At 70.1% G+C, this 228705-nt stretch carries 208 protein-coding genes, 1 tRNA gene, 11 pseudogenes and 1 riboswitch (2 of these 221 cut by a window edge); of the genes and pseudogenes, 106 read left to right on the top strand and 114 right to left on the bottom strand.

The window, feature by feature from the left end:
- Positions 1–642 carry the 3' portion of an ABC transporter ATP-binding protein gene (locus tag OG841_RS15180; protein ID WP_371565692.1) on the top strand. The gene continues 1221 nt to the left of window position 1, outside the view, so 642 of the gene's 1863 nt are visible here — the last part of the coding sequence; the start codon falls outside the window, past its left edge; its stop codon occupies positions 640–642.
- Positions 643–747: 105 nt separating this feature from the next.
- On the opposite strand, the gene pdxR is transcribed toward OG841_RS15180, so the two are convergent.
- The gene (gene pdxR, locus OG841_RS15185) at positions 748–2157 is read right to left on the bottom strand and encodes a MocR-like pyridoxine biosynthesis transcription factor PdxR (protein WP_328640984.1); all 1410 of its coding nucleotides are present in this window, start codon (positions 2155–2157) and stop codon (positions 748–750) included.
- Positions 2158–2926: 769 nt separating this feature from the next.
- Here pdxR and OG841_RS15190 point away from each other — a divergent pair.
- The 5 genes from OG841_RS15190 to OG841_RS15210 all read left to right on the top strand — a co-directional run bounded on the left by OG841_RS15190 (position 2927) and on the right by OG841_RS15210 (position 11219).
- Positions 2927–4618 carry an ABC transporter transmembrane domain-containing protein gene (locus OG841_RS15190; RefSeq protein WP_371565695.1) on the top strand — a complete coding sequence of 564 codons (1692 nt, stop codon included), beginning with the start codon at positions 2927–2929 and terminating at the stop codon, positions 4616–4618.
- The gene (locus OG841_RS15195) at positions 4615–6393 is read left to right on the top strand and encodes an ABC transporter ATP-binding protein (protein ID WP_371565697.1); all 1779 of its coding nucleotides are present in this window, start codon (positions 4615–4617) and stop codon (positions 6391–6393) included. The genes OG841_RS15190 and OG841_RS15195 overlap by 4 nt, the downstream gene beginning before the upstream one ends.
- 236 nt (positions 6394–6629) lie before the next feature.
- A complete protein-coding gene (locus OG841_RS15200; protein ID WP_371565699.1) occupies positions 6630–8687 on the top strand; it encodes a M4 family metallopeptidase in 2058 nt (685 codons plus the stop codon).
- 284 nt (positions 8688–8971) lie between these two features.
- Positions 8972–10639, top strand: coding sequence for a M4 family metallopeptidase (locus tag OG841_RS15205; RefSeq protein ID WP_328640980.1), 1668 nt, complete (start codon positions 8972–8974; stop codon positions 10637–10639).
- A 70-nt stretch (positions 10640–10709) separates the two neighbouring features.
- The gene (locus OG841_RS15210; RefSeq protein ID WP_328640979.1) at positions 10710–11219 is read left to right on the top strand and encodes a DUF1990 domain-containing protein; all 510 of its coding nucleotides are present in this window, start codon (positions 10710–10712) and stop codon (positions 11217–11219) included.
- A gap of 30 nt (positions 11220–11249) precedes the next feature.
- On the opposite strand, the gene OG841_RS15215 is transcribed toward OG841_RS15210, so the two are convergent.
- The gene (locus tag OG841_RS15215) at positions 11250–13868 is read right to left on the bottom strand and encodes a glycosyltransferase family 1 protein (protein ID WP_328640978.1); all 2619 of its coding nucleotides are present in this window, start codon (positions 13866–13868) and stop codon (positions 11250–11252) included.
- 330 nt (positions 13869–14198) lie between these two features.
- On the opposite strand from OG841_RS15215, the gene OG841_RS15220 reads away from it, so the two are divergent.
- From OG841_RS15220 to glgB, 5 genes are all read left to right on the top strand, one after another.
- Positions 14199–15407 (top strand): S8 family peptidase, encoded by a 1209-nt coding sequence (locus tag OG841_RS15220; RefSeq protein WP_328640977.1) that lies wholly within the window; start codon positions 14199–14201, stop codon positions 15405–15407.
- Positions 15408–15618: 211 nt separating this feature from the next.
- Positions 15619–17709 carry an alpha-1,4-glucan--maltose-1-phosphate maltosyltransferase gene (locus OG841_RS15225; protein WP_371565702.1) on the top strand — a complete coding sequence of 697 codons (2091 nt, stop codon included), beginning with the start codon at positions 15619–15621 and terminating at the stop codon, positions 17707–17709.
- Positions 17706–19406: a maltose alpha-D-glucosyltransferase gene (gene treS, locus OG841_RS15230; protein WP_328640975.1), complete on the top strand. Its 1701-nt coding sequence runs from the start codon at positions 17706–17708 to the stop codon at positions 19404–19406. Before OG841_RS15225 ends, treS begins: the two co-directional genes overlap by 4 nt.
- Before the next feature lie 96 nt (positions 19407–19502).
- Entirely contained in the window at positions 19503–20891 is a 1389-nt protein-coding gene (locus OG841_RS15235; RefSeq protein WP_328640974.1) for a maltokinase N-terminal cap-like domain-containing protein, read from the top strand.
- Between the two features lie 33 nt (positions 20892–20924).
- Positions 20925–23414, top strand: coding sequence for a 1,4-alpha-glucan branching enzyme (glgB, locus tag OG841_RS15240; protein ID WP_371565705.1), 2490 nt, complete (start codon positions 20925–20927; stop codon positions 23412–23414).
- A gap of 40 nt (positions 23415–23454) precedes the next feature.
- Here glgB and OG841_RS15245 read toward each other — a convergent pair whose 3' ends face one another.
- The 4 genes from OG841_RS15245 to OG841_RS15260 all read right to left on the bottom strand — a co-directional run bounded on the left by OG841_RS15245 (position 23455) and on the right by OG841_RS15260 (position 27167).
- A complete protein-coding gene (locus OG841_RS15245) occupies positions 23455–25743 on the bottom strand; it encodes a HelD family protein (protein WP_371570700.1) in 2289 nt (762 codons plus the stop codon).
- Between the two features lie 127 nt (positions 25744–25870).
- Positions 25871–26185, bottom strand: a complete 315-nt coding sequence (locus tag OG841_RS15250) for a thioredoxin family protein (RefSeq protein WP_328643660.1) — start codon at positions 26183–26185, stop codon at positions 25871–25873.
- Positions 26186–26199: 14 nt separating this feature from the next.
- On the bottom strand, positions 26200–26628 hold the full coding sequence (locus tag OG841_RS15255; RefSeq protein ID WP_059211407.1) for a MerR family transcriptional regulator: 429 nt from the start codon (positions 26626–26628) through the stop codon (positions 26200–26202).
- A gap of 29 nt (positions 26629–26657) precedes the next feature.
- Positions 26658–27167 (bottom strand): Lrp/AsnC family transcriptional regulator, encoded by a 510-nt coding sequence (locus OG841_RS15260; protein ID WP_328640972.1) that lies wholly within the window; start codon positions 27165–27167, stop codon positions 26658–26660.
- Positions 27168–27212: 45 nt separating this feature from the next.
- Here OG841_RS15260 and OG841_RS15265 point away from each other — a divergent pair, with 45 nt between their 5' ends.
- Complete coding sequence (locus tag OG841_RS15265; RefSeq protein ID WP_365119513.1) at positions 27213–28124, top strand: NAD-dependent epimerase/dehydratase family protein; 912 nt, start codon at positions 27213–27215, stop codon at positions 28122–28124.
- 245 nt (positions 28125–28369) lie between these two features.
- Here the strand turns inward: OG841_RS15265 and OG841_RS15270 are convergent, their stop codons facing one another.
- Positions 28370–29170 carry a DUF2127 domain-containing protein gene (locus OG841_RS15270; protein ID WP_328640970.1) on the bottom strand — a complete coding sequence of 267 codons (801 nt, stop codon included), beginning with the start codon at positions 29168–29170 and terminating at the stop codon, positions 28370–28372.
- A gap of 150 nt (positions 29171–29320) precedes the next feature.
- On the opposite strand from OG841_RS15270, the gene OG841_RS15275 reads away from it, so the two are divergent.
- Complete coding sequence (locus OG841_RS15275; protein WP_328640969.1) at positions 29321–29938, top strand: TetR/AcrR family transcriptional regulator; 618 nt, start codon at positions 29321–29323, stop codon at positions 29936–29938.
- 132 nt (positions 29939–30070) lie between these two features.
- On the opposite strand, the gene OG841_RS15280 is transcribed toward OG841_RS15275, so the two are convergent.
- On the bottom strand, positions 30071–31477 hold the full coding sequence (locus tag OG841_RS15280) for a cation:dicarboxylate symporter family transporter (RefSeq protein ID WP_328643659.1): 1407 nt from the start codon (positions 31475–31477) through the stop codon (positions 30071–30073).
- Positions 31478–31598: 121 nt separating this feature from the next.
- Here OG841_RS15280 and OG841_RS15285 point away from each other — a divergent pair.
- The 5 genes and pseudogenes from OG841_RS15285 to OG841_RS15305 form a co-directional block, all read left to right on the top strand.
- A pseudogene (locus OG841_RS15285) lies at positions 31599–33200 on the top strand (sensor histidine kinase); the annotation flags it as partial.
- Between the two features lie 554 nt (positions 33201–33754).
- Entirely contained in the window at positions 33755–34450 is a 696-nt protein-coding gene (locus OG841_RS15290; RefSeq protein ID WP_371565709.1) for a response regulator, read from the top strand.
- 113 nt (positions 34451–34563) lie between these two features.
- Complete coding sequence (locus OG841_RS15295) at positions 34564–35922, top strand: extracellular solute-binding protein (protein WP_371565712.1); 1359 nt, start codon at positions 34564–34566, stop codon at positions 35920–35922.
- Positions 35919–36779, top strand: a complete 861-nt coding sequence (locus OG841_RS15300; protein WP_328640965.1) for a carbohydrate ABC transporter permease — start codon at positions 35919–35921, stop codon at positions 36777–36779. Before OG841_RS15295 ends, OG841_RS15300 begins: the two co-directional genes overlap by 4 nt.
- Positions 36780–36781: 2 nt before the next feature.
- On the top strand, positions 36782–37624 hold the full coding sequence (locus OG841_RS15305; protein ID WP_328640964.1) for a carbohydrate ABC transporter permease: 843 nt from the start codon (positions 36782–36784) through the stop codon (positions 37622–37624).
- 6 nt (positions 37625–37630) lie between these two features.
- Here OG841_RS15305 and OG841_RS15310 read toward each other — a convergent pair whose 3' ends face one another.
- Entirely contained in the window at positions 37631–38086 is a 456-nt protein-coding gene (locus tag OG841_RS15310; RefSeq protein ID WP_079077250.1) for a PPOX class F420-dependent oxidoreductase, read from the bottom strand.
- A gap of 178 nt (positions 38087–38264) precedes the next feature.
- Between OG841_RS15310 and OG841_RS15315 the strand changes: the two genes are divergently transcribed.
- Entirely contained in the window at positions 38265–38969 is a 705-nt protein-coding gene (locus OG841_RS15315; RefSeq protein ID WP_371565717.1) for a helix-turn-helix domain-containing protein, read from the top strand.
- 23 nt (positions 38970–38992) lie between these two features.
- Here OG841_RS15315 and OG841_RS15320 read toward each other — a convergent pair whose 3' ends face one another.
- Positions 38993–40018: an ATP-dependent 6-phosphofructokinase gene (locus tag OG841_RS15320; RefSeq protein WP_069765607.1), complete on the bottom strand. Its 1026-nt coding sequence runs from the start codon at positions 40016–40018 to the stop codon at positions 38993–38995.
- Positions 40019–40215: 197 nt separating this feature from the next.
- Between OG841_RS15320 and pta the strand changes: the two genes are divergently transcribed.
- The 3 genes from pta to pyk all read left to right on the top strand — a co-directional run bounded on the left by pta (position 40216) and on the right by pyk (position 45058).
- Positions 40216–42315 carry a phosphate acetyltransferase gene (gene pta, locus OG841_RS15325; protein ID WP_328640962.1) on the top strand — a complete coding sequence of 700 codons (2100 nt, stop codon included), beginning with the start codon at positions 40216–40218 and terminating at the stop codon, positions 42313–42315.
- Complete coding sequence (locus OG841_RS15330; RefSeq protein ID WP_371565722.1) at positions 42312–43520, top strand: acetate kinase; 1209 nt, start codon at positions 42312–42314, stop codon at positions 43518–43520. Before pta ends, OG841_RS15330 begins: the two co-directional genes overlap by 4 nt.
- 113 nt (positions 43521–43633) lie before the next feature.
- Positions 43634–45058 (top strand): pyruvate kinase, encoded by a 1425-nt coding sequence (gene pyk / locus OG841_RS15335; protein WP_328640960.1) that lies wholly within the window; start codon positions 43634–43636, stop codon positions 45056–45058.
- 266 nt (positions 45059–45324) lie between these two features.
- Here pyk and OG841_RS15340 read toward each other — a convergent pair whose 3' ends face one another.
- From OG841_RS15340 to OG841_RS15355, 4 genes are all read right to left on the bottom strand, one after another.
- A complete protein-coding gene (locus OG841_RS15340; RefSeq protein ID WP_328640959.1) occupies positions 45325–46527 on the bottom strand; it encodes a hypothetical protein in 1203 nt (400 codons plus the stop codon).
- A gap of 94 nt (positions 46528–46621) precedes the next feature.
- Positions 46622–47227, bottom strand: a complete 606-nt coding sequence (locus OG841_RS15345; RefSeq protein ID WP_328640958.1) for a DUF6114 domain-containing protein — start codon at positions 47225–47227, stop codon at positions 46622–46624.
- 180 nt (positions 47228–47407) lie between these two features.
- Entirely contained in the window at positions 47408–48070 is a 663-nt protein-coding gene (locus OG841_RS15350; protein ID WP_328640957.1) for a DUF6230 family protein, read from the bottom strand.
- Positions 48071–48730: 660 nt separating this feature from the next.
- Complete coding sequence (locus OG841_RS15355) at positions 48731–49708, bottom strand: tetratricopeptide repeat protein (RefSeq protein ID WP_328640956.1); 978 nt, start codon at positions 49706–49708, stop codon at positions 48731–48733.
- 231 nt (positions 49709–49939) lie between these two features.
- Here OG841_RS15355 and OG841_RS15360 point away from each other — a divergent pair, with 231 nt between their 5' ends.
- Entirely contained in the window at positions 49940–50566 is a 627-nt protein-coding gene (locus tag OG841_RS15360) for a TetR/AcrR family transcriptional regulator (RefSeq protein ID WP_328640955.1), read from the top strand.
- A gap of 15 nt (positions 50567–50581) precedes the next feature.
- On the opposite strand, the gene OG841_RS15365 is transcribed toward OG841_RS15360, so the two are convergent.
- From OG841_RS15365 to OG841_RS15405, 9 genes are all read right to left on the bottom strand, one after another.
- The gene (locus OG841_RS15365; protein ID WP_328640954.1) at positions 50582–52282 is read right to left on the bottom strand and encodes an acyl-CoA mutase large subunit family protein; all 1701 of its coding nucleotides are present in this window, start codon (positions 52280–52282) and stop codon (positions 50582–50584) included.
- Between the two features lie 74 nt (positions 52283–52356).
- On the bottom strand, positions 52357–52695 hold the full coding sequence (locus OG841_RS15370; protein WP_365119497.1) for a DUF3817 domain-containing protein: 339 nt from the start codon (positions 52693–52695) through the stop codon (positions 52357–52359).
- Between the two features lie 43 nt (positions 52696–52738).
- On the bottom strand, positions 52739–53248 hold the full coding sequence (locus tag OG841_RS15375) for a MarR family winged helix-turn-helix transcriptional regulator (RefSeq protein WP_328640952.1): 510 nt from the start codon (positions 53246–53248) through the stop codon (positions 52739–52741).
- A gap of 574 nt (positions 53249–53822) precedes the next feature.
- Positions 53823–54737: an SMP-30/gluconolactonase/LRE family protein gene (locus OG841_RS15380; RefSeq protein ID WP_328640951.1), complete on the bottom strand. Its 915-nt coding sequence runs from the start codon at positions 54735–54737 to the stop codon at positions 53823–53825.
- A 32-nt stretch (positions 54738–54769) separates the two neighbouring features.
- The gene (locus OG841_RS15385) at positions 54770–55420 is read right to left on the bottom strand and encodes a TetR/AcrR family transcriptional regulator (protein WP_328640950.1); all 651 of its coding nucleotides are present in this window, start codon (positions 55418–55420) and stop codon (positions 54770–54772) included.
- Entirely contained in the window at positions 55417–56097 is a 681-nt protein-coding gene (locus OG841_RS15390; RefSeq protein ID WP_328640949.1) for a DUF4166 domain-containing protein, read from the bottom strand. The genes OG841_RS15385 and OG841_RS15390 overlap by 4 nt, the downstream gene beginning before the upstream one ends.
- Positions 56094–56846: a hypothetical protein gene (locus OG841_RS15395; RefSeq protein ID WP_328640948.1), complete on the bottom strand. Its 753-nt coding sequence runs from the start codon at positions 56844–56846 to the stop codon at positions 56094–56096. Before OG841_RS15395 ends, OG841_RS15390 begins: the two co-directional genes overlap by 4 nt.
- A gap of 146 nt (positions 56847–56992) precedes the next feature.
- Positions 56993–57286, bottom strand: a complete 294-nt coding sequence (locus OG841_RS15400) for an MTH1187 family thiamine-binding protein (RefSeq protein WP_057612050.1) — start codon at positions 57284–57286, stop codon at positions 56993–56995.
- Positions 57283–57633 (bottom strand): DUF3817 domain-containing protein, encoded by a 351-nt coding sequence (locus tag OG841_RS15405; protein ID WP_328640947.1) that lies wholly within the window; start codon positions 57631–57633, stop codon positions 57283–57285. Before OG841_RS15405 ends, OG841_RS15400 begins: the two co-directional genes overlap by 4 nt.
- A 469-nt stretch (positions 57634–58102) precedes the next feature.
- On the opposite strand from OG841_RS15405, the gene OG841_RS15410 reads away from it, so the two are divergent.
- The 4 genes from OG841_RS15410 (at position 58103) to OG841_RS15425 (ending at position 60750) form a co-directional block, all read left to right on the top strand.
- Positions 58103–58735: an AIM24 family protein gene (locus OG841_RS15410; protein WP_266527804.1), complete on the top strand. Its 633-nt coding sequence runs from the start codon at positions 58103–58105 to the stop codon at positions 58733–58735.
- A gap of 1 nt (position 58736) precedes the next feature.
- Positions 58737–59387 carry an AIM24 family protein gene (locus OG841_RS15415; RefSeq protein ID WP_123991690.1) on the top strand — a complete coding sequence of 217 codons (651 nt, stop codon included), beginning with the start codon at positions 58737–58739 and terminating at the stop codon, positions 59385–59387.
- Entirely contained in the window at positions 59384–60181 is a 798-nt protein-coding gene (locus OG841_RS15420) for an AIM24 family protein (RefSeq protein ID WP_328640946.1), read from the top strand. The genes OG841_RS15415 and OG841_RS15420 overlap by 4 nt, the downstream gene beginning before the upstream one ends.
- Before the next feature lie 92 nt (positions 60182–60273).
- The gene (locus OG841_RS15425; RefSeq protein WP_280862526.1) at positions 60274–60750 is read left to right on the top strand and encodes a MarR family winged helix-turn-helix transcriptional regulator; all 477 of its coding nucleotides are present in this window, start codon (positions 60274–60276) and stop codon (positions 60748–60750) included.
- 13 nt (positions 60751–60763) lie between these two features.
- Here OG841_RS15425 and OG841_RS15430 read toward each other — a convergent pair whose 3' ends face one another.
- Both OG841_RS15430 and OG841_RS15435 read right to left on the bottom strand, forming a co-directional pair.
- Positions 60764–62152: a sensor histidine kinase gene (locus OG841_RS15430; RefSeq protein WP_328640945.1), complete on the bottom strand. Its 1389-nt coding sequence runs from the start codon at positions 62150–62152 to the stop codon at positions 60764–60766.
- Positions 62149–62817 carry a response regulator transcription factor gene (locus OG841_RS15435; protein ID WP_371565741.1) on the bottom strand — a complete coding sequence of 223 codons (669 nt, stop codon included), beginning with the start codon at positions 62815–62817 and terminating at the stop codon, positions 62149–62151. The genes OG841_RS15430 and OG841_RS15435 overlap by 4 nt, the downstream gene beginning before the upstream one ends.
- A 125-nt stretch (positions 62818–62942) precedes the next feature.
- Between OG841_RS15435 and OG841_RS15440 the strand changes: the two genes are divergently transcribed.
- Positions 62943–63554 carry a PepSY domain-containing protein gene (locus tag OG841_RS15440; RefSeq protein ID WP_371565744.1) on the top strand — a complete coding sequence of 204 codons (612 nt, stop codon included), beginning with the start codon at positions 62943–62945 and terminating at the stop codon, positions 63552–63554.
- Between the two features lie 41 nt (positions 63555–63595).
- On the opposite strand, the gene OG841_RS15445 is transcribed toward OG841_RS15440, so the two are convergent.
- From OG841_RS15445 to OG841_RS15455, 3 genes are all read right to left on the bottom strand, one after another.
- A complete protein-coding gene (locus OG841_RS15445; protein ID WP_371565748.1) occupies positions 63596–64816 on the bottom strand; it encodes an MFS transporter in 1221 nt (406 codons plus the stop codon).
- A gap of 126 nt (positions 64817–64942) precedes the next feature.
- A complete protein-coding gene (gene meaB / locus OG841_RS15450) occupies positions 64943–65899 on the bottom strand; it encodes a methylmalonyl Co-A mutase-associated GTPase MeaB (RefSeq protein ID WP_326664231.1) in 957 nt (318 codons plus the stop codon).
- A 49-nt stretch (positions 65900–65948) separates the two neighbouring features.
- A complete protein-coding gene (locus OG841_RS15455) occupies positions 65949–67151 on the bottom strand; it encodes an acetyl-CoA C-acetyltransferase (protein WP_328640941.1) in 1203 nt (400 codons plus the stop codon).
- A 148-nt stretch (positions 67152–67299) separates the two neighbouring features.
- On the opposite strand from OG841_RS15455, the gene mce reads away from it, so the two are divergent.
- The 7 genes from mce (at position 67300) to OG841_RS15490 (ending at position 77145) form a co-directional block, all read left to right on the top strand.
- Entirely contained in the window at positions 67300–67740 is a 441-nt protein-coding gene (gene mce, locus OG841_RS15460; protein ID WP_059192301.1) for a methylmalonyl-CoA epimerase, read from the top strand.
- Positions 67741–67972: 232 nt separating this feature from the next.
- Entirely contained in the window at positions 67973–71851 is a 3879-nt protein-coding gene (gene scy / locus OG841_RS15465; protein ID WP_328643658.1) for a polarized growth protein Scy, read from the top strand.
- 183 nt (positions 71852–72034) lie between these two features.
- On the top strand, positions 72035–72970 hold the full coding sequence (locus OG841_RS15470) for a hypothetical protein (protein ID WP_057612062.1): 936 nt from the start codon (positions 72035–72037) through the stop codon (positions 72968–72970).
- Between the two features lie 173 nt (positions 72971–73143).
- Positions 73144–74112, top strand: coding sequence for an ABC transporter ATP-binding protein (locus tag OG841_RS15475; protein WP_328640940.1), 969 nt, complete (start codon positions 73144–73146; stop codon positions 74110–74112).
- Positions 74113–74115: 3 nt separating this feature from the next.
- Positions 74116–74886 carry an ABC transporter permease gene (locus OG841_RS15480; protein ID WP_328640939.1) on the top strand — a complete coding sequence of 257 codons (771 nt, stop codon included), beginning with the start codon at positions 74116–74118 and terminating at the stop codon, positions 74884–74886.
- Between the two features lie 112 nt (positions 74887–74998).
- Positions 74999–76270 carry an ABC transporter ATP-binding protein gene (locus tag OG841_RS15485; protein ID WP_328640938.1) on the top strand — a complete coding sequence of 424 codons (1272 nt, stop codon included), beginning with the start codon at positions 74999–75001 and terminating at the stop codon, positions 76268–76270.
- Positions 76267–77145, top strand: a complete 879-nt coding sequence (locus tag OG841_RS15490) for an ABC transporter permease subunit (protein WP_328640937.1) — start codon at positions 76267–76269, stop codon at positions 77143–77145. Before OG841_RS15485 ends, OG841_RS15490 begins: the two co-directional genes overlap by 4 nt.
- Before the next feature lie 4 nt (positions 77146–77149).
- Here the strand turns inward: OG841_RS15490 and OG841_RS15495 are convergent, their stop codons facing one another.
- Positions 77150–77491: a hypothetical protein gene (locus OG841_RS15495; RefSeq protein WP_059211378.1), complete on the bottom strand. Its 342-nt coding sequence runs from the start codon at positions 77489–77491 to the stop codon at positions 77150–77152.
- Between the two features lie 223 nt (positions 77492–77714).
- Here OG841_RS15495 and OG841_RS15500 point away from each other — a divergent pair, with 223 nt between their 5' ends.
- Positions 77715–78743 (top strand): LLM class flavin-dependent oxidoreductase, encoded by a 1029-nt coding sequence (locus tag OG841_RS15500; RefSeq protein ID WP_328640936.1) that lies wholly within the window; start codon positions 77715–77717, stop codon positions 78741–78743.
- Positions 78744–78827: 84 nt separating this feature from the next.
- On the opposite strand, the gene OG841_RS15505 is transcribed toward OG841_RS15500, so the two are convergent.
- Positions 78828–79220 carry an SCO5389 family protein gene (locus OG841_RS15505; RefSeq protein WP_007384741.1) on the bottom strand — a complete coding sequence of 131 codons (393 nt, stop codon included), beginning with the start codon at positions 79218–79220 and terminating at the stop codon, positions 78828–78830.
- Positions 79221–79476: 256 nt separating this feature from the next.
- Between OG841_RS15505 and nucS the strand changes: the two genes are divergently transcribed.
- Positions 79477–80148 carry an endonuclease NucS gene (gene nucS / locus OG841_RS15510; protein ID WP_326664250.1) on the top strand — a complete coding sequence of 224 codons (672 nt, stop codon included), beginning with the start codon at positions 79477–79479 and terminating at the stop codon, positions 80146–80148.
- Between the two features lie 74 nt (positions 80149–80222).
- On the opposite strand, the gene OG841_RS15515 is transcribed toward nucS, so the two are convergent.
- The 4 genes and pseudogenes from OG841_RS15515 to OG841_RS15530 all read right to left on the bottom strand — a co-directional run.
- Entirely contained in the window at positions 80223–82754 is a 2532-nt protein-coding gene (locus tag OG841_RS15515; protein WP_371565755.1) for an ATP-binding protein, read from the bottom strand.
- Between the two features lie 230 nt (positions 82755–82984).
- Positions 82985–83308 carry an STAS domain-containing protein gene (locus OG841_RS15520; protein ID WP_031040714.1) on the bottom strand — a complete coding sequence of 108 codons (324 nt, stop codon included), beginning with the start codon at positions 83306–83308 and terminating at the stop codon, positions 82985–82987.
- A gap of 151 nt (positions 83309–83459) precedes the next feature.
- The gene (locus OG841_RS15525) at positions 83460–84308 is read right to left on the bottom strand and encodes a 3-hydroxyacyl-CoA dehydrogenase family protein (RefSeq protein ID WP_328640934.1); all 849 of its coding nucleotides are present in this window, start codon (positions 84306–84308) and stop codon (positions 83460–83462) included.
- A 140-nt stretch (positions 84309–84448) separates the two neighbouring features.
- Positions 84449–84550, bottom strand: a pseudogene (locus OG841_RS15530) (TetR/AcrR family transcriptional regulator); the annotation flags it as partial.
- Positions 84551–84627: 77 nt separating this feature from the next.
- Between OG841_RS15530 and OG841_RS15535 the strand changes: the two are divergent.
- Both OG841_RS15535 and OG841_RS15540 read left to right on the top strand, forming a co-directional pair.
- Positions 84628–85200 carry a cob(I)yrinic acid a,c-diamide adenosyltransferase gene (locus tag OG841_RS15535; protein ID WP_328640933.1) on the top strand — a complete coding sequence of 191 codons (573 nt, stop codon included), beginning with the start codon at positions 84628–84630 and terminating at the stop codon, positions 85198–85200.
- Positions 85201–85252: 52 nt separating this feature from the next.
- Positions 85253–85318 (top strand): annotated as a pseudogene (locus tag OG841_RS15540) (cob(I)yrinic acid a,c-diamide adenosyltransferase); the annotation flags it as partial.
- On the opposite strand, the gene OG841_RS15545 reads toward OG841_RS15540, so the two are convergent.
- Positions 85315–85845: a hypothetical protein gene (locus tag OG841_RS15545; RefSeq protein ID WP_365119478.1), complete on the bottom strand. Its 531-nt coding sequence runs from the start codon at positions 85843–85845 to the stop codon at positions 85315–85317. The pseudogene OG841_RS15540 and the gene OG841_RS15545 sit on opposite strands and share 4 nt — an antisense overlap.
- Before the next feature lie 150 nt (positions 85846–85995).
- On the opposite strand from OG841_RS15545, the gene OG841_RS15550 reads away from it, so the two are divergent.
- From OG841_RS15550 to OG841_RS15560, 3 genes are all read left to right on the top strand, one after another.
- Positions 85996–87159: a sensor histidine kinase gene (locus tag OG841_RS15550; protein ID WP_365119477.1), complete on the top strand. Its 1164-nt coding sequence runs from the start codon at positions 85996–85998 to the stop codon at positions 87157–87159.
- A complete protein-coding gene (locus OG841_RS15555) occupies positions 87156–87797 on the top strand; it encodes a response regulator transcription factor (protein WP_365119475.1) in 642 nt (213 codons plus the stop codon). Before OG841_RS15550 ends, OG841_RS15555 begins: the two co-directional genes overlap by 4 nt.
- A 118-nt stretch (positions 87798–87915) precedes the next feature.
- Positions 87916–89733: a glycosyl hydrolase family 18 protein gene (locus OG841_RS15560; protein ID WP_371565759.1), complete on the top strand. Its 1818-nt coding sequence runs from the start codon at positions 87916–87918 to the stop codon at positions 89731–89733.
- Positions 89734–89829: 96 nt separating this feature from the next.
- On the opposite strand, the gene OG841_RS15565 is transcribed toward OG841_RS15560, so the two are convergent.
- The 26 genes from OG841_RS15565 to OG841_RS15690 form a co-directional block, all read right to left on the bottom strand.
- A complete protein-coding gene (locus OG841_RS15565; protein WP_057612075.1) occupies positions 89830–90276 on the bottom strand; it encodes a DUF2550 domain-containing protein in 447 nt (148 codons plus the stop codon).
- A 142-nt stretch (positions 90277–90418) separates the two neighbouring features.
- Positions 90419–90793, bottom strand: coding sequence for a F0F1 ATP synthase subunit epsilon (locus OG841_RS15570; protein WP_328640928.1), 375 nt, complete (start codon positions 90791–90793; stop codon positions 90419–90421).
- A 196-nt stretch (positions 90794–90989) separates the two neighbouring features.
- Positions 90990–92426 carry a F0F1 ATP synthase subunit beta gene (atpD, locus tag OG841_RS15575; RefSeq protein ID WP_328640927.1) on the bottom strand — a complete coding sequence of 479 codons (1437 nt, stop codon included), beginning with the start codon at positions 92424–92426 and terminating at the stop codon, positions 90990–90992.
- The gene (locus tag OG841_RS15580) at positions 92426–93343 is read right to left on the bottom strand and encodes a F0F1 ATP synthase subunit gamma (protein WP_266526977.1); all 918 of its coding nucleotides are present in this window, start codon (positions 93341–93343) and stop codon (positions 92426–92428) included. The genes atpD and OG841_RS15580 overlap by 1 nt, the downstream gene beginning before the upstream one ends.
- Positions 93344–93363: 20 nt before the next feature.
- Positions 93364–94956 (bottom strand): F0F1 ATP synthase subunit alpha, encoded by a 1593-nt coding sequence (atpA, locus tag OG841_RS15585; RefSeq protein ID WP_328640926.1) that lies wholly within the window; start codon positions 94954–94956, stop codon positions 93364–93366.
- A gap of 125 nt (positions 94957–95081) precedes the next feature.
- Entirely contained in the window at positions 95082–95897 is an 816-nt protein-coding gene (locus tag OG841_RS15590; RefSeq protein ID WP_365119471.1) for a F0F1 ATP synthase subunit delta, read from the bottom strand.
- Positions 95894–96445, bottom strand: coding sequence for a F0F1 ATP synthase subunit B (locus OG841_RS15595; protein WP_020136564.1), 552 nt, complete (start codon positions 96443–96445; stop codon positions 95894–95896). Before OG841_RS15595 ends, OG841_RS15590 begins: the two co-directional genes overlap by 4 nt.
- 42 nt (positions 96446–96487) lie before the next feature.
- On the bottom strand, positions 96488–96718 hold the full coding sequence (locus OG841_RS15600) for an ATP synthase subunit C (protein WP_020136565.1): 231 nt from the start codon (positions 96716–96718) through the stop codon (positions 96488–96490).
- A 77-nt stretch (positions 96719–96795) separates the two neighbouring features.
- A complete protein-coding gene (gene atpB, locus OG841_RS15605; RefSeq protein WP_328640924.1) occupies positions 96796–97620 on the bottom strand; it encodes a F0F1 ATP synthase subunit A in 825 nt (274 codons plus the stop codon).
- Between the two features lie 225 nt (positions 97621–97845).
- Positions 97846–98277, bottom strand: coding sequence for a hypothetical protein (locus OG841_RS15610; RefSeq protein WP_057612081.1), 432 nt, complete (start codon positions 98275–98277; stop codon positions 97846–97848).
- Between the two features lie 309 nt (positions 98278–98586).
- Positions 98587–99912 carry an MraY family glycosyltransferase gene (locus OG841_RS15615; RefSeq protein WP_365119468.1) on the bottom strand — a complete coding sequence of 442 codons (1326 nt, stop codon included), beginning with the start codon at positions 99910–99912 and terminating at the stop codon, positions 98587–98589.
- Positions 99913–100041: 129 nt separating this feature from the next.
- Positions 100042–101283, bottom strand: a complete 1242-nt coding sequence (glyA, locus tag OG841_RS15620; protein WP_371565765.1) for a serine hydroxymethyltransferase — start codon at positions 101281–101283, stop codon at positions 100042–100044.
- Positions 101284–101515: 232 nt separating this feature from the next.
- Positions 101516–102187: an arsenate reductase/protein-tyrosine-phosphatase family protein gene (locus OG841_RS15625; RefSeq protein WP_328640921.1), complete on the bottom strand. Its 672-nt coding sequence runs from the start codon at positions 102185–102187 to the stop codon at positions 101516–101518.
- Positions 102184–102831, bottom strand: coding sequence for an L-threonylcarbamoyladenylate synthase (locus OG841_RS15630; protein WP_328640920.1), 648 nt, complete (start codon positions 102829–102831; stop codon positions 102184–102186). The genes OG841_RS15625 and OG841_RS15630 overlap by 4 nt, the downstream gene beginning before the upstream one ends.
- 52 nt (positions 102832–102883) lie before the next feature.
- Positions 102884–103723: a peptide chain release factor N(5)-glutamine methyltransferase gene (gene prmC / locus OG841_RS15635; RefSeq protein ID WP_057612086.1), complete on the bottom strand. Its 840-nt coding sequence runs from the start codon at positions 103721–103723 to the stop codon at positions 102884–102886.
- Positions 103724–103817: 94 nt separating this feature from the next.
- Entirely contained in the window at positions 103818–104894 is a 1077-nt protein-coding gene (prfA, locus tag OG841_RS15640; RefSeq protein WP_266526956.1) for a peptide chain release factor 1, read from the bottom strand.
- Positions 104895–104997: 103 nt separating this feature from the next.
- On the bottom strand, positions 104998–105216 hold the full coding sequence (rpmE, locus tag OG841_RS15645; RefSeq protein WP_328640919.1) for a 50S ribosomal protein L31: 219 nt from the start codon (positions 105214–105216) through the stop codon (positions 104998–105000).
- Positions 105217–105366: 150 nt separating this feature from the next.
- Positions 105367–106452 carry an LCP family protein gene (locus tag OG841_RS15650; protein ID WP_371565769.1) on the bottom strand — a complete coding sequence of 362 codons (1086 nt, stop codon included), beginning with the start codon at positions 106450–106452 and terminating at the stop codon, positions 105367–105369.
- A gap of 207 nt (positions 106453–106659) precedes the next feature.
- Positions 106660–108465, bottom strand: coding sequence for a trypsin-like serine protease (locus tag OG841_RS15655; RefSeq protein ID WP_371570706.1), 1806 nt, complete (start codon positions 108463–108465; stop codon positions 106660–106662).
- A 134-nt stretch (positions 108466–108599) separates the two neighbouring features.
- Complete coding sequence (gene rho / locus OG841_RS15660) at positions 108600–110621, bottom strand: transcription termination factor Rho (protein WP_328640917.1); 2022 nt, start codon at positions 110619–110621, stop codon at positions 108600–108602.
- A 408-nt stretch (positions 110622–111029) separates the two neighbouring features.
- Positions 111030–111959: a homoserine kinase gene (gene thrB / locus OG841_RS15665; protein ID WP_069765543.1), complete on the bottom strand. Its 930-nt coding sequence runs from the start codon at positions 111957–111959 to the stop codon at positions 111030–111032.
- Between the two features lie 251 nt (positions 111960–112210).
- Positions 112211–113269 carry a threonine synthase gene (gene thrC, locus OG841_RS15670; protein ID WP_057612092.1) on the bottom strand — a complete coding sequence of 353 codons (1059 nt, stop codon included), beginning with the start codon at positions 113267–113269 and terminating at the stop codon, positions 112211–112213.
- Positions 113270–113275: 6 nt separating this feature from the next.
- Positions 113276–114568: a homoserine dehydrogenase gene (locus OG841_RS15675; RefSeq protein ID WP_266559544.1), complete on the bottom strand. Its 1293-nt coding sequence runs from the start codon at positions 114566–114568 to the stop codon at positions 113276–113278.
- Positions 114569–114739: 171 nt separating this feature from the next.
- Entirely contained in the window at positions 114740–116131 is a 1392-nt protein-coding gene (lysA, locus tag OG841_RS15680; protein WP_328640916.1) for a diaminopimelate decarboxylase, read from the bottom strand.
- A gap of 16 nt (positions 116132–116147) precedes the next feature.
- Positions 116148–117245, bottom strand: a complete 1098-nt coding sequence (gene nrtL, locus OG841_RS15685; RefSeq protein WP_371565774.1) for an ArgS-related anticodon-binding protein NrtL — start codon at positions 117243–117245, stop codon at positions 116148–116150.
- A gap of 195 nt (positions 117246–117440) precedes the next feature.
- A complete protein-coding gene (locus tag OG841_RS15690) occupies positions 117441–117974 on the bottom strand; it encodes a response regulator (RefSeq protein WP_371565776.1) in 534 nt (177 codons plus the stop codon).
- Positions 117975–118092: 118 nt separating this feature from the next.
- Between OG841_RS15690 and OG841_RS15695 the strand changes: the two genes are divergently transcribed.
- Positions 118093–118164, top strand: a tRNA-Arg gene (locus OG841_RS15695).
- 456 nt (positions 118165–118620) lie between these two features.
- On the opposite strand, the gene OG841_RS15700 is transcribed toward OG841_RS15695, so the two are convergent.
- The 5 genes and pseudogenes from OG841_RS15700 to OG841_RS15720 all read right to left on the bottom strand — a co-directional run bounded on the left by OG841_RS15700 (position 118621) and on the right by OG841_RS15720 (position 123028).
- Positions 118621–119295, bottom strand: coding sequence for a hypothetical protein (locus tag OG841_RS15700; protein ID WP_371565778.1), 675 nt, complete (start codon positions 119293–119295; stop codon positions 118621–118623).
- A 522-nt stretch (positions 119296–119817) separates the two neighbouring features.
- Positions 119818–119988 (bottom strand): annotated as a pseudogene (locus tag OG841_RS15705) (transposase); the annotation flags it as partial.
- 139 nt (positions 119989–120127) lie between these two features.
- Positions 120128–121030: an NADP-dependent oxidoreductase gene (locus tag OG841_RS15710; protein ID WP_328640912.1), complete on the bottom strand. Its 903-nt coding sequence runs from the start codon at positions 121028–121030 to the stop codon at positions 120128–120130.
- 273 nt (positions 121031–121303) lie between these two features.
- Positions 121304–122356, bottom strand: coding sequence for an SDR family oxidoreductase (locus OG841_RS15715; RefSeq protein WP_328640911.1), 1053 nt, complete (start codon positions 122354–122356; stop codon positions 121304–121306).
- Positions 122357–122437: 81 nt separating this feature from the next.
- A complete protein-coding gene (locus OG841_RS15720) occupies positions 122438–123028 on the bottom strand; it encodes a TetR/AcrR family transcriptional regulator (RefSeq protein WP_328977798.1) in 591 nt (196 codons plus the stop codon).
- An 896-nt stretch (positions 123029–123924) separates the two neighbouring features.
- Here OG841_RS15720 and OG841_RS15730 point away from each other — a divergent pair.
- The 4 genes from OG841_RS15730 (at position 123925) to OG841_RS15745 (ending at position 128140) form a co-directional block, all read left to right on the top strand.
- Positions 123925–125121, top strand: coding sequence for a sensor histidine kinase (locus OG841_RS15730; protein ID WP_371565784.1), 1197 nt, complete (start codon positions 123925–123927; stop codon positions 125119–125121).
- Positions 125118–125810, top strand: coding sequence for a response regulator (locus OG841_RS15735; RefSeq protein WP_266384891.1), 693 nt, complete (start codon positions 125118–125120; stop codon positions 125808–125810). The genes OG841_RS15730 and OG841_RS15735 overlap by 4 nt, the downstream gene beginning before the upstream one ends.
- Positions 125811–125980: 170 nt before the next feature.
- Positions 125981–127597: an alpha/beta hydrolase gene (locus OG841_RS15740; protein ID WP_371565785.1), complete on the top strand. Its 1617-nt coding sequence runs from the start codon at positions 125981–125983 to the stop codon at positions 127595–127597.
- Positions 127598–127804: 207 nt separating this feature from the next.
- The gene (locus OG841_RS15745; RefSeq protein ID WP_371565786.1) at positions 127805–128140 is read left to right on the top strand and encodes a hypothetical protein; all 336 of its coding nucleotides are present in this window, start codon (positions 127805–127807) and stop codon (positions 128138–128140) included.
- A 37-nt stretch (positions 128141–128177) separates the two neighbouring features.
- Here OG841_RS15745 and OG841_RS48630 read toward each other — a convergent pair.
- A pseudogene (locus OG841_RS48630) lies at positions 128178–128286 on the bottom strand (integrase); the annotation flags it as partial.
- Here OG841_RS48630 and OG841_RS15750 point away from each other — a divergent pair.
- Positions 128285–128500 (top strand): annotated as a pseudogene (locus tag OG841_RS15750) (type II toxin-antitoxin system VapC family toxin); the annotation flags it as partial. The pseudogenes OG841_RS48630 and OG841_RS15750 sit on opposite strands and share 2 nt — an antisense overlap.
- A gap of 204 nt (positions 128501–128704) precedes the next feature.
- On the opposite strand, the gene secD reads toward OG841_RS15750, so the two are convergent.
- The 4 genes from secD to OG841_RS15770 form a co-directional block, all read right to left on the bottom strand.
- Positions 128705–130927 carry a protein translocase subunit SecD gene (gene secD / locus OG841_RS15755; protein ID WP_371565788.1) on the bottom strand — a complete coding sequence of 741 codons (2223 nt, stop codon included), beginning with the start codon at positions 130925–130927 and terminating at the stop codon, positions 128705–128707.
- Positions 130928–130993: 66 nt separating this feature from the next.
- Complete coding sequence (locus OG841_RS15760; RefSeq protein WP_371565789.1) at positions 130994–131401, bottom strand: hypothetical protein; 408 nt, start codon at positions 131399–131401, stop codon at positions 130994–130996.
- Positions 131402–131461: 60 nt separating this feature from the next.
- A complete protein-coding gene (locus tag OG841_RS15765) occupies positions 131462–132127 on the bottom strand; it encodes a response regulator (protein WP_062046208.1) in 666 nt (221 codons plus the stop codon).
- A complete protein-coding gene (locus OG841_RS15770; protein ID WP_328640904.1) occupies positions 132124–133074 on the bottom strand; it encodes a HAMP domain-containing sensor histidine kinase in 951 nt (316 codons plus the stop codon). The genes OG841_RS15765 and OG841_RS15770 overlap by 4 nt, the downstream gene beginning before the upstream one ends.
- A 378-nt stretch (positions 133075–133452) precedes the next feature.
- On the opposite strand from OG841_RS15770, the gene OG841_RS15775 reads away from it, so the two are divergent.
- From OG841_RS15775 to OG841_RS15790, 4 genes are all read left to right on the top strand, one after another.
- Complete coding sequence (locus OG841_RS15775; protein ID WP_328640903.1) at positions 133453–133779, top strand: TraR/DksA family transcriptional regulator; 327 nt, start codon at positions 133453–133455, stop codon at positions 133777–133779.
- 53 nt (positions 133780–133832) lie between these two features.
- A complete protein-coding gene (locus OG841_RS15780) occupies positions 133833–134204 on the top strand; it encodes a TraR/DksA family transcriptional regulator (RefSeq protein WP_328640902.1) in 372 nt (123 codons plus the stop codon).
- On the top strand, positions 134201–135058 hold the full coding sequence (locus tag OG841_RS15785) for a rod shape-determining protein (protein ID WP_328640901.1): 858 nt from the start codon (positions 134201–134203) through the stop codon (positions 135056–135058). The genes OG841_RS15780 and OG841_RS15785 overlap by 4 nt, the downstream gene beginning before the upstream one ends.
- 65 nt (positions 135059–135123) lie before the next feature.
- The gene (locus OG841_RS15790; protein ID WP_365119425.1) at positions 135124–135756 is read left to right on the top strand and encodes an Rv1733c family protein; all 633 of its coding nucleotides are present in this window, start codon (positions 135124–135126) and stop codon (positions 135754–135756) included.
- 221 nt (positions 135757–135977) lie between these two features.
- Here OG841_RS15790 and OG841_RS15795 read toward each other — a convergent pair whose 3' ends face one another.
- Entirely contained in the window at positions 135978–136541 is a 564-nt protein-coding gene (locus OG841_RS15795; RefSeq protein WP_328640899.1) for a hemerythrin domain-containing protein, read from the bottom strand.
- Between the two features lie 316 nt (positions 136542–136857).
- On the opposite strand from OG841_RS15795, the gene OG841_RS15800 reads away from it, so the two are divergent.
- The 5 genes from OG841_RS15800 (at position 136858) to OG841_RS15820 (ending at position 140461) form a co-directional block, all read left to right on the top strand.
- Positions 136858–137931 (top strand): acyltransferase family protein, encoded by a 1074-nt coding sequence (locus tag OG841_RS15800; protein WP_365119423.1) that lies wholly within the window; start codon positions 136858–136860, stop codon positions 137929–137931.
- Positions 137932–138395: 464 nt separating this feature from the next.
- Positions 138396–138770 carry a hypothetical protein gene (locus OG841_RS15805; protein ID WP_328640897.1) on the top strand — a complete coding sequence of 125 codons (375 nt, stop codon included), beginning with the start codon at positions 138396–138398 and terminating at the stop codon, positions 138768–138770.
- Between the two features lie 181 nt (positions 138771–138951).
- Positions 138952–139464, top strand: a complete 513-nt coding sequence (locus OG841_RS15810) for a SigE family RNA polymerase sigma factor (protein WP_371565792.1) — start codon at positions 138952–138954, stop codon at positions 139462–139464.
- Between the two features lie 8 nt (positions 139465–139472).
- Complete coding sequence (locus OG841_RS15815; protein ID WP_328640895.1) at positions 139473–139865, top strand: hypothetical protein; 393 nt, start codon at positions 139473–139475, stop codon at positions 139863–139865.
- Positions 139866–139960: 95 nt separating this feature from the next.
- Positions 139961–140461 carry a peptidylprolyl isomerase gene (locus OG841_RS15820; protein WP_266559579.1) on the top strand — a complete coding sequence of 167 codons (501 nt, stop codon included), beginning with the start codon at positions 139961–139963 and terminating at the stop codon, positions 140459–140461.
- Positions 140462–140512: 51 nt separating this feature from the next.
- Here OG841_RS15820 and ku read toward each other — a convergent pair whose 3' ends face one another.
- On the bottom strand, positions 140513–141517 hold the full coding sequence (gene ku / locus OG841_RS15825; RefSeq protein ID WP_442759698.1) for a non-homologous end joining protein Ku: 1005 nt from the start codon (positions 141515–141517) through the stop codon (positions 140513–140515).
- A gap of 61 nt (positions 141518–141578) precedes the next feature.
- On the opposite strand from ku, the gene ligD reads away from it, so the two are divergent.
- Positions 141579–142460: a non-homologous end-joining DNA ligase gene (ligD, locus tag OG841_RS15830; RefSeq protein ID WP_328640894.1), complete on the top strand. Its 882-nt coding sequence runs from the start codon at positions 141579–141581 to the stop codon at positions 142458–142460.
- A gap of 232 nt (positions 142461–142692) precedes the next feature.
- Here the strand turns inward: ligD and OG841_RS15835 are convergent, their stop codons facing one another.
- Positions 142693–143496 (bottom strand): nuclease-related domain-containing protein, encoded by an 804-nt coding sequence (locus tag OG841_RS15835; protein ID WP_328640893.1) that lies wholly within the window; start codon positions 143494–143496, stop codon positions 142693–142695.
- A 120-nt stretch (positions 143497–143616) separates the two neighbouring features.
- On the opposite strand from OG841_RS15835, the gene OG841_RS15840 reads away from it, so the two are divergent.
- The 7 genes from OG841_RS15840 to OG841_RS15870 all read left to right on the top strand — a co-directional run bounded on the left by OG841_RS15840 (position 143617) and on the right by OG841_RS15870 (position 150193).
- Positions 143617–144123, top strand: a complete 507-nt coding sequence (locus OG841_RS15840) for a protein-tyrosine phosphatase family protein (protein ID WP_328640892.1) — start codon at positions 143617–143619, stop codon at positions 144121–144123.
- Between the two features lie 94 nt (positions 144124–144217).
- Positions 144218–144949, top strand: a complete 732-nt coding sequence (locus tag OG841_RS15845) for a hypothetical protein (protein ID WP_328640891.1) — start codon at positions 144218–144220, stop codon at positions 144947–144949.
- Positions 144946–146181: a HAMP domain-containing sensor histidine kinase gene (locus tag OG841_RS15850; RefSeq protein WP_328640890.1), complete on the top strand. Its 1236-nt coding sequence runs from the start codon at positions 144946–144948 to the stop codon at positions 146179–146181. The genes OG841_RS15845 and OG841_RS15850 overlap by 4 nt, the downstream gene beginning before the upstream one ends.
- A gap of 107 nt (positions 146182–146288) precedes the next feature.
- Positions 146289–146744 (top strand): SH3 domain-containing protein, encoded by a 456-nt coding sequence (locus OG841_RS15855; RefSeq protein ID WP_371565797.1) that lies wholly within the window; start codon positions 146289–146291, stop codon positions 146742–146744.
- Positions 146745–146795: 51 nt separating this feature from the next.
- Complete coding sequence (locus tag OG841_RS15860; protein WP_328640888.1) at positions 146796–148157, top strand: FtsW/RodA/SpoVE family cell cycle protein; 1362 nt, start codon at positions 146796–146798, stop codon at positions 148155–148157.
- Between the two features lie 17 nt (positions 148158–148174).
- Positions 148175–149638 (top strand): penicillin-binding transpeptidase domain-containing protein, encoded by a 1464-nt coding sequence (locus tag OG841_RS15865; RefSeq protein WP_328643656.1) that lies wholly within the window; start codon positions 148175–148177, stop codon positions 149636–149638.
- A gap of 45 nt (positions 149639–149683) precedes the next feature.
- Positions 149684–150193, top strand: coding sequence for a DUF3291 domain-containing protein (locus OG841_RS15870; RefSeq protein ID WP_371565799.1), 510 nt, complete (start codon positions 149684–149686; stop codon positions 150191–150193).
- On the opposite strand, the gene OG841_RS15875 is transcribed toward OG841_RS15870, so the two are convergent.
- Entirely contained in the window at positions 150190–151032 is an 843-nt protein-coding gene (locus OG841_RS15875) for a hypothetical protein (RefSeq protein WP_371565801.1), read from the bottom strand. The two genes, OG841_RS15870 and OG841_RS15875, sit on opposite strands and share 4 nt — an antisense overlap.
- A gap of 30 nt (positions 151033–151062) precedes the next feature.
- Complete coding sequence (locus OG841_RS15880) at positions 151063–152172, bottom strand: ferritin-like domain-containing protein (protein WP_371565803.1); 1110 nt, start codon at positions 152170–152172, stop codon at positions 151063–151065.
- A 90-nt stretch (positions 152173–152262) separates the two neighbouring features.
- Between OG841_RS15880 and OG841_RS15885 the strand changes: the two genes are divergently transcribed.
- From OG841_RS15885 to OG841_RS15900, 4 genes are all read left to right on the top strand, one after another.
- Complete coding sequence (locus OG841_RS15885) at positions 152263–153201, top strand: AurF N-oxygenase family protein (RefSeq protein WP_371565805.1); 939 nt, start codon at positions 152263–152265, stop codon at positions 153199–153201.
- A gap of 154 nt (positions 153202–153355) precedes the next feature.
- Positions 153356–154003: a TetR/AcrR family transcriptional regulator gene (locus tag OG841_RS15890; protein ID WP_365119414.1), complete on the top strand. Its 648-nt coding sequence runs from the start codon at positions 153356–153358 to the stop codon at positions 154001–154003.
- Entirely contained in the window at positions 153996–154325 is a 330-nt protein-coding gene (locus OG841_RS15895; RefSeq protein WP_371565807.1) for a hypothetical protein, read from the top strand. Before OG841_RS15890 ends, OG841_RS15895 begins: the two co-directional genes overlap by 8 nt.
- Positions 154326–154426: 101 nt before the next feature.
- The gene (locus OG841_RS15900; RefSeq protein WP_371565809.1) at positions 154427–155533 is read left to right on the top strand and encodes a C40 family peptidase; all 1107 of its coding nucleotides are present in this window, start codon (positions 154427–154429) and stop codon (positions 155531–155533) included.
- Here OG841_RS15900 and OG841_RS15905 read toward each other — a convergent pair.
- From OG841_RS15905 to OG841_RS15925, 5 genes are read right to left on the bottom strand one after another with little or no spacing between them, the layout of a single operon-like run.
- The gene (locus OG841_RS15905; protein ID WP_328640880.1) at positions 155506–156759 is read right to left on the bottom strand and encodes a styrene monooxygenase/indole monooxygenase family protein; all 1254 of its coding nucleotides are present in this window, start codon (positions 156757–156759) and stop codon (positions 155506–155508) included. The genes OG841_RS15900 and OG841_RS15905 overlap by 28 nt on opposite strands.
- 14 nt (positions 156760–156773) lie before the next feature.
- Positions 156774–157430: a GTP-binding protein gene (locus tag OG841_RS15910; RefSeq protein ID WP_328640879.1), complete on the bottom strand. Its 657-nt coding sequence runs from the start codon at positions 157428–157430 to the stop codon at positions 156774–156776.
- Positions 157411–157824 (bottom strand): DUF742 domain-containing protein, encoded by a 414-nt coding sequence (locus tag OG841_RS15915; RefSeq protein ID WP_280862589.1) that lies wholly within the window; start codon positions 157822–157824, stop codon positions 157411–157413. The genes OG841_RS15910 and OG841_RS15915 overlap by 20 nt, the downstream gene beginning before the upstream one ends.
- Positions 157821–158324: a roadblock/LC7 domain-containing protein gene (locus OG841_RS15920; protein ID WP_328640878.1), complete on the bottom strand. Its 504-nt coding sequence runs from the start codon at positions 158322–158324 to the stop codon at positions 157821–157823. Before OG841_RS15920 ends, OG841_RS15915 begins: the two co-directional genes overlap by 4 nt.
- Complete coding sequence (locus OG841_RS15925) at positions 158321–161011, bottom strand: sensor histidine kinase (protein WP_365119411.1); 2691 nt, start codon at positions 161009–161011, stop codon at positions 158321–158323. The genes OG841_RS15920 and OG841_RS15925 overlap by 4 nt, the downstream gene beginning before the upstream one ends.
- Positions 161012–161383: 372 nt before the next feature.
- Between OG841_RS15925 and OG841_RS15930 the strand changes: the two genes are divergently transcribed.
- Positions 161384–162172: a hypothetical protein gene (locus OG841_RS15930; RefSeq protein ID WP_328640876.1), complete on the top strand. Its 789-nt coding sequence runs from the start codon at positions 161384–161386 to the stop codon at positions 162170–162172.
- 653 nt (positions 162173–162825) lie between these two features.
- Here the strand turns inward: OG841_RS15930 and OG841_RS15935 are convergent.
- Positions 162826–163320 carry a MarR family winged helix-turn-helix transcriptional regulator gene (locus OG841_RS15935; RefSeq protein ID WP_328640875.1) on the bottom strand — a complete coding sequence of 165 codons (495 nt, stop codon included), beginning with the start codon at positions 163318–163320 and terminating at the stop codon, positions 162826–162828.
- A 235-nt stretch (positions 163321–163555) separates the two neighbouring features.
- On the opposite strand from OG841_RS15935, the gene OG841_RS15940 reads away from it, so the two are divergent.
- Complete coding sequence (locus tag OG841_RS15940; RefSeq protein ID WP_371565814.1) at positions 163556–164398, top strand: lysozyme; 843 nt, start codon at positions 163556–163558, stop codon at positions 164396–164398.
- Positions 164399–164498: 100 nt separating this feature from the next.
- On the opposite strand, the gene lon is transcribed toward OG841_RS15940, so the two are convergent.
- Positions 164499–166913, bottom strand: a complete 2415-nt coding sequence (lon, locus tag OG841_RS15945; RefSeq protein WP_365119408.1) for an endopeptidase La — start codon at positions 166911–166913, stop codon at positions 164499–164501.
- 179 nt (positions 166914–167092) lie between these two features.
- Here lon and OG841_RS15950 point away from each other — a divergent pair, with 179 nt between their 5' ends.
- From OG841_RS15950 to OG841_RS15960, 3 genes are all read left to right on the top strand, one after another.
- Positions 167093–167749, top strand: a complete 657-nt coding sequence (locus OG841_RS15950) for a GNAT family N-acetyltransferase (protein WP_328640872.1) — start codon at positions 167093–167095, stop codon at positions 167747–167749.
- A gap of 64 nt (positions 167750–167813) precedes the next feature.
- The gene (locus OG841_RS15955; RefSeq protein WP_365119404.1) at positions 167814–168545 is read left to right on the top strand and encodes a GNAT family N-acetyltransferase; all 732 of its coding nucleotides are present in this window, start codon (positions 167814–167816) and stop codon (positions 168543–168545) included.
- Complete coding sequence (locus OG841_RS15960) at positions 168542–169342, top strand: GNAT family N-acetyltransferase (protein ID WP_328640870.1); 801 nt, start codon at positions 168542–168544, stop codon at positions 169340–169342. Before OG841_RS15955 ends, OG841_RS15960 begins: the two co-directional genes overlap by 4 nt.
- Before the next feature lie 240 nt (positions 169343–169582).
- On the opposite strand, the gene OG841_RS15965 is transcribed toward OG841_RS15960, so the two are convergent.
- Positions 169583–170434, bottom strand: a complete 852-nt coding sequence (locus tag OG841_RS15965) for a rhomboid-like protein (RefSeq protein ID WP_371565816.1) — start codon at positions 170432–170434, stop codon at positions 169583–169585.
- Positions 170435–170572: 138 nt separating this feature from the next.
- Here OG841_RS15965 and OG841_RS15970 point away from each other — a divergent pair, with 138 nt between their 5' ends.
- From OG841_RS15970 to OG841_RS15990, 5 genes are all read left to right on the top strand, one after another.
- Positions 170573–171250 carry a spermidine synthase gene (locus OG841_RS15970; protein ID WP_328640868.1) on the top strand — a complete coding sequence of 226 codons (678 nt, stop codon included), beginning with the start codon at positions 170573–170575 and terminating at the stop codon, positions 171248–171250.
- Positions 171251–171373: 123 nt separating this feature from the next.
- Positions 171374–172111 (top strand): response regulator transcription factor, encoded by a 738-nt coding sequence (locus OG841_RS15975; protein ID WP_057612257.1) that lies wholly within the window; start codon positions 171374–171376, stop codon positions 172109–172111.
- Positions 172108–173214, top strand: a complete 1107-nt coding sequence (locus OG841_RS15980; RefSeq protein WP_328640867.1) for a HAMP domain-containing sensor histidine kinase — start codon at positions 172108–172110, stop codon at positions 173212–173214. The genes OG841_RS15975 and OG841_RS15980 overlap by 4 nt, the downstream gene beginning before the upstream one ends.
- A gap of 294 nt (positions 173215–173508) precedes the next feature.
- Positions 173509–177330 (top strand): multifunctional oxoglutarate decarboxylase/oxoglutarate dehydrogenase thiamine pyrophosphate-binding subunit/dihydrolipoyllysine-residue succinyltransferase subunit, encoded by a 3822-nt coding sequence (locus OG841_RS15985; RefSeq protein WP_371565819.1) that lies wholly within the window; start codon positions 173509–173511, stop codon positions 177328–177330.
- A gap of 86 nt (positions 177331–177416) precedes the next feature.
- Positions 177417–177596 carry a DUF6104 family protein gene (locus OG841_RS15990; protein WP_003992906.1) on the top strand — a complete coding sequence of 60 codons (180 nt, stop codon included), beginning with the start codon at positions 177417–177419 and terminating at the stop codon, positions 177594–177596.
- Between the two features lie 73 nt (positions 177597–177669).
- Here the strand turns inward: OG841_RS15990 and OG841_RS15995 are convergent, their stop codons facing one another.
- A complete protein-coding gene (locus tag OG841_RS15995) occupies positions 177670–178512 on the bottom strand; it encodes a hypothetical protein (protein WP_371565824.1) in 843 nt (280 codons plus the stop codon).
- A gap of 147 nt (positions 178513–178659) precedes the next feature.
- Between OG841_RS15995 and OG841_RS16000 the strand changes: the two genes are divergently transcribed.
- Together OG841_RS16000 and OG841_RS16005 are read left to right on the top strand one after the other, a co-directional pair.
- The gene (locus tag OG841_RS16000) at positions 178660–179700 is read left to right on the top strand and encodes a DUF4097 family beta strand repeat-containing protein (protein ID WP_371565826.1); all 1041 of its coding nucleotides are present in this window, start codon (positions 178660–178662) and stop codon (positions 179698–179700) included.
- Between the two features lies 1 nt (position 179701).
- Positions 179702–180775, top strand: coding sequence for a PadR family transcriptional regulator (locus OG841_RS16005; protein WP_371565827.1), 1074 nt, complete (start codon positions 179702–179704; stop codon positions 180773–180775).
- 44 nt (positions 180776–180819) lie between these two features.
- Here the strand turns inward: OG841_RS16005 and OG841_RS16010 are convergent, their stop codons facing one another.
- From OG841_RS16010 to OG841_RS16025, 4 genes are all read right to left on the bottom strand, one after another.
- Positions 180820–181383 (bottom strand): Clp protease N-terminal domain-containing protein, encoded by a 564-nt coding sequence (locus OG841_RS16010; protein WP_371565829.1) that lies wholly within the window; start codon positions 181381–181383, stop codon positions 180820–180822.
- Positions 181383–181592 (bottom strand): helix-turn-helix domain-containing protein, encoded by a 210-nt coding sequence (locus tag OG841_RS16015; RefSeq protein ID WP_371565830.1) that lies wholly within the window; start codon positions 181590–181592, stop codon positions 181383–181385. The genes OG841_RS16010 and OG841_RS16015 overlap by 1 nt, the downstream gene beginning before the upstream one ends.
- A 104-nt stretch (positions 181593–181696) precedes the next feature.
- The gene (locus tag OG841_RS16020; protein WP_328640861.1) at positions 181697–182662 is read right to left on the bottom strand and encodes a zinc-binding dehydrogenase; all 966 of its coding nucleotides are present in this window, start codon (positions 182660–182662) and stop codon (positions 181697–181699) included.
- Between the two features lie 241 nt (positions 182663–182903).
- Complete coding sequence (locus OG841_RS16025; protein ID WP_328640860.1) at positions 182904–184127, bottom strand: NAD(P)-dependent malic enzyme; 1224 nt, start codon at positions 184125–184127, stop codon at positions 182904–182906.
- Between the two features lie 646 nt (positions 184128–184773).
- Here OG841_RS16025 and OG841_RS16030 point away from each other — a divergent pair.
- The 3 genes from OG841_RS16030 to OG841_RS16040 are packed head-to-tail and all read left to right on the top strand — an operon-like array spanning position 184774 to position 187465.
- On the top strand, positions 184774–185733 hold the full coding sequence (locus OG841_RS16030; protein WP_365119397.1) for an ABC transporter substrate-binding protein: 960 nt from the start codon (positions 184774–184776) through the stop codon (positions 185731–185733).
- Positions 185734–185763: 30 nt separating this feature from the next.
- Positions 185764–186702, top strand: coding sequence for an amino acid ABC transporter permease (locus OG841_RS16035; RefSeq protein ID WP_328640858.1), 939 nt, complete (start codon positions 185764–185766; stop codon positions 186700–186702).
- Between the two features lies 1 nt (position 186703).
- The gene (locus OG841_RS16040) at positions 186704–187465 is read left to right on the top strand and encodes an amino acid ABC transporter ATP-binding protein (RefSeq protein WP_328640857.1); all 762 of its coding nucleotides are present in this window, start codon (positions 186704–186706) and stop codon (positions 187463–187465) included.
- Positions 187466–187523: 58 nt separating this feature from the next.
- On the opposite strand, the gene OG841_RS16045 is transcribed toward OG841_RS16040, so the two are convergent.
- Positions 187524–188282 (bottom strand): class I SAM-dependent methyltransferase, encoded by a 759-nt coding sequence (locus OG841_RS16045; protein ID WP_365119396.1) that lies wholly within the window; start codon positions 188280–188282, stop codon positions 187524–187526.
- A 99-nt stretch (positions 188283–188381) separates the two neighbouring features.
- On the opposite strand from OG841_RS16045, the gene OG841_RS16050 reads away from it, so the two are divergent.
- Positions 188382–189011: a CGNR zinc finger domain-containing protein gene (locus tag OG841_RS16050; RefSeq protein WP_328640855.1), complete on the top strand. Its 630-nt coding sequence runs from the start codon at positions 188382–188384 to the stop codon at positions 189009–189011.
- Here OG841_RS16050 and sodX read toward each other — a convergent pair.
- Positions 188915–189352 carry a nickel-type superoxide dismutase maturation protease gene (gene sodX / locus OG841_RS16055; protein ID WP_328643655.1) on the bottom strand — a complete coding sequence of 146 codons (438 nt, stop codon included), beginning with the start codon at positions 189350–189352 and terminating at the stop codon, positions 188915–188917. The genes OG841_RS16050 and sodX overlap by 97 nt on opposite strands.
- 145 nt (positions 189353–189497) lie before the next feature.
- On the opposite strand from sodX, the gene sodN reads away from it, so the two are divergent.
- The gene (gene sodN / locus OG841_RS16060) at positions 189498–189893 is read left to right on the top strand and encodes a superoxide dismutase, Ni (RefSeq protein WP_007491258.1); all 396 of its coding nucleotides are present in this window, start codon (positions 189498–189500) and stop codon (positions 189891–189893) included.
- Positions 189894–189964: 71 nt separating this feature from the next.
- Here the strand turns inward: sodN and OG841_RS16065 are convergent.
- Positions 189965–190249 (bottom strand): annotated as a pseudogene (locus OG841_RS16065) (phosphatidate cytidylyltransferase); the annotation flags it as partial.
- A gap of 67 nt (positions 190250–190316) precedes the next feature.
- Positions 190317–191090: pseudogene (locus OG841_RS16070) on the bottom strand (aminotransferase class I/II-fold pyridoxal phosphate-dependent enzyme); the annotation flags it as partial.
- Here OG841_RS16070 and OG841_RS16075 point away from each other — a divergent pair.
- Complete coding sequence (locus OG841_RS16075) at positions 191026–191526, top strand: hypothetical protein (protein WP_371565836.1); 501 nt, start codon at positions 191026–191028, stop codon at positions 191524–191526. The pseudogene OG841_RS16070 and the gene OG841_RS16075 sit on opposite strands and share 65 nt — an antisense overlap.
- A gap of 298 nt (positions 191527–191824) precedes the next feature.
- Here the strand turns inward: OG841_RS16075 and ppk2 are convergent, their stop codons facing one another.
- Genes ppk2 through OG841_RS16090 form a run of 3 tightly spaced genes read right to left on the bottom strand, consistent with a single transcriptional unit; the run spans position 191825 to position 194135 of the window.
- Positions 191825–192697: a polyphosphate kinase 2 gene (ppk2, locus tag OG841_RS16080; protein ID WP_328640854.1), complete on the bottom strand. Its 873-nt coding sequence runs from the start codon at positions 192695–192697 to the stop codon at positions 191825–191827.
- Between the two features lie 26 nt (positions 192698–192723).
- A complete protein-coding gene (locus tag OG841_RS16085) occupies positions 192724–192960 on the bottom strand; it encodes a hypothetical protein (RefSeq protein ID WP_057612179.1) in 237 nt (78 codons plus the stop codon).
- A 20-nt stretch (positions 192961–192980) separates the two neighbouring features.
- The gene (locus OG841_RS16090; RefSeq protein WP_328640853.1) at positions 192981–194135 is read right to left on the bottom strand and encodes an inorganic phosphate transporter; all 1155 of its coding nucleotides are present in this window, start codon (positions 194133–194135) and stop codon (positions 192981–192983) included.
- Positions 194136–194238: 103 nt separating this feature from the next.
- Between OG841_RS16090 and OG841_RS16095 the strand changes: the two genes are divergently transcribed.
- The 3 genes from OG841_RS16095 to OG841_RS16105 are packed head-to-tail and all read left to right on the top strand — an operon-like array spanning position 194239 to position 195819.
- A complete protein-coding gene (locus tag OG841_RS16095; protein ID WP_328640852.1) occupies positions 194239–194634 on the top strand; it encodes a helix-turn-helix transcriptional regulator in 396 nt (131 codons plus the stop codon).
- Between the two features lie 9 nt (positions 194635–194643).
- Positions 194644–195057, top strand: a complete 414-nt coding sequence (locus OG841_RS16100; RefSeq protein WP_326664472.1) for a VOC family protein — start codon at positions 194644–194646, stop codon at positions 195055–195057.
- Positions 195058–195075: 18 nt separating this feature from the next.
- Entirely contained in the window at positions 195076–195819 is a 744-nt protein-coding gene (locus tag OG841_RS16105; RefSeq protein WP_328640851.1) for a VOC family protein, read from the top strand.
- On the opposite strand, the gene OG841_RS16110 is transcribed toward OG841_RS16105, so the two are convergent.
- From OG841_RS16110 to OG841_RS16135, 6 genes are all read right to left on the bottom strand, one after another.
- On the bottom strand, positions 195806–196045 hold the full coding sequence (locus tag OG841_RS16110; protein ID WP_328640850.1) for a hypothetical protein: 240 nt from the start codon (positions 196043–196045) through the stop codon (positions 195806–195808). The genes OG841_RS16105 and OG841_RS16110 overlap by 14 nt on opposite strands.
- Positions 196042–196371, bottom strand: a complete 330-nt coding sequence (locus OG841_RS16115) for a DUF952 domain-containing protein (RefSeq protein ID WP_365119392.1) — start codon at positions 196369–196371, stop codon at positions 196042–196044. The genes OG841_RS16110 and OG841_RS16115 overlap by 4 nt, the downstream gene beginning before the upstream one ends.
- A gap of 10 nt (positions 196372–196381) precedes the next feature.
- The gene (locus OG841_RS16120; protein ID WP_371565843.1) at positions 196382–197587 is read right to left on the bottom strand and encodes an RNA polymerase sigma factor; all 1206 of its coding nucleotides are present in this window, start codon (positions 197585–197587) and stop codon (positions 196382–196384) included.
- A gap of 5 nt (positions 197588–197592) precedes the next feature.
- Complete coding sequence (locus tag OG841_RS16125; RefSeq protein WP_328640847.1) at positions 197593–198006, bottom strand: YciI family protein; 414 nt, start codon at positions 198004–198006, stop codon at positions 197593–197595.
- An 85-nt stretch (positions 198007–198091) separates the two neighbouring features.
- Entirely contained in the window at positions 198092–198307 is a 216-nt protein-coding gene (locus OG841_RS16130) for a hypothetical protein (RefSeq protein ID WP_365119389.1), read from the bottom strand.
- A 72-nt stretch (positions 198308–198379) separates the two neighbouring features.
- Positions 198380–198964: a dihydrofolate reductase family protein gene (locus OG841_RS16135; protein ID WP_371565846.1), complete on the bottom strand. Its 585-nt coding sequence runs from the start codon at positions 198962–198964 to the stop codon at positions 198380–198382.
- A gap of 118 nt (positions 198965–199082) precedes the next feature.
- Between OG841_RS16135 and OG841_RS16140 the strand changes: the two are divergent.
- Positions 199083–199591: pseudogene (locus OG841_RS16140) on the top strand (TetR/AcrR family transcriptional regulator).
- Between the two features lie 319 nt (positions 199592–199910).
- Here the strand turns inward: OG841_RS16140 and OG841_RS16145 are convergent.
- The 3 genes from OG841_RS16145 to OG841_RS16155 all read right to left on the bottom strand — a co-directional run bounded on the left by OG841_RS16145 (position 199911) and on the right by OG841_RS16155 (position 203728).
- Positions 199911–200516, bottom strand: a complete 606-nt coding sequence (locus tag OG841_RS16145; RefSeq protein WP_328640844.1) for a GNAT family N-acetyltransferase — start codon at positions 200514–200516, stop codon at positions 199911–199913.
- A 168-nt stretch (positions 200517–200684) separates the two neighbouring features.
- Positions 200685–201776, bottom strand: a complete 1092-nt coding sequence (locus OG841_RS16150; protein WP_328640843.1) for a family 2 encapsulin nanocompartment cargo protein polyprenyl transferase — start codon at positions 201774–201776, stop codon at positions 200685–200687.
- Between the two features lie 545 nt (positions 201777–202321).
- The gene (locus OG841_RS16155; RefSeq protein WP_328640842.1) at positions 202322–203728 is read right to left on the bottom strand and encodes a family 2B encapsulin nanocompartment shell protein; all 1407 of its coding nucleotides are present in this window, start codon (positions 203726–203728) and stop codon (positions 202322–202324) included.
- Positions 203729–204040: 312 nt separating this feature from the next.
- On the opposite strand from OG841_RS16155, the gene OG841_RS16160 reads away from it, so the two are divergent.
- Both OG841_RS16160 and OG841_RS16165 read left to right on the top strand, forming a co-directional pair.
- Positions 204041–204631 (top strand): N-acetylmuramoyl-L-alanine amidase, encoded by a 591-nt coding sequence (locus tag OG841_RS16160; protein ID WP_328640841.1) that lies wholly within the window; start codon positions 204041–204043, stop codon positions 204629–204631.
- Positions 204632–204641: 10 nt separating this feature from the next.
- Complete coding sequence (locus tag OG841_RS16165) at positions 204642–205553, top strand: 1-aminocyclopropane-1-carboxylate deaminase/D-cysteine desulfhydrase (protein WP_371565851.1); 912 nt, start codon at positions 204642–204644, stop codon at positions 205551–205553.
- 54 nt (positions 205554–205607) lie between these two features.
- Here the strand turns inward: OG841_RS16165 and OG841_RS16170 are convergent, their stop codons facing one another.
- A complete protein-coding gene (locus OG841_RS16170) occupies positions 205608–207203 on the bottom strand; it encodes a Na+/H+ antiporter (RefSeq protein ID WP_328640839.1) in 1596 nt (531 codons plus the stop codon).
- Positions 207204–207293: 90 nt separating this feature from the next.
- Between OG841_RS16170 and OG841_RS16175 the strand changes: the two genes are divergently transcribed.
- The 3 genes from OG841_RS16175 to OG841_RS16185 all read left to right on the top strand — a co-directional run bounded on the left by OG841_RS16175 (position 207294) and on the right by OG841_RS16185 (position 209391).
- Positions 207294–207554, top strand: a complete 261-nt coding sequence (locus OG841_RS16175; protein WP_326664528.1) for a UBP-type zinc finger domain-containing protein — start codon at positions 207294–207296, stop codon at positions 207552–207554.
- A gap of 260 nt (positions 207555–207814) precedes the next feature.
- Entirely contained in the window at positions 207815–208228 is a 414-nt protein-coding gene (locus tag OG841_RS16180) for an anti-sigma regulatory factor (RefSeq protein WP_004925829.1), read from the top strand.
- Between the two features lie 17 nt (positions 208229–208245).
- Positions 208246–209391: an RNA polymerase sigma factor SigF gene (locus tag OG841_RS16185; RefSeq protein ID WP_328640838.1), complete on the top strand. Its 1146-nt coding sequence runs from the start codon at positions 208246–208248 to the stop codon at positions 209389–209391.
- A 663-nt stretch (positions 209392–210054) separates the two neighbouring features.
- On the opposite strand, the gene OG841_RS16190 is transcribed toward OG841_RS16185, so the two are convergent.
- Positions 210055–210498, bottom strand: a complete 444-nt coding sequence (locus OG841_RS16190) for a hypothetical protein (protein ID WP_371565856.1) — start codon at positions 210496–210498, stop codon at positions 210055–210057.
- A 169-nt stretch (positions 210499–210667) separates the two neighbouring features.
- Between OG841_RS16190 and OG841_RS16195 the strand changes: the two genes are divergently transcribed.
- Together OG841_RS16195 and OG841_RS16200 are read left to right on the top strand one after the other, a co-directional pair.
- Complete coding sequence (locus OG841_RS16195) at positions 210668–211636, top strand: diacylglycerol/lipid kinase family protein (RefSeq protein WP_328640836.1); 969 nt, start codon at positions 210668–210670, stop codon at positions 211634–211636.
- A gap of 321 nt (positions 211637–211957) precedes the next feature.
- Positions 211958–212215: a WhiB family transcriptional regulator gene (locus OG841_RS16200; protein ID WP_006142322.1), complete on the top strand. Its 258-nt coding sequence runs from the start codon at positions 211958–211960 to the stop codon at positions 212213–212215.
- A gap of 182 nt (positions 212216–212397) precedes the next feature.
- Here the strand turns inward: OG841_RS16200 and OG841_RS16205 are convergent, their stop codons facing one another.
- From OG841_RS16205 to OG841_RS16215, 3 genes and pseudogenes are all read right to left on the bottom strand, one after another.
- A complete protein-coding gene (locus OG841_RS16205) occupies positions 212398–213873 on the bottom strand; it encodes a sensor histidine kinase (RefSeq protein WP_208612928.1) in 1476 nt (491 codons plus the stop codon).
- Positions 213874–214236: 363 nt separating this feature from the next.
- Positions 214237–214503: pseudogene (locus OG841_RS16210) on the bottom strand (TetR/AcrR family transcriptional regulator); the annotation flags it as partial.
- 55 nt (positions 214504–214558) lie between these two features.
- A complete protein-coding gene (locus tag OG841_RS16215) occupies positions 214559–215632 on the bottom strand; it encodes an SIS domain-containing protein (RefSeq protein WP_328640835.1) in 1074 nt (357 codons plus the stop codon).
- 175 nt (positions 215633–215807) lie between these two features.
- Here OG841_RS16215 and nagB point away from each other — a divergent pair, with 175 nt between their 5' ends.
- Positions 215808–216593 carry a glucosamine-6-phosphate deaminase gene (gene nagB / locus OG841_RS16220; protein ID WP_328640834.1) on the top strand — a complete coding sequence of 262 codons (786 nt, stop codon included), beginning with the start codon at positions 215808–215810 and terminating at the stop codon, positions 216591–216593.
- 92 nt (positions 216594–216685) lie between these two features.
- Here nagB and OG841_RS16225 read toward each other — a convergent pair whose 3' ends face one another.
- The 4 genes from OG841_RS16225 to OG841_RS16240 form a co-directional block, all read right to left on the bottom strand.
- Positions 216686–218170, bottom strand: coding sequence for a glycoside hydrolase family 3 protein (locus OG841_RS16225; RefSeq protein WP_328640833.1), 1485 nt, complete (start codon positions 218168–218170; stop codon positions 216686–216688).
- Between the two features lie 9 nt (positions 218171–218179).
- Positions 218180–219022, bottom strand: coding sequence for a carbohydrate ABC transporter permease (locus OG841_RS16230; RefSeq protein ID WP_328640832.1), 843 nt, complete (start codon positions 219020–219022; stop codon positions 218180–218182).
- Complete coding sequence (locus tag OG841_RS16235) at positions 219019–219999, bottom strand: carbohydrate ABC transporter permease (protein WP_328640831.1); 981 nt, start codon at positions 219997–219999, stop codon at positions 219019–219021. The genes OG841_RS16230 and OG841_RS16235 overlap by 4 nt, the downstream gene beginning before the upstream one ends.
- 75 nt (positions 220000–220074) lie before the next feature.
- Entirely contained in the window at positions 220075–221358 is a 1284-nt protein-coding gene (locus OG841_RS16240) for an extracellular solute-binding protein (protein ID WP_328640830.1), read from the bottom strand.
- Between the two features lie 306 nt (positions 221359–221664).
- On the opposite strand from OG841_RS16240, the gene OG841_RS16245 reads away from it, so the two are divergent.
- The 7 genes and pseudogenes from OG841_RS16245 to OG841_RS16275 all read left to right on the top strand — a co-directional run.
- The gene (locus OG841_RS16245; RefSeq protein ID WP_053847903.1) at positions 221665–222429 is read left to right on the top strand and encodes a GntR family transcriptional regulator; all 765 of its coding nucleotides are present in this window, start codon (positions 221665–221667) and stop codon (positions 222427–222429) included.
- Positions 222430–222571: 142 nt separating this feature from the next.
- Positions 222572–222734, top strand: a pseudogene (locus tag OG841_RS16250) (CstA-like transporter-associated (seleno)protein).
- A gap of 128 nt (positions 222735–222862) precedes the next feature.
- Positions 222863–223114, top strand: a complete 252-nt coding sequence (locus OG841_RS16255) for a DUF3311 domain-containing protein (protein ID WP_328640829.1) — start codon at positions 222863–222865, stop codon at positions 223112–223114.
- Entirely contained in the window at positions 223111–224721 is a 1611-nt protein-coding gene (mctP, locus tag OG841_RS16260) for a monocarboxylate uptake permease MctP (RefSeq protein ID WP_307181386.1), read from the top strand. Before OG841_RS16255 ends, mctP begins: the two co-directional genes overlap by 4 nt.
- A gap of 73 nt (positions 224722–224794) precedes the next feature.
- Positions 224795–225292, top strand: coding sequence for a GNAT family N-acetyltransferase (locus OG841_RS16265; RefSeq protein WP_328640828.1), 498 nt, complete (start codon positions 224795–224797; stop codon positions 225290–225292).
- A 52-nt stretch (positions 225293–225344) separates the two neighbouring features.
- A riboswitch (cobalamin riboswitch) is annotated at positions 225345–225473 on the top strand.
- Between the two features lie 124 nt (positions 225474–225597).
- A complete protein-coding gene (locus OG841_RS16270) occupies positions 225598–227970 on the top strand; it encodes a ribonucleoside-diphosphate reductase subunit alpha (protein WP_328640827.1) in 2373 nt (790 codons plus the stop codon).
- Positions 227970–228705: the 5' portion of a ribonucleotide-diphosphate reductase subunit beta gene (locus OG841_RS16275; protein WP_328640826.1), read on the top strand. 275 nt of this gene lie beyond the right edge of the window; only the first 736 of its 1011 coding nucleotides appear in the window; the start codon lies at positions 227970–227972; the stop codon falls past the right edge of the window. Before OG841_RS16270 ends, OG841_RS16275 begins: the two co-directional genes overlap by 1 nt.

Here is a 228705-nt window from a genome sequence, read left to right on the forward strand (position 1 = left end):
ACGGTCGCGGTGGTCGGCTCGACCGGCGCCGGAAAGTCGACGCTCGCCAAGCTCCTCGCACGCTTCTACGACCCCTCGGACGGCCGCGTCCTCCTGGACGGCGTGGACCTGCGCGAGCTCGCCGTGCCCGAACTGCGGCGCGGGGTGGTCATGGTGACGCAGGAGGCGTTCCTGTTCTCCGGCACGGTCGCCGAGAACATCGCGATCGGCCGCCCGGACGCCGGCCGCGAGGAAATCGAGCAGGCCGCGAAGGCGATCGGGGCGCACGACTTCATCAGCGCCCTGCCCGACGGGTACGACACGGACGTACGCAAGCGGGGCGGCCGTATCTCGGCGGGTCAGCGCCAACTCGTGGCGTTCGCACGGGCGTTGCTCGCCGATCCGGCGGTGCTGATCCTGGACGAGGCGACCAGCTCGCTCGACGTCCCGGGCGAGCGGGCCGTGCAGCGCGCGATGGCGACGGTCCTGAGGGGCCGTACGGCCGTGGTGATCGCGCACCGGCTGTCGACCGTGGAGATCGCCGACCGGGTGCTGGTCATGGAGCACGGCAGAATCGTCGAGGACGGCACACCTGCCGAACTCGTCGCGGGCACGGGCCGGTTCGCCGATCTGCACCGGGCGTGGCGGGACAGTCTGGCGTGAACCATCAGGGTGCGGGTTATGGTCGCTGCTCAGGGCCCATGCGATCCGGCAGGAGGAGTGCGCCGCCCATGGCATCGATGCGGTGAGACGACGCGTCGAGTCAGCTCAGCCGCATTCCTCGACCGCGTCGCGAAGGTGGCGGACCGCTTCGATCACCGCGCTGTCGGCGAGGTTGCCGTAGCCGAGGACCAGCCCGTGGTCGGCGTGGTCGTCGGTGGCGTGATAGGTGGCGAGGTCGGCTACGCGCAGTGAACGTGCGGCGGCCGCCGTCACCACCGCCCTGGTGTCCACTGCGGTGGGCAGCCGCAGGATGAGATGGAGACCGGCCGCGACGCCGGAGACCGGGGCGTCGGGCAGCTGCTTGGCGAGGGCCTGGACGAGGGTGTCGCGGCGCAGACGGTATCGCTGCCGACAGGACCGGAGATGGCGGTCGTAGGCACCCGACTCCAGCAACTCGGCGAAGGCGAGTTGGTCGAGCGCCGAGGGCTGGGCGTCCACCTGGTCGGCGCGATGCAGCTGTTGGGTCCAGCGAGGCGGGGCCACGATCCATCCGATGCCGAGCGCCGGCGACAGAGTCTTGCTCAGCGACTTGAACAGGACGACCCGGGACGGATCCATGCCCTGGACGGCCGCGACCGGGCGGCGGTCGTAGCGGAACTCCGCGTCATAGTCGTCCTCCAGGACCACGCCGTCCACCCGGCGGGCCCAGTCGAGCAGCGCGGCGCGCCGCTCGGGAACGAGGACGGTGCCCAGCGGGAACTGGTGCGCCGGGGCCGTCAGCACGGCCCGCAGATCCGTGCGGGCGGCCAGGTCGTCGATGCACAGGCCGCCGCCGTCCACGCGGACGGGCACCGGCTTCATGCCCGCCGCGCGGATCACCTCGCGCAGCCGGGTCCAGCCCGGCTCCTCACAACCAACCGCGGTGATGCCCTGGGCGCGCAGAGCGTGGCACATGCGCCGCACCCCGTCGGTCACACTCGCGCACACCGTCACGTCCTGCGGGGTGGCCGAGACACCGCGGGAGCGGCCCAGGTACTCGGCGAGCAAGCGCCGGAGCCGGAGATGACCGCCGGCCGGCGGGTAGCCAAGCTCCGTGAACGCCGCGTTCGACACCTGCGCGCGGACGACGTCGGCCCACCGTCGGCGCGGAAACGCACGCAGGTCCGGCAGACCCGGCGCGAGATCGAAACGGGCCGCCGGAGCCTGGCGTGCCGCGGGGCGCTCGACGTCGGTGTCCGGGGCGTTCGACCACCGCACCCGGGTGGCCGAGCCGCTGCGCGCCTCCAGGTATCCCTCGGCGACGAGCTGGCCGTACGCCTCGGTCACCGCCCAGCGCGAACAGCCGAGGTCGGCGGCGAGCTGCCGGCTGGGCGGCAGAGCGGTGCCCACGTCGATACGCCCCTCCCGGATCGCCGACCGCAGCGCCCGCTTCACCCGCTCGTGCAGCGGTCCGGCACCGAACCGCTCCAGGTTGAGCAGGAGATCTCCGGCCAGATTGGTCTGTGATACCCGCATGCCATTGGACAGTAGCAACGAGCCGTTTCTCCGTAGCTTGGAATGGCCGGCACAAGGACCACCCGTCGGCATCGACAAGCACCTGAGGAGGACGTGGTGGCTGTTGTGAGGCGTTCGACCCCGGCCCACCCCCTGTTTCACCCCGTGTTCGAGGACTGGTGCACGAAGGCCGACGTCTTCTCGGCGCTGCCGAACGCACCGGTCGTACCGGACGACTCCCGCCAGGAGCGGTCCGCGCGGTGGCGGTTGCCGGCCAGGCCGGCGCGGCCGGGATGGGGGCCGACCCGGCTGGGATGGGGTCGTCCATGGTGAGGATAGACATCGACTGGCCCTGACTCCAGGAGACATGGAGTCGCAGTGCACCGGACGGCCACGACCGTGCCGGTGCACTGCCATGCCCGCCACCCGGACAGGACGAGCACGAGGTGGGCCCTCGCCCAGGAGCTTGGCGCCACTGTCCAGGAAGACGCCGGGGACACGACGCATGAACACCCCGACGGTGATCGACCTCTACGATGTCACGGGGAGGACCCCGACGCCCTGGTGGCGACGCAGACCACTGGTCTGTGGCGGCTGACCAACTTGCCCGCTTCCCGCGCGCCGTCCCCGGGTGACCATCCGCTGACCGCGTTGGCATTTGGTGACCGAGCAGGGCGGCACGCTGTTTCGCGTAGCCGCGCGAGCCACTGCGCGGCTTGTTCGACGGGCAACCGTCCTCACCCGCAGGAGCCAGTGCCAACGATCAAGAGGAACCTACACAGGGGGACGGGTGACCGACGCGTACGAGGACCCGGGCACGCCCGACGTCCGGGGCGGCTGGCGGTATCTGTGGTGGCTGGTGCGCTGTCAGCCGGGGAGGTCCGTGGCCGGGGCGCTGCTGGGCAGTTCCTGGATGGTGCTGCTGGCGGCGACACCGTATCTGATGGCCAAGGCGATCGACGAAGGTCTTGAGCCGGGCGACTGGGCGGCGCTCACCGGCTGGTGCTGCGCGCTGTTCGCGGTCGGCTCCTTCAACGCCTGGCTGAGCATCATGCGGCACCGCACGATGACCCGGGTGCGGATGGACGCCAACTTCCGCACGGTCAAGGTGGTCGTCGGGCAGGCGGTCCGCCTGGGCGCCGCCCTCTCGCGCCGGACCGGAGCCGGGGAGGTCGTCACGATCGGCGTGGGCGACGTGCAGACGATCGCCGGCGCCCTGACCGTCGTCGGCCCGGGCGTGGGCGCGTGCGTCGCCTACCTGACGGTCGCCGCCCTGCTGGTGTCGGTCTCTCCGCTCCTGGCGGCCGTGGTCCTGCTCGGCATCCCGGCGATCGTCCTCCTCGTGGGCCCCTTCCTGTCCCGCCTCCAGGGCGCCGAGACGGAGTACCGCGACCGCCAGGGCGTCCTCACCTCCCGCATCGCCGACCTCGCGGGCGGCTTGCGCGTCCTCAACGGCCTCGGCGGCAAGGGTCTGGTGACCGACGCCTTCCACCGCGACTCCCAGCGGCTGCGGGCCCAGGGCTACCGGGTCGGCGCGGTCACCAGCTGGGTCCAGGCCCTCGGCGTGGGCCTGCCCACCCTGTTCCTCGCCGTCGTCACCTGGCTCGCGGCCCGCCTGGCAGCCCAAGGGGAGATCACCGTGGGCGAGTTGGTCGCGGTGTACGGCTATGTCGCGGTCCTGGTGGGCCCGGTGGCGTTCTGGGTGGAGTGCGGCTACCAGCTCAGCCGGGGCGTGGTGGCGGCGAGGAGGGTCGTACGGTTCCTGTGCCTGGAGCCGATGGAGGACCGGGGCACACGGGATGCTCCCGCGGAGCCCTCGGTTCTGCACGACCCGGAGTCGGGGGTGCGCATCCTCCCGGGCCGCCTGACGGCACTGGCCTGTGCGAGGCCGACGGACACGGCAACGGTCCTGGACCGCCTGGCCCGGTACACCCCGTCGCAGGCGACCTGGGCCGGAGTCCCCCTGGACGAGATCCGGTTGCCCCAGATCAGAGAGCACATCCTGCTGGCGGACCACGAGGCGGACCTGTTCGCGGGCCCACTGCGCGAGGTGATCATGGGCGCGGACTCCGACCCCGCGGCCGCCATACACGCAGCGGTGGCAGCCGACATCGTCCAAGGTCTCCCGGACGGCCTCGACTCCCCCATGGACGCCCAGGCCCGCAACCTCTCAGGCGGCCAACGTCAACGCATCCGCCTGGTAAGGGCACTCCTCGCCGACCCGGAAGTCCTCCTGGCCATAGAACCCACCTCCGCCCTGGACGCCCACACGGAAGCCCTCGTGGCCAAGCGCCTGCACGAGGCCAGGGAAGGACGCACCACAGCCGTCACCACCACCTCCCCCCTCGTGCTGGACCACGCCGACACGGTCCTCTACCTGGTCGACGGCAAACTCGCCGCGACCGGCACCCATCAGCAACTCCTCACCGAGGAACCGGGATACCGCGCCCTGGTCGCACGAGACGCGGAGGTCATGAAATGAGCAGGGGTCACCTCCCGGTCGCCGACCAGGCCTCCGTACGGCGCGCGTCCGTCCGGCTGATACGCAAAGACGCCCGCGCCTTCACCGCCGTACTCGCCCTGAACGCACTCGCCGCCCTCAGCGGCCTCGCCGGCCCGTGGCTGCTCGGCCGGATCATCGACGAGGTGCGCGCCGGTGCGGGCGTGGCCGCGGTGGACCGGCTCTCGCTCGTCCTCGTGGTGTGCGCGTGCGCACAGCTCCTCCTCGCCCGCTGGGCCCGCTACGTCGGCCATCGCTTCGGCGAACGCACCCTCGCCCGCGTCCGCGAGGAGTTCGTGGAGCGCACCCTGGCCCTGCCCGCCTCCGTCGTGGAACGTGCCGGCACCGGCGACCTCACCGCCCGGGGCACCGCCGACGTGGCGACCGTCGGCACCACACTTCGCGACGCGGGACCCGAACTCCTCGTCAACTCCGTGCAGTTCGTGTTCCTGCTGGCCGCGGTGTTCTTCCTCGACCCGCTGCTCGGGGCCGTCGGTGTGTTCGGTCTGCTGCCCATCTGGTTCGTGCTGCGCTGGTATCTGCGGCGGGCGCGCGACGGCTATCTGGCCGAGGGCTCCGCCACCTCCGACGTCGCCGAGATCCTCGCGGCCACCGCGTCCGGCGCCCGCACGGTCGAGGCGCTCCGCCTCGAGGGGCGGCGCGTCCGGGCGAGCCGGGACGCCCTCGACACGGCCCGCCGCACCCGCCTCTACACCCTCTACCTGCGCAGTGTGTTCTTCCCGGTGGTGGACGTCTCGTACGTCCTCCCCGTGGCCTGTGTACTCATGGTCGGCGCGGTGCTGCACGCGCAGGACATGCTGAGCCTGGGGTCGGTCGTCGCGGCTGCCCTGTACCTGCGTCAGATGTCCAACCCCCTCGACCAGATCCTGATGCGGGTCGAACAACTCCAGTCCGGCGGCGCCTCGTTCGCCCGCGTGGAGGGCCTCGCCGCGGCGCCGCGGGGCTCCGTCGAGAACTCCCCCGCTCCCGCCGACGACCGCATCGACGTCACAGCTGTGCGGTACTCCTACGGCCGCGGCGGCGAGGTCCTGCACGGCGTCACCCTGACCGTGCGCCCCGGTGAACGCCTGGCCGTCGTCGGTCCGTCCGGCGCCGGGAAGACCACCCTGAGCAGGCTGCTCGCGGGGGTCGACGCGCCGACCTCGGGATCGGTGACCGTCGGCGGGGTCCCCGTCGTCGGTCTCGACCCCGAGCAGCTGCGCCGCCAGGTCGTCCTGGTCACCCAGGAGCACCACGTCTTCCTGGGCACGGTCCGCGACAATCTCCTCATCGCCGAACCCGGCGCCGGGGACGAGGAGTTGTGGGCCGCCCTGACCGCCGTGGGAGCCGACGGGTGGGTGCGGGAGCTGCCCGAGGGGCTCGACACCGCGCTCGGCGAGGACGGTTGCCGTACGGACGGTTCGCAGGCGCAGCAACTCGCCCTGGCCCGAGTGGTGTTGGCGGACCCGCACACCCTGATCCTCGACGAGGCGACCGCGCTCCTCGATCCCACGACCGCGCGGCACACCGAGCGCGCCCTGGCCGCCGTACTCGAAGGACGCACGGTCATCGCGATCGCGCACCGGCTGCACACCGCGCACGACGCGGACCGGGTGGCGGTGATGGAGAACGGCCTGCTGACCGAGCTCGGTACGCACGAGGAGCTGGTGGCGGCGGACGGGGTCTACGCGGCGCTGTGGGGGTCGTGGCACGGGGACCGGCCCTCGGTGTCCGACCAGAGTGGAAAGTCCGTATAACGAACATGAACTCCCGGACAACGAACGATTTCCGGCCAAGTTCCTGACGCGCTCCTGACAGTACGGGCTTTCCGGTGCCACTCTTCCCACGGCCGCTTCACAGCAACCTCACAGATCTCTCGCTGTGTTCTGATCCGCGGCCGCCTGCACCTCGTTCCGCGTACCGCCCGGACGGTCGACCCACCGTCCGGTCTCCCCTGGCCGCGCGATCCGCGGCCGCGCAGAAGGAGTCAGTGTTGAGAGACAGTTCCTCCCACAGACGCACCCCCCGCACCCCCCACCCCCTGCACCGCAAGGCCGCCGCCGTGGCCCTGGTCGGTGTCTCCGCCCTGATCGCCGCGGCCGTCCAGTCGGGCGCCGCCACCGCAGCCCCGGAGAAGGCACCGTCGGCCGCGAGCAAGGTGATCCCGGGCGCCGAGTCCCTCAAGCTCACCCCCGCCCAGCGCGCCGAGCTGATACGCGAGGCGAACGCCACCAAGGCGGACACCGCCAAGGACCTCGGCCTGGGCGCCAAGGAGAAGCTGGTCGTCCGTGACGTCGTCAAGGACGGCGACGGCACGCTGCACACCCGCTACGAGCGCACCTACGACGGTCTGCCCGTCCTCGGCGGCGACCTCGTCGTGGAGACCGCGAAGTCGGGCGCGACCGAGGGCGTCGTCAAGGCGACGAACAAGACCATCAAGGTCGCCTCGGTGACGCCGAAGGTGTCTGCGGCCAAGGCGTCGGCGCAGGCCCTCAAGGCCGCGCAGGCGGTCGGCGCCGACAAGGCCGACACCAACCGCGCCCCGCGCAAGGTCATCTGGGCCGGCAACGGCACGCCGACCCTGGCGTACGAGACGGTCGTCGGCGGTCTCCAGGAGGACGGGACGCCGAACGAGCTGCACGTCGTCACGGACGCGGCGACCGGCGCGAAGCTCTACGAGTACCAGGGCATCGAGACCGGCACCGGCAACACCATGTACAGCGGCACGGTCACCCTCGGCACCACGCAGTCCGGGTCCACGTACAACCTGACCGACGGGGCGCGCGGCAACCACAAGACGTACAACCTCAACCGCGGCACCTCCGGCACCGGCACCCTCTTCTCGGGGCCCGACGACGTCTGGGGCAACGGCAGCGCGTCCAACGCGGAGACGGCCGGCGCGGACGCGCACTACGGCGCCGCGCTCACCTGGGACTACTACAAGAACGTGCAGGGGCGTTCGGGCATCCGCGGTGACGGGGTCGGCGCGTACTCCCGGGTCCACTACGGCAACAACTACGTCAACGCGTTCTGGGACGACAGCTGCTTCTGCATGACGTACGGCGACGGGTCGGGCAACACCCACCCGTTGACGGCCATCGACGTGGCCGGTCACGAGATGACCCACGGCGTCACGTCGAACACCGCTGGGCTCAACTACTCGGGCGAGTCCGGCGGTCTGAACGAGGCGACCTCCGACATCTTCGGCACGGCCGTCGAGTTCTACGCCAACAACTCCTCCGACGTCGGTGACTACCTCATCGGCGAGAAGATCAACATCAACGGCGACGGCACCCCGCTGCGCTACATGGACAAGCCGAGCAAGGACGGCGCGTCCAAGGACAGTTGGTACTCGGGGATCGGGTCGGTGGACGTCCACTACTCGTCCGGGCCCGCGAACCACTTCTTCTACCTCCTGTCGGAGGGCAGTGGCACCAAGACCATCAACGGTGTCACCTACAACTCCCCGACCTCGGACGGCCTTCCGGTCACCGGCATCGGCCGGGACAAGGCGGAGAAGATCTGGTTCCGCGCGCTGACCACGAAGTTCACGTCGACGACGAACTACGCGGCGGCCCGCACCGGCACCCTCGCGGCGGCCGGTGAGCTGTACGGCACGACGAGCGCCGAGTACACGGCCGTGGCGAACGCCTGGGCGGGCGTGGCGGTCGGCTCGCGTCCCGGCGGTGGCGGTGGTGGCGGCACCTCGTTCGAGTCCACCACCGACGTATCGATTCCGGACAACGGGGCGGCCGTCAATTCGCCTATCACGGTCTCAGGGCGTACGGGCAACGCGCCCTCGAACCTCGCGGTCTCGGTCGACATCGTGCACACCTACATCGGTGACCTCCGGGTGCAGCTGATCGCCCCCGACGGCACGGCGTACACGCTGAAGGCGTACGGCACCGGTGGCAGCACCGACAACCTCAACACCACGTACACGGTGAACGCGTCCTCCGAGGTCGCCAACGGGACCTGGCAGTTGCGGGTCCAGGACAACGCGGCCCAGGACACCGGCTACATCAACGGGTGGAAGCTGACCTTCCCGTAGGCCGGCGACCCCCAAGTCAGGGCGCCGTCCCGGTGGTTCGAATCCCCGGGGCGGCGCCCTCTTTTTGCCTCTCCATGACTGACGGCTTGTTGGGGCTTTGCCCTGGTCAACTCGGTTTACATGCCTGCAATGTTCATCCAGCCGTCGACTTTCAGCCAACATCACTTGAGGGTCATGACATGTACGCGCCTTGATGCCACGCTTCCTCACAACCGCCGCACAACTTCACAACCACCCCGGAAGGCAACCCCACGCCGTCCGGGCTCCCCCACGAAGGAGCTTGTGTGACCCCCCTCTACGCGCGTCACAAGCGCACCACCCTGGCCATCGCCACCGCCGTCGCGGCCGGGGCCCTGCTCACCACCGGTCTGACCACCGGAAGTGCCGCCGCCGTGACCCCGGCCGAAGGCACCGGCAAGGCCACGCTCGCGGGCGCCCCGGTCCAGCTGTCCGCGGCCGCGCGCACCTCCCTCATCAAGGAGCAGCAGGCCGACGCCGGGACCACGGCTCAGGAGATAGGCCTCGGCTCCAAGGAGAAGCTGGTCGTCAAGGACGTCCTGAGAGACGCCGACGGTACGGTCCACACCCGCTACGAGCGCACGTACGCCGGTCTCCCCGTCCTCGGCGGCGACCTGGTCGTCCACGAGTCGAAGTCCGGTGCGACCGAAGGCGTCTCCAAGGCGACGAAGGCCACCATCAAGGTCGCCTCGCTGACCCCGAAGGTCACTGTCGCCAAGGCCGAGACCCAGGCGCTGACCGCCGCCAAGGCCGCAGGCTCGGACAAGGCCGCCGCGGACGGCGCGCGCAAGGTGATCTGGGCCGGCTCGGGTACCCCCGTCCTCGCCTACGAGACGATCGTCGGCGGCTTCCAGGACGACGGCACCCCGAACCAGCTGCACGTCATCACCGACGCCGCCACCGGCAAGAAGCTCTACGAGTACCAGGGCATCGAGAACGCGACCGGCACCGGCAAGAGCCTGTACTCGGGCACGGTCAGCCTCAGCACCACGCAGTCCGGCTCGACGTACAACCTCACGGACGCCACGCGCGGCAGCCACAAGACGTACAACAAGTCCCACGGCACCAGCTCCTCCGCGGGCACCCTGTTCACGGACGCCGACAACGTGTGGGGCACCGGCGCGGCCTCCAGCTCCACCACCGACCAGACCGCGGCGGTGGACGCCACCTACGGCGCGCAGGAGACGTGGGACTTCTACAAGTCCACCTTCGGCCGCAGCGGCATCAAGAACAACGGCGTCGGCGCGTACTCCCGCGTGCACTACGGCAACCAGTACGTCAACGCGTTCTGGGACGACGGCTGCTTCTGCATGACGTACGGCGACGGTGAGGGCAACGTCAGCCCGCTCACCTCGCTGGACGTGGCAGGCCACGAGATGAGCCACGGCGTCACCTCGAACACGGCGGGCCTGAACTACTCCGGTGAGTCCGGCGGCCTCAACGAGGCCACCTCGGACATCTTCGGCACGGGCGTGGAGTTCTACGCCAACAACTCCAACGACGTCGGTGACTACCTCATCGGCGAGGAGATCGACATCAACGGCGACGGCACGCCGCTGCGCTACATGGACAAGCCCAGCAAGGACGGCGGCTCGGCGGACTCCTGGTCCTCGTCGGTCGGCAACCTGGACGTCCACTACTCGTCGGGCGTGGCGAACCACTTCTTCTACCTCCTCTCGGAGGGCAGCGGCGCCAAGACGATCAACGGCGTGTCCTACAACTCGCCGACGTCCAACGGCTCCACGGTCACCGGCATCGGCCGCGCCAAGGCCCTGCAGATCTGGTACAAGGCGCTGACGACGTACTTCACGTCGACGACCAACTACAAGTCGGCGCGCACGGGCACGCTGTCCGCGGCGTCCGCCCTGTACGGCTCCACCAGCACCGAGTACAAGGCGGTGGCCGCGGCCTGGTCCGCGGTCAACGTGAGCTAGTCCGCGAGAGGCTCGACGGGCGGTACCCGGAAGGAAGGCATATCCGGGTGCCGCCCTACTCTTGGGTCCCATGTCCTTCACGTACGACGACGTCGGCGCGACCCGGCGGAGCGGATTCTGCCCGCCCGGCTTCCACCCCCTGCACGTACGCACCCGCATAGGCGAGGGTCACGACGTCTTCCAGAAGGCCTCCGAGGCGGTCCTGACCTGGGAGATGCACCGCGCCCTGGGCGTGGGCATGGACACCACCGCGGACCGCGCGGCCCCCGACGTGGACGTCACGGTCACCCTCGCCGGCGTCATCAGGGCCCCCTGCCGAGTCGTCTGGACGGTCGAGGAACACCGCCGCGCGGGCTGGGCCTACGGCACCCTCGCCGGCCACCCCGAATCCGGCGAGGAGTCCTTCGTCGTCGACCGCACGGGCGACGGGACGGTATGGCTGACGGTGTCGGCGTTCAGCCGCGCCGCGAAGTGGTACTCGCGGGCGGGCGGCCCGGCGACCCGTGGACTGCAGCACGCGTACGCGCGGAAGTGCGGGACGGTCCTGCGGAAGCTGTGCGGCGGGGAGGACGCGGGCTGAGCGGAGAAGCCCGGCCCGCGCCCCCGCGGTTCACCGCATGAGCACCCCGGCCCCCTCCACCACCTCTTCCGAAGGCACCGCCACCAGCCCCAGCTCCGCGCCCGACGCCAGCAGCCGATGCGAGGGCAGGATGCGGACCGTGTAGCCGAAGGGTCCCGTGCGGTCCAGGGACAGCGGGCCCTCGTACACCCACCGGCCCTCCGCGTCCGGCCCGCCCACCGACTTCAGCGGGACCGTCGCCGCGTCCGCGATGCGGTCCTCCTCGTCGACCCGGCCGGAGACCGCCTGGATCTCCACGTCGTCCGGGCCCAGGGCGCCGAGGCCCACGTGGACCCTGAGGCCGAGCGTGGTGCCGAGTTCGGCCGTGGTCGTCGCGGCCGTGGTCTCCACGTGGTCGACCGTCACCCCGTGCCACTGCGCCCGCACCCGGGACTTCCACTCCGCGAGCTCGCGTGCCACGTCCGGGGCCATCGTGCGGTGGGCGTGGGCCGCCGGGGCGTAGAGGCGTTCGACGTACTCGCGGACCATGCGGCCGGCCAGGACCTTCGGGCCCAGCAGGGTGAGCGTCTGGCGGACCATCTCGATCCAGCGGTCGGGGAGGCCTCCTTGTCCCTGCTCGTAGAAGCGGGGGGTCACCCGCTGTTCGAGGAGGTCGTAGAGGGCGTCGGCCTCTATGTCGTCACGGCGGTCGGGGTCGGTCCCCACGCCGTCCGCCGTCGGGATCGCCCAGCCGAAGTCGGGCTGGAACCACTCGTCCCACCAGCCGTCCAGGACGGACAGGTTCAGACAGCCGTTGAGCGCCGCCTTCATGCCCGAGGTGCCGCAGGCCTCCAGCGGCCGCAGCGGGTTGTTGAGCCAGATGTCGCAGCCCGGGTACAGCTTCTGCGCCATCGCCATGCCGTAGTCGGGCAGGAAGACGATCCGGTGGCGGACCCGCGGGTCGTCCGCGAACCGCACCAGCTCCTGGACCAGCCGCTTCCCGCCGTCGTCCGCCGGGTGCGCCTTGCCCGCCACCACGATCTGGATCGGGCGTTCGGGGTGCAACAACAGGTCCATCAGCCGGTCGCGGTCCCGCAGCATCAGGGTCAGCCGCTTGTACGACGGGACGCGGCGCGCGAATCCGATCGTCAGGACGTCGGGGTCCAGCACGCCGTCGATCCAGCCCAACTCCGCCGTCCCGGCGCCGCGTTGCCGCCAGGACGCCCGCAGCCGGTCCCGTACCTCCACCACCAGCTGCTCCCGCAGGGAGCGGCGCAGGTCCCAGACGTCCTGGTCGGGGATGTCGCCCACGGCGTCCCAGCGGTCCGAGCCGCCGACGGTCAGCGCGTCCTCGGTGCGCTGGGCGCCGATCTGCCGGGCGCCGAGCCGGAACACCTCGGGCGCGACCCAGGTCGGGGCGTGCACCCCGTTGGTCACGGAGGTGATCGGCACCTCCTCGGGGTCGAATCCCGGCCAGAGTCCGGAGAACATCTCCCGGCTGACCTGCCCGTGCAACAGCGAGACCCCGTTGGCTCGCTGGGCGAGGCGCAGGCCCATCACGGCCATGTTGAAGAGGTTGGGTTCGCCGCCGGGGTAGGTCTCCATGCCGAGGGCGAGGATCCGGCCCACGTCCATGCGCGGGAGCTCGGCGTCGGGGCCGAAGTGCCGGGCGACCAGCTCCCGGTCGAAGCGGTCGATGCCGGCCGGGACGGGGGTGTGCGTGGTGAAGACGGTCCCCGCCCGGACCGCCTCCAGGCCGGCGTCGAAGTCCATTCCCTGGTCGCAGAGCTCGGCGATCCGCTCCAGGCCGAGGAAGCCGGCGTGCCCCTCGTTGGTGTGGAACACCTCGGGGCCGGCGTGGCCGGTCAGCCGGCAGTACGTCCGTACCGCGCGGACACCCCCTATCCCCAGCAGCATCTCCTGGAGCAGACGGTGTTCGCTGCCGCCGCCGTAGAGCCGGTCGGTCACCCCGCGTTCGCCGAGGTCGTTCTCCTCGACGTCGGAGTCCAGCATCAGCAGGGGCACCCGGCCGACCTGGGCGAGCCAGATCCGGGCGTGCAGCTGCTTGCCGCCGGGAAGGGCCAGCGACACCTGTGCCGGGGTGCCGTCGGCCTCCCTCAGCAGCGCCACCGGCAGCTCGTTGGGGTCCAGGACCGGATAGTGCTCCTGCTGCCAGCCGTCCCGGGACAGGGACTGGCGGAAGTAGCCGTGGCGGTACAGCAGACCGACGCCGATCAGCGGTACGCCCAGGTCACTGGCCGCTTTCAGATGGTCGCCCGCCAGGATTCCCAGACCGCCGGAGTACTGCGGCAGGGCGGCCGTGATGCCGAACTCGGGCGAGAAGTAGGCGACGGCGGCGGGGAGTTCACCGGTGTGGGTCTGGTACCAGCGTTCACCGGTGACGTAGTCGTGGAGATCGTCGGCGACCGCGGTGAGCCGGCGCAGGAAGCGACGGTCCTCGGCGAGTTCGGCGAGCCGGGCGGGGCGCACGCTGCCGAGCAGTCGTACGGGATCACCGCCCGACGCGGCCCAGTGCTCCGGATCGACGGACTGGAAGAGATCGCGGGTCTCCGCGTGCCAGGACCAGCGCAGATTGCGCGCCAGATCGCTCAGGGGCCGCAGGGCATCGGGGAGTACGGGTCGGACGGTGAATCGACGGATCGCCTTCACATTCCACCTCGGCGAGCGAGCGGAGTGGGACACACGGCGGTGTGCGTCCCGTCGTCAACCCCGACCGTATCTGTGCGGAGGGTCTCGTCACCACGGCGCGGTTCAAGGCAGAAGACCATGTCACCCTCAAGCCGTCCCGGATCGAACAGTCCGAAAATCGCCGTAACCTCCCCATGTCCCCCATGGCTGATATGGCCGATTCCACCCCCGCAGGCGTCCTTGTGGTACTTCACACCGCACGAGAGGCTTCCCCATGGCGTGCCTGCCGACGCCGGGTGCACCCGGCGCGCCGGGGCTGCGTACGCCGAGCTGAGGAGGGGAACTCAAGTCATGGCACGGACGCGAGATCGGCGTCTGCGCTGGGTGGGGGGCCTGACCGCGGTGAGCTGTGCTGCCGCACTTTCGGCCATCACCCTGCCCGCGCACGCCGCACCGGAGGGGCGGATACTCGGCGCCGGAGAGCCCGGTTCCGTCAGCGGGAGTTACCTGGTGACACTCAAGGGGGGAACGAAGGCTCCGTCGGCGACCGGAAAAGGACTCGCCGAGAAGTACGGGGCGAGAATCAGCCATACCTACGGCACGGTACTCAACGGTTACGCGATCCGGGCCGACGAGAGACAGGCCAGGCGGCTCGCGGCGGACTCCCGTGTGGACTCGGTCGTCCAGGACACCCGGGTGACCCTGGAGCGCACCCAGAAGAACCCGCCGTCCTGGGGCCTGGACCGGGTCGACCAGCCGAAACTGCCGCTGGACAGGTCCTACACCTCGCCGGAGTCCGCGGGCGCCGGAACGACGGTGTACGTGATCGACACCGGCATCCGGATCTCCCACAAGGACTTCGGGGGCCGGGCGGCCTACGGCTGGGACTTCGTCGGGGGCGACGGCTCGGCGGGCGACGGCAACGGCCACGGCACCCACGTGGCGGCCACCGTCGCCGGCACCCGGTACGGCGTGGCCAAACAGGCGAAGGTGGTGGCCGTACGCGTCCTCGACAACAACGGATCGGGCACGACCGCCCAGGTCATCGCCGGTATCGACTGGGTGACGAAGAACGCGCGGAAGCCGGCGGTCGCCAACCTCAGCCTGGGCGGCTCCCACAGTGCCCAGCTGGACGCCGCCGTCCGCACGTCCATCGCGTCCGGAGTGACCTACACGGTCGCTGCGGGCAACGACGGCCTGCCGGCCGGGCTCTACTCGCCCGCCGACGTACCGCAGGCGATCACGGTCGGCGCGACCGACACGAAGGACACCCGGGCGGGCTTCTCGAACTACGGATCCGCCCTCGACCTGTTCGCACCAGGAGTCTCGATCACCTCCGCGGGCATCACGAGCGACACCGCCAGGGCGACCTACTCGGGAACGTCGATGGCGACACCGCACGCGGCGGGCACGGCCGCGCTGTACCTCGCCGGCCACCCGAAGGCCACTCCGGCGCAGGTCGGTAAAGCGCTGGTGAAAATGGCGGCCTCCGGGAAGGTGTCCGGTCGGGGCGCGGGTTCACCGGACAAACTTCTCCAGGTGCCCGGCCCCCAGGGGTAAGCGTCCGCAAGGCGGCCCCGTTCGGCGAGAACGGGGCCTGTTTTGTGTAAAGACATACGCGTGAGTAGTTAACAAAGTGCTGGATTGCCTACCCGAATAGGGTGGGAAGGCTCCTGCGGTACACGGCTCAGGTAGGTTCACCGGTACGCCACGCAGGACCCCCTCCCCACATCCATCCGCCCACCCAAAGTTGACGCGGACAGGAGCGGTCATGCCCGCCACGCACCATTCGTCAGCACCCCCGACGTCCAGCACCGACGCGTCCACCACGCGTCCCGTCGACCCCGGACCACCGCGCCAGGAGCGACCCTCCACACCAGCGGGACCGGCTCCGGCCATCGGACGCATACCGGTCCTCGACGTCCGCCCGGTGGTCCAGCGCGGGCGCCGGCCCGCGAAGGCGGTCACCGGAGAGACGTTCGAGATCTCGGCCACCGTGTTCCGTGAGGGCCATGACGCGGTCGCCGCGAATGTCGTACTGAAGGATCCGGAAGACCGCGCCGGACCGTGGACCCCCCTGCACGAACTGACCCCGGGCACCGATCGCTGGGGCGCCACCGTCACCGCCGGCAGCCCGGGTCTGTGGACCTTCACCGTCGAGGCCTGGGGCGACCCCGTCACCACCTGGCGGCACCACGCCCAGATCAAGATCCCGGCGGGCATGGACACCGAAATGGTCCTGGAGGAGGGTGCCCGGCTCTACGAGCGGGCCGCCGTCGGCGTGCCCGACGACGGCCGGAACGGCGTGATCCTCGCGGCCATCCACGCCCTCCGCGACGAGACCCGGCCCGCCGCCGCCCGTCTGGCGGCCGCGTTGACGCCCGAGGTGGACGCCGTACTGGCAAGGTACCCGCTGCGGGAGTTGATCACGGCGTCGGAGACGCTACCGCTGCTGGTGGAGCGGGAGCGGGCGCTGTTCGGGTCGTGGTACGAGTTCTTCCCGCGCTCGGAGGGCACCCCGCAGCGGCCGCACGGCACGTTCCGCACTGCGGCGCGCCGGCTGCCGGCGATCGCGGCGATGGGTTTCGACGTGGTCTATCTGCCGCCGATCCATCCGATCGGCAGCACCTTCCGCAAGGGCCGCAACAACACCCTGTCCGCCGGTCCCGACGATGTGGGCGTGCCGTGGGCGATCGGCTCGCCGGAGGGCGGGCATGACGCGGTCAACCCGGACCTGGGTACGCTGGAGGACTTCGACTGGTTCGTGGCGGAGGCCGGCAAGCTGGGTCTGGAGATCGCGCTGGACTTCGCGCTGCAGTGCTCGCCGGATCATCCCTGGGTGCACAAGCACCCGGAGTGGTTCCACCACCGCCCCGACGGCACCATCGCGTACGCGGAGAACCCGCCGAAGAAGTACCAGGACATCTACCCGATCGCCTTCGACGCCGACATGGACGGGCTGATCGCGGAGACGCTGCGGGTGCTGCGGCACTGGATGGACCACGGGGTGCGGATCTTCCGGGTGGACAATCCGCACACCAAGCCGGTGGTGTTCTGGGAGCGGGTGATCGCGGACATCAACGCCACCGACCCGGACGTGATCTTCCTGGCCGAGGCGTTCACCCGCCCGGCGATGATGCACACCCTGGCCCAGATCGGCTTCCAGCAGTCCTACACCTACTTCACCTGGCGCACCACCAAGGAAGAACTCACCGCGTACCTGAGCGAACTCTCCGGTGAGGCGGCCTCCTACATGCGGCCGAACTTCTTCGCCAACACCCCCGACATCCTGCACGAGTTCCTCCAGCACGGCGGCCGGCCCGCGTTCGCGCTGCGCGCGGTCCTGGCCGCGACCCTCTCGCCGACCTGGGGCATCTACTCCGGCTACGAACTCGCCGAGAACACCCCGCTACGGGAGGGCAGCGAGGAATACCTCAACTCGGAGAAGTACCAGCTCAAGGCCCGCGACTGGGACACCCCCGACACCCTCGCCCCCCTGATCACCCAGCTCAACACCATCAGGCGGGACAACCCGGCCCTACGGCAGTTGCGCGACCTCCATTTCCATCACGCGGACAAGGACGCGGTGATCGCGTACTCGAAGCGGCGCGGTTCGAACACGGTTCTGGTGGTCGTGAACCTCGATCCGCACCACACCCAGGAGGCCACGGTCTCGTTGGACATGCCGCAACTCGGCCTGGAATGGCACGAGTCGGTGCCGGTGCGCGACGAGCTCACCGGCGAGACCTACCACTGGGGCAGGGCGAACTACGTGCGTCTCGAACCGGGCACTCGCCCCGCGCACATCCTCACCGTCCTGCGACCGTCCACCCCGCAGATCGGAGGGTCACCCACAACATGATCGTCAACGAGCCCGTCCACGACACCTTCGAGGACACCCCTGCCAAGGACCGGGACCCGGACTGGTTCAAGCGGGCCGTCTTCTACGAGGTCCTCGTCCGCTCCTTCCAGGACAGCAACGGCGACGGCGTCGGCGACCTCAAGGGCCTGACCGCCAAACTCGACTACCTGCAGTGGCTGGGCGTCGACTGCCTGTGGCTGCCGCCGTTCTTCAAGTCACCGCTCCGGGACGGCGGCTACGACGTCTCCGACTACACCGCCGTCCTGCCGGAGTTCGGCGACCTCGCCGACTTCGTGGAGTTCGTCGACGCCGCCCATCACCGCGGCATGCGCGTGATCATCGACTTCGTCATGAACCACACCAGCGACCAGCACCCGTGGTTCCAGGAGTCCCGGGCCAATCCCGACGGCCCCTACGGCGACTACTACGTGTGGGCGGACGACGACAAGCAGTACCAGGACGCCCGGATCATCTTCGTCGACACCGAGGCCTCCAACTGGACCTTCGACCCGGTGCGCAAGCAGTACTACTGGCACCGCTTCTTCTCCCACCAGCCGGATCTCAACTACGAGAACCCGGCCGTCCAGGAGGAGATGATCTCCGCCCTGCGGTTCTGGCTGGACCTGGGCATCGACGGCTTCCGCCTCGACGCGGTCCCCTACCTGTACCAGGAGGAGGGCACCAACTGCGAGAACCTGCCGGCGACCCATGACTTCCTCAAGCGGGTCCGCAAGGAGATCGACGCCTCCTACCCGGACACGGTGGTGCTGGCGGAGGCGAACCAGTGGCCGGAGGACGTCGTCGACTACTTCGGCGACTTCGAGAGCGGCGGCGACGAATGCCACATGGCGTTCCACTTCCCGGTCATGCCCCGCATCTTCATGGCGGTCCGCCGGGAATCCCGCTACCCCGTCTCGGAAATCCTCGCCAAGACGCCGGCCATCCCCAACAACTGCCAATGGGGCATCTTCCTGCGCAACCACGACGAGCTCACCCTCGAAATGGTCACCGACGAGGAACGCGACTACATGTGGGCCGAATACGCGAAGGACCCGCGTATGCGCGCCAACATCGGCATCCGGCGGCGGCTCGCCCCTCTCCTCGACAACGACCGCAATCAGATCGAGCTCTTCACCGCCCTGCTGCTGTCCCTGCCCGGCTCGCCGATCCTCTACTACGGCGACGAGATCGGCATGGGCGACAACATCTGGCTCGGCGACCGCGACGCCGTACGCACCCCGATGCAGTGGACACCGGACCGTAACGCAGGCTTTTCCTCCTGCGACCCCGGGCGGCTCTATCTGCCGACCATCATGGACCCCGTCTACGGCTACCAGGTCACCAACGTCGAGGCGTCGATGGCGTCGCCCTCGTCGTTGCTGCACTGGACCCGCCGGATGATCGAGATCCGCAAGCAGAACGCCGCCTTCGGCCTCGGCTCCTACACCGAGCTCCCGTCGTCGAACCCGGCGGTGATCGCGTTCCTCAGGGAGTACGAGGACGACCTGGTCCTGTGTGTGCACAACTTCTCCAGGTTCGCGCAGCCGACGGAGCTGGACCTGAGTGCCTTCAACGGACGGCACCCGGTCGAGCTGTTCGGCGGGGTGCGGTTCCCGGCCATCGGTGAGCTGCCGTACTTGCTGACCCTCGCCGGGCACGGCTTCTACTGGTTCCGGCTCCGCAAGGACGCCGCGTAGCCGACGAGGACCCGGGCGAGGCGGTTTCCACCGCCGCGCCCGGGGCACGCATCAGTAACACCCCGATCAGCCAGCCCGGGGAAAGGACGCCACGCCATGTCGGAAGCCGTCACCCGTAGCGCCACGACAAGTCCAGGCCTCCTCGCCTCGCTTGATCCACTTCTGCGCGAGTGGTTGCCGCGGCAGCGCTGGTTCGCGGGCAAGGGGCGCCCGGTCACCGGGTTCTCGCTGGTGGCGGCCACCGAACTGCTGCCGCCCACGGCCAAGCTCGGTCTGTACCACCTGCTGGTCCGCGCCCACCAGCCGCTCGTCGTGGGCGCCCCGACGCATCCCGGGGACTGCTATCAGCTCCTCATAGGCCTGCGCGAGGCGCTGCCGCCCCGGCTGGCGCCCGCGCTGATCGGCCACGTCGAGGACGGCCCGCTCACCGGCCGTACCGCGTACGACGCCCTCTACGACCCACTGCCCGCCGAACTGCTCCTGGAAGCGATCCGCACCGGGACCCGGATCGGCGGGCTGTCTTTCGAGCGGGACCCGCAGCAGGAGATCCGGGAGGGCCTGGTGGCCCGGGTGATGACCGCCGAGCAGTCGAATTCGTCGATCGTCTACGGAGATACGTTCATCCTGAAACTCCTGCGCCGGGTCGTGCCCGGCGTCAACCCCGACCTGGAGCTGCCGCTGGCCCTGGCCCGGGAGAGCTGCCCCCGGGTGCCCGCGCCGACGGGGTGGCTGGAGGCGGAGCTGGCCGGAGAGCCGTACACCCTCGCGGTGCTCCAGCCCTTCGTGCAGGGCGCTTCGGACGGCTGGGAACTGGCCCTGCGGGAGCTCGCCAAGGGCGAGGACTTCGGCGCCGAGGCGCACGCCCTCGGGCGGGCCACCGCCGAGGTGCACACCGCGCTCGCCCGGGCGCTGCCCACCGTGACGCTGGGGCACCAGCAGCTGCACCTGCTCGTCGACGGCATGATCGAGCGGCTGGAGGCGGCCGTACAGGCGGTCCCCGCGCTCCGGCCGCACGCGCCGGGTCTGCGCTCCGCGTTCACCGCGCTGGGTGATCTCGCCGCCGAGGGCACCACCTGGACCGCCCAGCGCATCCACGGCGACCTCCACCTCGGCCAGTGTCTGCGCTCGGCGACCGGGCACTGGTCGCTGATCGACTTCGAGGGCGAGCCGTCCAAGCCGCTCTCCGAACGCCGGCTGCCGCAGCCCACGGCCCGGGACATCGCCGGGATGCTGCGCTCCTTCGACTACGCGGCACACTCGACCGACCTGCCGGTACCGGGCTGGGCCGAGGCGTGCCGGGCCGCGTACTGTTCCGGATACGCCGAGGTCAGCGGCGTGGACCCGCGGACCGATCCGGTGCTGTTGCGCGCGTACGAGACCGACAAGGCGATCTACGAGGTCGTCTACGAGGCCCGGCACCGCCCGGACTGGCTGCAGGTACCGATGGCCGCGGTGGCGCGGTACGCGTCGCCCGACCCGATCTGACCCGACCTGACCTTCGCCGAGGAGGCTCCGCCAGTGACCCCCCGCCCCACCCCCAGCGGTTCGGACCCGAAGAAGTCGGCCGCGAAAGCGGCGAAGAGCGTGAAGAAGGCCGCGGAGAAGGCGGTGACCAAGAAGGCCGCCGCGAAGAAGCCGGATCCGGTGGCCGAGAAGGCGCCCGCGAAGAAGGCCGTGGCGAAGAAGGCCGCCGAGAAGAGCGCCGTCAGCAAGGCGGTCACCAAGAAGACCGCCGCGAAGACCGCGAAGAAGGGGACCGCGAAGGCGAAGAAGGTCGCCGCACCGGTCCCGGCGTCGGAGGTACCCATGGCTGTCCCGGTCTCACCGGAGGTACCCGCAGCCGACCGCGAACGGCTGCTGTCGGGCACCCACCACGACCCGCACGGGGTGCTCGGCGCGCATCCGGTCCCCGGCGGGGTGGCCTTCCGGGTGTTCCGCCCGTACGCCCGGGCCGTCACGGTCGTGGCCGGGGACGTGCGGGCCGAACTGCACGACGACGGCGACGGCTTCTTCACCGGCCTGCTGGCGCTGCGGGAGGTCCCGCCCTACCGGCTGCTCGTGGCGTACGAGGAGACGGTCCAGGACACCGAGGACGCGTACGGCTTCCTGCCCGCGCTGGGCGACCTCGACCTGCATCTGATCGGCGAGGGCCGGCACGAGCAGCTGTGGACGGCGCTGGGCGCCCAGCCCATGACCCACCAGGGCGCAACGGGAACACGCTTCACGGTGTGGGCGCCGAACGCGCGCGGTGTGCGGGTGTCGGGCACCTTCAACTTCTGGGACGGGTCGGCGTTCGCGATGCGCTCGCTCGGCTCCACCGGCATCTGGGAGCTGTTCGTGCCCGGTGTCGGCGAGGGTGAGCTGTACAAGTTCGAGATCACCCGCCCCGACGGTTCGAAGACCCGGCGCGCGGACCCGCTGGCCCGCCGCACGGAGGTCCCGCCCAACACGTCCTCGATCATCCACGCCTCGCACCACGAGTGGGGGGACGGGGAATGGCTGGCCCGCCGTGCGGAGGGCGCCCCCGCGCACGAGGCTCCCTTCTCGGTGTACGAGATCCATCTGCCGTCCTGGCGGCCCGGCCTGACATATCGTCAGCTCGCCGAGCAGCTCCCCGCGTACGTCAAGGACCTCGGCTTCACCCACGTCGAGCTGATGCCGGTCGCCGAGCACCCCTTCGGCGGCTCCTGGGGCTACCAGGTCACCGGCTTCTACGCGCCCACGGCCCGTCTGGGCACCCCCGACGACTTCAAGTACCTCGTCGACGCGCTCCACCAGGCCGGCATCGGCGTACTGATGGACTGGGTGCCCGCCCACTTCCCGCGCGACGACTGGGCGCTCGCCGAGTTCGACGGCCGCACCCTGTACGAACACGAGGACCCGCTGCGCGCGGCCCACCCTGACTGGGGGACGCTGGAGTTCGACTACGGCCGCCGTGAGGTCCGCAACTTCCTGGTGGCGAACGCCGTTTACTGGTGCGAGGAGTTCCACATCGACGGCCTGCGGGTCGACGCGGTCGCCTCGATGCTCTACCTCGACTACTCGCGCGAGCCGGGCCAGTGGGTCCCGAACGTGCACGGCGGCCGGGAGAACCTGGACGCGGTGGACTTCCTCCAGGAGATGAACGCGACGGTCTACCGGCGGGTCCCGGGCGTGGTGACGATCGCGGAGGAGTCCACGGCCTGGGACGGCGTCACCCGCGCGACGCACCACATGGGCCCGGGCGGCTTCGGCGGCCTCGGCTTCGGCCTGAAGTGGAACATGGGCTGGATGCACGACTCGCTGGACTACATGGCCCACGAGCCGGTGCACCGCAAGTACCACCACCACGAGATGACGTTCTCGATGGTGTACGCGTACAGCGAGAACTACGTCCTGCCCATCTCCCACGACGAGGTCGTCCACGGCAAACGCTCGCTGGTCTCGAAGATGCCGGGCGACTGGTGGCAGCAGCGCGCCAATCTCCGCGCCTATCTGGCCTTCATGTGGGCCCACCCCGGCAAGCAACTCCTCTTCATGGGCCAGGAGTTCGCCCAGGGCGCCGAATGGTCGGAGGCGCACGGTCCCGACTGGTGGCTCCTGGATCCGGCCTACGGCGCGGAGGCCGACCACCGGGGCGTCCGCGACCTGGTTCGCGACCTGAACGTCGTCTACCGCCACACCCCGGCCCTCTGGCAGCGCGACACGGACCCCTCGGGCTTCCAGTGGATCGTGGGCGACGCGTCCGAGGACAACGTCTTCGCCTTCCTCCGCTACGACGCGGAGGGATCCCCGCTCCTCGCGGTCACCAACCTCTCCCCCGTGGTCCGCCCCAACTACCGCCTGGGCGCCCCGGACGACGTCCCGGCCTGGCTGGAGTCCCTGAACACGGACACCGCCAGGTACGGCGGCGGCGACGTCACCAACCCGGAGATCGTGAAACCGGACCCCCAGGCCTGGCACGGCCGCCCGGCCAGCATCCAGGTGACGCTGCCACCCCTGGCGACGGTGTGGCTGCGGCCGGCGTAGCGCCGGCCGGGCCGGCCCTCGGTGACCATGGCGGGAACTGTTACGGCTCGGTGATCGCCGATACGGAGGTGTCGGCGAGCGCCTTCGGCAGCCGGCCCGTGTGCAGCACCCCCAGCCGCTGGGTCGCCCGGGTCAGCGCCACATAGAGGTCGCTCGTGCCGTACAGCCCCGGCTCGACCACGAGCACGGAGTCGAATTCCAGGCCCTTCGACTGCCGGGGGTCGAGGAGTACGACGGTCCGCGTCAGGTCCGGCTCCGCGCCCGCGGTCACCCCGTCGAGCCGGGCCGCCAGCCTGCGGTGCAGATGGCGCGGGGCGATGACCGCGAGCCGCCCCTCGGCGGGGGTCAGCTCCTTCACCGCCTCCGCGACCGCGCCGGGCAGGTCGTCGGTGGCGCGCACCCACGGCCGCACCCCTGTCGACCGCACCGAACTCGGCGGCTCGAAGCCGGGGTCCGAGGCGCGCACCACGGCCGCCGCGAGCTCCATGATCTCGGCCGGGGTGCGGTAGTTGACGCCCAGCCGGGCGTGCTCCCAGCGGTCCTCGACGTACGGCTCGAGGATCTTCTGCCACGAGCCCACGCCCGCCGCCTCCGCGGTCTGCGCCGGGTCGCCGACCAGGGTCATCGAACGGGTCGGGCTGCGCCGCATGAGCAGCCGCCAGGCCATCGGCGACAGCTCCTGCGCCTCGTCGACGATGATGTGCCCGAACGCCCACGTGCGGTCGGCCGCCGCGCGCTCGGCGGCGCTGCGGTGGTCGTCCTCCTCCTGCCGCTCGGCGAACCGCTCGGCGTCGATGATGTCGTGCGCGGACAGGACCTCGGAGTCCTCCTCGTCCTTGTCGTCGAACTCATAGGTCCGCGAGGCGTACGACACGTCCAGCACACCCTGCGCGTACGCGACCTGGTTCTCGCGCTCGCGCTCGGCCCGGGCCCGGGCCAGCCGTTCGTCCACGCCGAGGAGTTCCGCCGCCTCGTCGAGCAGGGGTACGTCCGCCACCGTCCACCCCCGGGTCACCGGACGGCGGATGGCGGCCGCGTCCTCGTCGGGGAGGTAGCCGACCGGATCGGCGAGGAAGTCAGCGACCAGCCGCTGCGGGGTCAGACGGGGCCACAACTGCTCGATGGCCGCCCAGACTTCGGGGTTCTCGGCGAGTTCTTCGCGGATCTGGGTGATGTCGCTCGGGTCCAGCAGATTCGTCCCGTCGAACGGATCCGTGCCGATGCGTTCGGCGACCATGTCGGTGAGCGTGTTGAGGATGTGGCCCTCGAAGTGTTCACGCGCCACGTTGTGCGGCAGCCGGGCGGCCCGGGTGCGCTCACGGGCGACCTTCACCAGGCCGTCGTCGAGCATGAGGATCTCGCGGTCGTGCTCGATCGCGATCACCGGGTCGGGCAGGGCCTGCCAGTCGCGTACGACGTCGGCGAGGACGTCCGCCATGGCGGCGCGCCCCTTCACCGCGGCCGCCGCGCGGCTGTCGGTCGCCGTCGCCTTCACGCCGGGGAAGAGCTCTCCGACCGTCGCGAGCAGCACGCCGGTCTCGCCCAGCGAGGGCAGCACCTCGCCGATGTAGCCGAGGAAGGCGGGGTTGGGGCCGACGATCAGCACGGCACGCTTGGCCAGCAACTCCCGGTGTTCGTAGAGAAGATACGCGGCCCGGTGCAGGGCGACGGCCGTCTTGCCGGTGCCCGGACCGCCCTCGACCACCAGCACCCCGCGGTGGGGGGCGCGGATGATCTCGTCCTGCTCGGCCTGGATGGTCTGCACGATGTCGCTCATGCGTCCGGTGCGCGCGGAGTTGAGCGCGGCGAGCAGCACGGCGTCGCCGGTCGGGTCCTCGTGGCCGGTCCGTTCCTGGTCGCCCAGGTCGAGGATCTCGTCGTGCAGGTCGGTCACCCGGCGGCCCTCGGTGCCGATGTGCCGGCGACGGCGCAGGCCCATCGGGGTGTGGCCGGTGGCCAGGTAGAAGGGGCGGGCGACGCCGGCCCGCCAGTCGATGAGGATCGGGGTGCGTTCGGCGTCCTCGGTGCGCAGTCCGATCCGCCCGATGTGATGGGTGGTTCCCGAGGTGAGGTCGATCCGGCCGAAGCAGAGCGAACCGTCGACCGCGTTCAGCGCCGCCAGCAGCCCCGAGCGCTCGGCGACCAGGATGTCCCGCTCGAGGCGCGCCTGCATGGGAGTGTCGCCCTGGGCGAGCGCGTCCGTGACGGAGTCCTCGGTGTCGCCGCGCAGGGCGTCCACATGTGCGTACAGCCCGTCGATGAATTCCTGCTCCTGCCGCAATTCATCGTCCGGAAAACCGGTGTTTGACAATTCCACTCCCGCCCGGATATACTCTGCTCACTGAGCTTCTTTGCGACTCACGCCTCTATGGGCATTGAAGTCGCGAATCATTGAATATACGCAGAGAAATCCCCCGGGCGCAATCGCCCGGGGGATTTCTTTGTATTCCGTCAGGTCACAGGACGTCCGTCAGCTCCTCCAGCAGCCGCCGCTTGGGCCTCGCCCCCACCATCGACCGGACCGGCTCCCCGCCCCGGAACACCATGAAGGTGGGCATCGACAGCACCCTGTAGGCGTTTGTGGTCAGCGGATTGGTGTCGACGTCCAGTTGGACCACCTTGAGCCGCTCGCCCTCCTCCGCGGCGAGAGCCGTGAGCACCGGCCCCATCTGCCGGCACGGCGGACACCAGTCGGCGGTGAACTCCACCAGCACCGGCAGCTCCGAACCGAGCACCTCCGTCTCGAAGTCCGTGTCCGTCACCTCTGCCACACCCGCTGCCCTGATCACCTGTGGATCCCTCCCAGTTCGCACTGCGGCTCCGGACCACCCGGAACCTCCGCGTCGGCGGCCAGCCCGTCTCGCGCCCGCTCGGCCCGCTCCAGCTGCTGCCCGACCTGGGCCCGAACGGACTGCAACTCGCCGATCAGCGCGTCCAGTTCACCGAGCTTGCGCCGGTAGACCGCGAGCGAGGCGGGGCACGCATCGCCCTCGGGGTGACCGGCCCGCAGACACTCCACGAACGGCCGGGTCTCCTCCAGGTCGAACCCGAAGTCCTGGAGCGTCCGGATCTGCCGGAGCAGCTTCAGGTCGTCCTCGTCGTAGGTCCGGTATCCGTTGTGGCCGCGCCGCGCGGGCAGCAGGCCCCGCGCCTCGTAGTAGCGCAGCGTCCGCGTCGTGGTCCCGGCCCGTGCGGCCAGCTCGCCGATTCGCATGCCTGGGAACGTAGTCCTTGACGCCGGCGTCAAGGCAAGAGCGGTTTGCGCTGGACCGGAGAGGTCAGCACGATCGACGTCGTCGTGCGACCCAGGGTGGAGACGTCTTCCAGGACGTCCTCCAGGTGGACGGTGTCCCGCACGGCGACCTTGAGGATCCAGCAGTCCTCTCCGACCACGTGGTGCACCTCGGTGATCTCGGGGCGCTCCATCAGCTCCAGGGTCCTCGGATGCCGCAGGGTGTAGCCGCCGTGCGGGCTGACCCGGATGAACGCCTGGATGCCGTAGCCGAGCCGGGACGGAACCACGTGGGCGCCGTAGCCGCTGATCACGCCCGCCGCCTCGAGCCGCCGCACCCGCTCGGTGACCGCCGCCGGGCTCAGCCGCACCCGGCGGCCCAGCTCGCTGAGCTTGATCCGGCCGTCGGTCTGGAGGAGCTCCAGGATCTGCCGGTCCAGCACGTCGAAGGTGACCGAGGTTTCGTCGGCGGTGGCACGCAGCTTCCATGGTTCTTTCGGCGCAACTCCCCGAGCTCCCATGATTCCCCCTTCAATACGTGGACATACGCCGGGAGAATTATGGTCATGGAAACCCCACGAGAGGTACTGGTCATCGGCGGCAGCCGTTACTTCGGCAAGCGGCTGATCGCACGACTGCTGGCCGCGGGCGACCGGGTCACGGTCCTCAACCGGGGCTCGTCCGCACCGCCTCGCGGGGCGATTCACCTGGTCGCGGACCGCGACGACGACAGCGCGTTGCGCAGCGCCCTGGGCTCGCGGACGTTCGACGTCGTCGTCGACCAGGTCTGCTACACCCCGCGCCAGGCGACGGTCGCCCGCCGGGTCTTCGCCGGACGCACCCGCCGCTATGTGATGACCTCGACGGTGGAGGTGTACGAGTACGAGGACTCGATCGCCCTGGTGCGGGAGGACGCCGTCGACCCGGCGACCGTACCCGTCGATCTCGGACTTCCCTGGGACGACCCCGAATTCCTCGACTCCCATTACGGAGAAGGGAAGCGACAAGCGGAATCCGTGTTCGCCGCCGACCCCGAATTTCCCCTTACGACCGTCCGCGTGGCCCATGTCCTGGGCGGGGACGACGACTTCACCGGGCGGCTCGCCCATTACGCGGATCGTATCCGCACCGGTGAGCCCATCGCGGTCCCGGTGGACAACCAGCCCGCCACCTACATCCACGTCGAGGAGATCGCCGACTTCCTCGCCTGGACGGTGGGCCAGGCCTTCACCGGCCCCGTGAACGCGGCCTCCCACGGGCTGCTGAGCACGGAGGAGTTGTGCAGGGCGCTGGCCGCGCACTTCCCGGAGGGGAAGACCGTCCTCCAACCGGTCGAGCTCGGCGAGGTCTCACCGTTCTCCTTCGCCCGCTCCTACGGCATGGACAACGTCCGCGCCACCCGACTCGGTTTCACCTTCGGCGACGCACGGCGATGGCTGCCACGAGCCGTGGCCGAGACGCTCGGCAACGGCGCCTGAGATCCGGTACGGCACCGTGGACGGACTGCGGGCGAGCGCGATGCCCGGGCACGGCATGCGGCCAACGGCCCGTCGTGGCGCACGAGGCGGCGAACGGTCCGTCGCGGCGCGGGTGACTGCACTCCCCAGGGGCGCGGGGAACTGCGCGACCAGCCCCCACTCACCCGCACCTGCCCGACAACCTGAACCGGCACCCCCATAGGCACCCCGCCCACGCTGCTACGGGAGGTCACCGACCCCTGGGGTCAGGGGCGGTGCCGGGACCCCTGATCCGATGCGCTGAGCTCGCTCAGCCCGCCGGCCTCCTCCACCTCCAGCAGCGACGCGCTCTGCCGTTCCGCCTCGAAGGCCCGGTGGCCGCCGCGGAGGCCGAAAAGACGCTTGGCCAGCAGGATGTAGAGGACGGCGAGGACGTTGAGGAACAGGGTGGCGATCTTCAACCAGCTGATGTGCTCGGTCAGTTCGTAGATCTCCAGGGGCAGGAAGGCGGCGGTCGCGACCACCGTCAGGTACTCCGCCCAGCGCTTGGCGTACCAGAGGCCGACCGCCTCGACGAGCTCGATGACGGCGTACGCCAGCAGCAGCACGGCCACGAGGACGAGGGTGTCGTGCTCGTACCCGAAGGTCTTCTGGACGGTGTCGACGACCGGCGAGTGGTCCAGGTCGTAGTGGAAGTGCCGGAAGACCGGCCGGAAGACGTCCAGATACTCGTCGAAGAGCCGGCGCACCGCGTCCTGGCTGTTGCTGAACTTCCACACCGCCACGGCGGCCAGCACGATGAACACCCCGCGCACCGCCCGCTCGATCGCGAGGAAGCGAAGGATGAACAGATCCCTGAGCACCGTGCCGCGCGGCACGAGGGGCGCGTGGTCCGCCGGTCCCGAGCCGTGCGGCTCGCCGAGGGCGAAGTCGCCGCAGCGCAGGCAGCGCCACACCCCGCCCAGGGCGGTCTCGGCGTACAGCCGGTCCCGGAGGAGGGGTTCGTCCGGCGCGTACGTCACATGGCCGCGGCGCGCACAGGTGCGCCGGTCCCAGTCGATCTTCATCCCCCGTGTGCCTCCGATGGAAGAGCGTGCCGTCCGGGGACGGCACGCTAGTGGGGCCGGGTAAGAGTTCGGTGAGCCGGTGGGGGCTCGGTGCTGCGCAATACGCGTAGCTGCACAACCATGTGCAATTTCAGCCCGGGGAGGGGCACAATGACGGCCATGACCACGGGCCGTTCACCTCGCGCCGAAGCCAACCGCCGTCACATCCTCGATGTCGCGCTCACCGAGCTGCTGCGCGACCCCGACGCGTCCATGGACCGGATCGCGCGCGCCGCGGGTGTCGTACGGCGGACCGTGTACGGCCACTTCCCGAGCCGTGAGGCGCTGATCGGCACGCTCGTCGACGGGGCCGTGGAAGCAGTGGCGGCCGCGCACGCGGCGGGGCGCGAGGGGGCCGAGGACCTGGCGCAGGCCGTGGCGGGCTCTGTGCTCGCGGTCTGGGAGGTCGCCGACCGCTATCGCATCCTGGTCGCGCTCGCCCAGCGCAGCGTCACCGTGCAGGGCATCCGCGAGCGCCTCGCCCCCGTGCGCGAGGCCTGCACCGACCTGCTCCGGCGCGGCCTGGACACGGGCGTCTTCGTCTCACCGCTGCCCGCGCCCGCGCTGGCGTACGTCCACGAGCAGATGATGTTCGCGGTGATGGAGGCGGTGAACGACGGGCTGCTGGACGCGGAGGAGGCGGGCCGCTCCACCGCGGTCACCGTTCTGGCCGCGGCGGGCGTACCCGCCTCTCTGGCCACCGCGCTGGTGGCGAAGCTGAGCGACTGATTCTTCTGTGGGGGGGGTCCGGGCGGCCGAGCTACGGGGGAGTACTCGGCCGCCCGGGGCGGGAGCCGGGCCCGGGTTCAGGTCGGGCCCGGCTCGGCTCTGTGTGACCGTACGGCCGGCGGTCCGCGCCGCTCAGGCCTTGGCCAGCTCCTTCTCGCCGCCCTGCTCGGGGATGTCCGCCGAGACGTCGTCGTCCTCGTGGTCCAGGAGCGTCTTCTCGTCGAAGGGCAGGTGACCGGCGAGCACCTGGTCGACGCGCTCGCGGTCGATCTCCTTGGTCCAGGTGCCGATCAGGACGGTGGCGACGGCGTTACCCGCGAAGTTGGTCAGGGCGCGCGCCTCGCTCATGAAGCGGTCGATGCCGACGATCAGGCCGATGCCGTCGACCAGCGCGGGCTTGTGCGACTGAAGACCGCCGGCCAGGGTCGCGAGACCGGCGCCGGTGACACCGGCGGCGCCCTTCGAGGCGACGAACAGGAAGAGCAGCAGCGGGATCTGCTCGCCGATCGACATCGGCGTACCCATGGCGTCGGCGATGAACAGCGAGGCCATGGTCATGTAGATCATGGTGCCGTCGAGGTTGAACGAGTAGCCGGTCGGGACCGTGATGCCGACCACCGGCTTGCTGACACCCAGGTGCTCCATCTTCGCGATGAGCCTCGGCAGCGCGGACTCGGAGGACGAGGTCGACAGGATCAGCAGGAACTCACGGCCCAGGTACTTGAAGAGCGTGAGGATGTTCAGACCGGCGATGATCCGCAGGAGGGTGCCGAGCACCACGATGACGAACAGGAAACAGGTGATGTAGAAGCCGACCATCAGGAGCGCGAGGTCCTTGAGCGCGTCCACACCCGCTGAACCGACGACGGCGGCCATCGCGCCGAAGGCACCGATCGGGGCGGCCCACATCACCATGGCCAGGACGCGGAAGACGAGCCGCTGGATGTGCTCGACACCGCGCAGGACCGGCGCTCCGGCCGGACCCATGGCCTGCAGCGCGAAACCGGCGAGCAGGGCGATCAGCAGGGTCTGGAGGACCTCGCCCTCGGTGAAGGCGGAGACGAACGTGGTCGGGATGATGCCGAGCAGGAACTCGGTGGTGTCCTTGGCCTCCGCGTCGACCTGCGCGTGGCCGACGTCCTTGACCGCGTCGGTCACGGCGAGGCCGGTACCCGGGTCCAGGATGTTGCCGACGACCAGGCCGATGCCCAGCGCGACCAGCGACATGATCGTGAAGTAGAGGAGCGCGATACCGCCGACGGCGCCGACCTTGGCGGCCTTCCGCACCGATCCGATACCGAGCACGATCGTGCAGAAGATGATCGGCGAGATCATCATCTTGATCAGGTTCACAAAGCCGGTACCGATGGGCTTGAGCTCCACGGCGAAGTCGGGGGCGACCAGGCCGACCGTGATACCGATGGCGACCGCGACGATCACCGCGATGTAGAGGTAGTGAGTGCGGTCCTTTTTGACTGCGGGTGCCGTATCGGGGGTGCTGGCGGCCACGGCTGCCCTCCTTGACGTCGTCGTCGGCATGACCGGCGTGCGGCTCACGTCCGGGCTTTTGAAGGAATGCCGTGACTATCCCCCGCCCTGTGAGGGCGGTCACCCTTCCGTTCATTTAGTTCACAATCAGCCATGGAGGCAGACTGACGACATGCGCATCCCCGTACTGAGACCCCGGAGCCTCGCGGCCCAGCTCTTCGCCATGCAGGCCGTGCTGATCGCCGTGGTCGTGGCGGGGTACGCGCTGTTCACGTACGTCAGCGACCGGGGCCAGGCCGAGGACGCGGCGCGCGTTCAGGCCAGGGCCGTGGCGCGGGCGGTCGCGGACTCGCCGTCCGTGCGGGAGGCGATCGGCACGCCGAAACCCACGGCCGCACTTCAGCCCTACGCGCTCCGGGTCATGGCCGACACCGAGGTCGACTTCGTCACGATCATGAGCCCGCAGGGCATCCGCTGGACCCACCCCGACCAGGACCAGATCGGCAAGCACTTCCTCGGCAACACCGAGCGCGCGCTCAAGGGCGAGACCTTCACGGAGACCTACACCGGCACCCTGGGCTCCTCGGTCCGGGCGGTCACCCCGGTCAAGGACGACAGCGGGAAGGTCATCGGCCTGGTCAGCGCCGGTATACAGGTCGAGAAGATCAGCGAGCGGGTGCAGGGCCAGCTCACCGCCCTGCTCGCCGTCGCCGGCGGCGCGCTCGCGCTCGGTGCCATCGGCACCTACGTCGTCAACGCCCGCCTGCGCCGGCACACCCACGGCATGAACGCGGCCGAGCTCAGCAGGATGCACGACTATCACCAGGCGGCCCTGCACGCGGTGCGCGAGGGGCTGCTGATGCTGGACGGTCAGTACCGTGTCGCGCTGATCAACGACGGCGGACGGGAGTTGCTGGGTGTGTCCCCGCAGGACAGGGTGATCGGACGGTCGGTGGCGGACCTCGGACTGCCGGCGCCGCTGACGGGTGCGCTGCTCTCCTCGGAGCCACGGGTCGACGAGGTGCATCTGACGTCCTCGCGGGTGCTGGTCGTCAACACCTCCCCGGTCTCCGGCGGAGAGCAGCGCGGCACCGTGGTCACCCTGCGCGATGTCACCGAACTCCAGTCCCTGATGGGCGAGTTGGACTCCGAGCGGGGCTTCACCCAGGCGTTGCGCTCGCAGGCCCACGAGGCGGCGAACCGGCTGCACACGGTCGTCTCCCTGATCGAACTGGGCCGCGCGGAGCAGGCGGTGGACTTCGCGACCGCGGAACTGGAACTGGCGCAGGCGCTGACCGACCAGGTCGTGGCGGCGGTCGGCGAGCCCGTCCTGGCCGCGCTGCTGCTGGGCAAGACCGCGCAGGCGAACGAACGCGGCGTGGAGTTGGTCGTGTCGGAGGACAGCCGCCTGGACGACGGGTTGCTGCCGGAGAGCCTTCCGGCCCGGGACCTGGTCACGATCCTCGGCAACCTCATCGACAACGCGGTGGACGCGGCGCAGGGCAGCGTGCGGGCGCGGGTGACGGTGACGGCGTACGCGGAGGGCGCGGGCGGGCGCGGGCTGGTCCTGCGGGTCTCGGACACCGGCGAGGGTGTCGATCCGGCGCACGCGGAGGCGGTCTTCCGGCGCGGGTTCTCGACGAAGCCGGCGGGTCCCGGCGGGCGCGGGCTCGGCCTGGCGCTCGTCCGGCAGGCGGTCAACCGCTGCAAGGGCACCCTGACCGTGACGGAGGCCGAAGGGGGCGGCGCCGAGTTCGAGGTGCGGCTGCCCCTGGGATGCGAATCCAGGGACCCTGAGGATGCCCCGGCCCCCGAGGACACGACGGCTCCCGAGCACGCCACCGTCACGGAGAGCGCCACGATCCCGGAGGACACGACCACCCCCGAGCACGCCACGATCCCCGACGACACGACGACTCCCGAGCACGCCACGATCCCCGACGACACGACGACTCCCGAGCACGCCACCATCCGCGAGGACACGACCGCCCCCGAGAGCGCCACCGTTCCCGACGACACAACCGACCCCAGGCACGCCACCACCCCCGAGGGCGCGGCAGCTCCCGAGAACGCCACCGCCACGGAGAGCGCCACCGCGCCGGGAAGCTCCACCATCCGCGAGGACACGACCCACCCCGAGAGCGCCACCGCCCCCGACGACGCAACCGCCCCCAAGGACGCCACCACCCCCGAGGACGCGACCACCCCCGACGGCACGACGGCTCCCGAGCACGCCACCGGCCCGGAAGACTTCACCGCCCCCAAGACCCCCAAGGCCGCAGACAGCGCTACGGTCCCCCACGGTGCCACGGCCCCCGGAGGCGACGTATGACCACCCAGCAGACCATCCGTGTCCTGGTCGTCGAGGACGACCCGGTCGCCGCCGACGCGCACGTCCTGTACGTCAACCGCGTCACCGGCTTCACGGCCGTGGGCAAGGCCCACACGGGCGCGGAGGCCCGCCGTCTCCTGGACCGCACGGCCGTCGACCTGCTCCTGCTCGACCTGCATCTGCCGGACGGGCACGGCCTCCAGCTGGCCCGTCAGCTGCGCGCGGCCGGACATCAGGCGGACGTGATAGCGGTGACCTCGGCCCGGGATCTGACGGTCGTCCGCGAGGGCGTCTCGCTGGGCGTCGTGCAGTACGTGCTGAAGCCGTTCACCTTCGCCACCCTGCGCGACCGGCTGATCCGGTACGCGGAGTTCCACGCGTCGGCCGGTGAGGCGAGCGGTCAGGACGAGGTGGACCGCGCGCTGGCCACGCTCCGGGCACCGGGCCCGGCCGCCCTGCCCAAAGGGCTCAGCGCGCCAACCCTGGAGCGGGTGACGGTGGCCCTGCGGGACTGCGCGGAGGGGCTCACGGCGACCGGTCTGGCCGAGGTGGTCGGGATCTCCCGGATCACGGCCCGCCGCTACCTGGAACATCTGGTCGACGCGGGCCGGGCGGAACGCAGTCCGCAGTACGGGACGGTGGGGCGGCCGGAGTTGCAGTACCGGTGGGTCAGGGGGCAGGGGCACCAGTAGGTCCGAGGTCGGTAAGTCCGAGCCCGTGCACGGTCATTGACGGGACTAGACCACTCCTCTTACGTTCACACGGCAGCCGTCCCGGCCACAACGACGTGAGCCCGTAGGAGGTCATGCCCGTGCGCCCCACCGCCGTACTTCCCTCCCTGCTCGCCACCGCCCTCGCCGCATCCGCCCTCACCGCCTGCGGCGGTTCCGGCAGCGATCCGGACACCGTGAAGGTCTCGTTCAAGCAGTCCACGGACAACTCGATCCATGTCATGGACGACTACCTCGCGGACATCAAGAAGCAGTTCGAGAAGGCGAACCCCGGCAAGAAGGTCGAGCTCGTCCCGATCAAGGCCCCGGACTCGGAGTACTACACCAAGCTGCAGCAGATGCTCCGCTCCGCGAAGACCGCGCCCGACCTGGTCTACGAGGACACGTTCCTCATCAACTCCGACATCACCAGCGGGTACTTGAAGCCCCTCGACGCCTACCTCGCCAAGTGGCCCGACTGGAACCGGTTCATCGACACCGCGAAGGCCGCCGCCAAGGCCGAGGACGGCAAGACGTACGGCGTCCCGGACGGCACGGACACCCGGGGGCTCTGGTACGACAAGGGGATCTTCGCCAAGGCCGGCCTGCCCTCCGACTGGCAGCCGAAGACCTGGGACGAGGTCCTCGACGCCGCCCGCACCATCAAGCGCAGGGTCCCGGACGTCACCCCTCTCAACGTCTACACCGGCAAACCCGCGGGCGAGGCCGCCGCCATGCAGGGCTTCGAGATGCTGCTGTACGGGACCGAGGACCGCCTGTACGACGACTCCGCCAAGAAGTGGATCGCCGGCAGCCAGGGCTTCGAGGACTCCCTCTCCTTCGTCGAGACGGTCTACCGGGAGAAACTCGGCCCGGACGTCTCCACCGCGCTCGACCCCAACATCCAGACCATCGTCCGGGGCGACCTGCTGCCCAAGGGCAAGCTCGGCATCGATCTCGACGGCTCCTGGCTCCCGCAGGACTGGCTGCCCGGCAGCGGACACGAATGGCCCGAGTGGTCGAGCAAGCTGGGGCTCGCGTACATGCCGACCCAGCACGGCCAGTCCCCCGGCAAGGTGAGCATGTCCGGCGGCTGGACCTGGGCCGTCCCCGCCAAGGCGGCCAACCCCGACCTCGCCTTCGACTTCATCAGGACGATGCAGACCAAGGCCAACGCCCAGAAGTGGTACGTCGCCAACTCGGGCATCTCCGTACGCGAGGACGTGGCCGCGGACCCCGCGTATGCCAAGGCCCAGCCCGGCATCAAGTTCTTCACCGACCTGGTCGCCAGCACCCACTACCGGCCCGCCTACCCGGCGTATCCGAAGGTCTCCACCGCGATCCAGGAGGCGATGGAGGGCGTGACGACCGGTGACACCTCCGTGGAGGAGGCGGCCAGGAACTACGACGACTCGCTCAAGGAGGCCACCAACGACCAAGTGATCGAAAAGTGAACCGGCGCTCCCTCGTCCGCGCCCTCCCGGTCACGCCCGCACTGGTCCTGCTGCTCCTCTTCCTCGCCGGGCCCATCGCCTACTGCGCCTACATCGCCTTCACCGACCTGCAGTTGACGGGTCAGGCCGAGTCGTCCTTCGTCGGCTTCGAGAACTTCCGCACGGCCTTCCAGGACGAGCAGTTCCTCAACGCCGTATGGCTGACGCTGGTGTTCACGGTCGTGTCGTCGCTGATCGGGCAGAACACCCTGGGCCTGGCCCTCGCGGCGCTCATGCAGCGCGCCTCGAAGCCCGTGCGCACGCTCACCGGGGGGATCGTCATCACCGCGTGGGTGCTCCCGGAGGTCGTCGCAGGCTTCCTCCTCTACGCCTTCTTCCGCAAGGAGGGCACGCTGAACGCCCTGCTCGACCTGCTCCATCTCCCGTCCCAGAACTGGCTGTTCACCCTGCCGATCCTGGCGGTGTCCTTCGCGAACGTCTGGCGCGGCACCGCCTTCTCGATGCTGGTCTACACGGCGGCACTGGGCGAGATACCGAAGGAGATCACGGAGGCCGCCGAGGTCGACGGCGCCGGCGGCTGGCGCCGGATGTGGCACATCACCCTGCCGATGATCCGGCGCTCCATCGGCACGAACCTGATGCTCAACACCCTCCAGACGCTGTCGGTCTTCGGGCTGATCTGGGTGATGACGAGGGGCGGGCCGGGCGACAAAAGCCAGACCCTGCCCCTCTTCATGTACGAACAGGCCTTCCAGAACAGCATGATCGGCTACGGCACCGCGGTGGCCCTGCTGCTGCTCCTGGTGGGGTCCGTCTTCTCCGTGGTCTACATGCGCCTGCTGCGGACGGAGGTCTGACCATGGCCGCCACACACCTCGCCGACCGCCGCCGCAACCGCCGACTGGCCGCCGACGCGGGCCTGTTGACGGTCGCCGCCGCGTTCGTGCTGCCGCTCGCCTGGGTGGTCCTCTCGGCCCTGGATCCGCACGCCGACCTGAGGGTGAAGCCCCCCGACGGGGTCACTCTCGAGAACTTCGACGCGATCCTGACCTCCGACATCACCTTCACCCCGTTGCTCAACAGCCTGATCCTGTGCGGCGGGGCGACCCTGCTGACGGTGGTCTGCGCGGCCCTCGCGGCCTATCCCCTGTCCCGCTTCGGCTCCCGTCTCAACCGGCCGTTCCTGCTGTCGATCCTCTTCGCGACCAGCCTGCCCATCACGGCGATCATGGTGCCGGTGTACGCGCTGTTCGTGCAGGTCGACCTGATCGACACCCTCCAGGGCACGATCCTCTTCTTCGCGGCCTCCCAACTCCCCTTCGCCATCTGGCTGATGAAGAACTTCATGGACGGCGTTCCGAAGGAACTGGAGGAGGCGGCCTGGACGGACGGCGCGGGCTCCCTCCAGTCGCTCACCAGGATCGTGCTGCCCCTCATGGGCCCCGGAGTCGCGGTCGTGACCGTCTTCTCCTTCGTCATGATGTGGGGCAACTTCTTCGTGCCGTTCATGCTGCTGCTCACCCCGGACCAGATGCCGGCGTCGGTGAGCATCAACGAGTTCTTCGGCAACCGCGGGATGGTGGCGTACGGGCAGCTCGCCGCGTTCTCGATCGTCTACTCGACGCCGGTGATCCTGCTGTACGTGCTGATCGCACGGCGGCTGGGCGGGGGCTTCGCACTGGGCGGGGCGGTCAAGGGATGAGCCGGCTCACGAAGGGAGCACCCCGGGCCGGAACGGCTCCACTCCCACGACCCTGCGCACCCGCACCGGCTCGATCAGCAGCATCACCCGCCGCTCCCCCTCAAGAAGCCACGGATACCGCTCCTCGCCGATGTACTTCCGCGTGAGCCGGTCCATGGAGCGCTCCGCCTCCTCGCCCTCCACGAACCGCACCACCCGGCCCCGGATCTCGACGCGGTCGTAGGGGTTGTCGGGGTCGTGGTGGGAGAGGGAAACGTTCGGATTGCGCCGCAGGTTTTCCTCCTTCACACGTCCGATTGCCGTGTTGACCATGACGTACTCACCTTCGAGATCCGCCCACATGGGCGAGACCTGCGGCGCTCCGTCCGGACCGACGGTCGCCAGATGCCAGAAGTTCGGCGCCAGCAGCCGCTCGCGAATATGCCCCTCTACCTTGCCATTCACTTCGTACACGAAGATCACACCTCTTTCCGGCCACCCGTCCGGGCACCCGGCGCCATCCTCGCCACCGCGCCCGCACCGCCGACAGACGATCTTCGGCCAGCCCGAACGCGCAGCCGAAACCGTAGATTCCTACAATCCGTGATCCTGGCCGAACAGACCGTAGTCACCGGACGTCCGTTTCCCTAACTTGTGGGCCGTGCGCCGACCCCCAGCCCTGCCGAACCAGCCCGGACCGCCCTTCGACCACCTCACCGCCCGCAGACTCCGTGTCGCTCTCGGCATGGGGCCCGAGCACGTGGCCTACGGGCTGCGTGTCTCGTACGGGCTCCCCTACGTCGCCCCGGATCTCGTCATCGCCTGGGAGCGCGGGATCGTCTGCCCCACCAGTCCGGAACTCACCGCTCTGGCGGGCGTGTTGTGGTGCTCGCCCGGTGAACTCATCGGCCGCCCCCGCACCCTGCGCGAGCACCGCGTGGCGCGAGGCATCGCCCCCGAGGACGTCGCCCGTGCCGTGGGGCTCGAACTGCTCGCCTACCTCGGCATGGAGGAGAACGACGAGTGGCGCGGCACCGACCGCCAGTCCACCGCTCTCGCCGAGCTGCTGGAGCTGAACCTGCCGGACTTCGTCGCCGTCACGGGCCGCGAGAAGCGGCTCACCGAATGCCTGCGCGGCGCGGTCGGCACCCGCTGGCAGGCCTACGTCCGCCAGGTCGCGAAGATCGTGCCCCTGGACCGGCGGGTGGTGGAGGAGACCCTCATGGATCTGCACCGGCAGTACCAGGGGCAGATGGTGTCCACCCTGAGCTGGGGCGGGAGCGGCGAACGCGCCGGCGCGGCCGGTCAGGAGTTCCTGGACGAGATCGTGGAGCGGTTCTGGGAGGCGGTCGAGAGACGGCCGTAGCAAGCGACCACGCGGACGAATGCCTAGAAGACCGACTCCGCCTCGTCCATCCGGTCCTTCGGAACGGTCTTCAGCTCGGTGACCGCCTCGGCGAGCGGCACCATCACGATGTCGGTGCCCTTGAGCGCGGTCATCCTGCCGAACTGGCCCCGGTGCGCGGCCTCCACCGCGTGCCAGCCGAAGCGGGTGGCGAGGACCCTGTCGTACGCCGTGGGCACGCCGCCGCGCTGCACATGCCCGAGGATGACCGGCTTGGCCTCCTTGCCGAGCCGGCGCTCGAGCTCGTACGCCAGGGCCGTGCCGATGCCCTGGAAGCGCTCGTGGCCGAACTGGTCGATCTCGCCGTGGCCGTAGTCCATGCTGCCCTCGGCGGGGTGGGCGCCCTCGGCGACGCAGACGACCGCGAACTTCTTGCCGCGGGCGAAGCGCTCCTCGACCATCTTGACCAGGTCGGCCGGGTCGAAGGGGCGCTCGGGCAGACAGATGCCGTGCGCGCCGGCGGCCATGCCGGACTCCAGGGCGATCCAGCCCGCGTGGCGGCCCATGACCTCGACGACCATCACGCGCTGGTGGGACTCGGCGGTGGTCTTCAGGCGGTCCATGGCCTCGGTGGCGACACCGACCGCGGTGTCGAAGCCGAAGGTGCGGTCGGTGGAGGAGATGTCGTTGTCGATCGTCTTCGGGACGCCGACGACCGGGAGACCGGCGTCGAACAGCATGCGGGCGGCCGTGAGGGTGCCTTCGCCGCCGATCGGGATCAGCGCGTCGATGCCGAACTCGTGGATCATGTCGGAGGCGCTCTCGCACGCCTCGCGCAGCCGGTCACGCTCCAGGCGGGAGGAGCCGAGGATGGTGCCGCCGCGGGCCAGGATGCCGCTGACACTGTCCAGGTCGAGGGCGCGGTAGCGGCCGTCCAGGAGGCCGGAGTAGCCGTCCTCGAAGCCGATGACCTCGTCGCCGTAGTTGTCGACCGCTCGGTGCACGACCGACCGGATCACTGCGTTCAGACCAGGGCAGTCGCCGCCTGCGGTGAGAACTCCGATGCGCATCGTGCTGTGTCTCCTGCTCGCTGTTGATACCGGTGAGCCAATGCCGATTGTTTCACGTCCCGCACGGGGTCGTAGCACCCCGTGCTGGCGGGCGCCTTATCCATCGTCCGGGGTATTGTCAAGAGGGTTTCCGCTCACCTCGGTGGGCGATTTTCATGACAGCGACTTTTTCGAAGGCGATGGAACGGAGATCACGCGTGACCCGCAGCGTGTACGTGACCGGGATCGACCGCGGCGACGGCCGCCAGGTCGTCGAGCTGGGGGTCATGGAGCTCCTGACCCGCCAGGTCGACCGGGTGGGGGTGTTCCGGCCGCTGGTGCACCACAGCCCCGACCGGCTCTTCGAGCTGCTGCGCGCCCGCTACCGGCTCACCCAGGACCCGGCCACCGTCTACGGCCTCGACTACCACGAGGCCTCCGCGCTGCAGGCCGAGCAGGGCACCGACGAACTGGTCTCCACCCTGGTCGACCGCTTCCACCTGGTGGCCCGCGACTACGACGTCGTCCTGGTCCTCGGCACCGACTTCGCCGACACCCAGCTCCCGGACGAGCTCTCCCTCAACGCCCGGCTGGCCAACGAGTTCGGCGCCTCCGTGATCCCGGTCGTGGGCGGTCGGGGGCAGGCCGCCGAGTCGGTGCTCGCCGAGACCCGCAACGCCTACCGGGCCTACGACGGCCTGGGCTGCGACGTCCTCGCCATGGTCACCAACCGGGTGGTCCGGGAGGACCGGGACGAGATCGCCGAGCGGCTCTCGGGCCGCCTGCCCGTGCCCTGTTACGTCGTGCCGGACGATCCCGCCCTGGCCGCGCCCACCGTCGCCCAGATCGGACAGGCCCTCGATGCCCGGGTGGTCCTCGGCGACGACTCCGGGCTCGCCCGGGACGCCCTGGACTTCGTCTTCGGCGGCGCGATGCTGCCGAACTTCCTGAAGGCCCTGACCCCCGGCTGCCTGGTGGTCACCCCGGGCGACCGCGCGGACCTGGTCGTCGGTTCGCTCGCCGCGCACAGCGCCGGCACCCCGCCGATAGCCGGTGTGCTGCTCACCCTGAACGAGGTCCCGGGCGACGACGTCCTCACCCTCGCCGCCCGCCTGGCCCCCGGCACCCCGGTGCTCTCGGTGGCCGGCACCAGCTTCCCCACCGCCGCCGAACTCTTCGCGCTGGAAGGGAAGCTGAACGCGGCCACGCCCCGCAAGGCGGAGACCGCGCTCGGTCTCTTCGAGCGGTACGCCGACACCGCCGACCTCGCCCGCCGGGTCTCCGCGCCGAGCAGCGACCGCCTCACCCCGATGATGTTCGAGCACAAGCTCCTGGAGACGGCCCGCTCCGACAAGCGCCGTGTCGTCCTGCCCGAGGGCACCGAGCCGCGCGTGCTGCACGCCGCCGAGGTCCTGCTGCGCCGGGGCGTGTGCGACCTCACGCTGCTCGGCCCGCTCGACCAGATCCGCAAGAAGGCCGCCGACCTCGGCATCGACCTCGGCGACTGCCAGTTGATCGACCCGGCGACCTCCGAACTGCGTGACACCTTCGCCGAGAAGTACGCGGCCCTCAGGGCCCACAAGGGCGTCACGGTCGAGCTGGCCTACGACGTCGTCTCCGACGTGAACTACTTCGGCACCCTGATGGTCCAGGAGGGCCTCGCCGACGGCATGGTGTCCGGTTCGGTGCACTCCACGGCGGCGACCATCCGCCCCGCCTTCGAGATCATCAAGACCAAGCCGGACGCCGACATCGTCTCGTCGGTCTTCTTCATGTGCCTCACCGACAAGGTGCTGGTGTACGGCGACTGCGCCGTGAACCCCGACCCCGACGCCGTGCAGCTCGCCGACATCGCCATCCAGTCGGCCGCGACCGCCGAGCAGTTCGGCGTGGAGCCGCGGATCGCGATGCTGTCGTACTCCACCGGTACGTCGGGCTCGGGCGCCGACGTCGACAAGGTGCGCGAGGCCACCGAGCTGGTGCGGCAGCGGCGGCCCGACCTCAAGATCGAGGGGCCGATCCAGTACGACGCGGCCGTCGAGCCGACCGTGGCGCAGACCAAGCTGCCCGGCTCCGAAGTCGCGGGTCAGGCCAGCGTGTTGATCTTCCCCGACCTCAACACCGGTAACAACACCTACAAGGCCGTGCAGCGTTCGGCCGGCGCGATCGCCGTCGGGCCGGTGCTCCAGGGGCTGCGCAAGCCCGTCAACGACCTGTCCCGAGGCGCCCTCGTCTCGGACATCGTCAACACCGTCGCCATCACGGCGATCCAGGCCCAGATCCCGACTCTCTCCACAGAAGAGGCCACCGCCCAGTGAGCGCCAGCCGCGTCCTCGTCCTCAACTCCGGCTCCTCGTCCGTGAAGTACCAGCTGCTCGACATGCGGGACAGCAGCCGGCTGGCGGCGGGGCTCGTCGAGCGCATCGGTGAGCAGTCCTCGCGGCTCAAGCACACGCCGCTGGCGACCGGCGGGGACCCGCGCGAGTGGACCGGCCCGATCGCCGATCACGACGCCGCGCTGAAGGCCGTATCCGAAGAACTGTCGAAGGACGGGCTCGGCCTCGACTCCCCCGAGCTGGTCGCGATAGGCCACCGTGTGGTGCACGGCGGCAAGACCTTCACCGAACCGACGGTGATCGACGAGACCGTGCTCGCCGAGATCGAGCGGCTGATCCCGGTCGCCCCGCTGCACAACCCGGCCAACCTCACCGGCATCCGCACCGCGCGGGCGCTGCGCCCGGACCTGCCCCAGGTCGCCGTCTTCGACACCGCCTTCCACACCACGATGCCGGAGTCGGCCGCGCGCTACGCGATCGACGTGGAGACCGCCGACGCGCACCGCATCCGGCGCTACGGCTTCCACGGCACCTCGCACGCCTACGTGTCCCGGGCGACCGCGAAGCTGCTGGGCAAGGCACCCCAGGACGTCAACGTGATCGTGCTGCACCTGGGCAACGGCGCGAGCGCCTCCGCGGTCCGGGGCGGCAGGTGCGTGGACACCTCCATGGGGCTGACGCCTTTGGAGGGACTCGTGATGGGTACGCGCTCCGGAGACACCGATCCGGCCGTCATCTTCCATTTGGCGCGCGTTGGCAAAATGTCCATCGACGAAATCGACACTCTCCTCAACAAGAAGAGCGGACTGGTCGGCCTCTGCGGCGACAACGACATGCGGGAGATTCGGCGCCGGATCGACGAGGGGGACGAGCAGGCCGAGCTCGCCTTCGACATCTACATTCACCGTCTGAAGAAGTACATCGGCGCCTATTACGCCGTTCTCGGTACGGTGGACGCGATCGCGTTCACCGCCGGGGTCGGCGAGAACGCGGCGCCGGTGCGGGAGGCCGCCGTGGCGGGCCTGGAGACCCTGGGCCTTGCGGTGGACCGTGAGCTCAACGCCGTACGGAGCGACGAACCGCGGCTGATCTCGCCCGCCGACGCACGGGTGAAGGTCGCCGTGGTGCCGACCGACGAAGAACTGGAAATCGCGACGCAGACCTACGCACTGGTCGCACGGCATTGATTTGCGGCTCCGCGTGGCGACTGAGCGGTAACCCAGCTGAGCGACGTTCCGCCCATTTGTATCTTCCGCCAGACGGAATATTCCGCAGCGAAACAAACCGATAGGATCGCCCCATGCGCCGTTCGAAAATCGTCTGTACTCTCGGCCCCGCGGTCGACTCCCACGAGATGCTGGTCTCGCTGATCGAAGCCGGCATGAACGTGGCCCGTTTCAACTTCAGCCACGGCACGCACGCCGAGCACCAGGGGCGGTACGACCGCGTCCGTGCCGCCGCCAAGGAGACCGGCCGGGCCATCGGTGTCCTCGCCGACCTGCAGGGCCCGAAGATCCGCCTGGAGACCTTCGCCGAGGGACCGGTGGAGCTGGAGCGCGGTGACGAGTTCGTCATCACCGCCGAGGACGTCCCGGGTGACAGGACCATCTGCGGGACGACCTACAAGGGCCTGCCCGGTGACGTCTCCCGCGGCGACCAGATCCTCATCAACGACGGCAACGTCGAGCTGAAGGTCCTGGACGTCGAGGGCCCGCGGGTCAAGACGATGGTCATCGAGGGCGGTGTCGTCTCCGACCACAAGGGCATCAACCTGCCCGGCGCGGCGGTGAACGTCCCGGCGCTGAGCGAGAAGGACGTCGAGGACCTCCGTTTCGCGCTGCGCATGGGCTGCGACATGGTCGCGCTGTCCTTCGTGCGGGACGCCAAGGACGTCGACGACGTCCACAAGGTGATGGACGAGGAGGGCCGCCGGGTCCCCGTCATCGCCAAGGTGGAGAAGCCGCAGGCGGTGGACAACATGGAGGGCGTCGTGATGGCGTTCGACGCCGTCATGGTGGCCCGTGGTGACCTGGCCGTCGAGTACCCGCTCGAGAAGGTCCCGATGGTGCAGAAGCGCCTCATCGAGCTGTGCCGCCGCAACGCCAAGCCGGTGATCGTGGCGACCCAGATGATGGAGTCGATGATCACCAACTCCCGCCCGACCCGCGCCGAGGCCTCCGACGTGGCCAACGCGATCCTGGACGGCGCGGACGCGGTCATGCTGTCGGCGGAGTCGAGCGTGGGCGCGTACCCGGTCGAGACCGTCAAGACGATGTCGAAGATCGTCGTCGCGGCCGAGCAGGAGCTGATGTCGAAGGGCCTCCAGCCGCTGGTCCCCGGCAAGAAGCCCCGCACCCAGGGTGGTTCGGTCGCCCGCGCGGCCTGCGAGATCGCCGACTTCCTCGGCGGCCGCGGCCTGGTGGCCTTCACCCAGTCCGGCGACACCGCGCGCCGCCTGTCGCGCTACCGCGCGCAGCAGCCGATCATCGCCTTCACCACCGACGAGAACACCCGCAACCAGCTCACCCTCAGCTGGGGCGTGGAGTCGCACGTGGTGCCGTTCGTGAACACCACGGACGAGATGGTCGACATGGTCGACCAGGAGATCGCCAAGATCAACCGCTTCAACCCGGGCGAGATCGTCATCATCACCGCCGGCTCGCCCCCCGGCGTGGCCGGCACCACCAACATGCTCCGCGTGCACCACATCGGCGGCGCGCAGTAGGAATCCGTACGACATCGAGGGCGTCCCCTGTGGCAGGGGGCGCCCTCGATGCGTGTACTCAGCCGATCGTGCCGCGTCCGCGGGGAAGTCCGGGGGCCAGGGGCAGGGAGGCGTCGTACAGGGCCTCCCGATCGCCCATCAGCGCTCCGCCGCGAGCCGCTCTGTGACGGCCCTCAGGGCTCACGTACGCGCCGAGGGCGCCCTCTGGTGAAGAGGACGCCCTCGGCGTGTGTGCGGCTCCCGGAAGGGTTTGTGAGGGGCGCTGGTCAGCCCTCGCTGTACTGGTGCATCCCGGGCACGGTCAGCGTCCCGCCGTACTGGGCGGCCTGCTGGACCGTCACATTGGTGAAGTAGATCAACGGGATGTTCAGCGGCGGGGGGCTGTCCGGGCTGAACGTGATCGGGATCAGCCCCAGCAGGTTGCCGGAGATGCTCTCGGTGTACATGGTCGTCTTGCCATCAGTGATCGTGGACGTCGTGCCCTTGCCCGCCTGCACGTGATACGTCTTGCCGCGCTCGGTGACGATCTGGTGGAGGTCACCGATCTCGGTGCCGCCGGAGATGACGTACTTCAGCACCTTCTTGGTCTTGCCGCTCGCGGTCTTGACCTTCACGACGCCCTGGTAGTCCGCGCCCTTGAGCAGCAGCGAACTGGCCTTCAGGGTCCAGGCGTTCTCCGCCACCGTCACTCCGGGCTCGGTGTCGCCCACGTCGTCCGTGGCGACCGGGCAGTCCTCCGGGTCCGTGGTGGAGCTCGCGGACGGGCTCGGGGAGGCCGTGGCGTCCGCCGCCGCCTCCTCGGCCGCCTTGGTGGTGTCCTCGACGGCCTTGGTGGTGTCCTCGGCCGCCTTGGACGCCGTGTCGGTGGTGTCCTTCACGGTGTCCTTCACCGTGTCGGTGACCTTGTCGGTCGTCTCCTTGGCGGTGTCGTCCGCGCTCTTGGACGCCGAGGCCGAGGGGGTCGGCGTAGGGCTGGCACCGGACGCGTCGCCGGAGGCGGAGCCACCCGTGAAGATCCCGGTGATCGCGTCGCCGATGTCCGTCAGGAGGTTGCCGTCGTCGCTCGCGGAGGCCGAGGGGGACGCCGTGGCGGTGTCGGAGCCGGAGCTTCCGGAGGAGGAGCTGCTCTCCTCCTTGCTCGCGGACGCGGACGGCGTGGGCGTGGGCGTGGCCTTGTCGTCGGAACCTGAATCCGACGAGGAGTCGCCCGAGCCCGAGTCCGATCCCGAGCCGGAGGAGGCCGACGGGGACGGCGTCGCCGTAGCCGAGTCGTCCGGGGACGAGGACGGGCTCGCCGAGGCGGACGGGGACGCACCGTCCAGCGCCGCGATGCAGTCCTTGTACTCGTCCGCCGTCAGGCTCTTCGCGGTCGGCGCGTCGTCGGCCAGGGCGAGTGTCGGCGTGAACCCGATGCCCATGAGGACCGCGGTCGGCATCGCCGCCATGGCTATCGCTTTGCCGGCCGGCATGTGGAACCTGTTGAACAGAGGCTTTTTGGGCGCCGCGTGCCGGGGCCCGGTTCTGACCTCCGCGGCGGCCGCGGAGCCCTCGCCATGGAGGTTCTCAGCCGACACGGTAACCCCCGTTCGCGTCGTCGCCGCCGGCCCAGGCGCTCTCGGGCGTCCGGTCCGACGATCCGTCACGACGGGGCTCAGGCGCCTGGTACGGCGCGGGCTCGTCCGTCACGGGCCTGAGGATCGCGGTGTCGGGGTCGGCGCCCTGGGGCGCACCGCCCTGCGTCCCGTCCTCGCCCATCGGCTGCGGCTGGGGTGGCGCTCCAGGCGCCCACGAGACGGCGAGCGCTCCACCGACCAGGGCGAACAGGAAGCCCAGGATGAAGCCGCCGATGTTGGAGACCACCAGGGACACCAGGGCGAGGACGATCGCGGCGACGCCGGCGAAGATCCGCGTGGCCTGCTGGAACCACATGGTCAGACCCAGCGTGAACAGCAGTATGCCGATGATGAGGGAGCCCGCACCCGCGGTGGTCGCCATGGCGATGGACATGGTGCCCAACTTGACCGTGGCGTACGGGAAGTAGGCGATCGGCAGGCCGCCGAGCAGCGTGAACAGACCTGCCCAGAACGGGCGGCGGCCTCGCCAGGCACGGAATCGCAGGCGCGACCGGGTGAAGGTCCCGGCGCTCTGGACCGGAGTCTCGGCACTCATGGAAAAAGCTCCCTGGGTCCGGAAGTACGTACCGGCTCGGCCGAAGGCATGGAGAACCGGAAAGTCTGTCTGTGTGCATGCGGTCCGGCGGACGCCGGGCCTGCCATGCGGGGCGGAGAAGCGCCTGCCTCCCCGCCCCGGGGCCACTCAGCGCGCTGAGTCACCCTGCGGCCTCAGCCGTCAGAAGCACTCCATCTTGGAGTCGGTGCCAAGGCGCATCTTCAGGCCGCTGAGCTTGAAGGTGCCTGCCGTGGTGGCCCACGCCGTCTGCTCGACGTTCGACAGGTCGGCCGACTCGGCCTGCTGAGCGAAGCCGCCGGGCAGGACGTTGTCGCCGGACTTGATCTCCGGACCCTTGCCACCCTTGCTCTTGGCGCTGTCCTGGGCGGCCACACCGATGTCGATGTTGTGGAACGTCGCATCGGCGTCGAGCTGGGCGACGTCGATGTAGAGGTTCTCGGCCTCGACCTTGTGGTCCGCGTCCGGACCCGCGTCAAGACGAAGGTAGATCGTCTTGCCTATGAGCGGGATCTCGGTCTTGACCGACTGGCACATGTTCGTGATCTGCGCCGTACGGAACGACGAGATCGCGACCGGGTGCACCGCGCCCTTGTTCTTGCCGTCGGTCGACGTGTAACCGGTGTCGATACCGCCGTACTGGGCGAAGCCCTGGCCCTCGAGGTGGCCGGCCTTCACCTTGAACTCCTGGCCGGACACGCTGAACGACGCGGCGAGCGCACCCTGCGCAAGCCCGACACCCACTGCCGCGGCCGCGGCGACGCTGGGCACCATGACCACAGCGAAGCGCTTCCATCTGGTCCCGCCACGCACCTGGGACTGCATATTTCCTCCTTCTCGGACGTACATCTCCTGACCCTGACTGCCCCTGTCGAAAGGAGCTCAGCCGGGCAGGGATGGGAGAAGTGCTACGTCCTCGGGAAGGAGAGCGCCCGCACTCGGAGGCGCGAACCGCGCACCGATCACCGGCGATCACCCCCGAGCGACAACCACTGGTCGCGCCTGACACGCATCACGCACAACCTTGCTGGACAGGCTCCGCCGGATGGGCGAAGACCCCCCTGTCCAAGAGCCGGCGCACCTGCCGCCGACCCTGCTCGGTGGGGACCCAAGGAATCCCGCCGCCCGACCGGCTGTCGGGGTACGGGAAAGGACCGAGCGTCGCCGATCGTGGTGCATTCTCGCCGCCCGCACAAGGGGCTTCGTTACTCGGTAGTAACGGCCGGATAACCGAACAACGACCCACTGGTCTCGGTCGACGACGCTGGGTGGCAAACAGGGGGATGACAAAGCAGTTGATCGATGGACAGAATCCGACAGATCAACGGCTCTGGCTTACTGGAAGTAACAGCGGCCGCGTTTACCAAGTTTTGGCAAAGCGCGGCCGCAGTGACGTTCTGACGGCAAATCTTTCACTCGGGCACCACATGCCGTGGTGTTTAGCAACTGGTCAGAACCGGGCTCGCGCCCCGCTCGACCCCCCGCTCAGAACAGGGCGCGGGAGAGCGCCCTGCGGGCCGCCGACACCCGCGGATCGTCGGCGCCGACCACCTCGAAGAGCTCAAGTAGCCGAATCCGTACGGTGTCCCGCTCGTCACCCGCCGTGCGCCGCACGGTGTCGATGAGCCGGCCGAACGCGTCCTCGACATGACCGCCGACCAGATCCAGGTCGGCGGCGGCGATCTGCGCCTGTGCGTCACCCGGCTTCTCGGCCGCCTCCTTGCGCACCTGCTGCGGGTCGAGGCTCTGCACCCGCTGGAGCAACTCGGCCTGGGCGAGCCCCAGTTTGGCCTCGCTGTTGCCGGGGTCGTCACTCAGTACGTTCTTGTACGCCTGGACGGCACCGCCGAAGTCCCCTGCGTCCAGGGCGTGTACGGCGGCTTCGAGGAGTGCGTCGTACGGTCCCGCGGGCACGGCCGCGGGCTGCGGAGCGGCGCCGGGGTCGGCGTCCGGGTCGACCGCGAGACCGGTCAGCCCGAAGCGCTGCTCGGCGACCTGCACCAACTGGTCCAGGGTCTGCTGGATCTGCTCCTTGCCCGCCGCACCCTGGAAGAGGGGCAGGGCCTGGCCGGCGACGACGGCGAACACGGCCGGGATGCCCTGCACCCCGAACTGCTGCATCAGCATCTGGTTGGCGTCGACGTCGATCTTGGCGAGGAGCAGGCGTCCGTTGTACTCGAGGACGAGCTGCTCGAGGACAGGGCTCAGCTGCTTGCAGGGCTCGCACCACTCGGCCCAGAAGTCGATGACGACCGGGACCTCGGTGGACCGCTGCAGGACATCGCGCTCGAAGCCCGCCTCGTCTACGTCGATGACGAGATCGGCGGGGGAGACGGCACCCGGGCCGCCGCCCTGCCGGGTGGCTTCGGCGCGCGCCTGCTCCGCCTTCGCCTTGGCCTCCTGGGCCGCCTTCACCGCGGCGAGGTCGACGACTCCGCTCATGGACATGTTCCGTGGCTGCATGCGTCTATCCTCCCCCGCGGACACGCGTCTGTGAAAAGCGATGTGAAAGCCGGTCGTGCAGCGCGGTCCTGACGCCGGGTCCCCACCCCACGCCGTGCGTACCACCGCTCGCGTACGTCCGTCGCGAGCTTTCGCTACGAGTCGTAGCGTAATGGCACCGAGTGCCTGCCCGGTACCCCACCCCGGTGATCTCTCTCACTGCGACCGAGAACCGCCGGTTATGGTCGGTGGATGCAGAGCCGCACCCCCGCCCCACGCGCCACAGGACGCCCGCGCAGCGCCGCCGCGGACACCGCGATCCTCGCGGCGACGAGGGCGGCGCTGGTGGAGCTGGGCTGGTCGAAGCTCACGCTGGGAGATGTGGCTACCCGCGCGGGGGTCGCGAAAACCACCCTCTACCGCCGCTGGGCCGGCAAGAACGAGCTCGTCGTCGACGCGGTGGCCGAACTCTTCGACGAGCTGGAACTCCCCGACAGCGGGACCCTCGCCGCGGACATCGAAGGCGTCGTCCTCCAGTTCGCGGCGATCCTGGCGCGACCGGAGGCCCAGAACGGGCTGATGGCGGTGGTCGCGGAGTCATGCCGCGACGACGCGCTGCGCGAACGCATCCGGTCGTCGATCGTCGAACGTCAGAAACGTCTGGTCCTCGAGGGCCGGGAACGCGCCCAGGCCCGCGGCGAACTCCCGCCGGAGGCGGATCCCTCGGAAGCGGCCCGCACGGTCGACCTGATCTTCGACATGGTGGCGGGTGCGGTGGTCCACCGCACCCTGGTCAGCGCGGAACCGGCGGACGAGGCATGGGTCCACGGCTTCACCCAGATGCTGTTGACGGGCCTGTCGGGGTCGGCCGTGGAGTGAGGTGCGCAGGCGAGGTCAGAACCCCGCGGGTTCCGTGTACTCCCCCCACTCGTCCCTCAGCACCCCGCAGATCTCCCCGAGGGTCGCCTCCGCCCGCACCGCGTCCAGCATCGGCTCGATCATGTTGGACCCGTCGCGGGCGGCAACGAGCATGCCGTCCAGGGCGGTTCGCACGGCGGCCTCGTCCCGAGCGGCCTTACGACCGCCCAGCACCCGCACCTGCTCCCGTTCCACCTCGTGACTCACCCGCAGGATCTCCAGGTCGCCGGTGACCGAGCCATGGTGGACGTTCACCCCCACGACCCTCTTCTCCCCCTTCTCCAGGCCCTGTTGGTACCGGAAGGCCGACTCGGCGATCTCGCCCGTGAACCAGCCGTCCTCGATGCCGCGCAGGATGCCGGAGGTGACGGGCCCGATGGGATGCTGCCCGTCGGGGTGCGCCCTGAGCCCGCGCTCCTTGATCTGCTCGAAGATCTTCTCCGCGTCCGCCTCGATCCGGTCCGTCAGTTGCTCGACGAACCAGGAACCGCCCAACGGGTCGGCCACGCTCGCCACCCCGGTCTCCTCCATGAGCACCTGCTGGGTGCGCAGCGCGATCTCCGCGGCCTGCTCGGAGGGGAGCGCGAGCGTCTCGTCCAGCGCGTTGGTGTGCAGGGAGTTGGTCCCGCCCAGGACCGCGGCCAGCGCCTCGACCGCCGTACGCACCACGTTGTTGTACGGCTGCTGCGCGGTCAGCGAGACACCCGCGGTCTGGGTGTGGAACCGCAGCCACTGCGCCTTCTCGGAGCGCGCCCCGTACACGTCCCGCATCCACCGCGCCCAAATGCGCCGCGCCGCCCGGAACTTGGCGATCTCCTCGAAGAAGTCGACGTGCGCGTCGAAGAAGAAGGAGAGCCCGGGCGCGAACACGTCGACGTCCAGCCCGCGCGACAGCCCCAGTTCCACGTACCCGAACCCGTCCGCGAGCGTGTACGCCAGCTCCTGTGCGGCCGTCGAGCCTGCCTCACGGATGTGGTACCCGGAGACGGACAGCGGCTTGTAGGCGGGGATGCCGGCCGCGCAGTACTCCATCAGGTCGCCGATCAGGCGCAGGTGCGGCTCGGGCTGGAAGAGCCACTCCTTCTGGGCGATGTACTCCTTGAAGATGTCCGTCTGGAGCGTGCCGTTGAGGACGGCGGGATCCACGCCCTGTCGCTCGGCCGCGACCAGGTACATGCAGAAGACGGGGACGGCCGGTCCACTGATCGTCATCGACGTCGTGACGTCACCCAGCGGAATGCCCTGGAACAGGACCTCCATGTCCGCCGCCGAGTCGATGGCGACGCCGCAGTGCCCTACCTCGCCGAGGGAGCGGGGGTCGTCGGAGTCCCGCCCCATCAGCGTCGGCATGTCGAAGGCGACCGACAGGCCGCCGCCTCCGTTGGCGAGGATCTTCTTGTACCGCTCGTTGGTCTGCTCGGCGTTCCCGAACCCGGCGAACTGGCGGATGGTCCACGTCCGCCCCCGGTAGCCCGTCGGATACAGCCCGCGCGTGAAGGGGTACTCCCCCGGCCACCCGATCCGCTCGAAGCCCTCGTACGCGTCCCCCGGCCGTGGCCCGTACACCGGCTCCACGGGATCACCCGAGAGCGTGCTGAAGTCGGCCTCACGCTTGCGCGAGGCGTCGTACCGGGCCTGCCAGCGTCGGCGGCCCTCTTCGATGGCGTCAGCGTCCATACCATCGAAGTTACTAGGACGTCCAAGTAAATGCGAAGAACGACCGCCGTACGCGTGCCGTACGGCGGTGGGGGTTACGCCTTTACGGGCGCGGGGGCCTCTTCGGTGAACCGGCCCTCCAGCTCGCGGCTGATCTTCCGCTCCACGAAGAAGGCGGCCGTCGGAATGGTCCCGGCGAGCAGTACCCAGACCTGCTTGAGGATGGGCCACCTCGCCTTGGAACCCAGGTCGAAGGCGAAGACCAGGTAGACCACGTACAGCCAGCCGTGCGCGATGGCGACGACGCGGGTGACGTCCGCGGCGCCGTCGATGTCCAGGCCGTACTTGGCGATCATGCTCAGGCACAGCAGGACCAGCAGCACACCGGTGACGTAGGCCAGGACGCGGTAGCGGGTCAGCACGCTCTTTTTCATGCCTACGAGCGTAACCACGCGTTCCGGGCGATCTTCCCGCGGGTCAGTCCTCGTCGAAGTCGCTCGCGGCGACCCGTAGCGGCCGCAGCATCGCGAAGATCTCCGCACACTCCTCGGCGTCGTACACGCCGAGCCCGAAGTCCATCGCCATGAGGTCACGCGTGGCGGCCTCGACGACCTCGCGGCCCTTGTCGGTGATGGAGGCGAGGGTGCCGCGGCCGTCGTTGGGGTTCGGGCGCTTGTCGACCAGACCGGACCTGACCAGGCGGTCCACGGTGTTGGTGACCGACGTGGGATGCACCATCAGCCGCTCACCGATCTTCGACATCGGCAGCTCGCCGGCCTTGGAGAAGTTGAGCAGCACCAGTGCCTCGTACCGCGCGAACGTCAGCCCGTACGGCTTGACGACCGCGTCGACCTCACCGAGCAGGATCTGGTGCGCCCGCATGATGGAGGTGATCGCGGCCATGGACGGCACGTTTCCCCAGCGCTGCTTCCAGAGTTCGTCGGCGCGGGCGATGGGGTCGAAGGGAAGACTGAGCGGCTTCGGCACGGCAACGACCTTACCGGCCGGTCACATCGTGGTCAGCACCGTCTCGCCCATCAGACGGGGGTGGGTTGTCGGGTGGCTGCGGGTTCGGTGGGGGCGGGCGTTGTGCGCAGTTCCCCGCGCCCCTGGATGCCTGCGGCGGCCTGCACGGCCCCGGCGGGGGCGGATGTAGCGCGTGCGGTTCGGTGGGTGGGTCGGGGCCGGGGTGGGGGGTATCCGTCCTCGCTCCGGCGGTTGCTGTCGATTGAGCTGTACTCGGTAACGGACGCCGGTAGCTGCGGGCGCCCCCCCGTCCCCTGCGCGCCGTACGGAGCCAACGGTTCGCCGGGGCGTGGAGGGCGGTCCGTCCGGTGCGCGGTGCGGCGAAGAGTCCGTCGTGGCGCGCGGTGCGGCGAAGAGTCCGTCGTGGCGCGCGGTGCGGCGAACAGTTCCGTCGTGGCGCGCGAGGTGACGACCGGTCCGTCATGGCGCCGGTGGCTGCGTCTCCCCAGGGGCGCGGGGAACTGCGCGACCAGCCACAACGCACCCCGCACCCGCCCGACAACCCGACCCGGCACCCCCCCCATAGGCGCCCGGCTCAAGCCCCGCGCACGCGGCTCGCTCCGGTCACCGACATCACCAGGGAGTACAGAGACGTCGTGGCCGCGATGAACATCCGGTTCCCCTTCGGCCCGCCGAAGGTCACGTTGGCCACCGACTCAGGGACCCGGATGCGGCCGATCAGCGTGCCGTCGGGGGCGTAGCAGTGGATGCCGTCGGCCAGGGCGGCAGCCCACAGTCGGCCCTCGTCGTCGAAGCGGATGTTGTCGAAGTGGACGCCTTCGCGGGCTTCGGCGAAGACCTTGCCGCCAGAGAGGGTGCCGTCGGCGTGGATGTCGTACGCGTGGATCCGGGCCGCCCGCGAGTCGGAGACGTACAGCCGCTGCTCGTCGGGGGACAGGATCACCCCGTTGGGCCCGTCCAGCCCGTCGGCGGCGAGAGACACGTCGCCCGTGGCCGGATCGATCCGGTACACATGGCACGCGCCGATCTCGGACTCGGCCCGGTGCCCCTCGTAGTCGCTGAGGATGCCGAAGTCCGGGTCGGAGAACCAGACCGTGCCGTCGGAGCGTACGGCGGAGTCGTTCGGGCTGTTCAGGCGCTTGCCCTGATAGCGCTCGGCCAGCACGGTCACCGTGCCGTCGGGCTCGGTACGGGTGACGCGGCGGTTGCCCTGTTCGCAGCTGACGAGGCGGCCCTGGCCGTCGACGGTGTTGCCGTTGATGTTGCCCGCCGGGGTGCGGAAGACGCCGACCGTGCCGGTGGCCTCGTCCCAGCGCAGGAGGCGGTCGTTCGGGATGTCGCTCCAGATCAGCTGCCGCCAGGCGGGCAGGTAGACAGGGCCCTCGGCCCAGCGGCAGTCGCCGTACAGGACCTCCAGCCTGCTGTCGCCGTTGGTACAGGGCTGGAAGCGGTCGTCCAGGATCTCGTAGAGGCTGTCGGAGCCGGGCATGGTGTCCTCCTCGGGTCGGGGGTGGGACGGGGTCAGCGGCGGCCGGTCCTGCGGAGGTGGTGGCGCACCGCGCGCTGGGCGACCGGGCCCAGGTCCTCCAGCGCGGCGACGAGCACGCCGAGTTGCTCCAGGGCGTCCAGGGCCGCAGTGGCGCCGGACGCGTCGACCCCTTCGTACAGCTCGATGCCCACGAAGGAGGCGGCCACCGCGCGGGCCAGGCCCGCGGGGTCGGCGAACTCCCCGAAGGGCGTGGCCGCGAGGACCCTGGTGAGGACCTTCTCGATCTCGGCGATCCACAGCTCCAGGCCCGCCGCGGTGGCCGGGCCGAGGGTGGCGTGGGTCTGGGCGCCGGCGAGCAGCTGGCCGAGGAGGGCCACATGGCCTCCGGCGCGCTCCTCCTCGTGGACCTGCCGTCCCACCGCGAGGAGTTCGGACAGCGAGGTCACGGCGGCCATCCGTTCCCGGTGGCGGGCCACCGCGCGCTCCGCGCCGTAGCGGCAGGCCGCCGCGAGGAGTTCGTCGACCGAGCCGAAGTGGTAGAAGACCAAGGCCTGGTTGACCCCGGCGGCCGCAGCGACCGTGCGGGCGGACGTCTTGGCGATGCCCTGTTCGGTGAGGGTGCGCAGGGCGCCTTCCAGGAGTTTGGTCTTGGTCGCCAGGGACTTGGCGGACTCGGGGCTCATGCGCGGGCCTCCTCGCGCACGGGGCGGAGGCCGGGGCGGACTCCGCGGGCCGCGATGTCGCTGTACGTCGCCTCGAAGGAGCCCTCGTAGCCGAAGAGCGGGCCGAAGTACCGGTTGACGACCCGGACGCTGATGCGGAAACGGCCTGCCCCGTCGTCGTACGACTCCCGCACCTCCGCCGTCGCGCCGATCAGCTCGGGCACCCGGACGTCCACCACGCCCTCCCGGAACCGGTGCTCCCCGGAGCGGATCAGCAGCGAGCCGTCGGGCTCGGCGCGGAAGTGGAGCTCGCTGGCCAGGTGCTGGTGGGTGCCGAGGTAGTCGAGAATGCGGTCTCCCTTGGGGCTCAGCACCATCTGGGCGTCGAAGCGGCGCGGGCGACCGGGCAGGTGGAAAGTGCGCACAAAGGTCACCGTCTCACGACCGTAGGTGTCCGCGTAGGGGACGTTCTCGATCACGAACGGCACGCTCCGCCCCGGTCTCGGCACCAGGATGTTGCGCGTCGTGCCGAGAGCCAGGAAGGGCTTCACGAAGGCCCCGCCGTGCCAGATGCGGTCCATCACACCCCGGCCGGTGCACGCCTCACCGCTGGTCAGGCCGACCGAGAAGCGGCGCTGGAGCTGGGGGTGCAGGCGGTCGAAGTCGGCGCCCATCACGGTGCGGAACATCGAGGTCATCGCGGGGTCTCCAGGGTGCGCAGGACACGCGGCGTACGCACGCGTGTGACGGGCCGGCGCAGACAGCGGCGGGCGGCCGGGGTGCCGGGCAGGGGTGACGTGAACAGGGCCAGCGAGATGACGAGGGCGAGGAGGAGTGGCGAGACGTAGGCCATCGACGCCGCCAGTGGGCCGAAGAGGTGCAGGAAGCGCTCCAGGCCGAGTCCGCCGGCGCCGACGATCACGACGAGGGCGCGGACGAGGATCTCGGCGAGCCAGTTCCGCAGCGCGCGTTCCGGGGTGATCCCGCGTTCCAGCCACAGGCGCAGCCGGTCGAAGGACCAGGCCGTCGCCCAGCCGATCAGGGGGCGGAAGAGGAGGCGGTCGGCCACGGCGCCGACGCGGCCCCAGCGCGGGCGGTAGTCGTATCCGGTGAGGAAGGTGACGCCGTCGCCGTCGGGGAGGTAGCGCCAGTAGCCGCTGCCCTCCGCCAGGAGCGAGAGCGGGTGCGGGGAGGAGAAGCGCAGGGCGGAGGTGCGGGTGCCGTCGGGGCGTTCCCGCTCCCCCGCGGAGACTCCGGTGCCGGCGATGGTGAGACCGGGCAGCACCCGGGTGGCGTAACGGAAGCGCTGCGGCTCGCCCTCCGCGCGCGGGAGGTAGGTGATCCGGGTGAAGCGGAGGTCCCAGCGCTGGTGCTGGGACGGTTCCTGCGTCCGGGTCCAGAGATCGTCGAGATCGGCGCGGATGCGTGCCTCGATGTAGAGCCCCATTGATTCCCCCAGGTGAGCTCGTTATTTGAGCGATCGCTCAAACACCCTGAGGAGGAACGTACACGCTTTTGAGCGACCGCTCAAACAGGAGGTACGAGAAAACCCCGGCCCGCGCGGGCCGGGGTTCGTGTAGCGGTGAGGCTCGGTCAGTCGGCGAGGTGCCGCTCCACCGTCTCCACCTTGGAGGTCAGACCGTCCGTCACTCCGGGGCGGATGTCCGCCTTGAGCACCAGCGAGACGCGCGGCGCCCGCGCCTCCACGGCGGCCACGGCACGCTTGACGACCTCCATGACCTCGTCCCACTCGCCCTCGATCGAGGTGAACATGGCGTCGGTACGGTTCGGCAACCCCGACTCACGCACGACTCGCACGGCGTCGGCGACGTACTCCCCGACGTCCTCACCGACCCCCAGCGGGGTCACGGAGAAAGCGACGATCATGCGCCCACAACCCCTTCCTTCGCCATGCGGGCACGGGAGGCGATGACCGCGTTCTCGGCCTCACGCTTGAGCTTGCGCTCGGCAAAGAAGCCGCCGGTCGGCAGCACGGAGAGCACGAAGTACCAGATGCCCGTCCTGGCGGCCCACTTGGTGCGGTTCCAGGCGTCGAACCAGAAGATCACGTACAGGATGAACAGGACGCCGTGGACCATGCCCATCACCGGCACGGCGTTGAAGTCCGTGGTCCGCTTCAGCACCGAGCAGACGAGCAGGAGCAGGAACGAGATCGCCTCGGGAGCGGAGACCAGGCGGAGGCGTCGGATGGCGGAGGCTGTCTTGAGGTCCACGGGTCACCTTCGGTGGGAGGTACGTCGACAGTTTGTGAACGCACGCACAAGCGTCCGTCCATTGTGACAAACCGTTCCGGGGAGCCGGGGCATGGGGTCCGACTGGGGTCCGTTGCGGCTGATCGCGCAGTTCCCCGCGCCCCTGGGTCGGACTGGTGCACGCACATGCAGACGCGTACGGCGGCGAGGGGACGGGGCGGGGGTGTCCGCCCGCAGCGTCCGGCGTCCGTCACCGAGCCCTGCTCAAGGGGCCGAGCCACCGGACCGAGGACGGATACCCCCCACCGAACCGGCAGCTGCGCCGCAGGCATCAGGGGCGCGGGGAACTGCGCAAAACGCCCGCCCCCACGCACTCGCACCCGCACAGGCCGCCGCAGGCGCCCCGCACCCTGGGGGACCACTCAGGGTGCGACTCCACCCGCAGGACCTGTCGGCGCGGGCTCGCGCCAGCTACCTTCACTCCGTGGCGATGTTCCGACTTCAAGGCAGCAAGGTGCTGGCCGTCGACATGACCGGGGACGCCGTGAAGGCGAAGAACGGCTCGATGGTCGCGTACGACGGGCAGATGGCGTTCAAGAAGATGAGCGGCGGGGGTGAGGGGATCCGGGGGATGGTGACCCGGCGGATCACCGGCGAGCAGATGACCGTGATGGAGGTGTCGGGGCACGGGACGTGCTGGTTCGCGGACCGGGCCTCGGAGATCAACCTCGTCGGCCTCCAGGGGGACAAGCTGTACGTGGAGTCGAGCAATCTGCTCGCGACGGACGCCGGACTCAGGACCGGCACCAGCTTCACCGGCCTGCGCGGCGCCTCACAGGGCAACGGCCTGTTCACGACCACGGTCGAGGGACACGGCCAGGCCGCGATCATGTCGGACGGCCCGGCGGTCGTGCTGCGGGTCAGCCGCCAGTACCCGCTGACCGTCGACCCCGGCGCCTACATCGCCCACCAGGGCAACCTCAGCCAGTCCTTCCAGTCCGGTGTGACGTTCCGCACGTTCATGGGCGAGGGCGGCGGCGAGGCCTTCCAGATCCGCTTCGAGGGCGACGGCCTGGTGTACGTCCAGCCCAGCGAGCGGAACACGATCGCGGGGGATGTGTGACATGCCCTTCCGTGAGATCAACTCCAAGATGGTCGAGGCGACCGTCCTGCCGGGCCAGCGGCTGTTCAGCCAGCGCGGCGCGATGCTGGCGTACAAGGGCGAGGTGTCCTTCACGCCGAACATCCAGGGCGGCCAGGGCGGCGTCATGTCGATGATCGGCCGCCGCGTGGCCAACGAGGACACGCCTCTGATGACCGTCGAGGGCAGCGGGACCGTCCTGTTCGGGCACGGCGGCCACCACGTCACGGTCATCAACCTCACCGGCGACACCCTGTACGTCGAGGCGGACCGCCTGCTCGCCTTCGAGGGCACCCTCCAGCAGGGCACCATGTTCATGGGCTCGCAGGGCGGCGTCATGGGCATGGTGCGCGGCCAGATCAGCGGCCAGGGGCTCTTCACGACCACGCTCAAGGGCCACGGCTCGGTGGCCGTCATGGCCCACGGCGGCGTCTTCGAGGTCCCCATCACCCCCCAGCGCCCGGTCCACGTCGACCCGCAGGCCTACGTCGCCCACCACGGCGACGTCCGCAACAAGCTGTCGACGGCGCTCGGCTGGCGCGACATGGTGGGCCGCGGCTCCGGCGAGGCCTTCCAGCTGGAGCTCAGCGGGCACGGCGCGGTGTACGTCCAGGCCTCGGAGGAGAAGCTGTGAGCCACTACCCGGGCGCGGGCCCCACCGTGTACGACCCGATGACCCTGCCGTCGGACGACAACGTCAACAACTACACCTTCTGCGTGGAGCTCAAGGGGAGCCAGTGGTTCCTGCAGAAGGGGAAGATGATCGCCTACTACGGCCAGATGGATTTCAACGGCATCGGACACGGCCGTCTCGACGGTCTCATCCGTACGTCGTTCCATTCGCCTCTGCACGCGAGCGACTGGGTCGTGGCACAGGGATCGGGCAAGATGCTCCTCGCCGACCGGGCCTTCGACGTCAATTCGTACGACCTCGAAGACGGCAACCTGACCATTCGCTCGGGCAACCTGCTCGCTTTTCAGCCAAGTCTCGCGTTGAAGCAGTCGATCGTGCCGGGCTTCCTGACTCTCATCGGAACCGGAAAGTTCGTGGCCGCCTCCAACGGCCCGGTGGTGTTCATGGAGCCCCCGATCCGGGTGGACCCGCAAGCGCTTGTGGGCTGGGCCGACTGTCCCTCACCGTGCCACCACTACGACCACGGCTACATGACCGGTCTGATGGGCGGTCTACGTGCGATGACGGGCCTCGGCGGGGAATCCGGGGAGGAGCACCAGTTCGAGTTCGTGGGGGCCGGCACCGTACTGCTCCAGTCGACGGAGGTTCTGATGGCCGAGCAGGCCGTCGGAGCGACTCCGCAGCAGGCCGGAGTACCCGGCGGCCACGGGGCGCCCACCGGGCATCCGCAGCAGCCGGGGGCACCGCGCCTTCCCGGACAGCTGGGGGACCTCCAGCGTCGCTTCGGGCTGTGAGCGGTAGTCTGCGGAGTGTGACATCGAACGCGTGCGCACAGTCACACCACCCTCATTAGTTCGCCTTTCAACATTTTAGGTAGACTTCATTCATGGAGACCGAGACGGCCACGCGCTGGCTGACCGATGCGGAGCAGTGCGCCTGGCGCACCCACCTGGAGGTCAACAGGCTGTTGACGTATCAGCTCGAGAGGGACCTTCAGCCGTTCGGGCTGACGATGAACGACTACGAGATCCTGGTCAATCTCTCCGAGTCGGAGGGCGTACGGATGCGGATGAGCGATCTCGCCTCCGCCACCCTCCAGTCCAAGAGCCGGCTCTCGCACCAGATCACCCGCATGGAGAACGCGGACCTGGTCCGGCGCGAGAACTGCGAGTCCGACCGCCGCGGCCTGTACGCGGTCCTGACCGAGCACGGCATGGAGACGATGCAGAAGGTCGCGCCCCATCATGTGGCGTCTGTGCGGAGGCACTTCATCGACCTCGTGCCGGCTGAGTCCCTGACAGAACTGGACAAGGCCCTCAAGCCGATCGCGGAGCACTTGCGGGGGCAGCGAGGGCGTCCCTGACACCGGGACCCGATCAGGCGATCGGCAGGCGGAGTTCGAACAGAGCTCCGCCTGTCGGCGCGTCCCGCACCGTCAGCGTCCCACCGTGCCGGGCGGCGACATCACGGGCGATGGCGAGACCGAGTCCGGCGCCTCCGTCGTCCCGTGCCCGCGCCTCGTCCAGCCGCACGAACCGCTCGAAGATCCGCTCCCGGTCCCCGGCAGGCACCCCGTCCCCGTCGTCGCCGACCTCGACCACGGCACTCCGGTCACCGTCCCGTCGTACCGTCACCACGACCGCCGACCGCGCGTGCCGTCCCGCGTTGTCCAGCAGGTTGTCGAGCACGCGCTCCAACTGCCCCCGGGACCCCGTCACTTCGACGGCATCGGCCCGCACCGTCACCCCGGCCCGCCCGGCGGCCCGCTCCCGGGCCAGCGCCGCCAGGTCGACCTGCGCGCCGGCACCCCGCTCCCCCGCGTCCAGGCGGGCCAGCAACAACAGGTCCGCCGCGAGGTGTTGCAGCCGTACCGTGTCCTCGACCGCCCCGTCCAGGTCCAGCAACTCGGGATGCGCGGCGGCCACTTCGAGCTGGGTGCGCAGCGAGGCGATCGGGCTGCGCAGCTCGTGCGAGGCGTCGGCGACGAACCGGCGCTGGCGCTCGACGGAGGTCTCCAGCGCGGCCAGCGTCTCGTTGGTGGTGCGGGCGAGGCGGGCGACCTCGTCGTGGGTGTCGGGCACCGGGACGCGGCGGGCGAGGTCCTCGGAGGCGGTGATCGCCGCCATTTCCTGGCGGATGGCCTCGACCGGACGAAGGGCGCGACGAGTGACCGCCCAGGTCACCCAGGCGACCACCGCGAGGAGCACGGGCAGACCGATGAGCATGACCGTGGCGGCGGTGTGCACCGCGTCCTGCTGGGCCTGGAGCGAGGCACCGGCGTAGACCCGGACCGTTCGGTCGCTCCGGTCCGTGACCTGGACCTGGGCGAACCGGTACGCGACGCTCTCGCCGTCCACGGTGGCCCTGCCCTGCCCGTGCCAGGTGACCTCACCGACCTCACCGATCTCGGGGTCGTCCTCGTCGTCGTCCCGCCCCGCCTCGGGGCTCGAAACGGGAGTGACGTCGGGGGCGCCGGTGCCGCTGATCGCCTCCAGGTCCTCGCTCACCGCGAGCACCCGCCCGTCCCGGTCGACCACCTGGACCGGATGGTCGCCGTCCAGGTCTAGCTCCCGGTACGGCACGCCGTGCGCGATCTGCGTCGCCACGTTGCGGGCGGCGCTGTCGGCGGCCGTGTCCGCCTGGCCCGCGAGGTTGCTGCGCAACGACAGCAGGACGACGGCGCCCGCGGCGACCAGGGCCACGGCCACCACCGCGGTCGCGGCCAGCGTGGCCCGCGCCCGGACCGAGCCGAACAGCCGCCTCATCTCCCGGCCTCCAGCCGGTACCCGGCACCGCGGACCGTGTGGATGAGGCCCGCGTCCAGCTTCCGGCGCAGGGTGCTGACGTACACCTCGACGATGTTGGGGTCGCCGTCGTACGCGAAGTCCCAGACGTGCTCCAGGATCTGCGCCTTGGACACCACCTCGCCGGCCCGCACCGCGAGTTGCTCGAGGACCGAGAACTCCTTGGCGGTGAGGGTGATTTCGTCGCCGTCGAGGAAGACCCGGTGGGCGGCGGTGTCGATCCTCAGCCCACCGAGTTCGAGCACCGGCGACGCCCCGCCGCCCTGCCCTCGTCGACGCAACAGCGCCTTGATCCGGGCGACCAGGACGACGTAGGAGAAGGGCTTGGTCAGATAGTCGTCGGCGCCGGTGTCCAGGCCCTCGGCCTCGTCGTACTCGCCGTCCTTGGCGGTGAGCATCAGGATCGGCACCTCGTGGCCGGCGGCCCGCAGGGCGGCGCAGACCCGGTAGCCGTTGAGGCCGGGCAGCATGATGTCGAGGATCACCAGGTCGTACGACCCCTCGGTGGCCCGGTGCAGCCCCTCCCTGCCGTCGTGGACGACGTCGACGGCGTAGCCCTCGGCCGTCAGGCCCTTGGCGAGGGACAGGGCTAGGCGGCGTTCGTCCTCGACGATCAGCAGGCGCATCCGTACAGAGTGGCAAACCCAACCTGAAGACACCTTCAGGAGGGTTCAGGTCCCCTTCAGCTCCCCTCCGGCAGCTTGGTTGTCGTCGAAAGCGAACGAAGCAGAACGGCTCTGGAGGAATCCTCATGAAGCGCAACATCGTCATCGCCACCCTCACCGCCGCCGCGCTGGCCACCGGCGGCACCGTCGCGGCCTTCGCCGCGGGCGACGATGAGGCGACGGCGACGCAGCGCCAGACGAACACGAGCGCCGAGGCGGCCACGGACCGCGACGACGCCGACGACTCCGCGGACGACCGGGACGACGACGCCACCGAGGGCGGTAGGGCGCTCTCCGACAGCCGCGTCACCGCGGCCGAGGCGATCGCGGCCGCCCTGAAGCACACGCCGGGCACCGCGGTCTCCGCCGATCTGGACGACGACGGCGCCGCCGCGTGGGAGGTGACCGTCGTCAAGGGCGACGGCACCGAGTACGACGTGCGGATCGCACCGGACTCCGGCAAGGTGCTCGGCGCCCAGCGCGACACCGACGACGACAACGACAACGACAGCGACGACCGCGCCGAACTGGCCGCGGTGAAGGGCGCGCAGACCGACGCCCGCGAGGCCGCGCTGGCCGCCGCCGCGAAGGGCACGGTCACCGAGGTCGGCATCGACGACGACAACGGCGCCGTGGTCTGGACGGCGGACACCGTCAAGGACGGCAAGCGCAGCGAGTGGAAGGTCGCCCCCGACTAGGGCAAGGTCACTCAGGACCGCGACGAGGACTGACCCGGCCGTCATGGGACAGCCACACCTCCACGAAGGGCGCCCCTCCCCCGGGCGCCCTTCGTCATGACCAGCACCGCCGTCACCGCGACCACCCCGCCCGTCGCCGCGAAACACACGGCCACCGGCAGCTGCCCGGCCAGCGCTCCCGCCACGGCCGTTCCGCCCGTACTCCCGGCGTTCACGGCCGTGTTGACCCACGCGCCGGCCTGCGTGCGGGACTCGGGGGCGACCGCCGCGTCGGCGATGAGATACGCGGTGGTGAGGACCGGCGACACGAAGAACCCGGCGCCCGCCATGACCAGGGCGAGGCTGCCGAGGCCCGGTGCGAGCCCGGCACCGACGAGCGCGAGGCCCAAACAGCCCGTCATAAGCGCCAGCCGGGTCGGGGCGGGCGTTCGCCAGTTCACCGCGCCGTTGAGCATTCCGCCGGCCGCGCTGCCGGCCGACAGCGCGGCGAGCACCCAGGCCACACTCGCGCCGCCGTGATGATGCCGCTCGGCGAACACGACGACGAGCAGGTCGAGCACACCGAGCGCGAGGCCCACGGCCGCGGCGGCCACGACGGGACGGCCGACGCGCCGCAGTACGCGCCGGCCGCCGCTGTCCCGTCGTGGAGACGAGCCCGCGGGACGCACGGCCCGTACCGCGGGCGACCGTACGAAGCCGGCCGTCCCCGCCACCATCAGGGCGGCGCCGACGACGATCCCGACGGCCGGCGCGGCGGCCCCGACGAGGACGCCCACCAGCAGCGGGCCCGAGACGAAGAGCAGTTCCTCGGCCACCCCGTCGAGGCTGTACGCCCGCTGGAGCAGCGCCTTGTCGTCCTGGGCGAGCCGTGCCCACACCGCCCGCATGGTCGGGCCGAGCGGCGGGACGCAGGCTCCCGCCAGGGCGGTGAGCGTGCCGAGGAGGACAGGGGGTGCGCCGGGGCGCCAGACGGCCGCGGTGAGCAGGGCGAGCAGCAGGACGTAGGCCGAGAGCAGGGGGACGAGCGCCCGCGGCGGCCCGAAGCGGTCGATCAGGGCGGCCCGCGCGGGCGCCAGGAAGACGACGGTGGCACCGAAGAGCGCCATCACGGCGCCCGCCACCGCGTACGAGCCCGAGGCGCGGGTCACGGCGAGCATCACGGACAGCGGGACGACACCGTACGACAGCCTGCCGAGCAGGGCGGTGGCGAAGGTACGGCGGGCATGCGGAATGCGCAGCACCTGCGCATAGGAGGCAGACACGGGTGAGTTCCTCGGAGGAGGCGTGGGAGGGGACACCGAGGAGCCACGGGAGCGGTGTGCTCGAACCGTGGCTCGGTGCGGCCCTACGCCAAGGAGAGGAACATGACGGTCAACGTATCAGGGGGCTCAGCCCCGGGTCAGGCCTTCCACCAGCTCGTCCGCCGCGCGGTAGGGGTCCAGTTCGCCGGCGACGATCCTCTCCGCGAGCGCGTCCAGGCGCCGGTCGCCCCTGAGGTCGCCGATGCGTTCGCGCAGGGCGGTGACGGCGATGGTCTCGACCTCGTGGGCGGCGCGGGTGCGGCGGCGCTCGGCCAGGACGCCGCGCTCCTCCATCCAGGCGCGGTGCTTCTCCAGGGCTTCCACGACCTCGTCGATGCCCTCGGCGCGGGCGGCGACCGTCTTGACGATCGGCGGACGCCAGTCGCCGGGGCCGCGGGACTCGCCCAGGCCCAGCATGTGGTTGAGCTCGCGGGCGGTCGCGTCGGCGCCGTCACGGTCGGCCTTGTTGACGACGTACACGTCGCCGATCTCCAGGATTCCGGCCTTGGCGGCCTGGATGCCGTCGCCCATCCCGGGGGCCAGCAGCACCACGGACGTGTCCGCCTGGGCGGCGATCTCCACCTCGGACTGGCCGACGCCGACCGTCTCGACCAGGACCACGTCGCAGCCGGCCGCGTCCAGGACCCGGATGGCCTGCGGGGCGGCCCAGGCGAGACCGCCCAGGTGGCCGCGGGTCGCCATGGAGCGGATGTAGACACCGGGGTCGGAGGCGTGCTCCGACATGCGCACCCGGTCGCCCAGCAGGGCACCGCCGGAGAACGGCGAGGACGGGTCGACGGCCAGGACGCCGACCCGCCTGCCCTGCTTGCGGTAGGCGGTCACGAGAGCCGAGGTGGACGTCGACTTGCCCACCCCCGGCGAGCCCGTCAGGCCCACCACGTACGCGTTGCCCGTGAGCGGGGCCAGCGTCGCCATGACCTCCCTGAGCTGCGGGGACGCCCCCTCCACCAGGGAGATCAGCCGGGCCACGGCCCGCGGGCGGCCCTCCCTGGCCTGGGCCACCAGGGTGGAGACGTCCTGCATCACAGCTCCGTTCACCTGAAAACGCGCTTCGTCCGAAACGTACGGGGACTCAGGCCTTGGGTACCCGCACGACGAGCGCGTCACCCTGACCGCCGCCACCGCACAGCGCGGCTGCGCCGACACCGCCGCCGCGCCGCTTGAGCTCCAGGGCGAGGTGCAGGACGAGCCGGGCGCCGGACATGCCGATGGGGTGGCCCAGGGCGATCGCGCCACCGTTGACATTCACCCGATCCGTGGATACGCCGAGATCCTTCATTGACTGGACCGCCACCGCGGCGAAGGCCTCGTTGATCTCGATGAGGTCGAGGTCGGAGACCTCCAGGCCCTCCTTCTTGAGGGCGTGCAGGATCGCGTTGGACGGCTGGGACTGCAGGGAGTTGTCCGGGCCGGCCACATTGCCGTGGGCGCCGATCTCGGCGATCCACTCGAGGCCGAGCTCCTGCGCCTTGGCCTTGCTCATCACGACCACGGCCGCCGCACCGTCCGAGATCTGCGAGGAGGTTCCGGCGGTGATGGTGCCGTCCTTGGTGAACGCGGGGCGCAGCTTGCCCAGGGACTCGGCCGTGGTGTCGGCGCGGATGCCCTCGTCCTTGCTGAAGACGACCGGCTCGCCCTTGCGCTGCGGGATCTCGACCGGGGTGATCTCGGCCTCGAAGACGCCGTTCTTCTGTGCGGCCGCGGCCCGCTGGTGGGACAGGGCGGCGATCTCGTCCTGCTCGGGACGCCGGATGCCGAGGCGGGTGTTGTGCGTCTCGGTCGACTGGCCCATGGGGATGTTCTCCCAGGGGTCGGTCAGGCCGTCGTGGGCCATCGCGTCGAGCATCTCGATCGCGCCGTACTTGAAGCCCTCGCGGGACTTCGGGAGCAGGTGGGGGGCGTTGGTCATGGACTCCTGACCACCCGCGACGATCACGTCGAACTCGCCGGCGCGGATCAGCTGGTCGGCCAGCGCGATCGCGTCGAGGCCCGAGAGGCACACCTTGTTGATGGTCAGCGCCGGGACGTTCATCGGGATGCCGGCCTTGACCGCGGCCTGGCGGGCCGGGATCTGGCCCGCGCCGGCCTGGAGGACCTGGCCCATGATGACGTACTGCACCTGGTCGCCACCGATCCCCGCACGGTCGAGGGCGGCCTTGATCGCGAAGCCACCGAGGTCGGCTCCGGAGAAGGACTTCAGCGAGCCCAGCAACCGTCCCATGGGCGTACGGGCGCCCGCGACGATCACCGAGGTCGTGCTGTTCGATCCAGACATGAGCTGCGATCCCCTTACCGGCTGCACTGCCGAGGAGTGAACGAGGGTTTACTCAAAATGTACTGAGTGGCACTCCGTGCCGTCATCGCCCCGTCAGTGTGATCGCGCGCACGTTGCGTAACCATGCCGGGAGCGATGCACTGAAACCATGCTGACGCGAATCGACCACATCGGGATCGCCTGTTTCGACCTCGACAAGACCGTCGAGTTCTACCGGGCCACCTACGGCTTCGAGGTGTTCCACTCCGAGGTCAACGAGGAGCAGGGCGTGCGCGAGGCCATGCTCAAGATCAACGAAACCTCCGACGGCGGCGCCTCCTACCTGCAGCTTCTGGAGCCGACCCGCCCCGACTCGACCGTCGCCAAGTGGCTGGACAAGAACGGCGAGGGTGTCCACCACATCGCCTTCGGTACGGCGGACGTGGACGCGGACGCCGCGGACATCAAGGACAAGGGCGTACGCGTCCTGTACGAGGAGCCGCGACGCGGCTCCATGGGGTCACGGATCACCTTCCTGCACCCGAAGGATTGCCACGGCGTACTGACAGAACTGGTCACTTCGGCGCCTGTTGAGTCACCTGAGCACTGACCCTCGTACATATGGGCCGGTAGGGTTGGGGGCGGTCGCCGCTCTTCCCAGGGCGACCGGGTCCTGCCCATGGCGGCAGAACCGAGCCGGGGTCCGGGTTTCGGGGGGCGAGCGGCGGGCAGCAGCCCATGCTCCGCCGTTGATCTGACACCATTCCCCGGGGGCCCCGTTCGGCGGATGGACGGGGCTCGTCAGGAGAGACTTGCGACCAGGGGACGGATGGGACCGCGCAGTGCGGGGCTACGAACGCCAGGAGCGAGAGCCGGCGGCTGACGTCGACCACCTCTCTCGGTTCGAGGCCGAGATGGAGCGGCTGAAGACCGAGCGGGAAAAGGCGATCCAGCACGCCGAGGACCTCGGCTACCAGGTCGAGGTGCTGCGCGCCAAGTTGCACGAGGCGCGGCGCACCCTCATGTCCCGGCCCGAATTCGGCGGCGGGGACATCGGCTACCAGGCCGAACAGTTGCTGCGCAATGCCCAGGTCCAGGCCGACCAGTTGCGCCAGGACGCCGAGCGCGAACTGAGCCAGGTCCGCGCCCAGACCCAGCGCATCCTCCAGGAGCACGCCGAGCAGGCCGCGCGTCTGCAGGCGGAGCTGCACCAGGAGGCCGTCACCCGACGTCAGCAGCTCGACCAGGAGCTGGCCGAGCGCCGGCAGACCGTCGAGTCGCACGTCAACGAGAACGTGGCGTGGGCCGAGCAGCTGCGCGCCCGCAGCGAGTCGCAGGCCCGACGGCTCCTGGAGGAGTCCCGCGCCGAGGCGGAGCAGGCCATGGCGGCCGCCCGCGCCGAGGCCGAGCGGGTCACCTCCGAGGCCCGCCAGCGTCTGCAGAGCGATGCCGAGGCCGCCCGCGCGGAGGCCGAGCAGCTGCTGCGCCGCGCCCGCACGGACGCCGAGCGCCTGCTCGACGCCGCCTCCACGCAGGCCCAGGAGGCCACCGACCACGCCGAGCAGCTGCGCAGCTCCACGGCGACCGAGTCGGACAGCGCCCGCCGCCAGGCCACCGAGCTCAGCCGGGCCGCCGAACAGCGGATGACGGAGGCCGAGGAGGCGCTGCGCAAGGCGCAGGCCGAGGCCGAGAAGGTGCTCACCGAGGCGAAGTCGGCAGCCGAGAAGACGCTCGCGAGCGCGGAGTCGGCCAACGAACAGCGCACTCGCACGGCCAAGGAGCAGGTCGCCCGGCTGGTCACCGAGGCCAGCCAGGAGGCCGAGGCGACCAAGGAGGCCGCCGAGCAGATCGTCGCGGACGCCCGCGCCGAGGCCGAGAAGATCGTCACCGAGGCCGCAGAGAAGGCCCGCACGCTCACCGCCGAGGAGAGCGCGACCCAGCTGTCCAAGGCGGCCAAGACCGCCGAGGACGTCCTCAACAAGGCGCAGGAGGACGCGAAGCGGACCACCAAGGCCGCCACCGAGGAGGCCGAGCGGATCCGCCGCGAGGCGGAGACCGAGGCGGACCGGCTGCGCGCCGAGGCGCACGACATCGCCGAGCAGCTCAAGGGCACGGCGAAGGACGACACCAAGGAGTACCGCGCCAAGACGGTCGAGCTGCAGGAGGAGGCCCGCCGGCTGCGCGGCGAGGCCGAGCAGCTGCGCGCCGACGCGGTCGCCGAGGGCGAGAAGATCCGCGCGGAGGCCCGCAAGGAGGCCGTCCAGCAGATCGAGGAGGCGGCCAAGACCGCCGAGGAGCTGCTCTCCAAGGCCAAGGCGGACGCCGACGAGCTGCGCCAGACCGCCACCACGGACAGCGAGAAGGTCCGCACCGAGGCCATCGAGCGCGCCACCACGCTGCGCCGGCAGGCCGAGGAGACCCTCCAGCGGACCCGTCAGGAGGCCGACCGGCACCGCGAGGAGGCCGTCGAGCAGTCCGAGGAGATCAAGGCAGACGCCGAGCGTGCCGCGCGCGAGCTGCACGAGGAGACCGAGCGGGCCATAGAGACCCGCCGTGCCGAGGCCGCCGAGGAACTGGCCCGGATGCACACCGAGGCCGAGGAGCGTCTCGCCGCCGCCGAGCAGTCCCTCACCGAGGCCCGTGAGGAGGCCGCGCGGATCCGCCGCGAGGCCGCCGAGGAGACCGACCGGCTGCGCGGCGAGGCCGCCGAGCGGATCCGCACCCTGCAGCAGCAGGCCGAGGCGGAGGCCGACCGGCTGCGCACCGAGGCCGCGTCCGACGCGTCCGCCTCCCGTGCCGAGGGCGAGGCCGTCGCCGTACGGCTGCGTTCCGAGGCCGCCGCGGAGGCGGAGCGGCTCAAGACCGAGGCGCAGGACACCGCGGACCGGGTCCGGGCGGAGGCGCAGGCCGCTGCGGAGCGGCTCGCCACCGAGGCGTCCGAGACGCTGGCCGCCGCCCAGGAGGAGGCCAACCGGCGCCGCCGGGAGGCCGAGGAGTATCTCGGCTCGGCGCGCCAGGAGGCCGACCAGGAGCGTGAGCGGGCCCGCGAGCAGAGCGAGGAGCTGCTGGCCTCGGCGCGCAACCGCGTGGAGGAGGCCCAGGCCGAGGCCGTACGGCTGGTCGAGGAGGCGGACCGGCGGGCCGGCGAGATGGTGTCGGCCGCCGAGCAGCACGCCCAGCAGGTGCGGGACTCCGTCGCCGGGCTGCACGAGCAGGCGCAGGAGGAGATCACCGGGCTGCGCTCGGCCGCCGAGCACGTGGCGGACCGTACCCGGCGCGAGGCTCAGGAGGAGGCCGACCGGGTCCGTTCGGACGCGTACTCCGAGCGGGAGCGGGCCAGCGAGGACGCGGCCCGGATCCGGCGCGAGGCCACCGCGGAGACGGACGCCGCCAAGTCCCTTGCCGAGCGCACCGTCTCGGAGGCGATCGCGGAGGCGGAGCGGCTCAGGTCGGAGTCGGCCGAGTACGCCCAGCGGGCGCGCACCGAGGCCTCGGACGCCGTCGCCCAGGCCGAGCAGGACGCCTCCCGTACCCGGGCGGACGCCCGGGAGGACGCCAACCGCATCCGCTCGGACGCGGCCACCCAGGCCGACACCCTCATCACCGAGGCGCGCAGCGAGGCGGAGCGGCTCACCGAGGAGACCATCAACGACACCGACCGGCTGCGGACGGAGACGGTCGCCGAAGCCGAGCGGGTGCGCGCCGAGTCGGTCGCCAAGGCCGAGCAGCTGATCGGGGAGGCCTCCGGGGACGCGGAGCGGCTACGCGCCGAGGCCGCCGCGACGGTCGGGCAGGCCCAGCAGCACGCCGAGCGGATCCGTACCGAGGCCGAGCGGGTCAGGGCGGACGCGGCGAACGCGGCCGAGGAACTGGTCAACTCCGCGCGCGCGGAGGCCGATCGCACCCTCGACGAGGCCCGCCAGGACGCCAACAAGCGACGTTCGGAGGCGGCCGAGCAGGTCGACACGCTCATCACGGAGACGGCCGCCGAGGCGGACAAGCTGCTCAGCGAGGCGCAGCAGCAGGCGCTCAAGACCACCGCGGACGCGGAGGGGCAGGCCGACACCATGGTGGGCGCGGCCCGCAAGGAGGCCGACCGGCTGGTGTCGGAGGCCACGGTCGAGGGCAACGCGCGCGTGGAGAAGGCCCGCACGGACGCGGACGAACTGCTCGTCGGTGCCCGCCGGGACGCCACCGCGATAAGGGAGCGTGCGGAGGAGCTGCGCGACCGGATCACGGGCGAGATCGAGGCGCTGCACGAGCGGGCCCGCCGTGAGGCCGCGGAGACCATGAAGTCGACCGGCGACCGCTGCGACGCGCTCATCAAGGCCTCGGAGGAGCAGCTCGCCAAGGCCCAGGCGAAGGCCAAGGAGCTGGTCTCGGAGGCCAATTCGGAGGCCGGCAAGGTGCGTATCGCCGCGGTCAAGAAGGCCGAGGGGCTGCTCAAGGAGGCCGAGCAGAAGAAGGCCACCCTGGTCCGGGAGGCCGAGGAGCTCAAGGCCGAGGCGATCCGCGAGGCGAAGCGCACGGTCGAGGAGGGCAAGCGGGAGCTCGAGGTCCTGGTTCGCCGCCGTGAGGACATCAACACCGAGATCTCCCGTGTCCAGGATGTCCTGGAGGCATTGGAGTCCTTCGAGACCCCGTCGGCGGGCAAGGACGGCGGCGTCAAGGCGGGCGCCGCGGTCGGCGCCCCTCGTTCGGGTAAGCCGTCGGACAGCTGACCGACTGGTCGGAATCCGGTGCCGTCTGGGGCCTTTGACCAAGTTTTTGGCAAGCCGTCCCAGGGTTAGCCACTCAAAAGGGGTGTCATTCTCCAGATCAAACACGTATCCGCTCGATGACACACCGCTTCGGCCCCTAGGATTCCCCCTATCACCTCACCGGTCTCATTTGACAGGAACCCCATGAGCGACACTTCCCCCTACGGCTTCGAGCTTGTGCGGCGTGGGTACGACCGCGCTCAGGTGGACGAACGGATCTCCAAGCTCGTCTCCGACCGTGACAGCGCTCTCTCCCGCATCACCGCCCTGGAAAAGCGCATCGAGGAGCTCCACCTCGAGACGCAGAACGCCCAGGCCCAGGTCTCCGACGCCGAGCCGTCGTACGCCGGCCTCGGCGCGCGTGTCGAGAAGATCCTCCGCCTCGCCGAGGAGGAGGCCAAGGACCTGCGCGAGGAGGCCCGTCGCGCGGCCGAGCAGCACCGCGAACTCGCCGAGTCGGCGGCCCAGCAGGTCCGCAACGACGCAGAATCGTTCGCTGCGGAGCGCAAGGCCAAGGCCGAGGACGAGGGCGTCCGGATTGTCGAGAAGGCCAAGAGCGACTCCTCCCAGCTCCGTCAGGAGGCGCAGAAGGACGCGCAGCAGAAGCGTGAGGAGGCGGACGCCCTCTTCGAGGAGACCCGCGCCAAGGCCGCGCAGGCCGCCGCCGACTTCGAGACCAACCTCGCCAAGCGCCGCGAGCAGTCCGAGCGCGACCTGGCGTCGCGTCAGCAGAAGGCGGAGAAGCGTCTCGCGGAGATCGAGCACCGCGCGGAGCAGCTGCGCCTGGAGGCCGAGAAGCTGCGCACCGACGCCGAGCGTCGCGCCCGCCAGACGGTGGAGACCGCGCAGCGCCAGGCCGAGGACATCGTGGCCGACGCCAACGCCAAGGCCGACCGCATCCGTTCGGAATCCGAGCGGGAGCTTGCGGCTCTGACGAACCGTCGCGACTCGATCAACGCCCAGCTGACGAACGTCCGCGAGATGCTCGCCACGCTCACGGGCGCCGCGGTGGCCGCCGCCGGCAGCCCGGCCGACGACGAGCCGATCTCCCGTGGGGTTCCGGCCCAGCAGTCCCGGTAACACCGCCTGACGGCTCATCAAGGGCCCGCACCTTCTCCCCCGACAGGTGCGGGCCCTTCGGCGTGTCCACGCGCTGCCGTGGTCGACGGGTTTCGCATTCTTTGCCTCTCCCGTCGGTCTCCGTTTGCCCATTCGATTGGCATCTGCCGAATCTCACGCCTAGCGTGGTCCGCATGATCGAGCTGGCGGGGTTGACGAAGCGGTACGGCGAGAAGGTGGCGGTCAACAATCTGACCTTCACCGTCAGACCGGGCATCGTCACGGGCTTCCTCGGTCCCAACGGCGCCGGCAAGTCGACCACCATGCGCATGATGCTGGGCCTGGACCGGCCCACCGCCGGGGACGTCCGCATCGACGGCAAGCACTACGACCAGCTCAAGGACCCGCTCACGTACATCGGCGCCCTGCTGGACGCCAAGGCCATGCACGGCGGGCGCAGCGCCTTCAACCACCTGCTGTGCCTCGCGCAGAGCAACGGCATCCCGAAGAAGCGGGTGCACGAGGTCCTCGACACGGTCGGTCTCACCGCCGTCGCGAGGAAGAAGGCCAAGGGCTTCTCGCTCGGCATGGGCCAGCGGCTCGGCATCGCGGGCGCGTTGCTCGGTGACCCGCGGATCCTGATGTTCGACGAGCCGGTCAACGGGCTCGACCCCGAAGGCATCCACTGGATCCGCAATCTGATGAAGTCCCTTGCCGCGCAGGGCCGTACGGTCTTCGTCTCCTCCCACTTGATGAGCGAGATGGCGCTGACGGCCGACCACCTCGTCGTCATCGGCCAGGGACGGCTGCTCGCCGACACCTCCATGGCCGACTTCATCGCGCAGAACTCGCGGTCCTACGTCCGCATCCGCACCCCGCAGCGCGAGCGGCTGCTCGACGTGCTGCACGCGGCCGGGGTGACCGTCGTGGAGACCGGCAACGGCACGCTGGAGGTCGACGGAAGCAAGTCCGAGTACATCGGTGAGCTGGCCGCGCAGCACCAGCTCGTGCTGCACGAGCTGAGCCCCCAACAGGCCTCCCTGGAGGAGGCGTTCATGCAGCTGACCGCGGAGTCGGTCGAGTACCACGCCCACAGCGACACACCCGTCGACGCACCGCTGCCGCCCCAGCAGCAGTGGGGCGACGGCTGGAAGGGGAACTGATCCATGGCGGCGACCCAGGTCATCCGCTCCGAGTGGACCAAGATCCGGTCGGTGGCCTCCACGGTGTGGACGCTCTCCCTCGCCGTGGTCGTCACCATCGGGCTCGGCATCCTGATCTCGGCCCTGTCGAAGAACGAGTTCGACAACATGAGCCGCGAGGACAAGCTCTCCTTCGACCCGACCTTCATCAGCTTCGCCGGGATGAGCCTCGGACAGCTCGCGATGATCGTGTTCGGGGTGCTCGTCGTCTCGAACGAGTACAGCACCGGCATGATCCGCACCTCGCTGGCCGCCGTGCCGCAGCGGGGCAGCTTCCTGGTCAGCAAGATCGCGGTCGCCACCGGACTCTCGCTGGCCGTCGGTCTCGTCACCAGCTTCGTGACGTTCTTCCTCGGGCAGGCGATGCTCGGCTCGCACCGGGCGGAGATCGGCGACCCGGGCGTGCTGCGGGCCGTGATCGGCGGCGGCGTCTACATGACCCTCATCGCGATGTTCTCGATGGGCGTCGCCGCGATGCTGCGCTCGCCGATGCTGTCGCTGGGCATCCTGATGCCGTTCTTCTTCCTCATCTCCAACATCCTCGGCAACGTCTCCGCCACCAAGAAGATCGGCCGGTACCTGCCCGACCAGGCCGGCAGCAGGATCATGCAGGTGGTCACCCCGATCAACGACGACACTCCCTACGGCCCCTGGGGCGGGATCGGGATCATGGCGCTGTGGGTGGCGGCGGCGCTGATCGGCGGTTATGTCCTGTTGAAGAAGCGGGACGCGTGACGCGACGAGCCTTTGCTTTCATTTGAGCGGAACCGTCAGTGTCCCGATAAGCTCCTAACCCTTACGGGGGGCGTGTGCCCCGCTGTCCTGAACCTTGCGATGGGTGCGGAGCATGATCGAGGCAGTCGGCCTGACCAAGCGCTACGGCGACAAGACCGCTGTGTACAACCTTTCCTTCCAGGTGCGTCCCGGTGCCGTCACCGGCTTCCTGGGCCCCAACGGCTCGGGCAAGTCGACGACCATGCGGATGATCCTCGGGCTGGACAACCCCACCTCGGGGCAGGTGACGATCGGCGGCTACCCGTATCGCAGGCTGCCCAACGCGGCCCGGCAGGTCGGTGCGCTCCTCGACGCCAAGGCCGTGCACGGCGGGCGGGCAGCCCGTAACCACCTGCTGTGCCTGGCCCAGCTGTCCGGGATCCCGGCCCGCAGGGTGGACGAGGTGCTGGGCGTGGTCGGCCTCCAGGACGTGGCCAGGAAGCGTTCCAAGGGCTTCTCGCTCGGTATGGGGCAGCGGCTCGGGATCGCGGCCGCGCTGCTCGGCGACCCCCAGGTGCTGCTCTTCGACGAGCCGGTCAACGGGCTCGACCCCGAGGGCATCCTGTGGGTGCGCAACCTCATGAAGGCGCTCGCGGCGGAGGGCCGTACCGTCTTCGTCTCCTCCCACCTCATGAGCGAGATGGCGCTGACCGCCGACCATCTCATCGTCATCGGACGCGGGCAGCTGCTCGCCGACATGAGCATCCAGGACTTCATCGCCGCGAACTCCGCGGGCTTCGCGCGGGTGCGGACGCCGGACACCGAGCCGCAGCTGCGCGAGAAGCTGTCGGCCGCGATCACGGAGGCGGGCGGGCACGTCCTGCCGGAGCAGGACGGCGCGCTGCGTGTGACCGGGCTGCCCCTCCCCCGCATCAGCGACATCGCGCACGACACGGACGTACGCCTGTGGGAGCTGTCACCGCACCAGGCCTCGTTGGAGGAGGCGTACATGCGGATGACGCAGGGCGCGGTGGACTACCGCTCGACCATCGACCAGAAGGCAGGCCTGATGCAGCCCCTGCCGCCGGGCGCGCAGCCGCCCATGCCGGTCCCGGGCCAGGGCCAGCCGGGCTGGTACGCCCCGCCGCCGCCCCAGCAGGGCGGTCAGCCGTTCGCGGGCCCGCAGGGCCAGGCGCAGGCGGGCCCGTACGGCGGTCCCGGCGCCGGCATGCCCCATCCGTACGCCCAGGCGGGCCCCGCGGCTGCGCCCTACGCCGCCCCGCCCGCGCAGGCCCCGCCCGGAGGGGCCCTCCCGGCCGCACCCGCGCCGCAGCCGCAGACCTCCGCTCCAGCGCCGCAGGCCTCCGCTCCCGCCACTCCGACCAAGCCCGAGGACGTCCGATGAGCACCCCGCAGCCCTCGATGCCGCAGGCCCAGGCCGCCGTGCCGAACCGGCAGCCGGCGGACGGGCCGTCGTACCCCGGCTACACCTCGCCGATTCCCGTCGTGCGCACCCACCTCGGGAACGCCATCGCGTCGGAGTGGACGAAGATCCGGTCGGTGCGGTCGACGATCTGGACGCTGGGCGTGTTCGTGCTGCTCGTGATCGGGATCGGGATCGGGGTCGCCGCGCTGATCGCGGCCAACTCCTCCCCCGAGGACCTGAACAACGACAGTCCGCTGTCGTTGGGCTTCTTCGGGCTGCTGCTCGGCAGCATGTGCGTCATCACACTCGGTGTGCTGACCACGGCCTCGGAATACGGCACCGGAATGATCCGTACGACGATGGTCGCCTGCCCCTCCCGCGGCCGGGTCCTCACGGCGAAGGCGGTCGTGTTCTTCGCCGTCGCCTTCGTGACCACCCTCGTCTCGGTCCTCGTCGTCGCCCTGGCGGACGTGGCCCTGCTGGACGGAGCCCGGACCCCGACCGGCCAGGAGTGGCTGAAGGGCACCGTCGGCATCTCGCTCTACATCGCCCTGCTCGGCCTGTTCTCGCTGATCATCGGCTCGATCATCCGGCACTCGGCGGGCGCGATCACGATCATGATCGGTGTCGTGCTGGCCCCGCTGGTCATCGCGCTGTTCATGGTCTCGCAGTCCCTGGAGGGCCTGCGCCAGGCGCTGTTCGAGTACTCCATCCCGAACCAGCTCAGCGTGTTCTACTCCAGCTCCCTCACCGAGACCGGCCCCTCGGGCTGGGACCCGCTGTGGATCATCGTCGGTGTGACGGCCGCCGCGTTCGCCTGCGCCTTCGCCCTGCTGGAGAAGCGGGACGTCTGATCCGCTAGAACCTCGGCGCGTTACGGGACCGCTGCACCCGCGTGGTGCGGCGGTCCCGCGCGTTCCAGCACGCCTTGTGCCAGTGTCTGCGTTCGTCGACACCCGAGTGGTCCGGCCAGGCCACGATGTGCGGGACCCCGTCCGGGATCATCTGGTCGCAGCCCGGACAGCGGTACGTCTTGCCCTGCGCGCTCGCCCCTGCCACATGCCGGACGTTCCAGTCCTCGCCCTGCCAGTGCGTCGAGGACTGGAAGCCACCGTAGCGGCCGGAACGGTCGTCCTCGGCACTCCGGCCGGCCGAGTCCGACGAACCGGAACCCTTGGGTCGGTTGCGACGCGGGGACACAGGACACCTCACGGGGCTATACAGGGAGCAGGGACCGTGTCCAGCCTACGCGGCGCGAGGCGGGGTACGCGTAGGGCGCCAACCCCCACAAGTGCCCCTCCGGGGCGACCCATTCTGCAGACAATCGGCAAATCTCTCCGCCAGGCCGTGTCCTCGGCACGTGTCAGACGGTTATGCCGGGTGGGGGAGCTCCGAGTCGGAGCCAAGGAAGCAGGAAAAGCACATGCATGTGGGAAGTTTCGTGTTGGCGGCCCAGTTCCCGGGGCAGGGCCAGGGAGAGGCGCTGCACCGCGCGGTCCGCTCGGCCGAGGTCGCGGAGGAGGCCGGACTCGACGCGGTCTGGCTGGCAGAACACCACTTCGTACCGTACGGCACCTGCCCGTCGGCGATCACCCTGGCGGCCTTGCTGCTGGGCCGCACCCGCCGTATCCGCGTCGGCACCGCCGTGAGCGTGCTGCCCACGGCCCACCCCGTGGCCCTCGGCGAACAGGCCGCGCTGCTGCACATGACGAGCGGCGGGCGCTTCTCGCTGGGCGTGGGGCGCGGCGGCCCGTGGGTCGACCTGGAGGTGTTCGGATCGGGCCTTCAGGCGTACGAGACGGGGTTCCCGGAATCACTCGATCTGCTGGTGCGCTGGCTGCGCGAACCCGCCGTGGGAGCCGACGGCGAGCGCTTCCGCTTCCGCGAAGTGCCCGTCGTGCCCCGGCCGTCGGAGTCGCTCACGGAAGCGGACGGCCCCGAGGTGATCGTCGCCTGCACCTCCCCGGCGAGCGTCCGGCTGGCCGCCGAGCGCGGGCTGCCGATGCTGCTCGGGATGCATGTCGGGGACGAGGAGAAGGCGGAGATGGTCGCCCTGTGGCGCAGGCAGGCGCGCGCCGCCGGGCACGCGCCGGAGAAGGTCCTGGGCGCGCCCCATGTCTCGGCCGGCGTCTGCCAGATCGCGGACCGGCGCACGGACGCGGTGGAGGCCCTCGTGAAGGCGATGCCGGGCTGGCTCAGGCAGGGACTCGGCGCCCATGTGACGGTCGACGGCCGTGCACGGCAGATGCGCGATCCGGTGGCGTACACGGAACTGCTCTGCGGGCTGCACCCGGTGGGGACCCCGCGGCTGTGCGCCGACCGCCTCGCGGCGACCAGCGAACGGACGGGTGTCTCCCGCTTCGCCCTGCTCGTCGAGGGCTCGGGGGATCTGGCGGCCACCGAGGAGAACGTACGGCGGCTGGGTGCGGAAGTGCTGCCGCATCTGACCTGAAACGGAACAACTGCCCGGCGGGAGCTTGCCGCCCCGGTACTGATGCACCTCCCGCGTACGGAGCGGCAAGCAAGCGGCGCCGCGTCAGCAGTCCCGGAACTCCGGAGACTGGTTCAGCAGCTGACTGCGCACCGAGGTGAAGCGGACCAGCGTCTCGTCGACCGAGGAGTCCAACGGGAACACCGCCACCCGGTGGCAGTTCTGGAAGGCCAGCCGCACACCGAAGTGCCGCTGAAGCGCGCCGCGTATCGCGTCACTCGCAAGCGCACGCAGCAGCTGACCGCGTGCCTGCTCGTCCGGCGGGGGCGTCTGGTTGTCGGCGAAGTTGCCGCCGTCGACCTTCAGCTGGGCCACCAGGGAGCTGATCATCTCCCATGCGTAGGGCAGGGAGGTCCGGACGCAGTCGACGAATTCCGCTTCGTCGACCTCGCCTCGCTCGGCCTTCTCGAGTAGGGCCGGTGAGACGTCGAGCGACATGGGTTCTCCTCTCGCACCCCCGATCACCTCAGGGGTTGCCGGACAGATGAGGGAGTTCGCGCTGCCGGACACGCTCAGTACACGCCTCGCGACCTCCCGTTTACTACGGTAGGCAACCGACGGTGACGGCACCAGGAGAATGCGAACAAAGAGCACTCCCAACAGGCCCACAATCGGCCACAAGTGAACAGGGTTTCTCCACAGCCTTACGGGCCGAATCGCGTGGACATGCGCCCGTCGAGTAGCGTTGCCGACCATGCGTCTCGTCATTGCCCGGTGTTCCGTCGACTACGCGGGCCGGCTCACCGCCCACCTGCCCTCGGCCCCCCGTCTGATCCTGGTGAAGGCGGACGGCAGCGTCTCCATCCACGCCGACGACCGGGCCTACAAGCCCCTGAACTGGATGTCGCCGCCCTGCACGTTGAAGGAGGGGACCGGCGACGAGGAAGGCGTCTGGACCGTCATCAACAAGGCGGGCGAGAAGCTCATCATCACGATGGAGGAAGTTCTCCACGACTCCTCGCACGAACTCGGCGTGGATCCTGGCCTGATCAAGGACGGCGTGGAAGCACACCTTCAGGAGCTGCTCGCCGACCGCATCGACACGCTCGGCGACGGCTACACCCTGATCCGCCGCGAGTACATGACGGCCATCGGCCCCGTCGACATCCTGTGCCGGGACGCCGACGGCCAGACGGTCGCGGTGGAGATCAAGCGGCGCGGCGAGATCGACGGCGTCGAGCAACTCACCCGCTACCTCGACCTGTTGAACCGGGACCCCCATCTCGCCCCGGTCCGCGGCATCTTCGCCGCCCAGGAGATCAAGCCCCAGGCCCGCGTCCTCGCGACCGACCGCGGCATCGGCTGCCACGTCATGGACTACGACGCGCTGCGGGGCATCGAGGACGACAAGCTGCGGCTGTTCTGACAGCGCGTCTTCCCCTACGACGACGAAGGCCGGGTCCGATGCGTGGACCCGGCCCTCTTGTGTCGCGCTGTGCGTCAGATGACCTGCGCCGAGTTGCTCGGTGAGCTCACGGCACTGCTCTGCGGGGCGCCCGCGGAACTGCTGGTCTCCACCGGGGTGGTGGAGGCGGGGCCGCTGGCCGAGTTGGAGTTGCTCGGGGTCGTATTGGTCGGGGTGGCTGTGGGCGTGCTCGACGGCGGTTCCGACGTGCCGGACGGCGTCGACGACGGGGATCCGGACCCCGGCGGCGTGGACGGTGTCGACGGCTTGGGCGACGACGGCTTGGGCGACGTCGGCTTCGGCGAACTCGGCGTGCCGCTCCCCGGACGCTGCGTCCCACTCGGCTTGTCCGAAGGCTCCGCCGCATCCGTAGGCGTCGGATCGTCCGAAGTCCCGTACGTACCATCGGGCCCCGGGTCGGTCGGACGGGACGTCGCCGTGCCGGTGCCACCGGGGTTGTCGTCGTTCTTCGGGACGTCGGCGCCGAGGTTGCCGTCGTCGATGCCGACGCTGGCCGACGGGTTGACGCCCACCTCGTTGGACGGGGAGTTCGGGTCGTTGTCGGAGGTGGCGCCCAGTGTCACGACCGTGCCGAGCACCGCGACCAGCAGCGCACCCGCGCCGGCCGCGACGAGGTTGCGCTTGGCGAGGCCCTTGAGTCCGCCCCGGGCCTTGCGCGAGGGCGCGGGCGTGGAGGGCGAGCGGTGGACGACGATGGTCTGCGAGTCGGCCGGCGGCTGGAGCGGCGGGAAGGCCGCGGGGACTCCCCCGGGCGGCGAGGCGGACTCGTCGTACCGGGCGTCGGGTATCTCCTCGCCTGCCATCGCGCCGAGGCCGGCCAGGCCGGGCGCGCTGCCGTCCCGGTCCGAGACCAGCGCCAGGGCGCGGCGGCCCGCGACGGTGCCGCGCTTGTCGGCGAGGGCGCCCCGAAGGCCGATCGAGGCCTCCAGTTCGGCGCGGGCCCGGTCGAGCTGTCCGCCGCAGAGCGCGAGGATGCCGAGCTCGTGGTGGAAGTAGGCCTGTTCGGACACCTCGCCGGCCAGCCGGGAGGCCTCGGAACCGGCCCGCAGGGAACGCTCCCAGGCCCCCCAGTGGCCACCGGCGGCGAATGCGGGCGCCGCCGTACGGGCCAGCTGCACCGTGGCGGCCTCCTCGCCCTCGGCGGGCGGGGTGGTGACCGGGACCAGGACGGCGAGGGCGGCGAGCAGGGCGTCGGCCTCGGCGCACACCCGCTCGGGGGTGACCGAGGGGTGTCCGGCCCACCAGCCGTAGTGCTGGGCGGCGGTGAGGGCGCGGGTCTCGATGTCGTCGCCGTATCCGGCGGCTTCGAGCTGGGCGAGGACACCGGCGGCGAGCCGGTAGCGGGATCCGACCGGGGAGACCAGACCGCAGTCCGCGAGCTCGCCGAGTGCGGCGTCCGCGTGGGTGTCGCCGACCAGTGCGGGCAGGTGCGCCTGGTGGGGCACCTCGCCGCCGAGGGCGACGGCGAACCGAAGGGTGGCGCGCGCGGACTCGCTGAGCCGGGACGCGAGCAGCGGGGCCGGTGCCGCGGCCTCGCCGAGCGCGGGCAGGGGTATCTCGTCGCTCTCGTCGGGGGTGAACGGGGCGTCCACCGGGGCCGCGTCCGCGAAGACGCCGAACTCGTCGACGGCGTTCGCCCCGGCCCGCAGCCGGTCGCGCTGCCTGAGCAGGGCACCCGCCTGGACGAAGCGCAGGGGCAGGCCCTCGGACTCGAACCAGAGGTCGCCCGCCCAGTTCGACTCCTCTTCCGTCAGCACCCGGCCGACGGATCGCTCCAGGAGTTCCAGGCCGTCGGCGCGCTCCAGGCCGCTGAGGAAGATCTCCTCGACGGCGGAGTCGGCCGAGGGGGCGGGCACGTCGGGTGTCGCGCCGATCACGAACGCGCACTCGGGGGTGGCGTCCAGCAGTTCGTCGAGGGCCGCGCCGCCGAACTCGATGTCGTCGAGGACGACGACCGCGCCGACCTCCCGGACGCAGGAGAGCAGCTCGTCCCGGTCGGGGCGGTGCAGGGGCGCGTTGAAGACGGCGTAGAAGAGGTCGTACAGCAGCTCGCTCGCCGTGCGGTGGAAGCCGGCGAGGCGGACCACTCCGTCGGGGGCGAGGTCCGCGCAGTCCTGGGCGACGAGGTCGAGGAGGCTGGTGCGGCCGGAGCCGGCGGGGCCGGTAAGGCGTACCGAGCGGCCGCGGGCGAGCAGCCGCACGAGTCGTTCGCGCTCGTCCTGGCGGGCCAGGAGCGACAGCGCGGTGCGGGTCGGTCCGGGCGGGACGGGCGGGCGGGCCGCGCGGTCCACCTCGGCGCGTTCGGCGGCGCTGTACCTCTCGGGCCGCCCGGGCCGCCCGCCGGGCGGGCAGGCCTCTATCTCGCTGCCGTCGACGGGGTTGACGGTGAGCAGGAAGTCACCGGCGACGAGCTGCACGGTGCGGGCGAGTGTGGGCGAGTGCTGGCCGAAGTCTGTGGTGAGGGAGTCCCTGGGAGGCCGCTGACGTGGCGAGCCACCGTCGTCGTCATGGCCGTACTCCTCAGGTCCCCGGTTGTTCGGGTCCATAGGTTCAAGCCCCCCAAAAGCGTCTCGTGTGCCGTCAGTGGCCCCTCCCGGCCTGCAGCACACTGCGCTGTCGCTTCTGGTCCGGGCCCGCTGGAAGGGATGCAGACAGCGGGCGACCGAACCCTAAACCTTCGCACAGTATCTACGACAGCCCGGGGTCCCGCGCCGTCCGAGACGTCACAGTCTCGTGAGGATTGCGCGCGGCATACGTTTCGCCTGGGTGGCCGGGGTCACACGCGGGGCAGTGACTCCACCCCGATGCCGCCCTCGATCGCCAGGATCCGGTGCAGTCGGGTGGCGACCAGGAGGCGCTGCATCTGCGGTGGTACGTCGCGCAGCACCAGCCGGCGACCGCAGCGACCGGCCCTGCGGTGCGCCCCCATGATCACCCCGAGCCCGGTGGCGTCCCAGGAATCCAGCTCGGACAGGTCGAGCACCAGGTCGCCGACTCCGTCGTCGACGGCCGAGTGCAGGACCGTACGGGCGTCCGCCGCGCTGCGGACGTCGAGGCGGCCCCCGACGACCAGCTCGGCGTGGTCGCCCCTGATGTACATATGCGCTCCCCGTGAGTGCGTGTAGTACTCCACGAATCTGATGTCCAGTGATGACACCTCTGACTGCGTTGGGCGGTCAGAGGTTGCCGTCTGTAAGCGAACCGATACCGAATTCACCCTCGAGTGTGAAACTGGAGGGGCTTGTGCGGTTTCAGTGCTTGTAGAAGCCCTGCCCGCTCTTGCGTCCGATGTCACCGGCGTCCACCATCCGGCGCATCAGCTCCGGCGGGGCGAACTTCTCGTCCTGGGACTCGGTGTAGATGTTGCTGGTGGCGTGCAGCAGGATGTCGACGCCGGTCAGGTCCGCCGTCGCGAGCGGTCCCATGGCGTGGCCGAAGCCCAGCTTGCAGGCGAGGTCGATGTCCTCGGCGGTCGCGACGCCCGATTCGTAGAGCTTGGTCGCCTCGACGACGAGGGCGGAGATGAGACGGGTGGTCACGAACCCCGCCACGTCCCTGTTCACGACGATGCAGGTCTTGCCGACCGATTCGGCGAACTCGCGCGCGGTGGCGAGGGTTTCGTCGCTCGTCTTGTAGCCGCGGACCAGCTCGACGAGCTGCATCATCGGCACCGGCGAGAAGAAGTGCACGCCGACGACGCGCTCCGGGCGCTCGGTGGCCGCCGCGATCTTGGTGATCGGGATCGCGGAGGTGTTGGAGGCCAGCACGGCGTCCGCGCGGACGATCTTGTCGAGCGTACGGAAGATCTCGTGCTTGACTTCGAGCTTCTCGAAGACGGCCTCGACGACGATGTCGGCGTCGGCGGCCGCGTCCAGGTCGGTGGTCGCGGTGATCCGGGCGAGGGCGGCGTCGGCGTCGTGCGCCTCCAGCTTGCCCTTGCTCACGAACTTGTCGTACGAAGCCTTGATGCCGTCGGTGCCGCGCTTCAGCGCCTCGTCGGTGACGTCCCTGAGGACCACGTCCCAGCCCGCCTGGGCGGAGACCTGGGCGATACCGGAACCCATCAAGCCGGCGCCGATGACGGCAAGCTTCCGTGCCACTGTTGCGACTCCCCTTTGAAACGCCTTACACCCTGTTTACGTTGCCTCTTCGGCGGACCCTAGCGCTCGTGAGGTGCTGTGTGACCGGTTAGTAATGCGCGTCACGTCTCATCTGACGGACATCACACCGGCAGCTGTCACTAGTGGTCTCGTACGGCGTAGTTGAGCACCTTATCGCTCAACAGCTCCTCCTTCTCGTCGAGAAGCACCAGCACCTCTCGTGCTACTTCGTCCGGATTGCGTCAGGCGGCCGATCTGACCGGCGATCAGGTCTCCTTCCGGCTCGCCTCGACGGCCGGAGCGTACTTACGCTGACCTCATGGTCAATCTGACGCGCATCTACACCAGGACCGGCGACCAGGGCACCACCGCCCTCGGCGACATGAGCAGGGTCGCCAAGACCGACCTGCGGATCTCCGCGTACGCGGACACCAACGAGGCGAACGCGGTGATCGGCACGGCGATCGCCCTGGGCGGTCTCGCAGAGGAGGTCGTCAAGGTCCTCACCCGTGTGCAGAACGACCTGTTCGATGTCGGAGCCGATCTCTCGACGCCCGTCGTCGAGAACCCCGAGTTCCCGCCCCTGCGTGTCGAGCAGTTCTACATCGACAAGCTGGAGGCGGACTGCGACCGCTTCAACGAGCGGCTGGAGAAGCTCCGCTCCTTCATCCTGCCGGGCGGCACCCCGGGCGCGGCCCTGCTCCACCAGGCATGCACGGTCGTACGCCGCGCCGAGCGCTCGACATGGGCGGCGCTGGAGGTCCACGGCGAGGCGATGAACCCGCTCACGGCGACCTACCTGAACCGGCTGTCGGACCTGCTGTTCATCCTGTCCCGTACGGCCAACAAGGATGTCGGCGACATCCTGTGGGTGCCTGGCGGCGAACGCTAGCGACCACTCCCGTCCGGCCGGGGGTCCGGGGGTCGCCCCCGGAAGATGCAGCATTCTTGCCCGTACGGCCAACAAGGAGGTCGGGGACGTGCTCTGGGTCCCGGGCGGGGAGCGTTAGCGCCCGCGCTTGGGGAACAGCGTGTAGCTGCCGGCGATGACCACGTTGATGCCGATCAGCCAGAGCATGCGTTGCTGCCAGGCGCGCAGCGAGTCGGCCTGTCCGTCGCCGACGTACCAGACCGCGGCCTGGAGCAGAGCGATGGCGACGACCGCGGCGAGTGTCCAGCGGCCCGCGACCTTCCACTCGTGGACGGCGCGGGCCGTGCCGTACCTCGGCGGCCGCACCGGCCGGGGGCCGCCCGCGAACCGGTGGGCGGCCCAGGCGTCCGCCCACTTGATCGTGGAGTGACCGAGGCCCACGGTGAAACCGATGTAGACGGCGGCCAGGCCGTGCTTCCAGTCGGGCTCGGCCCCGTTCCTGAGGTCGATCGCGGTGACCGTGAACAGCACGAGCTCCAGCAACGGCTCGCACAGCAACAGGGCCAGCCCGACGCGCGGCATGCCCAGCCCGTAGCGGAAGGCCAGCCCGGCTGCCAGCAGCACCCAGAAGGCCACCTCGCACGCGACGATCAGTCCGACGATCACGGCCGCTCCCTTCGTCCGCTCTCCAGGCTCCCGGCGCGCGCGACCCCTTTCGTCGTCGCCGGTGACGAAACCGCCGTACATCGAAAGATGCAGTCCAGGACCGTTCCCGGGCATCAGGCGCGGCGCGTGGACACCGTGTTGGATGGAGTCATGGCCCTCCCCCGCCCGCACCGCTTCGACGTGTACATCGCGGCCGGTGGGCTGCTCGGCGGGCTGCTGCTGGTGGGCCTCGGCCTGGGCACCCGGCCGTCCAGCGACCCGATCACGCTCTTCGACGGCCCCTGGCCGGTCCTCGTGCCGCTCACCGTGCTGGCCGGGTGCGAACTGCTGCGCCGCACGGCCCCTCGCGCGGCCCTGCTCACCGGCACCGCCGCGATCTGCGCCGACCTCGTGACCCAGGGCAACCTCGCCACGATCCTGATGTTCACCGATGTCGCCTACGCGGCCGTGCTCTACGGCCCGCTCGCCTCGGCCCGACGCATCCAGTGGATCACCGGCCTGCTGACCGTGGCCGGGACGCTGGTGCCGTTCGCGGTGTGGCGGGTCCCGGAGGCACTACTGATCGGCGTGGTCGTCGGTGTCGTGGCGTACGGGCCGGCCGCCACCGGCTGGATCGTGCGCAACCACCGTGACGCCGCCGAGGCCGCCCGGCTGCGCGCCGAACAGACCGCGCTGCTCGCCGAGATGGACCGCACGCAGGCCGTCACCGCCGAGCGCACCCGGATGGCACGGGAGTTGCACGACATGGTCGCCAACCACCTGTCGGCGATCGCCATCCACTCCACGGCCGCGCTGTCCATCGACGACCCCGCGACCTCCCGGGAGGCCCTCTCGGTGATCCGGGAGAACAGCGTCGACGGGCTCGCCGAGATGCGCCGGCTGATCGGCATCCTGCGCGACGGCGACCACGAACCCTCCGCCGTTCCCACCCTCGACGGTCTCACCGCCCTCGTCGACGGCGCCCGCGCCAACGGTCTGGACGTCACCCTGGACGCCTGCCACCGCAGCGCCGTGCCCGCTCCCGTCGAACTCGCCGCCTACCGCATCGTCCAGGAGTCCCTGACCAACGCCCTCAAGCACGCGTGCCCCGGCCGGGTCAGGGTGCGCCTCGCACAGCGGGACGGTGAGCTGACCGTCGCGGTGAGCAGTCCGTACGGCGACCGGGACGGACCCCGGGCCCCCGGCTCCGGCGCCGGGCTGGTCGGGATGCGCGAGCGGGCCGCGTTGCTCGGCGGCACGTTCGACGCAGGCCCCGACGGGCCGCGCTGGACCGTACGCGCCACCCTGCCCCTGCGTGAAGGAGACCCCGAATGATCCGCGTCCTCGTCGCCGAGGACCAGTCCGCCGTCCGCGCCGGGCTGGTCCTCATTCTGCGCAGCACCCCCGGCATCGAGGTCGTCGGCGAGGCGGCGGACGGTGAGCAGGCGGTGGCGCTGGCCCGGGAGTTGAGGCCCGACCTTGTGCTGATGGACATTCAGATGCCGCGTCTGGACGGGGTGTCGGCGACCCGGCAGGTCGTCGGGGAAGGGCTCGCGGACGTCCTGGTGCTGACCACCTTCGATCTCGACGAGTACGTGTTCGGGGCCCTGCGGGCCGGGGCCGCCGGGTTCCTGCTGAAGAACACGGAGGCCAAGGACCTCATCAGCGCCGTGCGCACGGTGGCGCGGGGAGAGGGGATCGTCGCCCCTGCCGTCACCCGGCGTCTGATCGCGGAGTTCGCCGCCAGGCCGGTCCGCGGGACGAACGCCGACCCGGCCGTTCTGGACACCCTCACCCGCCGGGAACGCGAGGTGCTGTCCTGTCTCGGGGAGGGCCTGTCCAATGCCGATATCGCCGGCCGCCTCGACATGGCGGAGGCCACGGTGAAGACGCACGTCAGCCGTCTGCTGGGGAAGCTGGAGCTGCGCAGCCGGGTGCAAGCAGCCGTACTGGCACAGGAGTTGGGCGTCTAGTTGCGTCTTGCACCAGAGTGGTCCAGACCTATTGACCCGTGGTCCAGACCTTTCTATTCTCGCGGCACCGTGGGTGTGAAGGCTCAGTCACGCCCCCAACTCCCCTAGGAGGCGCACGATGCGCTTCAGACACAGAGCCGCGGCAGGGTTCGCGACGCTGTTGCTCCCCTTCGCCGGCCTGGTCGGCCTCGCGAGCCCCGCCCAGGCCGCGAGCACCGCCACCTACGCCAAGACCCAGGACTGGGGCACCGGCTTCGAAGGCAAGTGGACGGTGAAGAACACCGGTACCACCAGCCTCAGTTCCTGGACCGTCGAGTGGGACTTCCCCTCCGGCACCTCCGTCACCTCCGCCTGGGACGCCGACGTCACCTCCTCCGGCACCCACTGGACCGCCAGGAACAAGTCCTGGAACGGCACCCTCGCCCCCGGCGCCTCCGTCTCCTTCGGCTTCAACGGCACCGGCTCCGGCTCCCCCGCGGGCTGCAAGCTCAACGGCGGCAGTTGTGACGGCGGCTCGACTCCGGGGGACGCGGCACCGTCCGCCCCCGGCACCCCCACCGCCTCGGGCATCACCAACACCTCGGTGAAGCTGGCCTGGAGCGCCGCCACCGACGACAAGGGCATCAAGAACTACGACGTGCTGCGTGGCGGTGCCAAGGTGGCGACCGTGACGACGACCTCGTACACGGACACCGGTCTGACCGCCGGCACGGACTACTCCTACACGGTCCAGGCCCGTGACACCGCCGACCAGACCGGACCGGCGAGCGGCGCGGTCGCCGTGCACACCACCGGCGGCACCACCGACCCGCCGCCCACCGGCTCCAAGGTCAAGCTCGGGTACTTCACCGAGTGGGGCGTCTACGGCCGCAACTACCACGTCAAGAACCTGGTGACCTCGGGCTCCGCCTCGAAGATCACGCACATCAACTACGCCTTCGGCAACGTCAAGGACGGCAAGTGCGTCGTCGACGACACCTACGCGGCCTACGACAAGGCGTACACCGCCGACCAGTCCGTCAGCGGCGTCGCCGACACCTGGGACCAGCCGCTGCGCGGCAACTTCAACCAGCTGCGTGAGCTCAAGGCCAAGTACCCGAACATCAAGGTGCTCTACTCCTTCGGCGGCTGGACCTACTCCGGCGGCTTCGCGCAGGCCGCGGCCAACCCCGCCGCCTTCGCCGCCTCCTGCAAGTCGGTCATCGAGGACCCGCGCTGGGCAGATGTCTTCGACGGCATCGACATCGACTGGGAGTACCCGAACGCCTGCGGTCTGACCTGCGACACCAGCGGGGCCGCCGCCTTCAAGAACCTGATGGGGGCGCTGCGCTCGGAGTTCGGCTCCCACTACCTGGTCACCGCGGCCATCACGGCCGACGGCTCCTCCGGCGGCAAGATCGACGCGGCCGACTACGGCGGCGCCTCCCAGTACGTCGACTGGTACAACGTGATGACGTACGACTACTTCGGCGCCTTCGACGCGGACGGCCCGACCGCCCCGCACTCCCCGCTCACCTCGTACGCCGGCATCCCGACGGCGGGCTTCGACTCGGCCGACGCGATCGCCAAGCTGAAGTCGAAGGGCGTGGCCTCGAACAAGCTGCTGCTCGGCATCGGCTTCTACGGCCGCGGCTGGACCGGCGTCACCCAGGCCGCCCCGGGCGGCTCGGCGACCGGCGCGGCACCCGGCACCTACGAGGCGGGCATCGAGGACTACAAGGTCCTCAAGACGTCCTGCCCCACCACCGGCACCGTCGCGGGCACGGCGTACGCCTACTGCGGCACCAACTGGTGGTCCTACGACACCCCCGCGACGATCGCCGGCAAGATGACCTGGGCCAAGAACCAGGGCCTGGGCGGCGCGTTCTTCTGGGAGTTCAGCGGCGACACCGGTAACGGAGAGCTGGTGAGCGCCATCAACAGCGGACTGAGCTGACCTCATCCACCGAGGGCGCGCGGCCTGTGCCGCGCGCCTTCGGCGTACTCCCTGAAGCGCAGGCCCGGCAACAGGGCCGTCACCGTCACCCTCAACTCAGGCCACGTTGACACGCTGACCGGGGGGAGCTGCCTCCAGCCACGCGAGGAAACCGGTCAGCGCGTCTTCGCTCATCGCGAGCTCGAGACGCGTGCCCCGGTGCAGACAGGTCAGGACGATGTGGTCGGAGAGCAGCGCCAGCTCCTCCTCGCCCTCGGGCAGCCGACGGCCGGCGACCTCGATCGCGGCGCGCTCCAGCACCCGGCGCGGGCGATAGGCGTAGGAGAAGACGCGGTACCACTCGACGCGGTCGCCGTTGTAGCGGGCGACGCCGTAGCTCCAGCCTTTTCCGCTGGTGTCGGTCTTCTCCGGCACGTCCCAGCGCAGAGAACAGTCGAAGGTGCCGCCTGAGCGCTGGATGAGTCTGCGCCGCAGACCGAAGACGAACAACCCCAGTACCACCAGGGCCACGACGATTCCGCACACAGTCAGAGCGAGGACCATCGGCACCGACCTCCTCGTCTCCTAGGTACCGTCAATAGGTAACGGAACGGAAAAAACATCCAGATCTGCCTCAGCCGCGACCGGCTCCGGATCACTCCGGTGCCGGCCGCGGCTGAGGAACGTCATACGGCTCCGCGCAGTCTCAGCGCGTCGTCGCCGCACGCAGTCGTACGTCCGCGCGACGCTCGGCGACGGCGTCGCCCTCCGCCTTCGCGCGCTCCAGCTCCCGCTCCGCGCGCTGGACGTCGATCTCGTCCGACAGCTCGGCGATCTCGGCCAGCAGCGACAGCTTGTTGTCCGCGAACGAGATGAAACCGCCGTGCACCGCGGCGACGACCGTTCCACCATCACTCGTACGGATGGTCACCGGGCCCGACTCCAGCACACCGAGCAGCGGCTGGTGACCGGGCATGACGCCGATGTCGCCGGACGTGGTGCGCGCGACGACCAGGGTGGCCTCGCCGGACCAGACCTCTCGGTCGGCCGCGACCAACGCGACGTGCAGCTCAGCAGCCAAGGTGGCTCCTCGGGTCACCACCCGACTCTCATCGCCGGGTGTTATTGGCAAGTCTAGTAGGGCGCCGAGCACCAAGGTGTCGGGGCCCACCCCGGAACGCGGCCGGGGGACTGGGGGTTGTCCCCCAGGCGATGCAGCAGTGGGCGTGAAAGAGGGGGCGGGACGTACCCCGCCCCCTCAGTCGAACTCAGTGAGTTCAGGAGACGCCGAGCTCCTTGGCGTTGGCCTTGAGGTCCTCGATGCCACCGCACAGGAAGAACGCCTGCTCCGGGAAGTGGTCGTAGTCGCCGTCGATGATCGCGTTGAACGCCACGATCGACTCGTCCAGCGGTACGTCCGACCCGTCGACGCCGGTGAACTGCTTGGCGACGTGGGTGTTCTGGGACAGGAAGCGCTCCACGCGGCGGGCACGCTGGACGACCAGCTTGTCCTCCTCGCCGAGCTCGTCGATGCCGAGGATCGCGATGATGTCCTGGAGATCCTTGTACTTCTGCAGGACCCCCTTGACACGCATGGCCGTGTTGTAGTGGTCCGCCGAGATGTAGCGCGGGTCCAGGATCCGGGACGTGGAGTCCAGCGGGTCCACGGCCGGGTAGATGCCCTTCTCGGAGATCGGACGGGAGAGAACCGTCGTCGCGTCGAGGTGGGCGAACGTGGTGGCCGGGGCCGGGTCGGTCAGGTCGTCCGCGGGGACGTAGATCGCCTGCATCGAGGTGATCGAGTGACCACGGGTCGAGGTGATGCGCTCCTGGAGGAGACCCATCTCGTCGGCCAGGTTCGGCTGGTAGCCCACCGCGGAGGGCATCCGGCCGAGCAGGGTCGAGACCTCGGAACCGGCCTGCGTGAAGCGGAAGATGTTGTCGATGAAGAACAGCACGTCCTGCTTCTGCACATCGCGGAAGTACTCCGCCATGGTCAGACCGGCGAGGGCCACGCGCAGACGGGTGCCCGGGGGCTCGTCCATCTGGCCGAAGACCAGGGCGGTCTTGTCGATGACGCCCGACTCCGCCATCTCCTCGATGAGGTCGTTGCCCTCACGGGTGCGCTCACCGACACCGGCGAACACGGAGACGCCGTCGTGGTTGTTGGCGACGCGGTAGATCATCTCCTGGATGAGCACCGTCTTGCCGACGCCGGCACCACCGAACAGACCGATCTTTCCACCCTTGACGTACGGGGTGAGAAGGTCGATGACCTTGACGCCGGTCTCGAACATCTCGGTCTTCGACTCGAGCTCGTCGAAGTTCGGGGCCTTGCGGTGGATGCCCCAGCGCTCGCCCTCGTACTTCTCGTCGCTGTTCAGCACCTCACCGAGGGTGTTGAACACCTTGCCCTTGGTGAAGTCGCCGACCGGCACCGTGATGGAGGCACCGGTGTCGGTGACCGTGGCCTGGCGGACCAGACCGTCGGTGGGCTGCATGGAGATGGTGCGGACCAGGCCGTCACCCAGGTGCTGGGCGACCTCCAGGGTCAGCGTCTTCTTCGCACCGTCGAGGGCCGGGTCGGCTACCTCTACGTGCAGAGCGTTGTAGATCTCCGGCATCGCGTCGACGGGGAATTCCACGTCGACGACCGGGCCGATGACCCGGGCGACGCGGCCCGTGGCAACGGCCGTCTCAACTGTCGTCGTCATTACCTGTCACTCCCCGCGGTCGCGTCGGCCAGGGCTGCGGAGCCACCGACGATCTCGCTGATTTCCTGGGTGATTTCGGCCTGGCGGGCCGCGTTGGCAAGTCGGGAGAGGCTGGTGATCAGGTCTCCCGCGTTGTCGGTGGCCGACTTCATCGCGCGCCGCGTGGCGGCGTGCTTGGAGGCGGCCGACTGGAGCAGCGCGTTGTAGATACGGCTCTCGACGTAGCGCGGCAGAAGGGCGTCGAGGACGTCCTCCGCCGAGGGCTCGAAGTCGTACAACGGGAGGATCTCGCCCTGGGGGGCGGCCTCCTTCGCCACGTCTTCGAGGCTGAGCGGGAGCAGACGGTCGTCGAGCGCCGTCTGCGTCATCATCGAGACGAACTCGGTGAAGACGATGTGGAGCTCGTCCACGCCGCCCTCGGCCGTGTCCTTCTCGATGGCCTCGATCAGCGGCGCCGCGACCTTCTTGGCGTCCGCGTACGTTGGCTGGTCGGTGAAGCCGCCCCACGACTCCGTGATCTTGCGCTCACGGAAGTTGTAGTGCGCGACACCACGGCGGCCGACGATGTAGATCTCGACCTCCTTGCCCTCGCGCTCCAGCCGCTCGGTGAGCTTCTCCGCCGTCTTGATGGCGTTGGAGTTGAAGGCACCGGCAAGACCACGGTCGCTCGTCAGGAGCAGCACCGCGGACCGCACGACCGTCTCGGCCTGCGTGGTCAGCGGGTGCTTCGTGTTCGAGCCGGTACCAACCGCCGTGACCGCACGCGTCAGTTCCTGCGCGTACGGCGTGGAGGCCGCCACCTTGCGCTGCGCCTTGACGACGCGCGAGGCGGCGATCATCTCCATCGCCTTGGTGATCTTCTTGGTCGCGGTGACGGATCGGATGCGACGCTTGTAGACCCGGAGCTGGGCTCCCATGAGTCAGGTCCCTTCCGTCGTCACTTGGCCGTGGCGGCCGGCGCGTCTTCGCCGAGAAGCTTGCCGTCCGAGGTCTCGAACTGCTTCTTGAAGTCCGCGATGCCGTCGGCGATGGCGGTGAGCGTGTCGTCCGACATCTTGCCGCCCTCCTTGATGGAGGTCATGAGGCCCTGCTCCTTGCGGTGCAGGTACTCCAGCAGCTCCTTCTCGAAGCGGCGGATGTCGTTGACCGGGACCTCGTCCATCTTGCCGGTGGTGGCCGCCCAGATGGAGACGACCTGGTCCTCGGTGGCCATCGGCTGGTACTGAGCCTGCTTGAGCAGCTCGACCAGTCGCTGACCGCGCTCCAGCTGCGCCTTCGACGCGGCGTCCAGGTCGGAACCGAAGGCGGCGAACGCCTCCAGCTCACGGTACTGGGCGAGGTCCAGGCGCAGACGGCCGGAAACCTGCTTCATCGCCTTGTGCTGCGCGGAACCACCGACTCGGGAGACGGAGATACCGACGTTCAGCGCGGGGCGCTGACCGGCGTTGAACAGGTCCGACTCCAGGAAGCACTGGCCGTCGGTGATGGAGATGACGTTGGTCGGGATGAACGCCGAGACGTCGTTGGCCTTGGTCTCGACGATCGGCAGACCGGTCATCGAGCCGGCACCCAGCTCGTCGGAGAGCTTCGCGCAGCGCTCCAGCAGACGGGAGTGCAGGTAGAAGACGTCACCCGGGTAGGCCTCACGGCCCGGCGGGCGGCGCAGCAGGAGGGACACGGCGCGGTAGGCGTCGGCCTGCTTCGAGAGGTCGTCGAAGATGATGAGGACGTGCTTGCCCTCGTACATCCACTGCTGGCCGATGGCCGAACCGGTGTACGGCGCCAGGTACTTGAAGCCGGCCGGGTCGGACGCCGGGGCGGCGACGATGGTCGTGTACTCCAGCGCGCCGGCCTCTTCCAGGGCGCCACGCACGGAGGCGATGGTCGAGCCCTTCTGACCGATGGCGACGTAGACGCAGCGGACCTGCTTCTTCGGGTCGCCGGAGCGCCAGTTGTCGCGCTGGTTGATGATCGTGTCGACGGCCAGGGCGGTCTTGCCGGTCTGACGGTCACCGATGACCAGCTGACGCTGGCCACGGCCGATCGGGGTCATCGCGTCGACGGCCTTGTAGCCGGTCTCCATCGGCTCGTGCACCGACTTACGGGCCATGACGCCCGGAGCCTGCAGCTCAAGGGCACGACGACCGCTGGTCTCGATCTCGCCGAGGCCGTCGATCGGGTTGCCGAGCGGGTCGACGACGCGGCCGAGGTAGCCCTCGCCGACGGCCACGGAGAGGACCTCACCGGTACGGGAGACCGGCTGACCCTCCTCGATGCCGCTGAACTCACCGAGGATGACGCAGCCGATCTCGCGCTCTTCCAGGTTGAGTGCGAGGCCGAGGGTGCCGTCCTCGAACTTCAGCAGTTCGTTGGCCATGGCCGAGGGCAGACCCTCGACCTTCGCGATGCCGTCGCCGGCAAGGGTGACCGTACCGACCTCCTCGCGCGAGGCCGCGTCCGGCTTGTACGACTGGACGAAGTTCTCCAGCGCGTCCCGGATCTCCTCCGGCCGGATCGTGAGCTCCGCCATCTGGGTTCCCTGCTCTCCTTGTTGGGCCCGAAGTTTCACTTTGGGGGTCTGGGGGCGACCCCCAGGATTCTTCATGTACGGCCCAACCAGGGCCGTCGTAAGTACGTACTGCTATGAAGTTGCTGTCAGCCCGCCAGGCGGCGGCCGGCGGCCTCGATGCGGTCCGCGAGGGAGCCGTTGATGACCTCGTCGCCGACCTGCACCCGGATCCCGCCGAGGACCTCGGGGTCCACGTCGAGGTTGAGGTGCATCCGGCGGCCGTAGAGCTTCGCCAGGGCACCGCCCAGACGCTGCTTCTGCTGGTCGCTCAGCGGAACCGCCGAGGTGACGACGGCCACCATGCGGTCCCGGCGCTCGGCGGCGAGCTTGGACAGGGACTCCAGTCCCGCCTCCAGGCTACGTCCCCGGGGCGCGGCCACAAGGCGCGTCACCAGACGTTCGGTCGTCGCATCGGCGCGGCCGCCGAGCAGGCTGCCGAGCAGCTCACGCTTGGCCGGGGCCGTTGCGGCGCGGTCGGTCAGCGCGGCGCGCAGCTCGGTGTTCGAGGCGACGATCCGGCCGAACCGGAACAGCTCGTCCTCGACGTTGTCGAGCTTGCCCCGCCGCTGCGCGGCGGTGAGGTCGGCGGTGTCGGCCAGCTCCTCCAGCGCGTCCACCAGGTCACGCGAACGCGACCAGCGGGAGCGCACCATGCCGGACACCAGGTCGGTGGCGGGGCCGCCGACCTGCGTGCCGATCAGGCGCTGGGCCAGTTCGGCCTTGGCCTCGCCGGGCTGCGCCGGGTCGGTCAGGACCCGACGCAGCGACACCTCGCGGTCGAGCAGCGCGGTGACGGCGGCCAGCTCGTCGGCGAGCGAGCCGGCGTCCACGGACGTGTTGTCCGTCAGCGCGTCGAGACGCTCGCGTGCGGCTGCCAGGGCATCGCGGCTCGCTCCGTTCATCGCGCGGCCTCGGCCTTCTCCTCGAGGTCGTCGAGGAAGCGGTCGATCACGCGGCTCTGCCGGGCGTGGTCCTCGAGGGACTCACCGACGAGCTTGCCGGCCAGGTCGGTGGCGAGCTTGCCGACGTCCTGGCGCAGCGCGGACGCGGCGGCCTTGCGGTCGGCCTCGATCTGCGCGTGACCGGCGGCGACGATCTCCTCGCGCTGCCGCTGGCCTTCCGCGCGCATCTCGGCGATGAGCGTGGCGCCCTGCTCCTGCGCCTCCTGGCGCAGACGCGCTGCCTCGTGGCGGGCCTCGGCGAGCTGTGCCTTGTACTGCTCAAGGACGCTCTGGGCCTCGGTCTGCGCGGCCTCGGCCTTCTCGATACCGCCCTCGATGGCCTCGCGACGCTCTTCCAGAACCTTGTTGATGGTCGGGAGGAGCTTCTTGGCGAGGAAGCCGAAGACGATGACGAAGGCGATCAGGCCGATGACGAGCTCCGGCCACGGCGGAATGAGGGGATTCTCCTTCTCCGCCTCGGCCGCCAGCTGAACCAGTGCGTGGTTCACATCAGTGCCTTTCGTCGAATGGGGCTGTCGTCGTGGTTCGTCTTAGTAGACGAACGGCATGACGAGGCCGATGAGGGCCAGCGCCTCACAGAACGCGAAGCCGAGGATCTGGTTACCGCGGATGAGGCCGGCCGCCTCGGGCTGGCGGGCGAGAGCCTGGGTGCCGTTGCCGAAGATGATGCCGACGCCGACGCCCGGGCCGATCGCGGCGAGGCCGTAACCGATGGAGCCGAGGTTGCCGTCGACCGCAGCGAGGGTCTGGAGAGCGGACATGCCGGTTCTTCCTTCTCTTTCAGTGACCGGTGGGGGTTGGCCACCGGATGTCTCTGGGGGTGTGGCGGGGGCGGTGCTCAGTGGTGCTCGGCGAGCGCGCCCTGGATGTAGGTACAGGTCAGGAGGACGAAGACGTACGCCTGGACCGCCTGGATGAAGAGCTCGAAGGCCGTCATCACGATGACCATCACGAACGAGACGCCGGAGTAGGCGATGCCGATGCCGTTCAGCATGTACCAGCTGGCGATCGTGAAGAGCAGCAGCAGGGTGTGGCCGGCGAACATGTTCGCGAAGAGTCGCACGGCGTGCGTGAACGGACGGACCAGCAGGTTCGAGAAGAACTCGATGACCATGGCCAGCGGGAGCACGGCGCCGAGCGACTTGTCGTAGCCCGTCACGTTCTTGAAGAAGCCGACGAAGCCGTGCCGCTTGAAGGTCAACGACACCCAGGTGACGTAGACGAGCGCGGCGAGGACGGCCGGGTAGGCGATGATCGCCGTCACCGGGAAGGAGGCGACCGGGATGATCGACCACAGGTTGAGCATCCAGATGAAGAAGAACAGCGAGACGGCGAGCGGAACGTACTTCTCGCCCTCCTTCTTGCCGATCGTCTCGTAGACGACGCCGCGGCGGACGAAGTCGTAGCCGGCCTCGGCGATCATCTGGAGCTTGCCGGGGACGACCTTCGGACGGGCGAAGGCGGCCCAGAAGAAGCCCACGATGATGACGGAGCCGAGCAGGGCGAGCAGCATCGGCTTGTTGAAGTAGAGGCCGTTGCCGTCCGCGTCGCCCCAGAGGGGCTCGAACATGAACGAGTGCAGGCCCGGAGCCGGGAAGCCACACCCGTCGAACAGGTGACAGCTCGTGTCGAAAGCGAGCGTCTGCGTCGGGTCAGCACTCACCGCGGGCTCCTTCGTCGTGGCGCATAGGTACGGCAACCTCGTTGTGTCGGCGCGGCGGTAGGCCGCAGTTCGGCACGGGACTGGTGTAGCGGATGTGGGGGCGGCCGGGGGGCATCGAGCCTCGCGTTCGAGCAGGCGTCAGCTCGGATGCCCGCGCCCGCGATGCCGCAGTTGGCACCGGACGATAGCAGGGTCTCTCAGTCGCATTTATCCCGGCCCTACCTCTCACGACGAGTGCCCCGTTTTTTCGGGCTTGGTGCCCGAATCGGGTTCGACGTAGAGGATCTTGGACTTCATGTGGGCGCGTGTCTGTGCGGCGATCCAGGTGAGGGTGCCGACGACGAGCGTGAGAGCGAAAGCCTTGGGGTGGAACAGCGTGGTGTTCTTGAACACCGCGACGAAGACGAACAGCAGCAGGATCTGAGCCGTGTAGAGCATCAGGCCCATTGCCTGGAACAGGTGCGGAAGCGATTTGGCAGTGCGCTGCAGGACGTAGAGGCCGATACCCATGAAGAGGATCACGATCAGCGTCGCCACCCCCGCCCCGATCGCACCCTTGCCACCGGCGACCACACCACTGACGACGGCGGCGACAGCGCCGACGGCAGCCGTGGGCACGGCGGCCTGAGCCAGGATCCGGACGTCGTTGGACGGCATGGCGGCAACTCCGCTTTCAAAGGGGGGCAGGGTGTCGTCATGGACGAGCGTAGTCCCGGGCTGAGGGTGGCCCTCACGCCGATGGACCGTCGCACTGCGGTCCTTCGGCTCCGCCCTGGGTTCTCGTGAACCGTATCACAAACTATTTGATGCGGTCTTTACCTAGAAGGTGTGCCCGCTGTCACACATGAGAGTGACGCTGCGCGTCTGTGCAGGATCGCGGGTGACTTGTCTGGTATAAGGACAGTTTGTCGCCCCGTCGAACTCCCACGCGTTGGCAATGCTTTAGTCAGATTCTTACCTTGGGCGTCAGCGCGAGGTCTCGGCCTGACGCCTCTCCGGGGCATGCGAAGAACGAGCCCGCAGCGCGGTCGCGCCGTTGGCACCCGCCACTCCGACGGCGACCGGGGTGCGCTGTTCCACCTCCACGGGCTCCACGGACTCCGTGGCCTCCGCGACCACGGGACGCCGACGGCGGTAACGCGGCGGCACGATGGCCTGGGCCCACATCGGGACGCGCGGGGTGAAGCGCGGCAGCAGGAGCAGCACGAGACCGATCGCGCTGAGGAACACGACGCCGAGCACGATCCACATGGACGCGGAGTTCACCGAGTAGGCGAGCGAGCCGAACGCGATCAGCGCCGACCAGAAGTACATGATCCACACCGCGCGGCTGTGCGAGTGCCCGATCTCCAGGAGCCGGTGGTGCAAGTGCCCGCGGTCGGCGGCGAACGGCGACTGGCCCCGCCAAGTGCGACGCACGATGGCCGAGATCAGGTCGGCGGCCGGCACCGCGATGATGCTCAGCGGCAGCAGCAGCGGGATGTAGACGGGGACCGTCTGGTGCACGGCCGCCTTCTCGGACCCGGCGAACAGCTTCAGCGCGTCCGGGTCGATCTGCCCGGTGATGGAGATCGCGCCCGCGGCCAGCACCAGGCCGATGAGCATCGAGCCGGAGTCGCCCATGAAGATCCGCGCGGGGTGCATGTTGTGCGGCAGGAAGCCCAGGCACATGCCCATCAGGATCGCCGAGAACAGCGTCGCCGGGGCGGCCGCCTCGATGCCGTACGAGTACCAGATCCGGTAGGCGTACAGGAAGAACGCCGCGGCCGCGATGCAGACCATGCCGGCCGCGAGACCGTCGAGGCCGTCGACGAAGTTCACCGCGTTGATGGTGATGACGACGAGCGCGACCGTCAGCAGGGTGCCCTGCCACTGGGTCAGCGCGACCGAGCCGACGCTGGGGATGGGCAGCCACAGGATCGTCAGACCCTGCATGACCATCACGCCCGCGGCGATCATCTGGCCGCCCAGCTTGATCAGGGCGTCGATCTCGAACTTGTCGTCCAGGACACCGATCAGCCAGATCAGGGCCGCTCCGGAGAGCAGAGCGCGCGGTTCGTTCGACTTCTCGAAGACCTCGCTGAGGTTGGTCAGGTGGTCGGCGACCAGCAGGCCCGCGCACAGTCCGAAGAACATGGCGATACCGCCGAGCCGCGGAGTCGGTTCCCGGTGCACGTCACGGGCCCTGATCTCCGGCATCGCTCCGGCCACGATCGCGAACTTCCGTACCGGCCCTGTCAGCAGATACGTCACCGCGGCCGTGATGCAGAGCGTCAGCAGGTATTCACGCACAGGCTTCCCCACAGGTCTCGCTGGCCATCTCAGCCCCACACCCTAGCGACGCACGCATATGGTTGGGGACTTCCGGGTAGAGCCGATGGTTGCACGTGCGGCTGTGCCCGCAGGTGCGGATACCCCCGCTCAGGCCGGATACGGCGGAAATCCGCCGACCAGATCCCGTACTTCTTCACGTGCCCTGACGCTCTCCACCTCGCCGCGCACAACCCCCGCGAGCAGGGCGGCGATCCTCTCCATCTCCTTCTCCGCCATTCCCTGGGTGGTGACGGCGGCGGTGCCGAGGCGCAGTCCGCGGGTGTCCGCGTGAGGCAGCGCACAGCAGTCGAGCACCATGCCGGCGGCCGCGAGCCGTCCCCTCGCCGTGCGTCCGTCGACGCCGAGGGGCCCCGGATCGGCCGTCACGAGGTGGGTGTCGGTCCCGCCGGTGGTGACGACGAGCCCCTCGTCGGCCAGCGCGGCCGCGAGGATCCTCGCACTGGCCACCACCTGATGGGCGTACGCGGCGAACGCCGGTGTCGCCGCCTCCCCGAACGCGACCGCCTTCGCGGCGATGGTGTGCATCTGCGCGCCGCCCTGCGTGAACGGGAAGACGGCCCGGTCGACCCGCTCGGCCAGTTCGCCGCCGCAGAGGATCATTCCGCCGCGGGGGCCGCGCAGCACCTTGTGCGTGGTGGCGCAGACGACGTCGGCGTACGGCACCGGACTGGGCGCCGCTCCCCCGGCGACGAGCCCGATGGGGTGGGCGGCGTCGGCGATCAGATACGCGCCCACCTCGTCGGCGACCTCGCGGAAGAAGGCGTAGTCGATGTGCCGGGGATAGGCGATGGAGCCGCACACGATCGCCTTGGGCCGGTGGGTGCGGGCCAGTGTCCGGACCTGGTCGTGGTCGATGAGCCCGGTCTCGGCGTCGACGCCGTAGGGGACGAAGTCGAACCAGCGGCCGGAGAAGTTGGCGGGCGAGCCGTGGGTGAGGTGGCCGCCGTAGGGCAGGCCGAGGGCGAGGACGGTGTCGCCGGGGCGCAGGAGCGCGGCGTAGGCGGCCAGGACCGCCGAAGAGCCGGAGTGGGACTGCACGTTGGCGTGCTCGGCGCCGAACAGGGACTTCGCCCGGTCCACGGCGAGCCGCTCGGCGACGTCGACGATCTCGCAGCCGCCGTGGTGCCGGGCGCCCGGATATCCCTCGGCGTACTTGTTGGCCAGCGCGGAGCCCAGCGCGGCCAGTACGGCCGGTGAGCAGAAGTTCTCGGCGGCGATGAGCTGAAGCGTCGACGACTGCCGGTGGAGCTCCCCGAGCAGGATCTCGGCCAGCTCGGGGTCCTGCCGCGCGAGGACGTCGGCGGTCTGGGGCGCATGGGTGACCGACATGGTGGACTCCGGGGCGTCGACGATGACGTACGTCCAATGTAGGCCCGGGGCCCGTGGGGTGCCCGGTCGTTACGTCCTTGCGGGTACACCCGTGAGCGCGGTGACGACAGGATCCAGCGCCTCGTTCAGCCCCATCCCCAACGCGCCCCTCGCACCGCTCGGCCCCGGCGGGCCTCCCGGGCTTCGGGCCGCTGCGTCGGACTCCGTCCGCCGGCTCGGGTCCCGCCCTGCGTCACGCGCGCGCAGGAACCCCCGTCAGCGCCGTCACCACCGGATCCAGCGCCTCGTTTATCTCGTCCCCGATCGAGCGGAAGAAGGGCAGCGGTGCTCCGTACGGGTCGAAGACCTCGTCGGCCTCGGCGGTCGGGGCCAGGAGCCACCCGCGTAGAGCGGCCGCCGCACGGACCAGGGCGCGTGCGCGGATCACCAGGCCCTCCTCGAGAGGCGGCAGGGTCGCCGTGTCTATCGCCTTCACCAGACGGGTGAACTCCTTCAGCGTGAAGGTGCGCAGGCCCGCCGAGTGGCCCATCGAGATCACCTGCTGACGGTGGTCGCGGGTGGCGGTCAGGACCAGGTCCGCCATGATCACGTGTTCGTCCAGCAGTTCCCGGCCCGTGAAGCCGGAGGCGTCCGCGCCGAACTCGGCAAGCACGGCCTCCGCGTTGGCCTCCATGGGCGCGCCCTCGTGGCCCCAGGTCCCCGCGCTCTCCACGACCAGGCCGCCCCACAGCGGGTCGCCGAGCCGGTCCGCCAGGGCATGCCGGGTCAGCCGCTCGGTGATCGGCGAGCGGCACACGTTGCCGGTGCTGACGTGGAGGATGCGGAAGCTGTCACGCGGGAGCCCTGTGAAGGTCCGCGTCTCTTCCCCGTCCCATATGCCACGCCCCGCGTCAGGGGCCGTCAATTCGCCACCTCGAGGTCGGGTACGACCTTCCTGAGCTCGTCCGCGGAGATCGCGCCCGCGCGCAGCAGCAGGGGCACCTCGCGGGTGACGTCGACGATCGAGGAGGGGACGTTGCCGGGGGTCGGGCCGCCGTCGAGGTAGACGGAGACCGAGTCGCCGAGCATCTCCTGCGCGGCGTCGCAGGTCTCCGGCGAGGGGTGACCGGTCAGGTTGGCGGAGGAGACCGCCATGGGACCGACCTCGGTCAGCAGCTCGATGGCGACCGGGTGCAGCGGCATACGGACGGCCACCGTGCCCCTCGTGTCACCCAGGTCCCACTGGAGGGACGGCTGGTGCTTGGCGACGAGGGTGAGCGCGCCCGGCCAGAAGGCGTCGACGAGTTCCCAGGCCAGCTCGGAGAAGTCGGTGACGAGACCGTGGAGGGTGTTCGGGGAGCCGATCAGCACGGGGGTGGGCATGTTGCGGCCCCGGCCCTTGGCCTCCAGGAGGTCGGAGACGGCCTCGGAGGAGAACGCGTCGGCGCCGATGCCGTACACCGTGTCGGTCGGGAGGACCACGAGCTCGCCACGGCGGACGGCGGACGCGGCTTCGCGCAGACCGGTCGTGCGGTCGGTCGCGTCGTTGGTGTCGTATCGCCGTGCCATATCTAGCGGGCCTCCTCGTACACGTACTGCTCTGAAGTCTGGGGAGTGCGGCTCACGGCATCGCCCTGCGGGCCGTCGCGAACCTGGGGCGGTTGTTGAGGTCGGGGTGGTCGGCCGCGTCGGCCCAGCCCCGCTCCTCGGTGAAGATCCACGGCACCTGGCCGCCCTGGGTGTCGGCGTGCTCGATGACGACGACACCTCCGGGGCGCAGGAGCCGGTGTGCGGTCCGTTCCAGACCGCGGATGAGGTCGAGGCCGTCCTCCCCCGAGAACAGGGCGAGTTCGGGATCGTAGTCCCGCGCCTCGGGAGCGACGTACTCCCACTCGGTGAGCGGGATGTAGGGCGGGTTGGAGATCACCAGGTCGACATGGCCGTCGAGGTCGGGGAAGGCGTCCAGGGCGTTGCCCTGCCGCAGGTCGACCCGCGAGCCCTCGACGTTCTTACGGGTCCACCGCAGCGCTTCCTCCGACAGCTCCACGGCGTGCACGCGGGAGCGCGGGACCTCCTGGGCCAGGGCGAGCGCGATGGCGCCGGAGCCGGTGCACAGGTCGACGATGCACGGCTCGACGACGTCCATCGCGCGTACGGCGTCTATGGCCCAGCCGACCACGGACTCCGTCTCGGGCCGCGGCACGAACACACCGGGTCCCACCTGGAGTTCGAGGTACCGGAAGTAGGCGAGACCGGTGATGTGCTGGAGCGGCTCGCGCTGCTCACGGCGCGCGATGGTCTCCCAGTAGCGGGCGTCGAAGTCCGCGTCCTTCACGGAGTGCAGCTCGCCCCGCTTCACGCCGTGCACGAACGCGGCGAGCTCCTCCGCGTCGTTGCGCGGCGAGGGCACGCCGGCGTCGGCCAGCCGCTGGGTGGCCTGGGCCACCTCTGCGAGCAGCAAGCCGCGGGGGTTTGGGGGTCGTCCCCCAAATGATGGCTGCACGCAAGTCCTCCGTGTCGTACTCGGCCGTGCGTAGGTACCTCTTCGGCGGCCTTTACGCGGCCGCCAGCTTCGCCGCCGAGTCCGCGTCGACGCAGGCCTGGATCACCGCGTCGAGGTCGCCGTCCAGGACCTGGTCCAGGTTGTACGACTTGAAGCCGACGCGGTGGTCCGAGATGCGGTTCTCCGGGAAGTTGTACGTGCGGATCTTCTCGGAGCGGTCGACGGTGCGGACCTGGCTGCGCCGGGCGTCGGCGGCATTCCTCTCCGCCTCCTCCTGCGCCGCCGCGAGCAGCCTGGAGCGCAGGATACGCAAGGCCTGCTCCTTGTTCTGCAGCTGGCTCTTCTCGTTCTGGCAGGAGGCGACGACTCCGGTGGGAATGTGCGTGATACGCACGGCGGAGTCGGTCGTGTTGACGGACTGCCCGCCGGGACCTGAGGAGCGGTAGACGTCGATGCGGAGGTCGTTGGGGTTGATCTCGACGTCGACCTCCTCCGCCTCGGGGGTGACCAGCACACCGGCCGCGGAGGTGTGGATACGACCCTGGGACTCGGTCGCCGGGACGCGCTGCACGCGGTGCACGCCGCCCTCGTACTTCATCCGGGCCCAGACGCCCTGGCCGGGCTCGGTGGCACCCTGGCCACCCTTGGTCTTCACGGCGACCTGGACGTCCTTGTAGCCGCCCAGCTCGGACTCGGTGGCGTCGATGATCTCGGTCTTCCAGCCGACGCGCTCGGCGTACCGGAGATACATGCGCAGCAGGTCGCCGGCGAACAGCGCGGACTCGTCGCCGCCCGCGCCCGCCTTGATCTCGAGGATGACGTCCTTGTCGTCGCTGGGGTCGCGCGGGACGAGGAGAAGCCGCAGCTTCTCCGTCAGCTCGTCGCGGGCCTTCTCCAGCTCCTTGACCTCGGCGGCGAACTCCGGGTCGTCGGCGCCCAGTTCGCGGGCGGTCTCGATGTCGTCGCCGGTCTGCTTCCAGGAGCGGTACGTGGCGACGATCGGGGTGAGCTCGGCGTAGCGCTTGTTCAGCTTGCGCGCGTTGGCCTGGTCGGAGTGGACCGACGGGTCGGCGAGCTTCGTCTCCAGGTCGGCGTGCTCACCGACGAGTTCCTCGACGGCCTCGAACATCTCAGGGCTCCTGTACTGCGGATGAAGGGGGAAGGCGGGCGACCAAAAACGCCGGTCCCGGCGCACTCCGAGGAGTGCGGCGTGGACCGGCGCTGGTGGCTCGCTACTTCTTGGCAGCAGCCTTGCCGAAGCGGGCCTCGAAGCGGGCCACACGGCCACCGGTGTCGAGGATCTTCTGCTTGCCCGTGTAGAACGGGTGGCACTCGGAGCAGACCTCGGCGCGGATGGTGCCGCTCTGGATCGTGCTACGGGTGATGAACGACGCGCCACAGGTGCAGCTGACCTGCGTATCGACGTACTCGGGGTGGATGTCGCGCTTCAAGGTGTCTCCTAGTTTCGGGAGGGCGCCGGGTCGCCGCCGCGGGCTGCGGGGGCGTGAACCGGGGCCGACGTACCAGTCTGCCAGGACTGGCCGCATCCCCCAAAACGAGGGGGCACCGCGATCTATTCCCCGCCCTCGGCAGACGGGGTCCTACGACGTGACGACGCCCTTGGCCTGGCCCGTCGCGGTGCCTTCGGTGGCCGACTTCGGAATCGTCCGGTCGTTCTCCAGGGCCGTCCAGATCTGGCTGGCCTTGGTCTCCTGCACGATCACGCGGTTCGGGTTCGCCGGGTCGTAGCGGACCGGCATCGTGACCATGGTCATGTCCGACGGGCTGATGTGCTTGAGGCCGCTCGCGAAGGAGACCAGGGAGTTGACCGAGCCGAGGTCGGAGTCGGTGGTGACGGCCTTGGTGGCGGTGTTCGCGAGGTCGTACAGCTTCTTGGGGCTGGTCAGCACGCCGACGCTCTTGACCTGCTTGACCAGCGCCTTGATGAAGGCCTGCTGGAGCTGGATTCGGCCGAGGTCGGACCCGTCGCCGACGCCGTGCCGGGTGCGGACGAGACCGAGCGCCTGGGCGCCGGTGAGTTCGTGCGGGCCGGCCTTGAGGTCCAGGTGGCTGTCGGTGTCCTTGATGTCCTTGGTCGTGGTGACCGTGACCCCGCCGAGTTCGTCGACCAGCTTCTCGAAGCCGCTGAAGTCGACCTCCAGGTAGTGGTCCATGCGGATGTCGGTCATGGACTCGACGGTCTTGACGGCACAGGCCGCGCCACCGGTGGTGTACGCGGAGTTGAACATGACGTCCGACGCGGCGTCGTGCTCCTTGCCGCCGGTGTCGGTGCACTGGGGGCGGTTGATCAGGGTGTCGCGCGGTATGGAGACCACGGTGGCCTTCTTGTGGCCCTCGTACACGTGGATGATCATCGCGGTGTCGGAGCGGGCGCTGCCGTCGTCGGTGCCGCCGCCGAGCTTCTTGTTGGAGCCGGAGCGGGTGTCCGAGCCCAGGACGAGGATGTTCTCGGAGCCGTTGTCGACCTTCGTGGGCCGCTCACTGCCGAGGACCTGGTCGATGTCGACGCTCTTGATGTTGCCGTTGAGCTTGAAGTACAGGTAACCCGCCCCAGTACCGCCCAGCACGACGATCCCCGCGGCGACCCAGGCCGTGATCAACAGGCCCTTTCGCCCCTTGCTGCGGGGTTTGCGACGACGTCCCTTGCCATTGCCCTCGGCTGACATGCGCTCCTCGAATCTCGTCCGGTCGGTTACCCCCTGCTTTCAGGGTCAGACGTGGTCACCAAAAGACCCGTACCGCACCATGGTCGCTCCGCCTGGTCAGACGGCGAAACTCGAGAAAGGGTTGCACAACGTGCTGTGACCACCACGTGAAGCTGCGGTCACAGCACGTCACAGAATCATCAGGGCAAGCCCTGTTCACCAGCGGTTTCAGCCAAAGATGTCGTACTGCTGGAAACCGGTCCCCACACTGGCCCTTGTGGCAAAGATCTCGCTGGTCGCCTTGCCGGTGCCCTTGTACAGATAGAGCGTGCCACCCGCGGTGCGGGCCACGAGGTCGGCCCTGCCGTCGCCGGTGATGTCACCGACGGCGTCGAAGGCGTTGTAGCCGCTCCAGTTCGTGCGCACCTTGACCCGGGCCGCGAAGACGCCCGTGCCGGACTTGCCGGTGCCCTTGTACAGGTAGAGGTCGCCGGTGCTCTTGTTGCGGGCGAGCACGTCCGCCTTGCCGTCGCCGGTGAAGTCGCCGTGACCGAGCAGCTGGTTGTACTGGCTCCAGCCGCCGCCGACCCGCACCCGGGCCGCGAAGCTGCCGTCGCCCTTGCCGGGGTAGATCCACAGGACGCCCGCGGAGTCGACCGAGAGCAGGTCGGGCTTGTAGTCGCCGGTGACGTCGCCCGGCGTGACGATCCGGGTGCGGGTCCGCCAGTCGGTGAAGACCTTCTTCGGGTCGGCCCAGGCCCCGGTGGAGGGGAGGAACCGCAGCCAGTAGACGTCACCGGTGGCGGAGACGCGGTACATGAGGTCCTGGTAGCCGTCCCGGTTGAGGTCGGTCTGCCGGACGAGGTTCACCCCGTTCCAGTCGCCCCAGGACTGCCGGGCGCCGAGGGTGGTGCCCTTGGAGTCCTGCTCGTAGCCGACCTTGGTGGAGGACTTGCGCATCCACAGGTCGGCCTTGTGGTCGAAGCTGAGGTTGGTGTCGTCGACGCGCGGATAGGCGGCGCCGACGTACTTGCTGACCTTGGTGAAGACGCTGTAGGCGCCCTTGGCGACGCAGTCCGTGACGTTCCAGGAGACGACGCCGACGATCCGCCCGTTCACGACGAGGGGGCCGCCTGAGTCACCGCTGCAGATGGCGGTCGTACCGGAGTCGCTGCCGCTGGCGGGCGGTCCGGCGCAGGTCATGTGCCCCTTGATGAACCAGGAGCCGTAGGCCGCGGCGCAGGTCGTGTCCGACTTGATGGGCAGCGTGGCCGTCTTCAGGGTCGGGGAGATGTCGTCGCTGGTGGAGCTGGTGCGGCCCCAGCCGTAGACCTTGGCGCTCTTGGCGCCGGTCGTGGCGGGGTCGTACGAGGCGGTGTCGGTGGACGTCGTCATACGGATCGGGGTGGCCTTGACGGGGACCGCCAGGGTCAGGACCGCGATGTCGTTGTCGATGGTGTCTGCGTTGTACGACGGGTGGTACCACTGCCGCAGCACGGCCGTCGCGGTGCCGCCGTGCAGGTCGCCGTCGTCGGAGGGCAGCTGCGTGGCCCCGGTCACCACGGCGCCGCCCTTGGCCCAGTCGGCGCCCTTGACGCAGTGCGCGGCGGTGAGGATCTTCGTCGGCGCGACGACGGCACCGCCGCAGAAGAAGCCGGTGTCGTCACTGGTGTCGGTGGTGCCCTGGTCGTCGGTGTACCAGAGCTGGGCCATCCACGGGGCCGAGCTGATGGTGGTCGTCGTACCGCCGATGACCATCGGCGAGACGGCGGAGTCGACCGTGCCACCGCTCATCGGCGACCGGGTCGTCGTCCCGGAGGTGTCCTCGGCCGCCGTGGCACCGGCGATCCGCCGCTCGAGCTCGGTCTGCGACGGCGTGGACGCGACGGTGGCGGCCGTGGCGGCCGTGGCCGGCGCCTGCGGCTCGGGCACGACGGTGGCGGCGTTCGCCGACGTGGCCAGCAGCGCGGCGGCCACGGCGACGGGCAGAGCGATCCGGAGCCGCCGTCTGTGGCGCCCGGCGCCTCCGGACATGGATATGCCCATGCGGGTCCCCCCCTGGGGATCAGAAGTTCAGAGATCGAAAATTCGACCGAAGAGCGTGATCGTAAACCAAAGAGGGCCGCCCCCTGACAACAGGGGGCGGCCCTCTTTCCGAACGCTTGACGTCAGTCGCCGTTGCCCGGCGTCGGCGTCGTCTTCTGGATCTGCATCAGGAACTCGGCGTTCGACTTCGTCTGCTTCATCTTGTCGAGAAGCAGCTCGACCGCCTGCTGCTGGTCGAGGGCGTGCAGCACCCGGCGCAGCTTCCATACGATCCCGAGCTCGTCGGGAGCGAGCAGGATCTCTTCCTTACGGGTACCGGACGCGTCGACGTCCACCGCCGGGAAGATGCGCTTGTCGGCGAGCTTCCGGTCGAGCTTGAGCTCGGCGTTGCCCGTGCCCTTGAACTCCTCGAAGATCACCTCGTCCATGCGGGACCCGGTGTCCACCAGCGCGGTGGCGAGGATGGTCAGCGAACCGCCGTCCTCGATGTTGCGGGCCGCACCGAAGAAGCGCTTCGGCGGGTACAGGGCGGTCGAGTCGACACCACCGGACAGGATGCGGCCGGAGGCGGGCGCGGCGAGGTTGTACGCACGGCCCAGACGCGTGATGGAGTCGAGCAGCACGACCACGTCGTGGCCCAGCTCCACCAGACGCTTGGCTCGCTCGATGGCGAGCTCGGCGACCGTGGTGTGGTCCTCGGCCGGACGGTCGAAGGTCGAGGAGATGACCTCGCCCTTCACCGACCGCTGCATGTCGGTGACTTCTTCCGGACGCTCGTCGACCAGGACGACCATCAGGTGGCACTCGGGGTTGTTGTGCGTGATCGCGTTGGCGATCGCCTGCATGATCATGGTCTTGCCGGTCTTCGGCGGGGCCACGATCAGACCGCGCTGGCCCTTACCGATCGGCGCGACGAGGTCGATGATGCGGGTCGTGAGGATGCCGGGGTCCGTCTCCAGGCGGAGGCGGTCCTGCGGGTACAGCGGCGTCAGCTTGTTGAACTCCGGGCGCCCGCGCCCCGAGTCGGGGGCCATGCCGTTGGTCGAGTCCAGGCGGACCAGCGCGTTGAACTTCTCGCGCCGCTCGCCGTCCTTGGGCTGACGCACCGCACCGGTGACGTGGTCGCCCTTGCGCAGGCCGTTCTTGCGGACCTGGGCGAGGGAGACGTACACGTCGTTGGGGCCCGGCAGGTAGCCCGACGTACGGATGAAGGCGTAGTTGTCGAGGATGTCCAGGATGCCCGCGACCGGGATCAGGACGTCGTCCTCATTGATCTGCGGCTCGCCCGCGCCACCGATCTCGTCACGGCCACGACGGCCACGACGGTCCCGGTAACGGCCTCGACGGCCGCGGCGGCCGCCCTCGAAGTCGTCGTCGTCCTGCGGACCGTTGTCGCGCTGCTGACGGTCCTGGCGGTCCGGACGGCCGCCGCCCTGCTGCTGGTTCTGCTGCTGGCGCTGACCGCCCTGGCCCTGCTGGTCGTCGCTCTTGCGACGGTCCCCGCGGTCCCCACGGTCGCCCCGCTCGCCGCGGTCACGACCGCGGTCACGGTCACGGCGGTCGCGGCGGCCACGGCCGTCGCCGTCACCGGCGTCGCCCTGCGGCTGCTGCTGCGCCGGCGTCTCGGCCTTGGGCTCGCTCTTCGCCTCGGCCACGACCGTCTCGGTGCCGCCCGCGGGGGCGCCGGCCTCGGCGGTGGCGCGGCGACGACGGCGCTCCGCGGGAGCGTCGTCGCTGGCCGGCTGCCCGGGGATCTCGATCTGCTGCTGGGCCACGGCCTTCTCGGCGGGGGCCTCGGCCTTCGCCTCCGCCTTCTTCTCGGCGGCATCGCCCGTACGGGCCTTGGAGGTGGCGCGGCGCTTCGGCTTGGTCTCGGTGGCGGTCTCCGCCTTGGGAGCCGCGGCACCTCCCCCGGCCTGCGCCTCCTTGATGACCTCGATCAGCTGGCTCTTGCGCATACGCGCGGTGCCCCTGATACCGAGGCCGGATGCGACCTGCTGCAGCTCGGCCAGCACCATGCCGTCGAGGCCGGTACCGCGGCGCCGCCGGGAGCCGGCACCGGTGGCAGGCGCGGAGGCGTCCGTGGAGGGCGCGGCAGCGGTCTCCTCGACACGTGCGCCCATCAGATCGGTGGTGTCGCTCACGAAGGGTCCTTCCCTGGAGCGGACGTCGGCCTGTCTGGCTCGGCGACCGTTTGTGCTGTCCGACGGCGGTCCCATCCTTGTGGACCGTGCCGGGGCGGTGGTCCGCCTGAGTGGCGGAGGAATGTGGTGACGGCGCTTCCGAGAGCCGTGGCACTGAGTGTCCGTGTCACGTGGCTTGGTCACACCGGTTCCGGAGCGTGCCCGGCAAGTCGCTCAGTGCTCGCGTACGAGGTACTGCCCATGTACGTCGTACGGAACGCTGTGCGGCTTGGGAGGCTCCCGGAAGAATGTCTGTCCCGGACGGGGACGTGAAGCACCTCGCCATGGTGGGGTCGGGTGCAGACTTGAGATTAACACTACCGGATCCAACAAACATTCCCCCTCTCGAAATCCGGCACACGCCGGATCTCACATGTCACTGGCGGCCGCGAGCGGGAGCACACAGGCCCCCTGGGCGTCGAGCTCCAGCCGGTTGGCGGCCCAGCCCCCGCCCGCCAGATGGGCCACCTTGTCGGCGCTGTCGGCGTCGACCAGCGCGAGCACGGTGGGCCCTGCCCCTGAGATGACTGCCGGGACTCCGTCGGCCCGCAGCCGCTCCACCAGTGCGGCGCTCTCCGGCATGGCCGGAGCGCGGTACTCCTGGTGGAGCCGGTCCTCGGTGGCCGGCAGCAGCAGCTCGGGGCGCCTGGTGAGGGCCTCGACGAGCAGCGCGGCACGGCCGGCGTTGGCGGCGGCGTCGACGTGCGGCACGGTGCGCGGGAGCAGTCCGCGCGCGGTCTCGGTCAGGACGGGCTTTCCGGGCACGAAAACCACCGGAACGATGGAATCGTCGGGCTCCAGCCGGATCGCCCGGGCGGCGCCGGCCTCCATCCAGGCGACCGTGAAGCCGCCGAGCAGGCACGGGGCCACGTTGTCGGGGTGGCCCTCGATCTCGGTGGCGAGCTCCAGGAGCGCGGTGTCGTCGAGCCGGGCCTCGCCGCCTATGGTCACGGCGCGCGCGGCGACGATTCCGGCGCAGATGGCGGCCGAGGAGGAGCCGAGGCCCCGGCCGTGCGGGATGCGGTTGGCGCAGACGATCTCCAGGCCGCGCGGCTGGCCGCCCAGCAGATCGAAGGCGGTGCGCAGGGAGCGTACGAGAAGGTGGTTTTCGTCACGCGGGAGCGTCTCGCTCCCCTCCCCCGCGATGTCGATGTGCAGCCCTGAGTCGGCCACCCGGACGACGACGTCGTCGTAGAGCCCCAGCGAGAGGCCGAGGGCGTCGAAGCCCGGGCCGAGGTTGGCGCTGGTGGCGGGGACGCGCACCCGGACGGCGGCGGCGCGGAATGCGGGACCGGCCATCTCTCGATGACTCTCCTTGAGCTGCGTGATTGTCGAATGACATTCGATGACGTACGAAGACCCGGCCGGCCGCGGAAACGACGCGGCACCCCGCTGTACGCGAGGGCATATGCAGCGGGCGGGTTCGGTACAGCCTATCGAAGGAAGGTTCTGTGGCGACATAGGGCGCACAGGAGGCGCACGATGCGTGTCGTAAGCCCCCTGTGCACCCCTCCTAGGGATTCCCTGCTCGGACGACGTGGGCCGGGTGCTCAGGCGAGCCCGAGGCGCTCGGCCGCGGTGGCCGCGTCGACCGGGACGGTGACGGGCTGCGGGGCGCCCGCGACGGCCCAGTCGGGGTCCTTGAGGCCGTTGCCGGTGACCGTGCACACGATCCGCTGGCCCGGGTCGACCTTGCCCTGCTCGGCGGCCTTCAGCAGACCGGCCACGGACGCGGCGGAGGCGGGCTCCACGAAGACACCCTCCTGAGCGGCCAACAGCCGGTAGGCGCGCAGGATCTCACGGTCCGTCACCTCGTCGATGAACCCGCCGGACTCCTCCTTCGCCGCGAGGGCGTACTGCCAGGAGGCGGGGTTGCCGATACGGATGGCGGTGGCGATGGTCGACGGGTCCTTGACGATCTCGCCGCGCACGATCGGGGCGCTGCCGGAGGCCTGGAAGCCCCACATCCGGGGCGTCCTGGCGGCCACCCCGTCGGCGGCGTACTCCTTGTAGCCCTTCCAGTACGCCGTGATGTTGCCGGCGTTGCCGACCGGGAGGACGTGGATGTCGGGCGCGTCGCCGAGCATGTCGACGATCTCGAAGGCGGCGGTCTTCTGGCCCTCGATGCGCACCGGGTTGACCGAATTGACCAGCGCCACCGGGTAGTTGTCGCTCAGCGCGCGGGCCAGGGTGAGGCAGTCGTCGAAGTTTCCGTCGACCTGGAGGATCTTCGCGCCGTGGATGAGCGCCTGGCCCATCTTGCCGAGCGCGATCTTCCCTCGCGGAACGAGTACGGCGGAGACCATGCCCGCGCGTACGGCGTAGGCGGCGGCGCTCGCCGACGTGTTGCCGGTGGAGGCGCAGATGACCGCCTTCGCGCCCTCCTCCTTGGCCCGCGTGATCGCCATGGTCATACCGCGGTCCTTGAAGGACCCGGTGGGGTTGGCGCCCTCCACCTTGAGGTGGACCTCGCACCCGGTGCGCTCGGAGAGCACCTGCGCGGGCACGAGGGGCGTGCCGCCCTCGCGGAGCGTCACGACCGGCGTGGTGTCGGAGACGGGCAGCCGGTCCCGGTACTCCTCGATGATTCCGCGCCACTGGTGGGTCATTGCTCGTTACTCTCCTTCAACCCGCATGATGCTGGCGACACCCCGCACGGTGTCGAGCTTGCGCAACGCCTCGACGGTCCCGCCCAGGGCGGCGTCGGACGCGCGGTGCGTGACGACGACGAGAGATGCCTCGCCGTCCTTCCCCTGCTGCCGAACGGTATCGATGGACACCCCGTGCTCGGCGAACACGGTCGCGACCTGGGCGAGAACACCCGGTTTGTCCGCCACGTCGAGGCTGATGTGGTAGCGCGTGACGACCTCACCCATGCCCGAGACGGGGAGGGCGGTGTACGCGGACTCACCCGGTCCGGTCGTGCCGCTGAGCCGGTTGCGGCAGACGGCGACGAGGTCACCGAGGACGGCGGAGGCGGTGGGGGCGCCGCCCGCGCCCGGGCCGTAGAACATCAGCTGGCCGGAGGCGTCGGACTCGACGAACACGGCGTTGTACGCGCCGCGCACGGAGGCCAGCGGGTGACTCAGCGGGATCATCGCGGGGTGCACGCGCGCGGTGACGGACTGCCCGTCCTCGGCCCGCTCACAGATGGCGAGCAGCTTGATGGTGCAGCCCATGTTCCTCGCGGAGGCGAAGTCGGCCGCGGTGACCTCGGTCATGCCCTCGCGGTAGACGTCGTCGAGACGCACGCGCGTGTGGAAGGCGATTCCGGCGAGGATGGCGGCCTTGGCGGCGGCGTCGAACCCCTCGACGTCGGCGGTCGGGTCGGCTTCCGCGTACCCGAGGGCCGTGGCCTCGTCGAGGGCCTCCTGATAGCCGGCCCCCGTGGAGTCCATCTTGTCGAGGATGAAGTTCGTCGTTCCGTTGACGATGCCGAGCACTCGGTTCACCTTGTCGCCGGCGAGGGACTCGCGCAGCGGACGGATCAGCGGGATGGCACCGGCGACGGCGGCCTCGTAATAGAGGTCCTTGCCGTGCTGTCCGGCCGCCGCGTGGAGGGCGGCGCCGTCCTGGGCGAGGAGCGCCTTGTTGGCGGAGACGACGGAGGCGCCGTGCTCGAAGGCGGTGGTGATGAGGGTGCGGGCGGGTTCGATGCCGCCGATGACCTCGACCACGACGTCGATGTCCCCGCGTTTGACGAGGGCGGTGGCGTCGGTGGTGACGAGTTCCTGCGGAATGCCCTCACGGAGCTTGGAGGGCCGCCGTACCGCGACCCCCGCGAGCTCGACGGGGGCCCCGATCCGGGCGGCGAGGTCGTCGGCGTGCGTCGTCATGATGCGCGCCACTTCTGAGCCGACCACTCCACAGCCCAGCAGCGCCACCTTCAGCGGACGCGTACGCATCATCCGACCTCGTTTCCTCATACCGTCTACGGTGGGACCAGTCTCACTCACCGGACGGGAGTTTCTGCCCCTCGTCCGGATTATGAGACATCTATTTCATTTGTACGGGGGCCGAAGACCGTAGATCTTCCTTCTCCGCTTTTCCTTCTCCGCTTTCCGTCTTCGCCTTTCCGGTCATCCGACGTCGAGCCGCAGCAGGTCCTCCTCCGTCTCACGGCGGACGATGACCCGGGACTCGCCCTCGTGGACGGAGACGACCGGCGGACGCAGCACGTGGTTGTAATTGCTCGCCATGGAACGGCAGTAGGCACCCGTCGCCGGTACGGCGATGAGGTCACCCGGTGCCAGGTCGGCCGGCAGGAACGCGTCCTTGACCACGATGTCCCCGCTCTCGCAGTGCTTGCCGACGACGCGGGCGAGCATGGGCTGGGCGTCGCTGGTCCTGGACACGAGGGCGACGGTGTACTCGGCGTCGTACAGCGCGGTGCGGATGTTGTCGGACATGCCGCCGTCCACGGAGACGTAGGTGCGCAGTCCGTCGAGGGGCTTGATGGTGCCGACCTCGTAGAGCGTGAAGGCGGTGGGGCCGACGATGGCGCGCCCGGGCTCGACGGAGATCCTCGGGGTCCGCAGCTTGGCGGCCTCGCACTCCCTCGTGACGATCTCGGTCAGCGCCTTGGCGATCTCGTGCGGCTCGCTGGGGTCGTCGTCGCTGGTGTAGGCGATGCCGAGGCCACCCCCGAGGTCGATCTCCGGCAGCTCGACACCGTGCTCGTCACGGACGTCCTTGAGCAGCCCGACCACTCGATGGGCCGCGACCTCGAAGCCGGACATGTCGAAGATCTGCGACCCGATGTGGGAGTGAATCCCGATGAGCTCGAGACCGTCGAGCTTCAGCGCCCGCCGCACGGCCTCGGCGGCCTGCCCGCCGGCGAGCGGAATACCGAACTTCTGGTCCTCGTGGGCGGTGGCGATGAACTCGTGGGTGTGGGCCTCGACGCCGACGGTGATACGGATCTGGACCCTTTGGCGCTTCCCCAGGCTCTGGGCGATGTGGGCGACGCGGACGATCTCCTGGAAGGAGTCGAGGACGATGCGTCCGACGCCTTCGGTGATCGCGCGGCGGATCTCCTCGGTGGACTTGTTGTTGCCGTGGAAGGCGATGCGGTCGGCGGGCATGCCCGCGGAGAGGGCGGTGGCGAGCTCGCCGCCGGAGCAGACGTCGAGATTGAGGCCCTCTTCGTGCAGCCAGCGCACGACGGCCCGGGAGAGGAACGCCTTGCCTGCGTAGAAGACGTCGGCATCGGTCCCGAAGGCACCGCGCCACGCACGCGCCCGGGCCCGGAAGTCGGCCTCGTCGACGACGTAGGCGGGGGTGCCGTGCTCCTCGGCGAGGGTCTTGACGTCGATGCCGCCGACGGTGACGACGCCGTCCTCGTCACGGCCGACCGTCTGGGCCCAGACCTTGGGGTCGAGGCTGTTGAGGTCGGCGGGCGGGGCGGAGTAGTGGCCCTCGGGAAGGACGTCGGCGTGCCGGGGCCCGGCGGGATGTGCGGAACGGCTCATCTTCTTGACTGGCTCTCTAGAGGTGTTCGGGTGCGTCGATGCCGAGCAGGGACAGGCCACCGGCCAGCACCGCCCCGGCGGCTTCGGCGAGCGCGAGCCGGGCACGGTGGGCGGCCGAGGGTTTCTCCGCACCACGAGGAAGGACGGCGGCGAGAAAAGGGAGAACGGCGTCGGCGACGGTGACGAGATGCCGGGCCAGGCGGTCGGGGGCGTGGTGCGCGGCGGCCGCCTGGAGGACGCGGGGGTGATCGGCGAGGGCGTGCCGCAGGGCGGTCGTGTCGTGTGTGCCCTGTACGACGGTTTCCGGTACGGCTGCCTGTGCGCCCCATAGGTCTGTGTCCCCGGGCTCGGCGTGGAAGCCCAGGTCGGCGGCATTGCGGGTGAGCGCCCGGGTGCGGGCGTGGGCGTACCGGACGCGGAAGAGAGGGTTGCTCTCGCGCTGGACCAGGTGGTCGGCGGTGATGCGGGGCCGGTCGTGGAGGGCCGGGTGGAGAAGGGCCCAGCGGGCGGCGTCCCGGCCGAGGGGGGTGGGGTCGGCGGGGGCCGCCGGTACGGGGCGCACGTTGACGTCGAGGGGAGCGGGGGCGTCGGGGGTGCCGTATGCGTCGATGTGGACGCCGAGGATGTGCCCCCACTCGGGCTCGGGCCTCTCGGCACAGCTGGTGCGGACGAGGGCGCCCTGGGAACGGAGGATGCGGGCGACAGCGTCCATGACGACGACGGCGCGGACCTCGTGGGGGGCGTGCAGCTGCACGAGCCGGCCGGTGGGCCGGTCGGCGTGACCGTACCGATGACCGCTCAGCAGGATCTCCCGTACGAGGGCCGTCTCGGTCCCCCGCAGGCTGATGTTGAGGAACCCGGGTCCGGTGACGACGACGTCGCTGATGCCGTCCGTCCGGACGAGGCGTTCCCGGAGGATCTCGGCGACCCGGAGCGGTGGCTGCCCGGCGGGCCGGGCGAGCTGGAGGGCGACGTTGGTGGCGTAGTCACCACAGCCACCGGGTCCCGGGGGCGTGAGGCTGGTCCGCCCCGGCACGGCCACGTCCAGCTCCCCGTCGTCGACAGCACGACGCACCGCGCGCAGCACGGTACGGGAGAGCTCGACGGGGGTCACGGGACAAGCGTATGGGAGGAGGGGGGTGGGAAGGCGAGCGGGTTTGGGCGGAGGTCCGGGATGTGGACGGTCGACCGTCGCAGGCCGGGGGGCAAGGGGGAACAGGGGTGTCCGCCCCTCTGGGGAGGTCGACGTCACGGGGGAGGTCGACGTCACTGGAGAGGGCGATGTCATGGGGAACCGCTGTCCGGGTGATCAGCCGCCGGCGCGACCGGCCCGCTCGGCGTCTCCGCCTCCGAGGACGCCCCCGACCAGGCGACCGTCCTCGGCACCGGCGGCACCGGCGCCGGGAAGCCGCTCTTGCGTGCTCTGCTCCATCAACTGCCGTACGAGCCGTACGAGTTCGGCGGGCTCGAAGGGCTTGGCGAGGAAGGCGTCGACGCCGGCGTCGAGACCGCTGTCGACCTCGTGCCGCGTACAGGCACTGACGATGGCGAGGGGAAGGTGAGCCGTCCGGGGGTCGGAACGCAGCCGCGCGGCGGTCCGCAGTCCGTCCAGCCGCGGCATGACCACATCGAGGGTCACGACATCGGGCCGCACCTGATGAACGACATCCAGACACTCGACACCATCGGCCGCGGTCACGACCTCGAGACCCTCCAGCTCGAGATTGACCCTGATCAACTGCCGGATGACCTTGTTGTCGTCCACAACAAGCACCCGACCCGACGCGCCTGGCACAACTCGAGAGTAGGTGCGGACCGGCCACCGCGTCCGGGTTTTCCCCACTTCCACCCCACCGGGGAACCCACACCGGGGCACCGCCGCGAAACCCGTTCCTGATCACCCCGAGGGAGCTGGTAGTGTTCTACCCGTCGCCGCGAGCCACCAACTCCGCGCCCGACACGCCCCCGTAGCTCAGGGGATAGAGCAACGGCCTCCGGAGCCGTGTGCGCAGGTTCGAATCCTGCCGGGGGCACTCGCCACACAGCCAGCAAGAATCACGCGCTGAGCTGGGCGGATGCCGACATGAGGGAGCGGGAGTCAGTCTCACTGACTCCCGCTCTTTCTCGTTGTCTCTCATGGTTTGCGTGTGAGGAGCGTGTGACCCTACGGCCGTTACGTGCGCGCTGCCTATGGGTTCCGTCCGGCCTCCCCCAACGCCTTCGATACCGCCCCGGAAGGCCAGCGCCGCCCGCACACGCCGCAACCAGCTACCCGCACGCCGACTGCCGCTCCCCAGCCCAGTCCGGCGGTCGACTTCAGCTACCGGCCCCCGCCGTCACAGTTTGTACGGATGGCTCCGCCTCCCACTCCACCGGCCATGGAACCTGCTCCTGGAACGGCGGCATATCCCCCTGGAGGGGAGCTCCGTTCGCTCGGCCGAGGGTCGCCACTCGAAGCACATTTCGGAACTGCGGGACAGTCGGGGATCTCAGTCTGTTTCCCTCACATAGCAGCCCGAATATTTTCTGGATGCGAACTTAGGAAGATCGTTGCGGAAAAAATAGATCGACCGGTCATGAGCTCCGCTTCGGATCTCCTTGACAGCTCTCTCTGACATGATCAGGCAGAATTTTTTGGTCAGCGGACTACGTTCCGCCGTCCGGCGCAATTTAAGCGATCCCTCATACCGGCCAGGCTGGAAGCCCCACCTGCCTGCCTGGAACAAGAATGTCGGCTGCTGAGGCTTGTCCTGACTCACGATGAACGGGGCCGGATCGGCAGACCATCGATACGAGATAAATTCTTTGACCGGATCGAAATCCCATACACCAACCTCTTTCCAATAGAAGTCCGGCCTCTTCGATGACGAAATTGAACCGCTGGGAGTCAGTTGGAGATGTGCGTCGCGAATGACGTCGACATCTTGGGTCTTGATCCTGGAAGACACTGTCGGCTGAACATAAAAGTGAGCATCTGCACCATCCAGCCCGATACGAAAGAGATGAGGTAGTGTCACATCTACTTTAGGCTGCTCTTGGAGGTCTGCGAAGTTGTAGGCGGAAAGAGCCAGGGCGACGACAGCAGCGGCAGTGGCAGCCCACTTGTGGACGGCATCGAGAACATTCCTCCTGGACGCTGCCTCTCCCTCACTGCTGCCAGTCATGTTCTTAATCTGCCCTCGATCACAGCTCTCCGCTCGCGGCGTTGGTCCGTATGGTCAACGGCATGAGTACACGGCTAACAACGGCTAACCTCGGGCATACAGGGCTATCCACCTAAAGCAAATGCCCTCTGAGCGGTCGAGTCGTCGCGGGGCTCCGGGCGGCCAAGTCATTTGAGTCGTCAGACGGCGACAAGCTCACAGCCATACCCGGAACCCCCGGGCCCCGACGATCTTACGAATGACCGACTCAGACCCACGCTTGGAAGGTGGGACAATCCGACTACGGGCCGCGAGCACTGCGAATCGTCACCACAGGGTGGGCACTTGCAGCATCCACCGCCCCTCCGAGGGAACTACCAGGTTGTTCTCTTCTGGGGGAACCCTCTGCCACCGGGCGCCACATTCGCCGGGCTAGCCTCGATCGTTCATGAGGGTCCGCGCGCTTGCTGGCGGGCCCTTTGGGGTGGGTGTTGATGGGGGTTTTCGGAGTCTGGGCAGGTTGAATGCCCGGCTGTCGCGTCGATCGTGCACCGCCCGGGCCTTCCGCCACGGCTCAAGCGCCGCCGAGAACGCCGCATCCAGACCGGTCTTGCGGACCGTCTCGACCAGCAGCACCGCACCCGCCTGCGAAACCAGTGCGCGACCGCCGCCCTCTACGCGGACACGCGGGTAGGACCCGATACGCTTCTTCACCTGGTGCCTCCGGCGGTGGCGGGACAAGGACCTCAGCAATCCTCATTCTCGCTGGTCAGAGGTACTTCTGCTTTCATGATCACGAGTCGGGCAGCCCACTTCGTGAAAGCGGGAGGCTGATTAATGCCTGGAGTCGTGATCAGAGGGTCAGTACGACGCGCTCGTGCACCTGACCGCCTTCGAGCAGACGGTGCGCCTCGCTGGCGTCCCGCATGCGCATGGTTCTGTACTCCCGCAGCCGGAGCCGCCCCCGCGCCAGCATGGACATGGTGTCCTCCAACGCGTGAGGAGCCCGCTCCGGACTGGGATGTGACAGCCTGACACCGAAGTCCCCCGCAGCGGGGTCGGACAAGGTGATGACGCGGTCGGCGGCTCCGGTCAACGCGATCGCGTCCGCCAGCACTCCCTTGCCAGACGCGTCGAACGCGAAGTCGACAGCCCCGACACTCCGGACCGCGTCCACCAACTCCGCGCCGTAGCGTACGGGCGTGGCACCCAGGGACGTGACCAGTGCGTCGTCCCGCGCGCCTACGGCACTCACCACTTTGATGCCCTGAGCGACAGCCAACTGCGTTGCGATCAAGCCGACAGCCCCACCACCACCGAGGATCAGCAGCGTGTCGCCCGTCTTCACCGCCATCTGCCGCAGAACCCCTGCTGCCGCCTCCGCCGAGGCCGGCAGAGAGGCTGCGGCAGCCCACGGGACGGAAGGCGGCTTCTCGACCCACATCGAGGCAACCGCGTATTCAGCGTAGCCACCAAGGTCGAAAAGCAGTGCTGCTACTTCTTCGCCGATCTGCGTTCCGTTCACTCCGGGCCCGACTGCGTCGACAGTGCCGGCTGCCTCGAAGCCGAGTACGGCGTTTCGCCGTAGCGAAAAGGCCTTGAGTCGACCCGACCGCAGGGCCAGGTCGGTCGGGCCGACGCCCGCGGCTTTCACCTTCACCCTGATCTGCCCCTCGCCCGGCTGGGGAAGCGGGACATCAGCCCATCGCAGCACGTCAGGACCGCCGAGGTCGGTCAGCGTGATCGCTTTTGGCATGTTTCCTCCGTCGTGAAGTCCATGATTCCGTGTAACGCCGTTGAAAGCGTTCCGGTGGGCCGTACATCAGGCCCGGTTGTAGCGGGCCAGGCGGGGCCGGCGGGGCAGAGCATCGGCATCGGTGCCCACAGGCGCTTGCGCAAGCCCTCCGTTCACACACCGTCCCGAACTCGGCTCGCGCGTGAACGGCGGGTCGGGCGCCTTGGATCAGCCTTCGGGACGCCGACTGCCGTGGACTGTGTCGAGCAGGTAAGAGATCAAATGCGCTTGTGCCTATGCGGGATGCGCGACGGGCAGGAGGCCGAGCTCCAGGAGGCTTTCGGCGGTGGCCGCGACGGCGTCGTCGCTGCTACGGGGATTCCAGTCGAGAACGGTTCGGGCCTTGTCGTTGCTGACGTGGCGGATCTTGCCGAGGTTGGACAGCACGCCCTTCAGTGCCGGGTTGGCCTCGGCGGCCTTGCGTACCGTCTCGTCCGGAAGCTCGGTGGCCGGGACGGCACTGGCTGCGTCGCCGAGCCGGTCGCGGATGGCGAGTGCGATCTGGTGCAGAGAGACGGCGTCGCCAGCGGCGGCGATGAAGCGTTCGCCGGCTGCCCTGGGGTCGGTCATGGCCTTCAGGTGCAGGTCGGCTGCGTCCCGGACATCGACGACGGCGAAGTACAGGCGGGGTACGCCCGGCATGGCGCCACTGAACAGGCCGGTGATCATGTTGATCGAGGAGGAGTGGTCGCTGCCGACGACGGGGCCGAAGATGCCGACCGGGGCGACGGTGGCGAGCTGGAGGCCATCGCCCTCGCGCTCGACGAAGTCCCAGGCGGCTCGCTCGGCCAGCGCCTTGGACCTGATGTAGGCGGGGATGTCGCTGTCCGGGGCGGTCCAGTCGTTCTCGGTGAAGGGCCGTTCGGTGGCGGGCCTGCCGTAGCCGACGGCGGCGAACGAGGAGGTGACCACAACGCGTTCGACGCCTGCGTCGCGGGCGGCACGCAACACGCGCAGCGTGCCTTCCCGGGCCGGGACGATCAGGTCGTCCTCGTGGTCGGGCTCGCCGCTCGGGAAGGGGGAGGCGGTGTGCAGGATGTAGCGGCCGCCCGCCACCGCCTCGGCCCATCCCTCATCCGCGGTGAGGTCCGCCTCCACGAAAGTGAGCCGCTCACCCGCATCCACGCCCATGGCCTCCAGGTCCGTGCGGACCTGCGCCTCGCGGCTGAGGGTCCGCACGGTGGTGCGGACCTGGTAGCCCTCACCGAGTGCCTGGGCGATCACGCGGCCGCCCAGGAAGCCGGAGCCTCCGGTGACCAGGACGGTATCGGTCGAAGTGCTGCTCATGGCCAAGTTCCTTTGTCTTCTTGTCCTCGTCCTGGCCGGCCCCGAGGGCGTCGGCCATGGCGAGGAAGGGGGCAGCTGCGGCTAACTGGTCAGCGCCGGCAACAGCAGGGCGTCCATCACCGCGATGAGCTGGTCGGCGTCGGCCTCGGTGCCGGTGAAGAGCTTCTCCACGAAGACGCTGCCCATCAGGAACATCTCGGAGTGCGCCAGGGCCGGATTGTCGGGACGGATCGTTCCGCGCTCGACGTGCCGGGCCAGGATGGTGCGCAGCGCGTCGAGGTAGGGGGCAAACAGGACATCCCGCAGTGCCTGGGCGAGGGCCGGGTCGGACACGACCGCCTGCCAGATTCCCAGGGTCGGAGCACCCTTGCGGTGCGGTGCCGGCATCATGCGGGCCAGCGCCACCAGGTCATCGCGGAGGCTTCCGGCGTCGATGTGCGGCAGCGGCGGGTACTTGCGCGCCATCATCGCCGTGATCACAAGCTTGGGCTTGTTCTCCCACTGCCGGTACAGCGTGGCCGTGCTCGCTTTCGTCCGTCTGGCCACCTCGTCCACGGTCGCCTGCTCGTAGCCGACCTCGGCGACCAGGTCGAAGGTGACGTCGAGGATCTCGCGCTCGCGCTCCTCCGTCAGCCGCTTGCGCCGGTTGGAGGTCGGTGCCTGCTTGCTCATCAGTGATTCCCGTCGTCCAAGTTGCCGGTCCACGCCCGTCCACCTGGACGGCAAGGATCGAAAACGCGTTTTCGACAGTACGTTTTCGATAAGCGATTATCAAGTCTGCCGCGAAGCGCGTCGGCACGGTGGTCTCGACGCCGTCTGGGAGGGCCGGGTGATCGGCGGAAGCCCGACCGCGCGCTGCGTCGTCCATCCGAGGGACCAGATACGGGGTGCGCACGCTCCTGCAAGTCCCGCCCGGCAAGCGTCAGTTGCGGAGAGTGTCCGTGCTGCGAGCAGGTGCTCCGGTCGCGTTCCGCGTCGTGGTGTAGGCGATCAAGCGTTGCGGGTTCCGGTACCGGATCCACAGGAGTCGGCGGTACTTGCGGAAGTCGTAGCCTCGGTCGGCATACAGGCGCTTCGGCTTGTGGCGGGGACGGCCGCGCCGGCCCCGGATGCGCGGGATCGCGTCCACGAGCGGGATGCGCTGGCCACCCCGACCTGTGAGACCACCGCCCTGCCGCCGCCCTCGATACGGACACGCGGGTAGGACCCGATACGCTTCTTCACCTGGAAAGTGCCCCCGACGGCGGCGGGAACAAGAACTTCAGTAATCCTCATTCTCGCTGGTCAGAGGAGCTTTCCACTTTCGTGATCACCAGTCGGACAGCTCACCTCGTGAAAGCGCGAGGCTAGACTGTCCGGCCCTGCCCTGCCCGGCCCTGCCCTGCCGTGTGGTGCGGATGCCGGACGGGTCGTACCGAACGGGCTGGCGGCCCGCGGGCCGTGGCCCGGTCCTCAAGTCGCTCAGCGCTGGACCCGCCGAATCATGGGGGATGATGGAAGACCAAGCAGCCCGTGCACCATCGGGCTCTGCATCCCCCACCCCAACGGACCTCGCACGCACGAGCCCGGTGTCCGCTGCAACCGCCCGGCTCCGCCTGCTGTCGCGGTGGTGGGTATCACGCCCCACCGCCACCAGGGACCGCGAGTTCGCGCTCGTCTTCACGGTGCTGTCGTTCGCGGCGCCGCTGTCGCGGATCGGGGCAGAACTCGGCGCCCTTACCGCCCACGGCGCGTCCGACGGAAGCGTGCTGGTGACCTTGGGGCAGACCCTGCCGCTCGCGGTGCGCACCCGGTGGCCGACCGCCTGTCTCGCGGTGGTGGGGATCTCGTTCGCGGTCCACGAGTCCCTCGGCTACCCGCCGACCTTCGGCAGCCTCGGGCTGTACATCGCGCTGTACTCGGTGGGTGCCCACCAGGAACCCCTCCCGCGGGTCGTACCACTGATGGCGACGGGCGGATACGCGGTCCTCTGCGCCGTCCTGTACACGTTGGATTCGCCCAACGGCTTGACCGACTATCTGGTCTACTACGTGGCTCTGACGGCGATGTGGGCCCTGGGCGTCCTGGTCCGCGAGCGGCGGGTACGCGAGGCCGAGCGCCGGCTCCTGTCCGCGCAGGCGGCCATCGCCGGGGAACGCAGCCGCATGGCCCGGGAGTTGCACGACGTGGTAACCCACCATGTGACCGCGATGGTGGTGCAGGCCGGCGCGGCGCAGTACGTCACCGAGTCGCCGGACCGCGTCAACGAGGCCCTCGTCGCCATCAACGGCACCGGCCGCCGCGCGCTGGCCGAACTCCGGTTCCTGCTCGGCGTGCTGGAGGCGACCGGCGATTCGGCGTCCCGGACGCCGATGCCGGGCCGGGTGCCCGACCTGGTGGAGCAGACACGAGCGGGCGGCCAGCCGATCTGGCTGGTCGAGGACGGAGAACAGCCGGACATGGCCATAGGTGCCCACCTCACGGCGTATCGCGTCGTGCAGGAATCCCTGACGAACGCTGTGAAGTACGCCGCGGGCCAACGAACGCTGGTACGGCTCGCGCACACCCCCGGCTGGACGGACGTCGAGGTCACCACCGCCGGGACGGCCGACGGCGCGCCCGCGTTCGCCGCCCTCCGCAACGACGCCCCGCAGGTCTCGGGAGGCCGGGGCCTGACCGGGCTGCGGGAACGGGTGGAGATGTTGGGCGGCGAGTTCGCGGCAGGGCCCCGCCCCGAGGGCGGGTTCCGCGTGTACGCACGCATCCCCACGGGAGGTACCGCGTGAGTGTTCCGCCCGCCGTGATCAGGGTGCTGGTCTGCGAGGACCAGGCCCTCGTACGCACCGGCTTCGTCACGATCCTCTCCGCCCAGCCCGACATGGAGGTCGTGGGGGAGGCCGTGGACGGCCGAGCGGCGATCCGGAGCGCGGAGGAGCTGAAGCCGGACGTCGTCGTCATGGACATTCGCATGCCCCTGCTCGACGGAATCGAGGCCACCCGCCACCTGGCGGGCCCCGATTCCCTCAGCCCCGCGAAGATCCTGGTCGTCACCACCTTCAACGTCGACGAGTACGTGTACGAGGCACTCCGCGCCGGTGCCAGCGGCTTCATGCTGAAGGACGCCGCACCGCCCGAACTGATCAACGCGGTACGCACCGTTGCCCGCGGTGAGTCCCTCCTGGCCCCCGCCGTCACCCGCGCACTGATCGGCCGCTTCGCCGAACGCCTACGCCCCTCCGCCGCCTCCGCGTCTCCCGAACGCGACCGCCTCAAGGTCCTCGCCCCCCGCGAGCACGAGGTCCTCCTCCTCATCAGTGAGGGCCTGTCCAACGCCGAGATAGCCACCGAGTTGGTCATCAGCCCTGAGACCGTGAAGACCTACGTCTCCCGCATCCTCACCAAACTGAACCTCCGCGACCGCGTCCAGGCGGTGGTCCTGGCGTATCGGGCGGGGTTGGCGGGGCGTGGGGACTGAGCCCGACTCGAACCTCGTTGTCCTCGAAAGCGTTGTCCCCCGAGCGAGCTACACGATGTGTCCACCCAGGGGTGAAGTGCGGCACCGGCGCTCTCTTGTTGACTCTGTGACTGTCAACGCAGCGATCGGACCAGCGGTCCGACCGTGCCGAGCAGCAGGAGGGCAACACCATGAGAAGGACGCGCAGTTCCGGGAAGTCCGGGTTCCCCGGCGGCCGTCGGTTCGCCACGGCCCTGGTGGTTTCGACGCTGGCCGGAACCGGGCTGGCCGCATGCGGCGGGGACGCCGAGGACACGCCGCAGGCCAAGGCCGCCAAGCAGACCGCGGAGGCCGAGCAGGCCGCGGACAAGCCGGAGATCACCTGGGGCACGTGCCCGGAGCCGGTCGAGGGAACGAGCCGAAATCCTCGTCTGACCTGCGGGACGTTGAAGGTCCCGCTGTACTACCGAGATCCGGGCGGCAAGAAGATCGAGGTGGCGGTCTCGCGGCTGGCCACCGCCAAACCCGGGAAGAAGCGTGGCGTCCTGCTGCTGAACCCCGGCGGACCGGCCGTGGGTGGTCTCGACATGCCCGCAACCATGGCGTCCACGCTGCCGAAGTCCGTGCTGGACAGCTACGACCTGATCGGCTTCGACCCGCGCGGCGTCGAGCACAGCTCTCCGCAGAGCTGCGGTCTGAAGGACCCCAGTGTGTTCGGGCTCTTCCCCTATCCCGCCGCGGACGGCTCGATCACCAAGAACGTGGCCTTCGCCAAGACCAACGCCGAGACGTGCGCAGACACGGTGGGCGACACCCTGCAGTACTTCACCACCGCCAACACCGCCCGCGACATGGACCGCATCCGCCAGGCGCTCGGTGAGCGGAAGATCTCCTACTGGGGCCAGTCCTACGGCACCTACCTCGGCGCCGTCTACAGGGCCCTGTTCCAGGACCGGACCGACCGGATGATCCTGGAAGGCAACATCGACGCCACCAAGGCGTGGGCCGACGAAGTGGCGGACCGCTGGGGCAAGGGCATGGCCGACCGGTTCCCCGACGCGGCCGCCGTCGCCGCGGCCCAGGACGGCACCCTCGGGCTGGGCGACAGCGTCAAGCAGGTGACCCAGAGCTACCTCGCCCTCGCCGACCGGCTCGACCGCAAGCCCGTCCCCGTGCCCGGTATGCAGCTGTCGTTGGACGGACCGCTGCTGCGGAACATCACCTACGGCATGCTTCTGCACAACGACACGCTTCCACCGCTGGTCGGTTTCTGGAAGGCCGCCGCCGACCTGGCCGACGGCGGCGCCACCGACGCCGACAACGAGGTTCTCCAGCAGATCCTCGCCGACAGCCCGCGGCCTCCGGGTGTCCCCGCGGACAACCAGGCCACCATGTTCCTGGCTCTCGTCTGCGGCGACGCCGAATGGCCCCACGACACCGACGGCTACGCCACCCGCAGCGCCGCCGACCGCAAGGCGTGGCCCCTCACCGCGGGAATGCCGGGCAACATCTGGGCGTGCGCCTACTGGAAGAAGCCGGCCGAGCAGCCCGTCACCGTGACCGGCGAAGGCCCGCGCAACACCCTGATCCTCCAGAACCGCCGGGACAACGCCACTCCGTGGGAGGGCGGCATAGGGCTGCACAAGGCCCTCGGCGACAGTTCTGCCTTCGTCGGCGTGGACAACGGCGGGCACTACGTCTACAACGAAGGCTCCGCCTGCGCCGACAAGGCGACCGTCGACTTCCTGACCACCGGCCACCTGCCGGGCAAGCACGTCTACTGCACCGACGTCCAGCGGAAGAGGTGATCCGGTGACGCAAGCGAGAAGGCGAACGCGGCGACCAGGTCATGGGGGACGACGGTGGTGCACGCGTTCCACTCCGTCATCGCGGAGGCGGGGGCTCTTTGTGGGCTAGTGCTCTGACCGGATAGGTTCGCCGGAAGCTCGCGGTGTTCGGCGTGGACGGGCCTCGCCAACCCTCCGTAGGCTGGTGATCGCCTATGAAGGGGCGGGGTGAACGGCAATCCGCTGTACCACTGGATAGCGCCGGCAGTGTCCACGGCGCTCATGCTGCCGGTGCCGGTGGCAATACTGGCGGGGTGGACGCCGCCGCGGATGCGCAAGCGACAGGCCGGGATGCGGCTTCGGGTCTACGGCATTCTGTGGATCTACACCCTCATGCTCGTCAACGGCATCCCCCGGATCGCCGACGCCTCATTCGAGACGGTCATGGTCTGCATGAACGTCGGCTTCGGGTTCACCGCCGCCGCTGCGGTCCTGTTCCTGCTCTCGGCACGTAAGGATTCAGGCGCCCGGACAGCTGGCCCAGTCGAACCTCGAGAAGGCTGAGAGACAGCTTGCCGTGCCTGCCGCGTCACGGGTTTGGTCAGGCTGCTGGTGCGAGGGGGCTTCCGCCCCAGCGGATGCCTTTCCTCGCTGCGGATGCGGGCGCGTTCCTTGCGTTCGGCGGCCAGGACGTCGCGGTGGCGTGCGTTGTCCCGACTCGTCGTCGAACCGGTCACCGAGGTCATCGCCCGCCACGCGGCCGCTCTCCTCGCCGACACCGGTCTGCACGGCCACAAGTACGCGGTCGACGCCATGCTCAGCGCCACTGCGCTCGCCGCCCATGCCCCCGTCAGCGTGCTGACATCGGACCCTGAGGATCTCAGCGCACTGTGCGGTGGACGTGCCACCGTCATCCAGGTCTGACCCACACGCCTTTCGCGGCAGGCGTCAGGGCCGCCACGGCCGCCAGGCAACGCCTGCACTTCGTGGAGCACAGGGTCGTTCAGGGTGGCTTCCTACGACAGTGACGTACAGCGCGGCCTCGTAGAGCGTCGGCAACCGCTCATGTCCGGTACTCGCCACATGGCCGGCACAAGACCGAGCCGCGCGACAGGACCGGCCGCTCGCCTATGTGCGGTGCTTGTGCAGTTCGATGGCCAGGGGTGCGGCGGTGAACATCGAGGAGTACGTGCCCACCGCGAACCCGATGAGGAGGGCGAGGGCGAAGTCGGTCAGGGTGTCGCCGCCGAGGACGGCCAGGGCGGTGAGGATGAATGCGGCGCCCATGCCGGTGTTGACGGTGCGGGGCAGGGTCTGCAGAAGCGCCTGGTTGGCGACGCGAGTGAAGGGCGTCTTGCGGTCATGGCGGCCGAGTTCCCTGATCCGGTCGAAGACGACGACGGAGTCGTTGACGGAGTAGCCGATGACGGTCAGCAGCGCGGCCAGGAAGACGCCGTCGACGGGCTTGCCGAGCCAGGCGAAGATGCCGATGAGGATCACGACGTCGTGGGCGAGGGCGGCGACCGCCGAGGTGCCCAGCAGCCAGCGGAAGCGTGCCGCGAGATAGATCAGCTGGGCGGCGAGGGCGACAGCGAGGGCGATGAGGGCGCCTTGGCGTAGTTCCTTGCCGAGGCTCGGCCCGATGGCTTCGTCGCGGATCTTGTCGGCTCGGTCCGTCAGGTTGGTGATGGTGTCGGTGATGGCCGCTGCCTGGGTGTTGCTCAAGTGGTGGGTGCGGACGGTGAGTTGGTTCTCGCCGGAGGTCTGGACGACTGCCCGGGGGAATCCCGCGTCGGCGAGCGCGGTGCGGGCCCGGTCGGCGTCGACGGGGGCGGATGTGGTGTATTCGATGAGGCGACCACCGGTGAATTCGACGCCGAGGTCGAGGCCGCGCACCGCGATGCCGGAGGCGGCGAGGACGAGGGCGGCGGCGGACGCGGCCAGCCACCGGCGCGGGTGGCGCATCAGGTTCGGGTTGGTGCGCGCGAGGCGATCGCGGACGGTGCCGGTGTGAGCGATGCCGGTGAGGTGGGGGCGGCGGCGCAGTCGGGGGTGAGCGACGGTGTAGTCGGCCAGGGCACGGGTGATGACGAGGGCGCTGAGCATGGAGGCGAGGACGCCGATGCCCAGCGTGACGCCGAACCCGCGCACAGGTCCGGAGGCGAGGAAGAACAGCAGGCCGGCGGCGATGAGGGTGGTGATGTTGGAGTCGGCGATCGCGCTGAAGGCCCTGCGGAATCCGGCGGTCAGGGACGAGCGTGGGGTGGGTCGGTGGCGAGAGGCGTACTCCTCGCGGGCGCGTTCAAAGACGAGCACGTTGGCGTCGACCGCCATGCCGATGGCCAGCACGAAGCCGGCGAGGCCGGGCAGGGTGACGGTGGCGCCGAGGGCGGCGTAGGAGATGAGGCCGTAGCAGGCCAGGGCGACGGTGGCCAGGGCGCCCATGAGCCGGTACACGGCGATGATGAACAGCGAGGTCAGGGCGGTACCGATGGCGGCGGCCCAGACGCTGGCCCTGATGGCTTCCGCACCCAGGGTGGGGCCGACGGTGCGCTGCTCGACGGTCTCGACCGGCACCGGCAGGGCGCCGCCGTTGACGAGCAGGGCCAGCTCTTTCGCTTCGCTGTCGTTGAAGGTGCCGGTGATCTGGGTGGAGCCGCCGCTGATGCCGGACCGGCAGGCGACGGACGGGGCGACCTGCGGCGAAGAGATGATCTTGTCGTCCAGGACGATGGCGACCCGGCGGGCCGGGTCTCCGGCCGCGTGGCAGGCGGCCTCACCGGTCAGGCGGGCCCACCCCTGTTGGCCCGATCCCCTGAAGTCGACGGTGACGTGCCATCCGGCACCGCTCTGCTGATCGAATCGGGCCGCTGCCTTCTCGACGTCCTCGCCGGTCAGTGAGGGCGCCCGAAGGCGCAGAAGGTGGCCGGACTCGTCGGCCATCACCTGCTCGCGGGGGCGCTTGGGCAGCGGTTCGGGCGCGTCGTCGGCGTTGGTTGCCGTGCCGAGTATCTGGTGGAAGGTGAGCTGGGCGGTGCGGCCGAGCACGTCGGCCGCCTTGCGGGGATCTTGCAGGCCGGGCAGTTCGACGACGATCCGGTCGCTGCCGGAGCGGGCGATGCCGGGTTCGGCGACACCGAGCGCGTCGATGCGGCCGCGCAGCACCTCCACGGTGCGGTCCGTCGCCTCACCGTCGACGTCGGCAGCGGCGGTGGGGCGGGTTTCCAGCACGATCTGGGTGCCGCCCCGCAGATCGAGTCCGAGATGGACGGGCACGGTGAGCGCGACGTACAGGGAGAGGGCAACGGCAGCAAGGGCGATCAGCCCTCTGATGTGCGGGGATCGGTTCACAGCGGGCCTCCGGCAGGCACACCGCGGCCAGGTCGGTGGCTGCGGTCGAGAGGGAGAGGAAGAGAGTCAGGTGCCGGAGAGCGAGGGCGGTGCCCTGACCCCGTGCCGAAGTGCCGGTTGCTCCGACGCGGGCGGGCCTGCTGCCGAAACCGGGGGTTGCGCGCGCCGGAGCCGGTCGGTCGCTGGATCAGGTGACGCGCCCGGGGCAGAGACCGGCGGCGCATGGCGCTCGCCGGTGGCATCCCGATGGCTCCTGATCGCGGCGGTGGTGACGGCCGGGTCCGCGCTGTCCGCGTACGGCTCACCGTGCGCCGACTCCTCGGCCGCGAGCAGCGTGCCGACCGGTGCGCAAGGGTGCGTAGTGCCCAGGGCGGGCGGGCTGAGCAGAGTGACGAGGAAGGCGAGGAGGGCCGCCAACGCCAGGCCCGGGCCGGGGCCTCGGGTGCGCGAGACAGTGTGCGTGAAGCGGGCCACCAGCGCCCCCTTTCCCTGTTGGTGGCCTTCCCGCCCCGGGCAGACCGGCAGTCAGCAGGCTCAGGCTTGGATGAGGCCCGCGCGGATCGCGTAGCGGGTGAGTTCCAGCCGGTCACGCAGGCCGAGCTTGTGCAGCAGGTTCTCCCGGTGCCGGTGGACGGTCTTGATGCTGATGAAGAGCATCTCGGCGATCTCCTTGGACGAGTGGCCCTCGGCCACGAGCTTGAGGACCTCCTCCTCGCGTGGGGTCAGCACCTGATCGGGCGGCTCCTCGCCGTGGCGGACGCGGTCGAGGTAGTTGCGGATGAGCGCGGTGACCGCGCCCGGGTAGAGGAAGGGCTCGTCGCGCATGGCGGCGCGGCATGCCGCCACCAGGTCGCGGTCGGCCACGGACTTCAGCACATATCCGCCGGCGCCGGCCTTCAACGCCTGGAAGAAGTACTGCTCGTTGTCGTGCATCGTCAGCATCAGCACCCGTACGCCGGGCTTGAGCGCGAGAAGTTCCCGGGTGGCCTGTAGGCCGGTCATCCGGGGCATGGCGATGTCCATCACCGCCAGGTCGACCTCATGAGTGCGGGCCAGCTCGATGGCCTCCGCGCCGTCCCCGGCCTCGGCGACGACCTCCAGGTCCGGCTCCCGGTCGAGGATGAGCCGCACCCCACGACGTACCAACGCATGGTCGTCGGCGAGGAGGATACGGATCACGGATGTGTGTGGCGTGGTCATGGCTGCTTCCTGAGGGGCACGGTGAGCCGGACCGTCGTACCGGTCTGCGGCTGGGAGGTGACATCCAGAGTGGCCCCGATCAGCAGGGCCCGCTCGCGCATTCCGCGCATTCCCGCTCCTTCAGGGGCCGCCCCGGTGCCGCGGCCGTCGTCGACGACGGCCAGCACCACCGCCTCGCCGGTGTGGCGCAGGCTCACCTCGACCTGGCCGGCCTCCGCATGACGGGCCGCGTTGGTCAGGGCTTCCTGGGCGACGCGGTACAGCACCAGCTCCGTCTGATGGTCCAGCACGGGCAGACCGGTCTCGAAACGACGCACCACACGCAGCCCTACATGGGTGGCGAACTCGCCGGTCAGCGAGGTCAGCGCGCTGACCAGACCGAGGTCCTCCAGTACACCGGGCCGTAGCCGACGCACCAGGCGCCGTACCTCGTCCAGGCTCCCCCGGGTGATCTCCTGCACTTGTCGCAGGTCACCGCGCAGGGGCTCGTCCGCGTCGTCGGCGGCCCGCTCCAGCGACAGCAGGATCGCGGTCATGCTCTGGCCCACCTCGTCGTGCAGTTCCTGGGCGATGCGGCGCCGCTCCGCTTCCTGCGCGAACAGGGCGCGGGCACTACTGGACGCCCGTTCGTGCTCGAGGCGCTCGAGCATGGCGTTGAAGGTGCGGATCAGTTCGGCGGTCTCCCCGCGTCCCCCTTCCGGCAGCCGTTGCCCGGGACGCAACAGATCGACGGTGGCCATCAGCCGGGTGAGCCGGTCGAGCGGGGCCAGACCGATCCGTAGCAGGGCCGCGTTGGCGACCAGCATGACGACCAGGCCGGACACGAGAATGATCGCCTCGGTCAGGACCACCGGCACGGAGACGGTCACCGGCGCCCACAGCAGCAGCGCGGTGGCGCTTCCCAGCACCACCGCGTTGAGCGCGAAGATCCGCCAGAACAGGGACACCGGGATGACGCCTTTCTCCGTGTGACACGGCGTTGTCTCTACTGTCGGTCACGGCGACCCCGAGCGTGGGCTGCGTCCGCTGGTTCTGACCGGTCTGCCGTCCAGGCTGCCTGCTGCCGGTCCGCGCGGCCATGGGCTCCCATGCCCATTTCCTGCACCTGGCCTGCCCACGCCGCGATGGGCCACGGGACATGCCACAGATGGGTATCGCGCCCGATGGGCTTTGCGCCGCGTCGCGGCCACGGTAGAGGCATGAGCCGCCGCCCCTGACTCCCTGACCGACGCCGCCATCTCTTACGGAATCACGGAATCGGAAACGCGGAATCGCCCGCAATCACGGAATCACGGAATCACGGAATCACAGAAGAAGGATCTGCCATGTCACTCGATACGCCCCGGACCGAAACCCATCGTGAGCGGCTGACGGCGCACGAGGCCCTTCAGCGCCTCGAAGACGAACGTGCCTCCCGCCTCACCCAGTTGCGGGCCATCGGGCAGGCCGGGCCGGACGCTGAGGAACAGGTGGCGTCCACGCACAAGGACACCCTTCAGCGAGTCCTCACCGAGATCGAGGCCGCCTTCGCGCGCGTCGAGGACGGCAGCTACGGCACCTGCCGCAACTGCACCAGGCCCATCCCTGTCGAACGCCTGGAAATCCTGCCCTACACGCCGTTCTGCGTGCCCTGCCAGCGCGACACCGTCTGACAACCGGCCGCCCGACCTCCCTCCCTGTCCCGCCCTGCCCAAGGGGTGAATCGGTGAACCACCAGATCATCGACGACCGCGACGCCGCTCTCTCGATCGAGGACTTCGCCGCACTGCGCGCGAACCTGCACGAACAGCGCCTGTTCCGCCAGGAACAGCTGCAACAACTCTCAGGCCCCGCCGCGACCCGCGCCGACGCGCGTCTCGCTCGGCAGGCCTCCTCACAGATCGAGGTCAGCGTCCAGCTCGCCGCCTCCGCCCGCATGGTCCTCGCCGACGTCGAGGCCGCCCTCACACGCATGGACGAGGGCCAGTACGGCACCTGCCATCTGTGCCGGGGGCACATCGCCCGCGAACGACTGATGATCGTGCCGCAGGCCCGCTACTGCGCCCGATGCCAGCAGGTCAGGGAGGCCGGCCGATGACCACCGCTCCCAGTCCCGTGGCGGCCCGGCACCGACCATGGCCCTGGTGCCGGCAGTGCACCGGCATCGCCCTCGACCTGGGCAGCGCCCGCACCCGCGCCTGGATGTCCGGACGGCGAAGCATCCTCGATGCGCCCACGGTGACCGTCCCGGGTGACAGCGCCACTCACCCCATCCGGCGCGGCACCATCGTCGACACCCCCGGAACCGCCCGCATGCTGAACCGGCTGCTCGGTCACCGCCTGCCCCGCTTCGGCCGCCCCCTGCTCATCCTGACCACACCCGTACTGGGCGGCATCGCCTACCGGGCCGAAGCGCGCACCGCGGTCGAGGTCCTGCGCCCGCGCACGGTCCTGACCGTCCCCGCCGCGCGCGCTGTGGCCATGGCCGCGGACACCGACCTGACCCACCCCCTGCTCGTCCTGGACGTCGGCGCCCACCTCACCGAGGTGACGCTCCTGACCGACGGCGCGGTGACCGACGCCCGCCACACCGCCCTGGGCACGGGCGACCTGAGCACCAGCGACCTGAGCACCGGCGACCTGAGCACCGGTGACCTGGAGGGCACCCCGCCCGCACAGATCACCGACGCGGTCGTCGTGATGGTGACCGCCATGCTGGACCAGGACCACACGTCCCAGACACGCGATGCCCTGCGGCGCGGGGTGCTCCTCGCCGGTGGGGGCGCGCTACGACCCGACATCACCCACCACCTCACCCGCGGGCTCCGCACTCCCGTCCAGACCGTCCCCGCTCCGCACACCGCAGCGGTCCGCGGCGCCGCGCGACTCCTGCAAGCCGCCCACGCCCACCCCTCCGCCACCGGAATCCCCGACCTCGCGCACCCCCATTGATCCATCGCCCCCTCCCCGGCAAGCGCCCAGCGAGGCTGCCACGTTCCTGCGGAAGGAGAGACACCGTGGCCCGTGCAACACCCCCGGCACACCCCCCGGCACACCCTCCCGAAGAGCTCCCGCGCATCCTGCTGTGGCGCTGGCGGCGCAACCCCCTGCGCCGCCGTACCGACCTCGCGCAGGCGTGGATCGCCGTCGGCCTGTTCCTTGCCGTGCTGGCCGCCACCCCCGTCGCCATGTTCCTGCTCGGCGACACCGCCTACCGCCACCACAAGGAGACCGCCCGGCGCCAGGCCGCCACCCGCTACGACACCCCCGCCGTACTGGTCCATGACGTCCCTCGCCATCCAGAGCCGGGATCGTACGAGGCGAAGAAGACCCTGTACCCGGCCACCGTCCGCTTCACCGACCCCACGGGCACATCCCGCACCGCGAAGACCGACGTCGCACCCGCCCTGACCGCAGGCAGCACCGTCCGTGTCTGGGTCAACGCCGACGGAAAGATCACCGACCCGCCTCTGACCACGGAACAGGTGCGCAACCGCGCCATGGGCTGGGCCCTCCTCGCCGCCATGGCCGTCCCCGTCCTCGGCGCCGCCGTCCATGGCTACGCCCATCGCAGGCTGGAGCGGCACCACCTCGCCCAGTGGGACGCGGCATGGGCCGATATCGCCCCCCGGTGGACCACGTCTCGCTGACCTGCCTGCGCCCACCACGGTCTCGCGCTGGACCGGGGAGTTCGGCGGTCGATTCGGGGCCGACCCGGGTACGTGCGGAGAGCGGGCCGAGGCGCGGACGCGAGTGCCGGGCAGGCGGTGTCTCACGTACTTGGAGCCGGCTCGGCCTCGGCAACCCGTGCCGGCGCGCACGCCGCTTCAGCCCTGTCTGCCCTGTCAGCTCTGTCGGCTCTGTCCGTGCGTCACTTCTGCTTTCCGCGGCCGGTGAGCACGTCGCGCAGGCGGTCGACCATGCCGGTACCGGGCGCGAGGAGTTTGTTCGCGGGTGGGGTGTCCGGCGCGGACGGGTGCGGGCGGGTGGGAGCGTGCTGCTTGGCCGAGCGGACCTTCTCACCGAGCTCCTCCAACGCGTCGGCGGAACAGACGTCGGCCAGCAACGGGAAGAGCCGGTTCTCCTCGTCGCTGACGTGCGCCGTGACGGCGTTCTTCAGTCGCAGGATCAGCGTGTCGAAACGCCCGTCCCCCGGCTGGCAGCCTTCGAGCTCCTTCAGCATGCGCTCGACTTCACCGTGGTCGGCGATCTCCTTGTCGGCGAGGTCGTCTCCTCCGTCGACGTACCGGCGCACCGTCGGGTACAGGTACTCCTCCTCGGCCACCTGGTGCCGAATCAGCTCCATGGTGAGCCGGTCCGCCAGTACACGTCGCTGCTGGTCGGCTCCCGGCAGCGCTTCGATCTGCGCGAAGAGGTCGTCCACCTCGCGGTGGTCCGTGGTCAGTTCCTGGATGACGTTTCCGCCGTGTGCCATGGGTTCTCCACTCCTTGTCGTATCCAGATACCTGCCACGGGCGTACCGACGACCTCACGGCGGTCCGCCACTTCACTCCGGTGGCCGAGGAGGAGTCCGCGTGACGTGGATTTTTGGTTCCCGGCGCAGGACCAGGCCGCACCCGGGCCGGCCCGGGCCGATGGACCCGCCGTCCGACCACGGCGAGGAGTAGCCGGCCTCAGCGGGCGGCGCAGCCAGGTGAACGCCAACGCCCTCGTCCCTGCGCGCACCTACGGGGCACAGGTGGCACTCAGATACGGGGTTTGGGTCGCTCCGGAATGGTGAGGCGCCCGGGATGCACGAGCAACTTGTCACGGTCGCCCCTCGGGAAAGACCCGCAGCGCAGCGTCCGGCGGAGCGCGACGCCTACTTCGACAACATCAAGTATCTGGCGATCGTGCTGGTCGCGGTGGGACACGCGTGGGAGCCGTTGCGGGACGGGAGCCGGGGCGTCTCGGCGCTGTACCTGCTCGTGTACGCCTTTCACATGCCCGCGTTCATCGTCGTCTCCGGGTACTTTTCACGGAACTTCGACGCCGCCCCGCAGCGGCTGCGGAGGCTGGTGACCGGGCTGGTCGTGCCGTACGTCGTGTTCGAGACGGCGTACACGTTCTTCACCCGGTGGACCGACCAGGTGCCGGACCGGCCGGTGAGTCTGCTGGACCCGCTGTATCTGACGTGGTTCCTGGTGGCGTTGTTCGTGTGGCGGCTGACCACTCCCCTGTGGCAGCGGGTGCGTCATCCTGTGCCGCTCGCCCTCGCCGTGGCGATGCTCGCCACCCTCACGCCCTCCATCGGCGACGATCTCGATCTGCAGCGTGTCCTGCAGTTCCTGCCGTACTTCGTGCTGGGTCTGTGCCTGAAGCCGGAGCACTTCCGCCTGGTCCGTCGGCGGGCTGTACGGCTGGCGGCCCTGCCGGTGTTCGCGGTCGCGCTCGCGCTGTCCTACTGGGCCGTGCCGCGGATGAGCGGGGCCTGGTTCTACCACCGGGACAGCGCCCAGGAGTTGGGTGCGCCCGCCTGGTCGGGGCCGGTGATGACGCTGGTCACCTTCGGGTGCTCGCTGGTCCTGGTCGGGTGTTTCCTCGCCCTGGTGCCCGGGCGGCGGACCTGGTTCACGGTGCTGGGCGCGGGCACGCTCTACGGCTATCTGCTGCACGGATTCCTCGTCCAGGGGGCCCGGTTCTGGGGCTGGTACGGGCCCGCCTGGGTCCACGAACCGCTCGGCACGGTCGCGGTCGCCCTCGTCGCCGCCGCCGTCGTGACCGCCCTGTGCACCCCACCCGTCCGACGTGCCCTGCGATGCCTGGTCGAACCGGAGATGCGGTGGGCCTTCCGGCAACACACGGCCCAACCAGAGCGCGCTTGAGGGGAGTGGGCCGTACGGCGGAACGACCGCTCGGCACCGCCCCCGTCACCTCACCGCAGCCTCCGCCGCGACCGCACGGCGGGGCTTTCCGGTCCAGCAGCATGCTGCCCAAGCCGGGTGCACCTAGGGGGACTCGGCCCAATCACGGAACGTGCACCACGACCGCTCGGGCACAACCCCGGCCCCCTCACCACCGCCTCGGCGGCAACCGCCCAGTGGGCCTCCCAGCAGCGCACAGTCCAACCAGGCCGCGCCCAGGGGGACTTGGTCGTACGACGGAAAGGCGGCACGCCCGCTCGGCGCCCCCCCGGGCCCCTCACGGCCGCCTCGTAGCGACCGACGGGGGGCATTTCCAGCAGCATGCAGTCCAACCAGGGCACGCCCAGGGGGGACTTGGCCCGACGACGGAACGGCGGCTCCGGACGCCGTCCCGTCGTTCGTACCGGCCCTACTTCGACGGCCTCGTGGGTACCGACGGCACCGGGCTCGGTACGGTGGTCGGCTCCGCCGGGACGGGGCTCGGGACGGACGAGGGGTGCTGGTCCGGTACGACCGTCGGCACCGGGCTCGGCGCGGTCCCCGGCTCGGACGGCACGGTGGACGGCACCGGGCTCGGCTCGGACGGCCGCTCCGACGGCACGGGGGAAGGCACCGGCGACGGCACGGTCGAAGGCTCCGCCGAAGGCACCACCCCGGAAGCCTTGGACGCCGAAGCCGGCGCCGGCTTCGGCGTGGCGGAGCCGGTCGCGGCGCCTGCTACGGCGGCCCAGCCCGCCACGGCCACGGCGCTTCCCGCGAGGACGCCGATCACCAGGCGGCGGGTGGTTCGAATGCCATGACGCTTCGTCAAAACTGCTCCTCTGTCGTCGTGTCGATTGCGTGAGAGGAGTACGGGGCACCGACCGGGACGGGTTGCACGCATCGGCCGGACAACTTTTCTTCCGTGGGCGTGCAACCTCGCAGAGCCCCTCGCCGTACCTCTGAAGGACAGGTGTGGTCGGTTCGGCGGAGGGGCGGCGGGTGCGGGAAGCAGTCCGGGAGCGGGAGTTCCGGGAGTTCGCCGAGGCCCGGCAGGGGCAGCTCAGGCGCAGCGCGTATCTGCTGTGCGGGGACTGGCACCAGGCCCAGGACCTCACCCAGACGACGCTGATGAAGCTGTACGCCTCCTGGGGCCGGGTCCGCCGCGACGGCAACGTCGATGCCTACGCCCGTACGATCCTCACCCGCGTCTTCATCGACCAGTACCGCAAGCGGAGTTGGCGGGAGGAGCCGACGGAGGAGCTGCCCGAACCGGTGTCCGCGGAGCCGCCGGTCACGCCCGAGCTGCGGCTGGTGATGCAGGCCGCGCTGATGGAACTGCCGCCCCGCTACCGGGCGGTCCTGGTACTGCGGTTCTGGGAGGACTGGAGCGTGGAGCAGACCGCCGAGGCGCTGCGCGTGACCCCGGGCACGGTCAAGAGCCAGAGCGCCCGCGGGCTCGTCCGGCTGCGCGGGCTCGTCGAGGGTCTCGCGGGCGAGACGAGCGGGAGGTGAGGCGGCAGATGTACGACTCGGACGAGTACGGGGAGGGCGGCCACGTGCGGGGCGCCTTCGAGGCCATCCTCGACGGCTCGCGGGAGCCGGCCCTGCCCAGCGTCACCGACGCGGCCGTCGCCGGCGGCCGACGGATCCGACGCCGCCGTACGGCGGTCTCGGGCGCCGTGGGAGTGCTGGTGGCCGCCGTCCTCACGGCCGGGACCGTGGCCGCCCTGCCCGGCGCGGAACCCGGCCGTTCCTCGGTGCCGTTGGCCCCGGTGAGCGGTCCTCCGCCCACCACCACGGGCCCGGCGTCGCCGTCGGCCGTCCCCTCCGAACCGTCGGCCGTTCCGACGCCGTCGGGCGGCGCGAGCGGGAACGCGCCCGGCGACACCCCCCTGACGTCGCCTCTGCCGTGAGGAGCCGTGACGCCGTGAGGCCGTGACGCCGTCGGACCTGGGCAGCCGTGTGACAAGATGCTTCGGTCATGCCCCACCAGAAAGGGACGATTCCCATGTCCAGGGTCGAGCTGACCACTAATTTCGGCCGTATCGTCCTCGAGCTCGCCGACGCCGAGGCTCCCAAGACCGTCGAGAACTTCCTGAAGTACGTCGGCAACGGGCACTACGACGGCACGATCTTCCACCGGGTGATCAACGGCTTCATGGTCCAGGGCGGTGGCTTCACCCCGGACATGGTGCAGAAGCCCACGCTCGCGCCGGTCCCGAACGAGGCCGACAACGGTCTGAAGAACACCGCGTACACCGTGGCGATGGCGCGCACCAGCGACCCGCACTCGGCGACCGCGCAGTTCTTCGTCAACGTCTCGGACAACGAGTTCCTCAACTTCACGGCCAAGAGCCCGAACGGCTGGGGTTACACCGTGTTCGGCAAGGTCGTCGAGGGCCAGGACGTCGTCGACCAGATCAAGGGCGTGCGGACCGGCAGCAGCCGCGGTCACGGCGACGTGCCCACGCAGCCGGTGATCATCGAGTCCGCGAAGGTCGTCGACTGACCTCGCCGACCGACTGACGCGACCTGCGCGGTGCCGACGGCAGTGCGCAGGTCACGCGGTCCGTTTGCGGGCGGTCGTCTTCTTGGCCGCCGTCTTCTTCGCGCTCGTCGCCTTCTTCGCCGACGCGGTCTTCTTCGTTCCCTGTGACGACTTCGCCGTCGTCTTCTTGGCGGCTGCCGTCTTCTTCGTGGCAGACGTGGACTTCTTGCCACCCGTCTGCTTCGGCGCCGCCCGCGCCGACTTGCGCTGCGGCAGCCGCGTGACCTCCCCCGACTCCTCGCCCCGGGACTCCTTCGCGTCCCGGACACTCTTCTCCAGCGCGGCCATGAGGTCGAGGACCTTGCCGCCCTTCGCCCGCTCGGGTGCCTCCGGAGGTGCCTCGCCGGCGGCCTTCGCGGCGACGACCTCCTCCAGCGCCTCGCGGTACTCGTCGTGGAGTTCGTCGAGGTCGATCTCGCCGAGGGTGTCCATCAGGGCGTCGGCGAGGTCGAGTTCCTTGTCGCTGACGGTGACCTTGGTGTCGGGGGCGAGTCCCTCGGGCGCGCGGACCTCGTCCGGCCACAGCAGCCCGTGCAGCGCGATGGCGTCCTCCACCACCCGCAGCATCCCGAGCCGTTCCCGCCCCCGCAGCGCGAACTTGGCGATGGCCACCTTGTTGCTGCGCTTGAGCGCCTCTCTCAGCAGGGTGTACGGCTTGGCGGCGGGGGCGCCTCCCGCCTGGAGGTAGTACGCGGCATCCATCTGGAGCGGGTCGATCCGGTCGCCCGGCACGAAGGCCACGATCTCGATCGTCTTCGTCGTCGGGAGCGGCAGATGGGCCAGGTCCTCGTCGGTGATCGGGATGATGGTGCCGTCGGCGTCCTCGTACCCCTTGCCGATCTCCGCCTGGCTGATCTCCCGGTCCTCCAGTTCGCAGACCTTGCGGTAGCGGACGCGGCCGCCGTCCTCGGTGTGGATCTGGCGGAAGGAGATCGAGTGGCTCTCGGTGGCGTTCACCAGCTTGATCGGAATGCTGACCAGGCCGAACGAGATGGCGCCGTTCCATATGGATCTCACCAGCAGCACCCTTTCTGGGGTATTACACCGTTTCATACGGTATGCGTGAGATTCTCATCGTATGACGCCGATCACCGAGGTGGAGGGCCGCCGGCTCGCGCTCAGCAATCTGGAGAAGGTGCTGTATCCGGCCACCGGCTTCACCAAGGGCGAGGTGCTGCACTACTACGCGACGTCGGCCGAGGTGCTGCTCCCCCATCTGCGTGACCGTCCGGTCTCCTTCCTGCGCTATCCGGACGGCCCCGAGGGTCAGGTGTTCTTCACCAAGAACGTTCCGCCGGGTACGCCCGACTGGGTCACCACCGCCGAGGTGCCCCGCTCGGAGGGGCCGGCCCGGATGGTGCTCGTGCAGGACCTCGCGAGCCTGATGTGGGCCGCCAACCTGGTCACCGAGTTCCACACCCACCAGTGGCCGATCGGCACCCCCGACGAGGCCGACCGCCTGGTCCTCGACCTCGATCCGGGGCCGCCCGCGACGATCGTCGAGTGCTGCGAGGTCGCCCTCTGGCTCAGGGAACGGCTGGCGGCGGACGGTATCGAGGCGTACCCGAAGACCGCCGGGTCGAAGGGGCTGCATCTGCTGGCGGCGGTCCGGGGGGCGTCGTCGGACCAGGTGTCGGAGTACGCCAAGCAGCTCGCCGTGGAGGCGGAGCGGGCGATGCCCCGGCTGGCCCTGCACCGGATGACCCGCAACCTGCGCCCCGGCAAGGTCTTCGTCGACTGGAGCCAGAACGCCGCCCGCAAGACCACCGCCACGCCCTACACCCTGCGGGCCCGGACCCGGCCCCTGGTGTCGGCACCGGTGACCTGGACGGAGGTCGAGGAGTGCGGCACACCGGCCCGGCTGTCCTTCGAGGCACCGGACATGGGCCCGCGCCTCCAGGACTACGGCGACCTGCTGGCCCCGCTCCTCGACAGCGAGCGGGCCACACCACTGCCATGACCACACCGTCGGACACCCACGAGCAGAGCGTGACCGACCACGCCCATGCCCCACGCCCCGGGACGAGGACACGCGCCCCGGCTCAGACCGCCGCCCAGTCCTCGACAGCAAGCAGGCCACACCACTGCCATGACCACACCGTCGGACGCCCACGAGCAGGACGTGTCCGACCACGCCCACACGGCGCAGGTCGATACAGCCCCGCGGCGAGGGTGAGGACAGGGGCCCCGGGTCAGACCTTCGTCCAGGTGTGGCGGTCCCGTGCCATCGCGTGCAGGGCCTCCACGTCCGCCGGCTTGAGCACCCCGCCGAGGCGTGCGAGGCCTTCGAGGTCCGTGTCCGCCAGGACGCGGAGCCCACGGAGCGGACGGGTCACCGTCACGGCCGTGGGGCCGACGAGGGCGAGGACCGGGTGGACCTCGGCCGTCAGGGCGTAGGAGGCGCGGTCGGCGTCGGCGCGGACGCGGCGCAGCAGCGGCTGTGGGTCGCGGCGGCCGAAGGCGACCAACGGGTCGGCGACCGTGACCCGCTGTCTGCGGGCGTACAGCGCGTGCACGGCGAACAGTCCCGCGGGACCGATCACCAGATGGTGCACGCGGTCGCCGCCGGGCAGCGGGACGGAGTGCAGGGTGTGCCAGCCCGCGCCGCCGAGGCCGTCCAGCGCCTCACCCACGGTCTGTTCCGCCTCCAGCGCGCGCCGACGCGGGTCGCGGCGGATCAGGTGCGGGGAGCCGGGATCCCGGTCCAGGGCGATGTGGAGGGCCTCGCCGGGCCGGTTGGGCGCGAGATCGTCGTCCGGGTGGAGGGCGAGCCGGGCCAGTTCGGCGGGCGTCGGCACCGGGGGCGGGCCCACGGCCACCGGGCCGGTCAGGAAGGGCCCGAGGACATCGAGCACATCCTCTCTGCGGTCCTCGCTCAGCAGATTGATCCGGGCCGCCTCACGGTCGTACCAGGCGATGTTCCTGCCGTCCGTGAGGCAGACGTACAGCCGCTCCTGACCATGGCGCCAGGTCGGTACGACGCGCAGTCCGCTCATGCACCATCACCCCATGGACCATGGGAACAGGCGGGGTGCTGCGCAGGCAAGAAGCCGGATACCTTTGGGGTGAGTTGCCGTGAGTTGCAGGGCTTGGCGCAGGGGCTTGGGGAGGCGCTGTTGCGGACCCGCAGGAAGCAACCCGATGTACCGGCTCCGGACAGAGCGTGGGACGAGATCGTGCCCGGGCTGTGGATGGGCGGGCACGAGTTCCAGGGCGTGTCCGGACAACGGGAGTTCGCCGTCGTACGGGACGAGTTCGAGGTCGTGCAGACGCTGCTGCGGCTGCCGGGCCACGGTCCCGATCCCGGCGTCGAGCACCACGTGTGGCCTATTCCGGACGGCCCGCTGGACGGGACCCAGCTCGCGGGCGTGATGCGTCTGGCGCAGGCCGCGAGCGAGGCACTGGACGAGGGCCGCAAGGTCCTCGTCCGCTGTTACCACGGTTACAACCGCTCGGGCCTGGTCGTGGCACACGCCCTGGTCCGCAGGGGGCATACGGCCGACGAGGCGATCCGCCTGATCCGGAGCCGGCGCTCGCCGTGGGCACTCCACAACGAACTGTTCGTCGAGTACCTCCGGGCCGGCCTCCCGACGGCCCGGCTGCTGGAGGAGCTGACCGAGTAGCACGGCCCGGAGGCTCCGGAACGCAAAAAGGACTTCCACACGAATAATCTGTACGGGGCCGACGTACGCCCACCGGTCCGACCCCAGGAGCACAGTGCCACCCGCCCGCCGCGCACCCCGTACGACCCGCGCCCTCGCCGCCGTCGCCCTGCTGCTCGCGGCCGCGTCGGGCTGCGGTGACGCGGGCGACCTGGTGGGCGCGGGCTCGACGCCGACCGCGATCAGCCCCGACCGGCTGTGGCCGCAGCTGACGCCCGCCTCCAGCCCGGCGTTCAAGATCGGCGAGGTGGACTCGCGGGTCGTGGCGGGCGTCTCCGTGCCCGGCGACGACATCCGCCAGGTGGACCCGGTCGCGCTCGTACGCGCAGAGATCAAGGAGGACGCCGGCAGCTACGCCAACGGGGGCTACGTCGAGACGGCCCGCCGGATGGCGGACTGCGGGAAGCAGGGGGCGGCCGGGAAGCGGTGTCCGGTCCTCCGGCCGTACTACCGCGACCTGACCGGTGACGGGCGCGAGGACCTGACGCTGGGCTTTCGGCAGCTGCCCGGCAATGTCACCGCCGTACGCGTCTACACCGTCGAGAAGCACCGGCTGGTGCGGGTCATGCACTGGGAGGACGCGGTCAGCGGGGTCGAGCTGGCCGGGCGGTCCGTGATCATCCGGTCGCCGTCCGAGGTGGCCGGATACGAGTACCGGCTCCAGTGGACCTGGGACCCGCAGCAGAAGTCGATGCTCCTCACCCACGACGAGATGCTGCGCACCGGCAGCCGTGCCCTCGGGGATGCGCAGAGCCCGGCGCCCGGCCCGTCCGCGAGCGCGCGATGAGACTCGCGCTGCCCCGTTGGTCCGGCACGCTGGCCGTGAAGGCCGGCGTCTTCATCACCGTGATGTGCTGCGCCCTCGCCGCGCTGCTCGGCGTCCTCGTGCATGTCTCGGTGACGAACCAGACCGTCGGCGAGGCCCGTGAGCTGGCGCTGAGCCGGCTGAAGGACGCGACCGAGGCGTACGAGGCCGGGGACACGCTGAAGTGGGACGCCGGTGTGGATCAGCCGGACCTGCCGGACTCGCTGCGGGCGCTGGCGGTCGCCGGGGACCGCGGCACGATGGTCGGCGTGCACCGCGGGCGCCCCGTGATGTGGGCGGCGGGTCCGGTCGACGGGGGCCGGTCGCTGGCCGTGGAGGTCGACTACGCGCAGAACGCGCGGACGATCGCGGCGCTCGACCGGGCGATCCTGTGGTCGTCGGCGCTGGCGATCACGGCGACGCTGCTGGTGGGCGCGTTCGCGGTCACCAGGGTGACGACGCGGCTGCACACGACCGCTCGGGTGGCCCGGCGGATCAGCGCGGGCGACCTCGACGCACGGGTCGACGATCCCCGTACGAAGGATCCGTCACGGCCGCAGGACGAGGTGGCCGCGGTGGCCGCAGCGCTGGACTCCATGGCGGTGTCCCTCCAGGGGAAGCTGCTGAGTGAGCAGCGCTTCACGGCGGATGTCGCCCATGAGCTGCGGACGCCTCTGACCGGGCTGCACGCGGCCGCCGAGTTGCTGCCGCCGGGGCGGCCCACGGAGCTGGTGCGGGATCGGGTGGGGGCGTTGCGGACCCTGACGGAGGATCTGCTGGAGATCTCCCGGCTGGACACCGGGCGGGAAACGGTGGAGCTGGATACCGAGCCCTTGGGGGCGTTGGCCGAGCGGGTGGTCCGTGCGTCCGGTACCGATACCGAGGTCGTCGTCGTGCGGGACCTCGCCGTGGAGACGGATCGGCGGCGGCTGGAGCGGGTGCTGGGCAATCTGGTGGCCAACGCGCACCGGCACGGCCGGGGACCGGTGTCCCTGACGGTGGACGGGCCGGTGGTGAGCGTTCGGGACCACGGGGACGGGTTCCCGCCGTATCTCATCGAGCACGGTCCGCAGCGGTTCCGTACCGAGGGCGGGTCGAAGGGGCACGGCCTGGGGCTGACCATCGCGGTGGGGCAGGCGGAGGTGCTCGGGGCGCGCCTGTCGTTTTCCAACGCGGTGAACGGCGGGGCGGTCGCGACGCTGTTCTTGCGGTAGACGGCCCTGGGCCGGTTCTCCTATGGCGCAGTGTGAAAGGCGATCCGTGTACGGGGCTCCTAACCTGGCGAATAGTCAGGTTTGCACCCCCATCACGGAGGTCCCCCATGTCCCTGCGCTCCCGTCTCTCCATAGCCGTGGCCGCCGGCGCCCTCGCCGTCACCGCCCTCGCCACGCCCGCCGTCGCCGGTGACGACCCGGACGACCCGCGCGACGACTGGGGGCAGACCCAGAACCAGAACCAGAACCACGGTCAGGACCAGAACCAGGACCACGGTCAGGACCAGAACCAGGACCACGGTCAGGACCAGAACCAGGACCACAACCCCCGCCTGTCCAGAGGCGTCGTGACGGCCAGTTCGCTGGCGCTGCGCAGTGCGCCGAACCGGGGCGGCCAGATCATCCGGTGGGCCGACCGGGGTGAGGTCGTCTCGATCTTCTGCAAGACCAACGGCCAGAGCGTCCAGGGCAACCGCCAGTGGTACCTCCTCACGGACGGCACCTGGGCCTGGGGCTCGGCCCGTTACATCCGGACCATCGGACCGGCGCCACGCTGGTGCTGACACCCCCCGCACACTAGGAGACATCACGTCCTCTTTGGGTAAATTCCGGACATGACCAAGGCCGGAACCACCGTGGCCCCCGCGGAGACCTCCGCTCCCTCGGTACGCCTGCCCCGGCGCCGTGGCATCGAACTGGCCCTCATCGTCCTCGCCGTCCTGCTGTCGGTGTACGGCTACTGCGCTGTCGGCCTCGCCAAGAACGGCTCCGTCCCGCCCGACGCCGCCGGTTACGGCGCCGGGCTCGGCGTGCTCGCGCTCATCGCCCACGGGGCGGTGCGCCTGAGGGCGCCGTACGCCGATCCGCTCCTGCTGCCGATCGGCGTACTGCTCAACGGCCTGGGCCTCGTCCTGATCTACCGGCTCGACCTGGAGACACCCGGCGACCGCGCGGCCCCCACCCAGCTCGTGTGGTCCACGGTCGGGATCACCCTGTTCATCGTGGTCGTGCTGATGCTGCGCGACCACCGCGTGCTCCAGCGGTACGCCTACGTCTGTGTCGCCGCCGCACTGGCCCTGCTGACCCTCCCGATCCTCTTCCCCTCCGTGAACGGCGCCCGCATCTGGATCCGGATCGCCGGGTTCTCCATCCAGCCGGGTGAGTTCGCCAAGGTGCTGCTGGCGGTGTTCTTCGCCGCGTATCTCGCGACCAACCGGAACGCCCTGGCGTTCGCGGGGCGGCGGCTGTGGGGGCTTCAGCTGCCCACCGGGCGGGTGCTGGGCCCGCTGCTCACCATCTGGCTGATCAGCGTCGGGGTCCTGGTCCTGGAACGGGACCTCGGCACCTCGCTGCTGTTCTTCGGACTGTTCGTCGTCCTGCTGTACGTCGCCACCGGACTCACCGGCTGGATCGCGCTGGGACTGCTGCTGGCCGCCGTCGGCGCCTTCGCCGTGGGCTGGCTGGAGCCGCATGTGCACATCAGGGTGGAGGACTGGCTGCACCCCTTCGCATCGATCGAGGCGGGCCAGGGGCCGAACCAGCTCGCGCAGTCCCTGTTCGCCTTCGCGGCGGGCGGGGTCCTCGGCACCGGGCTCGGGCTCGGGCACTCCATCCTGATCGGCTTCGCGGCGAAGTCGGACTTCATCCTGGCGACCGCCGGGGAGGAGCTGGGCCTGGCGGGCCTCGCCGCGATCTTCCTGCTGTACGCCCTGCTGGTGGAGCGCGGCTACCGGGCGGGCCTCGCCCTGCGCGACCCGTTCGGGCGGCTGCTGGCGATCGGACTCGCCTCGATCGTGGCGCTCCAGGTGTTCGTGATCGCGGGCGGGGTCGGCGGACTGATCCCGCTCACCGGCATGGCGATGCCGTTCCTCGCGCAGGGCGGCTCGTCGGTCGTCACCAACTGGGCGATCGTCGCCCTGCTGATCCGGGTGAGCGACTCGGCCCGCGACCAGTACGACGGAAAGGAGACCCCGTGACGACGCGAGGCCCGGGTATGGCCCGTTACATCCGGCACGCCGCCTGCTTCTGCACCCTGCTGCTCGTGGCACTCCTCGTCAACGCCGCCCGCGTCCAGGTCGTCCAGGCCCGCACCCACGGCGAGAACCCGGCCAACCGCCGCGAGACCATCGCCCGTTACGGCCGGGAGCGCGGCGACATCCTGGTCGGCGGGCGGCCGGTCACCGGATCCCGGGACACCGAGGAGCAGCTGCGCTACGAACGGACGTACACGGACGGGCCGTTGTACGCGCCGGTGACCGGCTTCGCCTCGCAGGAGTACGGCACGTCCTTCCTGGAGCACACCGAGGACTCGGTCCTCTCCGGCTCGGACCCGCTGCTGACGCCGTTCCCGCTGTGGAACGACTTCACGCGGAGTCGCAACCCGGGCGGGAACGTCGTCACCACGCTCAACAGGGCCGCGCAGAAGGCGGCCTTCCGCGGGCTCGGCGGGCGCAAGGGCGCGGTGGCGGCGGTGGAGCCGGCGACGGGCCGCGTGCTCGCGCTGGCGTCCTCCCCTTCGTACGACCCCGCGGCCCTGTCCGGGAACGACCCGCGGGTGGGCCGGGCCTGGGCCCGGCTCAACGGGGACGTGGACAAGCCGATGCTCAACCGGGCGGTACGGCAGACCTATCCGCCGGGTTCCACGTTCAAGGTGGTCACCGCGGCGGCCGCGCTGGACGCGGGTGTCATCAAGGACGTGGACGCGCCGACCGACTCGCCGGAGCCGTACACCCTGCCCGGCACCACCACCTCCCTCACCAACGAGTCCGAGGGCTGCGAGGACCTGTCCCTGCGGGAGGCCTTCCGGTGGTCGTGCAACACGGTGTTCGCGAAGCTCGGGGTGAAGGTGGGGGTGCGTCATATGACGGCCACCGCACGCGCCTTCGGCTTCAACGACAACGCGCTGCGGATCCCCTTCTCGGTGGCCCGCAGCACCTTCGACCCGACCGTCGACAAGGCCCAGCTGGCCCTGTCGTCGATCGGCCAGTACAACACCCGCGCGACCCCGCTCCAGATGGCGATGGTCTCGGCGGCGGTCGCCAACGGCGGGCAGATCCGCACGCCCTATCTGGTGGAGCGGACCACGACGGACGACGGGGACACGGTGGCGACGGCGGGCTCGCGCCCGGTGCGGCAGGCGATGTACCCGGCGACGGCCGCACGGCTGAAGGAGCTCATGGCCCAGGTGGTCACGGAGGGCACCGGCACCAACGCCGCCATCCCGGGCGCCGTCGTCGGCGGCAAGACCGGCACCGCCCAGCACGGCATCGGCAACTCCGGGACGCCGTACGCCTGGTTCGTGTCGTGGGCGCAGGGCGAGCGGGACATGGAGCCGAAGGTCGCGGTGGCCGTGGTGGTGGAGGACGCGTCGGCCGTCCGGGGGGACATCACCGGGGGCGGGGTGGCCGCGCCGATCGCGCGGGCGGTGATGGAAGCGGTGCTCGACTCCAGGTATTGAGACGGGGGTTGAGCCCCTCCGGGCCACCGACCTAACGTTCGGTCCATGACTGGAGCCACCGCGTACCAACTCGCCCAGGTGAACATCGGCCGTCTCAAAGCCCCGCTGGACTCCCCGCAGTTGAAGGCCTTCGTCGACAACCTCGATCCCGTGAACGCCGACGCCGACAACGCCGACGGTTTCGTCTGGCGACTGGAGGACGAGTCCGGCGACGCGACGGACATCGCCGTCTTCGGGGACGAGTGGCTCATCATCAACATGTCGGTGTGGCGGGACACCGACGCGCTGACGGCGTACATGTACCAGGGCAGGCACCGCGAGATGCTCGCCCGCCGCAGGGAGTTCTTCGAGCGGGTCCAGGAGGCGATGGTGGCCCTGTGGTGGATCCCGGCCGGCCATCGCCCCACGGTCGCCGAGGCGGAGTCCCGCCTGCTGCACCTGCGCACGAACGGGCCCACGCCGTACGCGTTCACCCTGCGGACGCCGTTCCCGGCCCAGGGGGCGGAGCCGGTCACTGCTCTGGAGATCCCGGACGATCTGGGCTGCTCGGTCTAGATCGGTTTCCGCATCTCCGAGCGGATCTGGAGGGTGGTCGCGGCCAGCTTGTCGAGGTCCACGTCCGACGGGTCGTCAGTGGTCGCGGTGGTCGTCGCCTCGACCACCGATCCCAACGTGTTGGCATCCACCCAGCCACAGATCGGGAGCGTCACCTTCACTCCGCTTTCGGTCCGAGTGCTGACCTCACAGGTGATCGTGATCCCGCCGGAGCCGGCCGGGTGGAAGTCCTTCGGAGCCACGACCACTTCCGTGCTTGCTCCCTCCCCACCGCCCTTCATCATGTCGTTCCGGGTCCAGTCGGGGTCTTTGAACCGGCCGTAGACACCCGTCACCACAAGCGTGCCCTTCGCCTCGTCACCGCCGGGGCTGTAGTGCCCTGCCGCGACACCCCCGAGCTTGGCATCCCAGCTGCCGGCAGCCTCGTCCTCGAGCTCCTTGCCTTCGGAGTCGGAGATGTCCCGCATGAGTTCGTAGCGGTTGTCCACCAGTGTCCTGGGGAGGGAGAGCCGGTACTTGGCCTCCGGGAAGCCGCGGCCGGCCAGCTTCGAGCCGTTCATCGCGTAACCCACTGCGCTCACGGCGAGGAATCCACCAAGAATGCCGAACACGAGCCCGAGCCGCCGCTTGGGTGGAGGCGGCGGGGCCACCGGGGGCACGCCCCAGCCGTAACCCGCGGGCTGCTGGGGGTAGGGGGTTCCGTACGACGGCTGCGGCTGCGGCTGTCCGTACGGACCAGGGGCGTAGGGACCCTGTGGGGGCTGCTGACCGTAAGCGTTCTGGGGCGCGTAGGGATTCTGCGCCCCGTAGGGAGTCTGGGGCGGCGTAGGCGTGGACACGTCAGCACATTACGGCACGGAGGTGATCCGTCACTCCTCGGTGGCGCCCGCCCGAATGGCCTCCGTCACCTCGGCGACGCGCTCCCGCTCCTCGGCCGCGAACCGCTCGGCGTCGAGCTTCTCCGCGATCTCCTCGTCCTGGGCCATGAGGAGGTCGAGGTTGGAGTTGCCCATCTCGAACACCCCCATGTCGACGTAGGCCTGCTGGAGGCGTTTGCCCCACAGGCCGATGTCCTTGACGCAGGGGACGATCCGGGAGAAGAGCAACTGACGGAAGAGGGCGAGGAATTCGGACCGTTCGGCGTATTCCTCGGCCTCCGCCTTCGGGATGCCGAAGTTCTCCAGGACCTCGACACCGCGCAGGCGGTCACGCATCAGGTAGCAGCCCTCGATGACGAACTCCTCGCGTTCGCGGAGCTCGGCGTCGGAGAGCTGCTGGTAGTAGTCGCGCAGCGCCATCCGGCCGAAGGCCACGTGACGGGCCTCGTCCTGCATGACGTACGCGAGGATCTGCTTCGGGAGGGGCTTGTCCGTGGTGTCGCGGATCATGCCGAAGGCGGCCAGGGCGAGGCCCTCGATGAGGACCTGCATGCCGAGGTAGGGCATGTCCCAGCGCGAGTCCCCGAGAGTGTCGCCCAGCAGGGACTGGAGGTTGTCGTTGATCGGGTACAGCATCCCGATCTTCTCGTGCAGGAAACGGCCGTAGATCTCCGCGTGCCGCGCCTCGTCCATCACCTGGGTCGCCGAGTAGAGCTTGGCGTCGAGGTCGGGGACGGACTCCACGATCCGCGCGGCGCACACCATCGCGCCCTGCTCGCCGTGCAGGAACTGGCTGAACTGCCAGGAGGCGAGGTGCTTGCGGAGCTCTCCCTTGTCCCGGTCGGTGAACTTCGCCCAGTACTTGGTGCCGTAGACGGAGATGGACTCGTCGGGGGTGCCGAGCGGGTCGTACGGATCGACCTCGAGGCTCCAGTCGATGCGCTTCTGCCCGTCCCACTGCTTGTCCTTGCCCTTCTGATAGAGGGCCAGCAGGCGCTCGCGTCCGTCGTCGTACTCCCAGGCGAAGCGGGCCGCGCCCGTCGCCGGCACCTGCCAGTGGGGGTCCCCTGGGTCCGTGGTGTACAGGTCGAAAGTCGGCATGTTCCGCAGGCTGCCCCTTTGTAGACGACGGGTCAACAAGTCGTGCGCAAGGGATTGACGAGCTTGCTGACAAGCAGTCTCATAAGAGCCATGACGAGTCTGACAGAAGTCGACGCGCTCGAAGGGCTGCGTGACGCGCTCGGTCTGCTCAAGGACCGGGAGCAGGTCGCCGAGCGGCTGCTCGACTCCTCAAAAAAGCACTCCTTCGACCCCGACGAGGAACTGGACTGGGACGCGCCCTTCGAGGAGGGCAAGTGGTTCTGGCCGCCGGAGCTGGTCTCGCTGTACGACACCCCGATGTGGCGGCGGATGAGCGAGGAACAGCGGATCCTGCTCTCGCAGCACGAGGCCGCGGCGCTGGCCTCGCTGGGGATCTGGTTCGAGATCATCCTCATGCAGCTGCTGTGCCGTCACATCTACGACAAGGCGGCGACGAGTGCGCACGTGCGGTACGCGCTCACCGAGATCGAGGACGAGTGCCGGCACTCCAAGATGTTCGCGCGGCTGATCTCGCGGGGCGGGACGCCCTGGTATCCGGTGAGCCGGAGCCATCAGCAGTTGGGCCGGCTGTTCAAGACGATCTCCACGACGCCGGGATCCTTCACGGCGACGCTGCTGGGTGAGGAGATCCTCGACTGGATGCAGCGGCTGACGTTCCCGGACGAGCGGGTGCAACCGCTGATCAGGGGCGTGACGCGGATCCATGTGGTGGAGGAGGCGCGGCATGTGCGGTACGCCCGGGAGGAGCTGCGGCGCCAGATGGTCTCCGCCCCGCGGTGGTCGCAGGAGTTCACCCGGGTGACGTCCGGGGAGTTCGCGCGGGTGTTCTCCGTGGCGTTCGTGAATCCGGAGGTATACACGAATGTGGGTCTCGACCAGCGGGAGGCGTTGGCGCAGGTGAAGGCCAGCGGTCATCGGCGAGAGGTCATGCAGACCGGCGCGAAGAGGCTGACGGATTTTCTGGACGACATCGGGGTGCTGCGGGGTGTGGGGCGACGACTGTGGAGGTCATCGGGACTACTGGCCTGATACAGGCTGAGGGCCGGTGGGGGCTGGTCGCGCAGTTCCCCGCGCCCCTGGAGGTGGGTACTGCCAGGCACGTCCGACTGCACCCACCCAGGGGCGCGGGGAACTGCGCGACCAGCCACGACGTACCCGCGGACGGCCGACTACCCTTCGAGGCATGACCCCATCCGCTCCCGCTTACCGTCGGCTGAGTGTCGAGGAGCGTCGGAGTCAGCTTCTCGAAGCCGCCCTCACTCTCTTCGCGCACCGCGTCCCCGAGGACGTCTCACTCGACGACGTGGCGGAAGCGGCCGGAGTCTCCCGTCCCCTCGTCTACCGGTACTTCCCGGGCGGCAAGCAGCAGCTCTACGAGGCCGCCCTCCGCTCCGCCGCCGATGAGCTGGAGCAGTGCTTCGACGAGCCCCGGGAGGGGCCCCCGCTCATCCGCCTCTCCCACGCCCTCGACCGCTACCTCGCCTTCGTCGACGAGCACGACGCCGGTTTCAGCGCGCTCCTCCAGGGCGGCAGCGTGGTCGAGACGTCCCGGACCACCGCCATCGTCGACGGCGTACGACGGGCCGCCGCCGAGCACATCCTCAGCCACCTCGGCGTCACCGAACCCGGCCTGCTGCTGCGCATGACCGTACGGATGTGGATCACCGCGGTGGAGGCGGCCTCGCTGATCTGGCTCGACGAGGGCAAGCAGCCTCCTGTCGAGGAGCTGCGCGACTGGCTGGTCGAGCAGTTCGTCGCCGTGCTCTCCGTGACCGCGAACCGCGATCCCCAGACCGCCGCGCTGGTCACGGCCCTCGCGGCGGATGGCTGACACTGGTGCGGTGAAGAGCGAAGACACCCCCTTCGAGGGCGGCCCCATGGACGGCCGGGTGCTGCCCGTGCTGCTGGGCCCCACGGGCCGGCCGCCGAAGACGTACCGCATCCCCGTCCCCGACACGGCCGGCGGCCCGCCCACCGTGCTGGTCTACCGCCTGGTGCCCAGGGGTCACTCCAGGATGGGCTTCCAGAAGGGGTGGAAGTACGAGTATGCGGACGAGGGTGAAAAAGGGGTGGGCAGGTTGAAGTGGCCTTGGTCCAAGCCCGACAGGCCGGAGGACAGGCCGAACGACGGACCGGCTGACACCGAAGGGTGACGCCGTTGCGCCGAACCGCCCACCCGGCGCGCGAGGACGCCGACGCCGCCTGATGCTCACCGTGCGGAACAGAGGGGCTGCTCCGCACGGGAGGTGATGACGTGTCAGGAAGGCTTCTGCGTCTGGTGTGTACGGCGGCGGTGGCGGTCGGCACCGCCCTCGCGCCGCTGCCGGCGGCGGCTGTCCCGGAGCCGGAGCCGCGCGAGCGTTCCGTCGCCGATCTGGTGACGGATCTTCAGCGGCTGTACCGGGAGGCCGAGGAGGCCACCGAGACCTACAACGCCACAGAGGAGAAGCTGAAGGAGAAGCGCGCTGAGGTCACCCGCCTCGACACGCAGCTCTCCAGGGCCCGCCTCTCCCTGCACGACGGCCGGGGCGCCGCGGGACGACTGGCCCGGCAGCAGTACCAGAACAGCACCGACATCTCGCGGTACGTCCGCCTCCTGCTCGCCCGCGATCCCCAGCACGCTCTCGAGCAGGGCCATGTCATCGGCCGGATGGCGCGTGAACGGGCCGTGACGGTGGGCCGCCTGACCGGCTCCGAGCACCGTGCCGACGAACTCGCCCGCAGGGCGCGCAGGGCGCTCGACGACCAGCTCACGCTCGCCGCCCGGCAGAAGCAGGAGCGGGACGGCGTGCAGAAGAAGCTCGCCGACGTGGAGGCACTCCTCGCCTCCCTCACCGCCGAACAGCTCGCCAGGCTGGCCGAGTTCGAGGAGAAGGGGGTCGAGAAGGCGCAGGAGAAGCTGACGACCTCCGGCGCCCTCGGCGAGGAGGACCGCAAGCCCACCCGGAAGGGCGAGACGGCCCTGCGGTACGCCCGACGGCAGCTGGGGAAGCCGTACGAGTGGGGCGCGGAGGGCCCGAGGACGTACGACTGCTCGGGCCTGACGTCGGAGGCCTGGGCGCACGCCGGCACCCCGATCCCGAGGACCAGCCAGGAGCAGTGGGCGCGGCTCCCGAGGATCCCGTTGAAGAACCTACGCCCCGGTGACCTGGTGATCTACTTCCCCAAGGCGACCCACGTGGCGATGTACATCGGGAGGGGAAAGGTCATCGAGGCCCCGAGAACCGGCGAGCGGATCAAGATCTCCCCGATCGCGGCCCACCCGCTCCTCGGAGCCGTACGTCCGGACAGACGCGCCCATCCGCAGACGGCCCGCACCCGCAAGGGCGCCGATCAGCCGCCCGCCACCGAAGCCAGGTAGGCCCCCGTCTTCTCCGGCTCGTAGAAGAAGTTCTCGAAGTCGGCCGGGTCGTCGAAGCCGTTGGCGAACCGGTCCGCCACGGGCTGCAACTGGCCGGCCGCCCCGATCAGATTCAGGATGTGCTCCGGCGGAGGCGCGAGCATCGCGTTCGTCCACTTGGTGACGTGCTGGGCGGTGACCCAGTACCGCTCGAACGTAGCCCGCATCCACTCCTCGTCGAACTCCTTCTCCCCCTGGTCGAGAATCGACGCGAGGTAGGAGGCCGCGCACTTGGACGCGGAGTTGGAGCCCTGCCCGGTGATCGGGTCGTTGGCGACGACGACGTCGGCCACGCCCAGAACCAGTCCCCCACCGGGCAGGCGGCCTATCGGATTGCGCACGGTGGGCGCGTAGCGGCCGGCCAGCGTGGCACCGGCGTCCGTGAGTTCGACGTTCGTGGCGCGCGCGTACTCCCAGGGCAGGAACCTCTCCATGAGTTCCAGGGTCAGGGAGAGATGTTCCGCCGGGTCCTTCACGCCGTTGAAGACGTCGAGCGGGCCGCCGGGTATGCCCTCCCAGAAGAGGATGTCGGCGCGCCCGGAGGTCGTGAGCGTCGGCATGACGAAGAGTTCCCCGACGCCGGGGACGAGGTTGCAGCGGACGGCCTCGGTCTCCGGGTGCTCGGGGCGGGGGCCCAGACCGTGGACGTAGGAGACGGCGAGCGCGCGCTGCGGCTCGGTGTACGGGGAGCGCTCCGGGTCCCTCGTGAACATGGAGACCAGCTCGCCCTTGCCGGCCGAGACCAGCACGAGGTCGTACGTACGGGAGAAGTAGTCGAGGTCGCCGACCGCCGCGCCGTGGATGACGAGCTGGCCGCCGCGCTGCGCGAAGGTCTCCATCCAGCCGGCCATCTTGACCCGCTGGTCGACCGACTGCGCGTACCCGTCGAGCCTGCCCAGCCAGTCGATCGCGCGCTGCGAGGGCCCCGGGTCGAACGAACCGGGAGCCGCCACCGAGACGCCGAGCCCTTCGATCTTCGGGGCCTGGGACTCCCAGAAGTTCAGCTGGAGATCGCGCTCGTGCTGGAGTGCCGTGTGGAACATGCACTGCGTCGACATGACCCGGCCGGAGCGGATCTCGTCCGCCGTCCGGTTGGACATCAGGGTGACCTCGTAGCCGTGCGACTGGAGGCCGAGGGCGAGCTGGAGTCCGGACTGGCCGGCTCCGACGACGAGTATCTTCCGCATGCGGGGCTGTTCTCCTACTCGGGGGTGACGTCCAGTGCGTGGCCGACCAGGGACAGGAGCGTCTCGATCACGGAGATCTTCCGCCGCGCGTCCATGATCATGACAGGTATGTGGGCGGGGACCGTCAACGCCTCTCGGACATCCTCCGGTTCGAAGCGATCACTGCCGTCGAAGTGGTTGACCGCGACGACGTACGGCAGTCCGCAGCTCTCGAAGTAGTCGAGGGCGGGGAAGGAGTCCTTGAGGCGACGGGTGTCCGCCAGGACGACGGCGCCTATCGCGCCCCGCACCAGGTCGTCCCACATGAACCAGAAGCGCTCCTGGCCCGGCGTGCCGAAGAGGTACAGGACCAGGTCGTCGTCGAGCGTGATGCGGCCGTAGTCCATGGCCACGGTGGTGGTGACCTTCTCCGGGGTGCCGGTGAGGTCGTCGACCTGCTCGCTGGCCTCGGTCATCAGCGCCTCCGTCTGGAGGGGCTCGATCTCCGAGACGGTGCCGACGAGGGTGGTCTTGCCGACGCCGAAGCCGCCGGCCACGACTATCTTCGTGGCGATGGGGGCCCGGGTGCGGTCCGTCTGCCAGGACCTGAGGTTGTCGTCGGTCTCGACATCGACGAACGGGGTGACGCCGTACCCGGAGGAGGCGGCGGCGTCAGAGACGACGGAGTCCACTGAGCACCCTTTCCAGCAGAGCGCGGTCGGGACGGCCCGTACCGTGACCGGTCCCGGTGCCGTACACACGGATCTTTCCCTGGTCCGCGAGGTCGCTGAGGAGCACGCGGACCACGCCGAGCGGCATCTTCAGCAGCGCGGCGATCTCGGCCACCGTGCGCATCCGGCGGCACAGTTCGACGATGGCCCGCAGCTCCGGCATGACCGACCTCAGCGAGCCGTTGGTGAGCTCCTTGCGCTCCTCGGCTGCTTCGAGGGCCGCTGTGCTGGCCACGAACGTCTCCACGAGGAGGACGTGGCCGAAGCGGGTACGGCCGCCGGTGAGCGAGTACGGCCGTACCCGGGCGGCCTTGCGGTCACCGCCGCGGACCGGGAGCTCGGGCCTGTTCGTCATCGGGCGCCCCCTGTCGCGTCGTTCTCCAGCGACTGGCGCAGCTCGCTGCGGAGTTCGGGGGTCAGGACGTGTCCCGCGCGGCCGACGAACAGCGCCATGTGGTAGGCCACCACGCTCATGTCGCAGTCGGCGGAGCCGTGCACACCGAGCAGCGAACCGTCGCTGATCGACATCACGAACAGGCTGCCGTCGTCCATCGCGATCATGGTGTGCTTGGTCGCGCCGAAGTCCATGAGCTTCGCGGCGCCGAGGGTGAGGCTGCCGATGCCGGAGACGACGGTCGCGAGGTCGGCGGACGAGCCGCGCGGGCCGGAGGGTTTCTCCTCGCGGGCCTCGCGGGCCTCCGCGTTCCGCTCGGCGTCGGAGGAGAGCAGGAGCAGTCCGTCGGAGGAGACCACGGCGACGGACTGGACGCCGGGGACCTCCTCGACGAGGTTGGTCAGCAGGAAGTGGAGATTGCGTGCTTCACGACTCAGTCCGAAGGTACTGGGCGCGGTCAACTGCTTGCCTCCTCGGCTGTGCCCCCCGTGGCTTCTTCGGATGCGGTGCTGTGCGGTGCCGGCAGTCTGCTCTCGCCGGTCTGTTCCTGGATCTCCGCTTCCACGTCGCGGTAGCCGGCCTCTGCCCCCCGGCGGAAGCCGCCCAGCCTGCGGCGGAGGGCGTCGGCGTCCACGGAGCTGTTCCGTTGGCGGGGCGCCGGGATGCTGGGTGCGGTGATCTTGGGGGTGCGCTTGGGGAGGCCCTTGTCGGTGAGGGGTTCCTCGTCGGCGCGGGTGTGTTCCGTCGCGGCTTCGGTCTCGGCGGCCGTGGGTTCGGGTGCCGACGGCTCCTCCGGTAGGGGGTCCGGCTCCCCCTGTGCCGGTACGGGGGCCAGGAGTTCCATCGTCGTCTCGGCCGGGGACTCCGCCTCCGCGTGGCGTACGGCCTTCTCGGCCAGGTCCACCAGGGGGTCGCCCTGTGAGCGGCCGCTCAGGACGTTGGAGTTGACCTCCGCGTCGGCGCCGGGGAGGGAGAAAGAGGGGGGCGCGCCGGTGACCGGGCCGGTGCCGGAGGCCGGTACGGCGGAGGTGGGCGCGGCGGTGAGCAGGGTCTTGGGGAGGACCACCACCGCGGCCACCCCGCCCTGCTTCTGCTCGCGCAGCTGCACCCGGACGCCGTGCCGGTGGGCGAGTCGGGCCACGACGTACAGGCCCAGGCCGAGTCCCTCGTCGCCCTCGTCGTACGACTCGTACGCGGCCTCGGGATCGAACTCGGCGAGGCGCGAGTTGAGGGTGGTCATCCGCTCGGCGGTCATGCCGATGCCCTCGTCCTGCACGGAGAGCATGACCTCGCCGCTCTCCAGGAGCCAGCCGGAGACCTCGACGGGCAGGTCGGGCGGGGAGAACGAGCTGGCGTTCTCCATCAGTTCGGCCAGGAGATGGGACAGGTCGTCCGCGGCGAAGCCCGCCACGTGGGCGTGCGGCGGGAGGGCGGCGATGCGGACGCGCTCGTAGCGCTCGATCTCGCTGACCGCGGCGCGGACGACGTCGACGAGCGGGACGGGCCCGGCGCTCTGCTGCACGTGTTCCGTACCGGCCAGGACGAGGAGGTTCTCGCTGTGGCGGCGCATGACCGTGGCGAAGTGGTCGAGCTTGAAGAGGGTCGCCAGGCGGTCCGGGTCCTGCTCGCGCTCCTCCAGGCTCTCGATGACGGCGAGCTGCCGCTCCACGAGGCCGAGGGTGCGCAGCGCGAGGTTGACGAAGGTGGCGCCGATGGTGGTGCGCAGCCGCTCCAACTGGGCTGCGGAGTCGGCGAGTTCGCTCTTGAGCTGCTCGCGCGCGTCCGCCATCTTCTGGCGCTGTCCGACCAGGTGCTTGCGGTCGGACTCCAGGGTGTTGATCCGCTCGGCGAGCGCGACGGTGTGCGCGTGCAGGGCGTTGACGGAGCGGACGACCTGGGCGAACTCGTCGTTGCGGCCGGTGAAGGAGACCGCTTCCTCGGCGGTGGGGTCCTCGGCCCCGGCGAGCCGGGCGGAACCGCGGCGCAGCACGGAGAGGGGGCGGGTGAGGGTGCGGGCCATCGCGGTGGCGATACCGACGGACAGCAGCATCAGGGCGCCGAGGATCGCGACGCGCAGCTCCAGCGCGGTGACGTCGTCGTCGCGCAGGTGGGCGAGCTCCTTGACCCGGCGGTCGAAGAGCGCGGACTCGGCGCCGCGCATGAGGTCGACGCGGGCGGAGAGGGCCGCGCCGAGCTTGGTGGTGCTGGTGCCGAGTTCGCCACCGGAGAGGGTGGGCTGGTCGGTCAGGGCGGCGAGGTATTTGTCGGCGGAGTTGACCTCGGGACCGGTGACCGTGGAGTCGTAGCTCGCCTTGGCGGTGTCGGGCGCGGAGTCCTGGAAGTCGGCGAGGGCCGCGTCGGAGCGCAGCCGGGCCTGCTGGGCGGCGGCACTGAGCGCGTCGCGCTGTGCGGCGTCGGCCTTCGAGGAGACCTTCTTGCTGCTCGTCAGGCCGGTGATCGGGTCGTAGACGCTCTGGGTCGTCGTCGGCACGCTGAGCGCCGCGAGCAGCAGTCCACGGGTGGCGGCGGCCTGCTGTACGGCGGAGTCCAGCTCGGCGAGGGCGTAGGCGCCGGAGCCCGCGCGGGACGGCATCCTCTCGGCCAGTTCCTCGGCGAGCCGGTGCAGTTCGGTGATGGCGGCGGAGTAGGCGCTGTGCGCTTCGAGGGCGGTGCTCTTGCCGGTGAGCGCGGAGCGTCGTACGGCGGCGATGTCGTCGAGGTCGCCGCGCAGGCTCGTGGACAGGTCGGTGTCGGCGCGCAGTTCCTCGACCTGGCGGTCCACGCGGGCGCTCGACTGCTCGCCCGGCGCCTTCGCCCTGGGTCGTCCGGCCGCGATGTAGGAGGTGACCTCGTCGCGTTCGTCGGCCAGCGAGTGGGCGAGGTCGAGGGCGTCCTGGGTCTGCTCGGCGAACGTCACCAGGTCCTGGGAGTCGTGGAGTTCCCCGGAGGCGGTGACGAGGGAGGGGGCGCCGGCTCCGGCGACGGCGGCGGCCACGACGGCGACGGCGAGGATCAGCCGGGTGCGGACGTGGGTGGGGCGGCCCTTGCCGACGGGGGTCTCGGGGGCGCCGGGCGTGGCGGGTGTGCGCTCCGCGCCGTTGCCGGAGGCCGTCTGCTTGCCTGTGCGACGAGGCCGCGTCTTCTGCACCGCTGCTCGCATTCCTGAACTCGTGATACCCATGGGCCCGGGGTGACGCTCCGTCAACTGCTGTGCACACCGGGGTACGGTTCCCGACCCTCCCAGCGCCGGTGGGCGGTGGCCGCGCATCGCCTGAGCCGCCACCCGAAGGAGTGAACCCCGGAGGGGAGTTGGCGGGCAAGTTCCTGCGGCACGCGCACGGACCTTGCACGGCAGGCCGGTTGGACGCCGACGAAGACCGATGGCAGTATTCGCCGCTACGCCTGCCCGGAGTGAACCATTCCACCCCAAACCTGGCGTCTGACCTGCGCGAGTGCGTCAATTCCGCGACTGTTGGCACTCTTTGGCGAAGCATGTGAAGGGCTCGTGCAGACTGGCTGAATGCGTACGGAACTTGTCTCGGAACCCGGTGATGTCAGCCGTCCCAACGAGGACTTCGCGAGCGTCGCTCTCCCCGCTTCCGGGCGGGGCGGTGTGCTGATCGCCCTCGACGGGGTCACCCCGCCCGACGGCCCGACCGGCTGTCTGCATTCCGTCCCCTGGTTCACGGCCCGCCTCGGCGGGGCGCTGACCGAACTGGCCGTTTCGCTCAGGGATGTTCCACCGACCGAGGTGCTGTCCCGGGCCATCGCGCGCACAGCTGAGACACATGGTGAAGGTTGTGACCTTTCTCACCCGCGGACGCCGCAGGCGACGGTGGTGATGGCGCGGTGGTCCCCGGAGACGGTCGAGTACCTGGTCCTGTCGGACTCGGCGCTGCTCGTGGAGGCAGCCGACGGCACGGTCACGGCCGTACTGGACGACCGCCTCTCCCGTCTCCCCCGCACCTCCCTGGCCACGGACGCCTTGATCGACGCCAACCTCCGCAACAAGGAGGGCGGCTTCTTCACGGCGGCGGCCGATCCGTCGGTGGCGGGGCGCGCGGTGACGGGGGTGCTGCCACGATCGGCGGTACGGACCCTGGTGGCCCTGACCGACGGGGCGACCCGGTGGGTGGAGAAGTTCCACGAGGGCGGCTGGGGGGACTGCCTCGGCCTCGTCCGCAAGGAGGGTGCGCAGGCACTGGTGGACCGTGTCCGGGAGCTGGAGCGGGCGGACGCGGAGACCCGGACGTATCTGCGCCGCAGCAAGACCCACGACGACGCGACGGTGGTGTACGCGGAGCTTTGAGGGGCGGTGCCCCACCGAGCGGCGCGGGAATCCCGGCCGCGTCGTCCGCCGAGGAGGTCCGCCGCCGTCACGTCCACGAGCCGCCCTCCCGGGGCGTCGCCGGGCCGGCCGGGGACGCCCGCCGCCGCGAGCTGCCGCACCGGGCCCTGCACCGGGTCGTACCCTTCGTCCGGATCACGGAGGCCGCTCACGGCACCGCCCTCCCGGATAGCCACGTTCACCGCCAACCGGGCGATCGTCCAGACGGCCGGTTCCCCGTCGGCGCCGCCGAGCACACCGCGCGACCGCCCGCCATGGACCGCGCCCTCGACCACCCACGGCTCGGCAGTGGCCCCACCCGGGCCCGCCCCGCGACGACACGACCAGCCCCCGGCGGTGGCCCACCAACCGGGCACCGCGCGCGCCCGTCCGCCGTCGAACGTCCGCTCGACCACCCACGGCTCGCGAGCGGCCCGATCGGGGCCCGCCCCGCGACGACACGACCGGCGGCGGCCTACCAACCGGGCGATCGTCCAGACGGCCGGTTCCCCGTCGGCGCCGCCGAGCACACCGCGCGACCGCCCGCCATGGACCGCGCCCTCGACCACCCACGGCTCGGCAGTGGCCCCACCCGGGCCCGCCCCGCGACGACACGACCAGCCCCCGGCGGTGGCCTACTTCTCCATGCCGCGGTTCAGCTGGTGCAGCAGCCTTGCCAGTTCGGTGACCTCTTCCGGGTCCCAGTGCGCCAGTCGGCCCGCGTACCGGGCCCGGCGCGCGTCGCGGACCCTCTGCACCCGGGAGCGGCCCTCCTGTGTGAGGTCGACGAGCCAGGCCCGGCCGTCCGCCGGGTCCGGTGCGCGGGCGACGAGGCCCAGGTCTTCCAGGGCACGCAGCTGACGGGACATCGTGGCCTTGCCGACGCCGATGTAGGCGGCCAGTTCGGTGGCGCGCTGGCGGCCGCATTCATCCAGACGGACGAGCAGGCCGTAGGCCGCCGACTCCAGGTCGGGGTGGACCTCGCGTGCCATCTCACCCTGGTTGGCCCGGGCGCGGCGCAGCAGGACGGTCAACTCGCGTTCCAGTGCGAGGAATCCGGGCTGGTCCACACCGTGCGGCGCCACGTCGGCCCCGCCCCGGCCCCCGCCGCCGTTTCCGTCTTCGTGCACGTCAGCCCCTGCCTTGAATATCCCGGTCGTAAAGGTTTCCGCCAAATTGCGCCATCACCGCGGCTCCGTAAGTATTTCGCAGGGCTGGACCAATGGCAGCCGCCGGTCCCGCTTCCCACCCTCGTCGTCGTACGCAGCGCCTTCGCCGAGCAGCGGCTGGCATGCTCACGCCAGCCCGGCCACGGCCGTCCCGTGTTCCCCCAACCGAGCATCACCGAGCCCTCGGAGGCACGCCATGCCCGTGCACAGACCCGGACCGATACGTCCCCGACGCCTCTTCCTCGTCGCACTCCTGCTCACCGCGTTCTCCCTGCTCCACCCGGCCGCCGCCCCGGCCGCCGAAACCCCCGACACCCCCGACGCGACCGCCACCCCGGCCCGCGGCTCCGCCCACATGGGAATGGGCGTCGTAGCGCATGACGGCCAGGGCGAGCTGCCCGCCGGCACCCGCGCCACCCAGGCCGAGGGTGTCGACGTCGCCAGCTACCAGGGCAACGTCTCCTGGTCGACCCTGTGGAACAGCGGGGTGCGCTGGGCGTACACCAAGGCGAGCGAGGGGACGTACTACGCGAATCCCTCCTTCAGCCAGCAGTACACCGGCTCCTACGACGTCGGCATGATCCGCGGCGCCTATCACTTCGCCACCCCGGACACCAGCAGCGGTGCGACGCAGGCCGACTACTTCGTCGACAGCGGCGGCGGCTGGTACCGGGACAACAGGACCCTGCCCGGCACCCTCGACATCGAGTGGAACCCGTACGGCGACTCCTGCTTCGGCAAGTCGCCGAGCGCGATGGTCAGCTGGATCCGCGACTTCCTGAACCAGTACAAGGCGCGCACCGGCCGCAACGCCGTCATCTACACCGCCACCAACTGGTGGACCCAGTGCACCGGAAACTACGGCGGTTTCTCCGCCAACCCGCTGTGGATCGCCCGGTACGCCTCGACGGCGGGCACCCTCCCGGCCGGCTGGAGCTCGTACACCATGTGGCAGTACACCTCCTCCGGCCCGACGGTCGGCGACCACGACCGCTTCAACGGCGCCCTGGACCGCGTACAGGCGCTCGCCGGCGGCTGACCCACCCGGCGTACGGCGAAGGCCCGGGCCTCCCTCACGAGAACCCGGGCCTTCACCTCGTCCGGCAGCCGCGGACCGAGCCCGCTGACGGACTACGGCCTCACGCCGCCACCGGAACCTCCGGCGTGGCCCCGTTGGTCGCCGGGGACAGCGCCAGCTCCAGGACCTGGCGGACGTCGGTGACGGCGTGGACGTCGAGCTTGTCCAGCACCTCCGCCGGGACATCGTCCAGGTCGGCCTCGTTGCGCTTCGGGATGATGACGGTCGTCACCCCGGCGCGGTGCGCGGCGAGCAGCTTCTGCTTGACGCCGCCGATCGGGAGGACCCGGCCGGTCAGCGAGACCTCGCCCGTCATCGCCACGTCCGTGCGGACCAGACGGCCGGAGAGCAGCGAGGCCAGCGCCGTCGTCATGGTGACGCCCGCGCTCGGGCCGTCCTTCGGGACCGCGCCCGCCGGGAAGTGGATGTGCACGCCCCGGTCCTTCAGGTCGCCCACCGGCAGTTCGAGCTCCGCGCCGCGCGACCGCAGGAAGCTCAGCGCGATCTGCGCGCTCTCCTTCATCACGTCACCCAGCTGGCCGGTCAGCGTCAGACCCGCCGCGCCCGTCTCGGGGTCGGCCAGCGACGCCTCGACGAACAGCACGTCTCCGCCCGCTCCGGTGACCGCGAGTCCGGTCGCCACCCCGGGGACCGCCGTGCGGCGCTCCGCCGGGTCCTGGGCCGACTCGGGCACGTGGTGCGGCCGGCCGATCAGACCGCGCAGCTCCTCGTCCGTGACGGTGAACGGCAGCTCCCGCTCGCCCAGTTCGTGCTGGGCCGCCACCTTGCGCAGCAGCCTCGCGACGGACCGCTCGAGGGTGCGGACGCCCGCCTCACGGGTGTACTCGCCGGCGAGCTTGCGCAGCGCGCTCTCGTCGATGACGACCTCGTCCTTGGCGAGCCCCGCCCGCTCCAGCTGGCGCGGGAGCAGGTGGTCCCTGGCGATGACGATCTTCTCGTCCTCGGTGTACCCGTCGAGCCGGACCAGCTCCATCCGGTCGAGCAGCGCCTCCGGGATCGCCTCCAGCACGTTGGCCGTGGCGAGGAAGACGACATCCGACAGATCGAGCTCGACCTCCAGGTAGTGGTCGCGGAAGGTGTGGTTCTGCGCCGGGTCCAGGACCTCCAGGAGGGCCGCCGCGGGGTCGCCGCGGAAGTCGGAGCCCACCTTGTCGATCTCGTCGAGCAGGACCACCGGGTTCATCGACCCGGCCTCCTTGATCGCCCGCACGATCCGGCCGGGCAGCGCGCCGACGTACGTCCGCCGGTGGCCGCGGATCTCCGCCTCGTCCCGTACGCCACCGAGGGCGACGCGGACGAACTTGCGGCCCATGGCGTGGGCCACGGACTCCCCGAGGCTGGTCTTGCCGACGCCGGGCGGCCCGACGAGGGCCAGGACCGCACCGCCGCGCCGGCCGCCGACGACACCCAGTCCCCGGTCGCTGCGGCGCTTGCGCACCGCCAGGTACTCGGTGATCCGCTCCTTCACGTCCTGGAGGCCCGCGTGCTCGGCGTCGAGGATCGCCTGGGCGCCCTGGATGTCGTAGGCGTCCTCGGTCCGTTCGTTCCACGGCAGTTCGAGGACCGTGTCCAGCCAGGTCCGGATCCAGGAGCCCTCCGGGGACTGGTCGCTGGACCGCTCCAGCTTGTCGACCTCCTTGAGGGCGGCTTCCCGCACCTTCTCGGGCAGGTCGGCGGCCTCCACGCGGGCGCGGTAGTCGTCGGACTCCTCGCCCTCCTGCTCGCCGTTGAGCTCGCGCAGTTCCTTGCGTACGGCTTCCAGCTGACGGCGGAGCAGGAACTCCCGCTGCTGCTTGTCGACGCCCTCCTGGACGTCCTTGGCGATGGTCTCGGCCACGTCCTGCTCGGCGAGGTGGTCGCGGAGCTGCTGGGTGGCGAGCTTGAGGCGGGCGACCGGGTCGGAGGTCTCCAGCAGTTCGACCTTCTGCTCGGTGGTCAGGAAGGGCGAGTAACCGGAGTTGTCGGCAAGGGTGGAGACGTCGTCGATGGCCTGCACCCGGTCGACGACCTGCCAGGCGCCGCGCTTGCGCAGCCAGGCGGTGGCGAGGGCCTTGTACTCCTTGACGAGTTCGGTGACGTGACCGGGCAGCGGTTCGGGGACGGTCTGGTCGACCGTGGTCCCCTCGACCCACAGGGCGGCGCCCGGGCCGGTGGTCCCCGCACCGATCTTCACCCTGCTGCGGCCGCGGATGAGCGCGCCCGGGTCGCCGTCGGCCAGCCGGCCGACCTGCTCGATGGTGCCGAGCACACCGGTGCCGGCGTACTCGCCGTCGATGCGTGGCACCAGAAGAACCTTCGGCTTTCCGGGTTCCGAGCGGGCGGCGGCCTGGGCGGCCTCCACCGCGGCGCGGACGTCGGTGTCGTTCAGGTCCAGCGGAACCACCATTCCGGGCAGCACGACCTCGTCGTCGAGCGGCAGCACGGGCAGGGTGAGCGGTGTGGACGTCGAAGCCATGATCTCCCCTTAGGCAGTCAAGTTGAGCTATGCCGACTCAATGCACAGGGCGCTTCGAATGTTCCCCACCCGCTTGCCTGTTCGCTGTCGGCGATCACTGCTGCCGGAATCGGCGGGTCGGGGCCTATGGTCATCCAGTAATAGACACATGACGCTAGAGACCATTACAGGGGGATGTCATGGACGGAGTCGTACAGGCGTGGGTGACCGGCTGGGTCGTGTCCCGCGGGGCGGCGACGCCGGAGCGTGAGCCGTGGGGGTTCACCGTCGACGTGGGGCAGGTCGCGCAAGTGTCGCGACACGTGTTCGACGCGCTCGGCGACGGCGTGGACGAGGGGGTCGTGCGCAAGGTGGCGGGCGGGGTGACCGGGGCCGGGGTGTGGCTCAAGGTGTTCCATGATCCGGAGATGGTCGGGCCCTGGCTGGACGAGGGCTGGTGGGTGGATCCCGAGCCGGGTTACCTGATGACGGTCCCGCTGACCGCGCCGGCGCAACGGACCACCGTCCCCGACGGATACCGACTGCGCACCTGGTCCGTGGGCGGCGTCACCCGCGTACTCGTCGCCGCACCCGACGGTTCCCTCGCGGCGCGCGGTCAGGTCGCTCCGACCGGCGCGACCGCCGTCTTCGACCAGATCGAGACCGTGGCCGCCCATCGGCGCCGGGGGCTGGGCAGCGTCGTCATGCGCACGCTCCAGGCCGTCGCGGCCGACACGGGTGCCGAGACGGGCGTCCTCGCGGGAACGCCGGCGGGGCGGGGGCTGTACGAGTCTCTGGGCTGGCATGTGGAAGCTCCGCTCACCAGTGCGAAGTTCGTGGGATCGAACGCCGGGTGACCGTCCGTCGCCGCCCGCGGAAAACCCGGAGGCGACCGGGGACGGCCTCTGTCATGCTGCGCCGGTGATCGCCCCGATACCTCCGGTGGTTCCCGCCGGCCGCATGGCGGACAACACCCAGCCGGTCCTCGCTCTTCCCGGCGGCCTGAAACTCCGCCCCTGGCGCACGACGGACGCCGGTGCCCTGGTGGCCGCGGGCCACGATCCGGCCATCAGCCGGTGGAACCTGCTGCCGACCATGACCGAGGACGAGGCACGCGCGCGTATCGGGCGGATGCGGGAGAGGTGGGAGAGGGAGACGGCGGCGGTGTGGGCGGTTGCGCGGGAGGACGAAGGCGAAGGGGCGGGCGTCCTGACGAGCACCGGCATCGGCCCCGCCGCCGGTCCGCGGGACGAGCACGCCAAAAACCCCGGCCCCGGCGACATCCTCGGCCTCGCCGCCTGGATCAACGTCGACCTCGACCGGGGCCACGCCGAGATCGCCTACTGGGTGCTGCCCGCCGGCCGCGGCACCGGCATCGCGGTCGAGGCCGCCCGTCGGCTGACCGACTGGGCGCTGCACGATCTCGGCCTGCACCGCCTCACCCTCTGCCACGCCGTCGCCAACGAGGCCTCCTGCCGGGTGGCGGAGAAGGCCGGCTTCCGACTGGAGGGCACCATGCGCCACGCCCTGCTCCACGCGGACGGCTGGCACGACCAGCACCTCCACGCGCGCGTGCGGGGAGACGACCAGAACGACCGATACGACCGAGACGACCGAGACGACCGAGACGACCGGGGGAACGAACGACCATGACCACCGCAGACATACAGCCCCTCCTCTCCGCCTACGACGACCAGATGCGCGGCGCTCCCCCAACCCCGCCCGCGGGGGTGACGTACGAGCAGGACGGACCGCTGCTCAGGATCGTCGGCCAGTTCCGCGGGTTCGTGAGCGGGCCGCGCGACCTCGGTGTCGAGGGCGGCGCGCTCGACGAACTCGTCGCGCGGCAACGTGACTTCTTCGCGGCTCGCGGCGAGGCCGTCGAATGGAAGACCCGCTCCCACGACACCCCGGACGACCTCACCGAACGACTCCGCGCGGCCGGTTTCGTGCCCGAGGAGCGGGAGACGGTACTGGTCGGCCGGGCCGCCGAGATGGCCGTACGACAGCCCGCGCCGCCGGAAGGCGTCACCGTGCGCCGCGTCACGGCGGACGCGGACATGCGCCGGATCGCCGCGATGCAGTCGGCGGTGTGGGGGCAGGACTGGAGCTGGCTCGCCGACGACCTGATCGGCAGGGTGGCCACCGCGCCGGACGACATCGCGGTGTACGTCGCCGAGGTGGACGGCGAAGTGGTGTGCGCCGCCTGGCTGGTGTTCCGCACGGGCACGGGATTCGCGAGTCTGTGGGGCGGATCCACGCTCGCCGAGTGGCGGGGCAGGGGCATCTACCGCGCCCTGGTCGCCGTACGCGCCGCTCTCGCCGTCTCCCGCGGAGTCACCTATCTGCACGTGGACGCGTCCGACGACAGCGCGCCCATCCTGCGCAGGCTCGGCATGCACGCGGTGACCACGACGACGCCGTACGTCTGGACTCCCCCGGGTCGCTGACACCGCGTGTGCCGGGACGTGCGGGAGCCGATGAGCGGGGGACCCGTCGACGACGCGATGCGCGACCTGCACGAGCCGGCCGCGCAGGTCGGTGCCCCACCCGCCCGGGCAGCGAGGTCCCGTTCCGACCCTCCTGGCTGCTCGACATCGCCCCCCACCTTCCTCGACGCGGCCGGCATCGCCCCGGACACCGAACTCGACCGGCCGGCCGCCCATCAGCCGTGTCAACAACCCCGCGGGTCAGGACACCCGGCGACCGGCGAGGGGCTGACGTGCGCGGTGCCAGCGCCGTACCGCCGGCCAGGTCGCGACGCCGATCGCCAGGGCGATCAGATGACCCCAGTCCGTCATCGGGTCGGTGAACGCGATCAGGTCCGTCACCAGCATCCAGCCGAACAGGGCGAGCAACGGCCGGCGCAGCCACGGCCGGAGAAGCCCCGCCAGCGCGCCGAGGCTCGCGGCGACACCGAAGCTGACTCCGTAGTCGAGACGGTGCAGTGAGCTGGCGGGCAGATGCCCGACCAGGACCGCGAGTCCTATGGGGACCTCCGTGGCAAGGGTCGCCCCGGCATGCCCGAGCAGAAAGACACCGGCCGTGCGCACGCCACCGATCCGCCGCTCCAGCGCCGTGAGGACGAACAGCAGGGCGACGGCGTACGGCGAGAGGATCCCGCCCGCGATCCACAACGCGCTGGCGACCAGCACCAGTACGGGCGTCCGCACGAGGTGGGCGACATCGGTGCTGGAGCCCTGGTGCAGGGTCTGCACCAGGGCGGGGTCAAGATGCGCGGCGACGAGCGAGACGACGGCCAGGACGGCGCCGTAGACGAAGGTGAACGGGGTCCCGGCGGGAGTGGGGAACAGCCGCCGGAGGCGGGGGACACGGAGCCGGGTGTCCGGGGCGGCCGTCGCCAGGGGTGTCACCGGTGTCTCGCCGGCTCCCGTCCCGCCGCGTTCCCGCTGCCGTGGCATCCCGTCGAGCAGTCCCGCCACATCCGGAAAGCACGCGTCCGACGCAGGGGCGTCCGACGCGGGGTCGGGCGCAGCCGGTGCGGGCGCGTCGGAAGGCGCTGCGGGCACGGTCCGTTCCAAGGTGAGCTGCTCCCTCCGTTTCACCCCAGCCTTCGCGCCCGACCCACCCGCTGTCTGTGACCTGCGCCACCTCGCCCCCCATTCACAGGGACTTCTCAAGAAGTCCCGCTCGGACGCCGTACCTGCCAGGATGGGCCGATGCCCACCTCGTACGACATTCCCGACGTCCTGGACCGTCGCGAGGGCCCCTACGGGGAGGTGGTCCTGCGGCGCCACGGCGAGTTGCTCCAGATCATCGCCAACGGCTGCTTCCTGATGGACACCTCCGACGGACGCTCGGAGCGGATGCTCGTCGACGCGGCGCTCGACGCCCTCGACGACCGCCCCGCCCCGCACGTCCTCATCGGCGGCCTCGGTGTCGGCTTCTCGCTCGCACACGCGGCCGCGAATCCGCGCTGGGGGCGGATCACGGTCGTCGAGCGGGAACCGGCGATCGTCGACTGGCACCGCGCGGGCCCGCTCTCGGCCCTCTCGGCCGAGGCGCTCGCCGATCCCCGGACGAACATTCTGGAAACGGATCTAGTCGGATTCGTCAATGAGACATGCGCCACTTTTGACGCGCTGTGCCTCGACATCGACAACGGACCCGACTGGACGGTCACGGAGGGCAACGGCGGACTCTACGCGCGTGCCGGACTCACAAGCTGCGCAAGGGTGTTGAAGCCGGGCGGGGTTCTGGCCGTGTGGTCCGCGCAGCCCTCTGCGGAATTTGAGGGATCCCTATCAAATGCCGGGTTCCAGCAGGTACGTACCGAGGAGATCCCCGTTGCCCGGGGCGTACCCGACGTCGTGCATCTCGCCGTCCGACCTGGATAGCAAAGGGGTGATGACTCCCCGTACTCTGCTTCCCTACGCCGATCATTCAAGCGTCAATCGCAGTCATGCGCAGACAAGGAATCACCCCACATGGTTCCGGAAAGCACTCCCCAGGGGCGGGCGATGGAGCAGACACACACCTCCCACAACGGCACGACGGCCACGCCGGGCGCACAGCGCCGGGTTCTGGTCGTCGAGGACGATCCGACGATCGTCGACGCCATCGCGACCCGCCTGCGCGCCGAGGGATTCCTCGTGCAAACGGCGGTCGACGGTCCGTCGGCGGTGGACACGGCAGAGGCCTGGCAGCCGGACCTGCTGATCCTCGACATCATGCTGCCCGGCTTCGACGGTCTCGAGGTCTGCCGCCGTGTGCAGGCCGCCCGTCCGGTGCCGGTGATGATGCTCACCGCGCGGGACGACGAGACCGACATGCTGGTCGGGCTCGGCGTCGGCGCCGACGACTACATGACCAAGCCGTTCTCGATGCGCGAGCTGGCCGCGCGCGTGCACGTCCTGCTGCGGCGGGTCGAGCGGGCCGCGCTGGCCGCCGCGACGCCCCGGTCCGGCATTCTCCGGCTCGGCGAGCTGGAGATCGACCACGCGCAGCGCCGGGTGCGGGTGCGCTCGGAGGACGTGCACCTGACGCCCACCGAGTTCGACCTCCTGGTGTGCCTGGCGAACACCCCGCGCGCGGTGCTCTCCCGTGAGCAGCTGCTGGCCGAGGTGTGGGACTGGGCGGACGCCTCCGGCACCCGCACGGTCGACAGCCACATCAAGGCGCTGCGCCGGAAGATCGGCGCCGAGCGGATCCGTACGGTGCACGGCGTGGGCTACGCCCTGGAGACGCCGACGCCATGAGCGAGGGTCCGGCCGGCCGGAGCAGCCCCAGGGAGCCCTGGGGCGGCGTAAGCCCGTTCTCGATCAAGACCAAGCTGGGCGTCCTGGTCGTCATCGCGGTCCTCATCACCACCGGGCTGATGATGATCGCGATGCGCACGGCCACGGAGCTGCGCTTCATCACGGTCTTCTCGATGATCGCCACACTGCTCATTACGCAGTTCGTGGCGCATTCGCTCACCGCGCCGCTGGACGACATGAACGCGGTCGCCCGGTCCATCTCGCACGGCGACTACACCCGCCGGGTGCGCGAGAACCGGCGGGACGAGCTGGGCGACCTGGCCCAGACGATCAACCGCATGGCGGACGACCTGGAGGCCCAGGAACGCCAGCGCAAGGAACTTGTGGCAAATGTCTCCCATGAGCTGCGCACGCCCATCGCGGGCCTGCGCGCGGTGCTGGAGAACATCGTCGACGGGGTCACCCAGGCCGACCCCGAGACCATGCGCACGGCCCTGAAGCAGACCGAGCGGCTCGGCCGGCTGGTGGAGACGCTGCTGGACCTGTCCCGGCTCGACAACGGCGTCGTACCGCTGAAGAAGCGCCGTTTCGAGGTGTGGCCGTATCTGTCGGGCGTGCTGAAGGAGGCCAACATGGTCGCCACGGCGCGCGCGGGCATCGCGTCCGGGTCAGGCAGTCACACCCGCAACGACGTCCATCTGCACCTCGACGTGTCCCCGCCGGAGCTCACCGCGCACGCCGACCCGGAGCGCATCCACCAGGTCGTCGCCAACCTCATCGACAACGCGGTCAAGCACAGCCCGGCGCACGGCCGGGTGACGGTCAAGGCGCGGCGCGGGTCCCTGCCGGAGTCGCTCGAGCTGGAGGTGCTCGACGAGGGCCCCGGCATTCCGCGCTCGGAGTGGCACCGCGTCTTCGAGCGGTTCAACCGCGGCCAGGTCCGGCGGCCGCACGGGCCGGGCAGCGACGGCGGCACCGGACTCGGGCTCGCGATCGCCCGCTGGGCGGTGGATCTGCACGGCGGCCGGATCGGAGTGGCCGAATCCGATCGGGGTTGCAGGATCCTTGTCACCCTTCCAGGCCTTCCATCTCTGCCAAGTTGACGTAAAGTTCAAAGCGGAGCCACAAGATCCATCTCTGTTCCGCGCCGACGGACACGTGTGATCAGGCAGAGGGCCGCGCCACCGTCGCGCAGGGCCCCGCTCGGCGCTTCCCTCCCGTGGATTCACGCAGCGGAACCACGCTTGTTTCCCGCCATTTCCACCCCCGAAACCCGCTCTTTGATGTGACTTACACGACGATGGACGGGCCCGGCCTGACCTTCACCGTCTTGGGGGCGTAGCCTTTATTCCCGCTGTCCATCACCTTGTGAGAAGCGGAAGAGGGCGGTTGCCGCCGTGTCGCCACAGTCCCCCAGTAACTCGAGCATCTCGACCGACGCAGACCAAGCGGGCAAGAACCCCGCTGCCGCGTTCGGCCCGAACGAGTGGCTCGTCGACGAGATCTATCAGCAGTACCTCCAGGACCCGAATTCGGTAGACCGTGCCTGGTGGGACTTCTTCGCCGACTACAAGTCGGGGGCCGCCGCTCCGGCTGCGGCGGGTACCGCGGCCGCGGGGGCCGCGGAGACCACCACTGCGGCCGCGGCCGCACCGGCCCCCACCGCTCCGGCTCAGGCCGCCGCGCCGGCCCCGGCCGCTGCTCCGGCCGCCAAGCCGGCCGCCGCGGCTCCGGCCCCCGCCAAGGCCGCTCCCGCCGCCGCTCCGGCTCAGGCCGCTCCGGCTGCCAAGCCGGCCGCCGCGAAGCCGGCTGCCGCCGCGAAGCCCGCCACCGCGGGTTCTTCCGCGGAGGGCCCGGAGATGGTGACCCTGCGCGGTCCCGCCGCCGCGGTCGCGAAGAACATGAACGCCTCCCTGGAGCTGCCCACGGCCACGTCCGTGCGCGCGGTCCCGGTGAAGCTGCTGTTCGACAACCGCATCGTCATCAACAACCATCTGAAGCGGGCCCGGGGCGGGAAGATCTCCTTCACGCACCTGATCGGCTACGCGATGGTGCAGGCCATCAAGGCCATGCCGTCGATGAACTGGCACTACGCGGAGAAGGACGGGAAGCCCACCCTCGTCAAGCCGCCGCACGTCAACTTCGGCCTCGCCATCGACCTGGTGAAGTCCAACGGCGACCGCCAGCTGGTCGTCGCGGGCATCAAGAAGGCCGAGACGCTGAACTTCTTCGAGTTCTGGCAGGCCTACGAGGACATCGTCCGCCGCGCCCGTGACGGCAAGCTGACGATGGACGACTTCTCGGGTGTGACGGTCTCCCTGACGAACCCGGGCGGCCTCGGTACGGTCCACTCCGTGCCGCGTCTGATGCCCGGCCAGTCGGTCATCATGGGCGTCGGCTCCATGGACTACCCGGCGGAGTTCCAGGGCACCTCCCAGGACACCCTGAACAAGCTCGGCATCGCCAAGGTCATGACGCTCACGTCGACCTACGACCACCGGGTCATCCAGGGTGCCGCCTCCGGCGAGTTCCTGCGGATCGTCGCGAACCTCCTCCTCGGTGAGGGCGGCTTCTACGACGAGATCTTCGAGGCGCTGCGCATCCCCTACGAGCCGGTCCGCTGGCTCAAGGACATCGACGCCTCGCACGACGACGACGTCACGAAGGCCGCCCGCGTCTTCGAGCTGATCCACTCCTACCGGGTCCGCGGCCACGTCATGGCCGACACCGACCCGCTGGAGTACCGCCAGCGCAAGCACCCCGACCTGGACATCACCGAGCACGGCCTCACCCTGTGGGACCTGGAGCGGGAGTTCGCGGTCGGCGGCTTCGCCGGCAAGTCCCTGATGAAGCTGCGCGACATCCTCGGTGTGCTGCGCGACTCGTACTGCCGCACCACCGGCGTCGAGTTCATGCACATCCAGGACCCGAAGCAGCGCAGGTGGATCCAGGACCGCATCGAGCGCTCGCACACCAAGCCGGAGCGCGAGGAGCAGCTGCGCATCCTGCGCCGGCTGAACGCCGCGGAGGCCTTCGAGACCTTCCTGCAGACGAAGTACGTCGGCCAGAAGCGCTTCTCCCTGGAGGGCGGCGAGTCCGTCATCCCGCTGCTCGACGCGGTGCTGGACTCGGCCGCCGAGTCCCGCCTGGACGAGGTCGTCATCGGCATGGCCCACCGCGGCCGGCTGAACGTCCTGGCGAACATCGTCGGCAAGTCGTACGCGCAGATCTTCCGCGAGTTCGAGGGCAACCTCGACCCGAAGTCGATGCACGGCTCCGGCGACGTGAAGTACCACCTGGGCGCCGAGGGCACCTTCACGGGCCTGGACGGCGAGCAGATCAAGGTCTCGCTGGCCGCGAACCCCTCCCACCTGGAGACGGTCGACCCGGTCATCGAGGGCATCACCCGTGCCAAGCAGGACATCATCAACAAGGGCGGCACGGACTTCACGGTCCTGCCGGTCGCCCTGCACGGCGACGCGGCCTTCGCGGGCCAGGGCGTGGTGGCCGAGACCCTGAACATGTCGCAGCTGCGGGGTTACCGCACCGGCGGCACGGTCCACATCGTCATCAACAACCAGGTCGGCTTCACGGCCGCCCCGGAGTCCTCCCGCTCGTCGATGTACGCGACGGACGTGGCGAGGATGATCGAGGCCCCGATCTTCCACGTGAACGGCGACGACCCGGAGGCCGTGGTCCGGGTGGCCCGTCTGGCCTTCGAGTTCCGCCAGGCGTTCAACAAGGACGTGGTGATCGACCTCATCTGCTACCGCCGCCGCGGTCACAACGAGTCGGACAACCCGGCCTTCACCCAGCCGCTGATGTACGACCTGATCGACAAGAAGCGCTCGGTGCGCAAGCTGTACACCGAGTCCCTGATCGGTCGCGGCGACATCACCCTGGAAGAGGCCGAGCAGGCCCTGCAGGACTACCAGGGCCAGCTGGAGAAGGTCTTCACGGAGGTCCGCGAGGCCGTCACGGCCCAGCCGGCCGCCGGACCCGTCTCCGACCCGCAGGCCGAGTTCCCGGTCGCGGTGAACACCGCGATCTCCTCGGAGACCGTGAAGCGGATCGCCGAGTCCCAGGTCAACATCCCCGACACCTTCCACGTCCACCCGCGTCTGCTGCCGCAGCTGCAGCGCCGGGCGTCGATGGTCGAGGACGGCACGATCGACTGGGGCATGGGCGAGACGCTGGCCGTCGGCTCCCTGCTCCTGGAGGGCACCCCGGTCCGTCTGTCCGGCCAGGACTCCCAGCGCGGCACCTTCGGCCAGCGCCACGCGGTCCTGATCGACCGGGAGACGGGCGAGGAGCACACCCCGCTCCAGTACCTCAACGAGGACCAGGCCCGCTACAACGTCTACAACTCCCTCCTGTCCGAGTACGCGGTCATGGGCTTCGAGTACGGCTACTCGCTGGCCCGCCCCGACGCGCTCGTGCTGTGGGAGGCGCAGTTCGGTGACTTCGTCAACGGCGCGCAGACGATCGTCGACGAGTACATCTCGGCGGCGGAGCAGAAGTGGGGCCAGACGAGCGGTGTGACGCTGCTCCTCCCCCACGGCTACGAGGGCCAGGGCCCGGACCACTCGTCCGCGCGCGTGGAGCGCTTCCTCCAGCTCTGCGCCCAGAACAACATGACGGTCGCGATGCCGACCCTCCCGTCGAACTACTTCCACCTCCTGCGGTGGCAGGTGCACAACCCGCACCACAAGCCGCTGGTGGTCTTCACCCCGAAGTCGATGCTGCGCCTCAAGGCCGCCGCGTCGAAGACGGAGGAGTTCACGTCGGGTCAATTCCGCCCGGTCATCGGCGACACGTCCGTGGACGCGGCCGCGGTCAAGAAGGTCGTCTTCTGCGCCGGCAAGGTCTACTACGACCTCGACGCCGAGCGTCAGAAGCGCGGTGTCACGGACACGGCGATCATCCGCGTCGAGCGCCTGTACCCCCTTCCGGGTGCCGAGCTCCAGGCCGAGATCGCCAAGTACCCGAACGCCGAGAAGTACCTCTGGGCCCAGGAGGAGCCGGCGAACCAGGGCGCGTGGCCGTTCATCGCCCTCAACCTGATCGACCACCTGGACCTGGCGGTCGGCGCGGACATCCCGCACGGCGAGCGCCTGCGCCGGATCTCCCGCCCGCACGGCTCGTCCCCGGCGGTGGGCTCGGCGAAGCGCCACCAGGCCGAGCAGGAGCAGTTGGTGCGTGAGGTGTTCGAGGCGTAACCGCTCTCGAAGGCTGTACGTGACCGGGCCGCACCCCTCTTCGGAGGGGTGCGGCCCGGCCGTTTCGGCGCACTTATCCTTGAGCCATGTACTTCACGGACCGTGGCATCGAGGAACTGGAGAAGCGGCGCGGCGAGGAGGAAGTCACCTTCGAGTGGCTCGCCGAGCAGCTGAGGACGTTCGTCGACCTCAATCCCGACTTCGAGGTGCCGGTGGAGCGACTGGCCACGTGGCTGGCCCGGTTGGACGACGAGGACGACGAGTAGGCCGTACGGCTTCTCGGCCGCGGGGCACCCCTTGAGGTGCCCCGCTTTGCGTGGCGGCGATCGGACGTAGGGGTCAGTCGCGGGGGTGCGTCAGGTCGTACGACAGCCCGAGCGCCCCGTGCGCCAGCAGCAGCGCTCCCGCCGTGAGCCAGCCGCCGCTGCGGTGTCGCAGGCCCCAGGCGGCCAGCGGGAGGCCTGCCGCCATCTGGGCCAGGGCGAGGGTGCGGGCCTTCGGGTCCCCTGACCAGGGGAGCCAGGGGGTGAGGCGGCGGCCCGCGACCACCTCGAGTTCGCCGCGGACCGTCTGCCATCCCTCCCACTCGATCGGGCGGGCGTCCGGCCGGTCCCGGGCCACCTCGCGGAGGCGGTCGGTCGGTTCCCCGGGAGCGAGGCCCGCGGGGAGGTCGAGGCCCACGCGTGTGAGGACCGCCAGCAGGCCGCGCAGGCGGGCGCGGGCGTCGGAGGCGGGGTCCGGTTTCGTGAGGTGGTCGAGGGACTGGACGTCCAGGACCGGGTCGAGGTCCAGGCGGGCCGCGAAGGTGCGCATGGCCTCGTCCTCGCCCGCCGGGGTGCCGTTGGCGAGCCAGACGTAGCCCACAGGGCGGCGGAAGCCCGACGCGAGGGTGTAGCCGCCGCGGTCGGCGTCCCACCACAGGGCGAGAACGGGCCAGGGAGCGCCGACGGCCAGGGCGGTGGCCCAACCCGTCATGACGCGGTCGACCGGCTCCCCACCGTGCAGCCACGGCCCGCCTCCCGGCACGAGGACGCTCCAGCCCTGCCCCGCGTGCATCAGCAGCATGCGGTCGCGCAGCAGCCGGGCGGCGGGGGCGACGGAATCCGGCTCGGCCCGGCAGAGCAGCAGGGCGCCGGGGGCGGGACCGGTGCGGCCGGTTCGGGAGGTGGCTTCCGTCGACATGGTCACACGCTAGGGCGATTTGCGGCGATTGGTCATATTTGAAGCCCTGAACGTCCCCGGAAAGAGCGCCTTGACTTTCGACGTCCACGATATATCGTGAATTACAGGAGACGCGATATGGCGCGTTGATACGGGGAGGTTCGCACCATGCCCGAGTGGTCCGTCACGGAGCCCAGGAAGCTCACCTTCGACGAGCCCGTACGCGAACTCCACGTGCGCATCGTCAACGGAACGGTGAACGTGGTGGGCACGGACGAAGGTTCCGCACGCCTGGAGGTGTCCCAGATCGAGGGACCGCCTCTGGTCGTCACCCAGGAGGCCGGCACCCTCACGGTGGCCTACGAGGACCTGCCCTGGAAGGGCTTCCTCAAGTGGCTCGACCGCAAGGGCTGGCGGCGCAGCGCGGTCGTCTCGCTGGCCGTGCCGGCCGACACCCGCGTCGAGGTGGGTGTGGTCAGCGCCGCGGCCGTCGTGTCGGGGATGCGCGGCCCGTCGGTGGTGAAGGGGGTCAACGGCGACACGACCCTCGTCGGCCTCTCCGGCCCCGTCCGCGCCGACACCGTCTCCGGAAACCTGGAGGCCCAGGCTGTCACCGGTGACCTGCGTTTCAACTCGGTCTCCGGGGATCTCACCGTCGTGGAGGGCTCCGGCCCGTCCGTGCGGGCCGACTCGGTCAGCGGCTCGATGATCGTGGACCTCGATCCGGAGGGCCCCACCGACGTCCGGCTGACCAGCGTCTCGGGCGAGATCGCCATCCGGCTCCCCCAGCCCGCGGACGCGGAGGTGGAGGCCAACACCGCGAGCGGGACGATCTCCAACGCCTTCGACGGCCTGCGCGTGCACGGCCAATGGGGCGCCCACAAGGTCACGGGCCGCCTCGGCGCCGGAACCGGCAAGCTCCGCGCGACCACCGTCTCCGGCTCCATCGCCCTCCTGCGCCGCCCACCCCGGGAGGACGAGGAGGAGCGGTGGGAGACGGATCCTTTCGTGAAGGACAGGGGCACGGGGGCCGGACCGGCCGACGCCGCCGACCCGGTGGCCGGCGAGGCCGGCGCCTCGGGGGACAATTCCCTTTCCGGCCCGGCCGACGACCGTGACCTCACGGACGACCACGACCCCACGGACGACCCGACGGACGAGCCCACCCGCGCCCCGGCCGACGGCACGACCGACAAGAAGGTGCTCTGACATGCCTCCCGTCTTCGCCCACGGCCGCCTCCGTCTCTATCTGTTGAAGCTGCTGGACGAGGCCCCACGCCACGGTTACGAGGTGATCCGGCTCCTGGAGGAGCGTTTCCAGGGCCTGTACGCCCCCTCGGCGGGCACCGTCTACCCCCGGCTGGCCAAGCTGGAGGCGGAGGGCCTGGTCACCCACACCACGGAGGGCGGCCGCAAGGTCTACGCCATCACGGACGCGGGCCGCGCCGAGCTGGCCGACCGCAGCGGCGAACTGGCCGACCTGGAGCTGGAGATCCGCGACTCGGTCGCCGAGCTCGCCGCCGAGATCCGGGCCGATGTGCGTGGCGCGGCGGGTGATCTGCGGCGCGAGATGCGGGCTGCCGCGACGCAGGCGCGCCGTGGCGGTGGCGCCAAGGAAACCGGCGAACACGAGGGCCCCTTCGGGGACTTCACGGAATACGCCGACAAGGAGGCGTGGCGCACCGCCAAGGAGGAGATGCGCCGCGTCAAGCAGGAGTGGAAGGAGCAGGCCCGGCGCGCCAAGGACGAGAGCCGCCGCGCCCGCGAGGAGGCCCAGCGGGCCCGCCGTCAGGCCAAGGAGGCCCAGGACCGGGCCCGGGAGCAGGCGCAGGAGGAGGTGCAGCGCATCGCCAAGCGCGTACAGGAGCAGGTGCAGGACCACTTCGCGCGCGGCGACTGGCCGACGGGGGTGCGCGAGGGGCTGACCGAACTGGCCAAGGAGTTCGGCGAGTTCGGGAAGGACTACGGCAAGGAGTTCGGGAAGGACTTCGGCTTCGGCCGGGGCGGCGCGAAGTCCGAGAAGGCCGAGGGGACGCCAACCGGGCCCCAGTACTCGCACACCCCGGAGGACTTCCCCGCCGAGTACGAACCCTCCTGGGCCCACGAGGACTCCACCGGCGACCCGGCCCGCGACCTGGACCGTCTGCTGGACCGCTTCCGCGACGACATCCGCGACGCGGCCCGCGACCACGGCATCACGCCCGACCAGCTGCGCGACGCTCGTCGGCACCTGTCGACGGCGGCGGCCCGCATAGGAGCACTGCTGCGGGCGCCGAAGGCATGAGCCGGACGGGCGCCGCCGTCCTGGACGTCGGCGCCCCGCGGGACTCAGCCGGCCTTCGCCTCTCCCCCGCCGTAGAGGACACGCGCGACCGACTCGTAGGTCACCCCGTGGTCGGCGAGGACCTCCCCCGGCACCCCCGGCCTGACGGTCAGGGCCAGCAGGATGTGCTCGTCACCGATATGTCGGTCCCGCCGGGCCACAGCGATACGGAGCGCCTTCTCCAGGATCTCCTTGGCACCCCGCCCGAAGGAGCGCCGCCCGGACCACCACCCCTTGTCCTTCCGGTCGCCGGACATCGCCCCGACCCCGTGCACCTCCTCGACCCGGGCGACGATCTCCGAGACGTCGATCCCCAGCCCGGCCAGCGCCTCGGCGTCCGCCTGGGACAGCCCGGCCCGCCGCCGCGCCTCGCCCAGCGCCTCCCGTACGGCGTCCCCACGCTCGGCGAGCCCGAGAGCGGCCAGGGCGAAGGAGGCCCGGCCGGCCTCCCGGTCCAGCAGCGCCAGCAGCAGGTGCTCGGCCTCCACGGAACCCGCCCCGGCCCCCTCGGCGTGTTCGACCGCACCCATGACCACCGCCCGGGCGTCCTTCGTGAACCGCTCGAACATCAATGCCTCCCGTACTTCTTGTGCACGGCCTGCCTGCTCACTCCGAGTTCCGCGGCGATCTCCTGCCACGACCAGCCCTGATGGCGCGCGCTGCGCACCTGCAGCGACTCCAGCTGCTCCAGCAGCCTGCGCAGTGCGGCGACGGCACGCAGTCCGACCCGGGGATCGCGATCACCGGCGCGCTCGGCGAGATCCGTTGCTTCGGTCATGATGTCAACCTACGTTGACACTCGCCGCATGTCAACCACGATTGACAAACGTCGGCGGCCGATCCGAAACCGGACCGGCCGCCGACGCGAAAAGAAAGAAGAGATCAGCCGTTGGTGAGCACGACCTTCCCGAACTGCTCACCGGACTCCACCCGTTGGAAGCCCTCACGCGCACGGTCCATCGGGAGCACCTCGTCGATCACGGGCCGCACCCCCGTGGCCGCGCAGAACGCGAGCAGATCCTCCAGCTCGTCCTTGGTCCCCATGGTCGAGCCGACGACCTTGAGCTCGAGGAAGAAGATCCTGGTCAGTTCGGCGTGCGAGGGGCGGTCGCCGCTCGTGGCACCGGAGATGACCACCGTGCCGCCCGGCTTGAGCGACTTGACGGAGTGCGACCACGTGGCCGCGCCCACCGTCTCGATGACGGCGTCCACCCGCTGCGGCAGCCGCGCGCCCGACTCCAGCGCCTCCACGGCCCCGAGTTCCACGGCACGCTTCCGCTTGGCCTCGTCCCGGCTGGTGGCGAAGACCCGCAGCCCTGCGGCCTTCCCCAGCACGATCGCGGCCGTGGCGACGCCTCCGCCCGCACCCTGCACCAGCACGGAGTCTCCGGGCCGGACGCCGGCATTCGTGAACAGCATCCGATACGCCGTCAACCAGGCCGTGGGCAGACAGGCGGCCTCCGCGAAGGACAGCTCCTTCGGCTTGGGGAGGATGTTCCAGGTCGGCACGGCAACCTGCTCGGCGAACGTCCCCTGATAGCGCTCGGTGAGGATGGAGCGGGGCTCCTTGGGGCCGATACCGTGCCCGCTCTGCCCGATGACGGAGTGCAGGACGACCTCGTTGCCGTCCTCGTCGACACCGGCTGCGTCACAGCCGAGGATCATCGGCAGCTTGTCCTCCGCGAGGCCTACGCCGCGCAGGGACCAGAGGTCATGGTGATTGAGGGAAGCGGCCTTGACGTCGACGACGCTCCAACCCGGGCGGGCTTCGGGGGCCGGGCGCTCCCCCGACTCCAGTCCCGAGAGCGGGTTGTCGCGGTCGATTCGGGCGGCGTAGACAGCGAACATGACCTTGACGATAGGCAACGGGGACCGCGTGGGGAACCGGGTCGCGTTGTGACACACGCCCTCTTGCGGAATGGTGCGCCGCAGGCATCCAGGGGCGCGGGGAACCGCGCACAGCGCCGGCCTCCACCCGCCCGCAGCCAAGCGACAACCCCACCGCCACCCGATCAGCCGCACCCGAAAGCAAAGAGGTGGCCCCGCCCGGAACCACGCCCGGACGAGGCCACCTCACAGCCCGCAGAACTCAGCGGCGAGCGACACCCTCAGCCCGAGCCGCCGCGGCGACCGCCGCCGTCACGGCCGGAGCCACCCGCTCGTCGAACGGGGAGGGGATCACGTAGTCCGCCGCCAGATCGTCCCCGACCACCGAGGCCAGCGCCTCGGCCGCCGCGATCTTCATGCCCTCCGTGATCCGCGAGGCCCGCACCTGCAGCGCCCCCGCGAAGATCCCCGGAAACGCCAGCACGTTGTTGATCTGGTTCGGGAAGTCGGACCGCCCGGTGGCCACCACGGCCGCGTACTTGTGCGCGACATCCGGGTGCACCTCGGGGTTCGGGTTGGCCATCGCGAACACGAAGGCCCCCTCCGCCATGGAAGCGACCGCGGACTCCGCGACCGTACCGCCGGACACGCCGATGAAGACGTCCGCACCCGCGAGCGCGTCCTCCAGGGACCCCGACAGCCCCGCCTTGTTCGTGAACCCGGCCAGTTCCCGCTTCACGGACGTGAGGTCGTCCCGGTCGGCGGACACGACACCCTTGCGGTCGGCGACGGCGACATCCCCGATGCCCGCCTCGACGAGCATCTTGGCGATGGCCACGCCCGCCGCACCCGCACCGGAGATCACCGCACGAAGATCCCCGATCGACCGCCCGCTCAGCCGCGCGGCGTTCCGCAGTGCCGCCAGCGTCACGACCGCGGTCCCGTGCTGGTCGTCGTGGAACACGGGAATGTCGAGCCGCTCCTGGAGCCGCCGCTCGATCTCGAAGCACCGAGGAGCCGAGATGTCCTCGAGGTTCACGCCGCCGAAGGACGGCGCGAGTCGGACCACCGTCTCGATGATCTCGTCGACGTCCGTGCAGGCCAGCGCGAGCGGAACCGCGTCCACGCCGCCGAACTGCTTGAACAGGATCGCCTTGCCCTCCATGACCGGGAGGGAGGCCTCGGGCCCGATGTCACCGAGCCCCAGCACGGCCGTACCGTCCGTCACGACGGCGACGACCGACGACTTCCACGTGTAGTCGTGGACGAGGTCCGGCTGCTCGGCGATGGCGCTGCACACCTTCGCCACGCCGGGTGTGTACGCGAGGGACAGGTCGTCCTTGTCACGGACCGGCACGGTGGCCTGCACAGCCATTTTGCCGCCGCGGTGCAGCGCGAACGCGGGGTCGATGGAATCGAGGGGCTCCGCCCCTCCGTCCTGTCCCGTATCGCTGTCGCTGCGAGGATTGACGATCTCCGCTGCCACTTTGTCTTACCCCTTAGGTCTGCATGGTTTTGAGGGTGGCCACTCCTGGTTGAGAAGTGGGCGGGCACCGCGTACGGCCCTGTTCACTGATGCGTACGGGCCGGTACACGACGGGCGCGCCGCACACGCGCCCTGAGCCCCGGATGAGGGGTGTAAAGAACCTTCTTACCGGACGACCGGCGTCGGGGACGAGTCCAATACGTCCAAGGTCACATGCCGGAACGTAAATCGATCATCGATCATCGGAGGCCGGTGACATGAATCATGGAGGGCCATCCGGACAAACCAGCAACGGGCCCTTGACGATCACCGGACGGCCGCTCAACCGGCCGCGGGCCGCCCCGCCCCGGTCGCCCGCTCGGCGACGCGCGCCGAAGATCTTCCGGCCGGAATGCCAGATTCCCGCAGATGGTCCGGTCGTGATGTACGGACATGGTGCGGTTCGGGGGTCACCCGTTATCCGATTTTGACATGACCGGCCCCCTGAATGGTCCAGTCCGAATGGCAAGATGCCGTCATCACACGAGGTCGCGACACTCGAAGGCGTGTGCTCTCGTCGACCTGAGGAATGAAGGCAGTGCTGCCGAACCACTCGGCAGTCGCCCCGCCCATCGGCAACTCCACCCATCCGCCGGAGGAACCCACCATGACCGCAAGCTCCACCCGTCGTACGACCACCGCGCGCACCAGGACAGCCGCGGTAGGTGCGATCGCGGTCGCAGGCGCCCTGATTCTCACCGGTTGCGGTGACCAGACGGACAGCGGCGGCAGCACCAAGGAGTCGGCGTCGTCCAGCAAGGCCCCGCTGTTCGACAAGCTGCCCGCGAAGATCCAGAAGGCGGGTGTCATCAAGGTCGGCACCAACGCCGAGTACGCGCCCATGGAGTACCAGGAGGGCGGCAAGATCGTCGGTGTCGACCCCGACATCGCGGCCGCGCTGAGCAAGCAGCTGGGTGTGGAGTTCCAGTTCACCTCGGGCTCCTTCGACGGCCTGATCAGCTCCCTGAACTCCGGGCGCTACGACGTCGCCATGTCCTCCATCACGGACACCAAGGCGCGCCAGGAGGGTCTGGACGACAAGGGCAAGAAGCTGGGCCCGGGTGTCGACTTCGTCGACTACTTCACGGCCGGCACCGCCATCTACGTCCAGAAGGGCAACCCGAAGAAGATCGGCTCGATCGAGGACCTCTGCGGTCAGAAGGTCGCCGTGCAGCACGGCACGACCTACGAGCAGGCCCTGCAGAAGCAGTCCAAGGCGTGCACGACGGCCGGCAAGAAGAAGCTCGACATCGAGGCCTTCGACAACGACACCGAGGCGCAGACCCGCGTGAAGTCGGGCGGCGCGGTCGCGGGCGTCAACGACTACCCGGTCGCCGTCGACATCGCCCGCAAGGCCGATGGCGGCAACGCCTTCGAGGTCGTCGGCGAGCAGGTCGACGCCGGGCCGTTCGGCATCGCCGTGAACAAGGAGAACAAGGAGCTCACGAGCGCCCTCGAGGCGGCCGTGAACGCCATCATCAAGGACGGCACGTACAAGAAGGTCCTGGACAAGTGGGGCGCCCAGACCGGTGCCGTCGACAAGTCCGCCGTCAATGGCGGCAAGTGACGGACCCCGCACCACTGAAGGGCAGTCACGGTGACTGACAAGATCGACAAGGAGCCTGCGGACACACCGCCGCGGGCCTCCCTCGCACCGGAGACCATCAAGGCCATCCCGGTCCGCCACTACGGCCGCTACGTCAGCGCGGTCATCGTGCTGGCGCTGGTGGCCCTGCTGGTCAACGCGTTCGCCACCGCCGAGAAGATCCAGTGGAGCGCGGTCGGCGACAAGCTGTTCGACTCCACGGTCCTCGCCGGTGCCGGCCGCACCCTGCTGATCAGCGTCCTCGCGATGATCGTGGGCGTGGTCCTCGGCGTCGTGCTGGCCGTGATGCGGCTCTCCAAGAACCCGGTGACGAGCTGGGTGGCCTGGTTCTACATCTGGTTCTTCCGCGGAACTCCGGTCTACGTCCAGCTGCTGCTGTGGTTCAACCTGGCGCTGATCTTCCCGATGCTGAATCTCGGTCCGATCTACAAGGACGAGATGACGGACGTGATGACCCCGTTCATGTGCGCCCTGCTGGGCCTCGGCCTGAACGAGGCGGCGTACATGGCGGAGATCTGCCGCGCCGGTCTGATGGCCGTCGACGAGGGACAGACCGAGGCCGCGCACGCGCTCGGCATGAGCCACGCCAAGACGCTGCGCCGGATCGTGATCCCGCAGGCGATGCGGGTGATCGTGCCGCCGACGGGCAACGAGTTCATCAACATGCTGAAGACCTCGTCGCTGGTGTACGCGGTGACGTACAACGAACTGCTGCGCGCCACCTCGACGATCGGCTCGACGTCGTACGCCGTCATGGAGATGCTGTTCGTGGCCTCCATCTGGTACCTGGTCATGACCAGCGTGTTCAGCGTCTTCCAGTACTACCTGGAGCGCCGTTTCGCCCGCGGTTCGTCCCGGAGCCTGCCGCCGACGCCGTGGCAGAAGATCAGGGTCAACCTGATGGCCTTCAGTCGCGAAAGGGGCGTGTGACATGACCGCCATGGTGAAGGCCGAGAGCGTCCACAAGTCCTTCGGCCTGGTGGAGGTCCTCAAGGGCATCGACCTGGAGGTGAAGACCGGCGAGGTCTTCTGCCTCATCGGCCCCTCGGGCTCCGGCAAGTCGACCTTCCTCAGGTGCATCAACCACCTGGAGAAGGTCAACGCCGGCCGGCTCTACGTCGACGGCGAGCTGGTCGGCTACCGCCAGAAGGGCGACAAGCTGTACGAGCTCAAGGACAGCGAGGTCGCGCTGCAGCGCCGGGACATCGGCATGGTGTTCCAGCGGTTCAACCTGTTCCCGCACATGACGGCCGTCGAGAACGTCATGGAGGCACCCGTCCAGGTCAAGGGCACGGGCCGGACCCAGGCCCGGGAGCGGGCGCGTGAGCTCCTGGAGAAGGTGGGCCTGGCCGACAAGGCGGGCAGCTACCCCGCCCAGCTCTCCGGCGGCCAGCAGCAGCGCGTGGCGATCGCCCGGGCGCTCGCGATGGACCCGAAGCTGATGCTGTTCGACGAGCCGACCTCGGCGCTCGACCCGGAGCTGGTCGGTGACGTCCTCGACGTCATGCGCGACCTCGCCGAGTCCGGCATGACGATGGTCGTCGTCACCCACGAGATGGGCTTCGCCCGCGAGGTCGGCGACAGCCTCGTCTTCATGGACGGCGGCGTGGTCGTGGAGTCCGGCGACCCTCGCGAGGTCCTGACGAACCCTCAGCACGAGCGCACGCAGGCCTTCCTGTCGAAGGTGCTCTAGCGGTACGACGCCGAAGGGGCGGTACGGGAATCCCGTACCGCCCCTTTCGCATGGGCGCCTACTTGAGCGCGAGCAGCAGCGTGTCCGAGGGGGAGCACCACACCGGCCGGGCCTCCCCGAAGCCCTTCTCGCGCAGCACGCGCGCGTGCCACGCGGCGGACGGCATGTCCCCGTCGGCGTGCTCGCCGTAGATCTCGAAGCGGCGCGCCGTCGGCCCGGCGAGGACGGGGTCCTCGGCGGCGACCTGCCACCATGCGGCCCAGTCGAGGGCGCCGTCCCGCTTGGCCTGATCCATGTGCGCGTGGCGCTGCGCGCGTTCGGCCGCGTTGATCCGGGGCGTGGTCTCGTCGATCATGTGGTCCGCGTTCATGAAGACACCGCCGTCGCGGACGAGTTCCGCGATCCGGCCGTAGAGGGCCGCGAGGGGTTCGCTGTGCAGCCAGTGCAGGGCCGTGGCGGTCAGGACGGCGTCGTACGCGTCGTACGGCAGCCTCGCGGGCCAGTCGGGGTCCTTGAGATCGGCCGTCACGAGGGTGACCCGCTCGTCGTCCGCGAACGTGCCCTCGGCGATGGTGAGGAGCGCCGGGTCGAGGTCCACGCCGATGCTGGTGGCCTCGGGGAACCGGGCGAGCAGCCTGGCCGTGATGGTTCCCGTGCCGCACGCGAGGTCGAGCACGCGCGGCCGGGGCCCGACGAGGGCCTCGACCATGTCGAGCATCACCCGGAACCGCTCCTCGCGGTCCGGCATGTACCACTCCTGCTGCCGGTCCCAGCTCTCCTGCCAGGCCTGCCAGTCGGTGCCGACACCCGTCGTCATGGGAGCCCCCTGTCCGCTCACTGTCGTAATACCCTGGAAGCACGATCAGCTGTTACCCGACCGTGCCACGACGATAGAACGCCTCCGTAAGGACTACAAGTGGAACTGGCCTATTACTCGGACTACGCCGTACGTCTGGTCAACAGCGAGGACCCGGCCCGCGGCAAGGACACCCTGACCTCGGTGGAGGCCGTCCGCGATCTGTTCGGCGGCTACGGCACGGGCGCCCGCCGCGCCACCGACGCCGACGTCACCCGGTTCCGTTCGGTCCGGACCCGGCTGCGGTCGGTCTTCGAGGCGGCGGACGACGGCGACGAGACGCTCGCGGTGGACCTGCTGAACTCGCTCCTGCTGGAGTTCCCGGTGAGCCCGCAGATCTCCGGGCACGACTTCCGCGACGACGACGGCCGCCCGCTGTGGCACATGCACCTGGCGGACCACCCGTCCAACGCCACCGCCGGGTACGCGGCGATCGCGGCGATGGGCCTGGCGTTCCACCTCACCGAGTACGGCGTGGACCGGCTGGGCCTGTGCGAGGCGGCCCCCTGCCGCAACGCCTATCTGGACACCTCGACCAACCGCTCCCGGCGTTACTGCTCCGACCGCTGCGCCACCCGCGCCAACGTGGCCGCCTACCGGGCCCGCAAACGCCTGGAGGCCGACCGGTCGGGGAAGACGGGCCGCACGGCCGACAGCGCCCAGCGCGCGGCGGCCAGCGGCGAGCGCTGACCCGGCTTGAGCGGCCGGTAACGCAGCCGGGCCTTGCCCAGCACGAGGTCCTCCGGGACGACGCCGTAGTCCGTGCTGTCACCGCCCGCGAACGCGTTGTCCCCGAGCACCCACCAGCCGCCCTCACGCCGCTCGACGGCCCGCTTGACGACGAGCAGGTCCTGCTGGAACGGATGCCGCAGGACCACGATGTCACCGGGACCGACCCTGGCCCCCCAGTGCACCACGAGTTGGTCACCGTGCTGGAGCGTGGGCACCATCGACGGCCCGGTCACCTCGGCCACTCCCACGAAGGGCAGCAACGACCTCTCCCGCTCGGTCTCCTGCGACAGCTCCGGCATCCCCGGCACCTCCCCGGTACGTTCATCCACCAGTCTCAGTTTGACCCCGGACTTTTGTCCTAAGCCCATGGGGGCACCCGCGATTTCGGCTCTCCCAGGGAGTAATGTCGCACCTGAGAAGACGATCACGAGGAAGGAATGCTCCATGCTTTCCCGCCTGTTTGCCCCCAAGGTCAAGGTCAGCGCACACTGCGACCTGCCCTGCGGTGTGTACGACCCGGCCCAGGCCCGCATCGAGGCGGAGTCGGTGAAGGCCGTGCAGGAGAAGATGGCCGCCAACGACGACCCGCACTTCCAGGCGCGTGCCACGGTCATCAAGGAGCAGCGCGCCGAGCTCGCGAAGCACCACGTTTCCGTGCTCTGGAGCGACTACTTCAAGCCCCCGCACTTCGAGAAGTACCCGGAGCTGCACCAGCTGGTCAACGACGCCCTCAAGGCCCTCTCGGCCGCCAAGGGTTCGACCGACCCGGCCACCGGTCAGAAGGCTCTGGACTACATCGCCCAGATCGACAAGATCTTCTGGGAGACCAAGAAGGCCTGACCCCAGGGTCGGTGAACGTGTGGAAGGGGCTCGGCCGGGTGATACCGGCCGAGCCCCTTCCGCGTCGGACGTCAGCTCAGGACGAGCAGCACGGCCAGTGCGACGAGCAGCGAGTCGATCCGGTCCAGCAGTCCGCCGGAGCCGGGCAGCCAGTGGCCGGCGTCCTTGACCTGCGCGCCCCTCTTGATCATGGATTCCAGCAGGTCCCCGGCCGGTCCGCCGACCACCACCGCGACCGCCATCGGCAAGCTCAGCGCGGACAGCACGGCCAGCACGCCGAGCCCGGCCGCAGCCCCGGCCAGGGTCCCGCTCCACCGCTTGGCCGGTGACAGCGGCGACAAGGTGCGTGGCGTGCCAGCGGTCGAGGTAGTACTCCGGTGCGCGCAGTGCCGCCACGGCGGCCGGCTGGGCCGGCAGACTGACCGGCCAGGGCGGAGTCCATCGGCGCAGCTCCTCCGCCGTGGCCGGTTCGGCCACCACGTAGGCGGCCCGCATGCCGGACAGCGCGTACATCTTCGACAGCGAGGTGCAGACGGTCACCCGCGGGTCCGTCGCGGCGAGGCCGGCGAGTGACTCGTCCAGGCCGACGTAGCCCAGGTACGCCTCGTCGATCCACCAGTGCGTACGGTCAGGGGCGGCCGCGATCAGTGCGCGCAGCCCGGACGCCGGCGCGTGCCGCCCGGTCGGGTTGTTCGGGTTGACCACCACGACGAGGTCGTAGCGGCCGGAGTGGACGGCCGCGGACAGCCGGTCCGGATCGATCCGCCAGCCGTCCTCACGGCGCAACGGGAAGCGGTCCACCCGGCATCCGATCACCCGCTCCGTGACGTGCGCGTACTCGCCGTAGCACGGGTCGGTCAGCAGCACCCGGCTCTGCGGGGTCAGCCGGCGGCCGAACGCCCGGAAGATCAGGTCCGACGAACCGGCGCCCACCGCCAGCGCCTCCTGCGGCAGCCGCCGGGCCGCGGCGATCTCCGCCGACAGCCCCTCGGCGCCGGACGGCGGCGAGGTACGGGCGGCCCAGTCCGGATCGTCCGTGAGAGCCGCCCGCACTCCGAGGGCCGGCGGGAACCAGGCATCCAGCACATCGGCCATGACGATGTCGTGCCGCCGGTGCAGGGTGCGGAAGTCCGTGCCGATCGCCGTGAACGAGGCACCGCCGTGCTCGCAGCCGTCCGGCCGCGGCGCGAACGGCATGTCCAGCCGCCAGTCCACCACGGACCGCAACCGCTCCAGCGCGCTGCCGTACCGCTCCCTCGCCCGCCTCGTCAGCTCGGGCACACCGCCGGTCAGCACCTCGAACGTCACCGCCCCGCTGCGGACGGTGCGGCCGACCGGGCGCAGACCGACGGCCCGGTACAGGTCGAGCACTTCGGTACGCCCCATCGCCACCACCCGACGGCCGCCCCGGGAGGCGATCCAGCGCAGCGCCGCGTACATCAGCAGGGGTGCCGCCGAGGTGGTGCGCCAGCGCGGCTCGACGGTGAGGATGCGCACCTCGAACACGTCGTCGCCGTCCAGCGCCGGCACCTCGTCGCGGGTCAGGTACTTGTCCAGCCCGAACCGCCCCAGCCAGGGCGGAGTGAGGCTGACGAAGCCGATGCGGACGGCTCCGCGCGCCGCGACGAGGTAGACGTTGTCGCCGTCGAGGCCGTCGCGCAGCCGCCCGGCCGGATCCGGCGCGTGCTGGCCCAACTCCTGTGCGTAGACCCGGTGACGCAGTTCGTGGATCCAGTCGAGATCCTCGGAAGTGGCCGAGCGCAGCTGCAGGTCACGAACCATGAGCACCTCTTTCGACGCGGGTGGGTTGCATCATGGAAAACCCGCGTCGCCCCGGCCAGAGTCGCGCGCCGCAACCGGCCTGAGTACATGTACTCAAGCGCGATCGCGCCCTGTGTGCTCCCGCGCTCGGCCCGCTCCCCTCCCGCCTCCTAGGCCTCGCCCGCCTCCAGCAGTCCGGCCGCCGCGCCCACGATCCGCGGGTCCGGCGTGCCGACCACCTCGTCGTCCTTGTCGGAGTAGTCGAAGCGGGCCAGCACACTGCGCATGGCCTCGACGCGGGCCCGCTTCTTGTCGTTGCTCTTGACCACCGTCCAGGGTGCGAACTGGGTGTCCGTCTCACGGAACATGGCGACCTTGGCGGCGGTGTAGTCGTCCCAGCGGTCCAGGGACGCGAGGTCCATCGGGCTGAGCTTCCACTGCCGTACGGGGTCGATCTGGCGGACGGTGAAGCGGGTGCGCTGCTCGCCCTGGGAGACCGAGAACCAGAACTTCAGCAGGTCCACGCCGTCGTCCACGAGCATCCGCTCGAACAGCGGGGCCTGCCGCATGAAGCGCCGGTACTCGTCGTCCGTGCAGAAGTCCATGACCCGCTCCACCCCGGCCCGGTTGTACCAGGACCGGTCGAACAGCACGATCTCGCCCGCGGTCGGCAGATGTTCGACGTACCGCTGGAAGTACCACTGCCCGCGCTCGCGCTCGGTGGGCTTCTCCAGCGCCACCACGCGCGCGCCACGGGGGTTCAGGTGCTCCGTGAAGCGCTTGATGGTGCCGCCCTTGCCGGCCGCGTCCCGCCCCTCGAAGACGATGACGAGCCGGCGCCCGGTCTCCTTGATCCAGCTCTGCAGCTTCAGCAGTTCGATCTGCTGGAGCCGCTTGTGCCAGTCGTACTCCTTGCGCTCCATACGGTGCGCGTAGGGGTAGTTCTCCCGCCAGGTGTCGATCGGGCTGCCGTCCGGGCGGATGAGGACGGGGTCGTCGGGGTCGGTGTAGTCGACCTTCAGGTCGGTCAGCAGGGGCGTCATCGTTGTTCCCCTCTCGTCTCGGTGGATCAGTGGAACTGCGGCACGATCAGATAGATGCCGTACGCCACCACCGCCGCGCAGGCGAGGAAGCACAGGCCGGCCTGGGCGATGCCGAGCGTGGAGGTGCCACCACCGCCGTCCTCCCTCGCCCCCTCGAAGCGGGCGAGGCCCAGGACGCCGAGGGCGAAGACGACGACCACGGCGACGGTGACGCCGACGCTCACCGCGGTGACCTGGCCGAGTGCGGTCCAGTCGATGCTCATGACAGGAACTCCTGAGGGGTTCAGGCGGCCGTGCCGACGCGGGCCGGCGGCTCGGTGCGGAGGGTGACCTCGTGGGCGTCGTTGACGTTGTCCGCGCCGACCGGGTTGCGGCGCGAGAGCAGCACGATGCCCGCGGCGACGGCGGCCCCGACCAGCGCGACGACGACCGTGCCGAAGTTGCCGCCGTGCTTCACGGCGCTCGCGGAGATGCCGCCGACCAGCGCGGCCGCCGGCAGGGTGATCAGCCAGGCAGCGACCATGCGCCCGGCGATGCCCCAGCGGACCTCCGCCAGCTTCCGGCCGAGGCCCGCGCCGAGGATGCTGCCCGAGGCGACCTGGGTGGTCGACAGGGCGAAACCGAGGTGGGCGGAGGTCAGGATGACCGTCGTGGACGCGCTCTCGGCGGCGAAGCCCTGCGGGGACTGGATCTCGGTGAGGCCCTTGCCCATGGTGCGGATGATCCGCCAGCCGCCGAGGTAGGTGCCGAGGCCGATCGCCAGACCGGCGGAGGCGATGACCCAGACCGGCGGACCGGCGTCGTGGCCGAGCGCGCCCGCCGAGATGAGGGTCAGCGTGATGACGCCCATGGTCTTCTGGGCGTCGTTGGTGCCGTGCGCGAGGGAGACGAGGGACGCGGAGGCGATCTGGCCGAGCCGGAAACCCTTGGTCACCGAGTCCTTGCGGGCACGGGCGGTGAGCTTGTAGGCGAAGTAGGTGGCGATCAGCGCCGCCACACCCGCCACCACCGGCGAGGCCACCGCGGGGATCAGGATCTTCTCGACCACCTTGTCGACGTGCACGCCGTGGGAGCCCGCACCGACCCACACCGCGCCGATGAGTCCGCCGAACAGGGCGTGCGACGAGCTCGACGGCAGGCCGATCAGCCAGGTCAGCAGGTTCCACAGAATCGCTCCGACCAGCCCCGCGAAGATCATCCCCGGTGAGACGAGGGCGTCGTCGACGATGCCGCCGGAGATCGTCTTGGCGACCTCGGTCGACAGGAAGGCGCCGACGACGTTCAGGACGCCGCTCACCAGGACCGCGGTCCTGGGTTTCAGTGCGCCGGTCGCGATGGACGTCGCCATCGCGTTGGCCGTGTCGTGGAATCCGTTGGTGAAGTCGAAAGCCAGGGCCGTGACGATGACGACCGCCACGAGGAACGTGATGTGGTCCATGCCCCTCATGGGAACAAGCGCTTCCATACGGCAGGCGAACGCGAGGCAAAGCCCGTTCCAGATCCACGCGCCCAGCTCGTGAGCGTCGTGCGATGCTGGCGTGATGGTGAGCATCGAGGACCTGGTGCGGCTGCGACAGGCGCGGGACCGGATGGACCGCGAGTACACCGAGCCACTCGACGTGACCGCGCTCGCCCGCACCGCGCTGATGTCACCTGGCCACTTCCAGCGCAGTTTCCGCGCCGAGTTCGGTGAGACGCCGTACGGCTACCTCATGACCCGGCGCATCGAGCGCGCGAAGGCGCTGCTGCGGCGCGGGGACCTGTCCGTCACCGAGGTCTGCATGGCCGTGGGGTGTACGTCCCTCGGGTCCTTCAGCTCGCGCTTCACGGAGTTGGTGGGCGAGACGCCGAGCGCGTACCGCGCCCGCTCCCACGAGGAGATCGCTCAGATCCCTCCATGCGTGGTCCGCAGGCACACCCGGCCCCGACGGGCCTAACGTGAAGCCATGGACATCAGACTCAAGAACTGCTTCATCGCCGTGGACGACCACGACAAGGCGATCGCGTTCTACCGGGACGTCCTGGGCATGGAGGTGCGCGGTGACGTCGGGTACGAGGGCATGCGCTGGGTGACGGTCGGCTCGCCGCTCCAGCCGGACCTGGACATCGTCCTGGAGCCGCCCGCCGCCGATCCGGACGCCTCCCCCGCGGACAAGGAGGCCATGGCCCGGTTGCTGGCCAAGGGGCTGCTGCGCGGGGTCAACTTCACCACGTCCGACTGCGACGCGTTGTTCGCCCGGGTACGGGAATCGGGAGCGGAGGTGATCCAGGAGCCCACCGACATGCCGTACGGAGTGCGGGACTGCGCCTTTCGGGATCCGGCGGGGAACATGCTGCGGTTCATGGAAGCGCCGAAGTAGGGCGCCTACGATCACGGCATGACCACCCGCTGGACGTACGCCTTCATTGACCGGCCCGTGCCACGATTCGCTCAGGCCTGCGACTTCTGGACCGTCACCACCGGCACTCGATTGTCCGACCCCCGGGGCGAGCGGCGGGAGTTCGTGACCCTGGTGCCGCCCGGCGGGGCCGACGCCTGCGTCAAGGTCCAGGCCGTCGCCTCCGGGCCCGGCGGTGCTCATCTCGACTTCTGCGTCGACGACGTACGGAAGTTCACGAAGGGGGCGGAGGCGCTCGGCGCGCATGTGGTCGCCGATCAGGGCACGTTGGTCGTGCTCCGCTCCCCCGCCGGCCAGTTGTTCTGCGCCGATCCCTGGCGCGGCCAGTCGACCCGCCCGCCGGTGGTCCACGGCACCCGCCTCGACCAGGTCTGCCTCGACGTCCCGCCCTCCCTCTACGACGCCGAAGTCGCCTTCTGGGCCGCCCTGTTGCCCGACTGGGAGTCCCTCTCCGGCTCGCTCCCCGAATTCCATGTGCTCAAGCCCCCGGCCGGCCTCCCGGTCCGTGTCCTCCTCCAGCGCCTCGACGAGGAACGCCCCGTCTCCGCGCATCTGGACCTCGCCTGCGCGGACATCGGGGCGGCCCGGGCCGAACACGAGCGCCTGGGCGCCGAGTTCGTCGCCGACGGCAGCCGCTGGACGGTGATGAGGGACCCGGCGGGCGGCACCTACTGCCTGACGGGCCGGGACCCGGAGACGGGCGGACTGCCTAGCCGGAGATGAACGCGCAGGCCACGACCGTCCGACCCGCCTCGGGGTCGGAGGTGGGGCTGGGGCACAGGGAATGCCATCCCTCCGGAAGCGCGGGTGTCGGACTGTTCTCCTCCCAGCTGTACGGCCCCGGCGGCTCCGCCGAGTCCTGCAGCCAGAGCGTCAGCACGCCCGCGACGACCACGAGAGCCGCCCAGACCACCACGGCCCACGCCCACGCCCGGCGGCGACCGCTCACCCCCACGGTTCCACGTCGACGACCGCCTCCACCGGGATCGGCCCGTAGATGTGCGGGAACTCCTCCGCACCGGGCTCGGGGGCCTCGTACTTCAGCGGAACGGCCAGCCGCGCGGGGTCGATGACCAGGAGCACCAGGTCGTCGGGGCCGTCGTAGGAGCCGTACAGGAAGGCGGCGACGGCGGGCAGTTGCTCGCGCGTCGAGCAGTGGATGAACCCCTCCTCCTGGAGGGTGCGGCCGCGCGTGGACATCTCGTACGTGCCCCGGGCGCGCGCCTCGTCCCACAGGGAGCGTTCCGTGAGGTGCAGGATCGGTGTCGTGGACATGGGACCCACGTTAGGGCCTCAGCCGGGCCGCCCGCCCCTGCAAATAGCGCTGCTCGGGCAGGCTCAGGGTCCTGGCCGCCGCCGACTCGTACGCGGCGCGGGCCTGCTCGCGGGAACCGGCCCGCTCCAGCAGATGCCCGCGTACGGCGTCCAGGCGGTGCCCCAACGCGCCGGTGAGCGAGTCCAGTTCCGCGAGTCCGGCCTCCGGGCCGTGGACCATGGCGACGGCGACCGCCCGGTTCAGCCGCTCCACGGGCCCGGGAACGAGCCGTACGAGAACGTCGTACAGGCCGAGGATCTCCCGCCAGTCGGTCGCCTCCGCCGAGGGCGCCTCGTCGTGTACGGCGGCGATGGCCGCGCGGATCTGGTAGGGCCCGGCACGGCGGTGGGCCAGCGCCCGGGTGACCAGCGCGACGCCCTCCTCGATCGCCGCCTCGTCCCAGCGGGCGCGGTCCTGTTCGTCCAGGGGAACCAGGTCGCCGTCCGGGCCGGTGCGGGCGTCGCGGCGGGCGTCGGTGAGGAGCATCAGGGCGAGCAGGCCCGCGATCTCGCCGTCCTCGGGCAGGAGACGGTGGACCGTGCGGGTCAGACGGATCGCCTCGCCCGCGAGGTCGCGCCGCTGGAGAGCCGGGCCCGAGGTCGCCGTATGGCCCTCGTTGAAGATCAGGTAGAGGGTCTGCAGGACGGCGGGCAGCCGTTCCTCCCAGTTGTCGGGCCGCCCGAAGCCCACGCCCCGCACCTTCAGCTTGGCCCGGCTGATGCGCTGGGCCATGGTCGCCTCGGGGACGAGATATGCCCGGGCGATCTCCGCCGTGGTCAGCCCGCCGACCGCGCGCAGGGTGAGCGCGATCTGCGCGGACGCGGTGAGCTGCGGATGGCAGCACAGGAACAGCAGGGACAGCGTGTCGTCCTCGCGCGGCGCGCGATCGGCGACGGCCGTGTCCCGCACGTCCAGCGCCGCCGCCCGCTCCTCGCGCGCCCGCCGCGCCTCCTCCGCGCGCAGCGCGTCCGTCAGCCGCCGCGAGGCCACCTTGATGAGCCACCCCCGCGGATTGTCGGGCACGCCTGCCGAGGGCCACTGCCCGGCCGCGGCGAGCAGTGCCTCCTGTACGGCGTCCTCGGCGGCGTCGAAATGGCCGTACCGCCTGACCAGCGCGCCGAGGACCTGCGGCGCGTGCAGGCGCAGCAGGTCCTCGGTCTCGGCGGCTCCTCGCACGGTCCTCAGATGTCCCCGGCGCCGTCCAGGATGGGCCGGATCACCACCGGGTAGTCGGGGGCGCCGGCGGGCTGGGGGCACTGGGCGATGCGCTCGGCGATCTCCGTGACGCGCTCCAGGCTCTCGCACTCCAGCACCCAGTAGCCGCACAGCAGCTCCTTGGTCTCGCTGTAGGGCCCGTCGGTGATCACGGCCTTGCCGTCCGCGCCCCGGTTGACGTGCCGGACCTTCGCGGGCTCGGCGAGCCCCTGGGCGTCGAGCATCTCGCCGGTCTCGGACAGGTCGTCGTTGATGGCGCTCATGAACGCGTACATCGTCTGGATCTCCTGCTCGCTCCAGGCCGGGGAGTGCTCGGAGCCCTTGCCGCGCATGGCCTCGTAGTCGGCCTGCGTTCCCTGCACCATGACCAGGTACTTCATGATTCCGCTCCTTCGGCTTCGGCCGCCCCGTGCGGGCGGCTCTCACGGGGGACGTCGGAGCCGGGGACGGATTCTCGACACGGATTCAGGAACTTTTCTCGGCAGGGGCGCCACCGCGGTCCTCGCCGGGCGCGGTGACCTCGTCGGACTGGGTGACCTTGTCGACGTTCGCCTTGCACCCGGGGTTGTGGCACGGGCCGCCCACCCACAGGGGGACCCACGCACCCAGCGTCTTGTGACGCCGTACCACTGTCTCGACCGGCTGTCCGCAGACGGGACAGACGTGTTCGTCGCTGTCCATGCCTTCAGGGTAGAGCGAGGGGGCCGCGGGCGCTTCCCGCCCTGGACGCCCGGCTCGCCGGGGCTTTCGCGGTCAGCCCTTCCTGCTGTACGTCCGCACCAGGACGCCGTTGTCGAACAGGCGGACCTCGTCGAGCGCGAACCCGGTGACGGCGAAGTCGGCGGCGAACATCGGCATGCCACTGCCGAGCACGACCGGGTAGGTCTTGATGACGAGTTCGTCGATCTCGTCGCGCAGTTCGCCGGCGAGCTGGGAACCGCCGCACAGCCAGATGCCGAACTCGCCGCCCTCCGCCTTCAGTTCGCGCACCCTGCCGACCAGGTCGTCGGCGATGATCTCGACGTGCGGGTCGGGCGACTCGGCGAGCGTGCGCGAGGCGACGTACTCGCGCAGGTGGGAGTACGGGCTGGTGATGCCCTCCTTCAGCCCCACCTCGTAGCTGCCGCGGCCCTGGATGACCGTGTCGAACCTCTTGTTCTCCAGATCGTCGATGCCGAGGCTTCTGCGGCCGTGGGTCGCGACGGTCTCCGGGTACTCGGTCGTGAGGTACGCGAGGAACTCCTCGTCGAGGAACGCGTACATGAACGACGCGTCGCCGTCCGGGTCTCCGATGAAGCCGTCGATCGAGCAGGCGACGAAGTACGTGAGCTTTCGCAAGCGGGTCTCTTTTCGTAGGCTGCGCCCTGGCGCGTGAACCACATCAGTTGTAGTACTTCACTTGTAGTGTTTGCAAGCTGTTTTCGACATCGGACGCAACTGGGAGGGGAGATTCCGCATGGCCGGCACCCCGGAGCGCCGGGCCGCGCTCGTGGACGCGGGGGTCGAGGTGCTCGCCCGCGAGGGGGCACGCGGGCTGACGTTCCGCGCGGTCGACACCGAGGCGGGGGTGCCGGTGGGCACGTCCTCGAACTACTTCACCAGCCGCGACGACCTGCTCCGCCAGATCGACGCCCGTCTCCCTGTGACCGCACGGGCTACCTGCGCCTCCTGGAAACGCGCCTGGAAGCCACTCGCCGCCCCGAACCACGGTCCTCCTACACCCAGTCGGTCCGGGCAGACCTGGACGAGGGCATGCGGTTCCACCGCGAGGCGGGCCTGCCGGGCGGAGACGAGACGGTCATGGTGCTCTATCTGGCCATGCTGGGGCTGCTGTTGGAGCACCTGACGCCACCGGGGGTGCTGGAGGGTGCACTGCCGGGGACGAGCGTTCCGGAGGCTCTGGTGGAACGGATCGTGGAGACGATCGTCCCGGCGACCGAGTCAAGGGGCGCGGGGCCGCATTGAATCTGCGGCTGCGGCCACGTGGGCGCGACCGGACCCCACTCGAGGCGGGGCCTCATCGCATCTACGCCTACCGCCACGCCGCGTGGTCACGACGGGCACCCACTCGGCCGCAGCGCAAAACGCCCTGCCCCGGCACCAACGCGCGAGCCAAACGGCGCCCACTGCACTGATCTACGGCCGCCGCCACGTGGGCCGCGTCCAAACCCCACCCGACCGCAGCCGCAGCACGACCCACGCCGGCACTATCGCGCGAGTCAAGGCGCGCCGGCCGCACTGAAACTGCGGCCACCGCCACCTGGGCTGCGTCCCCGCCCCGGCACTATCGCGCAGGGCGCGGCTCGCGCCACATGGGCCACATCTGAGGTCCGTCCGGCAGGTCGAGCGGCCGCTCCACCAGCTCAAAGCCGAGCCGCTCGTACAACTCACGACTCCGCGCGCTGCTCGCCTCCAGATAGGCGGGCACCGTCTCCCGGTCGCACCGCTCCAGAACCGCCCCGATGAGCGCGGTCCCGAGCCCCTCCCCCTGCCGCTCCGGAGCCACCCCGATCATCCACAGATACTCGTGCGCCCGTCCCGACGGATGCACATCCGCAGTGAGCCGCCCGATCAACTCGATCCGCTCGTTGCCCGGATCGATCGCCTCCCTCAACTGGGCGAACCCGTCCTCCTCGTCATGCCCGTCAGCACTCTCGGCCGGCACCGGCAGCCACAACGCGCACGCCGCCCCGTCCTCCGTGACATCGACCCGCCCCTCGGCGAGCACGATGTCGACGAACGCGGCCATCAACCGGGGGTGGAGCGTCCGGCGCTCCTCCTCCCCCGGAAAGATCCACCCACTGACCGGATCGCCCTGGAAGGCCGCGTCCAGCAGCCGCGCGACCAGCTCGCGGTCATCTGCGCCGGCCGTCCGTATCGCCACGCCCATGCCCCACTCCTTTGTCTCAACCACCTTTGGCCACAAGGATGTTGAGACTATCCGGTGAGCGCGGAAACGGGCCCCGCACACCGTGGGGATGTGCGGGACCCGCCGACCGGAGCCCCCGGAGGGCCGCGCGGGGTCAGGAACCGCGCGGTACCGGGCGCTCCGGGGTTCTCAGGCGCTGCGCCGCGTCACGAACTCCGCGAGGGACAACAGCCCACCCGCCGCTTCCGGATCGGGCACCGCACGGGCCAGCTGCCCCATCGCCCGGGCCATCCGGTCGGCGGCCTGCACCTGCGCCCAGTCGCGTCCGCCTGCCTCCTCGACGGCGAGGGCCGTACGCGCCAGATCCCCTTCGTCGTACGGCGCCGAGTACAGCGCGGCCAGTTCCGCGGCCGCCGCCGTACCGGAGGTGAGGGCGGCGACCACCGGGAGGGACTTCTTGCGGGCGGCGAGGTCCGCGCCGGCCGGCTTGCCGGTGCGGCTCGGGTCGCCCCATATGCCGATCACGTCGTCGATGAGCTGGAAGGCGAGCCCGGCCTCCCGGCCGAACGCGTCCATCGCCCCGACCTCCTCGCCGGACGCTCCCGCGTACAGCGCCCCGAGGGCACAGGCACACCCGAGCAGCGCCCCCGTCTTGGCCTCGGCCATGACCAGGACCTGGTCGAGGGTGACCTCGCCGGGGTCGAGTGCCTCCATGGCGGTGTCCTCGTGCTGGCCCTCGCACAGCTCGACGACACAGTCCGCGAGCCGGGCCGCGGCCATTCCCGCCGCGGGGTGCGGGTCCTCGGCCAGCAGCCGGAGCGCCAGCGCCTGGAGGGCGTCCCCGGCGAGGATCGCGTCGGCGTCGCCGAACACCGTCCACGCGGTGGGCCGGTGCCTTCGGGTGGTGTCGCGGTCCATCACGTCGTCGTGCAGCAACGTGAAGTTGTGGACCAACTCCACCGCCACGGCCGCCCGGACGGCCGCCGCCCTCGCCCGGTCACCTCCGAGGGCGGTGGCCGCGGTGAGGACGAGTGCGGGCCGTATCGCCTTGCCCGCGTTGCCCGCCGCCGGGGTGCCGTCGGCGTGCTCCCAGCCGAAGTGGTAGAGCGCGACCCTGCGCAACGAACCGGGCAGCGACTCCAGGGCGGAGCGCAGCTCGGGATCGACCGACGCCCGGACCCGCTCCAGGATCACCCCGGCCTCATGGCCGTCGAGCGGAGACGTCTCGGACCGCGGGGCAGGGCCATGAAGCGGAGGGTCCTCGGGCCGCGGGGCGGGCACGTGAAGCGGAGTCGTCTCGGGACACGGGTCAGGGCCGCGAAGCGAAGGCGTCTCGGTCCGCACTTCGGGCCCAGGGAGCGGAGGCAACTCGACCCGCACCTCGGACCCGTGCAGCGGACGCGCCTCGGACCGCGGGGCAGGCCCGTGAAGCAGAGGCGTCTCGGCCCGCACCCCGGACCCCTCAAGCAGAGGCGTCTCGACCCGCGCCTCCACCCCCTGAAGCTCACGCGCCTCGGCCTCCTGGTGCGAACGGGTCTCGTGACCGTCGCGTGGGCCCGTCTCACCTGCCTGTGCCCGCTCCCCGGGCCGTGCGGTGGCCGGCACCGCCGTCCCCCCGGCCGCCGGCACCCGCACCTCCGCCCTTTGTGATGCCCACGTCTGCGTCCCCGTCGTGAATTCGGCCATGGAACCCCCCTCGGTCAGGCCGCGGACGGTGGCACTTCCGCTGTGTGCGGGCGCGTTCCACGGGGGTGTCTCCACCTCGGCGTCCGACCGGGGTGTACCCGCCCCGGTGGGCGGGGACACGCCTCCCACGTGCAGAAACGTCACCTCCAGCGGCCGATCTCGACGTTCTCCAGGACTCCGAGCGCGTCCGGCACCAGCACGGCCGCCGAGTAGTAGGCCGTCACGAGGTACTTGATGATGGACTGCTCGTTGATGCCCATGAACCGCACCGACAGACTCGGCTCGATCTCGTCCGGGATACCGGCCTGCTGGAGGCCGATGACCCCCTGGTCGGCCTCACCGGTACGCATGGCGATGATCGACGTGGTCCGCTCCGGGGTGACCGGGATCTTGTTGCACGGGTAGATCGGCACCCCGCGCCAGGTGGGGATGCGGTTGCCCCCCATGTCGATGGTCTCGGGCACCAGTCCGCGCTTGTTGAGCTCGCGGCCGATCGCGGAGATCGCGCGCGGGTGGGCGAGCAGCAGCTTGGTACCCCGGCGGCGGCTGAGCAGCTCGTCGAGGTCGTCGGGGCTGGGCACGCCGTCGTGCGGTTGGAGCCGCTGGTCGTACTCGCAGTTGTTCAGCAGCCCGAACTCGCGGTTGTTGACGAGTTCGTGCTCCTGCCGCTCCTTGAGCGCCTCGACGGTCAGCCGGATCTGCTGTTCCGTCTGGTTCATCGGCTGGTTGTACAGGTCGGCCACCCGCGTGTGGATGCGCAGGACGGTCTGGGCGATGCTCAGCTCGTACTCACGCGGACTCGCGTCGTAGTCGACGAAGGTGTGCGGGATGTCGGGCTCGCCGTCGTGGCCCGCCGCGAGGTCGATCTCCTTCTCGCCGTACTTGTTGGTGCGCTGCGAGGGGATCGCGCGCTGTTCCCGGAGGTGCTCGCGCAGGGCGTCGGTGCGCTCCGCCACCTGCTCGACGTCCTGGCGGGGCAGTACGAGGACCGTACAGGCGGTGGCCGCGCGGGCGGTGTACTCCCAGATGGCGTCCGGGTCGAGGAGCGCCTGGTCGCCGAAGTAGGCGCCGTCGGCGAGGACTCCGAGGACCGCGTCGTCGCCGTAGGGGCCGGTGCCGACCTTCTCCACCCTGCCGTGCGCCAGCAGGTACACCTCGTCGGCCTGGGCGCCGAACGAGGCGATCACCGAGCCCGGGGTGAACTCCCGCTGCTGGCAGCGTCGGGCGAGTTCGGAGAGCACGTCGTCGTCCTCGTACGACCTCAGCGCCGGCAGTTCGCGCAACTCGTCGGGGATCACCTCGACCCGGTCCCCGGTCTTCACGAAGGTCACCCGGCCGTCGCCCACGGCATAGCTCAGCCGTCGGTTCACCCGGTACGTGCCACCCTGGACGTTCACCCAGGGCAGCATGCGCAGAAGCCAGCGGGAGCTGATCTCCTGCATCTGGGGTGCGGACTTGGTGGTGGTGGCCAGGTTCCGCGCGGCCGCCGTGCCAAGGCTCTGCTGCGGCCGGTCCTGCTCGGTGCGGACCTCTTCGCCTACCGACATAAGGAATTGCCCTCCCGGTACATGCCCGGACGCGATCTGCTCCCGGGCATCGTGTGCAGGGACAAGCCTTCCTTACGGAACGTGGCGGTGCTATTACACGAAAGAGCGGGAATGGATCATCGCGAGGCTGGGCATATGCGCGGTTCATGTCCGCTGACGACAGGTCAAGTCCACTTCCTGGAACGGAATTTGTCTGTCCGAATCAGCTCGCACGCTGTACGAACCAGGAGTCGGAGACCGCCGTTTTCGGTACAAGCACCGGTACGAGCCGGGCGCGGTCGGCGGCCGGTGCGCAGTGCGAAGGAGGGGGCCATGGCCTCACCCATGTCCGCGGACAGATTCCTGGCCGTCCTACGGGCGGAGGGCGCCACCGTCGTCGAGGTCGGCGACTGGGAGCACCACAACCGCAACCACGTCGGCGCCTGGGGTCCGGTGCACGGCGTGATGATCCATCACACGGTGACGAAGGGCAGCGCGGCGACGGTGGAGCTGTGCCGCAAGGGCTACACGGGCCTGCCCGGCCCGCTCTGCCACGGTGTCATCACCAAGGACGGCACCGTCCATCTCGTCGGCTACGGCCGCGCCAACCACGCCGGTCTGGGCGACGACGACGTCCTGCGCGCGGTGATCGCGGAGAGGGCGCTCCCCGTCGACAACGAGGCCAACACCGACGGCAACCGCCACTTCTACGGCTTCGAGTGCGAGAACCTCGGCGACGGCGAGGACCCCTGGCCCGCGGCCCAGCTGACGGCGATCGAGCGGGTCTCCGCCGCGGTGTGCCGCCACCACGGCTGGACGGAACGGTCGGTCATCGGTCACTTGGAGTGGCAGCCGGGAAAGGTGGACCCGCGGGGCTTCACGATGGCCTCGATGCGGGCGCGCATCCGGGAGCGCCTCACGTGACAATGGGACGGTGTCCAGCCCCGGCGTTCCCGACCTCACCACCCTGCGTCCCCGGCTCCCGTCGCCGCTGCAGGAGGTCGAGGACGAGCGCTTCACCCGCCGGGGCGTGCGGCTCCTCCTCAAGCGCGACGACCTGATCCACCCGAACCTCGTCGGCAACAAGTGGCGCAAGCTCGCTCCGAATCTCACGGCCGCGGCCGGCCGCCCGATCCTCACCTTCGGCGGCGCGTACTCCAACCACCTGCGCGCCACGGCGGCCGCGGGCCGCCTCCTCGGCCTGCCCACGATCGGCCTGGTCCGCGGCCAGGAACTGGCCGACCGCCCCCTGAACCCCTCCCTGGCCCGCTGCGCGGCGGACGGCATGCGGCTGCACTTCGTCGACAGGTCGACGTACCGCCGCAAGACCGAGCCAAAGACGCTGACGGCGCTGCTGCGGGCGGCGGGAGCGACGGACGCGTACGTCGTCCCTGAGGGCGGCAGCAACACCCTCGCCGTACGGGGGTGCCGCGCACTCGGCGAGGAGCTGTCGGGGCGGGCCGACGTCGTCGCGATCGCCTGCGGCACCGGCGGCACCCTCGCGGGCCTGGCCGCGGGCCTCTCCCCGGACCAGCGCGCCCTGGGCGTGCCGGTCCTCCGAGGCGGCTTCCTGACGGCCGACATAAGGGCTCTCCAGCATCAGGCCTTCGGCGGTCCGCGCGGCGACTGGCAGCTCGACGACCGCTTCCACTTCGGCCGCTACGCCCGCACCACTCCCGAACTCGATGCCTTCGCCGAGGACTTCGAGGAACGGCACGGCCTGCCTGTCGAGCGTGTCTATGTCGCCAAGTTGTTGTACGGACTTGTCGTCCTGACCGACGAAGGCGCCTTCCCGCGCGGCTCGGCGATCGTGGCGGTCGTCACGGGGACACCCCAGGAGGCCTGACGGAGGACCGACGGGCCGGTGGCAGCCGTTGTCGGAGCCCAGGCGAGCGGCGCCTCACTCCGCCTCCCGATACGCAGCCGCCTCCTCCAGGTCCAGCCTGCGCAGCAGTGTCCGCAGCATCTCGTCGTCGATGTAGCGCAGGTCCCGCAGCTTCACGAACACCGCGCGCTCAGCGCCGATCATCTCCCCGGACAGCCGGCGGTAGGTGTCGTCGACGGTCTCGCCGGTGAGGGGGTTGGACTGGCCGAGGCGTTCCCAGACGGCGTTGCGGCGGCGGTCCAGGACCATGCGCAGGCGGTCGGCGAGGGGCGGTGGGAGGGCGTTGCGCTCGTCGGAGAGGAGTTCGTCCAGGCGGCGTTCGGCGGCCCTGGAGGCCTGCGCCTGGGCGTTGGCCTCGGCCAGGGTCTCGGCCTGCTGGTCGCGGCCGGGGAGCTTGAGCACGCGGATCAGCGGGGGCAGGGTGACGCCCTGGACGACGAGGGTGCCGATGACCGTGGTGAAGGTGAGGAAGAGGATCAGATTGCGGCCCGCGAACGGCTCTCCGTTGTGCAGGTGCTCCGGGATCGAGAAGGCGATCGCCAGCGAGACCACGCCCCGCATCCCGGCCCAGGCGATGACGAACGGCGCCTTCCATGTGGGGTTGTCCTCACGCGCGCGGATCCGCGCGGAGAGCATGCGCGGCAGGAAGGTCGCCGGATAGACCCAGACGAACCTCGACACGACGACCACGAGGAAGACGGCGACCGCGTACCAGGCGGCGCGGCCGCCCTCGTACTGTCCGAGACCCTTCAGGACGACGGGCAGTTGCAGCCCGATGAGGGCGAACACCGACGATTCCAGGACGAAGGCAACCATTTTCCATACGGCGTCCTCCTGGAGGCGCGTCGCGAAGTCGACCTCCCACGCGCGGTGTCCGAGGAAGAGCGCCACCACGACCACCGCGAGCACCCCGGACGCGTGGAACTGCTCGGCCGCCGCATAGGCGACGAACGGGATCAGCAAGGAGAGCGTGTTCTGCAGCAGCGGCTCCTTGAGATGTGTGCGCAGCCAGTGGATCGGCACCATCAGCACCAGGCCCACCGCGACGCCGCCGACCGCCGCGAGCAGGAACTCGCCGATGCCGCCCGCCCAGGTGGCGCCCTCGCCCACCGCGGCCGCGAGCGCGACCCGGTAGGCGGTGATCGCTGTGGCGTCGTTCACCAGGGACTCGCCCTGGAGGATGGTCGTGATCCGGGACGGCAGCCCCACGCGGCGTGCCACCGCCGTCGCCGCGACCGCGTCCGGCGGCGCCACCACGGCTCCCAGCACGAGCGCCCCGGTCAGCGAGAGCCCCGGCACGATCTGGTACGCCGCCCAGCCGACGACCAAGGTCGCAAAGAGGACGTATCCCACCGACAGCAGCGCCACGGGCCGCATTTGCGCCCTGAGATCGAGATAGGAGCTGTCGGTCGCCGCGGAGTGCAGCAGCGGCGGCAGGATGATGGGCAGGACCACGTCCGGGTCGAGCGTGTACACCGGGACCCCGGGGAGGTACGAGATCACCAGGCCGGCCGCGACCAGCAGCAGTGGCGCCGGAATCGGGGTGCGCCGGGCGGCCGCGGCGATCACCGCGCTCCCCGCCACCAGCAACAGCAGTGGCATCACGTCCATGGCCCTCGCCCGCCCTCGCTCATCGTCGTGCGCCCGCCCCTCGTTGTCTTTGTGCGCGTCCGCCCGCGCGGCCGTCGTAACCTGGCAATCATGAAACAGTGCACGCACACCGACGCGCTGCCGCTCCCGGAACCCGAGCCGCTGGCCGACACGTGTCCGGAGTGCCTGAGGGACGGTACCCACCCGGTACAACTGCGCCTGTGCCTGTCCTGCGGTCACGTCGGCTGCTGCGACTCCTCGCCGGGACAACACGCGACGAAGCACCACAAGGACTCCGACCACCCGATCATGCGGACCCACGAACCGGGTGAGAACTGGCGTTGGTGCTTCGTGGACCATGTCCTTGTGTGACCCTGGACCGTCGGGTTCCAGGACGGTTCGACCGTCTGACGTCTGGGTACGTCAACCCGGCGCGCGTTCTTCCCAATTGGAGCCGCAAACCCCTAGACACGGAGCGTGTTCACAGTTTTACTGTGAGTGACGGCAAGGGGTTGGGGTCCCGGGGACAGGAAAGTCGAGAGCGCGATAGCGTCACCGCTGAACCACACTTCGCGTTACTCCGGGGGGCGACCCTCGGCCCCCGTAAAGCTTGTACCACCTTGGAGGTGAGGGTGTCCCAGATCGCAGGCGAGCCCGCGACCCAGGACTTCGTGGAAGTCCGGCTGCCGGCCGCGGGTGCCTACCTGTCGGTGCTGCGGACGGCCACGGCCGGCCTCGCAGCCCGTTTGGACTTCACCCTCGACGAGATCGAGGACCTGCGCATCGCGGTGGACGAGGCCTGCGCGATCCTGCTCCAGCAGGCCGTGCCCGGCTCGGTGCTCAGCTGTGTCTTCCGACTCGTCGACGACTCGCTGGAGGTCACCGTCTCGGCCCCGACCACGGACGGTCACGCACCCTCGCGGGACACCTTCGCCTGGACCGTCCTCTCGGCCCTCGCGGGCAAGGTCTCGTCGGCCGTGGACGAGGACAAGACCGTTTCGATCAGCCTCTACAAACAGCGCGGCGCGGGACCCGGGCCGGCGTGAGGAACGGGGACGGGCCGGTGCGGGACGAAGAGCGCGGCACACGGGAGCTGCCGGCCGAGGGCGGACACCGCCCTCCTTGCCCGAGCGGCGCCGACAGCCTGGGCGACGACGGCCCCGGCGGTTCCCGACGCATGGCGGACGGCATCGACGGCATCCCCGAGCAGGCCCGGCCGCATCCGGAGCAGGACGCCGTCGACACCACGGCGACCGGCTTCCTGGACGACGGGCAGCGTGATCGGAAAGGTGCCGTGCAGGGTGCGCCTCCGGCAGGGCGGGCCGGGGTCTTCCCGGTGCCGACGGAGGCGAGGGCTCGTGGAAGGGCAACGGGCGGGACGATGAGCGAGCACGAGCGAAACGCAGAGGACGGCGTGGCGGGCGCGAACAACACGCCGGTCCCGCGGCACGATCCCCAGGACCGCAGCGGGGCACGCGCCCTGTTCGTCGAGCTGCGCGCGCTGAAGGACGGCAGCCCGGAGTACGCGGAGCTGCGCAACAGGCTGGTCCGGATGCACCTGCCGCTCGTCGAGCACCTAGCGCGCCGCTTCCGCAACCGAGGCGAGCCGCTGGACGACCTCACCCAGGTCGCCACCATCGGCCTGATCAAGTCGGTCGACCGTTTCGACCCTGACCGCGGGGTGGAGTTCTCGACCTACGCGACTCCCACGGTCGTGGGTGAGATCAAGCGCCACTTCCGCGACAAGGGCTGGGCGGTGCGGGTGCCGCGGCGCCTGCAGGAGCTGCGCCTGGCGCTCACGACGGCCACGGCGGAGCTCTCGCAGCAGCACGGCCGCTCCCCCACGGTCCATGAGCTGGCCGAGAAGCTGGCCATCTCCGAGGAGGAGGTCCTGGAGGGCCTGGAGTCCGCCAACGCGTACTCCACCCTGTCCCTGGACGTCCCCGACACGGACGACGAGTCCCCGGCGGTGGCGGACACCCTCGGCGCGGAGGACGAGGCGCTGGAGGGCGTCGAGTACCGGGAGTCACTCAAGCCGCTGCTCGAGGATCTCCCCCCGCGCGAGAAGCGCATCCTCCTCCTCCGCTTCTTCGGCAACATGACCCAGTCGCAGATCGCCCAGGAGGTCGGCATCTCCCAGATGCACGTCTCCCGCCTGCTGGCCCGCACCCTGGCCCAGCTCCGGGAGAAGCTCCTGGTGGAGGAGTAGGCCCAGGAGCCGCCCCGAGCGGCGGTTCCGCCACGGGTCCAGGCTTCGGAGGAACGGATTCGGGGCGGACGACATCCACTTCGAGCCCGACGTCCCGCTCGCCACCGCGCGTCGGCCTCGGGCCGGGAGCAGGCCGGAGGCCGTCACCGCGTCCGCCCTACGACCCCACCGGCGCCCTGGGACCACGGTTCAACAGCTCGCCGCTCGCCCCCGTCAGGTGCCACCGCCGCCCTCGGCCGAGAGCCGCACACCGAACGACAGCCGCGGCTCCCACCGGAACCGCGCTCGCCGCCCCCTTGGGCGCCACCACCCCCGGCCGATGGCAGCACACCGGACCGACAGCTGCCGCGCCCACCGGAACCGCGCTGCCCCTCAGGTGACACCGCCACCCCGGCCGGCAGCCGCACACCGGACCGACGACTGCGGAGCCCACCGGAACCGCCCTCGCCGACCGCACCTGGATTCCGCGACGATCGCCCGTCGCCTCGGCCACGGATCGGTCCGACGCTCGCGCTCGGGAGTTGCTGCGGCTCGATCCGACCAGGCAGCCGCCCAGAGCCCTACGGTCGCTTCCCGCCACCTCGGCCCGCAGCGCTGGCAGCACTCGGAGCCGACAGCCGCGGCTCGCCCACCGGGCGGCGCGCCCCGCTCACAGCCGCACCGCTACTGCTTGCCGTCCTGTGCCCGTCCCGGGCCCCTGATGCCGAGGGCCTGGGTCGTCGCCGGGTTGATCAGGAGGATCAGCGCGATCACCGCGACGACCGCGAGGGCGATGCCCGCCGGGATCGCCACGCTGTCCGCCTGGAGGAGGTTGTAGGCGACGGGCAGGGCCATGATCTGGGTGATGACGGCCGGCCCCCGGCTCCAACTGCGCCGAGCCAGCAGTCCGCGCGCGGCGAGGAGCGGCAGCAGCGCGAGGACGATCAACGTGACGCCCCCGGTGACGGCCGACTGCCGGTCGTCCGGGTCACCGGCGAGGCCCTCCACGAGCATCCAGGCGCCTCCGACGACGAGCGCGAGCCCTTCCAGCGCGGCCAGGACGGCGGCGTACGTCAGGCGCCGCGGGCGCGGACCGGCGGTCTCGGGGAGGGTCTGCTCGCTGCTCACCCCTGAAGAGTAGCCCTCGCCCCCGAAGCCTCACGGGTGAGGAGTGGGCAACGCACAACGCCGCACTCGGGTTGACCCACGCCCCCGTGGCAAGGTTCACGCGCCGAAGTCTTACGTGATCCCTACCTCGGCCTGTGCCCGGTACCACCCAGTAGGTACGCTGCAACCCATGCGTGCACTTCTCGTGGTCAATCCGGCGGCAACCACCACAAGCGCACGTACGCGCGATGTCCTGATCCACGCGCTCGCGAGCGAGATGAAACTGGAAGCGGTCACCACCGAGTACCGCGGCCACGCGCGCGACCTGGGCCGGCAGGCGGCGGAGAGCAAGGACATCGACCTGGTGGTGGCCCTGGGCGGCGACGGCACGGTCAACGAGGTCGTCAACGGCCTTCTGCACTCCGGTCCCGCCCCCGAGCACCTCCCCGGCCTCGCCGTGGTCCCCGGCGGCTCCACCAACGTCTTCGCTCGCGCCCTCGGCTTGCCCAACGACGCCGTCGAGGCCACCGGCGCCCTCCTGGACGCCCTGCGCGAGGGCAGCGAACGTACGGTCGGCCTGGGTCTGGCCTCCGGTACACCGGGCACCGAGGACGAGGCCGTCCCGGGACGCTGGTTCACCTTCAACGCGGGGCTCGGATTCGACGCCGGTGTGGTCGGGCGGGTCGAGCAGCAGCGTGAGCGCGGCAGGAAATCCACCCACGCTCTCTACGTCCGCCAGGCACTGCGCCAGTTCTTCGGCGAGGCGCACCGCCGCCACGGGACGATCACCGTGGAGCGTCCGGATGCCGAGCCGGTGACCGATCTGGTCCTTTCCATAGTCTCGAACACCTCTCCGTGGACCTTCCTCGGCAATCACCCGATGTACGCGTCACCTAAGGCCTCGTTCGATAAAGGCCTCGACGTCCTCGGTCTCAGCCGTATGACGACGACCGCGATCACCCGATATGGCACCCAGTTGCTCACTTCGTCCCCCGAACGCGGCCCCCATGGCAAGCACGCCGTGTCCCTGCACGACCTGGACCAGTTCACCTTGCATTCGAAGGTGCCCCTGCCCCTCCAGATGGACGGCGACCACCTTGGGCTGCGTACGAGCGTGACGTTCACAGGCGTACGCCGTGCACTGCGTGTGATTGTGTGAGCAGAAGGGGCCAAAGTCCTTTCACTCGAACGTTTAGACCAGGGTCCACCCCATGGAAGTACGGCTGTGACCTAGTCGACACCGAGGAATCAAAAAAAACTTTCCGGAAGGGGTTGTATCCGCCGCTGAGGTTTGCGAGTCTCTACGTGGCGGTCGGGACAGCCCGCAACACCAGCGTCCACAGACCACCGGAACCCCTCTTCAATCCACAGGACCACGCCGGGGAAGACTCGGCGGACGGCCCTTCACTTGTTGAGGGATTCGTGAAAGCGTTCACATTCACAAGCAACTTGCACGTAATACCAAGGAGAGGTAGCAGCCATGGACTGGCGTCACAACGCCGTTTGCCGCGAGGAAGACCCCGAGCTCTTCTTCCCCATCGGCAACACCGGTCCTGCGCTGCTGCAGATCGAGGAAGCCAAGGCCGTCTGCCGTCGCTGCCCCGTTATGGATCAGTGTCTGCAGTGGGCGCTCGAGTCCGGCCAGGACTCCGGCGTCTGGGGTGGTCTCAGCGAGGACGAGCGTCGCGCCATGAAGCGCCGTGCCGCCCGCAACCGGGCCCGTCAGGCCTCCGCCTGACATACCCGCCCCGCACAGCCTGAGCTTGGCGGCGCGTACACCGCGTACGCTTCTCCCGCCCCCGAGCCGCAGCGCGCAGTACCCCCGATGCGCAGCAAACGCTGGCAACGAGCATTTGAGCCCCGGACCCCTGAACGGTCCGGGGCTTTTTGCTGTGCCGGCGCCCCGGCCCGGGAGCGGATCTACTTGTGCGCCAGCACCGGTACGTCCAGGATCACCCGGGTGCCGCCCTCCGGAGCCGGGACCATGTCGAACGTACCGCCCAACTCGCCCTCCACCAGCGTCCGTACGATCTGCAGGCCCAGGTTGCCCCCGGTGTGCGGGTCGAAGCCCTCGGGCAGACCGACGCCGTCGTCCTGGACGGTCACGAGGAGGCGGGCCTCCTTGGTGGTGCCGCCGCGGACGGCCGAGACCTCGACCGTGCCGGTCTCGCCCTCGCGGAACCCGTGCTCCAGGGCGTTCTGCAGGATTTCCGTCAGGACCATCGACAGGGGGGTGGCGACCTCGGCGTCCAGAATGCCGAAGCGTCCGCTGCGGCGGCCGGTGACCTTGCCCGGGGAGATCTCGGCGACCATCGCGAGCACGCGGTCGGCGATCTCGTCGAACTCCACGCGTTCGTCCAGGTTCTGAGACAGCGTCTCATGCACGATCGCGATGGAGCCGACCCGCCGTACCGCCTCCTCGAGGGCCTCCCGGCCGCGGTCGGACTCGATGCGCCGGGCCTGGAGGCGGAGCAGGGCCGCCACCGTCTGGAGATTGTTCTTCACCCGGTGGTGGATCTCCCGGATGGTCGCGTCCTTGGTGATCAGCTCCCGCTCGCGTCGGCGCAGCTCGGTCACGTCCCGCAGCAGGACCAGCGAACCGATGCGGGTGCCCTTGGGCTTGAGCGGAATCGCCCGGAACTGGATGACCCCGTCGTGCGCCTCGATCTCGAACTCACGGGGCGCCCAGCCGCTGGCGACCTTGGCGAGCGCCTCGTCCACCGGGCCACGGGTCGGGGCGAGTTCGGCGGTGGTCCTGCCGAGGTGCTGGCCGACGAGGTCCGAGGCGAGGCCCATGCGGTGGTACGCGGACAGGGCGTTCGGAGAGGCGTACTGGACGATGCCGTCCGCGTCCAGCCTGATCAGCCCGTCGCCGACGCGCGGGGCGGCGTCCATGTCCATCTGCTGGTTGGGGAACGGGAAGGAACCGGCCGCGATCATCTGCGCCAGGTCCGACGCGCTCTGCAGATAGGTCAGTTCGAGACGGCTCGGGGTGCGCACGGTGAGCAGGTTGGTGTTGCGCGCGATGACACCGAGGACGCGCCCCTCCCGTCGTACCGGAATCGACTCGACACGGACCGGGACCTCCTCGCGCCACTCCGGGTCGCCCTCGCGCACGATCCGGCCTTCGTCGAGCGCCGCGTCCAGCAGGGGGCGGCGGCCGCGCGGGACGAGGTGGCCGACCATGTCGTCCTGGTAGGAGGTGGGGCCGGTGTTGGGGCGCATCTGCGCGACGGAGACATAACGGGTGCCGTCGCGGGTGGGGACCCACAGAACGAGGTCGGCGAAGGAGAGGTCGGAGAGCAACTGCCACTCCGAGACCAGCAGATGCAGCCACTCGAGGTCGGAGTCGTCGAGGGCAGTGTGCTGGCGGACCAGTTCGTTCATGGAGGGCACAGGTGCGAGCGTACCTGGGGGTATGTGAGTGACCTAAAAGCGCCGGGCCCTGAGAACACCCGCGGGCCGCGGCGCCTGGGAAGGACCCTCAACCTTCCCGGCACCGCAGCCCGGAGCAATATCGGCCGTGGGGTGTGCGGTCCCGGTCGGCCGAGGATGAGGACCCGGGGCAGTCAGGGCAGAGAGCTCCGGTTCCTCGGTCCGCCTTCCTGTGCGGGGAAGACGGAAGTCACGCGTTCAATTGTGGACTAGACCACTAGGTGTGTCCATGCGTTGGAGCGTGTTTGTTGTTGGAGCTTTCCCTCACGGGAGTCACCTACTCGGACGCCCTAATAACCACCACGCAGCCTAACCCGTGTGGGTTCATGTGCGGGGCCAGATAGCCAGGGCAATTTCCGCGACCGCCTCCGACACCTCCCGGCTCGCGCCGTCGCGCGCCTGTGGGGACATGGCCTGGATCACCGCCTGGAGCAGTTGGTCGCGGCATGGATGACGAGGCAGCCGTGCGGGCGGCCGGGAGCCGTGTACTCGACCGCGGCCTCGCGCAGCTATCCGCTCCATGGCGGCCCGGACGGTGGGCTCCTCGGCGAGAGCCCGGTCACTGAAGGAGCCGTACCGCGCTCCGTTCTCGTCCCGCCCGGCAAGGAAGAGAACGTCCCCACAACCATCCCCCACATGCCCCGGCTCAGTGCGTTTCCGTCACCTTCGCCAGGGCGCGCGGTGCGTCCGGGTCCTGGCCGCGGGCGATCGTGACCTCGTAGGCCAGGAGCTGGAGCGGGATGATCTCCAGGACGGGCTGGACCTCCTCGGCCACGTTCTCGGTCGGCAGGACGAAGCCGGCCGAGGCCTGCTCGACCTGGCTCCGGGGGCCGACCACGACCAGGTCCGCGCCCCGGCCGCGCAGGCGGTCGAGGACGGGCTGGAGGGCCTCGCCGCCCTTGCCGTCGGTGACGACCGCGATGACCGGCGAGACGTTGTCGACCATGGCGAGGGGGCCGTGCATCAGGTCGGCACCCGAGTAGGCGAGCGCGGGGATGTAGCTGGTCTCCATCAGCTTGAGGGCGGCTTCCTTGGCGGTGGGATAGCCGTAGCCGCGGGAGGTGATCACCATGCGCTCGGCGAAGCGGTAGCGGGCGGCGAGGGCGCGGACCTCGTCCTGCCGGGCGAGCAGTCCGGCGGCCAGGTCCGGCAGCACCCGGGCGGGAGCGCCGTCGCCGCCCCGCAGACCTTCGACGAAGAGATAGAGGGCGAGGAGGGAGGCCGTATACGTCTTGGTCGCGGGAAGGGCCTTCTCCGGTCCGGCCATGATGTCGACGTGGTATTCGGAGACGCCGGCCAGCGGGGAGTCGGGGTTGTTGGTCACCGCGAGGGTGAGGGCGCCGGCCTCGCGGGCTGCCCGGGTCGAGGCCACCAGGTCCGGGGAGCCGCCGGACTGACTGACGGTGATGACCAGGACGTCGGTGAGGTCGGGGCGGGCCCCGTAGGCGGTGGTGGTCGACATGGAGGTCAGGCCGCAGGGCAGCCCGAGGCGGATTTCGAGGAGGTATTTGGCGTAGAGGGCCGCGTTGTCGGAGGTGCCGCGGGCGGTCAGCAGGACGAAGCGGGGTGCGCGGGCGGCGATCTCCTGGGCGACCTTGCGGATCGCCGGGGCGCCCTCGTCCAGGATGCGGCGCAGGACGGCGGGCTGTTCGGCCATCTCGCGGGCCATGATCCGGCCGGGCAGGTCGCGCTGGGGGTCGGGTGTCGTGACGGTGGTCATGGCCCCTATTCCACTCCCCCTCCCGCCCCACCGCGCGGAAGGGGGCCTGTCCGAGATGTGGCGCGGTGATGGCTTTCGTGGACCTGGGCCGTGGAACCCGATTCTGCTAGATTGGTCTAAACCACTCAGACCGTTTCTCCAGATCAGACCGTTTCCTCAGATCGGCAGGCCCAGCGTGGAAGTTGTCATCGTTCCGGATGCCAAGGCGGGTGGCGAGCTCATCGCCGGGGCCATGGCCCAGTTGCTCCGGCACAAGCCCGACGCCCTGCTCGGCGTGGCGACCGGCTCGACCCCGCTGCCCATCTACGAGGCGCTGGCGGCCAAGGTGCGGTCCGGCGCCGTGGACGCCTCGCGGGCGCGGATAGCCCAGCTCGACGAGTACGTGGGGCTGCCGGCCGAGCATCCGGAGTCGTACCGTTCGGTGCTGCGGCGCGAGGTGCTGGAGCCGCTGGGGGTACCGATGTCCTCGTTCATGGGGCCGGACGGGACGGCCGAGGACATCCCCGGCGCCTGTGAGGCCTATGACTCGGCGCTGGCCGAAGCCGGGGGTGTGGATCTGCAGGTGCTCGGGATCGGGACGGACGGGCACATCGGTTTCAACGAGCCGTGTTCCTCGCTGGCCTCGCGGACTCGGATCAAGACCTTGACCGAGCAGACCCGGGTGGACAACGCGCGGTTCTTCGACGGGGACATCGAGCAGGTCCCGCATCACGTCATCACCCAGGGCATCGGGACGATCCTGGAGGCTCGGCATCTGGTGCTGCTCGCCACGGGTGAGGGGAAGGCCGATGCGGTCGCGGCGACGGTGGAGGGGCCGGTCGCCGCGGTGTGTCCTGCGTCGGCGCTTCAGCTGCATCCGCACGCGACGGTCGTGGTCGACGAGGGCGCCGCTTCCAAGTTGAAGCTGGCGGACTACTTCCGGCACACGTTTGTCAACAAGCCCGACTGGCAGGGGATTTAGGGCGGTTCTCCCGTTTGCCGGGTTGTACGGCGCGAAGGTGCCGGTCCCTTGAAGGGACCGGCACCTTCGCGCCGTACAACCCCGCTACAGCCCTACTCCCCCGCGATGATCTCCGCCGCCGCTCTGGCGCAGACCCGGGCGGCGCCGTGGGTCGCGATGTGCAGGGCTCCTCGGGCGGGGGCCTGAGGGAGGCCCATCTCGATCACGATCGTGTCGGGGCGGGTTCTGAGGACGGTGTCCAGGGCCGCTCCCATCCAGGAGTGGCGGTGTTCGTCGCGCACCACGGCCACGATGCGGCGGGGGCCGGCCGCGGCCAGGGTGGCGAGGCCCGCGTCCTCGCCGGCGAAGCTGCCCGTTTCCGTGCCCGGGATCAGCCGGGCGAGTTCGGCGGCGACGCCCCAGGGCGTTTCGTCGCCGACGGCCACATTGGCCACCGGGGTGAAGGCGGCGACGTAGGGCGCCGTGGTGAGGGGGGTGAAGCCGTCCGCGCCCGTGATGCGCAACGCCCTTCGGGCCGCGCGCAGTCCCACCTCCGCGTCGGCCGGCAGCTGCGTGTCGGCCGCGCCGGCCGCCGTCCAGTGGGCCAGCGTGCGCACGCGCTCCGCCGCTTGTGCGAGCCGCTCCTCGGGGAGTTCACCCGAGCGCACCGCGGAGACCAGGGCGTCGCGCAGGCGCCGTACCGTCTCGTCGTCGGCCAGGCCGCCGCCCACGCAGATCGCGTCGGCACCGGCGGCAATGGCCAGGACGCTGCCCCGCTCGATGCCGTAGGTGCCGGCGATGGCCTGCATCTCCATGCCGTCGGTGACGATGAGGCCGGTGTAGCCGAGTTCGCCGCGGAGCAGGTCGGTCAGCACCCGGCCGGACAACGTGGCCGGGCGGTCCGGGTCCAGGGCCGGGACCAGGATGTGGGCGGTCATCACCGCGCGGGTTCCGGCGGCGATGGCCGCGCGGAACGGGGAGAGCTCCCGCGATCCCAGGACAGAGGTGTCCACGTCGATGCGTGGGAGCGCGTGGTGGGAGTCGACCGCCGTGTCGCCGTGGCCCGGGAAGTGCTTGGTGCACGCCGCCACACCCGCCGACTGGAGGCCGGTGACGTAGGCGGCGGTGTGGCGGGCGACCAGTGTCGAGGAGGCCCCGAAGGAGCGGACGCCGATCACCGGGTTGGACGGGTTCGAGTTCACGTCGGCCGACGGGGCCCAGTTGAGGTTCACCCCGCAGGCCGCGAGACGACGGCCGAGTTCCGCGGCCACCTCCCGTGTCAGTTCCACGTCGTCCACCGCGCCGAGGGCGTGGTTGCCGGGGAAGGACGAGCCGGTGCGCACCTCCAGGCGGGTGACGTCACCGCCCTCCTCGTCGATGGCCACCAGGACGTCGTCGCGCTCGGCGCGCAACTGGGCCGTCAGGGCGGTCAGTTGCTGCGGCGAGGCGATGTTGCGGCCGAACAGGCCGACCGAGGCGAGGCCCTCGCCGAGGCGGCGCAGCAGCCAGTCGGGGGCGGTGGTGCCGGTGAAGCCGGGCTGCAGGACGGTCAGCGCGTCGCGGGTCAGCGTGTCTGTGCCGCTGGCGAATGTCGTCATCGGGGGGCGTTATCCCTTCACGGCGCCCGCGGTGAGGCCCGCGGCCATCTTGCGCTGGACGAGGAGGAAGAGGACCACGATCGGCACGGCCATCATGGTGGAACCGGCCATCATGGGGGCGTATTCGGTGCCGTGTTTGGTGGTGAAGTTGCCGAGCCAGACGGTCGCGGTCTGGTTCTTCTGGCTGAGCAGCATGAGGGCGTAGAGGTACTCGTTCCAGGCCTGGATGAAGGCGTAGACCGAGGTGGCGACCATGCCGGGGGCCAGCAGCGGGAAGACCACCCGCAGAAAGGCGCCCGTGGGCGAGCAGCCGTCGACCATCGCCGCCTCCTCCAGCTCCTTCGGGATGTTGACGATGAAGCCGCGCAGCGTCCACACCGTGAAGGGGAGGATGAAGGTCAGGTACGTGATGATCAGACCCGACAACTTGTCGTACTGGTCGAGGTCGTTGAGGAGCAGGAAGACCGGGATGATCATCGCGACCAGGGGGATCATCTGGACCGCGAGGATGCCCACGATCACGATTTTGCGGCCGCGGAAGGCGAAGCGGGAGATGGCGAGGGCGGCCAGGGTGCCGACCACGACGCCGATCGCCACGACCGACAGGGAGACGATCAGGCTGCGGCCGACCGGGCCCCAGAAGTCGGCGATGTCCAGCGCGCGGCTGAAGTTGCCCAGCGTCAACCCCGTCGGCAGCAGGCTCGGGTCCGGGTCGATGGCGTCCTTCGCCGGTTTGAACGCCGTGTTCACCATCCAGTAGACGGGGAAGCCTGCGGTGACGAAGACGAGGAGGCCGAGGAGGTTCCAGCCGGCCTTGGACTTCCGGCGGGCCCCAGGAGCGAGCGTGCTCATTCGACCTCTCCGATCTTCAGCATCTGGCGCATGTAGACCGCGACGACCCCGAGCAGCAGGAGCACGGTGATGAGGGCGATCGCCGAACCCTGCCCGTAGTCGTTGACCACGAAGGCGCGGTCGTACGAGTACGTCGTCAGTATCTGGAACTCAGGCTCCGGGTGGCCGTTGCGCATGACGAACACCTGGGGGAAGACGCCCATGTCCCAGATGACCGAGAGGGTCGTCAGCATCACGATGAGCGGCTTGAGGATCGGCAGGGTGACGTACCGGAAGATGCCCCACGCGCCCGCGCCGTCCAGCCGGGCCGCCTCCTCCAGCTCGGCCGGGACCTGGGTGAGCCCGGCGCTCAGGGTGATCACGACGAACGGCACCGCGCCCCAGACCACGAGCAGCATGATCACGGCCAGGCCCTGAGGGCCGCTCGCGAACCAGTTGTGGCCGATCATCTCGACCCCGGGCAGCTTGCTGAGCAGCGCGTTGAGGATGCCGTAGTCCGCGTCGAACAGCCACTTGAAGACCGTGGTGGCGACGATGATCGGCATGCCCCAGCTGGCCACCAGCGCGATGTTGACGAGGGTCTTCACCCAGCCGGAGACCCGCTGGAGCAGCAGCGCGATGAGCATGCCGGCGACCATGGTGAAGATCACGCAGCCCGCCGCGAAGACGAAGGTCCGGACGACGACCGCCCAGAACTCGCCGTCGTCGAGGACGCCGGTGAAGTTGTCGAATCCGACCCAGTCCGCGGGCAGGAAGCCCCACAGCTGGGACTGTCCGAACTTCTGGAAGGACAGCGTGACCAGGCGGACCAGCGGATAGCCGAGGACCAGCACCAGGATCAGCAGACAGGGGGCGAGCAGGAGCCAGGGCGTGGCGTTGAAGGTCCGCTTTCTGCGCGGCAGAACCGGCCTGGACGGCGGTGGTACCGACATCGGCGGCGGCACCTCGGTGGGGGTGGTCGTGTCTGCGGCACTCATCGCGTGCTCCTCAGCGGTCCTTCACGTCGTACGAGAGGCAGGGCCCCGCCGGTCTCAACGGGGCCCTGCCTGCGGTCACTTGGTGTTGATGACCTTGTCGATCGCGGCGTCCGCCTCCTTCGCGGCGGCCTCGACCGACTTCTTGCCGGTGCCGATGTTCTGCAGCATGTTCTGCAGGACCTGGGCCTTCTCGACCTGGCCCCAACCGGGCGCCATCGGGACGAACCAGTTGGACTCGGCCGCGGTGGCCGGGACCGCGGTCGCCGGGTCGTTCTTCAGGGTGGCGAGGTCGGTCTTGTTGTTGGGCAGGTTGCCCTTGGCCATCAGGCCCTTCTGGCCGGAGGGGCCGGTGAAGGCGTTGATCCACTCGGCGGCGACGGCCTGCGCCTTCGACTTCACCGGGACGGCGAGGTCCGAACCGCCCAGGAAGACGGGCATGTTCTTGCCGGACGGGCCGGGCATCACGAAGTTCTCGAGGTTGCCCTTGAGCTTGCCGGTCTTGTCGTTCTTCGGGTCGGCGGAGGTCGCGCCCTCCCAGGCAGCGCCGAAGATCATGCCGGACTTGCCCTGGCCGTAGACGATGTAACGGTCGGACTCGTCCTTGGTCTTGTCGCCGTGCATGTACGTGTCGACGACGTTCTTGAACTCGGTGAGGCCCTTGACGGACTCCGGCGAGGAGAGGTTGCCCTTCCACTGGCCGCCGTCCTCCTTGGCGATGGAGCCGCCGGCGTCGTAGACGAAGGACATGGCCGCGTACCAGTCACGGGTGGGCTGGTACCAGGCGGAGAACTTGTCGCCCTCCTTCTTCTGGACCTTGTCCAGGGCGGCGGTGAGCTCCGCGTAGGTCTTCGGCGTGGACTTGACGCCGACCGAGGCGAAGAGGTCCTTGCGCCAGTTGCCGACGCGACCGCCCGCGTAGTAGGGGACGCCGTAGGTCTTGCCGTCGTAGGACACCGAGGCCTTGAGACCGTCGAGCCAGGCGGACGAGTTGGTGAACTTCGCTGTGTCCAGGGGCGCGAAGGCGCCCTTGACCATGTAGCCCAGCATCTCGGTATTGCCCATCTCGACCACGTCGGGGGCCTTGTCGGTGGCGAGGACCGCGTCGAGCTTGGTGTTCTTGTCCGGCCAGCCGTAGTACTCGTGGTTGATCTTGATGCCGGGGTGCTTCTTCTGGACCGCGGCGTCCGCGGCCTTCACCAGCTCGGGCCAGTTGTTCTGAGCGTCGACGGTGAGCCAGACGGTCAGCTCCTTGGCGTCCGCGCCGCTGTTGTCCGAACTTCCGCTGTCGCTGTTCCCACATGCCGCGACGGAGACCACCATGCCCGCGATACCGATCGCGGCTGCCAGCTTGCGCTTCACGCCACCCTCCTCAGGGATGCCCACACCTCCCGCCCACAGGCCGGGACCTGGACCAATGGTGTAGACCAGTAGGGGGAGCTTGGACCAGACCACGAAGCCTGTCAAGGGCCCACGAAATGGCTCTGACCAGCCGTTATGCGAGCTACATATGCAGGAACCATTAGTAAAGAAGCCAGCGAAAACAGCCGCGCCGGAGTACTGTCGTCCGCTAGACCACTCACCTCGGTGGACTAGACCAAAAGAGACGGCGACGGTATACAGAAGGGATCACGATGTGATCCGCATCCGGAGCCGGGAAGGCAGACCATGAGCAGCGACGTCAGCAGTGCGGAGACCGAGGGCGGGGCAGGCGTCCGTACCGCGCGCGTGCCCAAGTACTACCGCCTGAAGAAGCACCTGCTCGACATGACGGAGACCCAGTCGCCCGGCACGCCGGTACCGCCCGAGCGCACGCTGGCCGCCGAGTTCGACACCTCCCGCACCACCGTGCGCCAGGCCCTCCAGGAGCTGGTGGTCGAGGGCCGGCTCGAGCGCATCCAGGGCAAGGGCACCTTCGTCGCCAAGCCGAAGGTCTCGCAGGCGCTGCAACTCACCTCCTACACCGAGGACATGCGCGCCCAGGGTCTCGAACCCACCTCGCAGCTGCTCGACATCGGCTACATCACCGCCGACGACCGTCTCGCCGAGCTCCTCGACATCACCGCCGGCGGCCGGGTGCTGCGCATCGAGCGCCTGCGCATGGCCAACGCCGAGCCGATGGCCATCGAGACGACCCACCTCTCCGCCAAGCGCTTCCCGGCCCTGCGCAGGTCACTGGTCAAGTACACGTCCCTCTACACGGCGCTCGCCGAGGTCTACGACGTCCACCTCGCCGAGGCCGAGGAGACCATCGAGACCTCCCTGGCCACCCCCCGCGAGGCGGGCCTGCTCGGCACCGACGTGGGCCTGCCGATGCTGATGCTGTCCCGCCACTCGTTCGACAAGACGGGCGAGCCGGTGGAGTGGGTGCGCTCGGTGTACCGGGGCGACCGGTACAAGTTCGTGGCCCGCCTCAAGAGGCCTGTCGACTAGTCCTGTCCGGTACCGCACGCGGTTCCTGTCCGGCACCGCACACGGTGTGGCGCAACCGCACATCCTGCTCTACGGTCCTCCCGACTCCGTCCGGACGGGAGGACCGCCTCGTGCGTACCGCGAACGTCCGAACCATCGTCATCTGGACCCTCGTCGCCCCGGTCGGCGCCGCCGGCTGGTCCCGGCCGTGCGCCGGTACGTCCGTGAGTTGACCGACGAGTCGGCCTACGACCGCTGTGTCGCGCACGTGCGCCAGGACCACCCGCAGGCACCGGGATCCCCGCCAGGGCTTCCGCTGCTGTTGATTGATGCTGCTGTTGTTGCTTCACAGAATCGACATACCGATATGCGGACGAGGTCTTCCGCTCACCTGACACCGTGACCTAGATTGCCTGCGCGTTACAGGTGATCAGCCAGGGGACGGAGTCGCGGAATGTCGGACGCACCTGAAGTGAGACCGCCGGTGGTGACACCGGCAAGGGTGGTCATCGCCCTCTGTCTGTTCGCCCCGTTCGTGGCGATGCTGTGGGTCGGCTCGTACGCCAAGGTCGACCCCGCGTTCATCGGCATCCCGTTCTTCTACTGGTACCAGATGCTGTGGGTGCTGATCTCCACCGCGCTGACGATGACCGCGTACAAGCTGTGGCAGCGTGACCAGCGTGCCCGCCACGGAGGTACCAAGTGAACGACGGCGTCAACGGCGTGGCACTCGCCGTCTTCATCATCTTCTTCCTGGCCGTCACGGTCATGGGCTTCCTGGCCGCGCGCTGGCGCAAGGCCGAGAACGAGCACAGCCTCGACGAATGGGGCCTGGGCGGACGGTCGTTCGGCACCTGGGTCACCTGGTTCCTGCTCGGCGGCGACCTCTACACCGCGTACACCTTCGTCGCGGTCCCCGCGGCGATCTACGCGGCGGGCGCGGCCGGCTTCTTCGCGGTGCCGTACACCATCCTGGTGTACCCGCTGATCTTCACGTTCCTGCCCCGCCTGTGGTCGGTCTCCCACAAGCACGGATACGTGACGACCTCGGACTTCGTGCGCGGCCGCTTCGGCTCCAAGGGCCTGTCGCTGGCGGTGGCGGTCACCGGCATCCTCGCGACCATGCCGTACATCGCGCTCCAACTGGTCGGTATCCAGGCGGTCCTCGATGTGATGGGCGTCGGCGGCGGCGAGAACACGAACTGGTTCGTCAAGGACCTCCCGCTGCTGATCGCCTTCGGTGTCCTCGCGGCCTACACGTACTCCTCCGGCCTCCGGGCCCCCGCTCTGATCGCGTTCGTGAAGGACACGCTGATCTACATCGTCATCGCGGTGGCGATCATCTACATCCCGATCAAGCTGGGCGGGTTCGACGACGTCTTCGGCGCGGCAAGCGAGAAGTACACGGCGGCCAAGGCCGGCGGCCTCGTCCCGCTGGAGGCGGGCCAGTGGACCTACGCCACGCTGGCACTGGGCTCCGCACTCGCGCTCTTCATGTACCCGCACTCGATCACCGCGACGCTCTCCTCCCGCAGCCGGGAGGTGATCCGCCGCAACACCACGATCCTGCCGCTGTACTCACTGATGCTGGGCCTGCTCGCGCTGCTCGGCTTCATGGCGATCGCGGCCGGAGTCAAGGTCACCAACCCGCAGTTGGCGATCCCGCAGCTCTTCGAGGACATGTTCCCGGACTGGTTCGCGGGCGTGGCCTTCGCGGCGATCGGCATCGGCGCGCTCGTGCCCGCGGCCATCATGTCGATCGCGGCCGCGAACCTGTTCACCCGCAACATCTACAAGGACTTCATCAAGCCGGACGCCACACCCGCGCAGGAGACCAAGGTCTCCAAGCTGGTCTCGCTCCTGGTGAAGGTGGGCGCGCTGGTCTTCGTCCTCACGATGGACAAGACGGTCGCCATCAACTTCCAGCTCCTGGGCGGCATCTGGATCCTCCAGACCTTCCCGGCCCTGGTCGGCGGCCTCTTCACCCGCTGGTTCCACCGCTGGGCCCTGCTCGCCGGCTGGGCGGTCGGCATGATCTACGGCACGGTCGCCGCGTATGGCGTCGCCTCCCCGACCCAGAAGCACTTCGGCGGCTCGGCGAAGGAGATCCCGGGCATCGGCGAGATCGGCTACATCGGCCTGACGGCGTTCGTGCTCAACGTCGTCGTGACGGTGGTCCTGACCTTCGCCCTGAAGGCGGCCAAGGTCCCCGACGGCGTGGACGAGACCAGCCCGGAGGACTACACGGCGGACGCGGGCGACCCCGGGGTCCAGGTGGAGCTTCCGCCGGCGACCGCGGGTACGACCCACTAGTCACGGTGCGCACGGGCCGTCGGAGTTCTTCTCCGGCGGCCCGTTGTCGTACCCGTCGGGCACACTCACCCGCATGGACATCCTGATCCGCCCCGCGGTACCCGCCGACTACGAGCCCCTCGGTGAGATCACCGCCCAGGCCTACCTCCAGGACGGCCTTCTCCTGTTCGGTCAGAGCGACTGGTACCTCGAAGAACTCAAGGACGTGGCCAAGCGGGCATCCGCCGCGGACGTCCTGGTGGCCACGGAGAACGACGACATCCTCGGCGGGGTCACCTTCGTCCCCTCCGGGGGCCCTCTGGCCGACCTCGCCCGCCCCGGAGAGGCGGAGATCCGCATGCTCGCGGTGGCGCACGCGGCCCGGGGCAGAGGCATGGGGCATGCCCTCGTACAGGCCTGCGTCGACCGCGCGAGCGGCGTGGCCACCGGCGTCGTCCTGTGCACCCAGCCCACGATGCACACCGCCCACCGCATCTACGAACGCCTCGGCTTCACCCGCGCCCCCGAGCGCGACTGGAAACCGATACCCGGCGACGACTTCACGCTTCTCACCTACGAGTTGACGCTTTGAAGTCACCGCGACACAACATATGGGCCTGCTTTCCTCACCCGGCACAAGATGTATGCTCATGCTCGCTGTCGCCGCAGGGGAATCCGGTGTGAATCCGGAACTGTCCCGCAACGGTGTACTCATGTGTGCTTGAGCACATATGAGAGTCAGTCCGAGGACCTGCCGACAGCACGCCCGAGCCATACGGCCCGGGTGTCCTGACGTCCGGGCCTCGTGGAATGGGCCGGTGGACGCGACGCCGTGTGCGCTCGTGTGCTGCCCCCTGCCCTCCGCAAGGCCCCGTGCCCAGCGAGGGAGAGCCCCACGTGACCATCGCGCCAGCCGAACCGGCTTCAGCGACCACCTTTGTGGACGAGGACGGTCCTGGAACCGCGTTGCTGCGGACCCTGACGGAGCTGACCGCCGACCTCCCCGACGCCGACCCCGGCAGGGTCGCCGCCGCCGCGCTGCGCGGTCGGTCCTCGCGTGCGGCCTCCCCCGAAATGGCCGTGGAGCTGCGCGAGCTGGCCACCGAGGCGGCGGCCGGCCTCATCTCCGAGGACCCCGCGTACAGCAGGCTGGCGGCCCGGCTGCTGACCATCAGCATCGCCGCGGAGGCCGCCTCGCAGGGCGTCACCTCGTTCACCGGATCGGTCGCCGTCGGACACCGCGAGGGCCTCATCGCCGACCGCACCGCCGAGTTCGTGCGGGTCCACGCCGAGCGGCTCGACGCCCTGGTCGACACCGACGCCGACGACCGCTTCGGCTACTTCGGCCTCCGCACCCTCCACAGCCGGTACCTCCTCAGGCACCCCCTCACCCGCAAGGTGATCGAGACACCCCAGCACTTCCTGCTCCGGGTGGCGTCCGGACTCGCCGAGGACGACACGGTCAGGGCGCTGGACGAGGTCGCCGCGCTCTACGCGCTCATGAGCCGCCTCGACTACCTCCCCTCCTCCCCCACCCTCTTCAACTCCGGCACCCGGCACCCCCAGATGTCGTCCTGCTACCTCCTCGACTCCCCGAAGGACGAGCTCGACTCCATCTACGACCGCTACCACCAGGTCGCCAACCTCTCGAAGCACGCCGGCGGCATCGGCCTGTCGTACTCCCGTATCCGCAGCCGCGGTTCGCTGATCCGCGGCACCAACGGACACTCCAACGGCATCGTCCCGTTCCTGAAGACGCTGGACGCCTCGGTCGCCGCCGTGAACCAAGGAGGCCGGCGCAAGGGGGCGGCCGCGGTCTACCTGGAGACCTGGCACTCCGACATCGAGGAGTTCCTGGAGCTCAGGGACAACACCGGTGAGGACGCCCGTCGTACGCACAACCTGAACCTCGCGCACTGGGTCCCGGACGAGTTCATGCGCCGGGTGAACACGGACGCCGAGTGGTCCCTCTTCTCCCCCGCCGACGTGCCCGAGCTGGTCGACCTGTGGGGCGAGGAGTTCGACGCCGCGTACCGGAAGGCCGAGGCCGCGGGGCTCGCGAAGAAGACGATCCCCGCGCGTGACCTCTACGGCCGCATGATGCGCACCCTCGCGCAGACCGGCAACGGCTGGATGACCTTCAAGGACGCCGCCAACCGCACGGCCAACCAGACGGCCACCCCGGGCCATGTCGTCCACTCCTCCAACCTCTGCACGGAGATCCTGGAGGTCACGGACGACGGGGAGACGGCGGTGTGCAACCTGGGGTCCGTGAACCTCGGCGCGTTCGTCGACACGGCGACCGGTGACATCGACTGGGAGCGGCTGGACGCCACCGTCCGCACCGCCGTGACCTTCCTCGACCGGGTCGTCGACATCAACTTCTACCCGACCGAGCAGGCCGGGCGGTCCAACGCCAAGTGGCGCCCCGTGGGCCTCGGCGCGATGGGTCTCCAGGACGTCTTCTTCAAGCTGCGGCTGCCCTTCGACTCCCCCGAGGCGAAGGAACTCTCCACCCGGATCGCCGAGCGCGTCATGCTCGCCGCCTACGAGGCCTCCGCCGACCTCGCCGAGCGCGGCGGTCCGCTGCCGGCCTGGGAGAAGACCCGTACCGCCCAGGGCGTCCTGCACCCCGACCACTACGGTGTCGACCTCACCTGGCCCGAGCGGTGGGCGGCCCTGCGCGACCGTATCGCCGTCACCGGACTGCGCAACTCCCTGCTCCTCGCCATCGCGCCCACCGCCACCATCGCGTCGATCGCCGGTGTGTACGAGTGCATCGAGCCGCAGGTCTCCAACCTGTTCAAGCGCGAGACGCTGTCCGGGGAGTTCCTCCAGGTCAACTCGTATCTGGTGGCCGAGTTGAAGAAGCTCGGCGTCTGGGACGCCCGCACCCGTGAGGCGCTGCGGGACGCGAACGGCTCGGTGCAGGGTTTCGCGTGGATCCCGGAGGACGTACGGGCGTTGTACCGCACGGCGTGGGAGATCCCGCAGCGCGGTCTGATCGACATGGCCGCGGCACGGACCCCGTTCCTCGACCAGTCCCAGTCCCTGAACCTCTTCCTGGAGACGCCGACCATCGGCAAGCTCTCCTCGATGTACGCGTACGCCTGGAAGTCCGGGCTGAAGACGACGTACTACCTGCGCTCGCGCCCGGCGACCCGTATCGCCCGCGCCGCACAGGCGACGGTCCCCGTCCAGCAGCCGGCCCCCGAAGACGCGGTCGCCTGCTCCCTTGAGAACCCCGAGTCCTGCGAGGCCTGCCAGTAATGCCCAGCAACCAGAACCTGCTCGACCCCGGCTTCGAGCTGACGCTGCGCCCCATGCGCTACCCCGACTTCTACGAGCGCTACCGGGACGCCATCAAGAACACCTGGACCGTCGAGGAGGTCGACCTCCACTCGGACGTCTCCGACCTGGCGAAGCTCAGCCCCGCCGAACAGCACCTCATCGGCCGCCTCGTGGCCTTCTTCGCGACCGGCGACTCGATCGTCGCGAACAACCTGGTGCTGACGCTGTACAAGCACATCAACTCCCCCGAGGCGCGGCTCTACCTGAGCCGCCAGCTCTTCGAGGAGGCCGTCCACGTCCAGTTCTACTTGACGCTCCTCGACACCTATCTCCCCGACCCGAAGGACCGGGCCGCGGCCTTCGACGCCGTCGAGAGCATCCCCTCGATCCGCGAGAAGGCGGAGTTCTGCTTCCGGTGGATCAACGAGGTCGAGAAGCTGGACCGGCTGGAGTCCCAGGCCGACCGCCGCCGTTTCCTGCTCAACCTGATCTGCTTCGCCGCGTGCATCGAGGGCCTGTTCTTCTACGGCGCCTTCGCGTACGTCTACTGGTTCCGCAGCCGGGGCCTGCTGCACGGCCTCGCCACCGGCACCAACTGGGTGTTCCGCGACGAGACCATGCACATGTCCTTCGCCTTCGACGTGGTCGACACCGTCCGCAAGGAGGAGCCGGAGCTGTTCGACGACCGGCTCCAGCAGCAGGTCACCGACATGC

The organism is Streptomyces canus (assembly GCF_041435015.1).
Classification (GTDB): domain Bacteria; phylum Actinomycetota; class Actinomycetes; order Streptomycetales; family Streptomycetaceae; genus Streptomyces; species Streptomyces canus_G.

Excerpts from the sequence above, each read along its gene's own strand:
- OG841_RS15275 (WP_328640969.1), top strand. The coding sequence starts at position 29,321 with ATGACGGCCATGACCACGGGCCGTTCACCTCGCGCCGAAGCCAACCGC.
- glyA (WP_371565765.1), bottom strand. The coding sequence starts at position 101,283 with ATGTCGGTCACCCATGCGCCCCAGACCGCCGACGTCCTCGCGCGGCAG.
- OG841_RS15580 (WP_266526977.1), bottom strand. The coding sequence starts at position 93,343 with ATGGGAGCCCAGCTCCGGGTCTACAAGCGTCGCATCCGATCCGTCACC.
- OG841_RS16015 (WP_371565830.1), bottom strand. The coding sequence starts at position 181,592 with ATGACCGAAGCAACGGATCTCGCCGAGCGCGCCGGTGATCGCGATCCC.
- OG841_RS15360 (WP_328640955.1), top strand. The coding sequence starts at position 49,940 with ATGCAGAGCCGCACCCCCGCCCCACGCGCCACAGGACGCCCGCGCAGC.
- OG841_RS15355 (WP_328640956.1), bottom strand. The coding sequence starts at position 49,708 with ATGCAGCCACGGAACATGTCCATGAGCGGAGTCGTCGACCTCGCCGCG.
- OG841_RS15990 (WP_003992906.1), top strand. The coding sequence starts at position 177,417 with ATGTACTTCACGGACCGTGGCATCGAGGAACTGGAGAAGCGGCGCGGC.
- OG841_RS15210 (WP_328640979.1), top strand. The coding sequence starts at position 10,710 with ATGTCCTTCACGTACGACGACGTCGGCGCGACCCGGCGGAGCGGATTC.
- OG841_RS15890 (WP_365119414.1), top strand. The coding sequence starts at position 153,356 with ATGACCCCATCCGCTCCCGCTTACCGTCGGCTGAGTGTCGAGGAGCGT.
- OG841_RS15480 (WP_328640939.1), top strand. The coding sequence starts at position 74,116 with ATGGCGGCGACCCAGGTCATCCGCTCCGAGTGGACCAAGATCCGGTCG.
- sodX (WP_328643655.1), bottom strand. The coding sequence starts at position 189,352 with ATGCCGGAGCTGTCGCAGGAGACCGAGCGGGAGAGGTCGTTGCTGCCC.
- thrC (WP_057612092.1), bottom strand. The coding sequence starts at position 113,269 with ATGACCCACCAGTGGCGCGGAATCATCGAGGAGTACCGGGACCGGCTG.
- OG841_RS15305 (WP_328640964.1), top strand. The coding sequence starts at position 36,782 with ATGGCCGCCACACACCTCGCCGACCGCCGCCGCAACCGCCGACTGGCC.
- OG841_RS16040 (WP_328640857.1), top strand. The coding sequence starts at position 186,704 with ATGACCGCCATGGTGAAGGCCGAGAGCGTCCACAAGTCCTTCGGCCTG.
- OG841_RS15345 (WP_328640958.1), bottom strand. The coding sequence starts at position 47,227 with ATGAGTGCCGAGACTCCGGTCCAGAGCGCCGGGACCTTCACCCGGTCG.
- OG841_RS15960 (WP_328640870.1), top strand. The coding sequence starts at position 168,542 with ATGACCACCGCAGACATACAGCCCCTCCTCTCCGCCTACGACGACCAG.
- OG841_RS16045 (WP_365119396.1), bottom strand. The coding sequence starts at position 188,282 with ATGACGACGGGTGTCGGCACCGACTGGCAGGCCTGGCAGGAGAGCTGG.
- OG841_RS15700 (WP_371565778.1), bottom strand. The coding sequence starts at position 119,295 with ATGACTGGCAGCAGTGAGGGAGAGGCAGCGTCCAGGAGGAATGTTCTC.
- OG841_RS15940 (WP_371565814.1), top strand. The coding sequence starts at position 163,556 with ATGCCCGTGCACAGACCCGGACCGATACGTCCCCGACGCCTCTTCCTC.
- OG841_RS16090 (WP_328640853.1), bottom strand. The coding sequence starts at position 194,135 with ATGGACCACATCACGTTCCTCGTGGCGGTCGTCATCGTCACGGCCCTG.
- prfA (WP_266526956.1), bottom strand. The coding sequence starts at position 104,894 with ATGTTCGAGGCCGTCGAGGAACTCGTCGGTGAGCACGCCGACCTGGAG.
- OG841_RS15710 (WP_328640912.1), bottom strand. The coding sequence starts at position 121,030 with ATGCCAAAAGCGATCACGCTGACCGACCTCGGCGGTCCTGACGTGCTG.
- OG841_RS15650 (WP_371565769.1), bottom strand. The coding sequence starts at position 106,452 with ATGTCAGCCGAGGGCAATGGCAAGGGACGTCGTCGCAAACCCCGCAGC.
- OG841_RS15255 (WP_059211407.1), bottom strand. The coding sequence starts at position 26,628 with ATGCGAATCGGCGAGCTGGCCGCACGGGCCGGGACCACGACGCGGACG.
- OG841_RS15490 (WP_328640937.1), top strand. The coding sequence starts at position 76,267 with ATGAGCACCCCGCAGCCCTCGATGCCGCAGGCCCAGGCCGCCGTGCCG.
- OG841_RS15610 (WP_057612081.1), bottom strand. The coding sequence starts at position 98,277 with ATGCCGTCCAACGACGTCCGGATCCTGGCTCAGGCCGCCGTGCCCACG.
- OG841_RS15520 (WP_031040714.1), bottom strand. The coding sequence starts at position 83,308 with ATGTACATCAGGGGCGACCACGCCGAGCTGGTCGTCGGGGGCCGCCTC.
- mce (WP_059192301.1), top strand. The coding sequence starts at position 67,300 with ATGCTGACGCGAATCGACCACATCGGGATCGCCTGTTTCGACCTCGAC.
- OG841_RS15340 (WP_328640959.1), bottom strand. The coding sequence starts at position 46,527 with ATGCCGGCCGGCAAAGCGATAGCCATGGCGGCGATGCCGACCGCGGTC.
- OG841_RS15430 (WP_328640945.1), bottom strand. The coding sequence starts at position 62,152 with ATGAGGCGGCTGTTCGGCTCGGTCCGGGCGCGGGCCACGCTGGCCGCG.
- OG841_RS15630 (WP_328640920.1), bottom strand. The coding sequence starts at position 102,831 with ATGGCACGGCGATACGACACCAACGACGCGACCGACCGCACGACCGGT.
- OG841_RS15235 (WP_328640974.1), top strand. The coding sequence starts at position 19,503 with ATGTCGGAAGCCGTCACCCGTAGCGCCACGACAAGTCCAGGCCTCCTC.
- OG841_RS15590 (WP_365119471.1), bottom strand. The coding sequence starts at position 95,897 with ATGAACGGAGCGAGCCGCGATGCCCTGGCAGCCGCACGCGAGCGTCTC.
- OG841_RS15440 (WP_371565744.1), top strand. The coding sequence starts at position 62,943 with ATGAAGCGCAACATCGTCATCGCCACCCTCACCGCCGCCGCGCTGGCC.
- OG841_RS15475 (WP_328640940.1), top strand. The coding sequence starts at position 73,144 with ATGATCGAGCTGGCGGGGTTGACGAAGCGGTACGGCGAGAAGGTGGCG.
- ppk2 (WP_328640854.1), bottom strand. The coding sequence starts at position 192,697 with ATGACGCCCCTGCTGACCGACCTGAAGGTCGACTACACCGACCCCGAC.
- OG841_RS16000 (WP_371565826.1), top strand. The coding sequence starts at position 178,660 with ATGCCCGAGTGGTCCGTCACGGAGCCCAGGAAGCTCACCTTCGACGAG.
- OG841_RS15485 (WP_328640938.1), top strand. The coding sequence starts at position 74,999 with ATGATCGAGGCAGTCGGCCTGACCAAGCGCTACGGCGACAAGACCGCT.
- OG841_RS16255 (WP_328640829.1), top strand. The coding sequence starts at position 222,863 with ATGTCGGACGCACCTGAAGTGAGACCGCCGGTGGTGACACCGGCAAGG.
- OG841_RS15765 (WP_062046208.1), bottom strand. The coding sequence starts at position 132,127 with ATGACCACGCCACACACATCCGTGATCCGTATCCTCCTCGCCGACGAC.
- OG841_RS15350 (WP_328640957.1), bottom strand. The coding sequence starts at position 48,070 with ATGCAGTCCCAGGTGCGTGGCGGGACCAGATGGAAGCGCTTCGCTGTG.
- OG841_RS15850 (WP_328640890.1), top strand. The coding sequence starts at position 144,946 with ATGAGACTCGCGCTGCCCCGTTGGTCCGGCACGCTGGCCGTGAAGGCC.
- OG841_RS15370 (WP_365119497.1), bottom strand. The coding sequence starts at position 52,695 with ATGAAAAAGAGCGTGCTGACCCGCTACCGCGTCCTGGCCTACGTCACC.
- OG841_RS15820 (WP_266559579.1), top strand. The coding sequence starts at position 139,961 with ATGTCCAGGGTCGAGCTGACCACTAATTTCGGCCGTATCGTCCTCGAG.
- OG841_RS16215 (WP_328640835.1), bottom strand. The coding sequence starts at position 215,632 with ATGACCACCGTCACGACACCCGACCCCCAGCGCGACCTGCCCGGCCGG.
- OG841_RS16030 (WP_365119397.1), top strand. The coding sequence starts at position 184,774 with ATGACCGCAAGCTCCACCCGTCGTACGACCACCGCGCGCACCAGGACA.
- OG841_RS15880 (WP_371565803.1), bottom strand. The coding sequence starts at position 152,172 with ATGCCGACTTTCGACCTGTACACCACGGACCCAGGGGACCCCCACTGG.
- sodN (WP_007491258.1), top strand. The coding sequence starts at position 189,498 with ATGCTTTCCCGCCTGTTTGCCCCCAAGGTCAAGGTCAGCGCACACTGC.
- OG841_RS15535 (WP_328640933.1), top strand. The coding sequence starts at position 84,628 with ATGGTCAATCTGACGCGCATCTACACCAGGACCGGCGACCAGGGCACC.
- OG841_RS16225 (WP_328640833.1), bottom strand. The coding sequence starts at position 218,170 with ATGACGACATTCGCCAGCGGCACAGACACGCTGACCCGCGACGCGCTG.
- OG841_RS15930 (WP_328640876.1), top strand. The coding sequence starts at position 161,384 with ATGCGTACGGAACTTGTCTCGGAACCCGGTGATGTCAGCCGTCCCAAC.
- OG841_RS15860 (WP_328640888.1), top strand. The coding sequence starts at position 146,796 with ATGACCAAGGCCGGAACCACCGTGGCCCCCGCGGAGACCTCCGCTCCC.
- pdxR (WP_328640984.1), bottom strand. The coding sequence starts at position 2,157 with ATGCGGGTATCACAGACCAATCTGGCCGGAGATCTCCTGCTCAACCTG.
- OG841_RS16095 (WP_328640852.1), top strand. The coding sequence starts at position 194,239 with ATGGTGAGCATCGAGGACCTGGTGCGGCTGCGACAGGCGCGGGACCGG.
- OG841_RS15915 (WP_280862589.1), bottom strand. The coding sequence starts at position 157,824 with ATGACGAACAGGCCCGAGCTCCCGGTCCGCGGCGGTGACCGCAAGGCC.
- OG841_RS15600 (WP_020136565.1), bottom strand. The coding sequence starts at position 96,718 with ATGTCCGCTCTCCAGACCCTCGCTGCGGTCGACGGCAACCTCGGCTCC.
- OG841_RS15225 (WP_371565702.1), top strand. The coding sequence starts at position 15,619 with ATGCCCGCCACGCACCATTCGTCAGCACCCCCGACGTCCAGCACCGAC.
- OG841_RS15425 (WP_280862526.1), top strand. The coding sequence starts at position 60,274 with ATGGAGACCGAGACGGCCACGCGCTGGCTGACCGATGCGGAGCAGTGC.
- OG841_RS15410 (WP_266527804.1), top strand. The coding sequence starts at position 58,103 with ATGTTCCGACTTCAAGGCAGCAAGGTGCTGGCCGTCGACATGACCGGG.
- OG841_RS15395 (WP_328640948.1), bottom strand. The coding sequence starts at position 56,846 with ATGGGGCTCTACATCGAGGCACGCATCCGCGCCGATCTCGACGATCTC.
- OG841_RS16175 (WP_326664528.1), top strand. The coding sequence starts at position 207,294 with ATGAAACAGTGCACGCACACCGACGCGCTGCCGCTCCCGGAACCCGAG.
- OG841_RS15835 (WP_328640893.1), bottom strand. The coding sequence starts at position 143,496 with ATGAGCGGACTGCGCGTCGTACCGACCTGGCGCCATGGTCAGGAGCGG.
- OG841_RS16265 (WP_328640828.1), top strand. The coding sequence starts at position 224,795 with ATGGACATCCTGATCCGCCCCGCGGTACCCGCCGACTACGAGCCCCTC.
- OG841_RS15995 (WP_371565824.1), bottom strand. The coding sequence starts at position 178,512 with ATGTCGACGGAAGCCACCTCCCGAACCGGCCGCACCGGTCCCGCCCCC.
- atpD (WP_328640927.1), bottom strand. The coding sequence starts at position 92,426 with ATGACGACGACAGTTGAGACGGCCGTTGCCACGGGCCGCGTCGCCCGG.
- OG841_RS16020 (WP_328640861.1), bottom strand. The coding sequence starts at position 182,662 with ATGTTCGCTGTCTACGCCGCCCGAATCGACCGCGACAACCCGCTCTCG.
- OG841_RS15260 (WP_328640972.1), bottom strand. The coding sequence starts at position 27,167 with ATGGGAGCTCGGGGAGTTGCGCCGAAAGAACCATGGAAGCTGCGTGCC.
- OG841_RS16230 (WP_328640832.1), bottom strand. The coding sequence starts at position 219,022 with ATGAGCACGCTCGCTCCTGGGGCCCGCCGGAAGTCCAAGGCCGGCTGG.
- OG841_RS16160 (WP_328640841.1), top strand. The coding sequence starts at position 204,041 with ATGGCCTCACCCATGTCCGCGGACAGATTCCTGGCCGTCCTACGGGCG.
- lysA (WP_328640916.1), bottom strand. The coding sequence starts at position 116,131 with ATGAGCCGTTCCGCACATCCCGCCGGGCCCCGGCACGCCGACGTCCTT.
- OG841_RS15815 (WP_328640895.1), top strand. The coding sequence starts at position 139,473 with ATGTACGACTCGGACGAGTACGGGGAGGGCGGCCACGTGCGGGGCGCC.
- OG841_RS16010 (WP_371565829.1), bottom strand. The coding sequence starts at position 181,383 with ATGTTCGAGCGGTTCACGAAGGACGCCCGGGCGGTGGTCATGGGTGCG.
- OG841_RS15950 (WP_328640872.1), top strand. The coding sequence starts at position 167,093 with ATGGACGGAGTCGTACAGGCGTGGGTGACCGGCTGGGTCGTGTCCCGC.
- OG841_RS15320 (WP_069765607.1), bottom strand. The coding sequence starts at position 40,018 with ATGCGCATCGGAGTTCTCACCGCAGGCGGCGACTGCCCTGGTCTGAAC.
- OG841_RS15905 (WP_328640880.1), bottom strand. The coding sequence starts at position 156,759 with ATGCGGAAGATACTCGTCGTCGGAGCCGGCCAGTCCGGACTCCAGCTC.
- OG841_RS15390 (WP_328640949.1), bottom strand. The coding sequence starts at position 56,097 with ATGACCTCGATGTTCCGCACCGTGATGGGCGCCGACTTCGACCGCCTG.
- treS (WP_328640975.1), top strand. The coding sequence starts at position 17,706 with ATGATCGTCAACGAGCCCGTCCACGACACCTTCGAGGACACCCCTGCC.
- thrB (WP_069765543.1), bottom strand. The coding sequence starts at position 111,959 with ATGGCCGGTCCCGCATTCCGCGCCGCCGCCGTCCGGGTGCGCGTCCCC.
- OG841_RS15785 (WP_328640901.1), top strand. The coding sequence starts at position 134,201 with ATGACCACCGCTCCCAGTCCCGTGGCGGCCCGGCACCGACCATGGCCC.
- OG841_RS16195 (WP_328640836.1), top strand. The coding sequence starts at position 210,668 with ATGCGTGCACTTCTCGTGGTCAATCCGGCGGCAACCACCACAAGCGCA.
- OG841_RS15505 (WP_007384741.1), bottom strand. The coding sequence starts at position 79,220 with ATGTCGCTCGACGTCTCACCGGCCCTACTCGAGAAGGCCGAGCGAGGC.
- OG841_RS15565 (WP_057612075.1), bottom strand. The coding sequence starts at position 90,276 with ATGGTCCTCGCTCTGACTGTGTGCGGAATCGTCGTGGCCCTGGTGGTA.
- OG841_RS15265 (WP_365119513.1), top strand. The coding sequence starts at position 27,213 with ATGGAAACCCCACGAGAGGTACTGGTCATCGGCGGCAGCCGTTACTTC.
- OG841_RS15365 (WP_328640954.1), bottom strand. The coding sequence starts at position 52,282 with ATGGACGCTGACGCCATCGAAGAGGGCCGCCGACGCTGGCAGGCCCGG.
- OG841_RS15435 (WP_371565741.1), bottom strand. The coding sequence starts at position 62,817 with ATGCGCCTGCTGATCGTCGAGGACGAACGCCGCCTAGCCCTGTCCCTC.
- ligD (WP_328640894.1), top strand. The coding sequence starts at position 141,579 with ATGACGCCGATCACCGAGGTGGAGGGCCGCCGGCTCGCGCTCAGCAAT.
- OG841_RS15715 (WP_328640911.1), bottom strand. The coding sequence starts at position 122,356 with ATGAGCAGCACTTCGACCGATACCGTCCTGGTCACCGGAGGCTCCGGC.
- OG841_RS16100 (WP_326664472.1), top strand. The coding sequence starts at position 194,644 with ATGGACATCAGACTCAAGAACTGCTTCATCGCCGTGGACGACCACGAC.
- OG841_RS15980 (WP_328640867.1), top strand. The coding sequence starts at position 172,108 with ATGAGCGAGGGTCCGGCCGGCCGGAGCAGCCCCAGGGAGCCCTGGGGC.
- OG841_RS16245 (WP_053847903.1), top strand. The coding sequence starts at position 221,665 with ATGAGCAGCGACGTCAGCAGTGCGGAGACCGAGGGCGGGGCAGGCGTC.
- OG841_RS16235 (WP_328640831.1), bottom strand. The coding sequence starts at position 219,999 with ATGAGTGCCGCAGACACGACCACCCCCACCGAGGTGCCGCCGCCGATG.
- OG841_RS16130 (WP_365119389.1), bottom strand. The coding sequence starts at position 198,307 with ATGGACAGCGACGAACACGTCTGTCCCGTCTGCGGACAGCCGGTCGAG.
- OG841_RS15470 (WP_057612062.1), top strand. The coding sequence starts at position 72,035 with ATGAGCGACACTTCCCCCTACGGCTTCGAGCTTGTGCGGCGTGGGTAC.
- OG841_RS15385 (WP_328640950.1), bottom strand. The coding sequence starts at position 55,420 with ATGAGCCCCGAGTCCGCCAAGTCCCTGGCGACCAAGACCAAACTCCTG.
- OG841_RS15655 (WP_371570706.1), bottom strand. The coding sequence starts at position 108,465 with ATGTCCGGAGGCGCCGGGCGCCACAGACGGCGGCTCCGGATCGCTCTG.
- OG841_RS15455 (WP_328640941.1), bottom strand. The coding sequence starts at position 67,151 with ATGTCTGGATCGAACAGCACGACCTCGGTGATCGTCGCGGGCGCCCGT.
- OG841_RS15515 (WP_371565755.1), bottom strand. The coding sequence starts at position 82,754 with ATGGACCCGAACAACCGGGGACCTGAGGAGTACGGCCATGACGACGAC.
- OG841_RS16145 (WP_328640844.1), bottom strand. The coding sequence starts at position 200,516 with ATGGGCGTGGCGATACGGACGGCCGGCGCAGATGACCGCGAGCTGGTC.
- OG841_RS15720 (WP_328977798.1), bottom strand. The coding sequence starts at position 123,028 with ATGAGCAAGCAGGCACCGACCTCCAACCGGCGCAAGCGGCTGACGGAG.
- OG841_RS15220 (WP_328640977.1), top strand. The coding sequence starts at position 14,199 with ATGGCACGGACGCGAGATCGGCGTCTGCGCTGGGTGGGGGGCCTGACC.
- OG841_RS15895 (WP_371565807.1), top strand. The coding sequence starts at position 153,996 with ATGGCTGACACTGGTGCGGTGAAGAGCGAAGACACCCCCTTCGAGGGC.
- OG841_RS15740 (WP_371565785.1), top strand. The coding sequence starts at position 125,981 with ATGAGAAGGACGCGCAGTTCCGGGAAGTCCGGGTTCCCCGGCGGCCGT.
- OG841_RS15775 (WP_328640903.1), top strand. The coding sequence starts at position 133,453 with ATGTCACTCGATACGCCCCGGACCGAAACCCATCGTGAGCGGCTGACG.
- OG841_RS15865 (WP_328643656.1), top strand. The coding sequence starts at position 148,175 with ATGGCCCGTTACATCCGGCACGCCGCCTGCTTCTGCACCCTGCTGCTC.
- OG841_RS16005 (WP_371565827.1), top strand. The coding sequence starts at position 179,702 with ATGCCTCCCGTCTTCGCCCACGGCCGCCTCCGTCTCTATCTGTTGAAG.
- OG841_RS15550 (WP_365119477.1), top strand. The coding sequence starts at position 85,996 with ATGGCCCTCCCCCGCCCGCACCGCTTCGACGTGTACATCGCGGCCGGT.
- OG841_RS15800 (WP_365119423.1), top strand. The coding sequence starts at position 136,858 with ATGCACGAGCAACTTGTCACGGTCGCCCCTCGGGAAAGACCCGCAGCG.
- OG841_RS15280 (WP_328643659.1), bottom strand. The coding sequence starts at position 31,477 with ATGCCGACGACGACGTCAAGGAGGGCAGCCGTGGCCGCCAGCACCCCC.
- OG841_RS15380 (WP_328640951.1), bottom strand. The coding sequence starts at position 54,737 with ATGCCCGGCTCCGACAGCCTCTACGAGATCCTGGACGACCGCTTCCAG.
- OG841_RS16115 (WP_365119392.1), bottom strand. The coding sequence starts at position 196,371 with ATGTCCACGACACCGATCCTGCACCTCACGGAACGCTCCCTGTGGGAC.
- OG841_RS15555 (WP_365119475.1), top strand. The coding sequence starts at position 87,156 with ATGATCCGCGTCCTCGTCGCCGAGGACCAGTCCGCCGTCCGCGCCGGG.
- meaB (WP_326664231.1), bottom strand. The coding sequence starts at position 65,899 with ATGCAGGACGTCTCCACCCTGGTGGCCCAGGCCAGGGAGGGCCGCCCG.
- OG841_RS15195 (WP_371565697.1), top strand. The coding sequence starts at position 4,615 with ATGAGCAGGGGTCACCTCCCGGTCGCCGACCAGGCCTCCGTACGGCGC.
- OG841_RS16200 (WP_006142322.1), top strand. The coding sequence starts at position 211,958 with ATGGACTGGCGTCACAACGCCGTTTGCCGCGAGGAAGACCCCGAGCTC.
- OG841_RS15675 (WP_266559544.1), bottom strand. The coding sequence starts at position 114,568 with ATGATGCGTACGCGTCCGCTGAAGGTGGCGCTGCTGGGCTGTGGAGTG.
- OG841_RS15560 (WP_371565759.1), top strand. The coding sequence starts at position 87,916 with ATGCGCTTCAGACACAGAGCCGCGGCAGGGTTCGCGACGCTGTTGCTC.
- OG841_RS15885 (WP_371565805.1), top strand. The coding sequence starts at position 152,263 with ATGACGAGTCTGACAGAAGTCGACGCGCTCGAAGGGCTGCGTGACGCG.
- atpA (WP_328640926.1), bottom strand. The coding sequence starts at position 94,956 with ATGGCGGAGCTCACGATCCGGCCGGAGGAGATCCGGGACGCGCTGGAG.
- OG841_RS16170 (WP_328640839.1), bottom strand. The coding sequence starts at position 207,203 with ATGGACGTGATGCCACTGCTGTTGCTGGTGGCGGGGAGCGCGGTGATC.
- OG841_RS16125 (WP_328640847.1), bottom strand. The coding sequence starts at position 198,006 with ATGAAGTACCTGGTCATGGTGCAGGGAACGCAGGCCGACTACGAGGCC.
- OG841_RS16105 (WP_328640851.1), top strand. The coding sequence starts at position 195,076 with ATGACCACCCGCTGGACGTACGCCTTCATTGACCGGCCCGTGCCACGA.
- OG841_RS15400 (WP_057612050.1), bottom strand. The coding sequence starts at position 57,286 with ATGATCGTCGCTTTCTCCGTGACCCCGCTGGGGGTCGGTGAGGACGTC.
- nucS (WP_326664250.1), top strand. The coding sequence starts at position 79,477 with ATGCGTCTCGTCATTGCCCGGTGTTCCGTCGACTACGCGGGCCGGCTC.
- pyk (WP_328640960.1), top strand. The coding sequence starts at position 43,634 with ATGCGCCGTTCGAAAATCGTCTGTACTCTCGGCCCCGCGGTCGACTCC.
- OG841_RS15855 (WP_371565797.1), top strand. The coding sequence starts at position 146,289 with ATGTCCCTGCGCTCCCGTCTCTCCATAGCCGTGGCCGCCGGCGCCCTC.
- OG841_RS15500 (WP_328640936.1), top strand. The coding sequence starts at position 77,715 with ATGCATGTGGGAAGTTTCGTGTTGGCGGCCCAGTTCCCGGGGCAGGGC.
- OG841_RS15290 (WP_371565709.1), top strand. The coding sequence starts at position 33,755 with ATGACCACCCAGCAGACCATCCGTGTCCTGGTCGTCGAGGACGACCCG.
- OG841_RS15415 (WP_123991690.1), top strand. The coding sequence starts at position 58,737 with ATGCCCTTCCGTGAGATCAACTCCAAGATGGTCGAGGCGACCGTCCTG.
- lon (WP_365119408.1), bottom strand. The coding sequence starts at position 166,913 with ATGGCTTCGACGTCCACACCGCTCACCCTGCCCGTGCTGCCGCTCGAC.
- OG841_RS16085 (WP_057612179.1), bottom strand. The coding sequence starts at position 192,960 with ATGAGCATCGACTGGACCGCACTCGGCCAGGTCACCGCGGTGAGCGTC.
- OG841_RS15970 (WP_328640868.1), top strand. The coding sequence starts at position 170,573 with ATGCCCACCTCGTACGACATTCCCGACGTCCTGGACCGTCGCGAGGGC.
- OG841_RS16155 (WP_328640842.1), bottom strand. The coding sequence starts at position 203,728 with ATGTCGGTAGGCGAAGAGGTCCGCACCGAGCAGGACCGGCCGCAGCAG.
- OG841_RS15975 (WP_057612257.1), top strand. The coding sequence starts at position 171,374 with ATGGAGCAGACACACACCTCCCACAACGGCACGACGGCCACGCCGGGC.
- OG841_RS15270 (WP_328640970.1), bottom strand. The coding sequence starts at position 29,170 with ATGAAGATCGACTGGGACCGGCGCACCTGTGCGCGCCGCGGCCATGTG.
- OG841_RS15870 (WP_371565799.1), top strand. The coding sequence starts at position 149,684 with ATGACTGGAGCCACCGCGTACCAACTCGCCCAGGTGAACATCGGCCGT.
- OG841_RS15795 (WP_328640899.1), bottom strand. The coding sequence starts at position 136,541 with ATGGCACACGGCGGAAACGTCATCCAGGAACTGACCACGGACCACCGC.
- OG841_RS15295 (WP_371565712.1), top strand. The coding sequence starts at position 34,564 with ATGCCCGTGCGCCCCACCGCCGTACTTCCCTCCCTGCTCGCCACCGCC.